Consider the following 230,686-nt stretch of genomic DNA (forward strand, 5'->3'; position numbering starts at 1 on the left):
GTACAGCTTCCACTCGAACCCCGGCCCGCCCTGCTCCGGCCCGCGCGCGCCGAAGTGCGCCACCTGCGCCGCTATCTCCGCGTCCGCCGTGTCCTCGTCGAGGTCCGACCACAGCACCCCGCTCCAGCCGGGGACGCTGGCGCGCACGACCCGGCCCACCCGCTCCACGCCCGGGTCCTGCGCGCCGCGCCGCACCTCGGCGTCGTACTGGTCGCGCACCTCGAGGAGTTCATCAAGATCCATCGTCATGCGGGCAGCTGATCAGCTGGTCCTCCGCCCCCGCAAGTGCAATAACCTCGCCTGGTGCACGACGACCACACCATCTACACCGGCAAGGCCACCCCCGACGCCGCCGCCGACCGGGGCTGGCTCCTGGGCCACTTCAAGGCGCCGGGCGACCCCCGCCACAGCGAGGACGTCGAGATCAAATGGGGCGTCCACCCCAAGGGCGAGGCGCGCGAACGCTGGGTCACCGGCGAGCGGCGCACCGCCCTCCAGGTACTGATCAGCGGCCGCTTCCGGCTGGAGTTCCCCGGCCGCACCGTCGTCCTCGCCGAACAGGGCGACTACGTGGTCTGGGGCCGCGGCGTCGACCACTCCTGGTACGCGGAGGAGGACACCGTCGTCCTGACCGTCCGCTGGCCCTCCGTCCCGGGCTACCGGGCCGACGCGCCCACCGACGGCCAGGCCTGTGACGATGCACACGAAAACGGCCAACGATCACGAAACGCTGCGATCGTGTCGAACGAGGTGTAAACCCACACACCCTGGCCGCCCACGGCGGCCGCACCTTTCACAAGTTCACGACTCACCAGTCCACGACTTCACGAGTTCAAGCGTTCTTTGCGTCGGGCCGACTCCCGCTGAAGATCCGAACCACCAGGGAGCACGTCCGTTGGCAGCAATCGCACGGTGGTGCATGCGGCACCGGCTGGTCACCGTCCTGATCTGGCTGCTCGCCCTCGGCGGGACCGCCGCCGCGGCAACGGCCACCGGAACGGCGTTCTCCAACGACTACGAGGTCCCCGGCACGGAGTCGGACAAGGCCAACGCCCTCCTGCGCGACGGCTTCCACGGCCAGGGCGGCGACACCGACACCATCGTCTGGCGGACCCCGGACCACCAGACGGCACGGACCCCCGACGTCGAACGGCGGATGACCCGGGCCCTGGACACCATCGCCGCCCTCCCCGGCATCGGCTCCGTCACCAGCCCCTATGGAACGGGCCCCGCCGGCGCCGCCCAGATCAGCCCCGACGGCCGCACCGCCTACGCCGTGGTCACCTTCGACCAGCAGGCCGACTCCGTGCCCAAGGCCCAGGCCAGGGCCGTGGCCGACGCGGCGAAGAACCCCGCCACCGAGGCCGGCGGCCTCCAGGTCGAACTCGGCGGCCGCGCCATCGGCCTGACCGAAGCCCCCAGCCCCCACCTCGCCGAGGTCGTCGGCGTGGCCATCGCCGCCCTCGTCCTCTTCCTCGCCTTCGGCTCCCTCGCCGCCAGCCTGCTGCCCATCGCCACCGCCCTGGTCAGCGTCGGCAGCGCCTATTTCGGCATCACCCTCCTCGGGCACGCCATGGCCGTCGCCGACTTCGCCCCGATGCTCGGCACCCTCGTCGGCCTCGGGGTCGGCATCGACTACGCCCTCTTCATCGTCACCCGGCACCGCAAGGGCCTGGCCCGCGGCCTCGACGTCGGCGAAGCCGCCGAGAACGCCGTCGCCACCACCGGCCGGGCCGTCGTCTTCGCCGGAGCCACCGTCTGCATCGCCCTGCTCGGCATGCTGGTGCTGCGCCTGGGCTTCCTCAACGGCGTCGCGATCGCCGCCTGCCTCACGGTGGTCCTCACCGTGGCGGCCTCCGTCACCCTGCTCCCCGCCCTCCTGTCGTACATCGGCATGCGGGCCCTGTCCCGCCGCGAACGCCGCAGGCTCGCCGCCGAAGGCCCCCGGCCCGAGGCCCCCACCGGCTTCGCGGCCCGCTGGTCGGCCTTCGTCGAACGCCACCCCAAACTCCTCGGCCTGGTCGCCGCCCTCGTCATGGCGGTCCTCGCCCTGCCCACCCTCTCCCTCCACCTGGGCACCTCCGACCAGGGCAACAACCCGGCCTCCTCCACCACCCGCAAGGCCTACGACCTGCTGGCCGAAGGCTTCGGCCCCGGCGTGAACGGCCCGCTCGCGGTCGTCGCCCGGCTCGACGGCGCCGGCGACCGCGTCGCCGTCCAGCGGCTCGCCGACGCCCTGCGCACCACCCACGGCGTGGCCTCCACGGGCCCGGCCGTCTTCAACCGCAGCGGGGACACCGCCGTCCTGACCGTCGTCCCCGACTCCGCCCCGCAGTCCCGGGCCACGAGCACACTGGTCGACCGGCTCCGCGAGGAGGTCATCCCGCGCGCCGCACACGGCAGCTCCATGAAGGCCCACGTCGGCGGGGTCACCGCCGGCTACGACGACTTCGCCGAAGTGATCGTCGGCAAGCTGCCGCTCTTCGTCGGCGTGGTCATCGCCCTCGGCTGCCTGCTCCTGCTGCTGGCCTTCCGCTCCCTCGGCATCCCGCTCAAGGCGGCCGCCATGAACGTCGCCGCCGTGGCCTCCTCCTTCGGCGTCGTCGTCGTGGTCTTCCAGTGGGGCTGGGGGAGCGAGCTGCTGGGCCTGGGGAGCGCCGGTCCCATCGAGCCCTTCCTGCCGGTGATCATGGTGTCGGTGCTCTTCGGGCTCTCCATGGACTACCAGGTCTTCCTCGTCAGCCGGATGTACGAGGAGTGGCTGGAGACCGGCGACAACCGCAGGGCCGTCCGCGTGGGCCTCGCCGAGACCAGCCGCGTGATCAACTCGGCGGCCGTCATCATGATCTCCGTGTTCCTGGCCTTCGTGCTCAGCGGGGACCGGATCATCGCCATGTTCGGCATCGCGCTCGCCGCCGCCGTCGCCCTCGACGCCTTCGTCCTGCGCACCCTGCTCGTCCCCGCGCTCATGCACATGCTCGGCGGGGCGAACTGGTGGCTCCCCGCCTGGCTGGAGCGCCGGCTGCCCAGGATCAGCATCGAACCCCCGGAGTGCGGCCCCCGTGCGACACTTCCGGCGCAGCGGCCGGACGCGGACCACGCGACCACGGCCGGACTCACCCGCTGACCCCTCACGACCCACAAGGAAGCACGCATGTTCGCCATAGACCTGGCCGACGACGCCCAGCTCTTCCCGCTGGAGGTCTGGCACGCGGAGGAATTCCTCGCGCACATCGACCGCGGCCGGGAGTTCATCGGCCAGTTCATCGGCTTCCCCGACCGCGCCACCGACCTGGAGTCGGCCCGGCAGCTGCTGCGCACCAACGCCGAGAAGTCCGCCGCCGACGGCGCCCGCCTCTACGGCATCCGCGTCGCCGGCACCCTCGTCGGCGGGGTCCTCTTCCCCCACTTCGACGCCGCGGCCGGCAACTGCGAGGTCGGCTGCTGGATGGAGCCCGCCGGCACCGGCCGGGGCCTGGTCACCCTGGCCTGCCGGGTGCTCGTCGACTGGGCCTTCGACGTGCGCGGCATGCACCGCATCGAATGGCACGTGGCCAGCGGCAACGAGAAGAGCATCGCCGTCGCCGAGCGCCTGGGCTTCACCCGCGAAGGCGTCCTGCGGCAGAGCTACCTGCACCGGGGTGTCCGCCAGGACACCGAGATCTGGTCGCTCCTCGCCCCCGAACGGGCCGCCGCCCGCACCGCGTAGCCGCCACGGCCGCAGGCCCCGCCCGGGCCCTGCGGCCCACTCGGCCCGCCGGGCGGCGAGCGCTCTCAGGAGCCTCTCAGAAACTCCGCCTACGGTGCGCGCCATGGACACCACCAAGACCGCCTCCCCGACCGCTCCCGAGGCGGACGCCGCCGAGGACCAGCCGGCCGCCGGCACCCCGGCCGAGGCCGAGGACACCGCGGCCCCCACCACCGCCCCGGCCGCCGGGACCGACGCCCCCGCCCCGGCAGACGCCCCCGCCGACGCCCATGCCGACGAGGAGCCCGGCGACGACCTGGACGACGACGAGGCGGACGCCTTCCCCGAGCGGCCCACCGGCGTCGGCTCCGCCGCCTCCGCCATCACCGCCGCCGGCCTCGGGCTCATCGCCCTCAGCGGCAGCTGGGTCGCCCGCGTGATCGGCGAACGCCAGACCCTCATCGGCCAGATCGAGTCGGCCAACGCCACCACCGCCAAGGAGAAGATCGCCGCCCTGTACGGCGACGCCTGGCACATGACGGCCCTCGTCAACGGCCTCCTCTCCGCCCTGGCCCTGCTGCTCGCCGCCGTCGTCCTCGCGGCCCCCGCCTTCGGCGCCCCCGGCCGGGTCCACCCCGCCTGGGTCCGCTCCGTGTCCTGGGCCGCCGTGGCCCTGGGCGTCCTCGGTGTCCTGCTCTTCGGACTCATGTACTTCGACCTCCTCGTACCCCTCCCGACGGCCGCCGAGTAGGCACCGCCTTACCCCTGCCTTAGGCCGCCCCCGCACGGCTCGAGCCCTTCTCAGGACCCCGGGGGCCCGGCCTAAGGACCCCGGGCCCGCACAGATGCGGCATGAGCCCCATGTGCCGGACCCCTCTGGGACGCGAATCTTGGATCACACCGAACGAGGTGCCCGAGAGAAGCAACCAGGGAGAACGAGATGTTCGAGTCCGAGATCGCCACCGCCCACCGCGCCGACCTCCTCCGCCAGGCCGACGAGTACCGGATCGCCCGCGAGGCCAAGAAGGCCTCCCGCACCTCGCGCGGCCAGGAACGCGAGAGGTCGGTGAGTCGCCACCGGAGCCTCTTCACCCGCGCCGCGTAACCCGCGCCACGCACCCCGTGGAATGACGCGAGATGACGAGCGCACCGACAACGACTGCCGCACGACCGGAACCGTGTGCGATGCTCAGCGGCGTGGAAACCAGATCTGTCAGCCCGGTGTTCGTCGGCCGAGCCGACGAACTGGCCGTACTCGTCGACGCCCTGGGCCGCGCGGCGGACCAGGAGCCCCAGGCCTTCCTGATCGGGGGCGAGGCCGGAGTCGGCAAGACCCGGCTGACCGAGGAGTTCCTCGGCGAGGCCACCCGCCGCGGAGCCGTGGTGGCCGTCGGAGGCTGTGTGGAGATCGGGGCGGAGGGCCTTCCCTTCGCCCCTTTCTCGACGGCCCTGCGCACCCTGCTCCGCCTGCTCCCCGGTGAACTCGCCGCCGCGGCCGCCGGCCAGGAGGACGAACTCGCCCGCATCCTCCCCGAACTCGGCGAGACCCCCCGCGGCCCCCACGACGAGGAGAGCACCGCCCGCCTCTTCGAACTGACGGCCAGGATGCTGGAACGCCTCGCCGCCGACCGCACCGTCGTCCTCGTCCTGGAGGACCTGCACTGGGCGGACACCTCCACCCGGCACCTGCTGGCCTACCTCTTCCGTACCCTCGGCCGGGGCCGGCTCGTCCTCGTCGCCACCTACCGGGCCGACGACATCCACCGCCGCCACCCGCTGCGCCCCCTGCTCGCCGAACTCGACCGGTTCCGCACCGTCCAGCGCATCGAACTGGCCCGCTTCAACCGGGGCGAGGTGCGCCGCCAGCTCGCCGGGATCCTCGCCTCCCGGCCCGACGAGGCCTTCGTCGCCTCCGTCTTCGACCGCTCCGACGGCAACGCCTTCTTCGTCGAGGAACTCGTCGCCTGCCACGAGAGCGGCTGCCGCACCGGGCTCACCGAATCCCTGCGCGATCTGCTCCTCGTCCGCGTCGAGGTCCTCCCGGACGCCGCGCAGCGCGTGGTCCGCATCGTCGCCGAAGGCGGCTCCACCATCGAATACCCGCTGCTGCGCGCCGTCGCCGGGCTCGGCGAGGACGAGCTGATCGAGGCCCTGCGCGCCGCCGTCGGCGCCAACATCCTCCTCGCCACCTCCGACGGCGACGGGTACCGCTTCCGCCACTCCCTGGTCCGCGAGGCCGTCAGCGACGACCTGCTGCCCGGCGAACGCGCCCGCGTCAACCGCCGCTACGCCGAGGCCCTGGAGGACGACGACACGCTGATCCGCGCCGACGAGCGGACGATCCGGCTGGCCAACTACTGGTACGCCGCCAACGACCCCGCCAAGGCCCTGCCCGCCGTCCTCGCCGCCTCCATCACCGCCCGGCGCCGGCACGCCTACTCCGAGCAGCTCAGCCTCCTCGAACGGGCCATGGAACTCTGGGAGAGCGCCCCCGCGGAGGTACGGGACGCACTGCGCCCCGTCGACTACACCGAGGTGTACCCGCCCTGCGGAAGCGACCCGGCCGGCACCCCGGTCTACCGCGTCGACCTGCTGGCCGAAGCCACCGTCGCCGCCCGCTACGGCGGCGAACGCGAACGGGCCCTGAAACTCACCAAACTGGCCCTGCGCATCCTCGACGAGGACGGCGGCGACCCGCTGCGCGCCGCCTGGTTCTGGACCGAGCGCTCCCGCCTCATCGCCAGCCTCGGCCGCGGCGACGGCTGGCACGAGATCGCCACCGCCCAGGAACTGGTCAAGGGCCTGCCCCCGTCCCAGGTGCACGCCGACGTCCTCGTCCGGGCCGCGGGCTGGGGCATGCTCCACAACCCGGGCCCCGGAAACCTCGCCGCCGCCGAACGGGCCGTGGAGTACGCCCGCATGGTCGGCGCCGAGGAGACCGAGCTCAACGCCCGGATCACCCGCGGCTACCTCCTGATGGAATCCGGGGACACCGCCACCGGCCTCGCCGAACTCCACGAGGTCAAGGACCGCGCCGCCGAACGCGGATTCACCGTCGTAGCGGGCCGTGCCCATATCAACATCACCTCCCAACTCGAATCACTGGGCCGGTCCCGCGAAGCCGTGGAACTGGCCGAACAAGGGGTCGAACTCGTCAGCAGGGCCCGGCTCCTGGACACCGAGGCCTGGGTCCGCGGGAACATGGCGGAGAGCCTGTACAGCCTCGGCCGCTGGGACGAGGCCGCCGAAGCGGCCCGGCGCACCCTGCACGCGGGCCACGGGGCCGCCCCCCGGGGCTCCGCCTCCGCACGCCTGGCCTACCTGGCCCTGGGCCGCGGCGAACTCAGCGAAGCCGCCGCCCAGCTCGCTGCCGCCCACGCCCACTTCGGCACCCACGACAGCCAGCCCCAGCACCGGATCCCGCTCTTCCGGCTGGCCATCGGCGTCGCCGCGGGCGAAGGCCGCATCGCCGACGTCCGCGCCGAGACGGCACAGGCCATCGCCTACGGCTTCCCGTCCGGCCAGCACCGCTACGCCTGGCCCCTCCTCCTGGCGTCCGCCACCGCCGAAGCGGACGCAAGAGGCCTGCCCGGCACCGAGGAGGGCCGGCCCGCCGCCTTGGAAGCCGTGCGCACCGCAGCCCGCACCCTGGCCACCCCGGTACCCCTGTGGACCGCCCACGCCGAGTACCTCAGGGCCGAGCTGCTGCGCGCCGAGGGCCGCGACAGCGTCGCCGACTGGACGGCCGTCGAGGCGGCCGTCAGCTCCCTGGAGCGCCCCTACCTCCTGGCCCGCGCCCGCCACCGGCTCGCCGAGGCCCTGCTGGGCTCGGGCGGGGACCGGGAGACGGCCGCCGGCCTGCTCCGCGACGCTCACGCCACCGCCGACCGGCTCGGCTCCCGACGGCTCCGCGAGGACCTGGCCCTGCTGGCCCAGCGCGCCAGGCTCCCGCTGACCCCCGACGAGGCCCGCCCGGCCGCACCGGCCCCGGACACCGACCCGGTCGAGGCCCTGGGACTCACCAGCCGCGAACGGGACGTCCTGCGCCTCGTCGCGACGGGCAGCACCAACCGTCAGATAGCGGAGGAGCTGTTCATCTCCCCGAAGACGGCCAGCGTGCACGTCTCGAACATCCTGGCCAAGCTCGGCGTCGCGAGCCGGGGAGAGGCCGCGGCCCTCGCCCACCGGCTGCGCCTGTTCACCCCCCTGGCACCGCAGCCCTAAGGAGCGTCGCCCCCGTCCGGGGCGGCCACCTCCCCGGCGTCCGGGGCGCCGCCGCCACCGGCCTGCGCGTCCGCCTCGCCGTCCGCGTCCGGCGGGCGGCTCGCGGCCGGGCGTATGAGCACCGTGCCGGAGTCCAGGTCTATCGGGCCCCGTCCCGGATCGCCGTCACCGACGTCGGTCCGGGACAGCTCCAGCCGCTTCTTCTCCTCGTCCGTGTGCCGGCGCCCTGGGTTGAACAGCTCCTCGATCATGTTGAACACCACGCCCACCATGCCTTCCGCCCCCCACCGGGGCTCCGTCGGTCACCGCACCGTCAGACTCAGGATCCTGTCGTCGCCCGCCTGCGGCGATCCGCGCCCGTCCGTCTCGCTCGTGACCAGCAGCAGTCTGTCGCCGCCGAGTGCCACCACCGTCCGCAGCCGCCCGTACTTCCCCGTCAGGAAGGCCTCCGGCTCCGCCTCCGGCACGGCCCCCTTCAGCGGGATCCGCCACAGCCGCTCGCCCTTGAGCGAGGCCATCCAGATCGAGCCCTCCGCCCAGGCGATCCCGCTCGGCGAGGCCTCGTCCGTCTTCCAGACGGCCACCGGATCCCGGAAGCCCGCCTTGCCGCCCTTCCCTTCCACCTCGGGCCAGCCGTAGTTGCCGCCCGGCTCGATGAGGTTCAGCTCGTCCCACCTGTGCTGCCCGAACTCGGACGCCCACAGCCGCTTGGCCCCGTCCCAGGCGAGGCCCTGCACATTGCGGTGCCCCCAGGAATAGACGACCGAGTCCGGCTCGGGATTCCCGTGCACCGGTTTTCCGTCGGGGGTCATCCGCAGGATCTTCCCGCCCAGCGACTTCCTGTCCTGCGCCAGCGCCGTGTTCCCCGTCTCGCCCGTCCCGGCGTAGAGCATCCCGTCCGGGCCGAAGGCGATCCGCCCGCCGTTGTGGAAGACCCCCTTGGGGATGCCCCTCAGCACGGTGTCCGGCGCGCCCAGCTGCTGCCCGGGCGGTCTCTGCTCGTCGTAGCGCATCCGGGCGATGCGGTTGTCGGACTCCGTCGTGAAGTACGCGTACACCAGCCGGTCCGAGGCGAAGTGCGGGGACAGCGCGAGCCCCAGCAGCCCGCCCTCCCCGCCGGGCGCCACCCCGGGCACCTTCCCGATCTGCGTCACCTCCCCCGAGCCCGCCCGGACCCTGCTGATCGTGCCCTTGTCCCGGGAGGCCACCAGCAGGTCCCCGCCGGGCAACGGGGCCACGCCCCAAGGGGAGTCCAGCCCCTTCGCCACCTCGCCCGTGACCTGCACGGACCCCCTGGCGGGCGGCGGCGACGCCCCCGGCGGGGCCCCCGCGGAGGCCGCCACCGACGACACCGGCGGCGAACCCCCCACCCCGGGCGGCGCCCCGCCCGACGCGGAACAGCCCGACGCCAGCAGCGCCCCGCACCCCGCCAGCGCGAGCCCGGCCGCCACCCCCCGGCGCCGCCCGCCCCCGGCTCCGTACCGCCCCGTACCGAAACGCCCGTCCCGCACTCCGTACCGCACCGTCCCGCTCCCCTCCGGTCGCCCCTCCAGCCCTGCCCTTCACAAGACCCAACAGATCCGGCGGGTGCCCAAGTTCCACCACTCGTACACTCGATCGAGTGGTTGTCGCCGCGGTCCCCGGAGGCTCAGTCCCAGGCCCCCACCGCCGCCGGCAGCGCCGCGAACCCCGCCAGCTCCCCGGCCGTCAGCCGCACCTGCGCCGCCCGCGCGTTCTCCGCCGCCCAGCGCGCCCGCCCCGCCCCCGGCACCGGCACCACGTGCGGACCCTGCGCCAGCACCCATGCCAACGCCACCTGCGCCGCGGTGACCTCCGGCCCGTGCCGCCGGGCCACCCGCCGCAGCTCCGCCACCAGCACCTGGTTCGACGCCATGGCATGCGCCGTGAACCGCGGGTGCCGGGCCCGCACGTCCGCCTCCTCGAACCCCTGCCCCGGCGTCAGCGTCCCGGTCAGGAACCCGCTGCCCAGCGGCATCGCCGCCAGCACCCCCACCCCCCGCGCCGCACACCACGGCAGCAGCTGCCACGCCGCCTCCGGCGACCACACCGACAGCTCCGCCTGCACCGCCGTCACCGGGAACACCTGCTGCACCCGCTCCAGGTGCCGCAGCGTCGAGCGGTACCCCCGGTCCCCCCGCCGCCCCGCACCCGGCCCGGCCCCCGCGCCCAGCGCGCAGAACCCCAGCGCCCGCACCTTCCCCGCCTGCACCAGCTCCGCCATGGCCCCCCAGGTCTCCTCCACCGGGACCTCCGGGTCCACCCGGTGCAGCTGGTACAGGTCGATGACGTCCGTCCTCAGCCGCCGCAGCGAGGCGTCGCACGCCCGCCGCACGTACTCCGGCCGCCCGTCGGCCACCACGTGCCCCTCGCCGGCCCGCAGCCCCACCTTGGCCGACACGAAGGCCTCGGCCCGCCGTTCCCGCAGCACCCGCCCCACCGCCAGCTCGTTGGTGAACGGCCCGTACAGGTCGGCCGTGTCCAGCAGGTTCGCCCCCAGGTCCAGCGCCGTGTGCAGGGTCCGCAGCGACTCCTCGCCCCGGCGGCGCGACGGCGCGTAGGCCCAGCTCATCGGCATGCAGCCGAGCCCGATGGCCCCCACCGTCAGCGGCCCCGACCCGATCGACCTGCGCTCCACCCCTGCCTCCCCCCTCCCGGCCCTGTCCCGGTCCGGCCCTCAAACTAACGGCTTGATCACGTTCCCTTCGCATAGCCTCGGGATCATGACTGCAACGACCGCCGAGGTCTGGCTCCCGTTCCCGCCCGGGGAGATCGACGGCCTCCCCGACTCCTTCCGCTACCGGCAGTGGGACGGTGAGGAGGAGTTCCCGGCCGACCCGGCCGCCTGCGTCTTCTACGTCACCCCGTACATGAAGTCCCAGGCCGTCACCCTGCGGCCGCTCCCGGCCATGCCCGCCCTGCGCGTCGTGCAGACCCTCACCGCCGGCATCGACCACGTCCTGCCCGGCCTCGGCCACCTGCGCCCCGGCGTCCGGCTGTGCAACGCGCGCGGCGTCCACGAGGCCAGCACCGCCGAACTCGCCCTGACCCTCACCCTCGCCTCCCTGCGCGGCATCCCCGGCATGGTGCGCGGCCAGGACCGCGAGGAGTGGCGCGGCGGCTTCTACGAGGCCCTGGCCGACAAGTCCGTCCTGATCGTCGGCTACGGCGCGATCGGCGCGGCCATCGAGGACCGGCTCCTGCCCTTCGAGTGCGGGCGGATCACCCGCGTCGCCCGTTCCGCCCGCACCGCCCCGCACGGGCCGGTGCACGCCCTCGGCGACCTCCCGGGCCTCCTCCCGGACGCGGACGTGGTCATCCTCTCCACCCCGCTGACCGAGGACACCCGGGGCCTGGCGGGAGCCGCCTTCCTCGGCCGGATGAAGGACGGAGCCCTGCTGGTGAACGTCTCGCGCGGGCCCGTCGCCGACACCAAGGCCCTGCTGGCCGAACTGGAGTCCGGCCGGCTGCGCGCCGCCCTCGACGTCACCGACCCGGAACCGCTGCCCCCGGGCCACCCGCTGTGGCACGCCCCGAACGTCCTGATCACGCCTCACGTGGGCGGCAGCAGCTCGGCGTTCGAGCCCCGGGCGAAGCGGCTGGTGGCCCGCCAGCTCACCCGGTTCGCCGCCGGGGAGCCGGTCGAGAACACCGTTCTGATCACCGGCTGAACCAGAGCGCACACTCTCCGCGTCCATACGTATGCGAGCAGTTGCCGCACGGCTCCCGGTGGTAACGGAGAGTAGAGAAGCTATGTCGCTGAGTGACGAAAGTGGTGTATCGTCCGGAAGAAGGGGCTGCGCCACGTACGTCTGGCGCTGGGGAGTGATCGGACACTTTGGGGGGCGACGGGCGATGCACGGCCAATGGACGAAGGATCCGATGCGGCAGAGCCGCCGGAGGCGACGGTGCCGAGACTGGACTGCGCCGGAAGCAGCCGGCGAGGGGGACCGGTGAGCGCCCCGGGGGCGGCGCTCCTGACCCGGCCGCCGGTCACCGGCGGCGGAGGCAGGGGTCCGGGGGGCCAACTGCTCCTCGCGCTGGTCAGCGGCGGCTACGCCGTCGGGGCCGCCCTCGGCTGGGGCTCGGAAGAACTCGCCAAGGTCATGGGCGACTTCGGGCTCAGTACCGCCGGTCTGCTGGCCGCCGTCTCCTGCTTCCACTACGCCCGCGCGATCGACCGGCGCGAACGCCCCGCCTGGCTGATGTTCGCGTTCTCCTCGCTCATGGGGGCCCTGGGCAACGGCGTCTGGGGCTGGTACGAGGTGGTCCTCGACCAGAAGGTGCCCGAGCCCTCGCTCGCGGACTTCGCCTTCCTCTGCTTCGCCCCGCCCGCCATCGTGGGCCTGCTCGTCCTCGCCAAACGCCCGGTCACCCGCGCCGGATGGGTCTGCCTCGCGCTCGACTCCTGGCTCATCGGCGGCTCGCTGCTGACCCTCTCCTGGAGCCTGGCCCTCGCCAACGCCGCCCGCACCGCCCAGTCCGGGGCCCCAGGCAGCGTCCCGCGCGCCGCGCTCTCCCTCGCCTACCCGCTCCTCGACATCGCGCTCGTCTCGATGGTGCTGGTCCTGCACTTCCGGCGCTCGGCCAACAACCGCTCCGCGATCAACACGGCCATCGCGGCCCTCGCGCTGACCGTCCTGAGCGACGCCCTGTTCACCTCGCCGCTGCTCAACACTACCTACCGCTCGGGGGAAATCCTCGACGCCGGCTGGTTCGCGGGCTCCCTCCTGCTGGCCTACGCCCCCTGGGCCGCGGGCCGCCGCCCGGAACCGCTCCCGCGCCCCGTCCCCCCGCGCCCCGTCCCCCCGCGCGCCGACCGGCCGCACAGCCGCCCCATCACCGGCTCCCTCCCGGCCCTCACCCCGTACCTCGCGGCCGCGGTGTGCACCCTGGGCATCCTCTACAACGTGGTGGACGGACGGAAGGTCGACCGGGTGGTGGTCTTCACCGGTTGCACGGTCGTCCTGGCCCTCGTCGTCCGGCAGGGCATCATGCTCCTCGACAACATCGCCCTGACCCAGGAACTGGCCCAGAAGGAGAACCACTTCCGCTCCCTGGTCCAGGGCTCCAGCGACGTCATCATGATCGCCGCGCCCACCGGGACCCTGCGCTACGTCAGCCCCGCCGCCGCCGGGGTCTACGGCCGCGAGGCGGAGGAGCTGGTCGGCACCGAACTGGCCGCCCTGATCCACCCCGACGACCTCGGCCGCGTGGTCCACGAGGTGCGCCGTTTCCTGGCCGCCCCGCCCGCCGAGGAGCCCACCACCCGCATCGAATGCCGGTTCAAATCCGGCGGCGGGGAATGGCTCAACGTGGAGTCCACCGTCAACCGGCACCAGGGCGGACTCATCCTCAACAGCCGGGACGTCACCGAGCGGGTCCGCCTCCAGGCGCAGCTCCAGCACAGCGCCGAGCACGACCCGCTCACCGACCTGCCCAACCGGGCGCTGTTCACCCGCCGCGTCCGCCAGGCGCTGACCGGCCGCCGCGCGGGCGACCACAGCACCGCCGTGCTCTTCATCGACCTCGACGGCTTCAAGGCCGTCAACGACACCATCGGCCACCAGGCGGGCGACGAACTGCTCGTCGAGGCCGCCCGCCGCCTCCAGGACGCCGTCCGGGCCGGGGACACCGCCGCCCGGCTCGGCGGGGACGAGTTCGCCGCCCTCATCCTCGGCGACGGCAGCCGCGACCGCAGCGCCCGCGAGCACCAGGTCCACGAGATCGCCGACCGGCTGCGCGCCACCCTCTCCCAGCCCTACCGCATCGCCGGCAGTGAGGTCCGGGTCGCCGCCAGCATCGGCGTGGCCTTCGCCGACCCCGGCATCACCCCTTCGGACCTGATGCGCAACGCCGACCTCGCGATGTACCGGGCCAAGGCCGGCGGCAAGGACCGCGTCGAGCTGTACGTGCCGCAGATGCAGGCCGAGGTCGTCCGCAAGGCGGAGCTGGCCGGAAAGCTCCGCACCGCGCTGCACGAGGGCGAGTTCGCCCTGCTGCACCAGCCCGTGGTCTGCCTGGCCGGCGGCGAGGTCTCCGCGGTGGCCGCGCAGGCCCGCTGGCGCTCCGCCCAGGGGATCCTCTTCACCCCGTCCGAGTTCCTCCGCGTGGCCGAACACAGCGAGGGCGGGCCGGCTGGCGGGGCCGACCCCTCCCGCGCCGCCGAGCTGAGCCGATGGCTCCTCGAGGAGGCGGTGGCCGAGGCCGCCGAGCGCCATCTCGCGGGACACGACGTGCCAGTGGTCGTACGGATGACCGCGCAGCGGCTCCTCGACCGCTCGGTGCCCGGCGGCTCCGTGGAGGCCCTGCTCGGCCGGCACGGGCTGCCCTCCGGGGGCCTCGTACTCGAACTGGCCGCCTCCGACCCCAGAGTCCCCTTCGACGAGCTGGAACGCCGCCTGACGGCCCTGCACCGGCTGGGCGTACGGATCGCCCTCGACGGCTTCGGCAGCGGCTACGCGGCCATCAGCGCCCTCCGCAGGCTCCCGGTGGACCTGCTCAAGCTGGACCGGGGCCTCGTCGAGGGCGTCGTCGAGTCCGCCCGCCTGCACAAGATCACCGCAGGATTGTTGCGTATCGCAAACGATCTGGGCATGCAGTCCGTGGCCGACGGGGTGGACCTCCCCGAGCAGGTGGCGGCCCTGCGCGCCATGGGCTGCACCCACGGACAGGGAATGGCGTTTTCCGGCCCCCTCGACGAATACAGGCTGCGCCGCGCGCTCGTGAGAGGTACGTTCCCAGTACCGGGCGGTACGGCCCAGCCCGCCTTGGCCGGAGGGTCGTCCGGTGGCTCGATGGTCATCCGTAGAGGCTCAAATAATGAGACGCCCGTCCCACCCGCTTGACATCGACCTCCCGCCGGAGGGAGGGTCAATGCCATGCGCACCCGAATTCTCGTACTTGGAAAGCGCGTCGGCTGAAGCCGGGACCTGCATGTCCCCGCTCCACACCGCCGACGCGCTCCCCTCGCTTGCCACCTGGCACGAGGGGTTTTTTGTTGCACTGGCACACGCACCCGGACGAGAACCGGGGCACCCCCGCTCCTCGTAAAACCCTCAGCTTCGAGAAGAGAATGCCGATGACCGAGCAGGCCTCCGGGGCCCACCATCCGCAGCCGCGGCCCCGTACGGGTGGGCACCAGCCCACCGCAGTTGAGCACGTCACGGGCGCGCAGTCCCTCATCCGCTCTCTCGAAGAGGTGGGGTGCGACACCGTCTTCGGCATCCCGGGCGGCTGCATCCTCCCGGCCTACGACCCGATGATGGACAGCAAGAAGGTCCGTCACATCCTGGTCCGCCACGAGCAGGGGGCCGGCCACGCCGCCACCGGCTACGCGCAGGCCACCGGCAAGGTCGGCGTCTGCATGGCCACCTCCGGCCCGGGCGCCACCAACCTGGTCACTCCGATCGCGGACGCCCACATGGACTCCGTCCCGCTCGTCGCGATCACCGGCCAGGTCTCCTCCAAGGCGATCGGCACCGACGCCTTCCAGGAGGCGGACATCGTCGGCATCACGATGCCGATCACCAAGCACAACTTCCTGGTCACCAAGGCCGAGGACATCGCCAAGACCATCGCCGAGGCCTTCCACATCGCCTCCACCGGCCGCCCCGGCCCGGTCCTGGTCGACATCGCCAAGGACGCCCTCCAGGCCAAGACCACCTTCTCCTGGCCGCCGGCCCTGGACCTGCCCGGCTACCGGCCGGTCACCAAGCCGCACGCCAAGCAGATCCGTGAGGCCGCCAAGCTCATCGTCCAGGCCAAGCGCCCGGTCCTGTACGTCGGCGGCGGCGTCATGAAGTCCGGTGCCACGGCGGAGCTGAAGGTCCTCGCCGAGCTGACCGGCGTCCCGGTCTGCACCACCCTGATGGCCCTGGGCTCCTTCCCCGACAGCCACCCGCTGCACGTGGGCATGCCGGGCATGCACGGCTCCGTCACGGGCGTCACCGCGCTCCAGAAGTCGGACCTGCTGATCGCCCTCGGCACCCGCTTCGACGACCGCGTCACCGGCAAGCTGGACAGCTTCGCCCCCTTCGCCAAGGTCATCCACGCGGACATCGACCCGGCCGAGATCGGCAAGAACCGCGAGGTCGACGTCCCGATCGTGGGCGACGCCCGCGAGGTCATCGCCGACCTCATCCAGGCGGTCCAGGCCGAGCACAACGACGGCCACACCGGCGACTACACCGCCTGGTGGAAGGACCTCAACCGCTGGCGCGAGACCTACCCCCTGGGCTACGACCTGCCCGAGGACGGCTCGCTCTCCCCGCAGCAGGTCATCGAGCGCATCGGCGAGCTCGCCCCGCAGGGCACGATCTTCACGGCCGGCGTCGGCCAGCACCAGATGTGGGCCTCCCACTTCGTGAAGTACGAGGAGCCCCGCACCTGGCTGAACTCCGGCGGCGCCGGAACCATGGGCTACGCGGTCCCCGCCGCGATGGGCGCCAAGGTCGGCATGCCGGACCGCACGGTCTGGGCGATCGACGGCGACGGCTGCTTCCAGATGACCAATCAGGAACTGGCCACCTGCGCGCTGAACAACATCCCGATCAAGGTCGCCATCATCAACAACGGCGCCCTCGGCATGGTGCGCCAGTGGCAGACGCTCTTCTACAACCAGCGCTACTCCAACACCGTCCTGCACGGTGACGAGACCGGCCACGACACGGTGGGCTCCCAGCTCGGCGAGTCCGTCGCCCCCCGCCAGGGCACCCGCGTCCCGGACTTCGTCAAGCTGTCCGAAGCCATGGGCTGCGTCGCGCTGCGCTGCGAGGACCCGGCCGACCTGGACAAGGTCATCGCCGAGGCGAACGCGATCAACGACCGCACGGTCGTGGTCGACTTCATCGTCCACGAGGACGCCATGGTCTGGCCGATGGTCGCCGCCGGCACCTCCAACGACGAGGTCATGGCAGCCCGGGGCGTCCGCCCCGACTTCGGCGACAACGAAGACGACTGAGCCGAGAGAGCCTGAGAGAGAGAACGACTCACATGTCCAAGCACACGCTCTCGGTCCTGGTCGAGAACACCCCCGGCATCCTCGCCCGGATCGCCGCGCTGTTCTCCCGCCGCGGGTTCAACATCGACTCGCTCGCGGTCGGTGTCACCGAGCACCCCGACATCTCCCGCATCACCATCGTCGTGAACGTGGAGGACCTCCCGCTGGAGCAGGTGACCAAGCAGCTCAACAAGCTGGTCAACGTGCTCAAGATCGTCGAGCTGGAGCCGTCGAACGCCATCGAACGCGAACTCGTTCTGGTGAAGGTCCGCGCCGACAACGAGACGCGCTCGCAGATCGTCGAGATCGTCCAGCTGTTCCGCGCCAAGACCGTGGACGTCTCCCCGGAGGCCGTCACCATCGAGGCCACCGGCGGCAGCGACAAGCTCAGCGCCATGCTCAAGATGCTGGAGCCCTTCGGCATCAAGGAACTGGTGCAGTCCGGCACCATCGCCATAGGGCGCGGCGGCCGGTCCATCACGGACCGCAGCCTGCGCTCCCTCGAGCGCAGCGCCTGACGGGCGCGGCACGCGCCTGACGCCACGCCTGGACCGGGCGGGACACGCCCGGTTCGCATGGCGAGACCGACAAACTCTTATTCCGTTCCCCGCCGTACGGTGGGTGCAACATCAGCGCACCAAGGAGATATCCCAGTGGCCGAGCTGTTCTACGAGAACGACGCCGACCTGTCCATCATCCAGGGCCGCAAGGTCGCGGTCATCGGTTACGGCAGCCAGGGCCACGCCCACGCGCTGTCGCTCCGTGACTCCGGCGTCGACGTCGTCGTCGGCCTCAAGGAAGGCTCGAAGTCCAAGGCCAAGGCCGAGGAGCAGGGCCTGAAGGTCCTCCCCGTGGCCGAGGCCGCCGAGTGGGCGAACGTCATCATGATCCTGACCCCGGACCCGCTCCAGGCCGAGATCTACGAGGAGTCCATCAAGCAGCACCTGCAGGAGGGCGACGCGCTCTTCTTCGGTCACGGCTTCAACGTCCGCTACGGCTTCATCAAGCCCCCGGCCAACGTGGACGTCGCCCTGGTCGCCCCGAAGGGCCCGGGCCACCTGGTCCGCCGCCAGTACGAGGAGGGCCGCGGCGTTCCGTGCATCGCCGCCGTCGAGCAGGACTTCTCGGGCAACGCCTTCGCCCTGGCCCTGTCGTACGCGGCCGGCATCGGCGGCACCCGCGCCGGCGTCATCAAGACCACCTTCACCGAGGAGACCGAGACCGACCTGTTCGGTGAGCAGGCCGTCCTCTGCGGTGGCGCCTCCGCCCTGGTCAAGGCCGGTTTCGAGACCCTGACCGAGGCCGGTTACCAGCCGGAGATCGCGTACTTCGAGTGCCTGCACGAGCTGAAGCTCATCGTGGACCTCATGTACGAGGGCGGCCTGGAGAAGATGCGCTGGTCGGTCTCCGAGACCGCCGAGTGGGGCGACTACATCACCGGCCCCCGCGTCATCACCGAGGCCACCAAGGCCGAGATGAAGAAGGTCCTCGCCGAGATCCAGAGCGGCAAGTTCGCCGAGGAGTGGATGGCGGAGTACAAGGCCGGCCTGCCGAAGTACAACGAGTACAAGAAGGCGGACTCCGAGCACCTGCTCGAGACCACCGGCAAGAAGCTGCGCAAGCTGATGAGCTGGGTCGACAGCGACGAGAGCTGATCTCGCGCACGGCGGGGCCGGGACACTTCAGTCCCGGCCCCGCCGCGCTTCCGCCCCGGACGGCCCCTCCGTCGTGGCCCGGCCGGAAAAATCGACGGAATGGAGACCTCGGACCGTGCAGCTTGTCCACCTCGGCCAATCACGGACGGGTGATCCTTCCGTACAGGCGGAGTTCCGCGCCGGAACCGCCACTACACTGCTCAACACAACGCGTCAGGCCCACAGTGTCGTGCGTCTTCCACGCGGCTACCCCCTCCACCGCATGCGGCCGTCGGGACGGCCGTCCGCACTGGACTTGTGAGGACCCACGTGAGCTCGAAACCTGTCGTACTCATCGCCGAAGAGCTGTCGCCCGCCACGGTGGACGCGCTCGGTCCGGACTTCGAGATCCGGCACGTCAACGGCGCCGACCGCGCTGAGCTGCTGCCCGCGATCGTCGACGTCGACGCCATTCTGGTCCGCTCCGCCACCAAGGTGGACGCCGAGGCCATCGCCGCCGCCAAGAAGCTGAAGGTCGTCGCCCGCGCCGGTGTGGGCCTCGACAACGTGGACGTCTCCGCCGCCACCAAGGCCGGCGTGATGGTCGTGAACGCCCCGACCTCCAACATCGTCACCGCCGCCGAGCTCGCCTGCGGCCTGCTCGTCGCCACCGCCCGCAACATCGCGCAGGCCAACACCGCGCTGAAGAACGGCGAGTGGAAGCGCAACAAGTACACGGGCGTCGAGCTCAGCGAGAAGACCCTCGGCGTCGTCGGCCTCGGCCGCATCGGCGTCCTGGTGGCCCAGCGCATGTCGGCGTTCGGCATGAAGGTCGTCGCGTACGACCCCTACGTGCAGCCCGCCCGCGCCGCCCAGATGGGCGTCAAGATGCTGACGCTGGACGAGCTCCTCGAGGTCGCCGACTTCATCACCGTGCACCTGCCCAAGACCCCCGAGACCATCGGTCTCATCGGGGACGAGGCCCTGCACAAGGTCAAGCCGTCCGTCCGCATCGTCAACGCCGCCCGCGGCGGGATCGTGGACGAGGCCGCGCTGTACTCGGCCCTCAAGGAGGGCCGCGTCGCCGGCGCCGGCCTCGACGTGTACGCGAAGGAGCCCTGCACGGACTCCCCGCTCTTCGAGCTCGACCAGGTCGTCTGCACCCCGCACCTCGGCGCGTCCACGGACGAGGCCCAGGAGAAGGCCGGCATCTCGGTCGCCAAGTCGGTGCGCCTGGCCCTCGCCGGCGAGCTCGTACCGGACGCCGTCAACGTCCAGGGCGGTGTCATCGCCGAGGACGTGCGCCCCGGTCTGCCGCTCGCCGAGAAGCTCGGCCGCATCTTCACCGCCCTCGCGGGCGAGGTCGCGGTCCGCCTCGACGTCGAGGTCTGCGGCGAGATCACCCAGCACGACGTCAAGGTGCTCGAACTCTCCGCCCTCAAGGGTGTGTTCGAGGACGTGGTCGACGAGACGGTCTCCTACGTCAACGCCCCGCTGTTCGCGCAGGAGCGCGGTGTCGAGGTGCGCCTGACCACCAGCTCGGAGTCCCCGGACCACCGCAACGTGGTGACCGTCCGCGGCACGCTGGCGGACGGCCAGGAGGTGTCGGTCTCCGGCACGCTCGCGGGCCCGAAGCACCTCCAGAAGATCGTGGGCGTGGGCGAGTACGACGTGGACCTGGCCCTGGCCGACCACATGATCGTGCTCCGCTACACCGACCGCCCGGGCGTGGTCGGCAAGGTCGGCCTGCTGCTCGGCGAGGCCGGGCTGAACATCGCGGGCATGCAGGTGGCCCGTGCGGAGGAGGGCGGCGAGGCGCTGGTCGTCCTCACCGTCGACGCGGAGGTCCCGGTGGACGTCCTCGCGGCCATCTCCGCGGAGATCGGCGCCGCGTCGGCCCGTACGGTCAACCTCGGCTGACGGCCGGACGCTTGGTGCGGGAAGGGCCCGGAGTGCACACCCGGGCCCTTTTTCGCGCGCACTTTCTGTAGACGCTTGTATTAAACGGATGTCTTGATACCGTGACGGCATGGGACACCGTGAAGATCTGCTCGAGGGCGCCAAGAAGTGCCTCGCCGAGAAGGGGTTCGTGCGGACCACCGCGCGGGACATCGTCAGCGCCTCCGGGACCAACCTGGCGTCCATCGGCTACCACTACGGCTCCAAGGACGCCCTGCTCACCAAGGCGTTCATCGCCCTGATCGAAGAGTGGGGCGAGGGCCGGCAGGCCGGGCTCGAAGGGGCGGAGGGCTCCCTGGAGCGGCTGCGCGCCCTGTGGGACGGGGTCGTCGCCGAACACGGCGCGGCCGGGCCGGTCTGGGCGGCCAGCCTGGAGGTCGCGCTGAGCCGGGACCAGAAGCCGGAGCTCAAGTCCATGCTGGCCGCCTCGCAGCTGCAGGGGCGCCGGGGCCTGGTGTCGATGATGACCGGGGTCCCCGAGGAGCGGCTCACCGATCGCGACGAGCGCACCCTCGGGGCGGTCTACCAGGCCCTGCTCAACGGCCTGATGATCCAGTGGCTGTTCGACCCGGCCAGCGCCCCGTCGGGCGAGGAGTTCACGGAGGGGCTGCGCAGGCTCGGCGAGGGGATCGCGGACGCGCAGCGGGCGGCGGGCTAGCCGTTCGCCCGCCCGCCCGCCCAGTGGCCCCTCTGTCCGTTCAGCCGTTCACCCGTTCAGCCGGGCGGTCTTGAGGGCCATGTGGAGCAGCAGCCGGTCCTCGCCGGCGTCCAGGTCGAGCCCGGTCAGCTGCTCCACCCGGCCCAGCCGGTAGTACAGGGTCTGGCGGTGGACGCCCAGCGCCGCCGCCGCCCGGCCGGCCTGTCCGGCGCAGTCGAGGAACACCTCGGCGGTGCGGGCCAGTTCCCGGTGGGCCGGGCTCAGCAGGGCCCGTGTCGCCGGGTCGTCCACGGGTCCGGCGGCCAGTGCGCCCAGCATCCGGTACGGCCCGATCCCCGCCCACTGGGCCACCGGCCCCAGCCGTGGCTCGGCGGCGGCCGCCCGTGCGGCGGCGACGGCCTGCCCCCAGGCCGCGGGCAGCTCCCCGAGCCCCTGCACGGGCTCGGACACCCCCGCGCTCACCCCGTCCACCCGCCCGGCCCCACCCGCCCCGGCGGGCTCCGCGGCCGCGGCCCTCGCGCCGGCCGCGGCGGTCCGTGCGGTCCCCGCCGCCCCGGCCTGCACCGCCGCCGCCCGCGGCAGGAGGCGGCCCAGGGCCGTCAGGGCCGGGCCCATGGCGTCCGGGGAGCGCAGCCGCAGGAGCACCGCCAGCCGGTCCCGGCCCGCCGGCCCGGCCGCCCCCGCCGCCTCGGCCGGTACGACGCACACCGCCGCCGCCCCCGGGACCGACGAGGGCGCCTCCCCGGACCACGGGGCCGCGCACACCGCCGCGTGCAGTCCCTCGGCCCCCGCACCCAGGGCCAGCCGCAGCGAGGCCACGGCCATGTCCTGCTGCCAGCCCCGCCCGGCGGTCAGCACCGCGAGGAACTCCCGGGAGAGGTCGGCGCCCGCCTTGGCCTCCTCGGCGAGCAGCACCCCGATCCGCTGGGCCACCTCCATGGCCGCCTCCAGGGCCTCCGGTGAGGGGCCCGGATCCCGGTCGAGCAGCCACACGTAGCCCTGGACGATGCCCCGGTACCGCACGGGCAGGCAGATCCGCCCCCGGAAGACCCCCGCGTCCGGCGCCGCCGGGATCCGGACGGGGCCGGTGGCGCGGGCGATGCCGAAGCCCTCGAACCAGGACCGCACCGCCGCCGTGGACTGCCGGGTCAGGATCGAACGGGTGCGCACGGGGTCCATCGCGAGGTCGTCCTCGCTGTCGTGGGCACCGAAGGCGATCAGACGGAAGTCCCGGTTCTCCAGCGTCGCCGGGGCGCCGAGCAGCGCCGAGATCTCGTCCACCAGGTCCTGGTAATCGCCCTTCACGGGCACATTCTCCCACCCCCGCGCCGCCCCTTCAGACAGATGTATGAGATCGGGGACACGGATGCGTGACAGCTGTCGATGGCCGAGGATCGGGGAGATCCATAAATTTCACGGTGGTTTTACTTGCGTATTCCCTACGGCCGCAGCACACCCCCGCGGCGCCCGTATGACCGCTTCTGCCACCCGTTGGAGGTGCCCCGTGCTGGGTCCCGCGATCCTCGCCGCTTCGCGCAGCGACAAGATGCGCCGAATCGTCTCTGCTGCCCCGGTGACCAAGCCGGTGGTCAACCGGTTCATCCCCGGTGAGACGGTCGACCAGGTCATCCCGATCGTCGAGGAGCTCACCCGCAAGGGCCTCGAGGTGACCCTCGACGTGGTCGGCGAGGACATCACCGCCGTGGAGCAGTCGTACGCCGCCCGGGACGCCTACCTGGAACTCATCGAGCGCCTCAAGGAGCTGGGGCTGGGCGAGGCCGTCGAGATGTCGGTCAAGCTGTCGATGTTCGGCCAGGCGCTGGAGGGCGGCCACGAGCTCGCCCTGGCCAACGTCCGCCCGGTCGTCGAGGCCGCCGCCGCCATCGGCACCACCGTGACCCTGGACGCCGAGGACCACACCACCCTCGACTCGATGTTCGCCATCCACGAGGAGCTGCGCCGGGACTTCCCGCAGACCGGCTGCGTCATCCAGGCCTACCTCTTCCGCACCGAGGCCGACGCCCGCCGCCTGGCCGCCGCCGGCAGCCGCGTCCGCATCGTGAAGGGCGCGTACAAGGAGCCCGCCGAGGTCGCGTACCAGGACAAGGCCGAGATCGACAAGGCGTACGTCCGGATCATGCGGATCCTCATGGAGGGCGAGGGCTACCCCATGATCGGGTCCCACGACCCGCGCCTGATCTCCATCGCGCAGGAGCTCGCCCGGCAGGCAGGGCGCAAACTGGACGAATACGAGTTCCAGATGCTCTACGGCATCCGCAGCGAGGAGCACCTCCGGCTCGCCTCCGAGGGTCATCGAATGCGGGTCTACACGGCCTATGGCACGGACTGGTACGGCTACTTCATGCGCCGCCTCGCGGAGAAGCCGGCCAACCTGCTGTTCTTCCTCCGCTCGATGATCACCAAGAACTAGCCAAGAACCAGGTCAAGGAGTTATCGCCCCATGGATGCTGTGACCCAGGTCCCCGCGCCGGTCAACGAGCCGGTCCACTCGTACGCCCCGGGCAGCCCGGAGCGTGCGCGCCTCGAGATCCAGCTCAAGCAGCTGTCCGAGAACCCGATCGACCTTCCGATGACGATCAACGGCGTCAAGCGGATGGGTGGCGGCGAGCGCTTCGACGTCGTCCAGCCGCACGACCACAAGTCGGTCATCGGTACCTACGCCAACGCCACCGAGGCCGACGCCCAGGAGGCCGTCGACGCCGCCCTGGCCGCCGCCCCGGCCTGGCGCGCGATGTCCTTCGACGACCGCGCCGCGATCATCCTGCGCGCCGCCGAGCTGCTGGCCGGCCCCTGGCGCGAGAAGCTGGCCGCCTCCACCATGCTGGGCCAGTCGAAGACCGTGCAGCAGGCCGAGATCGACACCCCGTGCGAGCTCGTCGACTTCTGGCGCTTCAACGTCCACTTCGCCCGCCAGATCCTGGCCGAGCAGCCGACCGCGAACTCCGCCGGCGTGTGGAACCGCAGCGACCACCGTCCGCTCGAGGGCTTCGTCTACGCGATCACCCCGTTCAACTTCACGGCCATCGCCGGCAACCTGCCGACCGCCCCGGCCCTGATGGGCAACGTGGTCGTGTGGAAGCCGTCCCCCACGCAGACCCACTCCGCGGTCCTCCTCATGGAGCTCCTGGAGGCGGCCGGCCTGCCCAAGGGCGTCATCAACCTGGTGACCGGTGACGGCATCGCCGTCTCCGAGGTGGCCCTGAACCACCCCGAGCTGGCCGGCATCCACTTCACCGGCTCGACCAAGACCTTCCAGTACCTGTGGAAGACGGTCGGCAACAACATCGAGAAGTACCGCTCGTACCCGCGCCTGGTCGGCGAGACGGGCGGCAAGGACTTCGTCGTCGCGCACCCGTCCGCGGACCGCGCGATCCTGAAGACCGCCCTGACCCGCGGCTCCTTCGAGTTCCAGGGCCAGAAGTGCTCGGCCTCCTCGCGCGCCTACGTCCCGGCCTCGATCTGGAACGACGGCTTCAAGGAGCAGTTCGCGGCCGAGGTCGACGGCATCACCATGGGTGACGTCCGCGACCTGTCGAACTTCATCGGCGCGGTCATCGACGAGCGTTCCTTCGCCAAGAACAAGGCCGCGATCGACCGCGCGAAGGCCGACCCGACCTGCACGATCGTCGCGGGCGGCACGTACGACGACTCGGAGGGCTACTTCGTCCGCCCGACCGTCATCGAGTGCACCGACCCGGAGAACGAGGTCTTCACGACCGAGTACTTCGGCCCGATCCTCGCCGTGCACGTCTACGACGACGCCGACTACGACGCGATGCTGGCCCAGATGGAGAACGTCTCGGCGTACGCCCTGACCGGCTCCGTCATCGCCCAGGACCGCTACGCGGCGGCCGACACGATGGAGAAGCTCCGCTTCGCGGCGGGCAACTTCTACATCAACGACAAGTCGACCGGCGCCGTCGTCGGCCAGCAGCCCTTCGGCGGCGGCCGCGCCTCGGGTACCAACGACAAGGCGGGCGCGGCGTCCAACCTGCTCCGCTGGACCTCGACCCGCTCCATCAAGGAGACCCTGGTCCCGCCGACCGAGTACGGCTACCCCCACATGGGCTGACCCAGGCCCCCCGCTGAACCCCGCCCCCGCTCCGGTACCCCCAAGCCCGGAGCGGGGGCGGTCCCAGTTGCGGGGGCGCGGCATGGTGACGGCGGCGTGTGTGACTAGACCTCGAAGAGGACCTGGTCCAGGGACTTGCGGATCAGGTCCGGGACCTCGCAGTCGTCCGCGGGGTAGCCGACGGGGATCACCGCGAAGGCCTTCTCGTTCTCCGGGCGGCCCAGGACGTGGCTCAGGAAGCGCATCGGGCTCGGGGTGTGGATCAGGGCGGACAGGCCGGAGAGGTGGAGGGCCGTCAGGAGCATGCCGACCGCGATGCCGACCGACTCGTCCACGTAGTAGTGCTTGCGCTTGTCCCCGTCCGGGCCGAGCCAGTAGCGCTGCTGGAAGACCACGATCAGGGCCGGGGCGTCCGTCAGGTGGGTCTTCACGGCGTCGGTGCCGATGGGGCGCAGGGCCGCCAGCCATTCGTCGCCGAGGCGGCCGTCGTAGGAGATCTGCTCCTCCTGTTCGGCGGCGGCCCGGATCTGCCGGCGGATCGCGGGGTCCTTGACCAGGACGAAGGTCCACGGCTGCTGGTGGGCACCCGACGGGGCGGTGGCGGCGCAGGCGATGGCGTCGCGGACGGCCTGCTCGGGGACGGGGTCGGGGGAGAAGTGGCGCACGGTGCGCCGTTCGTCCATCCGGGCCCGCAGCTCCGCCGCGCGCGCCAGGGATTCCTGGCTCGGCATGCGCGCCGGACGGTAGGCGACGGGCCGGTAGGGCAGGCCATGGGTGGGGGTCCACTGGTGGGTCTCAGGCGACATGGGCAGATCTTCCAGCGGGGGCACTCCAGAGACCAGTGCGACGCCATGAGCCAACGCCCGTTGTGTGGCGACAGGGGGGTTATGAGTGTGGCGAACGTCGGTCGATTCATGTCCGGGAAGGCCGCTTCCACGGCCGGGCCCCGCACGGCCCGGGAGCGCTGAGGGCCGGGGGTGCCCGTCCGGGGGATCGGCTCGGCAGGCCCGCGGACGGCGGCTGGACCACCCGGCCGGCCCGGGGGTGTGGACCGCCGCCGACCTGGGCAGCGGTGTCCGGTCCGAGGTGGACCACGTACCGCGCCCGGCGGGCCCACGGCGCTGTGGGCGCCGGCCGAGGGCCGTGGGCACGGGGCTTCCGAGCCGGGTGGCGGGGTACCCCGCGCCGCGGCGCTCCCGCGTGTTTCCGGCCTTTCCCGGAGCGCTTGCCGACCCGGTGGCCGGGGGCGGCCCGGTACGGACCGCCACGGCCGTGTGCCGGGCACACCGCGGGTCGGCCGGATGCGCCCGCCGGGCCGGCCCGCCTCCGGGCGGGGTCAGCTGCCCGTGATGCTCGCCGCGCCCGTCTCGATGTGGCCGGTGTAGCGGCGGGACCAGGTGCCGTCGGAGTCGGCCAGGATCGTGAAGTCGTACCAGCCCTTGTTGTAGGCCACGGCGTTGAAGTAGTCCTCGCGCGAGGAGTTCGCCGGGACCGTGTACGTCCAGGGGCCGTCGGAGCGGTAGGCGTTCGAGCGGACCGTGAAGGTGACCGGGGAGCCGGAGGCGTTGGTCATCTTGAACCAGATCGCCACCTTGCCGGTGCCCGACTCCACGGCGTAGCGGGCGGCGACCTCCAGGTCCTTGCCGGGCCTCGTGGCGTCGCCGATGAAGCGGCGCAGGAAGCGGTTCGGGCCGTACATCGAGATGTCGTACTTGCCCGAGCCGGCGCCCAGGCCGATGGAGAAGTAGTCGGTCGCGGTGGCGCCTGGGTCGACCGTGTACTGCCAGGCGGCCGTGTCCCGGTACTGGTGCGGGTGGATCGAGAAGTGCGCCGCCTGCCGGGCCTGCGGGCCCTGGTTGGTCATCGAGAACCAGGCCAGGATCTTGCCCATCGGCCCGAACTCGAAGCGGTCCAGGTTGCCGTTGACCTGGTACGGGAGGGCACGGGCCGGGCGCGTTCCGGCTTCCTGGACCGGCAGGGCGTTGTCCTGGGGGACCGGGTTGGGGAGGGGGCCGCAGGTGGACTGGCCTATGACCTTCGCCGTCGGGGGGAGGCCGGCGGGGACCCCGTACACCGGGTGCGCGAAGTCGAAGACGCCCGTCAGGTCGCCGGTCACCTTGCGGCGCCAGACGCTGATGTTGGGGCAGAGGGCGGGCGTGCCCAGGGCCGTGGTCCACGTCTCCATGAAGCGGAGCACCGAGGTGTGGTCGAAGACCTCCGAGCTGACCCAGCCGCCCCGGGTCCACGGGGACATCACCAGCATCGGGACCCGGAAGCCCAGGCCGATCGGGACGCCGTCGATGTACTCGTCCGGGGTGCCCGGCGGGGCGACCGGCGGGGCGACGTGGTCGAAGAAGCCGTCGTTCTCGTCGTAGTTGAGGAAGAGGACCGTGGAGTCGAAGACCTCGGGGTTGGCGGCGAGCGCCCGGTAGACCAGGTCCACGAAGTGCGCGCCGTCGCCGGGCGGGGCGTACGGGTGCTCCGAGAAGGCCTCGCCGGCCACCACCCAGGACACCTGGGGCAGGGTCCCGGCGACCACGTCCGCGCGGATCGCGGCGGCGATGTCGTCGGGGGTGGAGCCGGTGACCCTGGGGACGGAGGCCATGCCCCGGTCCCACAGGGGGTCGCCGGGCTTGGCGTCGGTGAACTTCTTGAAGTAGGCCAGGCCGTTGTCCCCGTAGTTGTCCTGGGCGTTCTGGTAGACCTTCCAGCTCATCCCGGCCCGCTGGAGGGCTTCCGCGTAGGTCTCCCAGGTCAGTCCGGACTCCTCGCCGCCGTCCTTGCTGCCCGCGTCCACCTTGCCGCTCCACAGGAAGGTGCGGTTCGGGCCGGTGGCGCTGAGGGTGGAGCAGAAGTAGGCGTCGCAGACGGTGTAGTTGTCGGCGAGCCCGTAGTGGAAGGGGATGTCCGCCCGTTCGAGGTGGCCGAGGGTGTGGGTCTTGCCGACGCCGAGGACCCAGTTGTCCATCCGGCCGCCGTTCCAGGCGGCGTGCTGCGAGGTCCAGCTGTGCGGGAGGTCGCCGGTGCACTGGGCGAGGGTCTCGCTGTCGGCGCCGCCCGCCGACGGGGTGGCGGAGAGCTTCCACGGGTACTGGCGGCCGCCCCAGTTCGGCTGGTTGAACGTGCCCCAGCCGCCGGGGATGTTGCCGCAGGCGCGGTCGCCGAAGCCCCGGACGCCCTTGAGCGTGCCGAAGTAGTGGTCGAAGCTGCGGTTCTCCTGCATCAGGATCACCACGTGCTTCACATCGGTGATGGTGCCCGTCGCGGCGGCCGCGGCCGCCGTCGTGGGCAGGGCGGCGGGCAGGGCCGCCCCCGCCACGAGCCCGGCGCCGATCCCCACGAAACCCCTGCGGCTGATGGGTGTCACTGGCTGCTCGCCTCCAACTCGGGTGCCCCGCTGGCACATCGTCGGCAAGCGTGGCGGCGGCCGCCGCAAAGGTCTACAGCCGTGCGGTAAGAAAACGGTGAACATCCGGGTGGCCGGAATCAACCGGCCGTGCGCACCAGCATCTTGCCCAGGTTCTCCCCGCGCAGCATGCCCAGGAACGCCTCCACCGTGTGGTCGAAGCCCTGGACAACGGTGGTGTCGGTGCCGATCCGGCCGCTGCGCAGGTGCGGGACCAGGAAGTCCTCCAGCTCATCCTGCAGATTGGTGTGGTTTCGAACCAATACGCCTTCCAGGCGCAGGGACTTGTGCACCACCTCGAAGAGGTTGCGGGGCGCTGCCGGCGAGCGGTCGCCGTTGTACATCGAGATCGCGCCGACCCAGGCGATCCGCCCGTACTCGCGCAGCGAGTCGATCGCGCCCTCCAGGTGCTCCCCGCCCACGTTGTCCACGTAGACGTCGATCCCGTCCGGGGCGGCCTGTGTCAGCTGCTCGCCGACCGGGCCGTCGTGGTAGTCGAAGGCGGCGTCGAAGCCGAGGGCCCCGGTGAGGTGGGCGACCTTCGCCGCCGAGCCCGCGCTGCCGATGATCCGGCGGGCGCCGAGCAGCCGGGCGATGTGCCCGGTGGCGGTGCCGACGCCGCCGGCCGCGGCGGAGACGAAGAGGTCCTCGCCCTCCCGCAGGGCCGCCGTCCGGGTGAGGGCGGCGTAGGCGGTCAGGCCGGTGCCGCCCAGGATCGACAGGTAGGCCTCCAGCGGGACGCCCTCGTGGCCGCGGAGTTTGCGGGTGCCGTCCGCGCCCAGGGTGACCAGGGAGTGGGTGCGCCAGCCGGCGCGGTGGAAGACCAGGTCGCCCTCCTCCAGGCCCGGGTCGCGGGAGGCGAGCACCCGCCCCACCGACCGGCCCTCCAGCGGGGCGTTCAGCTCGAAGCCGCCCTCGCCCCCGTCCATCAGCCCCCGGTGGTACGGGTCCACCGACAGCAGCAGGTTCTCCACCAGCGCGGTGCCGGGGGCGGGTTGGGGGACGGGGGAGGACACGTAGGCGAAGTCGGAGGCGACCGGGAAACCGGTCGGGCGGGCGATCTGGTGCACGGCGTAAGCGGTGTCGGCGTTCATGACGACGACGGTAGGAAGGAATCCCCGGGCCGGGCAGGGGGTTGCCCTCATGGAAGCCGCACACCCATGAACGCGGCTCATACACCGAGGTGGGAACCCCGTGACCGAGCTCGCCCCGCAGGAACTCCGGGTGCTGGTCGCCGTCGCCGAGACGGGCGGTTTCTCCGCCGCGGCCGGCCGGCTCGGCATCAGCCAGTCGGCCGTCTCGCATTCGGTGCGCGGCAGCGAGGGCAAGGTCGGGGCGGTGCTCTTCGAGCGCGGGCGCGCCGGCGCCCGCCCCACCCCCGCGGGGGAGCGGGCCGTGGCCCTGGGCCGGCGCATCCTTCGGCTGTACGAGGTGCTGGGCGCGGAGGCCCGCGCCGCCGGGCGGGCCGCCTCCGGCGGGGGCGCGGCGGACGGGGCCCTGGAGGGGGCCCTGCGCATCGCGGCCTTCCGCAGCGCGGCCCTGCACCTGCTGCCGCCCGCGCTGGAGCGCCTTGCCGCCCTGCACCCGGGGATCCGGCCCGAGGTGCGGGTGGTGCGCGAGCTCGGCGCCGGGACGGCCGGCGAGGTGGCCGCCGGCCGGGCGGACCTCGGCATCGCCACGCTGGGTGCGCCCGGCGACGTACCGCCCGGGCTGCTGACCGGGGTGCTCACCCGGGAGGCGTACGCGCTGGTGCACCCCGCCGGGCATCCGGACCCGAAGGCACTGCCGCTGCTGGACTGGGACGAGAACTGCGGCTCCTACACCCGGCGGTGGTGGGCGGCGCAGGACTGGATCCCGGCGGCCACGGTCAAGGCCGAGGACGACGCCATGGTGCTGACGATGGTCGGCCGGGGCCTGGGGATGGCGATCATGCCCGAGCTGTCGCTGCGGGAGGCCACGGACGCGGTCGACATCGCCCCCCTGGGGCCCCAGGGGCCGGTGAGGAAGGTGGGATACGTCACCACACCGGAATCGGCGTCCACCCTCGCCGTCAGAGCTCTGATCAGGGAACTCAGGGCTGAATCGGACTGAAAGCGGAGTGCTCTGAGGGGCCTTCCGAGGGGTTTCGCATCTCAGATACTAGGAAGTCCGAGTAATTGCGGAGACATACAGCCGCGACTGCCCTAGCTTTGTAGGAGCCGAACGCCTCGCATATCAGCGAATGGCGGTCGTGAGCGCGCGCCCCTGGCAGGCAACCCCTGCGGCGCACGGCTCCCCGCCTCTTCCGGCGCCTTGAAGGAACCCCTCATCCGTGGCCCCGCCACGCCGTGATCTCAAGGAGTCGATCACCATGACCCCCAGCACCGCCGCCTCCCGCCGCGTCCGCCACTCCTCCCCGGCCGACGACGAGCGCAAGAACGCCGCGGCCGCCCTGCAGCGTGCCCTCGACCGCCGTGACAACGGCGGCTCCACCGGCCACTGACCGGCGCCTCCCTGACCCAGCCCCCCGGCACCTCCCGGCCGGGCGACGACGACATGTCGCGTTCTGATTGGTCCACATGATGGACGCGATATGTCTGAGGGCTGGGACACGGAGTACGGTTCCGACATGTCGACCAGCATCAATCTCGCAGTGATCCCCGGTGATGGCATCGGCCAGGAAGTCGTGGCTCAGGGCCTCAAGGTCCTTACCGCGGTCCTGCCCCAGGATGTGAAGCTGGAGACCAAGGAATACGACCTCGGCGCGCAGCGGTGGCACCGCACCGGTGAGACCCTCCCGGACGCCGAGCTCGAAGCGCTCAAGCACCACGACGCGATCCTCCTGGGTGCCATCGGCGACCCGTCGGTCCCCTCCGGCGTCCTGGAGCGCGGTCTGCTGCTGAAGCTCCGCTTCGCCTTCGACCACTTCATCAACCTGCGCCCCTCGAAGCTCTTCCCGAACACGGCCACCCCGCTGGCCGGCCGCCCGGACATCGACTTCGTCGTCGTCCGCGAGGGCACCGAGGGCCCGTACACCGGCAACGGCGGCAGCCTGCGCACCGGCACCCCGGCCGAGGTCGCCACCGAGGTCAGCGTCAACACCGCGTACGGCGTGGAGCGCGTGGTCCGGGACGCGTACGAGCGGGCCAACTCCCGTCCGCGCAAGAAGCTGACGCTGGTGCACAAGAACAACGTCCTCGTGTACGCGGGCCACATGTGGAAGAACATCTTCGACAAGGTCGGCCAGGAGTACCCCGAGGTCACCACCGACTACCTGCACGTCGACGCCGCGACGATCTTCTTCGTCACCCAGCCCGAGCGCTTCGACGTCATCGTCACGGACAACCTCTTCGGTGACATCCTCACCGACCTGGCCGCCGCCGTCACCGGCGGGATCGGCCTGGCCGCCTCCGGGAACATCAACCCGACCGGTGCCTTCCCGTCGATGTTCGAGCCCGTCCACGGCTCGGCCCCGGACATCGCGGGCACCGGCAAGGCCGACCCGACGGCGACGATCCTGTCCGTCGCCCTCCTGCTGCGCCACCTCGGCTACGAGGAGCAGGCCGTGCGCATCGAGGAGGCCGTCTCGGCCGACCTCGCCGAGCGTGACGGGACCTTCCGCTCCACCGACGCGATCGGCGACGCCCTCGCCGCGCGAGTAGCCGGCTGACCCGGCAGCTCCACCCAGGAAGCCGCCGGGTACGCACCATCACCCGGCGGCTTCTCCTGCACGGCCCCGGGTGCCACCATCTCCCGTGGGCCGCATCACCCCGTTTCACCGAAGACCCCGCGCGCGCGATAATCGAACGCGAGGCCGCGGTAAACGGGGAAGCTCGGACGTCCTGGTACGCATGAGCGCGGTCCGCCATACACAACGGTGAAGGACAAGCACTCATGACGACGCCCACGATCGAGCTCAAGCCCTCCTCCAACCCGCTGTCCGACGCGGAGCGAGAGGCGATCCTGGCCAGCCCCGGCTTCGGCCGCCACTTCACCGATCACATGGTGACGATCAAGTGGACCGAGGGTCGTGGCTGGCACGACGCCGAGCTGGTTCCGTACGCGCCGCTGTCGATCGACCCGGCCAACATGACGCTGCACTACGCGCAGACGATCTTCGAGGGGCTCAAGGCCTACCGTCAGCCCGACGGCACCGTCGCCACCTTCCGCCCCCAGGCCAACGCCGAGCGCTTCCAGGCCTCCGCCCGCCGCATGGCCATGCCGGAGCTGCCGACCGAGCTGTTCATCGAGGCCTGCGACGCGCTGATCAAGCAGGACAGCGCCTGGGTGCCGAACTCCGGCGAGGCCTCCCTGTACCTGCGGCCCTTCATGTTCGCGTCCGAGGTCGGCCTGGGTGTCCGCCCGGCCAACGAGTTCCTGTTCATGGTCATCGCCTCGCCCGCCGGCGCCTACTTCCCCGGTGGCGTCAAGCCCGTCTCCGTCTGGCTGTCCGAGGAGTACGTCCGCGCCGTCAAGGGCGGCACCGGCGCCGCCAAGACCGGCGGCAACTACGCGGCCTCCCTCGTCGCCCAGGCCCAGGCCGCCTCGCACGGCTGCGACCAGGTCGTCTGGCTGGACGCCGTCGAGCACCGCTGGATCGAGGAGATGGGCGGCATGAACCTGTACTTCGTGTACGGCGACCGCATCGTCACCCCGGAGCTGACCGGCTCGCTCCTCCCCGGCATCACCCGCGACTCGCTCCTCACCATCGCCCGCGACCTCGGCTACACCGCCGAGGAGGGCCGCATCTCCACCGAGGACTGGAAGCGCGACAACGAGAACGGCACCCTCACCGAGGTGTTCGCCTGCGGTACGGCGGCCGTCATCACCCCGGTCGGCTCCGTCAAGTCCGAGCGCGCCAACTGGACCCAGGGCGACGGCGAGCCCGGCGAGGTCACCATGAAGCTCCGCAAGGCGCTGCTCGACCTCCAGACCGGCCACCGCGCCGACACCCACGGCTGGATGCACCCGCTCGGCTAGGGCGCACCCCCCGAACGGCCGAAGGCCCCCGCGCATCGAGCGCGGGGGCCTTCGGCCGTTACGGGCGGGAGGGGGGAGGAGCGGGTCAGTGCTCCTGCTCCTGCTCGCCGTCCTTCTTCTTCGTGCGGCCCTGGACCGGTCCGTCCGGTCCGGTCATCGCCAGCAGGCCGTCGCCGACCATGTAGGCCAGGCCCGCGATCCCCCTGACGATCTTCGCCGCCACATACGCGACCTCTTCCACGACGCCTCCCCGTGCCATTCGTCGTGGCGGTCCCTCTATGCTTCGACCGCCACCGCTGCCTTCTCCGCCGGCTCGGCGGCCGCGGCCTCCTGCGGCCGGACGGTCAGCGCGACGTAGACCGCGCCGCCGACCAGCCCCGACAGGATGAAACTACAGTCCACCCCGCCGGTGAGGGCCAGCAGCGGGCCCTCGTACACCGGGGTCGACACGGCGGCCAGTCCCACCACCGCGCCGGCCGCCCAGGCGGCGGTGGCGCGGAGGTTCCAGCCCCCGCTGTACCAGTAGACGCCGCCACGGGCCCGACGGTTGAACACCTGGAGCGCGTCGGCGTCGTACTCCCCGCGGCAGCGCACGTAACCGATCAGGGTGATCACGGCCCACGGGGTGCCGATCGCGGTCAGCAGCAGGACGAAAGAGGTCATCGCCGACTGGACGTTCCACTCGAAGGAGCCGAAGAAGACGAAGGCGGTCGCGACGGCCGCGGCGATCACGGTGGCCTTGGTACGGGTGGCCTTGGGCACGATGGCGTCCAGGTCGAGGCCCATCGAGTAGAGCATCAGCCCGGCGTTGCCCACCGAACCCGCCGCGGCGGCGAACAGCAGCGGCACCAGGTACCAGAAGGGCGCGGCGGCCACGAGCGGTCCCGCGTAGTCGGCACCGGCCCGGGCGGCCAGCGCGGTGTAGGTGCCGAAGAGCTGCGGGACCAGCAGGCCCAAGAACAGACCCGTACAGGTGGCCCAGTAGACCTTCCGGGAGCTGTGCCGGCGGGGCGAGACGTAGCGCGTGTAGTCGCCGAGCAGGGTGATGAAGGCGACGGGGCCGCTGAGCCCGGCGGCGACCACGGCGAGGATCCAGGTGGGCCAGAACGAGCCCAGCAGGTAGGAGGTGTCCGGCGGGGCCGCGGTCGTGAAGCCGGGGGCGTAGGCGTATATGCCGACCGCCAGCAGGAGCACCATGACGATCGAGAGCGCCTTGCTCATGCGCAGCAGCAGCCGGTAGCCGAAGACGGCCCCGACCACGGTGAACGCCGCGAGCACCCCGTACATCAGGGAGTGGGTGAGGCCGCTGTCCGGCAGGCCGGTGAGCCGGGCCAGGGTGCCGACCATCACGTCACCGCCGATCCACAGGGTCAGCGCCGTGTAGCCGAGCGCCAGCAGCAGGCCCACGATCGAGCCCACGAGCCGCCCCCGTACGCCGAACTGCGCCCCGCTGGAGGTGGACAGGTTCGTCGCGGTGCGCAGGGAGACCAGCGCGAGCGGCGCGGTGAAGGCGATGCCGGCCAGGGTCCCGGTCACGATGGCGGTGACCGACGGGACCAGGCCCAGTCCGAAGGACGGGGGCAGCCAGCCGAAGACGATCACACCGAGGCAGAGGTTGGAGCCGAGCAGGATCGACATCAGGTCACGGGGACCGCTCGTCCGCTCCTCTTCCGGGATGGTGTCGACTCCGCGCTGTTCGATGGGCATGGGGGGACTCCCTTGGCACGGCGGGGGGTGGGGGGCCTAGTTGTTTGAGCGACACTCAATGTGACCCAAGCCCTGCTCCCAGGTCAATGATTCCCAGCGAGGAAATGAAGAGTTAGAGTGATGCTCTAACCCATCGACTCAAAAGGTGGTGGATCGGCGTGCGGCTGACCCCTACGGAGCGCGACCGGCTGCTGCTGCGCAGCGCCGCGGAACTGGCCAGGGCCCGTCGGGCCCGGGGCCTGCGGCTCAACGTCCCCGAGGCCACGGCGCTGATCGCCGACACGGTCTGCGAGGCGGCGCGCGACGGCAAGCGCCTGGCCGAGGCCATCGAGGAGGCCCGGAGCGTCCTCGGCCCCGGCGACGTGCTGCCCGGCGTGGCCGACGTGGTCACCGAGGTGCACGTGGAGGCCGTCTTCGACGACGGGTCCCGCCTCGCGGTGGTCTCGTCCCCGATCCAGGGCGCGGCCTCGCTCGGCGACGACGCCCCGGGCGCGGTCGTACCGGGCCCCGGCGCCCCCCAGCCGGAGCCGGTCGTGCGCCTGCGGGTGCGCAACACCGCCTCCGTGCCGGTGAGCGTCACCTCCCACTTCCACTTCTTCGAGGCGAACCCCCGCCTCGACTTCGACCGCGCCGCGGCCTACGGCATGCGGCTGTGCGTCCCCGCCGGCTCCTCCGTGCGCTTCGACCCGCACGGCGAGGGCGAGGTGGGCCTGGTCCCGATCGGCGGGGACCGGATCGCCATCGGTTTCGCCGGACTGGTCGACGGTCCGCTCGACGCCCCCGGCGCCAAGGCCGAGGCCCTGGCCCGGGCCGTGGCCTGCGGCTACCTGGGCGCGGCCGCCCCCACCGCAGACGCCCCGGAAGGAGACCAGGCGTGAGCCGCCAGACCCCCCACACCGATCACAGCGCGCACTGCGCCCCCGGCAGCCGGCACATCGACCCGCACGAGTACGCCTCCGTCTTCGGCCCCCGCGCCGGGGACCGGGTCCGGCTCGGCGACTCCGGGCTGACCGTCCGGGTGGAGTACGACGCGCAGAAGCCGGGGGACGAGTTCCTGGCGGGGTTCGGGAAGACGGCCCGTGACGGCCTGCACCTCAAGGGCGCGGCCGTACGTGAGACCTGTGACGTGGTGATCAGCAATGTCCTGGTCATCGATGCCGTCCTCGGCATCAAGAAGGTTTCCATCGGTATCCGTGAGGGCCGCATCCACGCGATCGGGCGGGCGGGCAACCCGGACACTCTCGACGGGGTGGACGTGGTGGTCGGCACCGGCACCAGCATCGTCTCCGGCGAGGGCCTGATCGCCACCGCCGGGGCCGTGGACACCCATGTCCACCTGCTCTCCCCGCGGATCATGGAGGCCTCGCTCGCCGCGGGCGTCACCACCGTCATCGGCCAGGAGTTCGGGCCCGTCTGGGGCGTCGGGGTGAACTCGCCGTGGGCGCTGAGGCACGCCTTCAACGCCTTCGACGCCTGGCCGGTGAACATCGGTTTCCTGGCCCGGGGCTCCTCCTCGGACGCGGCGCCCCTGGTGGAGGCCCTGGCCGAGGGCGGCGCGAGCGGGTTCAAGGTCCATGAGGACATGGGCGCCCACACCCGGGCCCTGGACACCGCGCTGCGTGTGGCGGAGGAACACGACGTGCAGGTGGCCCTGCACAGTGACGGCCTCAACGAGTGCCTGTCGGTCGAGGACACCCTGCGTGTCCTGGAGGGCCGCACCATCCACGCGTTCCACATCGAGGGCTGCGGCGGCGGGCACGTCCCCAACGTGCTGAAGATGGCGGGCGTGCCGAACGTGATCGGCTCCTCCACCAATCCCACCCTGCCCTTCGGCCGGGACGCGGTCGCCGAGCACTACGGCATGATCGTCTCCGTCCACGACCTCAAGCCGGACCTCCCGGGCGACGCGGCCATGGCCCGTGACCGCATCCGCGCCGGGACGATGGGTGCCGAGGACGTCCTGCACGACCTGGGCGCCATCGGCATCACCTCCTCCGACGCGCAGGGCATGGGCCGTGCCGGCGAGACCATCCGCCGCACCTTCGCGATGGCCGCCAAGATGAAGGGCGAGCTCGGCCCGCTGGAGGGCGACGGCGAGGGCGACGACAACGCGCGCGTGCTGCGCTACATGGCCAAGCTGACGATCAACCCGGCCATCGCGCACGGCCTGGCCCACGAGATCGGTTCCATCGAGACCGGCAAGCTCGCCGACATCGTGCTGTGGCGTCCGCAGTTCTTCGGTGCCAAGCCCCAGCTCGTCCTGAAGTCCGGCTTCCCGGCCTACGGCGTCACCGGCGACCCCAACGCCGCCACCGACACCTGCGAACCCCTCGTCCTCGGCCCGCAGTTCGGCTCCTACGGGGCCACCGCCGCGGACATCTCCGTGGCCTTCGTCTCGGCGGCCGCCGCCGCCCTCGGCTCCGACGAGATGCCGACCCGCCGCCGCCGCGTCGCCGTCCGCGGCACCCGCGGCATCGGCCCCAAGGACATGCTCCTCAACTCCCGGGTGGGCGCGGTCGACGTGGACGCGCGCAGCGGACTCGTCTCCCTCGACGGAGAACCGCTGCGCTCCGAAGCGGCCGAATCGGTCTCTCTCAACCGCCTGTACTTCCTGTAAAGCTGCTCGTTAGGACCCCCGCCATGACTGCACAGCCCGCGAACTCCGCGAGCCCCGCCAAGCCCGCCGCCAACGGTTTCCGGATGCCCGCCGAGTGGACCCCCCACGAGCGCACCTGGATGGCCTGGCCCAGCCCCAACCCCACCTTCACCAACGAGCAGGAGCTCGCCGAGGCCCGCCAGGCCTGGGGCGCCGTCGCCCGCGCCGTCCGCACCTACGAGCCGGTGACCCTCGTCGTCTCCCCGGGCGACGCCGACAGCGCCCGCGCCATCGTCGGCGAGGACGTCGAGCTGGTCGAGCGCGACCTCGACGACGCCTGGATGCGCGACATCGGCCCGACCTTCGTCACCAACGACGCCGGCGAGCTGGCCGCCGTCGACTGGACCTTCAACGGCTGGGGCGCCCAGGAATGGGCCCGCTGGGACCACGACTCCAAGATCGCCCGGCACATCTCCGACATCGTCGGCACCCGCACCTTCAGCACCCCGCTGGTCAACGAGGGCGGCGCCATCCACGTCGACGGCGAGGGCACCGTGCTCCTCACCGACACCGTGCAGCTGGGCAAGGGCCGCAACCCCGACTGGACCCGCGAGGAGGTCGAGCGCGAGATCCACGCCCACCTCGGCACCACCAAGGCCATCTGGCTGCCCTACGGCCTGGCCGGCGACTACGGCACCTACGGCACCCAGGGCCACGTCGACATCGTCGCCGCCTTCGCCCGCCCCGGCGTGGTCATGGTCCACACCCAGCCCGACCCGGCCCACCCGGACCACGAACGCTGCAAGACCATCGCCGCCATCCTGCGCGCCGCCACCGACGCCCGGGGCCGCCGGCTGGAGGTCGTCGAGATCCCGGCGCCGACCGTGCTGGAGGAGGACGGCGAGTGGGTGGACTACTCGTACATCAACCACTACCTCTGCAACGGCGGCGTGGTGCTGTGCGCCTTCGACGACCCGCGCGACGAGGAGGCGGCCGAGATCTTCCGCGGACTGTTCCCCGAGCGGACCGTGACCCTCGTTGACGCACGTACGATTTTCGCCGGGGGTGGCGGCATCCACTGCATCACCCAGCAGCAGCCGAAGGTCTGACACCCGAGGCGGACCGATGAAGGAGTGACCCATGGTGGCGGGCGGAGTACCGGTACGGGCGGCGCGCAAGAACGCGCCCCCGCGCGAGGACGTACTCGTCGCCGCCATGGCCACGATCGCCGAGCGCGGGCTCGACGGGCTGACCATGGCCGGCCTCGGCCGGCAGGTCGGCATGAGCAGCGGTCACCTCCTCTACTACTTCCGCAGCAAGGACGAGCTCCTGCTGCAGACCCTGGAGTGGAGCGAGGCGGAACTCGGCGCCCGGCGCCGGTCCCTGCTCTCGCGGCGCGAGCCGGCGGGCGAGCGGCTGCGCGCGTACGTGGACCTCTACGTACCCGACGGCGCCCGGGACCCGCACTGGACCCTGTGGCTGGAGGTCTGGAACCGCTCCCAGAACGCGGGCCCGGCCGAACGCGACCGGCAGGCCGCCATCGAGGGCGCCTGGCACCGCGACCTGGTCGCCCTGCTCGCCGAGGGCATCTCGCGCGGGGAGTTCCGCTCGGTGGACCCCGACCGTTTCGCGGCCCGGCTGCGGGCGCTGCTCGACGGGTTCAGCATCCAGGTGGCCGTCGGCCTGCCCGGCATAGGGCGCGAGGACATCCTGGAACACGTACGCGAGTTCCTTGCCGAGGCCCTCTCCAGCTAGGGGTCGCGGGGGTGCGCGCCGTCTGCCGGACGGCGGCTGCCCGCATGCTGAGACCGGCGTCCAGGGACGCCGGCGCGTGTGTCACACTGCGAGCGTGTCTGCTCAGCTCATGATTATGGACAGCAGCGCGCCGGTCCTCTGTGACCGCTGAACCGTGGAAAACCTCCGCGGCAGCGGCCACCGTGCCCCAGACCCGCGCGCAGACCTCTCGCACCCGCGAGGGGTCTTTTCGTTTACCGGCCCAAATCATGCCGGAAACGGGCGGCGCGCGATGATGGGGGCAGTGGATCCCCGGTCTCCGGAACCACTCATCCGACAGGAGTCAGATCAGCATGACGACGACAGAGGCGACTGCGCCGGCAGCGGCACTCGACGACGCCTTCCACGTCTTCGACACCACCCTGCGCGACGGTGCCCAGCGTGAGGGCATCAACCTCACGGTCGCGGACAAGCTGGCCATCGCCCGGCACCTGGACGAGTTCGGAGTCGGCTTCATCGAAGGCGGCTGGCCCGGAGCCAACCCCCGCGACACCGAGTTCTTCGCCCGGGCGCGGGCCGAGATCGACTTCAAGAACGCCCAGCTCGTCGCCTTCGGCGCCACCCGTCGCGCCGGCGGCTCCGCCGCCGAGGACCCGCAGGTCCGCGCCCTCCTGGAGTCCGGGGCCCCGGTGATCACGCTGGTCGCCAAGTCCCACGACCGGCACGTCGAGCTCGCCCTGCGCACCACCTTGGACGAGAACCTGGAGATGGTCCGCGACACCGTCTCCCACCTGGTCTCCCAGGGCCGCCGCGTCTTCGTCGACTGCGAGCACTTCTTCGACGGCTACCGCGCGAACGCCGAGTACGCCAAGGCCGTCGTGCGCACCGCGCACGAGGCCGGCGCCGACGTGGTCGTCCTCTGCGACACCAACGGCGGCATGCTGCCCGCGCAGATCACCGCGGTCGTCGCCACGGTCCTCGCCGACACCGGCGCCCGCCTCGGCATCCACGCCCAGGACGACACCGGCTGCGCCGTCGCCAACACCCTCGCCGCCGTCGACGCGGGCGCCACGCACGTCCAGTGCACCGCGAACGGCTACGGCGAGCGCGTCGGCAACGCCAACCTCTTCCCCGTCGTCGCCGCCCTGGAGATCAAGTACGGCCGCAAGGTCCTCCCCGAGGGCGCGCTCGCCGAGATGACCCGCATCTCCCACGCCATCGCCGAGGTCGTCAACCTCACCCCCTCCACCCACCAGCCCTACGTCGGCGTCTCCGCCTTCGCGCACAAGGCGGGCCTGCACGCCTCGGCGATCAAGGTCGACCCGGACCTGTACCAGCACATCGACCCCGAGCGCGTCGGCAACACGATGCGCATGCTGGTCTCCGACATGGCCGGCCGCGCCTCCATCGAGCTCAAGGGCAAGGAGCTCGGCGTCGACCTCGGCGGAGACCGGGCGCTGATCTCCCGCGTGGTCGAGCGCGTCAAGGAGCGGGAGCTCGCGGGCTACACGTACGAGGCCGCCGACGCCTCCTTCGAGCTGCTGCTGCGCGCCGAGGCCGAGGGCCGGGCCCGCAAGTACTTCCGCGTGGAGTCCTGGCGCGCGATCGTCGAGGACCGCCCGGACGGCACCCACGCCAACGAGGCCACGGTCAAGCTGTGGGCCAAGGGCGAGCGCATCGTGGCCACGGCCGAGGGCAACGGCCCGGTCAACGCCCTGGACCGCGCCCTGCGCGTCGCCCTGGAGCGGTTCTACCCCCAGCTGGCCAAGTTCGAGCTGATCGACTACAAGGTCCGCATCCTGGAGGGCAAGCACGGCACGGAGTCCACGACCCGGGTCCTGATCTCCACCACGGACGGCACCCGCGAGTGGAACACGGTGGGCGTCGCCCCGAACGTCATCGCGGCCTCCTGGCAGGCCCTGGAGGACGCCTACACCTACGGCCTCCTCCACGCGGGCGTCGAACCTGCGGAGTAGTTCCGGGAGCCGGATGCTTATGTCCGGCTCACACGGGAAAGGGGCGGTTCGGGTAGCGTCGTCGGTATGAGGACCAGGCTGATATCCGTACGTGTGGGATCGGTGCTGTCCGGTCTGCTGCTGGCCCTGTCCGTCGGCGCGCTCGGCGGCGCCGCGCAGGCCGTCGCCGCCGACGGCGGGACCGCCGCCGTGGCGGAAGGGCTCAAGAAGGGGCCGGTGTACGTCGACCCCGGGGCCTCCGCACAGCTGTCGCAGGCGCAGGCGGACGCCCTGGCCGCGAAGATCAAGGCGGCCGGGAAGCCGCTGTTCGTCGCCGTGCTGCCCGCCACCTCCGCCTTCCCCGCCGACAGCGTGCTGCGCACGGTCCGCACCGAGACGGGCGTCACCGGCCTGTACGCCGTCCGGCTCGGCGACGGCTTCAACGCCGGGGCCGACCGGGCCGTGATGCCGGGCAACGCCGTCCGCAACCTCACCGACGCGGTGAAGGCGGGCGGACCGGTGGACGCCGCGACCGAGCTGAACGCCTTCGTCGACCAGGCCCTCCCGCAGATGAAGGGCCACGCCCCGGCCTCCTGGGGTGGGGCCGCCGGCGGGAGCGGATCCTCCGCCGGGACCCTGATCGCCCTCGGCGCGGTGGCCGTGCTCGGCGGCGGGGGCGGATACCTGCTGGTCAAGCGGAACCGCAAGAGGAAGGAAGCGGCCCGGCGGGAGGCCGTCGAACGGCTGGGCGTGGTCGTGGACGAGGACATCACCGCCTTCGGCGAGGAACTCGAACGGCTCGACTTCCACCCCGGTGAGCCCGGCGCCGACGACGCCATGCGCAAGGACTACGAGCGCGGGCTCGACTCCTACGAGCGGGCCAAGCAGATCATGGCCTCGGTACAGCGGCCCGAAGAGGTCCAGGGGGTGACCCAGGCCCTGGAGGACGGCCGGTACGCCCTCGCGTGCCTCGACGCGCGACGGCGGGGCGAGCCCGTGCCCGAGCGGCGGGCGCCCTGCTTCTTCGACCCGCGCCACGGGCCCAGCACCGAGGACGCGCAGTGGGCCCCGCCCGGCGGGGCGGCGCGTACGGTGCCGGTCTGCGCGGCAGACGCCGTCCGGCTGAGGGACGGCCTGGACCCGGCGGTGCGCACCGTGGCCACCGAGTACGGCCCGCGCCCCTACTACGACGCCGGCCCGGCGTACGGGCCCTGGGCGGGCGGCTACTTCGGCGGCGGCATGCTGCCCGGCCTGCTGGTGGGCACGCTGCTCGGGTCGATGATGTCCACTCCGGCCTACGCCTCCGACTTCGGCGGGATGGACGGGGGAGGCTTCGAGGGCGGAGACGTCTCCGGGGCCGACTTCAACCCGTCCGACTTCGGCGGCGGGGACTTCGGCGGCGGTGGCGGCTTCGACGGGGGCGGCGGCTTCGACGGCGGGGGCGGCTGGTAGCCGCCCCCGGGGGCGCCGGTCAGGCCTGCTTGATCGCCGAGATGTCGAAGGTCAGCTTCACCTTGTCGCTGACCATCACACCGCCGGCCTCCAGCGCGGCGTTCCAGGTCAGACCCCAGTCGGAGCGCAGGATCTCCGCCGAGCCCTCGAAGCCGACGCGCTCGTTGCCGTACACGTCGGTCGCGGAGCCGGCGAACTCCAGGTCGATGGAGAGCGGACGCGTGACGTCCTTGATGGTCAGGTCGCCGCTGATGCGGTAGGTGTCACCGCCGACGTGGGCCGCCGAGGTGGAGCGGAAGGTCATCAGCGGGAAGGCCTCGGCGTCGAAGAAGTCGCCGCTGCGCAGGTGGGCGTCGCGGTCGGCGATGCCGGTGCTCACCGAGGCGATCTTGACGTCGATCGAGGCCGTGGAGCGCGAGGGGTCGCGGCCGTCGAGGTGCAGCGCGCCCTCGTGCTCGGCGAAGCTGCCGCGGACGTTGGTCACCATCGCGTGGCGCACGGTGAAGCCGATGCTGCTGTGGCCGGCGTCGATGACGTAGTCACCGGTGAGCGCGGCGAGCGCGGGGTCGGCGTCGAGCGTGGCGACGGCGCTCTGGGCGGCGGGGGCGGCGGTGCGGTTGCGGCGGGAGAAGAGAGCCATGACGTCCTCCTGGGAAGTGGTGCAGTTTGGTTCAAGGTTCAACAAGAGCCACGCTAGAGCCATTCCGTTAAAATTTCAACTACATCCCCCGCTCGGGTGTGGATTTATGGAACCTCCACAAAGGGCGACGGTCCCGGCTGGGGGAGTCCATGCATGCATCGGCGGTTCTGTCCGGCCCGCACAGCCGGAAGGGCCCGAGACTGTGCGGAACCAACGGAGGGTTTTACGGGCCCGGCTTCGTAAGGTCAGTACATGACCGTTGTGGACCAGACCCCGAGCGAGCCGACGGACGCCCGCGGGCGCGTGGCCGAGCTGCACTCCCTCCGCGAGGAGGCCCGGCGCGGCCCCAGCGACCGCGCGACCGAGGCGCAGCACGCCAAGGGCAAGCTGACCGCCCGCGAGCGCATCGCGCTCCTGCTCGACGAAGGTTCCTTCCGGGAGGTCGAGCAGCTCCGCCGGCACCGGGCGACCGGTTTCGGGCTGGAGGCGAAGAAGCCCTACACCGACGGCGTCATCACCGGCTGGGGCACGGTCGAGGGCCGCACGGTCTTCGTCTACGCGCACGACTTCCGCATCTTCGGCGGCGCCCTGGGCGAGGCCCACGCCACGAAGATCCACAAGATCATGGACATGGCCATCGCGGCCGGTGCCCCGCTGGTCTCCCTCAACGACGGCGCCGGCGCCCGTATCCAGGAGGGCGTCTCCGCCCTCGCCGGCTACGGCGGCATCTTCCAGCGCAACACCAAGGCCTCGGGCGTCATCCCGCAGATCTCGGTCATGCTCGGCCCCTGCGCCGGCGGCGCGGCCTACTCCCCGGCCCTCACCGACTTCGTGTTCATGGTCCGGGACACCTCGCAGATGTTCATCACCGGCCCCGACGTCGTCCGCGCCGTCACCGGTGAGGAGATCAGCCAGAACGGCCTCGGCGGCGCCGACGTGCACGCCGAGACCTCGGGCGTCGCGCACTTCGCGTACGACGACGAGGAGACCTGCATCGCCGAGGTCCGCTACCTCATCACGATGCTCCCCTCGAACAACCGCGAGAACCCGCCGGTCCACGAGAACACCGACCCGGTCGACCGGCGCTCGGAGGTCCTGCTGGACCTGGTCCCCGCCGACGGCAACCGCCCGTACGACATGCTCAAGGTCATCGAGGAGCTCGTCGACGACGGCGACGTCCTGGAGATCCACGAGCGCTGGGCCCGCAACATCATCTGCGCCCTGGCCCGCCTCGACGGCCAGGTCGTCGGCATCATCGCCAACCAGCCCGGCCACCTCGCCGGCGTCCTGGACATCCACGCCTCCGAGAAGGCCGCGCGCTTCGTCCAGATGTGCGACGCCTTCAACATCCCGATCGTCACCCTGCTGGACGTCCCCGGCTTCCTGCCGGGCGTCGACCAGGAGCACGGCGGCATCATCCGCCACGGCGCCAAGCTGCTGTACGCGTACTGCAACGCCACCGTCCCGCGGATCTCCCTGATCCTGCGCAAGGCCTACGGCGGCGCGTACATCGTCATGGACTCCCAGTCCATCGGCGCCGACCTCACCTACGCCTGGCCCACCAACGAGATCGCCGTCATGGGCGCGGAGGGCGCGGCCAACGTGATCTTCCGCAAGCAGATCGCGGACGCCGAGGACCCCGAGGCCATGCGGGCCCGGATGGTCAAGGAGTACAAGGCCGAGCTGATGCACCCGTACTACGCGGCCGAGCGCGGCCTCGTGGACGACGTCATCGACCCCGCCGAGACCCGCGGGGTGCTCGTCAGCGCCCTGGCGATGCTCCGCACCAAGCACGCCGATCTGCCGTCTCGCAAGCACGGCAACCCGCCGCAGTAAACGAGCTGAGGAGAACTGCCGACGATGAGCATCGCCACCGACACCCTGCTGAAGGTCGAGAAGGGCAACGCCGCGCCCGAGGAGCTGGCCGCGATCACCGCGATCCTGCTCGCCCGTGCCGCCGCCACCCCCGAAGAGGCCGCCACCACCCGCCGTTCCACCGCCGGCTGGCGCCGGCTGGAGCGCAGCCGGGGCTTCCAGGCCCCGCACAGCTGGCGGGGCTAGTACCCCCTCGCGCCCTTCGCACGACGGCCGCCCGCCGCCCTCGCTTCCGAGGTGCGGCGGGCGGCCGTCCGTCGTTTCCCGCGGACTCAGCGCCCGTTGGGGGAGTAGCCGTACGACAGGTCGCCGTGGAAGACGCTCCGGCAGCGCCGCAGGGCGGGGCCGGGGGACTGCAGCACCAGCCCGTCATGAGGTCCCCGGCCGGCCCGTGCCTTCCTGAGCAGGCGACGGGGGCACAACGACGACGCCGGGAGTCCGTGCGGACTCCCGGCGTTACCGGTGCGGCGGGCGAGGTCTACCGAAGCCGTGCCATGAGGGCGTGTTCGACGAGGGTGATGAGTGCGCTCTTGGCGTCGGCGCGGTGGCGGGCGTCGGTGGTGATGATGGGGGCGTCGGGGCCGATCTGGAGGGCTTCGCGGACTTCTTCGGGGGTGTAGGGCTGGTGTCCGTCGAAGCCGTTGAGGGCGATGACGAAGGGCAGGCCGCTGTTTTCGAAGTAGTCGACGGCCGGGAAGCAGTCGGCGAGGCGTCGGGTGTCGACGAGGACGACGGCGCCGATGGCGCCGCGGACGAGGTCGTCCCACATGAACCAGAAGCGGTCCTGTCCGGGGGTACCGAAGAGGTACAGGATCAGGTCCTGGTCCAGGGTGATGCGGCCGAAGTCCATGGCGACCGTGGTGGTCGTCTTGTCACCGGTGTGGGTGAGGTCGTCGATGCCGGCCGAGGCGCTGGTCATGACGGCTTCGGTGCGCAGGGGGTTGATCTCGGAGACCGCGCCGACGAACGTGGTCTTGCCCACGCCGAAGCCGCCCGCCACCACGATCTTCGCGGAGGTGGTGGAGCGAGCCGCTCCGCCGTTAGAGCTTGCGAAGTCCACTGAGCACCCTTTCGAGCAGTGTCACATCTGGCTGGCCGCCGGCAGACTCGTCGCCGCCGGGCTGATGAATGGCGACAAGGCCCGCCTCCGCCAGGTCGGCGACGAGGATGCGGGCGACACCAAGAGGAATGGAGAGAAGTGCCGAGATCTCCGCGACGGATTTGATCTCCTGGCACAGGCGGCAGATGCGCTGGTGCTCGGGCAACTGCCCTTGCAGGCGCGCGGGATCCGCCGTGGTACTGACCAGCGCCTCGATGGCGAGCTGGTAGCGCGGCCGGGTCCGGCCGCCGGTCATCGCGTACGGACGCACCAGCGGGTTGTGCGCCTTGGGAGCCTGCGGCTGCGCGGCCCGAGGGGGCTGCTGGGGAAGCCGGTGGGGCGCCTGCGGCTGCTGGGGCTGGCCGTACGGCTGCTGCGCGTAGGGGTTCTGCTCCGGCATGGGCCGGCTGGGAGCGGAGGGGAAGTTGAAGCGGTTCTGGTCGTGCCCACCCTGCGGCTGCTGGCCGCCATAAGGATGTCCTCCGGGTGTTGTCACGTTTCCTCCTCCGACTCCAAGAACGCAGTACTCCCTGTGGAACCGCGCCACCGCACCCTACGGTGCGATGACGCGAAACGCACTGCCTGATTACTAGTTGAGAAGGCTTCCTTGCAGCTCCGCGCGCAGGTCCGGGGTGAGGACGTTGCCGGCGCGGTCCACGAGGAGGGCCATCTCGTAGCCGACGAGGCCGATGTCGCACTCGGGGTGCGCGAGCACCGCGAGCGAGGACCCGTCGGAGACCGACATGAGGAAGAGGAACCCACGGTCCATCTCCACCACGGTCTGGTTGACGGCGCCGCCCTCGAAGATGCGGGAGGCTCCGGCGGTCAGCGAGGTCAGACCGGAGGCCACGGCCGCCAGCTGATCGGCGCGGTCGCGCGGGAATCCGTCGGACATCGCCAGCAGCAGGCCGTCGGCGGAGACCACCACCGTGTGGGACACCCCGGGGGTGTTGTCCACGAAGTTGGTGATCAACCAGTTCAGGTTCTGCGCCGCCTGGCTCATCGCGCTCACACTAACGCTCCTGGTCATAGCTGTTACTTGACTGCTCGGAACCCGCGCTGCGTCCCTGCTGGACACCGCGGCGCAGGTTGCTCAACCTGCCGCGTACGTCCTCCGGGGCGCGGGAGACCTGGGGGCCGCCCTGCGGGGTCGTCTCCGCAGCGCCCTCGACCAGGTTGGCCTTGGGCACCCGCCGAGGGAGACCGGACGAGGTGACCCCGCCCGCCTTCGGCTCACGGAGCTTGCCCGCCTGCTGCCAGCGTTCGTCGTTCGCCGAACGCCAGCCCCCGCCGGCCGGCACGTCCTCCGGGGCCTCCTTCTGCGCAGCCGGCTGCTGCTGTCGCTGCGGCCGCTGCTCGAAGAGGGAACCGGTGGGCTCCGCTTCCTTCTGGCCCGAACCCCACTGCTGCTGGCTGCCACGTCGCGGCAGGCCCGCTCCGGTCATTGCGTGACCGGTGTCGGCAGCGGCGCCCGGACGGTCGAAGCCTACGCGGTCCACGGCCGGTTCGGGAGCGGCCGGGGGTTCCGATTCGGTCCCGTAGTCCTGCTGGTAGGACTCCGAGTAGGTGTTCTGCTCGGGCCATGCGGCCTGCGGTGACTGCTCAGCGTAACCGCCGTCGTACGCCTGCGCGGGCTGCTGGCCGTCCTGGTAGCCGACTTCCGGATAAGCGTAGCCCTGCTCCGGGAACGCCTCGTACGACTGCTGCTGGGCCTGCTCCTCGTACGGGGCCTCGTAGCCCTGCGCGGAGGGCTGCTCGTACTCCTGGTACGGCTGGTAAGCGTGCTCGGGCTGGGGTTCCGGATAACCCTCGGAGTACTGCTGCTGCTCCTGCTGGGGCTCCTGCTCCTGCCCGAAGTTGAGCTGCGCCTCCAGGGCGGCCCGGCGCTCCTCGCGGCCCAGGGACCGCACCACCGGGTCGACCGGCTTCTGCTCGCCGCCCTGGCCGTTCTGGGCCTCGTAGCGGGAGTCGTCGAAGCCGAGTTCGGCGGCCGTGCGCAGCGGGGCGGCCTGCTGGGCCTGCTGCTCGGGGATGATCGAGGAGACGGTGAAGTCGTCGTCCGGGATGCCCTCGCCACCGCCACCGTGGGTGATGGCGTCGGGGAGCATGACCAGCGAGGTGGTGCCGGCCTGCTCGCCCGAGGGGCGCAGCTGGACGCGGATGCTGTGGCGGTCCGCCAGCCGGCCGACCACGAACAGACCCATGCGCTGCGAGATCGCGGCGTCCACGGTCGGCGGGTTGGCCAGCTTGTGGTTGATGTCCGCGAAGTCCTCGGCGGTGAGACCGATGCCCTTGTCGTGGATCTCGATCATCACGCGGCCGTCGGGCAGACGCGTGGCGTTGACCCGGACCTTGGTCTGGGGGGAGGAGAACGTGGTGGCGTTCTCCAGCAGCTCGGCGAGCAGGTGCACGAGGTCGGTCACGGCCTGGCCGTGGATCTCGGCCTCGGAGACGCCCGACAGCTCGATGCGCTCGTACTGCTCCACCTCGGAGGAGGCGGCGCGCAGGACGTCGACGAGGGGTACCGGCTGGTCCCAGCGGCGGCCCGGGTTCTCACCCGCGAGGATGAGGAGGTTCTCGCCGTTGCGGCGCATACGAGTGGCCAGGTGGTCCAGGCGGAAGAGGTTCTCCAGCTGGTCCGGGTCGGCCTCGTTGTTCTCCAGGTCGGTGATGAGGGTCAGCTGGCCCTCGATCAGCGACTGGTTGCGCATGGAGAGGTTCGTGAAGATCGCGTTGACGTTGCCCCGCAGGAGGGCCTGCTCGGCGGCGAGCCGGACCGCTTCCCGGTGGACCTGGTCGAAGGCGCGGGCGACCTCGCCGATCTCGTCCTGGGAGTTGATCGGGATCGGCTCGACACGGGTGTCGACCTTGCCCGGGTCGGTGCGCGAGAGCTGGTCGACGAGCATCGGCAGGCGCTGCTCGGCGACGTCGAAGGCGGAGGTGCGCAGGCGCAGCATCGCGCGGCTCATCTGGCGGGCCATCAGCGCGGCCAGGATGAAGGCCGCGAGGAGGGCCACGACCACGATGGCGCCGGTCAGGATGGCGTCGCGCTGGGCCTTGTCGGAGACGGCGACGGTGTCCTTGACGGCCTTGTCGAGCAGCTCCTGCTCGACCTCGGCGTAGCCGTCGAACTTGGCGGTGGCGGCGGCCTGCCAGGCCTGCGGGGTCACGCCGATCAGGGCGAGCTTGGCGGGCTTGTCGCCGCCGGCTATCGCCTCGGTCATGCCGGTGAGGGCGGAGCCGTTGACCACGGGCGGGGCCTTGAAGGGCGTACCGGCCTGCTCGGCGGCCTGCTTGGCCTGGGCGAGCTTGGCGGCGCCCTCCTGGGACTTCTTGCCCATGACCTCCTGGAGCCGCTTGGTGTCCTCTTCGGTACCGGCGGCGACGTACTCGCCGGCCGCGATTTCCTCGAGGTAGGCGTAGGAGGAGAAGGCGACGAGCTGGGCCTTGCGGACGTTCTCGTCCTCGTTCGGGCGGACCAGCAGGTGCGTGCCGATGGAGCGCTGCAGCGAGTTGGCCGCCTTGGCCAGCTCGACCGCGTAGACCATGCGGCCGTAACTGGTGACGTTCCCGGTGCCCAGGCCCAGTTCGTTGGAGAACTGCATCAGGTAGTGCTGGACCAGCACGTAGCCCTCTTCGGTCGGCACGGGGCCGGCCGCGGAGGGGAGGTTCTTCTTGGTGGTCTCCGGGACGGCGTAGGCCGTCTTGCGGACCTGCTCCAGCTTCGGCTCCTCCCGGCGGAAGAGTTCGAGGCGGCGCTCCAGGCCCTGCTTCTTCGGCATGTCCTTGACGGCGGCGGCGAACTTGGCCTTGGCCGCGTCGGTGGCCGCGTAGGCCTTCGTCACGGCCTCGTTGCCGCGGTCGTTCTTGAGCAGCGGCTCGGCGCTGAGGTCACGCTCGTTGAGGAGGGCCTGGCCGTATTCGGCGGCCGCCTGGACGATGCGGACCGTCTTCTCCGCGTCCTTCGCCTCGTTCCAGGTGTCGATCGAGCCCTTCACCTGGAAGCCGCCCATGACCAGTCCGACGAGGACGGGCACGAGCAGGATGGCGTTCAGACGCGTCGGCACACGCCAGTTGCGGGGCGAGAGCTTGCTCGTGCTGCCGCCGCCCGCCGGTGGTTCCACGGGCACGTCGACGGGCGACATGGCCGCGCGCGGCGGCGGGGTGAAGTTGCCCCGAGCGGGTTCAACCGCGGGACTCGAGTTGCTTCGCCTCACTCGACCAACAACCTCTCGGCGGTGCTACTAGCTAGTTCGTTGAATTCCAGCACGATGAAGCGCAGTGTTCCAAACAGTTGGAATCGGCCATTCCACGAGCCTTACGTCCCACATAAACCGGACATAAAGAGCGAGCTGCGGCAAAAACGGGGCCAGTTGTGCGCACAGTGGCACCGGGCGAACGCACGCCGTGTCCGGCCGAGGGCAATTCTCTGTCGAAACGTTATGAACACCAGAGGCGGGCCGTGTTCTATGACACAGCCCGCCTCCGCGAATTCGCCTCGTAACGGCTGCTACTTGAGCCGTGCCATGAGGGCGTGTTCGACGAGGGTGATGAGGGCGCTCTTGGCGTCGCCGCGGTGGCGGGCGTCGGTGGTGATGATGGGGGCGTCGGGGCCGATCTGGAGGGCTTCGCGGACTTCTTCGGGGGTGTAGGGCTGGTGTCCGTCGAAGCCGTTGAGGGCGATGACGAAGGGCAGGCCGCTGTTTTCGAAGTAGTCGACGGCCGGGAAGCAGTCGGCGAGGCGTCGGGTGTCGACGAGGACGACGGCGCCGATGGCGCCGCGGACGAGGTCGTCCCACATGAACCAGAAGCGGTCCTGTCCGGGGGTACCGAAGAGGTACAGGATCAGGTCCTGGTCCAGGGTGATGCGGCCGAAGTCCATGGCGACCGTGGTGGTCGTCTTGTCACCGGTGTGGGTGAGGTCGTCGATGCCGGCCGAGGCGCTGGTCATGACGGCTTCGGTGCGCAGGGGGTTGATCTCGGAGACCGCGCCGACGAACGTGGTCTTGCCCACGCCGAAGCCGCCCGCCACCACGATCTTCGCGGAGGTGGTGGAGCGAGCGGCACCGCCGTTAGAGCTTGCGAAGTCCACTGAGCACCCTTTCGAGCAGCGTTACGTCCGGCGTTCCGCCGGCCTCTCCATTGCCCGGCTGGTGGATCGCCACCATGCCGGCCTCCGCCAGGTCGGCGACGAGGATGCGGGCCACACCGAGCGGCATCGACAGCAGCGCGGAGACCTCGGCGACCGACTTCACCTCGCGGCACAGGGTGCAGATGCGCTGGTGCTCCGGCAGCAGGCCGGACAGGTGCATCGGGTCGGCCGTCGTGCTGACCAGCGCCTCGATGGCGAGCTGGTAGCGGGGCCGGGTCCGGCCGCCGGTCATCGCGTACGGACGTACCAGCGGCTGGTCGCCTTCCGAGTACGAGTCTTCGTACGCATCGGGGTAGGCGGGGGGCGGGGTCATTGATCCTCCGGGCTGGACAGCAGTGGTCAGCGTGCCGTCTGACGGGGCGGCCGGTGGGGGGACGTGATGACGGCCTTCGGGGGTACTGGGGTTCCGGGATGGCGCTCCCGGTCCCCCCGGCCGGAAGTACCGTCCGGCCGGGAGGAGGGTGTCAGGTGAGCAGGCTTCCCTGGAGCTCCGCGCGCAGGTCCGGGGTGAGGACGTTGCCGGCGCGGTCCACGAGGAGGGCCATCTCGTAGCCGACGAGGCCGATGTCGCACTCGGGGTGCGCCAGGACGGCCAGCGAGGAACCGTCGGAGACGGACATGAGGAAGAGGAATCCCCGGTCCATCTCCACCACGGTCTGGTTGACGGCGCCGCCCTCGAAGATGCGGGAGGCTCCGGCGGTCAGCGAGGTCAGACCGGAGGCCACGGCCGCCAGCTGGTCGGCGCGGTCACGGGGGAAACCTTCGGACATCGCCAGAAGGAGTCCGTCGGCGGAGACCACCACGGTGTGGGACACCCCGGGGGTGTGGTCCACGAAGTTGGTGATCAACCAGTTCAGGTTCTGTGCCGCCTGGCTCATCGAGCTCAACTATCGCTCCTGCTGGTAGGTGGGGTCGATGTGGTAACTGCCGGTCGCGGGGCCGGAGCCGCCGGCCTGCCGTCCCTGCTGGATACCGCGTCGGAGGTTGGTGAGACGGCCGCGCACGTCGTCCGGGGCGCGCGACACCTGCGGCCCGGCCGGGGCCTCGGCCTGCTGCTGTGCGGTACCGGCGACGAGGTTGGCCCGCGGCACCCGACGGGGGAGCCCCGAAGTGGTGATCCCGCCGGCCGCGGGCTGGCGCACGCGTTCGGCCTGGCGCATCAGCTCGTCGTTGGGGGAGGTCCGCCAGCTGACCGTCGGCGTGCTGCCGGTGACCGCCGTGGCGGGCTCGGCCGCGAGCTCCTGTCCCCGCTGCGGCAGCGGCTGCTGCTGGGGCTGCTGCGGGACGGCCGGCGCCTGACCGGCGGACGGACCGCCGTTCTGGCCGGACCAGTTCGACTCCAGCGTATCGAAGATCGGACTGCGCAGGTCACCACCGGACTGGGCCGGGGCCGGGGGCAGCGCCTCCGGCTGGTACGCCTGCGGGAGCTGCGGGGCCTCGGGACGCGGCGCCGGCATCGGCGCGGGAGCGTAGCCGCCGGGCTGCCGGCCCTGGCCCTGCTGGTCCGCGTACCCGCCGACACCGGGGCCGCCCGGGCGGGCGAACTGGCCCGTGGAGGAGGGGTCGAGGGAGCCGCCCGGCTGCGGGCGCTCGAACTGCCCGGTGGCGGACGGGTCCTGGGGACCGCGCAGGCCGGGGCGCTCGAACTGGCCCGTCGTGGACGGGTCCTGGGGACGGCGTACGTCGGGGCGCTCGAACTGGCCGGTCGTGGAGTTGCCGGCCGGCGGGTACGGGGCGTTGCCCGGCATCTGGTCCAGGGCGGGGCGGGCGAACTCCGCCGTCGAACCGGGGCCCGACAGCTCGTCGTGGCCGCGCGGGGCCTCCTGCCCGGCCTGCCCGGCACCCCAGCTGGTGCCCTGGGGCATCCCGGCGGCCGGACCGCCCGGGCTCGGGAGCTCCGGCCGCCCCGCGGCGCCGCCCTGCGGCGGAAGCTGCGGACGCCGGCGCTTGACGGGGGCACCGGGGCCGCCCTGCTGCTGCGGGGCCTGCCCGGGCTGCGGGCCGGAGCCCGGACCGCCCTGGGGCGGCTGCGGACGCTCGAAGCCGCTGCCCTGGGGCGGGAAGACACCCGGGCCGGAGGCCTGGGGCACGCCCGCGGGACGGGCCTGCGGACCGCTGAAGAGGTTGTTGTCCCGGCCGGCCGGAGCACCGGCGGGGCCGCCCTGGCCGCGGCCGGGCTGCGGAGCACCACCGCCGAAGCCGCCCTGGCCCTGCCCCGTCGGAGCGGCGGGGCCGCCCTGCGGACGGGGACCCTGGCCCTGCGGCCGCTGCTGCGGAGCGCCGGCGGGGCCGCCCTGGCCGGGCAGCGCGGGACGCTGCCCGCCGCCGACCTGGCCGCGCTGCTGGCCCGCACCCACGGGGGGACGCGCACCGGTGCCGGGGACCTGACCCTGGGCGCCGGGGGCACCCTGGCCGCCCGGGGCACCGGCCTGGCCGCCCTGGCCCGCCGCCGGACCCGGCTTCTTGCCGCCCTGGGCGACGTCCACCGGGAGCATGACGAGCGCGGTCGTACCGCCCGAGTCGGACGGGCGCAGCTGGATGCGGATGCCGTGTCGCAGGGACAGGCGGCCGACCACGAACAGGCCCATGCGGCGGGAGACGGAGACGTCCACGGTCGGCGGCGACGCGAGCCGCTCGTTGATCGCGGCGAGGTCCTCGGGGGACAGGCCGATACCGGTGTCGTGGATCTCGACGAGCACGCGGCCGTCGGGCAGCGCGTGACCGGTGACCTTGACCTTGGTCTGCGGGGAGGAGAACGAGGTGGCGTTCTCCAGCAGCTCGGCGAGGAGGTGCACGAGGTCGTTGACGACGCGGCCGGCGACATCGGTGCCGGGCACCGCCGCCAGCTCGATGCGCTCGTACTGCTCCACCTCGGACGCGGCGGCGCGGAGCACGTCGACGAGCGGGACGGGGCGGGTCCACCGGCGGCCCGGCTCCTCACCCGCGAGGACGAGGAGGTTCTCACCGTTACGCCGCATTCGGGTGGCGAGGTGGTCGAGCTTGAAGAGCGAGGAGAGCTGGTCCGGGTCGGCCTCGCGCGACTCCAGTTCGGAGATGAGCGACAGCTGACGCTGGATGAGGCCCTGGGAGCGGCGCGAGAGGTTGGTGAACATCGCGTTGACGTTGCCCCGGAGGAGGGCCTGCTCGGCGGCGAGGCGGACGGCCTCGCGGTGCACGTCGTCGAAGGCCGCGGCCACCTGGCCGATCTCGTCGCGGGTGTGCAGGCCGACCGACTCCACGGAGGTGTCGACCTCCTGCGGGTCCGACTCCGAGAGCTGCTTGACGAGCTCGGGCAGACGGTCCTGGGCGACGCGCGTCGCGGTGTCCTGGAGGCGGCGCAGCGAGCGGATCATGGACCGGGCCATGACGAAGGCGCCGACGAGGGAGACACCGAGGACGAGGAGGATCAGGGCACCGTTGATGATGGCGTCCTGCTGCGACTCGTTCTTGAGCTCGCGGGCCTTCTGCTCCATGTCCTCGAGCAGGGTCAGCTCGATGACCTTCATGGCCTGGAGCTTGGTGTCGTCCGCGTCGTACCAGTCCATCCAGGACCGGTTCTTCTCCTTGAGGAACTGTCCCTGGGTGCTCAGTACGCGGCGGGCGTAGTGGTCGGCGCTGCCGATCTCGGTGTTGCCGTCGCCGAGCGCCGCGAGGAGTTCCTCGGGCTTGCCCTGGTAGACGAGTTCGAAGGTCTTCTTCGCCTGGCTCTCGCCGCGGAGCGCGGAGAGGCCGTAGAGGCGGTCGTTCTCGTCCAGCTTGCCGGGCTTGTCGCTGCTCTCCAGGAGGGAGGCGGCGATGACGGCGCGCTGGATGGAGGCGTACTCCTTGGCGGAGGAGAAGGCGGCCAGGGCGCGGGTGCGCTTGATCATCTCCGGGTTGGAGGTGGCCTGGGCCATGTCCTGCGACAGCGAGAGCAGCGAGACGATCAGCGCGTTGTACTCGGTGACCGTCTGCTGGGCGCCGTTCATGTACGCCTTTTTGCGGATGTCCTCGATGCCGGTGAGCTGGCGGCCGATCTGCAGGATGTTGTTGCGGATCGACTTGAGGGTCTCGTCCTTGTCCTCCGCGCTGTCGACCTTGTCGGTCGCGGCGGCGAAGGCCTTGGCGGCGGCGTCGGTCTGGTCGCGCACACCCTGGACGAGGCTGTTGGCCTTGCCGTCCTTGGTGATCGACATCGGACCGGCCGACTTGTCCCGCTCCTCCTGGAGCATGGCGGCCAGGTTGGTGGCCTGCCGGGTCATCGTCGTCAGCAGCTGCATGTGCTCCAGCTGGGCGATGTCGTTGAGCGAGTCGTTGATGCGGAAGCCACCGAGGGTGGTGGCCGCGACGACGGGCAGGGTCAGCAGCGACACCAGTCGCGTGCTGATGCGCCAGTTCTGCATCGCGAGGCGGGAGCCCGAGCTGGGGGCCTTGGGTATCGCCTCGTCCTGCTCGACGGTCTCGGCCTTGGCCTTGCCCTTGGAGCGCGCGGCCTTCGGGGCCTTGGGGGCCTTTCCGGACTTCCCGCGGCCCTTGGCCTTGCCCGAGGGGGAGGAGCCGGGCCCCGCCCCTTCGAGTGCCGGGCCGCGGCCCGGGGCGTGCTGGGGCGAGGCGCCACGGTCGGTCCCGCCGGGCGGTTCCTGCTCCGCCGCAGCTTCCCCTCGGCCCTGAAGGGCCTGGGGAGACCCCTTGCCATCCCTCTTGAATCGTCCCTGCACTAGCGTCGCAACCTCTGGACCAGGCGCCCCGCCGGATGAGCGGCGGAACGGTGTCGAGTCGTGGGGCACTGACGGCCCCATGGTGGTCGTCGGTGACCGGCGCGTCTCCCTGTCGATGCCACCGCGCTCGGCGCTCTCTTGCGCCACCTGCGCGCCGGCTGATACCCGCGGCGGTCTCGCGAATTCCAGCACAGTGGGGGATCTCCAACAAGGTGCGCGTGTCGCCCCGGCGAGCCGGTCACGGCTTGTGACAGCCGGGCTACGGGACGTGGAAGTCCAATGCGGATCAATCGGACTTACGCCAATCAAAGCTCGCGTCCGGCAAGGTGTCCCAGTCGAGATGATCAGGAGCGGAATGGCGCATTCAGTGGCGCAATGTCCGTTTCGTGAGCGTCGGTTGACTGTCAGTTATGTCCATATTGCCCGCTCGCTGGTGAGCAAACTCACACGGCTGTGGCTATTACCAACCGGTTCACTCGGGGATTCGGATGTTTAGCCTTGCCTGTTAAAGGGTTGGCGCCACATCCGGCGCAGCAGTCGACCCACACCCCACCAGCGAGCCGAGGGCCCGAAACTCCGATGAAGACGACGTCGATGATCCGCAACATAGCCAACCCCCGCCGCACCACCCTCGCGCACCTCAAGGACGCCGAGGACCTGCAGGCGGCCCCGGCCACCCCGGAGCACCGCGTCGAGCTGCCCGCCCAGACCGCGAACCCGCGCCGCACCGTCCTCATGGACGCCCCGGTCGCCGCCGCGCAGTAACAAAGGAGCGCGAAGCGCCGGCCCCCACCGCGTTAGCCTGGAGTCCGCAGACTCCAGCCAGCGGAAACACAAGAGGGGCAGACGCAGCAGGTGCGCATCGCCAGGTTCTCGATCGACGGCAACGTCGCGTTCGGCGCGGTCGAGGGCAGCACTGCCCCCGGCGCCGAAGGCGAGCTCGTCCTCGACATCATCAAGGGCATCCCGTTCGCGGACTTCGAGCTCTCCGGCACGAAGGTCCCGCTGAGCAAGGTCCGGCTGCTGCCGCCCGTGCTCCCGAACAAGGTCGTGGCCGTGGGCCGCAACTACGCGGAGCACGCGGCGGAGCTCGGCAACGAGCTCCCCGAGGCACCCATCACCTTCTTCAAGCCCTCCACCTCGGTGGTCGGCTCCGGCGACCCGATCGTCTACCCCTCCTTCTCCCAGGAGGTCCACCACGAGGCGGAGCTCGCCGTGGTCATCGGCCGCATGTGCCGGGAGGTCCCGAAGGAGCGCGTCAAGGACGTGATCCTCGGCTACACCTGCGCCAACGACGTCACCGCCCGCGACGTCCAGCAGCGCGAGAAGCAGTGGGCCCGCGCCAAGGGCTTCGACAGCGCCTGCCCCCTCGGCCCCTGGATCGAGACCGACCTGGACCCCTCCGACCTGGCGGTCCAGTGCACCGTCAACGGCGAACAGCGCCAGCTCGGCCGTACCAGCGACATGGTCCGCTCCGTCGAGGACCTGGTCGTGCACATCAGCGAGGCCATGACCCTGCTCCCGGGCGACGTCATCCTCACGGGGACCCCGGCCGGAGTCGGCCCCCTCAACGTCGGCGACGAGGTCGCCGTCACCATCGAAGGCATCGGCACTCTCACCAACAAGGTGATCAAGCGTGGCTAACGCGAACGTCCGCGTACGTTTCTGTCCCTCCCCGACCGGCAACCCCCACGTGGGCCTGGTCCGCACCGCCCTCTTCAACTGGGCGTTCGCCCGCCACCACGGCGGTACGTTCGTCTTCCGCATCGAGGACACGGACGCGGCCCGCGACTCCGAGGAGTCCTACGTCCAGCTGCTCGACTCCCTGCGCTGGCTCGGCTTCACCTGGGACGAGGGCCCCGAGGTCGGCGGCCCGCACGCCCCGTACCGGCAGTCCGAGCGCATGGACATCTACAAGGACGTCGCGCAGAAGCTCCAGGACGGCGGCTACGCCTACTCCTGCTACTGCACCACCGAGGAGCTCGACACCCGCCGCGACGCCGCCCGCGCCGCCGGCAGGCCCTCCGGCTACGACGGCCACTGCCGCGAGCTGACCGCCGAGCAGGTCGCCGCGTACGAGGCCGAGGGCCGCACCTCGATCGTCCGCTTCCGGATGCCCGACGAGACCATCACCTTCACGGACCTGGTCCGCGGCGAGCTCTCCTTCACCCCGGAGAACGTGCCGGACTTCGGCATCGTCCGCGCGAACGGCGCCCCGCTGTACACGCTGGTCAACCCGGTCGACGACGCGCTGATGGAGATCACGCACGTCCTGCGCGGCGAGGACCTGCTCTCCTCCACCCCCCGCCAGATCGCCCTCTACAAGGCGCTGATCGAGCTGGGCGTCGCCAAGGGCACCCCGCAGTTCGGCCACCTGCCGTACGTGATGGGCGAGGGCAACAAGAAGCTCTCCAAGCGCGACCCCGAGTCCTCGCTCAACCTCTACCGCGAGCGCGGCTTCCTCCCCGAGGGCCTGCTGAACTACCTCTCGCTCCTCGGCTGGTCCTTCTCCAAGGACCAGGACGTCTTCTCGATCGAGGAGATGGTGGCGAAGTTCGACATCGACGGCGTCAACGCCAACCCGGCCCGCTTCGACCTGAAGAAGGCCGAGGCGATCAACGCCGACCACATCCGCCGGCTGACCCCGAAGGCCTTCGCGGACGCCTGCGCCCCGTGGCTGGAGGCCCCGCACGCCAACTGGGCGCCCGAGGACTTCGACGCCGACGCCTGGGAGCGGATCGCCCCGCACGCCCAGACCCGTGTGACGGTCCTCTCGGACATCACCGCGAACGTGGACTTCCTCTTCCGCAAGGAGCCCGTCGAGGACCAGGCGTCCTGGGACAAGGCCATGAAGGGCGAGCCCGCGGCCCTGCTGACCACGGCCCGGGAGAACCTGCTCGCCGCCGACTGGTCGGACCCGGAGTCCCTCAAGCAGGCCGTCCTGACCGCCGGCGAGGCCCACGGCCTCAAGCTCGGCAAGGCCCAGGCGCCGGTCCGCGTGGCGGTCACCGGCCGCACCGTCGGCCTGCCGCTCTTCGAGTCCCTGGAGATCCTGGGCAAGGAGCGCTCGATCGCGCGCATCGACGCGGCCCTGGCGAAGCTCGCCGCCTGACCCGCGCCCTCCCGGAGGGGCGGCAGCCGATCCGGCTGCCGCCCCTCCGGCGTTCCCGGGCGGTGAGAGTGCTCACACCCCTCCGACGGCGGTGTGGCGCGGCCCACCGCCCGGCCGGGTTCCGCGTACCGCCCCCGCGCGCGCCCGCCCGGGCGTAGGCTCGCCGGTATGCCGATCCGCGCCGTGCTGTGGGACATAGACGACACGCTCTTCGACTACACGGGGGCCGATGCGGCCGGTCTGGCGCGGCACCTGCGCGACGAAGGGCTCGGCGAGCGCTACGGGACCCCGGCCGAGGCCCTGGCCCTGTGGCGGAAGGCCACCGAACTGCACTGGGCCCGCTTCGCCGCCGGCGAGGTCACCTTCCTCGGCCAGCGCCAGGAGCGGGTACGGGAGTTCCTGGAGGAGCCCGCCCTGACCGCCGACGAGGCCGACGCCTGGTTCGAGCGCTACCTCGGGCACTACCAAGCCGCCTGGGCCCTCTTCCCCGACGTCCTGCCCGCCCTGGACGCCCTCGCCGGGAGCTACCGGCACGGGGTGCTCTCCAACTCCTCCGAGGCCAACCAGGACCACAAGCTGCGCCACCTCGGTCTGCGCGAACGCTTCGAGGTGCTGGTGTGCGCCGCCGAGCTGGGGGTCAGCAAGCCCGACACCGCCGCCTTCCTCGCCGCCTGCGACGCCCTCGGGCTGCCCCCGGCCGAGGTGGCGTACGTGGGGGACCAGCCGGAGATCGACGCGCGGGGCGCGCGCGACGCGGGACTGACCGCCTTCTGGCTCGACCGGGACGGGGGCCGGGGGCCCGGCCCCGGCGGCGTACACCGGATCGAGGGGCTCGAACAGCTCCCCGGGCTGCTGGCCGGTGATACCCGTTTTGGAGCACGGTCAGGCATCCGGTAATGTTCTTTCTGCGCCGGGGAGACGGGCCGAGAGGCCGGGAACCGGAGGCGCTAACCAAACGAAAGGCCCCCAGGGTCTTGAAGTTCGGTGGGCTATAGTGTAATTGGCAACACGAGGGTTTCTGGTTCCCTTATTCTAGGTTCGAGTCCTGGTAGCCCAGCGCAGTGCAGCAGTAACGCAGTGCTTTGCCCCCGTTGTGTAGCGGCCTAGCACGCCGCCCTCTCAAGGCGGTAGCGCCGGTTCGAATCCGGTCGGGGGTACAGATCCTTCCCGCAGGATCTCCAGGGTCGCTCCCGGAGGTCTTGATGCAGGATCGCTAGGGCCCCCGTTGTGTAGCGGCCTAGCACGCCGCCCTCTCAAGGCGGTAGCGCCGGTTCGAATCCGGTCGGGGGTACCAAGGTCTGGCTGGTCTAGACCATTGGGCTATAGTGTAATTGGCAACACGAGGGTTTCTGGTTCCCTTATTCTAGGTTCGAGTCCTGGTAGCCCAGCGCAGTACCGCAGTAAAGCTAGCCCCCGTTGTGTAGCGGCCTAGCACGCCGCCCTCTCAAGGCGGTAGCGCCGGTTCGAATCCGGTCGGGGGTACATCAGGAAAGGCCCTCCGCGATCATCGCGGAGGGCCTTTTCGCTGTTTCCGGGCCCTGTCCGGCCGTGGACAAGTGCGGGCCCGGGGGCGCGAGTTCGGACGTGTGCGGCGTCGTACGCGCCCCCGGGCCCGGGGGTCGTGGTGGAAGAGGTCTGCGACCGGGGAGGTCAGCCGGAGCGGCGCAGGGCCTCCGTCAGGCGGGCGGCCGCGTCGATGACGGCCTGGGCGTGCATGCGCCCCGGGTGGCGGGTCAGGCGCTCGATCGGGCCGGAGACCGACACGGAGGCCACCACGCGGTTCGAGGGGCCGCGCACCGGCGCCGAGACGGACGCCACGCCGGGCTCCCGCTCGCCGATCGACTGCGCCCAGCCGCGGCGCCGTACGCCGGACAGGGCCGTCGCCGTGAAGCGCGCGCCCTGCAGGCCCCGGTGAAGCCGCTCGGGCTCCTCCCAGGCCATCAGGATCTGCGCCGCCGACCCCGCCTTCATCGGGAGCGTGGAGCCCACCGGGACCGTGTCCCGCAGGCCCGACAGCCGCTCGGCGGCCGCCACGCAGATGCGCATGTCGCCCTGACGCCGGTAGAGCTGCGCGCTCTCGCCCGTCACGTCACGGAGGTGCGTGAGCACCGGTCCCGCCGTGGCCAGCAGGCGGTCCTCGCCGGCCGCGGCGGCAAGCTCTGCCAGCCGCGGGCCGAGGATGAACCGGCCCTGCATGTCCCTCGCCACCATCCGGTGGTGTTCCAGTGCCACGGCAAGGCGGTGTGCCGTGGGTCGTGCGAGCCCTGTCGCCGCGACCAGCCCGGCGAGGGTGGCCGGACCGGACTCCAGTGCGCTCAATACCAGAGCTGCCTTGTCGAGAACGCCGACGCCGCTAGAGTTGTCCATGAAACGATATTCACGTCTCACACTGTGAAACGCAAGTTCAAATTTTCCAAGAACCAGCGAGTCTGTATGTACGGGTCCACGAACCACTGGGTCCGGGACGGTGAGCCGGAGGGAAAGAGCGATGGGTAGGACACTCGCGGAGAAGGTCTGGGACGACCATGTCGTCCGGCGCGCCGAGGGCGAGCCCGATCTCCTCTTCATTGATCTCCACCTGCTGCACGAGGTGACCAGCCCCCAGGCCTTCGAGGGGCTGCGCCAGGCCGGCCGCAAGGTCCGGCGCCTGGACCTCACCATCGCGACCGAGGACCACAACACCCCCACCCTCGACATCGACAAGCCGATCGCGGACCCGGTCTCCCGGGCCCAGCTGGAGACGCTGCGCAAGAACTGCGCCGAGTTCGGTGTGCGCCTGCACTCGCTGGGCGACGTCGAGCAGGGCGTCGTGCACGTCGTGGGGCCGCAGCTGGGCCTGACGCAGCCCGGTACCACCGTGGTCTGCGGCGACTCCCACACCTCCACGCACGGCGCCTTCGGCGCGCTGGCCTTCGGCATCGGCACCAGCCAGGTCGAGCACGTGCTGGCCACCCAGACGCTGCCGCTGGCCCGCCCGAAGACGATGGCCATCACCGTCACCGGCGAGCTGGCCGAGGGCGTCACCGCCAAGGACCTGATCCTGGCGATCATCGCCAAGATCGGCACCGGCGGCGGCCAGGGCTACATCCTGGAGTACCGCGGCGAGGCCGTCGAGAAGCTCTCGATGGAAGCCCGCATGACCATCTGCAACATGTCGATCGAGGCCGGCGCCCGCGCGGGCATGATCGCCCCCGACCAGACCACCTTCGACTACCTCCAGGGCCGCGACCACGCCCCGAAGGGCGAGGACTGGGACGCGGCGGTCGCCTACTGGAAGACCCTGCGCACCGACGAGGACGCCGTCTTCGACGCCGAGGTCGTCATCGACGGCTCCGCGCTCTCCCCGTTCGTCACCTGGGGCACCAACCCCGGCCAGGGCGCGCCGCTGTCCGCCAACGTCCCCGACCCGGCTTCGTACGAGGACGCTTCGGAGCGCCTGGCCGCCGAAAAGGCCCTGGAGTACATGGGGTTGACGGCCGGACAGCCGCTGCGCGACATCAAGGTCGACACCGTCTTCGTAGGTTCCTGCACCAACGGCCGCATCGAGGACCTGCGCGCCGTCGCCGACATCATCGGGGGCCGCAAAGTCGCCGACGGCGTACGGATGCTGGTCGTCCCGGGCTCGGTCCGGGTCGCCCTCCAGGCCGTCGAGGAGGGCCTGGACAAGGTCTTCAAGGACGCCGGCGCCGAATGGCGGCACGCGGGCTGCTCCATGTGCCTGGGCATGAACCCCGACCAACTGGCCCCGGGTGAGCGTTCCGCGTCCACCTCCAACCGCAACTTCGAGGGCCGGCAGGGCAAGGGCGGGCGCACCCACCTGGTCTCCCCGCAGGTGGCCGCCGCCACCGCCGTGCTGGGCCATCTGGCCTCGCCCGCCGACCTGTCCGACGCCAACGCCACCGCCGGAGTCTGAGCCATGGAAGCCTTCACCACCCACACCGGCCGCGCCGTCCCGCTGCGCCGCAGCAATGTCGACACCGACCAGATCATCCCGGCCCACTGGCTGAAGAAGATCACCCGTGACGGGTTCGAGGACGGGCTCTTCGAGGCCTGGCGCAAAGACCCGGAGTTCGTCACCAACCGGCCCGAGCGCGCCGGTGCGACGGTCCTGGTCGCCGGCCCCGACTTCGGCACCGGCTCCTCGCGCGAGCACGCCGTCTGGGCCCTGCAGAACTTCGGGTTCAAGGCGGTCATCTCCTCCCGCTTCGCCGACATCTTCCGCGGCAACTCGCTGAAGAACGGTCTGCTGACCGTCGTCCTGCCGCAGGAGACCGTCGACCGGCTGTGGGAGCTCACCGAGGCCGACCCGACCGCCGAGATCACCGTCGACCTGGTCGACCGCAAGGTCCGAGCCGAGGGCGTCGAGGCGGAGTTCGAACTCGACGACAACGCGCGCTGGCGGCTGCTGGAAGGACTGGACGACATCTCGCTCACCCTTCAGAACGAAGCCGACATCGCCGCGTACGAAAGCACCCGACCCGCCTTCAAGCCGCGCACGATTCGCGTCTGATTCCTGCCTGATCAGCGCTTATTCACCCTCGGGTGATCACATCGGCAACACTGTGCCCCCCGCCTTCCGGCGGGGGGCACAGCCGTATGTTGAGGCCCCGTGAGGCGACAACTCGCCCCAGATGGCACAATCTGTGCATGGAACGCGACAGTCAACTCGAGCTCTACGAACTCGTCGCGGACCGGTTGAAAGAAGCACACACAAGGGTGCGCGCACTGCAAGTCCCGGAGGGCGTAAGGATGGCGCTGTCCCGGAAGCTGTTGGTCGTCACTGCCGCGGCGAAGCACGATCTCGCCGACGCGGCAAGGCGCCTGGACAGGTTGATGAAGGACCTCGACGAGGGTCGATTCCCTGAAGGCGACTGATGCGAAGGAACTCCGTAACGGCTCACATCGTTGCGGCACTAGGGTGATTAGCCCGTTTCGTGTTTGATTTGCGGTATATATCCGCCTAACGTGCGAAATAAGCTTGAACACATTCGTTCTGGCGAGGTCTCCGAAGGGGAAGACGTGAACAAGGCGCAGCTCGTAGAAGCGATTGCCGACAAGCTGGGCGGCCGCCAGCAGGCCGCCGACGCGGTCGACGCGGTACTGGACGCGATGGTCCGCGCGGTCGTCGCGGGCGACCGGGTCTCGGTCACGGGCTTCGGCTCGTTCGAGAAGGTCGACCGCCCGGCCCGCTACGCCCGCAACCCGCAGACGGGTGAGCGCGTCCGGGTCAAGAAGACGTCCGTTCCCCGCTTCCGTGCGGGTCAGGGCTTCAAGGACCTGGTCAGCGGCACCAAGAAGCTCCCCAAGGGCGACGAGGTGGCCGTCAAGAAGGCCCCGAAGGGCAGCCTGACCGGCGGTGCCTCGGCCACGGTCAAGAAGGCCGCCGCCAAGAAGGCCACCACGGCCAAGAAGGCCGCCGCGAAGACCACGGCCACCAAGGCCGCCGCCAAGAAGACGACGGCGAAGAAGGCCGCCACGACCGTCAAGAAGACGGCCGCGAAGACCACGGTCGCGAAGAAGGCCACGGCCACGGCCAAGAAGGCGACCCCGGCGAAGAAGGCCACGGCGGCGGCGAAGAAGACCACCGCCACCGCGAAGAAGACCGCCCCGGCGGCCAAGAAGGCCACCGCGACGAAGGCGCCCGCCAAGAAGACGGCGACGCGCAAGGCCACCGCGAAGAAGACCACCGCCCGCAAGAAGTAGGGGCACGAGTCACACACGCCGGGCCGGCTTCCCCCCGGGGGAAGCCGGCCCGCGGTGCGTTCCTCCGCTGGTCACAGGGGTCGCGGACCCCCGCGGGCCTACAGGGGCTAGAACGTCTGCAGGGTGACCAGGGTGATCCGCAGGCCGGCGCCCTCGCCGTCCGTCTCGATGCGCACCCGCTGCCCGGGACGCAGCATCAGCAGGCCGCCGGCGTCGAAGGCCTCGGCCCCGAAGGGCACCGGGGTGCCGTCGTCCAGCAGCACGCTGCCGCTGCGGGTCTGGGAGTCGTACGTGTACGCGGTCGCCTGCATAAGCGCACTGTATCGGGCCGTGTGCCGGCCCACGCCGAGGGAGAGGGCCCTGCGCAGGTCCGGTCCCGTGTCCACGTCCCGGCGCACGCTCTCGACGTCGGCCAGGGATATTTCCACCGCCCCCGAAGCGGAATGCCGGGCCCGGGACGGGCCGCCGAACGCGGGTGCCAATTCCACGTCCGGGCCGGCGGAAAGGAGCGTCGTCCCGATTCCCGCCGCATCCGCCAGAAATGCCCGGGGAAATGCGGAGGCGATATCGAGCACACGTAGCAATTCCGGCGGGCGCAGCGCGGGCAGGTCCGCGTTCATCGCGGCCAGCCGCGCCCCCGGCCGCCCCGCGCGCACGGCCCGCGCTCCGTGGTCCAGCGCGGCGTTGAGCCCCGCGCCCGGAGCGTCCGGCAGGATCCGCGCCCCGAGCCGGGCCAGTTCCGCCCCGGCCACCGCGTCGTCCGTGACGACCACCACATCCGCGACCGAAGCACAGGCCAGCGCCCCCGCCACCGTGTCCTGCGCGAAGGCCAGGGCCAGCCCCGGACGGGAAGCCCCCACGGCGGCCGCCAGCCGGCTCTTGGCCAGCGCCAGGGGTTTCAGCGGGACCACCAGGCTCCAGACGGCGTTCGTGGCGGACTCCTTCGCTCCGGTGCGCGGCCGCACCCGTCCCGGCCAAGGACGGGTCACGGCCCGGTCATCAGTCGGCCCATTGTCGCCTCAGACCGGCAGCAGGGGGGCCCGCCGGTCCGGGCGGGGCGTACGGTGTTCTCGACAGAGACCGGACCCGGGGCGACACTTGTCCGGCCCACGAGGTGCCGAGCTCCCCCAGCCACCGCTGGGAGGTGCCCCACGCCCCGGTCCTAGAGGAAGGTGCTCCGAGTGTCCCGCCGCAGAATCGGCTTCTGGTACCGCCTGGCGGCGGTCATCGCAAAACCGCCGCTGGTAGTGCTCTTCAAGCGGGACTGGCGGGGAATGGAGCACATTCCGGCCGACGGCGGATTCATCACCGCCGTCAATCACAACTCGTATCTGGACCCGCTGTCCTACGCGCACTTCCAGTACAACACCGGCCGGGTGCCCCGGCTGCTCGCCAAGGCCGGGCTCTTCAAAGTGCCTTTCGTCGGCGCGATCCTCCGCGGATCGGGACAGATCCCCGTCTACCGCGAGACCACCAACGCCCTGGACGCGTTCCGGGCCGCCGTGGCCGCAGTCGAGCGCGGCGAATGCGTCGCGTTCTACCCCGAGGGCACCCTCACCCGCGACCCGGAGATGTGGCCGATGGCCGGCAAGAGCGGTGTCGCCCGCGTGGCGCTGATCACCCAGGCTCCCGTCATTCCGGTGGCCCAGTGGGGCGCCAACCTCGTGATGCCGCCGTACGCCAAGGAGAACAAGGTCCGCCTGTTCCCCCGCAAGACCCTCCAGGTCCTCGCGGGCCCGCCCGTGGACCTCTCGGCCTTCTACGGCAAGGAACCGACGCCGGAGGTCCTCAAGGGGGCCACCGAGGCGATCATGGCCGACATCACCCGGCTCCTGGAGGAGCTGCGCGGCGAGAAGGCCCCCGACCAGCCGTACGACCACCGCAAGGCCCGCGCGCAGCAGCGGCGCAAGGCCGCGGGGGAGGGTTCCAAGTGACGCGTCCCGTCAAGGCAGCCGTCTTCTCCGCGGGCTCCTGGGGTACCGCCTTCGGCATGGTGCTGGCCGACGCGGGCTGCGAGGTCACCCTGTGGGCCCGCCGCCCGGAGGTCGCCGACGCCATCAACACCGGCCGCACCAACCCGGACTACTTCCCCGGCGTGGAGCTCCCCGCGAACCTGCGGGCGACCACCGACCCGGCCGAGGCCGCCCGCGGCGCGGACTTCACGGTGCTGTCCGTGCCCTCCCAGACCCTGCGCGGCAACCTCGCCGCCTGGGCCCCCCTGCTGGAGCCCGACACCGTCCTCGTCTCCCTGATGAAGGGCATCGAACTCGGCACCGCCAAGCGGATGAGCGAGGTCATCGAGGAGGTGGCCAAGGTCCCCGCCGAGCGCGTCGCCGTGGTCACCGGCCCCAACCTGGCCCGCGAGATCGTCGCCCGCCAGCCCGCCGCCTCCGTCGTCGCCTGCGTGGACGAGGCCGTGGCCCAGCGGCTCCAGGCCGCCTGCCACACCCCGTACTTCCGGCCGTACACCAGCACCGACGTCATCGGCTGCGAGCTCGGCGGCGCCGTCAAGAACGTCATCGGCCTCGCCGTCGGCATCGCCGACGGCATGGGCCTGGGCGACAACACCAAGGGCTCGCTCATCACCCGGGGCCTGGCCGAAGCCACCCGTCTGGGCCTGGCGATGGGCGCCGACCCGCTCACCTTCTCCGGCCTCGCGGGCCTCGGCGACCTCGTCGCCACCTGCTCCTCGCCGCTCTCCCGCAACCACACGTTCGGCACGAACCTGGGCCGCGGGATGACCCTGGAGGAGACCATCGCGGTCACCAAGCAGACCGCCGAGGGGGTCAAGTCCTGCCAGTCCGTGGCGGATCTGGCCCGCCGCCACGGAGTGGACATGCCGATCACCGACACGGTCGTCGACATCGTCCACCACGGCAAGCCCACGCTGGTCGCGCTGAAGGAACTCATGGGCCGCAGCGCCAAACCGGAACGACACTGACACCTTTCCGGACGCTTGAGCGGGTACCCTCGTGGCGATATGAGCAGCGAGAACCTCCCCCAGACCCCTGAGCAGCAGGGCCGCAAGCCCCGCGTGGCCGTCGTCTTCGGCGGCCGCAGCTCGGAACACGCCATCTCGGTCGTCACCGCGGGCGCCGTGCTGCGCTCCATCGACCGCTCCAAGTACGAGGTGCTGCCCATCGGCATCACCACGGACGGCCGGTGGGCCCTGACCGCCGACGCACCCGAGCGCATGGCCATCGCCGACCGCCGGCTCCCCGACGTGGCGTCGCTGGCGGAGTCCCCGGACGGCACCGTCGTGCTGCCCGTGGACCCCGCCAGCCGCGAGGTCGTCTACACCGAGCCGGGATCCGTCCCCAAGGCACTGGGTGAGGTCGACGTCGTCTTCCCCGTGCTGCACGGCCCCTACGGCGAGGACGGCACCCTCCAGGGCCTCCTGGAGCTCTCCGGGATCCCGTACGTCGGCTGCGGCGTCCTCGCCTCGGCCGTCGGCCAGGACAAGGACTACATGAAGCGGGTGTTCACCTCCTTCGGGCTGAACGTCGGCCCGTACGTGACCATCCGCCCCCGTGAGTGGGAGGCCGACCAGGACGCCGCCAGGGCCAAGGTCCTGGACTTCGCCGCCGAGCACGGCTGGCCGCTGTTCGTGAAGCCCGCCCGCGCCGGCTCCTCCATCGGCATCACCAAGGTCGACGACGCCTCCGGGCTCGACGCCGCCATCCGCGAGGCCCGCCACCACGACCCCAAGGTTATCGTGGAGGCCCTGCTGCGCGGCCGCGAGATCGAGTGCGGCGTCCTGGAGTTCGAGGACGGGCCGCGCGCGAGCGTGCCCGCGGAGATCCCGCCGGTCTCCAGCCACGACTTCTACGACTTCGAGGCGAAGTACATCGACTCCGCCGCCGGCCTGGTGCCCGCCCCGCTCACCCCGGAGCAGACCGCCGAGGTGCAGCGGCTCGCGGTCGAGGCCTTCGAGGCCGCGTCCTGCGAGGGACTGGTCCGCGCCGACTTCTTCCTCACCGAGGACGGCACCTTCGTCATCAACGAGATCAACACCCTGCCCGGGTTCACGCCGATCTCGATGTACCCGCGCATGTGGCAGGAGTCGGGCATCGAGTACCCGGAGCTGGTGGACCGCCTGATCCAGGCCGCCCTGCGCCGCTCCACCGGCCTGCGCTAGACGCCTCCACCGGGCTTCCGTCCGGGGGAGCCCCGGGGTCCCGTACAGCCGACCGCCCGCCAGGAGGAACCCTGGCGGGCGGCGGTGTGCGCGGGTGGGGGCGGGTCAGTAGGAGGAGATCCCGGCCGGCACGGCCTTGGCCACCGCGGCGGACAGACCCACGAGCATGCCCGCGTCCGTGGCATGCTCCTTGTCGATCCAGACCTCCGTGTAGGCCAGGCGCGACCCGGTGGTGAACTTCAGACCGCCGTCGGCCGGCCGTTCCACCAGCCAGCCGACGCCGTTCACCTCCACTCCGTCCGCCTTCGGATCGGCCATCTTGGCGGGCTTGGGGATGCCGCACCGCAGTACGATCGCCGAACCGCCCCACGCGGCGGTCAGGTCCGACTCCGGTTCGGTGGCGGTCCGGTCCAGCCCGGACACCGTCGCCGGGAGGTCCTTGTGCAGCGCGGCACAGAGCCCCGCGACGTCGGCGGGCGGCGCGGGCGGCGGAGTCACCCGGGCCTCGGAGGTCCCGGGGGCACAGCCCGCCAGGGCCAGGCCCGCCGACAGGACGGGCAGGGCCAGTACACGCAGGGGCCGACGGTGCGAAGACATCACCGGCCAAGAGTAGACGGGGGCTACAGATGGACCACGGGGCAGGTCAGGGTGCGGGTGATCCCCTCCACCTGCTGCACCTTGGCGACCACCATGCGGCCGAGATCGTCGACGGTGTCGGCCTGGGCGCGCACGATGACGTCGTACGGCCCCGTCACGTCCTCGGCCTGGATCACCCCCGGGATGTTCCCGATGGACTCGGCGACGACCGACGCCTTGCCCACCTCGGTCTGGATGAGGATGTACGCCTGTACCACGGAACCTCCAGGGCGGCCACGAGGATCATTTCCCCTAACCTTCGGGTGGGCCCGACAGAATCGGAAGGGCCGGGGGAAGAAGGGACGCCACGGTACCGCGTCGCCGGGTGCCACGGGGAGACCCGCAGACCAGGCGCCACGCACAGCGGGGCGTACGCAGACCAGAAGTTGACGTATCTGTTGACGGTACCCAGAGCTGTGACGGCTCGCGACCGCAAGCGGACTTGCCAAGAAGGGGCACAGCGATGAAGGGCACTGTGGGCGAGCTGGGGGAATTCGGGCTCATCAGGGAGCTCACCTCACGGCTCACCACCACCCCGGCGGTCCGGCTCGGACCGGGCGACGACGCCGCGGTCGTGTCGGCCCCCGACCGGCGGGTCGTGGCCAGCACGGACATCCTGCTGGAGGGCAGGCACTTCCGGCGCGACTGGTCCACCGCCTACGACGTCGGCCGCAAGGCCGCCGCGCAGAACCTGGCCGACATCGCCGCCATGGGCGCCGTGCCGACCGCCCTCCTGCTCGGCCTGGTGGTCCCGGCGGAGCTGCCGGTCACCTGGCCCACCGAGCTCATGGACGGCATCCGCGACGAGTGCCAGGTCGCCGGCGCGGCCGTGGTCGGCGGCGACGTCGTCCGCGGGGACACCATCACCGTCTCCATCACCGCCCTCGGCGACCTGCGCAACCACGAGCCCGTGCTGCGCTCCGGCGCCCAGCCCGGCGACGTGGTGGCCGTCACGGGCTGGCTCGGCTGGTCCGCCGCCGGCTACGCGGTGCTCTCGCGCGGCTTCCGCTCCCCGCGGGCCTTCGTCGAGGCGCACCGGCGCCCCGAGCCGCCGTACCACGCGGGCCCGGCGGCCGCCGGACTCGGCGCCACCGCCATGACCGACGTCAGCGACGGCCTGATCGCCGACCTCGGGCACATCGCCGAGGCCAGCCACGTACGGATCGACCTGCGCTCGGGGGCCGTGGACATCCCGACCCAGATGCACGACATCGGCCAGGCCGTCGGCGTGGACCCGCTCCAGTGGGTGCTGACCGGGGGAGAGGACCACGCCATCGTGGCGACCTTCCCGCCCGACGTGAAGCTCCCGGCCCGCTGGAAGGTCATCGGGGAGGTCCAGCACCGCTCCGCGCTGCCCCAGGTGACCGTGGACGGCGCCCCCTGGACCAGCACCGGCGGCTGGGACCACTTCGGGGCCGACCCGGCCGAGGGCGAGACCCCGTGAGCCGGGCCGGCGGGGCCCCGCCGCTGTGCCTGACCGTCGCCGGATCCGACTCCGGCGGCGGTGCGGGCATCCAGGCCGACCTCAAGACGATGCTGGCGCTCGGGGTGCACGGCATGAGCGTGGTCACCGCCGTGACCGCCCAGAACTCCCTCGGGGTGCGGGGGGCCTGGGAGCTGCCCGCCGAGGCCGTCACGGCCCAGTACCGGGCCGTCGTGGACGACATCGGGGTCCAGGCGGTCAAGACCGGGATGCTCTCCTCCGCCGTCCTCGTGGAGACCGTCGCGGAACTGCTGGCCGGCACCAACGCCCCGGTGGTGGTGGATCCCGTGGGGGTCTCCAAGCACGGGGACCCGCTGCTCGCGGCCTCCGCGCTGGACGCCGTACGCGGGGAGCTGCTGCCCCGGGCCACGGTGGCGACGCCCAACCTCGACGAGGTGGCGCAGCTGACCGGTCTGGCCGTCGAGGACGAGGACGGCATGCGGCGGGCCGCCGCCGCGGTCCTCGGCTTCGGGCCCCGCTGGGCGCTGATCAAGGGCGGCCACCTCGCCGCCCACGGCGGGGAGGCCGTGGACCTGCTCACCGACGGCTCCGAGGAGCGGTGGCTGCGGGCGCCCCGCCACGACAACCGGCACACCCACGGCACCGGCTGCACCCTCGCCAGCGCCGTGGCGGCGGGCCTGGCCAAGGGGCTGTCCGTCCCGGAGGCCGTCACGGCGGCCAAGGAGTACGTCACCGGTGCCATCGCCGCGGGCTTCGCGCTCGGCGGCGGGATCGGCCCGGTGGACCACGCCTGGCAGTGGCGCTGAACCCGTCAGGAGCAGCCCTTGACCGTCGAGGGCTGCCCCTCCGGGGCCCCGGACAAGGCAAAAGGCCGGTCCACCAGAGGTGAACCGGCCTTCTTGGCAACCGGAAAGGGCTGCGCTACGACGACGGGAGGCGTCAGCGCGAGACCTTGCCGGCCTTGATGCACGAGGTGCAGGCGTTGAGGCGCTTCGGCGTCCCATTGACCACGGCACGGACGCGCTGGATGTTCGGGTTCCAGCGACGCGAGGTGCGGCGGTGCGAGTGGGAGATGTTGTTGCCGAAGCTCGGCCCCTTGGCGCAAACGTCGCAGTTGGCAGCCACAGGTCACTCCAAGACTTCAGATGCAATTACGGTGGAATCCGGCGCACCGGAATCAGAGATCTGAAGTGGCTTGCCGGACGAATGACCCGACTCTCGACGGGCAACCTGAGCAGCATACAACGACTGCTTGGGTCCGAGAAAACTACCATGACGGGGCCGGGCTCCGCCCCGGGGTCCCGGGCGGACGGCCGCCCTTCGTTACCCTGCGGTGAACCCTGGCCCGCACAAGGAGGAACGCCCGGTGGCGCACGAGCCCGAGCCGCAGCCCGCCGACGAGTTCGACGCCGAAGCGGTGCGCACCTGGAGCTCCCTGGCCCTGGCCGCACTGGGCCGGGCCCGCACGGACATCGACGCGATCAACGTCTACCCCGTCGCCGACGCCGACACCGGGACCAACCTCTACCTGACGGCCGAATCCGCCCACCGGGCCCTGACCGAGGCCTTCGCCCCCACCGCTCCCGGCGTGAGCGACGGCACAGCCCCGGCCACCGCGACGGCCTCCCTCCCGGAGGCCGTACGGGCTTACGCGCACGGCGCGCTCATAGGCGCCCGCGGCAACTCCGGGACGATCCTCGCCCAGCTCCTGCGCGGCATCGCCGACGTCCTCGGCGCCGCCCCCGCGGGCCACGCCCCCGGCCCGCTGCTGGCCCAGGCCCTCACCCGGGCCGCCGAGGAGGCCTACCAGGCCGTCGCCCACCCCGTCGAGGGGACGATGCTCACCGTCGCCGGAGCCGCCGCCCGTGCCGCGCAGGCCGCCCCGGGAACCGCCGCCGACGTGGCCCGCGCCGCCTACGACGGGGCCCGCGCGGCCCTTGCCGAGACCCCCGGGCAGCTGGCCGCCCTCGGCAAGGCCGGGGTGGTCGACGCGGGGGGCTGCGGGCTGGTCGCCGTACTCGGGGCGCTGTGGCAGGCGCTGTCCGGCCGGGAGCCCGAGCCCGAGCCGGTCCAGGGGCCGGCCGAGCCCGTGGAGCGCGTCCCGGAGCCCTGCGCCCAGGAGGAGGGCGGGCCCGGCTACGAGGTGGTCTACCTGCTGGAGGCCGCCGAGGAGGCCGTCGACCGGCTGCGCACCGCCCTCGACGGGCTCGGCGACTCCCTCGTGGTGGTCGGCGGCGACGGGCTGTGGAACGTCCACGTGCACGTCGACGACCCCGGCGCGGCCGTCGAGGCCGGAGTGGAAGCCGGCCGGCCGTACCGGATCCGCATCACCCACTTCGGTGACGAACGCCGCCGCGCGAGCGCCCCGCGCGCCCAGCGGGCCGTCGTGGCCGTGGTCCACGGCGAGGGGCTGGCCGCACTGTGCGGGGAGGCCGGCGCGACCACCGTCCCGGCCAGGGCGGGCGAGCCCCCGGCCGTCGCCGACCTGCTCGACGCGATCCGCCGGGCCCACGCCCGCGAGGTGGTCCTGCTGCCCGGCGGCGCCGAAATCCGCGCGGCCGCCGGCGCCGCCGCGGAGCAGGCCCGCGCCGACGGCGTGCGCGTCGCGGTGATCCCGACCCGCTCCGCCGTCCAGGCCCTGGCCGCCCTCGCCGTGCACGACCCGGAGGCCGGCTTCGACGAGGACGTCGTCGCCATGACCGCCGCCGCCGGAGCCACCCGGTACGGGGAACTGGCCGTCGCCGAGCGGCAGTCCTTCACCTCCGCCGGCATCTGCCAGGCCGGCGACGTCCTCGGGCTCATCGACGGCGACGTCGCCGTCATCGGCGCGGGCCTGCCCGAGACGGCCGAGGCGGTCCTGGAGCGGATGCTCGGCTCCGGCGGCGAACTGGTCACCCTCGTCCTGGGCCCCGAGGCCCCCGACACCCTCGCCGCGCGCCTGGAGGCGTACGTCCAGCAGCGGCACCTCGCCGTGGACACCGTCACCTACAGCGGCGGCAGGCACTCCGCGCCCCTGCTCATCGGAGTCGAATAGCGGCCCTGTCACAGGCATGGTGTGCAATGGAACACGTGCCCGCGCTCGACGAAGACCTCAAGAAGACCCTCGGCCCCGCCACCGCCAAGGTGCTCGCCGAGCAGCTCGGCCTGCACACGGCCCTGGACCTGCTCCACCACTACCCCCGGCGGTACGCCGAGCGCGGCGAGCTGACCTCGCTCGCGGACCTCGCCGACCAGCTCGACGAGCACGTCACGGTCGTCGCCCAGGTCGCCGACGCCCGGATCCTGACCTTCAACGGGGGCCGCGGCAAGCGGCTGGAGGTCACCATCACCGACGGCAGCGGCCGCCTCCAGCTGGTCTTCTTCGGCGCGGGCGTCCACAAACCGCACAAGGAACTGCTGCCCGGCAGCCGCGCGATGTTCGCGGGCAAGGTCTCCCGGTTCAACCACAAGCTCCAGCTCGCGCACCCGGCGTACGAACCCCTCGGCGCCGATGCCTCCGACCGGGACGCCGCCACCGCCTTCGCCAACCAGCTGATCCCGATCTACCCGGCCTGCGCCAAGCTGGAGTCCTGGAAGATCGCCAAGTGCGTGGACGCCGTCCTGCCCCGGGCGCAGGAGGCCCTGGACCCGCTCCCGCCCGCCCTGCGCGACGGCCGCGGACTGGTCCCGCTCACCGACGCCCTCCTCAAGATCCACCGCCCGGCCACCAAGGCCGACATCGAGGACGCCCGCCGCCGCCTGAAGTGGGACGAGGCCTTCGTCCTCCAGGTCGCCCTCGCCCGCCGCAGGCACGCCGACTCCCAGCTCCCGGCCGTCGCCCGCCGCCCGGCCCCCGGCGGCCTCCTCGACGCCTTCGACGCGAAGCTCCCCTTCACCCTCACCGAAGGCCAGCAGAAGGTCTCGGGGGAGATCTTCGACGACCTGGCCACCAGCCACCCCATGCACCGCCTCCTCCAGGGCGAGGTCGGCTCGGGCAAGACGATGGTGGCGCTGCGGGCCATGCTCGCCGTCGTCGACTCCGGGGGACAGGCCGCGATGCTCGCCCCCACCGAGGTCCTCGCCCAGCAGCACCACCGTTCCGTCACCGAGATGATGGGCGAGCTCGCCGAGGGCGGCATGCTCGGGGGGGCCGACCTGGGCACCAAGGTGGTCCTGCTCACCGGCTCCATGGGGACCGCCGCCCGCCGCCAGGCCCTGCTCGACCTGGTCACCGGCGAGGCCGGGATCGTCATCGGCACCCACGCCCTGATCGAGGACAAGGTCCAGTTCCACGACCTCGGCCTGGTCGTCGTCGACGAACAGCACCGCTTCGGCGTCGAGCAGCGCGACGCCCTGCGCTCGAAGGGCAAGCAGCCGCCGCACCTGCTGGTCATGACCGCCACCCCCATCCCGCGCACCGTCGCCATGACCGTCTTCGGCGACCTGGAGACCTCCGTCCTCGACCAGCTGCCCGCCGGCCGCTCCCCGATCGCCACCCACGTGGTGCCCGCCAAGGACAAGCCGCACTTCCTCGCCCGCGCCTGGGAACGGGTCCGCGAGGAGGTCGAGAACGGCCACCAGGCGTACGTCGTCTGCCCGCGCATCGGCGATGGCGAGGACGACCCGAAGGGCAAGAAGAAGGCCTCCGCCGAGGACGAGGCCGAAAAGCGCCCGCCGCTGGCCGTCCTGGAGATCGCCGAGCAGCTCGTCCGCGGCCCCCTCGCCGGGCTCTCCGTCGAAGTGCTGCACGGGCGGATGGACCCCGCCGACAAGGACGACGTGATGCGCCGCTTCGCCGCCGGCGAGGTCAAGGTGCTCGTCGCCACCACCGTCATCGAGGTCGGTGTGAACGTCCCCAACTCCACCGTCATGGTGATCATGGACGCCGACCGCTTCGGCGTCTCCCAGCTCCACCAGCTCCGCGGCCGCGTCGGCCGCGGCTCCGCCCCCGGCCTGTGCCTGCTGGTCAGCGAGATGCACGAGGCCAGTCCCGCCCGCGCCCGGCTCGCAGCCGTCGCCGCCACCCTCGACGGCTTCGAGCTCTCCCGCATCGACCTGGAACAGCGCCGCGAGGGCGACGTCCTCGGCCAGGCCCAGTCCGGCGTCCGCTCCTCGCTGCGCATGCTCGCCGTCATCGAGGACGAGGAGGTCATCGCCGAGGCCCGGGAGGAGGCCGCCCGCGTCGTGGCCGCCGACCCCGAACTGGAGCACCTGCCCGGACTGCGCACCGCCCTCGACGCCCTGCTGGACGCCGAGCGCGAGCAGTACCTGGAGAAGGGCTGAGCGGCACGACCTATCGTGGGAGGCCAGAACGGAGGCCCCGGCCTCCCCCGACCGCCGCAGACAAGGACCCCAGATGACCCGCGTGATCGCCGGCACCGCCGGCGGGCGGCGGCTGGCCGTGCCGCCCGGCACCGGCACCCGCCCGACCTCCGACCGGATGCGCGAAGGGCTCTTCTCCACCTGGGAGTCACTGCACGGCGTCGCGGACTCCCGGGTCCTCGACCTCTACGGCGGCTCCGGCGCCGTGGGCCTGGAAGCCCTCTCCCGGGGCGCCGCCCACACCCTCCTGGTCGAGGCCGACGCCAAGGCCGCCAAGGCCATCCGGGACAACATCAAGGCGCTGGGCCTGCCCGGCGCCGAGTTCCGGGCCGGCAAGGCCGAGCAGATCGTCGCGGGCGCCGCGCCGGGGGACCCGTACGACATCGTCTTCCTGGACCCGCCGTACGCCGTCGAGCACGGCGAACTCGGCGAGATCCTCCTCACACTCCGCGCCAACGGCTGGCTCACCGGCGAAGCCCTCGTCACCGTGGAGCGCAGCACCAGGAGCGGACCGTTCCCGTGGCCCGAGGGGTTCGAGCCGCTGCGCTCGCGCAAATACGGCGAAGGCACCCTTTGGTACGGTCGCGCCGCCTCCACCAGCGAAGACTCATGAACGAGGGAGCTCAGTTGCGCCGCGCGGTCTGTCCGGGATCCTTCGACCCCATTCACAACGGGCACCTCGACGTCATCGGACGCGCCTCGAGGCTGTACGACGTCGTGCACGTCGCCGTGATGATCAACCGGTCGAAGCAGGGCCTGTTCACCGTCGAGGAACGGATCGAGATGATCCGCGAGGCGACCGCCGACTACGGCAACGTCGAGGTCGAGTCCTTCCACGGGCTGCTCGTCGACTTCTGCAAGGAGCGGGACATCCCGGCCATCGTCAAGGGCCTGCGCGCGGTCAGCGACTTCGACTACGAGCTCCAGATGGCCCAGATGAACATGGGCCTGTCGGGCGTCGAGACGCTGTTCGTCCCGACCATCCCGACGTACAGCTTCCTTTCCTCCTCGCTGGTCAAGGAGGTCGCGGCCTGGGGCGGCGACGTCGCCCACCTGCTCCCCGAGCACGTCCACGCGGCGCTGATCGAACGGCTGCGCGCCAAGTGAGCAAGCAGCGGCCGGGCTGAGTTCCCAGGCCCGTCCCGCGCGTCCCCCCGGTGGCCCTACAGTCGTCCCGTCAGTCCGAGGCGAAGAGAGCGCGAGCCACCCATGGACGTACAGAAGAAGCTGGACGAGATCGTCGCGGCCGTCGGCGGCGCCCGGTCGATGCCCATGTCGGCCTCCTGCGTGGTCAACCGCGCGGAGCTGCTCGCACAGCTCGAAGAGGTACGCCAGGCCCTGCCCGGCTCGCTGGCACAGGCCCGGGAACTCATCGGCGGCCGGGACCAGATGGTCGAGGAGGCCCGCCGGGAGGCCGACCGGATCATCGCCTCCGCGCACGCCCAGCGCGGCTCCCTGATCTCGGACACCGAGATCGCGCGCCGCTCGCAGGACGAGGCGGACCGGATCCTGGCCGACGCCCGCCGGGAGGCCGCCGAGATCCGGGCCGAGGCCGACGACTACGTGGACAGCAAGCTCGCCAACTTCGAGGTGGTCCTCAGCAAGACCATCGGCGCCGTGGACCGCGGCCGCGAGAAGCTGCTGGGCCGCGGACCCGGCCTGGACGAACGGGGCCACGACGACAGCGGCGCCCCCGAGCCCAGCCCCGACCCGCAGGCCCGGCGGGAGCAGGCGGACGCGTACGTGGACACCAAGCTGGCCACCGTCGAGGCGGTGCTCGCCAAGACCCTGGAGGCCGTCGGCCGGGGCCGCCAGAAGCTGCTGGGCCGGGTGCCCACCGACGACCTCGGCGCGCACATGGCCGCCCAGGACGCGGCCGGGGACCAGCAGGTCCGCCCGTCGAGCGACGCGGAGTTCCTGGCCGGGCTGGCCGAGCCCGAGCCGCCGGCGCTCCCCGCCCAGGCGGCGCCGGTCTACGAGGACTACGCCGCGGCGGCCTACGCGCCCTACGCGGCGCAGCCGCCGCAGCAGATCCAGCCGCCCCAGCAGGACGCCTACGCGTACCAGGACCCGTACGCGGGCTACCAGCAGCAACCGGACCCCTACGGCGGCTACCAGCAGCCCGACCCCTACGCCGCCTACCAGCAGCCCCAGCAGCCCCACCACCCGCAGCAGCCCGCGCTCGACGAGACCAGCTTCTTCGACACGAGCATGATCAACCTGGATCAGCTGCGCCAGTACGAACAGGGTCGCTAGGCCGGATTGGGCTCAGAGCGAAGCGCCGGGTATCCTGGCTGTTCGGTCGCGCCTATGCGCCGCGATCCATGCTGCCCTAGAGCGGCGAAATTTTCGATCTTCAGCGATCTGTGAAAGCAGGAACGGCCCTGAACACCCGCCTCGACCACCGCAACCCCCTCGTGTTCGACACGCACGAGCTGGGCCGGCGTCCTGGTGCCATGCAGCGGCTGTCCCGTGAGATCGAGGCGCCGGCGGACTTCGGTCTCGTCGACGTCATCGGGGTACCGGAAGGCGCCCCTGTGAAGATCGACCTCCGCCTGGAGTCGGTCATGGAAGGGGTGCTTGTCACAGGCACCGTCCGTGCAAAGGCCGTGGGGGAGTGCGTAAGGTGTCTGGAGACCGTCGAGCGCGAGCTCAAGGCGGACTTCCAGGAGATGTTCTCGTACCCTGACGCCGACGACCGGAGCCGCTCCAAGGCGGAGCCGGCCGACGACGCCGAGGACGACGAGGACATGCTCTTCCTCGAGGACGGCTTGTTCGACCTCGAACCCGTGCTGCGGGACACGGTGGTGCTCGCACTGCCCATGCAGCCGGTGTGCCGGGAGGACTGTCTCGGACTGTGCCCCGATTGCGGGGTCAGCCTGAACGACGACCCGGAGCACCACCACGACGCCGTCGACATCCGTTGGGCGGCATTGCAGGAACTCGTCGTGACCGATCAGGACGGCGAGAAGGACAACATGAGCGGCACTGCATCTGACGGAGTTCAGAGCGCCGCCGAGAAGCAGGAGAAGTAGCCGTGGCTGTTCCGAAGCGGAAGATGTCGCGCAGCAACACGCGCCACCGCCGGTCGCAGTGGAAGGCTGCGGTCCCCACCCTGGTTTCGTGCGAGCGTTGCCAGGAGCCGAAGCTCCAGCACATCGCGTGCCCGAGCTGCGGCACCTACAACAAGCGCCAGGTCCTCGAGGTCTGAGCGGCTGGTGAGAGGCGCAATGTCTGAGCTGTCCAACGCTGAGAAGCAGGCAGACAGTAACAACGCGGCCTCGTCCCACACGCTTCTGGAAGGGCGGCTCGGGTACCAACTCGAGTCCGCCCTTCTGGTGCGTGCGCTGACCCACCGTTCGTACGCGTACGAGAACGGCGGTCTGCCCACCAACGAGAGGCTGGAGTTCCTCGGGGACTCCGTCCTGGGCCTGGTGGTCACCGACACGCTGTACACCACCCACCCCGACCTGCCGGAAGGCCAGCTGGCCAAACTGCGGGCCGCGGTGGTCAACTCGCGTGCACTGGCGGAGGTCGGCCGCGGCCTCGACCTGGGCTCCTTCATCCGGCTCGGCCGGGGCGAAGAAGGCACGGGCGGCCGGGACAAGGCCTCCATCCTCGCCGACACCCTCGAAGCGGTGATCGGCGCGGTCTACCTCGACAAGGGCCTCGACGCGGCCTCCGAGCTGGTCCACCGGCTCTTCGACCCGCTCATCGAGAAGTCCTCGAACCTCGGCGCCGGCCTGGACTGGAAGACCAGCCTCCAGGAGCTCACGGCGGCCGAAGGCCTCGGCGTTCCCGAGTACCTGGTCACCGAGACCGGTCCGGACCACGAGAAGACCTTCACCGCTGCCGCCCGCGTCGGTGGTGTCTCGTACGGCACCGGCACCGGCCGCAGCAAGAAGGAAGCGGAACAGCAGGCGGCGGAGTCCGCGTGGCGCGGGATCCGTGCCGCCGCGGACGAGCGGAAGGCCGCCGAAGCGGCGTCCGCCGCGGCCGAGGGGGCGCAGGCCCCCGCCGACCCGGCGGCCAAGGCCTGACCGGAACTTCCTTCGGGCACCTCCCGCCCGCTCCTGCCACCGGCAGGGGCGGGCGGTCCCGTTTCCGGGCGGGGCCCCTGCCGCCCCGGGCCGCCCGGTAGGCTCGCGGCAGAGCCGGACGCCCGCGCCCCCGTGCCCCCGCGTCCCGCGAAGCCCGCTTTCCCCTCCGGAGGATCACCGTGCCCGAGCTGCCCGAAGTCGAAGTGGTGCGGCGCGGCCTGGAACGCTGGGTGGCCGGGCGGACCGTCTCCGCCGTGGAGGTGCTCCACCCCAGGGCCGTGCGCCGCCACCCGGCGGGCGGGGCCGACTTCGCGGCGCGCCTGGCCGGCGGGACCATCGGGGTGGCGCGCCGGCGCGGGAAGTACCTGTGGCTGCCGCTGGAGGGCCGGGACCTGTCCGTCCTCGGCCACCTCGGGATGAGCGGGCAGCTGCTGGTGCAGCCGGCCGGCGCCCCCGACGAGAAGCACCTGCGCATCCGGATCCGCTTCGCCGACGACGCCGGGACCGAGCTGCGCTTCGTCGACCAGCGGACCTTCGGCGGGCTCTCCTTGCACGAGGTCGCCCCCGGCAGCGAGGAGGGGCTGCCCGACGTCATCGCGCACATTGCCCGCGATCCCCTGGATCCCCTGTTCGACGAGGGCGCCTACCACCTGGCGCTGCGCGCAAGGCGGACCACCCTCAAGCGGGCCCTCCTGGACCAGTCGCTCATCAGCGGGGTGGGCAACATCTACGCCGACGAGGCCCTGTGGCGCGCGAAGCTGCACTACGAGCGCCCCACCGCCACCCTCACCCGCCCCCGGAGCGCGGAACTCCTCACCCACGTGCGGGAGGTCATGAACGCCGCGCTCGCGGTCGGCGGGACCAGCTTCGACAGCCTGTACGTCAACGTGAACGGCGAGTCGGGCTACTTCGACCGGTCCCTGGACGCCTACGGGCGCGAGGGCGAGCCCTGCCGCCGCTGCGGTACGCCGATGCGGCGCAGGGCCTGGATGAACCGGTCCAGCTACTTCTGCCCCCGCTGTCAGAGGCCGCCGCGCGCGGCGTCGTAGGACTGCCGCGAGCCGAGGACCTCGTCCATGCTGCCCTCCACGAAGTGGATCAGGGCGAGCAGCCGGTCGGCGATCTCCCGCCCGAGCGGGGTCAGCTCGTAGTCCACCCGGGGAGGGTTGGTCGGCTGGGCCTCGCGCGTGACGATGCCGTCGCGCTCCAGCGCGTGCAGGGTCTGGGAGAGCATCTTCTCGCTCACCCCGTCGACCCGGCGGCGCAGCTCGTTGAAGCGGCGGGGGCCGTCGCGCAGGGCGCCCACGGTGAGGCTGCCCCAGCGGCCGGTGACGTGCTCCAGGGTCTCCCGGGAGGGGCAGGCGCGCGCGAAGACGTCGAACGGCAGGTCGGCCGCGACGCTCTCGGTGCAGACGTCGGTACGGGCAGGGGTCTCCATGCACCCAGCGTACCCCCGGGTAGCGCTAACCGTCTGCTTGCGCTTTCCAAAAGTTAGTGCTTCTCTGTTCCTGTCGCACCGCGGCGTACCGCGGCGCACTGGAACCGCCCTCTAGGAGTAGAGCCATGTCTGCCACCATCCCCGCCCCCGTCGTCTCGATCGCCTACCACTCGGGTTACGGCCACACCGCCGTCGTCGCCGAGGCCGTGCGGGCCGGCGCCGCCGCGGCCGGGGCGACCGTGCACGTCGTCAAGGTCGACGAGATCACCGACGCCGAGTGGGAACTCCTCGACGCCTCCGACGCGATCGTCTTCGGCTCCCCGACCTACATGGGCACCGCGTCCGGCGCCTTCCACGTCTTCGCCGAGGCCACCTCGAAGCGCTGGTTCGGCGACGCCTGGCAGGACAAGGTGGCGGCGGGCTTCACCAACTCCGCCTCCAAGTCCGGCGACAAGCTCAACACCCTGCAGTACTTCCAGATGCTGGCCTCGCAGCACGGCATGAGCTGGGTGAACCTCGGCCTGAAGCCGGGCTGGAACTCCTCCACCGGCAGCGAGTACGACCTCAACCGCCTCGGCTTCTCCTCCGGCGCCGCCGCCCAGACCAACGCCGACGAGGGCCCGGAGGCCGTGCACAAGGCCGACATCGCGACCGCCGAGCACCTCGGCCGCCGGGTCGCCGAGCACACCCGTGTGGTCATCGCGGGCCGTGCGGCGCTGGCGGCGGCCGCGGCCTGACCCCGCTGCGGGGCCGGCGGCCGGTTCTAGAAGCCGAAGTCCTGGGTCCACCAGGGGCCGCCGGCGCCGAAGTAGACGCCCACGCCGAGGGTGCGGAATTCGCAGTTGAGGATGTTCGCGCGGTGGCCCGGGCTGTTCATCCAGGACTCCATCACGGTCTTCGCGTCACCCTGGCCGCGCGCGATGTTCTCGCCGCCCATTCCGGTGATCCCGGCGTTCTGCGCCCGCTGCCAGGGGGTGTTGCCGTCGGGGTCCGTGTGGTCGAAGAAGCCCCGTACGGCCATGTCCTTGCTGAAGGCGGCGGCCAGCGCGGCCAGCGGCGGGTTCGCCCGCACCGGGACGCAGCCCGCCTGGGCGCGCTCCTGGTTGACCAGGGCGAGGACCTCCGCCTCCGCGGACGGGTTCGCGACCCCGGCGGCCGGCGGCTTGGGCGCCGCGGGCTTGGGGGCGGCCGCCTTCGGGGGCTGCGGGGCGGTGGTCCTCTCCGGCTCCTTGGCGGAGGCCGACGGGGTGGGCGTCGGCGTCGGTGTCGGTGTCGGCGAGGCCGAGGGGGACGGCGAGGCCGAAGGGCTCGGGGAGGCCGGGGCGGACGCCGACGGGGTGCCCGCGCCGGGGCCGTCGGAGGCGCGGCCGGACAGGTTGGCGAGGCCGCCCTGCTCCAGCCCGCGCTCCGGGCTCGGGGTGGGCTTCGCCCGGGCCTCGGTCCGGTCGGCGGAGCCCGTGCCGACGTACGGGAAGGAGCCGCCCACCGGTACGAAGCCGGTCGTGACGGCCGCCGTGCCGAGGGCCACGGCCACGGAGACGCCGAGCAGCCCGTTGCGCACGGCGGCGCGCCTGACACCGCGGCGCGGCGCGGCGTGGAGTCGGTGGCGTCCCATCGGTCGCGGCCCCTCTTTGCAGGATCAACGTTTGCTCACCCGAACGGGTGAGTCATTGGTGGGGGACTGTAGCCCATGCCGCAAGGGGGGCGAGGGGATCAAGAGGCCTTTGCCCGGTTAGCGTTCTTGCATGAATGAAGATGTCCGCATGACCGCGTGGGTGCGCGGCCGTGTACAGGGAGTGGGCTTCCGCTGGTTCACCAGGGCCAATGCCCTGGAGATCGGCGGCCTGTCCGGCTTCGCGCTCAACCTCGACGACGGCCGGGTGCAGGTGGTGGCCGAAGGTCAACGTGAGAATTGCCACCGGCTGCTCGACTGGCTCCGCGACGGCGACACGCCCGGGCGGGTGGACGGGGTGACGGAGATATGGGGCACTCCGCGCGGCGGCTACGACGGCTTCGAGATCCGGTGAGCTATCGACTGATCATGAACTGATCAGATCCCCGGAGCGTCCGCACCTGGTCGGAACTGCGCATTCGCCGTCGACCCGTTGCCGTCGGCGGCGAACCGTGGAAGGCTCGGAGATGAGGATGATCTCCACGCCCCCCGCGGGGGCCGGGATGCCCGCCGATACGGGGCGTGATCGTGTTGACCGTCAAACTTTTTGGTGAGACGCTGGAAGCCCCGCGCACCTGAGCTGTTTGGCAGTGCTGGCAGTAGGCGGCGTCAGCGAGTGCAGTGACTGACAGTCGCTGCCGGACATCCGCGGGTGCGATTCCCTCACGACCCACACCGCTTCGGTCGGTCACTCAGTGTGGAGGACCATCCATCATGGCAAAGGCGCTTCTCGGTTACGTCGGCGGTTCAGACCCGCGGCTCCTCGCCGAGATGCGACGGCTTCAGCAGCGCGTCCAGGACCTCGAGTCCGAGCTCGGACGGATCCAGTCCGAGAACGACGCCCTGACCGCGGCCGCCGCTCAGCACGGGGACTCGCTGCTCGGCAGCATGGACCTCGACGTATCCCAGGCGGAGCCTGCGCTCACCTGATCCGCGACTCACCCGTCGTACGACTACAGCCCGGCACGATCTGCAAGGGCCCCGCACGATCTGCAAGGGACGCTCCGGCGTCCCTTCTTTCTTGCGGCTCTCTTCCTCGTGGGACCTTCCCCTGTGGCGGTCCGACCACCGGCCCGGTGCGCCTGAGGCGCATTGGGCCAGGTGGGGGGGCTGATTCCTTTAACGTCTGATCTGCCCTGCACCTTCATGGGTGAAACCGAACGTGAAAGGTAGAGTCCGGCGGCGTGCACCTCAAGTCCCTGACCCTGCGCGGCTTCAAATCCTTCGCCTCCGCCACCACCCTCCGCTTCGAGCCGGGCATCACCTGTGTCGTGGGCCCCAACGGTTCGGGCAAGTCCAACGTGGTGGACGCGCTGTCCTGGGTCATGGGGGAGCAGGGGGCCAAGTCCCTGCGCGGCGGCAAGATGGAAGACGTCATCTTCGCCGGCACCACGGGCCGGCCGCCCCTCGGCCGCGCCGAGGTCTCCCTCACCATCGACAACTCCGACGGCGCCCTGCCGATCGAGTACGCCGAGGTCACCATCACGCGGATCATGTTCCGCGGCGGCAGCAGCGAGTACCAGATCAACGGGGACACCTGCCGGCTCCTCGACATCCAGGAACTCCTCTCCGACTCCGGCATCGGCCGCGAGATGCACGTCATCGTCGGCCAGGGCCAGCTCGACTCCGTCCTGCACGCGGACCCGATGGGCCGCCGCGCCTTCATCGAGGAGGCCGCCGGCGTACTGAAGCACCGCAAGCGCAAGGAGAAGGCGCTGCGCAAGCTCGACGCGATGCAGGCCAACCTCGCGCGGGTGCAGGACCTCGCCGACGAGCTGCGCCGGCAGCTCAAGCCCCTGGGACGGCAGGCGGCGGTGGCCCGGCGGGCCGCCGTCATCCAGGCGGACCTGCGCGACGCCCGGCTGCGGCTGCTCGCCGACGACCTGGTCGCGCTGCGGGCCGCGCTGGACGCCGAGATCGCCGACGAGGCGGCCCTGAAGGAACGCAAGGAATCGGCCGAACGGGACCTCGCGGAGGCGCTGCGCCGTGAGGCCGCGCTGGAGGAATCGGTACGGCGCCTCGCGCCCCGGCTCCAGCGGGCCCAGCAGACCTGGCACGAGCTCGCGCAGCTGGCCGAGCGGGTGCGCGGCACCGAGTCCCTGGCCCTGGCACGGGTCAAGAGCGCGTCGGCGCCGGTGGAAGAGGAGCGGCGCGGCCGTGACCCGGAGGACATGGAGCGGGAGGCCGCGCGGATCCGGGAGCAGGAGGCGGAGCTGACCGCCGCGCTCGAAGCCTCCGAACGGGCGCTGGAGGACACCGCCGCGCACCGGGCCGAGCTGGAGCGGGCCCTCGCGCAGGAGGAGCGGCGGCTGCGGGACGCCGCGCGGGCCGTCGCCGACCGGCGCGAGGAACTGGCCCGGCTGACCGGGCGCCTGGGCGCGGCCCGCTCCCGGGCGGGGGCGGCGCAGTCGGAGATCGACCGGCTCGTGGCGGCCCGGGACGGGGCACGGGTGCGGGCCGAGGAGGCCCGGGAGGAGTACGAGGCACTGGCCGAGGAGGTCGGCGGGCTGGAGGAGACCTCCTCGGACGAGGGGGAGTACGAGGCCGCGCGGGCCGGGCTGGAGGAGGCGGAGGCCGCCCTGGCGGCGGCCCGGGAGGCCCGGACCTCGGCCGAACGGTCCCACGCGGCGGTCTCGGCACGGCGGGACGCGCTCGCACTGGGGCTACGGCGCAAGGACGGCACCGGGGCGCTGCTCGCGGTGCGGGAGCGGCTGGAGGGGGTGCTGGGGCCGGCGGCGGAGCGGGTGTCGGTCGAGGCGGGGTACGAGGTGGCGGTGGCCGCGGCCCTCGGCTCCGCCGCGGATGCGGTGGCCGTGGCCTCGGCGGGGGCGGCGGCCGGGGCCATCCGGCACCTGCGGGAAGCCGACGCGGGCCGGGCCACGTTCCTGATCGCCCCGGCCCCGGCCCCGGGCTCCACCCCGGCCCCGGGTTCCGGCCCGGCCCCGGTCCCGGGCTCCACCCCGGCCCCGGCCTCGGGTTCCGGCCCGGTCCCGGCCGTGGTGCCGGAGCAGGTTCCGGGTTCGGGTTCCGGTCCGGCCCCGGTCGTGGTTCCAGGGCAGGCGCCGGGACCGGACGGCGTTGCCACGGACGGTGCCGGCCTGCCCGGGCAGGCCCAGGGGCCGGAGGACTTCCCCCACCCCGCCCCTTCCCGAAACTGGGGCTCCGCCCCAGACCCCGCGCCTCAAACGCCGGCGGGGCTGGAAGTGCGGGGCTCCGCCCCAGACCCCGCGCCTCAAACGCCGGCGGGGCTGGATGTGCGGGGCTCTGCCCCGGGCCCGGCGCCTCAGATGCCGGCGGGGCTGGATGTGCGGGGCTCTGCCCCGGGTCCGGCTCAAACGCCGGCGGGGCCGGATGTGCCGGGCTTGGTGGCTGGTGCCGGGTCTCGCGGGGCCTCCGGGGTTGTCGAGGTGGCGTACCGCGAGGCCGCCGGGCTGGTGCGCGGGGATGCCGAGGTCGTGCGGGCCGTCGCGTGGGTGCTGCGGGGGTATGTGGTCGTCGGGACCTTGGCGGAGGCTGAGGGTGTCGTCGCCGAGCGGCCCGAGCTGGTCGCCGTGACCGCCGAGGGGGACGTGCTCGGGGCGCACCTCGCGCACGGGGGGTCCGCCGGGGTGCCCAGTCTCATCGAGGTGCAGGCCGCCGTGGACGAGGCCGGCGCGGAGCTGGAGCGGCTGGAGCTGGAGTGCCGGGAGTCGGCCGCGCGGGAGGAGGCCGCCCGGGTGCGGCGGGCCGGCGCCGCGGCCCGCGTCGAGGAGCTGGCCGAGCTGCGCCGGGCCGGGGAGCAGGCCCGGGCCGGGGCGGCGCAGCAGCTCGGGCGGCTCGCCGGGCAGGCGAAGGCGGCCCTGGGCGAGGCCGAGCGCGGCGCCCTGGCCGTGGCCACCGCCGAGGAGGCCCTGGAGCGCGCACGGGTCGACGTAGAGGAGTGCGCGGAGCGGCTCGCGGCCGTGGAGGAGATGCCGGTCGCGGAGGAACCCGACACCTCCGCCCGGGACCGGCTCGCCGCCGACGGGGCCAACGCACGGCAGACCGAGATGGAAGCCCGGCTCCAGCTGCGTACCCACGAGGAGCGGGTCAAGGGCCTCGCGGGCAGGGCGGACGCCCTCGACCGGGGGGCCCGCGCCGAACGGGAGGCGCGGGCGCGAGCCGAGCGGCGCCGCCGGCGGATGCGGCACGAGGCCGAGGTCGCCCGGGCCGTCGCCGACGGGGCCCGGCAGCTGCTGGCGCACCTGGAGGTGTCCGTCGCCCGGGCGGAGCGGGAGCGTACGGCCGCCGACGAGGCCAAGGCGGTGCGTGAGCGGGAGCTCGGGGAGGCCCGTGGCCTGGGCCGCGACCTCAAGGGCGAGCTCGACAAGCTGACCGACTCCGTGCACCGGGGCGAAGTGCTCGGCGCCGAGAAGCGGCTGCGCATCGAGCAGCTGGAGACCCGCGCCCTGGAGGAGCTGGGCGTGGAGCCGGCCGCGCTGGTGGCGGAGTACGGGCCCGACCAGCCGGTCCCCCCGTCCCCGCCCGCCGAGGGCGAGGAGCTTCCGGAGGACCCCGACCACCCCCGCAACCGCCCCGGCCCCTTCGACCGGGCCCGGCAGGAGAAGCGGCTCAAGGCGGCCGAGCGCGCCTACCAGCAGCTCGGCAAGGTCAACCCGCTCGCGCTGGAGGAGTTCGCCGCCCTGGAGGAGCGCCACCGGTTCCTCAGTGAGCAGCTGGAGGACCTGAGGAAGACGCGCGCCGACCTCCTTCAAGTGGTGAAGGAAGTAGACCAGCGGGTCGAGCAGGTCTTCACCGAGGCCTACCGGGACACCGCCCGTGAGTTCGAGGGGGTGTTCTCGCGGCTGTTCCCCGGCGGCGAGGGGCGCCTGGTGCTCACCGACCCGGAGAACATGCTGGCCACCGGCGTGGACGTCGAGGCCCGGCCGCCCGGCAAGAAGGTCAAGCGGCTGTCCCTGCTCTCCGGCGGCGAGCGGTCCCTGACGGCCGTGGCGCTGCTGGTCTCCATCTTCAAGGCGCGCCCCAGCCCGTTCTACGTGATGGACGAGGTCGAGGCCGCGCTGGACGACACCAACTTGCAGCGGCTGATCCGGATCATGGAGGAGCTCCAGGAGAGCTCCCAGCTGATCGTCATCACCCACCAGAAGCGGACCATGGAGGTCGCGGACGCCCTCTACGGCGTGTCGATGCAGGGCGACGGGGTGTCGAAGGTGATCAGCCAGCGTCTCCGCTGAAGGTGATCATTTAAGAAATGAAGTCAATATCCGCGGCTTGAACCTCATGTGACCTTCACATCGACTATTGACTTCAGGAAATGAACACATAGGCTCTGGGCTGTCTCCCGGCTCCGGGTGGTGCCCGATCTTGACCTGTGCGCCACTAGGAGAACGGACAGAACCCCCCCACGGAGCACACCTTGACCAGCAGTACAGCGCAGTCAGCGGCGTCGGGCGGCGGCGGAAACGCGTCCCAGCCCGAGCACCTCGGCCACGTCATCTTCATCACCGCGGCCGCCGCGATGGGCGGCTTCCTCTTCGGATACGACAGCTCCGTGATCAACGGTGCCGTCGTCGCCATCCGCGACCGATTCGACATCGGCTCCGGCGCCCTCGCCCAGGTGATCGCCGCCGCGCTGATCGGCTGTGCCATCGGCGCCGCCACCGCCGGCCGGATCGCCGACCGGATCGGCCGTATCCGCTGCATGCAGATCGCGGCTGTCCTGTTCACCGCGAGCGCCATCGGCTCGGCACTGCCCTTCGCCCTCTGGGACCTCGCGGTCTGGCGCGTGATCGGCGGCTTCGGCATCGGCATGGCCTCCGTCATCGGCCCCGCCTACATCGCCGAGGTCTCCCCGCCCGCCTACCGCGGCCGGCTCGCCTCCTTCCAGCAGGCCGCGATCGTCATCGGCATCGCCATCTCGCAGCTGGTCAACTGGGGCATCCTGAACCTCGCCGACGGCGACCAGCGCGGCAAGCTCGGCGGCCTGGAAGCCTGGCAGTGGATGCTCGGCGTGATGGTCGTCCCCGCCGTGCTCTACGGGCTGATGTCCTTCGTCATCCCGGAGTCCCCGCGCTTCCTGATCTCCGTCGGCCGTACGGACGAGGCCCGCAAGGTGCTCGCCGAGGTCGAGGGCGCGCGCACGAACCTCGACGTGCGCGTCGCCGAGATCGAGACCGCCATGCGCTCCGAGCACAAGTCCACCTTCAAGGACCTGCTCGGCGGCCGCTTCGGCCTGCTGCCCATCGTCTGGGTCGGCATCGGCCTCTCGGTCTTCCAGCAGCTCGTCGGCATCAACGTGATCTTCTACTACAGCTCCTCGCTGTGGCAGTCGGTCGGCATCGACCCGAGCAGCTCGTTCCTCTACTCCTTCACCACGTCGATCATCAACATCATCGGCACGGTGATCGCGATGATCTTCGTCGACCGCATCGGCCGCAAGCCCCTCGCGCTGATCGGCTCGGCCGGCATGGCGGTCTCGCTGGGCCTGTGCGCCTGGGCGTTCTCCTACAAGAGCGATGTCGCCGGCGAGATCTCCATCCCCTCGGCCCAGGGCACCGTCGCGCTGATCGCCGCGCACGCCTTCGTCCTCTTCTTCGCCCTCTCGTGGGGCGTGGTGGTCTGGGTGCTGCTCGGCGAGATGTTCCCCAACCGCATCCGCGCCGCCGCGCTCGGTGTGGCCGCGGCCGCCCAGTGGGTCGCCAACTGGCTGATCACCGTCACGTTCCCGACGCTCTCGGACTGGAACCTGTCGGGCGCCTACGTCATCTACACGGTCTTCGCCGTGCTCTCGATCCCCTTCATCCTCAAGTGGGTGCCGGAGACCAAGGGCAAGGCGTTGGAGGAGATGGGGTAACCCCACCCCGCCACCACCCCTCCCCTCCGCGGTGCTGCCCCGGCTCAGTCCCTGAGCCGGGGCAGCACCCGTTCGCACAGCAGCCGCAGGCTGCGCCACCCCTCCTCGGGCGGCATGCCGCCGCACAGCGGGTGCAGTACCAGGTTCCCCGCCCCGCCCGCCTCCCGGCCGAAGGCCACCGCCTCCTCGGGGGAGAGGATCCGGTAGACCCCCTCCGCCCGCAGCTCCTCCACCGTGCGGGCGCCGGAGCGCACCGCCGAGCGGATGTCCTTGGACTGCCAGGAGGCGTACATGCCCGCCTCGTGCAGGAAGTGCTGCCCGTACTGCACCCAGGCCCGGTCCGGGTCCTCCGCGACGTGCAGCAGCGGCGTCCGCTCCGCCGGCATCATGCAGAAGCCCTCGGTGCCGTACTCGGCGAGCCGCTCCCCGTAGTACGCCTCCAGCTCCGGCAGGTGCGCGCTCGGGAAGAACGGCAGCCCCAGCCGCGCCGCCCGCCGCGCCGCCGCCTTCGAGCTCCCGCCCACCAGCAGCATCGGGTGCGGCTGCGTGAAGGGCACCGGGGTGACCTTCACCGTGCGGCCCCGGAACTCGAAGGGCTCGCCCGTCCACGCCTTGAGCAGCGTCTCCAGGAGCTCGTCCTGGAGCCGGCCGCGCCGCCCCCACTCCACCCCGTGCTGCTCGTACTCCTCGGGCCGGTAGCCGATCCCCGCGACCGTCACCAGCCGGCCGCCGCCGATCAGGTCCAGCACGGCGATGTCCTCGGCCACCCTCAGCGGGTCGTGCAGCGGGCCGATGATCGCCGAGACGGTGACCGCGATCCGGCGGGTGGCGCCGAGCACCGCGCCCGCGAACGCGAAGGGGGAGGGCAGCCAGTGGTTGTCCGTGCCGTGGTGCTCCTCCGTCTGGATCGTGTCGATCCCGTGCTCGTCGGCGTAACGGGCCATCTCCACCGCCGCCTGGTAGCGGGCGGCGAGGCTCGCGGGGGTGCCGTTCGGGTCGACGAGGTTGAAGCGGGCCACGGTGATGGGCATGGAGGGGTTCCCCTTCGCCGGATGCGGGGTCGGTCGGGCGAAGGGGGAGGCTAGCTGACGGAGCGTCAGTTGGACAGGGCCCCGGCGGGCTCGCGCCCGGGCTCCACGGCCGTCTCTCCCGCCGCCGGGGCGGGGGAGGCCGTGCCGGGCAGTACGGCGTACAGCCCGCCGGAGGTGAGGATGCCGGCCACCCAGCCCAGGCCGTTCTCGCCGATCCAGGTCGTCGCGAGCGGCCCGGTGAACCAGTCCACTTTGGTGAACAGCGTGCCCACCACCAGCGCCGTGCCCCAGGCCGTCATCGCCTGCCAGGCGAAGCCGCCCCGGTACCAGTAGGCGCTGGTGCGCGTGGTGTCCAGCAGTGCCGCGCCGTCGTAGGAGGTGCGGCGCAGCATGTCCACGCCGAAGACCCCGATCCAGGCGGAGAAGGCCACGGCCAGCAGGGTCAGGAAGGAGATGAACGAGCCGAAGAAGCCGGTCGCCACCACCATCAGCAGGAAGCCGAAGACCAGGCTGATGACGGCGTTGACGCTGACCGCCCAGGCGCGCGGCACCTTGATGCCGAGCGTCTGCGCGGTGAAGCCGGCGGAGTACATCGACATCGAGTTGATCAGCAGCATGCCGAGGAGGGCGATCAGCAGGTAGGGGACCGCGATCCAGGTCGGCAGCAGCTCACCGATGAAGGAGACCGGGTCCTGGGCGCCGGCCAGGTCCGGGGTCCCGACGGCCATCACCGCACCCATCAGCACCATCGGCAGCACCACCACGCCCGCGCCGCCGATCGTCGCGCCGACCACGCCCTTGGCGGAGGCGGTCCGGGGCAGGTAGCGGGTGAAGTCCGGGCCGGAGGGCACCCAGCTGATGCCGCCCGCCGCGATGGTGCCGATGCCCGCGATCATCATCGCCGTGGAACCGGCCGGCTTGCCGAGGACGGCGGACCAGTCGGTGGTGAAGAGCAGATAGCCGAGCACCAGCACGCTGAAGGCGCCGAAGAGGTACGTCGACCAGGTCGAGCAGACCCGCAGCGCCTTGATCCCGAGCCCGGAGACCACGAAGGTGCAGCCCACGAAGAACAGCAGGGTGACCACGATCAGGGCGGTGTTGCTCTTGACGCCGAAGAGCAGGTCGAGCACGGTCAGGACGGCGTAGGCGCCGCTGACCGCGTTGATCGTCTCCCAGCCCCAGCGGGCCACCCAGATCAGCGCCCCGGGGAAGAGGTTCCCGCGCTGGCCGAAGACGGCCCGCGAGAGCGCCATGCCGGGGGCGCCGCCGCGCTTGCCCGCGAGCGAGATCAGCCCGACGAGCCCGTACGAGACCACCGGCGCGGCGACCGCGACGACCAGCACCTGCCAGATGTTGAGCTCGTTGAAGATCACCAGGCCCGCGCCCATGGTGAGCAGCAGCACGCTGATGTTCGCGGCCACCCAGGTGGGTATGAGCTCGCGGACCCGACCGCCGCGCTCGCCGTCCGGGACGGGCTCCAGGCCCCGGCTCTCGACTGCGCCGTCGGCGGCCTTCTCTTCAGCAGGCATGGGTACTCCGTGGAAGCGGGTGGGGACAATCCGCCCATCATCGTAGAAGTGGCGTTAAGACCACAAATGGCGGACCGGCACCTGGTGGGAACGTCCAAGGTCCGGGGGTGGGGGTGGCCCGTGGCAGATACTGGGGTGGTTATGGAAATCCTGATCCTTGCTGTAGTCATCGCCCTGGTCGCGGTCGGCGCGATCAGCGGGCTCGTGGTCAGCAGCCGCAAGAAGAAGCAGCTGCCCCCCACGGCACCGTCGAGCACGCCGACCATCACTGCCCCGCCTGCCGAACCGCAGGTGGGGGAGGACGCCGTAGAGACGGCGGAAGAACCGCGCCGCACCATCGAGGAGGTCGGGCTCCCGGAGGCGGAGGCCGAGGCTGCTCCGGTGGAGGCGCCGGCCGCGGAGCCCGAGGCCCCGGCCGCCCCCGAGATCGAGGTGCCCGAGCCCACGGCCGGCCGCCTGGTCCGGCTGCGCGCGCGGCTCGCCCGTTCGCAGAACTCCCTCGGCAAGGGCCTGCTCACGCTGCTCTCGCGCGAGCACCTCGACGAGGACACCTGGGAGGAGATCGAGGAGACCCTCCTCATCGCCGACGTCGGTGTCACCCCCACCCAGGAGCTGGTGGAGCGGCTGCGCGAGCGGGTCAAGGTGCTCGGCACCCGCACCCCCGCCGAACTGCGCGGCCTGCTGAAGGAGGAGCTGGTCGCCCTCGTCGGCACCGACTTCGACCGCGCCGTGAAGACCGAGAGCGGTACCGACACCCCGGCCGTCGTGATGGTCGTCGGCGTCAACGGCACCGGCAAGACCACCACCACCGGCAAGCTCGCCCGCGTGCTCGTCGCCGACGGCCGCAGCGTGGTCCTCGGCGCCGCCGACACCTTCCGCGCCGCCGCCGCCGACCAGCTCCAGACCTGGGGCGAGCGCGTCGGGGCCCGTACCGTGCGCGGTCCCGAGGGCGGCGACCCCGCTTCGATCGCCTACGACGCGGTCAAGGAGGGCATCGCCGAGGGCGCCGACGTCGTGCTCATCGACACCGCCGGCCGGCTGCACACCAAGACCGGCCTCATGGACGAGCTCGGCAAGGTCAAGCGCGTCGTGGAGAAGCACGGCCCGCTGGACGAGGTCCTGCTGGTCCTCGACGCCACCACCGGCCAGAACGGCCTGACCCAGGCGCGCGTGTTCGCCGAGGTCGTGGACATCACCGGCATCGTGCTCACCAAGCTCGACGGCACCGCCAAGGGCGGCATCGTCGTCGCCGTCCAGCGCGCGCTGGGCGTCCCGGTCAAGCTGATCGGCCTCGGCGAGGGCGCCGACGACCTGGCCCCCTTCGAGCCGGAGGCGTTCGTGGACGCCCTGATCGGCGACTGAGCGGCCGCACCCGCCCCGCAGACGAGTGCCCCCGCGTCCGGAACTCCGGTACGCGGGGGCACTGCCGTGTGCCGGGGGAGGCCGTCAGCGCCGGAAGCGGTGACAGGTGTAGGCGAGGGTGCCCAGCAGGAGCCGGGCCTGCGGGGGCCCGCCCGCACAGTCCAGTGCGGGCCCGCGCAGCCAGACCGCCGGGCCGAGGCCCGCGTGGTCGCAGGGCGGGGCCGTCAGGAAGGAGCCGTGGCCGAGGGCGCGCAGGTCCAGGTCCGCGTCGTCCCAGCCCATCCGGTACAGCAGCTCGGGCAGTTCGGCCGCGGCGCCGGGGGCCACGAAGAACTGGGCCCGGCCGTCCGGGGTCGCGGTCACCGGACCGAGCGGCAGCCCCATCCGCTCCATGCGGACCAGGGCGCGCCGGCCGGCCTCGGCGGAGACCTCGATGACGTCGAAGGTGCGGCCGACGGGGAGCAGGATCGCCGCGCCCGGGTACTCGCCCCAGATCTCGGTGACCTCGTCCAGGGTGGCGCCGCCCGGCACGGTGGGAGCGAAGTCCAGCGGATGCGCCCCCGGCATGAGGCAGTTCGCATGACCGCAGGAGCAGTCGCGGGCCGGAGCCGCGGCGCGGGCGCCGGGGACCGCGTCCCAGCCCCAGAGGCCGGTGTACTCCGCCACCGTCGTGCACTCCGAGGTGCGGCCGCGGCGCCGGACGCCGGAACGGAATTCCTTGGTGCTGCGGCTGCCGCCGATCGTGAAGCCCATGCCCATGCCCCCTCCAACGGGTCGGACGCGCCGGTGGTTACGACGTCGGCGAGACCTCTCGGGAGCCGGGTGAAGCACGCCTTCCACCCGGGGCCGCCCGGCGCACTCCTCGCCGCGCGCGCCCCGGCCGCGCTCCCGTCCAACCGTTCCGTTTCGCCTTCCTGTCAAGTGAATCGCGCCCGGCCGGTGGCGAGTTCATTCGAAGGGGTGGCGAATGGTGGCGTTTCTCGAAGCGATGTCGCCGACGGGGTGATCGTAGGATTACTTTCGGTGCACGAAACCCGGAGGCAGGCCCATTCGTGGGTATGCCGGAGGCAATGTGTGGAGGACCTGTGAAGGTCCCAGGCGGCAGGGGTCGCCCCGGCCAGGGTTTCGTGTGAAGAGGCGATGCGGATGGGGGCGTTCCAGTGAGCGGCAGCGGCGCAAGCGGAACGAGCGGGGAATCGGCCGCCCGCAACGAACAGCTGACCTCGTGGTTCGTCCGCAGCGGCTGGTCCAAGGGCGAGCTCGCCCGCCAGGTCAACCGCCGGGCCCGGCAGATGGGCGCCCACCACATCAGCACCGACACCTCCCGCGTCCGCCGCTGGCTCGACGGCGAACAGCCCCGCGAACCCGTGCCGCGCATCCTCTCGGAGCTCTTCTCCGAACGCTTCGGCGCCGTCGTCGCCATCGAACAGCTCGGCCTGCGCAGCGCCCACCAGACCCCCTCCGTCTCCGGCGTCGACCTGCCCTGGGCGGGCCCGCAGACCGTGGAACTGCTCAGCGAGTTCTCCCGCAGCGACCTCATGCTGGCCCGCCGCGGCTTCCTCGGCACCTCCCTCGCCCTCTCCGCCGGCCCCGCCCTCATCGAGCCCATGCAGCGCTGGCTCGTCCCGGCCCCGGCCGCCGACCCCGGGCCGCGCGAACCGGACCCCTCCGGCTACCGGCCGCCCCGGCTCTCCGACCCGGAACTCGACCTCCTCGAAGCCACCACCGTGATGTTCCGCCAGTGGGACGCCCAGTGCGGCGGCGGACTGCGCCGCAAGGCCGTCGTCGGACAGCTCCACGAGGTCACCGATCTGCTCCAGGAGAACCACCCGGCCCCCGTCATGAAGCGGCTCTTCAAGGTGGCCGCCGAACTCGCCGAGCTCGCCGGCTGGATGAGCTACGACGTCGGCCTGCACCCCACCGCCCAGAAGTACTTCGTCCTCGCGCTGCACGCCGCGAAGGAGGCCGGGGACAAGCCGCTGGGCTCGTACATCCTCTCCGGCATGAGCCGCCAGATGATCCACCTCGGCCGCCCCGAGGACGCCCTGAAACTCATCCACCTCGCCCAGTACGGCAGCCGCGACTGCGCCGGACCCCGCACCCAGGCCATGCTCTACGCCATGGAGGCCCGCGCCTACGCCAACATGGGCCAGCCCAGCCGCTGCAAGCGGGCCGTGCGCATGGCCGAGGACACCTTCGGCGACGTCGGCTTCGACGGCGAACCGGAACCGGACTGGATCCGCTTCTTCTCCGAGGCCGAACTCAACGGCGAGAACTCCCACTCCTACCGGGACCTGGCCTACGTCGCCGGGCGCAGCCCCACCTACGCCTCCCTCGCCGAACCCGTCATGGAACGGGCCGTCGAGCTCTTCGCCAAGGACGGGGAGCACCAGCGCTCCTACGCCCTCAACCTCATCGGCATGGCCACCGTCCACCTGCTCCAGCGCGAACCCGAGCAGGCGGCCGTCCTCGTCGACCAGGCCCTCGACGTGGCGCGAAAAGTGCGCTCCGAACGGGTGAACACCCGGCTCCGCAAGACCGTCGACACCGCCGCCCGTGAATACGGCGACGTCGCCGAGGTGGTCCGGCTGACCGACCTCCTCGCCTCCCGCCTCCCCGAGGCCGCCGAGGCCGTCTGAGCCGCCCCGCGCCCCCGGCGCCCCGCCTGACGGGCACCCGAGACCCGCCTGACCCTCACCTGACACGGACCGGACCCGGACCTCACCGGTTCATTCAGGCGTAACACGCACGACCTCTTCGTCATCGGAGCGAAACACCGAGCGGCGCCGCCGGAAACCGGCCTGCGCGAACCTCAGGGCCAATAACCGGCCAGACCTTACCGCCGCCGCTCAGGTACCCCACGATCGCCCGCACGCGAACGTACCGACGACGAGGAGACGCCGATGGCATCAGCCATCACGACCCTCGCTGCAGACACCCCGACCCTGTCTGCCGCGAACACCGGGTTCATGCTCATCTGCTCCGCCCTGGTCATGCTGATGACCCCGGGACTCGCCTTCTTCTACGGAGGCATGGTCCGTGTCAAGAGCAGCCTCAACATGCTGATGATGAGCTTCGTCAGCCTGGGGATCGTGACGATCCTGTGGGTGCTCTACGGCTTCAGCCTCGCCTTCGGCACCGACGCCGGCTCGGTCATCGGCTGGAACTCCGACTACGTCGGCCTCAGCGGCATCGGCCTCACCGAGCTGTGGGACGGCTACACCATCCCCGTCTACGTCTTCGCCGTCTTCCAGCTGATGTTCGCGGTCATCACCCCCGCCCTGATCAGCGGCGCCCTCGCCGACCGCGTCAAGTTCAGCGCCTGGGTGCTCTTCACCGCCCTGTGGGTCACCGTCGTCTACTTCCCCGTCGCCCACTGGGTCTGGGGCGCCGGCGGCTGGCTGTTCAAGCTCGGCGTCATCGACTTCGCCGGCGGCACCGCCGTCCACATCAACGCCGGCGCCGCAGCCCTGGGCGTCATCCTCGTCATCGGCAAGCGCGTCGGCTTCAAGAAGGACCCGATGCGCCCCCACAGCCTCCCCCTCGTGATGCTCGGCGCCGGCCTGCTCTGGTTCGGCTGGTTCGGCTTCAACGCCGGATCCTGGCTCGGCAACGACGACGGCGTCGGCGCCGTGATGTTCGTCAACACCCAGGTCGCCACCGCCGCCGCCATGCTCGCCTGGCTCGCCTACGAGAAGCTGCGCCACGGCTCCTTCACCACCCTCGGCGCCGCCTCCGGCGCGGTCGCCGGTCTCGTCGCCATCACCCCCGCCGGCGGCTCCGTCAGCCCGCTCGGCGCGATCGCCGTCGGCGCCATCGCCGGCGTGCTCTGCGCCATGGCCGTCGGCCTCAAGTACAGGTTCGGCTACGACGACTCCCTCGACGTGGTCGGCGTCCACCTCGTCGGCGGCGTCGCGGGCTCCCTCCTCGTCGGCCTCTTCGCCACCGGCGGCGTCCAGTCCGACGCCAAGGGCCTGTTCTACGGCGGCGGCTTCGAACAGCTCGGCAAGCAGGCGATCGGAGTCTTCTCCGTTCTCGCCTACTCCCTCGTCGTATCGGCGATCATGGCCTTCCTCATCGACAGGACCATCGGGATGCGGGTCGCCGAGGACGTCGAGGTCTCCGGCATCGACCAGGCCGAGCACGCCGAGACCGCCTACGACTTCAGCGGCGCCGGTGGCGGGATCTCCGCCCGCCCCGCCGCCTCCCACGCCCCGGTGGCCGCCGCCAACAAGAAGGTCGACGCATGAAGCTGATCACCGCGATCGTCAAGCCCTACAAGCTCGACGACATCAAGGAAGCCCTCCAGGCCTTCGGGGTCCAGGGCCTGACCGTCTCCGAGGCCAGCGGGTACGGCCGCCAGCGCGGCCACACCGAGGTCTACCGCGGCGCCGAGTACACCGTGGACCTCGTACCCAAGATCCGCATCGAGGTCCTCGCCGACGACGACGAGGCCGAGGAGCTCGTCAACGTCATCGTCAGCGCCGCCCGCACCGAGAAGATCGGCGACGGCAAGGTGTGGAGCGTCCCCGTGGACTCGGTCGTCCGGGTCCGCACCGGCGAGCGCGGCGCCGACGCCCTCTAGCGGACCACGGGAGCCACCGGTGACGAGCGTCGAAGAGACCACGGAAGACCCCACCGGCCCCGGACCCGGCGGATACGCCGCGGCCCGGCTGCGACTCCTGCAGGAGGAGTCGCGGTCCGGGCCGTCCCGGCGTTCCGGCCTGTCCGCCCTGACCGACCGGTGGCTGAACGAGCTGTTCGCGACCGCCGCGCAGGAGACCGGGGTACGCGGCGCGGCCCTCGTCGCCGTCGGCGGCTACGGACGCGGCGAACTCTCCCCGCGCAGCGACCTCGACCTGCTGCTGCTCCACGACGGCAAGGCCCGCCCCCAGGCGCTGGGAGCCCTCGCCGACCGCCTCTGGTACCCCGTCTGGGACACCGGGGTCGCCCTCGACCACTCCGTACGGACCCCCGGCGAGGCCCGCAAGGTCGCCGCCGAGGACCTCAAGGCCCACCTCGGGCTGCTCGACGCCCGGCTCGTCGCCGGCGACGCCGGCCTGCTCGCCGGACTGCGCACCTCCGTGCTCGCCGACTGGCGCAACCAGGCCCCCAAGCGGCTGCCGCAGCTGCACGCCCTGTGCCGGGAGCGGGCCGACCGGGCCGGGGAGCTGCGCTTCCTGCTGGAGCCCGACCTCAAGGAGGCGCGCGGCGGCATCCGCGACGCCACCGCCCTGCGGGCCGTCGCCGCCTCCTGGCTGGCCGACGCCCCCCGCGAGGGGCTCGACGGGGCCCGGCGCCGGCTGATGGACGCGCGGGACGCCCTGCACCTGGTCACCGGCCGGGCCACCGACCGGCTCTCCCTCCAGGAACAGCCCCAGGTCGCCGCCCGGCTGGGGCTGCTCGACGCGGACGCGCTGCTGCGCGAGGTGTACGAGGCCGCCCGGGTGGTCGCCTACGCGGGCGACGTCACCTGGCGGGAGGTCGGACGGGTGCTGCGGGCCCGGGCCGCCCGGCCGAGGCTGCGGGGGCTGCTGGGCACCCGGGGCGCGGCGGCCGCCGCCGAGCGGGCGCCGCTGGCCGAGGGGGTCGTGGAGGCCGAGGGGGAGGCCGTGCTGGCGCTGGCCGCCCGGCCGGAACGGGACCCCGTGCTGCCCCTGCGGCTGGGTGCGGCCGCCGCACAGGCCGGGCTGCCCGTCTCGCTGCACGCCGTACGCCGGATCGCGGCCCAGGCCCGGCCGCTGCCCGTGCCCTGGCCGGCCGAGGCGCGGGAACAGCTGCTGACCCTGCTCGGCGCGGGGGAGCCGATGGTGGCCGTGTGGGAGGCGCTGGAGGCCGAGGGGCTGATCAGCCGGCTGCTGCCCGACTGGGAGCGCGTGCGCTGCCGCCCCCAGCACAACCCCGTGCACACCTGGACCGTGGACCGGCACCTGATCGAGACGGCCGTACGGGCCTCCGCGCTGACCCGCCGGGTCGGCCGGCCCGACCTGCTGCTGATGGCGGCCCTGCTGCACGACATCGGCAAGGGCTGGCCCGGAGACCACTCCGTCGTCGGCGAGACCATCGCCCGCGACATGGCCGCGCGGGTGGGCTTCGACGCCGCGGACACCGCGGTGCTGGGCACCCTCGTACGCCACCACCTGCTGCTCGTGGACACCGCGACCCGTCGTGACCTCGACGACCCGGCGACCGTCACCGCGGTGGCCCGGGCCGTCGGCTCCACTGGCACCCTGGAGATCCTGCACGCCCTGACCGAGGCCGACGCCCTCGCCACCGGGCCGGCGGCCTGGAGCACCTGGCGGGGTTCCCTGGTGGCCGACCTGGTGCGGCGCGTCGCCGCCGTGCTGAGCGGGGCCCCGCCCGCCGACCCCGAGCCCGACCTCCCCACCGCCGAGCAGGAGCGCCTGGCACTGGAGGCCCTGCGCACCGGGGAACCCGTGCTCACCCTGCACGCCCGGCAGGAGGAGGAGGACGACGCCGTCGGGGTCGAGCTGGTCGTGGCCGTCCCGGACCAGCCCGGCGTGCTCCCGGCGGTGTCCGGGGTGCTGGCGCTGCACCGGCTGACCGTACGGGCGGCGGACCTGCGGTTCCTGGAACTGCCGGACCACCTGGGGGAGGTGCTGGTGCTGCGGTGGCGGGTGGCGGCGGAGTACGGGGCGCTGCCGCAGGCGGCCCGGCTGCGGACGGACCTGGTACGGGCGCTGGACGGCTCCCTCGACGTCCCGGCGAAGCTGGCCGCCCGCGAGGCGGCGTACCCGCGCCGGCGGGGGGTCGTCCCCCCGCCGCCCCGCGTCACGGTGGTCCCCGAGGTCTCCCCGCTGGCCACGGTCCTGGAGGTCCGCGCCCCCGACGCGGTGGGGCTCCTCCACCGGATCGGCCGGGCCCTGGAGTCGTCCGGGGTCCGGGTGCGCAGCGCGCACGTCTCCACCCTGGGGGCGAACGCGGTGGACACCGTCTACGTGGTCGACCCGGACGGCAAACCCCTGCCGCCGCCGGCGGCGTCCGCCGTCGCCACGTTGATCGAGGCCGCCCTGACGTAGACCGCTGCGCGGCTGGAATTGCCGCGCAGCGGTAGCCGGGGGAGCGTGAGGCGCGGGTCTGGGGCGGAGCCCCGGGAAACGGTGAAAGGGCGGCTGGAGGACCGCTCCGCGCAGCGGCCCTGTGACCCCGCCCCCGGGGAGCGGCGGGGGCGGATACCCTGGGGGGCGACCATCACGCCCCCGACCCGAGGAATCGCGACCACCGTGTTCGATACGCTTTCCGACCGCCTCAGCGCGACCTTCAAGTCCCTCCGGGGCAAAGGCCGCCTCTCCGAGCAGGACATCGACGCTGCGGCGCGGGAAATCCGTATCGCCCTCCTCGAGGCCGACGTCGCGCTCCCCGTCGTCCGCTCCTTCATCGCGAACGTCAAGGAAAGGGCCCGCGGCGAGGAGGTCAGCAAGGCGCTGAACCCCGGCCAGCAGGTCCTGAAGATCGTCAACGACGAGCTGGTCTCGATCCTCGGCGGCGAGACCCGCCGCCTGCGCTTCGCCAAGACCGCGCCGACCGTCATCATGCTGGCCGGTCTCCAGGGTGCCGGTAAGACCACCCTCGCCGGAAAGCTCGGCCTCTGGCTCAAGGGGCAGGGCCACTCCCCGCTCCTCGTCGCCTGCGACCTCCAGCGCCCCAACGCCGTCAACCAGCTCAGCGTCGTCGCCGAGCGGGCCGGTGTGGCCGTCTACGCGCCCGCGCCCGGCAACGGCGTCGGCGACCCGGTCCAGGTGGCCAAGGACTCGATCGAGTACGCGCGCACCAAGCAGTACGACATCGTCATCGTCGACACCGCCGGCCGCCTCGGCATCGACGCCGAGCTGATGCAGCAGGCCGCGGACATCCGCGACGCCGTCAGCCCCGACGAGATCCTCTTCGTCGTCGACGCCATGATCGGCCAGGACGCGGTCAACACCGCCGAGGCCTTCCGTGACGGCGTCGGCTTCGACGGCGTGGTGCTCTCCAAGCTCGACGGCGACGCCCGCGGTGGTGCCGCGCTCTCCATCGCGCACGTCACCGGCAAGCAGATCATGTTCGCCTCGAACGGCGAGAAGCTCGACGACTTCGACGCCTTCCACCCGGACCGCATGGCGGGCCGGATCCTCGACATGGGTGACATGCTCACCCTCATCGAGCAGGCCGAGAAGACCTTCTCGCAGGCCGAGGCCGAGAAGATGGCGGCCAAGCTCGCCAAGGGCCCCAAGGAGTTCACGCTCGACGACTTCCTGGCCCAGATGGAGCAGGTCCGCAAGATGGGCTCCATCTCCAAGCTCCTCGGCATGCTGCCGGGCATGGGCCAGATCAAGGACCAGATCAACAACATCGACGAGCGCGACGTGGACCGCACCGCCGCGATCATCAAGTCGATGACCCCGGCCGAGCGCCAGGACCCGACGATCATCAACGGCTCGCGCCGCGCCCGTATCGCCAAGGGTTCCGGCGTCGAGGTCAGCGCCGTCAAGAACCTCGTCGAGCGGTTCTTCGACGCCCGCAAGATGATGTCCCGCATGGCCCAGGGCGGCGGCATGCCGGGCATGCCCGGCATCCCCGGGATGGGCGGCGGCCCCGGCCGGCAGAAGAAGCAGGTCAAGCAGGCCAAGGGCAAGCGCAAGAGCGGCAACCCGATGAAGCGCAAGGAAGAGGAGGCCGCGGCAGCGGCCCGGCGCGAGCAGGGCGCCCAGCCCGCGCTCCCCGCCGCCGGCGGCAACCCGTTCGGCCTCCCGGCGGGCGGCGGCCAGCCCGGCCAGGACTTCGACCTGCCGGACGAGTTCAAGAAGTTCATGAAGTAGCGGTCGTACCGCGAAGGCCCCGCCGTGCACGCACGGCGGGGCCTTCGCGCTGCGCGGGCAAGGGTGCGGTTTGTCCCTTATGGTCGGCCGGGAGGACGGCATAAGGAGGCGCCCCCGTGCCCAGCCCCACCCCCGTACCGCCACGCGACCGGGCCGACACCCCCTGGCGCTCCGAGGGCGCCCCGCCCAGCCCACCGCCCCGCAAGAAGATGCCCGGCGGCTGGCGCGGGCTGATCCTCGCCGCCCTGATCGTCTACCTGATCACCAACGTCGTGCTGGGCTTCTTCAACGAGGGCGACGGGCCGACGATCTCGTACACCGAGTTCAGCAAGCAGGTCACCGACGGCAACGTCCAGAAGATCTACTCCAAGGGCGACGCCATCCAGGGCGAGCTCAAGACCAAGCAGCCCGCCCCCGGCGGCCACGGCGACTACCGCAAGTTCGTCACCCAGCGCCCCGCCTTCGCCGACGACCAGCTGTGGACCGGCCTGACCTCCAAGGGCGTCACCGTCACCGCCTCCCCGGTCGTCGAACAGCGCAGCTTCCTCGCCAACCTGCTGATCTCCCTCGCCCCCATGCTGCTGATCGTGGCCCTGTGGCTGCTCATCGCCCGCCGGATGGGCTCCGCCCTGGGCGGGGCCGGCGGGTTCGGCCGCAAGGCGCCGCCCAAACCCGTCGAGCTGGAAGGCGCCAAACGCACCACCTTCGAGGACGTGGCCGGGATCGACGAGGTCGAGGGCGAGCTCAGCGAGGTCGTGGACTTCCTCAAGAACCCCCACCAGTACCACCGGCTCGGCGCCCGCATGCCCGGCGGCGTGCTGCTCGCCGGCCCGCCCGGCACCGGCAAGACCCTCCTCGCCCGCGCCGTCGCGGGCGAGGCCGGGGTGCCCTTCTTCTCGGCCTCCGCCTCCGAGTTCATCGAGATGATCGTCGGCGTCGGCGCCTCCCGGGTGCGCGAGCTGTTCGCCGAGGCCCGCAAGGTCGCCCCGGCGATCATCTTCATCGACGAGATCGACACCATCGGGCGGGCCCGGGCCGGCTCCGCCGGCATGGGCGGCCACGACGAGCGCGAGCAGACCCTCAACCAGATCCTCACCGAGATGGACGGCTTCTCCGGCTCGGAGGGCGTGGTCGTCCTGGCCGCCACCAACCGCGCCGACGTCCTCGACCCCGCCCTGACGCGCCCCGGCCGCTTCGACCGCACCGTCGCCGTCTCCCCGCCCGACCGGGCGGGCCGCGAGGCCATCCTGCGCATCCACACCCGCGACATCCCCCTGGGCCCGGACGTGGACCTGGCCCAGGTGGCCCGCACCACCCCCGGGATGACCGGCGCCGAGCTGGCCAACCTCGCCAACGAGGCCGCCCTGCTGGCGGTCAAGCGCCGCCAGGACGCGGTCACCCAGGCCGACCTCTCCGACGCTCTGGAGAAGGTCCAGCTGGGCGCCGAGCGCCCGCTCGTGATGCCCCAGGAGGAACGCCGCCGCACCGCCTACCACGAGAGCGGCCACGCCCTGCTGGGCATGCTCCAGCCGGGCGCCGACCCCGTCCGCAAGATCACCATCGTGCCGCGCGGCCGCGCGCTGGGCGTCACCCTCTCCACCCCCGACGCCGACCGCTACGCGTACACCGAGCCCTACCTGCGCGGCCGCATCATCGGGGCGCTCGGCGGCATGGCCGCCGAGCACGTGGTCTACAACGTGATCACCACGGGCGCCGAGAGCGACCTCGAACAGGTCACCAACATCGTCCGCGGCATGGTCGGCCGCTGGGGCATGAGCGAGCGCGTCGGCCGCCTCACCGCGATCCCGTCCGACGGCCAGGGCCCCTACGGCCTGACCGCCGCCCCCGCCACCCTGGACGCCGTGGACCACGAGATGCGCCGGATCGTGGACGAGTGCTACGAGGAGGCCTGCCGCCTGCTGGCCGAGAACCGCCCGAAGCTCGACGCCCTGGCGGAGGCCCTGCTGGCCGCCGAGACCCTGGACGAGCGCGCGGCGTACGAGGCGGCCGGCATCCCCCGCCTCGCCAAGGACCACGGCACGGCCTGAGGGCTACGCCACCCGGGCGATGACGTAGCGCAGGATGTTCGGCAGCCAGACGGCGCCGTCGGCCCGCTCGTACGGGTGAAGCGCCTCCGCCAGCTCCTTCTCCGCCAGCGCCGGGTCCGCCGCCGCGCAGGGCCCGGCCCCGGTCCCCGCGACGGGGTACAGCCCGGTCGACAGCAGCCCGCGCACGGCGCTGTCCGCGTCGGCGTACCCGAACGGGCAGAACACCCGCCCCGACCCGTCCGGCACCAGCCCGGCCCCCTCGGCCACCGCGTCCAGGTCCCGGGCCACCGGGCCGCCGCCGAGCACCGCCGGCACCGTGCACCGCTCGGCCGGACCCCAGCCCGCCAGCACCACCGCGCCGCCCCGCCGCACCGAGGGCAGGGCCGCCGCCAGGGCGCCCGCGCCGGGCTCGAAGGCCAGCAGCACGTCGTAGGGGCGCGCCGCGGGCACCGGGGGAGCGGCCACCACCTCCAGCAGCCGCTCCCGGGCCAGCGCCCGCAGGGCCGGGTCGGCCTCCACGCCCGTGGCGGCGGCGCCCCGTCCGGCGGCCAGCAGCAGGGGCAGCCCGGCCCCGCAGCCCAGGCCCAGCAGCCGGGTGCCCGGCCCGACCTCCAGCCGGTCGTAGACCGCCTCGTACAGCGGTACCAGCATCCGTTCCTGGATCTCCGCCCAGTCCCGGGCGACGAGCGTCGCCGTCGGCGTCGGTGTCATCGAAAGAGCGCTCCTGATTCCGTCTCGCCCCCTTGCCCCCGTTGCCAGAGAACTCCCCATCGGCCCCCGCGTCCAGAGGAGTGCGCCACCCGATTCACGCATCCGGGGCCCGGCGCCGTACCATTCGCGCCATGGCAAAGGCACCCGTTCTCACCCCGCAGGCGGAGGATTTCCCCCGCTGGTACCAGGATCTGATCAACAAGGCCGAGCTGGCCGACAACGGTCCGGTCCGCGGCACCATGGTCATCCGGCCGTACGGCTACGGCCTGTGGGAGCGGATGCAGCAGGAGATGGACGCCCGGATCAAGGAAGCCGGTGCCCAGAACGCCTACTTCCCGCTGTTCATCCCGCAGTCGTACCTGACCAGGGAGGCGGAGCACGTCGAGGGCTTCGCCCCCGAGCTCGCGGTCGTCACCCACGGCGGAGGCAAGGAGCTCGAGGAGCCGGTCGTCGTCCGGCCCACCTCCGAGACGATCATCAACGACTACTTCTCCAAGTGGGTCCAGAGCTACCGCGACCTGCCCCTGCTGATCAACCAGTGGGCCAACGTCGTCCGCTGGGAGATGCGCCCCCGCGTCTTCCTCCGTACGAGCGAGTTCCTCTGGCAGGAGGGCCACACCGCCCACGCCACGTACGAGGACGCCCGCGACTACGCCGCGCACATCCACCGGAACGTGTACGGCGACTTCATGACCAACGTGCTCGGCATCGACGTCGTGCTCGGCCGCAAGACCCCCAAGGAGCGCTTCGCCGGCGCCATCAACACCCTCACCCTCGAGGGCATGATGGGCGACGGCAAGGCCCTGCAGATGGGCACGAGCCACGAGCTCGGCACCAACTTCGCCAAGGCCTTCAACACCTCCTACCTCTCCAAGGAGGGGCAGCAGGAGCTGGTCTGGCAGACCTCGTGGGGCGTCTCCACCCGCATGGTCGGCGGCCTGATCATGTCCCACGGCGACGACAACGGCCTGCGCGTCCCGCCGCGCCTGGCGCACGTCCAGGTCGTCGTCATGGCGATCAAGGGCGACGAGGCCGTGGCCAAGGTCCGCGAGCTCGGCGCCCAGCTGAAGGCCTCGGGCCTGCGCGTGCACGTGGACGACCGCGTCGACACCCCCTTCGGCCGCCGCGCCGTGGACTGGGAGCTCAAGGGCGTACCGGTCCGCATCGAGATCGGCCCCCGCGACCTGGAGAACGGCACCGCGATGCTGGCCCGCCGGATCCCCGGCGGGAAGGAGCCGGTGCAGATCGAGGCGCTGGCCGACCTGCTGCCCAAGGTCCTCGACGAGGACCAGGCCCAGCTGCTGCGCGAGTCCCGCGAGCGCCGGATCTCCCGGACGAGCGACGTGGCCACCATCGAGGAGGCCGCCGAGGCCGCCCTCGCCGGCGGCTGGGCGCGGATCCCGTGGAGCGTCCTGGGCCCGGAGGGCGAGGCCAAGCTCGGCGAGCAGGCCGTGACCGTCCGCTGCCTGGTGGCCGAGGACGGGTCGGTTCCGGAGGCCGACGACGCTCCCGGTACCCTCGCGATCGTCGCGCGCTCGTACTGAGTTCCAGCTCCAGCCCCCGGCGCGCGGCTCCGCCCGCGCGCCGGGGGCTGGTTCTTTTGGCCGGCGTTACGTACCGACTCCTCCTGGGATCGGCGCACCCGTCCTCGTCAGGACGCATGAGACTGAACTGACTGGTACGTGCAAAAAATTTGGAATGGCCCGGAATCGGAACACCGGGGCACCCCGGCTCGTTGTCACGACGTGAGCACGACACCACCTGTTCTCGCCGCAGAGCTGGCGCAGGCGTGGGCCGACATTCAGCGGTACCACCCCGAGCTGCCTGACCTTGCCGCGCCCGAGTCCCTGATCGGAGAGTCCTCGTCCGCCTGCGGCGCCGAGCTCTCCTTCGAGCGACTGCTGCACGAGGCAGTCCACGGCATCGCGGCCGCCCGCGGAGTGCGTGACACCTCGCGAGCGGGCCGCTACCACAACCGCAGATTCCTCGCGATCGCCGAGGAGATGGGGCTGGACCACTCCGAGGAGCCGCACGCCAGCAGCGGGTTCTCCCTGGTCTTCCTCAATGCCGAGGCCAAGAAGCGCTACCGCCCCACGATCGAGCGGCTCCAGCGCGCCCTCAAGGCGCACACCGCCGCGACGGCCGCCGACACCAAGCGCAGCTTCCGCGGTCCGGCCGCCCGGCACGGCTCCTCGGGCGGCGGCGTACGCGTCAAGGCCGTCTGCGACTGCGGGCGCAACGTCCGGGTCGTGCCCTCCGTGCTGGCGCAGGCCCCGATCGTGTGCGGCGGCTGCATGAAGCCGTTCCGCATCCCCGAGGTCGCCACCGCGGCGGCGTCCTGACGCGGCGCCCCCGGCGGGCGGTGGTGGTGATCCTCCCCGCTCGGAGGCGTCGCGGGCATGTGGCACAATGGGCAGCTGTACTCGACAGTCGCACAGGACCCCTCTCTCCTCCGGCTGACGCGTCCATCGGGCACCCGAGTACCGCAACCCCACGTGGCATCTCAAGTGCCCAACCACGTCAAGTTCAGGAGACACCACTCCAGTGGCAGTCAAGATCAAGCTCAAGCGCCTCGGTAAGATCCGCTCCCCTCACTACCGCATCGTCGTCGCCGACGCCCGCACCCGCCGGGACGGCCGCGCGATCGAGGAGATCGGCATCTACCAGCCGACGTACAACCCCTCGCGCATCGAGGTCAACGCCGAGCGCGCGCAGTACTGGCTCTCCGTGGGCGCCCAGCCCACCGACGCCGTTCTCGCCATCCTGAAGCTCACCGGTGACTGGCAGGCGCACAAGGGCCTCCCGGCCCCCGCGCCGCTGCTGCAGCCGGCGACGAAGGAAGACAAGCGTCGCTCCTTCGACGAGTTCGCCAAGGCCCTCGAGGGCATCGGCGAGGCCAAGGGCGAGGCCATCACCCAGAAGAAGAAGGCCGACAAGAAGGCGGACGAGGCTGACGCCGCCGCCGAGTCGACCGAGGCCTGAGCATGCTCGAGGAGGCTCTTGAGCACCTCGTAAAGGGCATTGTGGACAACCCCGACGACGTGCAGGTCGCCTCGCGCAACCTGCGCCGCGGGCAGGTGCTCGAGGTCCGGGTGCACCCCGAAGACCTCGGGAAGGTGATCGGCCGCAACGGCCGCACCGCGCGTGCACTGCGTACCGTCGTGGGCGCCATCGGCGGGCGGGGGATCCGCGTCGACCTCGTCGACGTGGACCAGGTCCGCTGAGCAGTTGAATCACCGGCACGGGCCGGGGAGGGCATACGTGCCCGCCCCGGCCCGTCGTCGTCTGGACACGAGAGGCACAAACACAGTGGAGCTGGTAGTCGCGCGGATCGGCCGCGCCCACGGCATCAAGGGTGAGGTCACCGTCGAGGTGCGCACGGACGAGCCCGAGCTGCGGCTCAGCCCCGGCGCCGTGCTCCGCACCGACCCGGCGTCGGTGGGTCCCCTGACCATCGAGACGGGCCGGGTGCACAGCGGCCGCCTCATGCTGCGGTTCGCGGGCGTCAAGGACCGCACCGCGGCCGAGGCGCTGCGCAACACCCTCCTCATCGCGGACGTGGACCCCACGGAGCTGCCGGAGGAGGAGGACGAGTACTACGACCACCAGCTGATGGACCTGGACGTCGTGCTGGAGGACGGCACCGAGATCGGCCGGATCACCGAGATCTCCCACCTGCCCTCGCAGGACCTCTTCATCGTCGAGCGCCCGGACGGCTCCGAGGTGATGATCCCCTTCGTCGAGGAGATCGTCGCGGAGATCGACCTGGAGGAGCAGCGCTGCGTCATCACCCCGCCGCCGGGGCTGATCGACGACCGCGCCGAGGTCGCCTCCGCGCGTGACGCCGAGGCCGAGGCCGAGGCCGCCGGCTCGGAGGCCGCGCGCACCGGGGACGACGCCTGATGCGGCTCGACGTCGTCACGATCTTCCCCGAGTACCTGGAGCCCCTGAACGTCTCCCTCGTCGGCAAGGCGCGGGCCCGCGGGCAGCTCGACGTCCACGTGCACGACCTGCGGGACTGGACGTACGACCGGCACAACACGGTCGACGACACCCCGTACGGCGGCGGCCCGGGCATGGTCATGAAGACCGAGCCGTGGGGCGAGGCCCTGGACGCGGCGCTGGCCGCCGGCTACGAGTCCGGCGCGCACGGCCCCGTCATGGTCGTCCCCACCCCCAGCGGCCGGCCGTTCACCCAGGAACTGGCCGTCGAGCTCTCCGAGCGCCCGTGGCTCATCTTCACCCCCGCCCGGTACGAGGGCATCGACCGCCGCGTCATCGACGAGTACGCCACGCGCATGCCCGTCTACGAGGTCTCCATCGGCGACTACGTGCTGGCGGGCGGAGAGGCGGCCGTCCTGGTCGTCACCGAGGCCGTGGCCCGGCTGCTGCCCGGGGTCCTCGGCAACGCCGAATCGCACCGCGACGACTCCTTCGCCCCCGGCGAGATGGCCAACCTGCTGGAAGGCCCCGTCTACACCAAGCCCCCGCGGTGGCGCGGGCGGGAGATCCCCGAGGTGCTGCTGAGCGGCCACCACGGGAAGATCGCCCGCTGGCGCCGGGACGAGGCCTTCCGGCGGACCGCGCAGAACCGGCCCGATCTGATCGAGCGCTGCGAGGCCTCCGGCTTCGACAAGAAGGACCGCGAGATCCTGAGCATCCTCGGCTGGAAACCGTCCGGAGACGGCCGATTTTGGCGCAGGCCGGAGGTCGTGGAAGAATAGGCGGCTGCTGTGTGCTCGCGGACGCCCCTGCCACAGGGGGATCGTCGTCCGCCGGGTGACACGGCTCTCGAATTCTCTACGGAAACCCGCACCGGCGACCTGTGGCGTCGTGCGAAGAAAGCAGACGAACTCATGTCTCACCTGCTCGATGGCGTCAACTCCGCCTCCCTGCGTACGGACGTCCCGGCCTTCCGCCCGGGTGACACGATCAACGTGCACGTCCGCGTGATCGAGGGCAACCGCTCCCGTATCCAGCAGTTCAAGGGTGTTGTCATCCGCCGCCAGGGCTCCGGCGTCTCGGAGACCTTCACGGTCCGCAAGGTCTCCTTCAGCGTCGGCGTGGAGCGTACCTTCCCGGTCCACTCCCCGATCTTCGAGAAGATCGAGCTCGTCACCCGCGGTGACGTGCGTCGCGCCAAGCTGTACTTCCTCCGTGAGCTCCGCGGCAAGGCCGCGAAGATCAAGGAGAAGCGCGACCGCTGATCTCCTCTCCGGGTCCACGGGAAGGCCGGATAGGCTCCACCCCGATGGACACCGAAGCAGAGCTCACACAGCGCGGCCACTCCTCTCCCGAACAGGGGGAGGGGCGGTCGCGCTCTGCTGTTTCCAGGTCCTGGCGGCGGGCCGGGGTGCTCGGCGTGGTCTGCACGGTCTTCCTGCTGCTGGTCGCCAACCTCGTGGTCCAGCCCTTCCTGATCCCGAGCCGTTCCATGGAGCCGACCCTGGAGGTCGGCGACCGGATCCTGGTGAACAAGCTGGCGTACCGTTTCGGCGCGACGCCGCAGCGCGGGGACGTGGTGGTCTTCGACGGCACCGGGTCCTTCGTACGGGAACCCGCCCGCGGCAACCCGGTCGGCGACGCCCTGCACGGGGCCGCCTCGGCGCTGGGGCTGGCCGATCCCTCCGACACCGACTTCGTGAAGCGGGTCGTGGGAGTCGGCGGGGACGACGTGGTGTGCTGCGACGCGGGCGGCCGGATCCAGGTCAACGGGGTGCCCGTGGCGGAGCCGTACCTGTACCCCGGGGACACCCCCTCGGAGGTGCCCTTCCGGATCGTCGTCCCGCTGGGGACCCTGTGGGTGATGGGCGACCACCGTTCCCAGTCCCGGGACTCGCGGGACCACCTCGGCGAGCCGGGCGGGGGGATGGTGCCGGTGGAGAAGGTGATCGGGCGGGCCGACTGGATCGGCTGGCCGGCGTCCCGCTGGGGCTCCCTGCCGCCGGCGCCCGCCACCGGGGGCCCGCATGGGTAGCCGGGGGCGCCCGCCGGTGCCTGCCGAGGGCGGGGGGCGGGCCCAGCGGCGCCGGATGGCGCGCAAGCTGCGCCGGCGCCGGCGCACCCGGCGGGTCGGCGAGCTGCCGCTGCTGGTGGCGGTGGCCCTGTGCATAGCCCTTCTCCTCAAGACCTTCCTGGTCCAGGCGTTCTTCATCCCGTCCGGCTCGATGGAGCAGACGATCCGGATCGGCGACCGGGTGCTGGTGGACAAGCTGACCCCGTGGTTCGGCTCCAAGGTCGAGCGGGGGGACGTCGTCGTCTTCAAGGACCCCGGAGGATGGCTCAAGGGCGAGGCGGCGCGGCCGGCCCCGGACCCGGCCGGCGTGAAGCAGATCAAGCAGACCCTGACCTTCATCGGCCTGCTGCCCTCCGCCGACGAGCAGGACCTGATCAAGCGCGTCATCGGCATCGGCGGCGACACCGTGGCCTGCTGTGACAACCGGGGGCGGGTGACCGTCAACGGCCGTCCGCTCGATGAGCCTTACGTGTCACCCGGGAACTCGCCCTCCGACATCCCCTTCGAGGTGCACGTCCCCGCCGGGCGGCTCTTCGTGATGGGCGACCACCGGGCCAACTCGGCCGACTCCCGCTACCACCTCGACGAGGCGTTCGACGGCACCATCGACGAGAAGGGCGTGGTGGGACAGGCCGTGGTGATCGCCTGGCCGTTCGGGCACTGGCGCCGGCTGGAGCAGCCCGCGACCTTCCTCGACGTTCCGGACCCGGTCCGCACCGGGCGGCGGCAGCGGCCCGGCCGTCGCCGCCGGGGCACCGCGTTCGCATAGTGTGTTCCCGGTCTCCCGCGCCTTAGGGAACTCCCGCTCGTTAAGGGAGGGGAGGGCCCGCTCCCGATCCGGCGCGGGCGGTCGTTTCCGAGTGAGGAGTGGATGTGGGGGATGTGGCGGTAGGCGCTCGATCCGGACGCGACGAGGGCGAGGAGCGGCCGGACGATGCCGTCACGCACGACACCGACGAGGCGGCTGCGGAGGAGAGGCAGCACCGTTCCTTCTGGAAGGAGCTCCCGCTCCTCATCGGCATCGCCCTGGTGCTGGCCCTGCTGATCAAGACCTTCCTGGTCCAGGCGTTCTCGATCCCGTCCGACTCGATGCAGAACACCCTGCAGCGCGGTGACCGGGTGCTGGTGGACAAGCTGACCCCCTGGTTCGGCTCGGAGCCCGAGCGCGGCGAGGTCGTCGTCTTCCACGACCCCGCGCACTGGCTGGAGGGGGAGCCCACCCCGGAGCCCAATGTCGTGCAGAAGGTCCTCAGCTGGATCGGCCTGATGCCGTCCGCCGAGGAGAAGGACCTGATCAAGCGGACCATCGCCATCGGCGGGGACACCGTGGAGTGCAAGCGGGGCGGCCCGGTCGTGGTCAACGGCAAGCCGCTGGACGAGCCCTACATCTTCCCCGGCAACACCCCCTGCGACGACGCGCCGTTCGGGCCGGTCACCGTGCCCAAGGGCAAGATCTGGGTGATGGGCGACCACCGTCAGAACTCCCAGGACTCCCGCTACCACATGCAGGACTCCACCCAGGGCTTCGTACCCGTCAAGGACGTCGTCGGGCGGGCCGTCGTCGTCGCCTGGCCGGTCACCCGCTGGGCCACCCTGCCGGTCCCGGACACCTTCGACCAGAAGGGCATCGACAAGCAGCTCCCGGCGCCCCTGCACTCGCCGCAGGCCTCCGGCCCCGGCGTGGCCGACGTCAACTCGGCGGCCCTGGGGCTCGTGGGCGCCGTGCCCCTCATCCTGTGGCGCCGCAGGAGGCTGACCCAGGGCTCTACCGCCCGGTAGGGTGCCGCCCAGGCCGGCCATCGCCGGGTGGTGGCCATCTCCGGGTATGGGGGCGCACCAATGGGCGGAACACAGGCAATACGCGCGAGCGGCAGAGACGGCCGCGGCGGCCTCGGCAACACGTTGTCGGGCATCGCCGTGGCCATCGGTTTCGCGCTCTTCCTCGGCGGCTTCGTCTGGGGGGCGCTGGTGTACCAGCCCTATACGGTGCCGACGAACTCCATGGTCCCCACCGTGCAGCCCGGTGACCGGGTGCTGGCGCAGCGGATCGGCGGCGCCGAGGTGCACCGCGGGGACGTGGTCGTCTTCAAGGACGCCCAGTGGAGCGACTCGCCCATGGTCAAGCGGGTCGTGGCCGTCGGCGGCGACACCGTCGGCTGCTGCGGGCAGGGCGGCAGGCTGACCGTGAACGGAAAGCCGCTGGAGGAGCCCTACGTGGACCGGGCCGGGCACGACGCGCTGGCCGCGGGGACGACGAACTTCGAGGTCAGGGTGCCCGAGGGCAACCTCTTCCTGATGGGCGACCGGCGCTCGGGCTCCCTGGACTCGCGGGCCCACCTCCAGGACGCCGGCCAGGGGACCGTGCCCCGGTCGGCCGTCGAGGCCCGGGTCGACGCGCTGGCGTGGCCGAACCCGGGGATGCTGGACCGGCCGCAGGCGTTCGCCGCCCTGCCCGGCGGGACCTCGCAGCCCGGGCCGCTGCGGCTCCAGGTGGCCGCGGTGGTGGCCGGTGCCGCCCTCGTCGTCCTGGGCGCCGCCTACGGGCCGGTCGCCCGGGTGCTGGGGCGGGGACGGTCGCGGGGGCGCTCCGGTGGACGCTGAGCGGGGCGAGCGCCCGCCGCGGAAGGTGTCCCGGGTGATCCTGCTGGACCCCGAGGACCGGATCCTGCTGCTGCACGGCTTCGAGCCGGACGACCCCCGCGAGACGTGGTGGTTCACCCCGGGCGGCGGGCTGGAGGGCGACGAGACCCGCGAGCAGGCCGCGCTGCGCGAACTCGCGGAGGAGACCGGGATCACCGAGGTGGAGCTGGGGCCCGTGCTGTGGCACCGCTACTGCTCCTTCCCCTTCGACGGCAGGCGCTGGGAGCAGGACGAGTGGTACTTCCTGGCCCGGACCGCCCAGACCGGGACCGCCCCGGCCGGGCTCACCGAGCTGGAGCGGCGCAGCGTCACCGGGGCGAGGTGGTGGACCTCCGAGGAACTTCTCGCGGCCCGTGAGACGGTGTACCCGACCAAGCTCGCCGGGCTGCTGAGGACGCTGCTCGACGACGGTCCCCCGGATGCTCCGGTGGTCCTGCCCCCGGAAATCGTTTAGGGGCGCACGGCGCTGGCGCACAATAGGGGGACGCACGGCTGAAGGGGAACATGCCATGAGCGCCGAGGACCTCGAGAAGTACGAGACCGAGATGGAGCTGAAGCTCTATCGGGAGTACCGCGACGTCGTCGGGCTGTTCAAGTACGTGATCGAGACGGAACGCCGTTTCTACCTCACCAACGACTACGAGATGCAGGTGCACTCGGTCCAGGGGGAGGTGTTCTTCGAGGTCACGATGGCCGACGCCTGGGTCTGGGACATGTACCGGCCCGCCCGCTTCGTCAAGCAGGTGAGGGTGCTGACCTTCAAGGACGTGAACATCGAGGAGCTCAACAAGAGCGACCTCGAACTGCCGGGCGGCTGAGCCGGCCGAGGGGCCCTTCACGGCCCTCCTCTCACCCGTGAGGGTGAGCGCTCCCTCCACAACGCCCGGGTTGTCCACCAAGATCCACTCGGTGGGCCGGGACGCGCGATCGTCGGTGCCGGAGGTGGTGCCGGATGAACGCGAAGGGCGTGGCACGACAGGCATTGGGGCGCTACGGCGAGGAGCTCGCCGTACGGCGGCTCACCGAGTCGGGAATGACGGTGATCGCCCGGAACTGGCGGTGCCGGGGCGGGGAGATCGACATCGTCGCGCGGGACGGGGACGCCCTCGTCGTGTGCGAGGTCAAGACCCGCCGCGCGGGGGACTTCGAGCACCCCATGGCCGCCGTCCGGGCCGGCAAGGCCGAGCGGCTGCGCCGGCTCGCCGGGCGCTGGCTCGCCGACCACGGGGGGCCGCCGCCGGGCGGCGTGCGGATCGACCTGGTCGGGGTCCTGCTGCCCCGGCGCGGCGCGCCCGTGGTGGAGCATGTCAGGGGGGCCGCCTGATGGGGTTCGCGCGGACGTGCTCGGTGGCCCTGGTGGGCGTCGAGGGCGTCGTGGTGGAGGTCCAGGCCGACCTCGAACCGGGCGTGGCGGCCTTCACCCTGGTGGGGCTGCCCGACAAGACCCTGGTCGAGAGCCGGGACCGGGTACGGGCCGCGGTGGTGAACTCCGGCGCGCCCTGGCCGCAGAAGAAGCTCACGGTCGGACTCAGCCCGGCCTCCGTCCCGAAGTCCGGGGCCCATTTCGACCTGGCCGTCGCGGCGGCCGTCCTGGGCGCCGCCGAGGTGCTCGACCCCGGGGCGATCGCCGACCTCGTGCTGATCGGGGAGCTGGGCCTGGACGGCCGGGTCCGCCCGGTGCGGGGGATCCTGCCGGCCGTGGTCGCCGCCGCCGAGGCGGGGTACCGGCAGGTGGTGGTGCCGCAGCAGTGCGCCGCCGAGGCCACCCTGGTCCCGGAGGTGTCGGTGCTGGGCGTGCGCAGCCTGCGGCAGCTGATCGCCGTGCTGACCGACGCACCGGTCCCCGAGGAGGACCCGCCGGAGGGGGAGGGGCGCCCCGACCCGATGCTCGCCGGCCTGGTCCTGCCCGGCGCCGGACTGGGGGCGGGCCTGGCCCGGAGCGGGCAGGAGGGCCCGGACTTCCCCGACCTCGCCGACGTGGCCGGCCAGCACAGCGCCCGCCGGGCCCTGGAGGTGGCCGCCTCCGGGGGCCACCACCTCTTCCTCAGCGGGCCGCCGGGCGCCGGCAAGACGATGCTCGCCGAGCGGCTGCCCTGGATCCTGCCGCCGCTCACCCGACAGGACTCCCTGGAGGTGACGGCCGTCCACTCGGTCGCGGGAATCCTGCCGCCCGGCGAACCGCTCGTCTCCCGGCCCCCGTACTGCGCCCCCCACCACTCGGCGACCATGCAGTCCCTGGTCGGCGGCGGCGCCGGGATTCCCAGGCCCGGGGCGGTCTCCCTGGCCCACAAGGGGGTGCTCTTCCTGGACGAGGCGGCCGAGTTCAGCGGCAAGGTGCTGGACGCCCTGCGCCAGCCCCTCGAAGCCGGGCACGTGGTCATCGCCCGGGCCGCCGGGGTGGTAAGGCTGCCCGCCCGCTTCCTGATGGTCCTCGCGGCCAACCCCTGCCCCTGCGGCCGGCACACCCTGAACGGGGCCGGCTGCGAATGCCCCTCCTCCGTGATCAGGCGCTACCAGGCCCGGCTGTCGGGCCCGCTGCTCGACCGGGTGGACCTGAGGGTCGAGGTGGAGCCGGTCACCCGCTCCGACCTGCTGGGCCGGGGCGGCCGGGGCGAGGCCACGCGGGTCGTCGCCGACCGGGTCCGGGAGGCCCGCGAGCGGGCCGCCGCCCGGTACGGGGGCACCCCCTGGCGGCTCAACGCCGAGGTGCCCGGACACGAGCTGCGCACCCGCTGGCCGGCCGGTCCCGGTGCCCTGGCACAGGCCGAGCGGGAGATGGAGCGCGGGCTGCTGACCGCCCGGGGGCTGGACCGGGTGCTCCGGGTCGCCTGGACCGTGGCCGACCTGCGCGGCCGCGACCGCCCGGAGGCGCTGGACGCGGCCGTGGCGCTGGAGCTGCGCACCGGGATCGCCCGCGGGGCGGCGCTGGCCCTGGGGAGTGGGCCGTGACCGCCGCCGGGCCGCCGGACCCCGTCCTCCTGGCCCGCGCCGCGCTCACGAGGGTGCTGGAGCCGGGCGACAAACACGGCGGGCGCTGGCTGCGGGAGCTCGGCCCCGTCGCCCTGATACACCACCTGACACGGACCGGGGACGGCGGGGAGGCCGGCCCGCTGACCGGGGCGGGCCCCGAGCGGCTCGCCGGGTACCGCAGGCGGGCGGTGCTCGCGGAGCCCGCCCGGGATCTGGAACGGGCCGCCGCCGAGGGCGTCCGGTTCGTCTGCCCGGGCTCGGCGGAGTGGCCGACCCAGCTGGACGACCTCGGCGACGCCCGGCCCGTCGGACTCTGGCTGAGGGGCCGGCCGAACCTGCGGACCTGGGCCCTGCGCTCCGTCGCCGTGGTCGGGGCCCGCGCCTGCACCCCGTACGGGGCCCACATGGCGCAGACCCTGGCCGCCGGGCTCGCCGAGCGGGGCTGGGTGGTGGTCTCCGGCGCCGCGTACGGGATCGACGGCGCCGCCCACCGCGGGGCCCTCGCCTCCGGCGGAGCCACGGCCGCGGTGCTGGCCTGCGGCGTGGACACCGTCTACCCGCGCGGACACGCCGGGCTGCTCGGCCGGATCACCCGCCAGGGGCTGGTCCTGGGCGAGCTGCCGCCCGGCAGCCATCCCACGCCCAGCCGGTTCGTCCTGCGCAACCGCGTCATCGCCGCCCTCACCCGGGGGACCGTGGTCGTGGAGGCCGCCCGGCGCAGCGGCTCCCTCGTCACCGCCCGCCGCGCCCAGGCACTGGGCCGCCTCACCATGGGCGTCCCCGGCCCCGCCACCAGCGGCCTCTCCGCCGGGGTGCACGAGCTGCTGCGGGGCGAGGCGGTCCTGGTCACCGACGCCGCCGAGGTGATCGAACTGGTCGGCGCCATGGGCGAACTGGCCCCCGTCCCGCGCGGGCCCGTCCTCGCCCGCGACCTGCTCGACCCCGCGGCCGCGCGGGTGCTCGAAGCGCTCCCCGCCGGCCGCCCCGCCGACGTGGACGAGATCTCCCTCGCCGCGGGCACCGGCACCGATGAAGTCATCGGCAGACTGTACGAACTTCACTCTCTGGGGTTCGTCGAACGGCAGGGCGACGCCTGGCGGTTGGCCCGCCCCGGACCAAAGGGGGAGGCGTAATCCGTGGCCGCACGGCGAGGCGGTCGTTGACCTGGGGCGTTCCGGTGAAAGAGTGAAGGCGATGAGAGACGCGGTCTTCCCCGAGGCGGCCGCCCGGGCCGTGCGCGAGGCGCCGGACCCGGGCCGCCCGCCCGGGTCCGGGCGCTCCTGCGGCCCTGCGCCATCCCGTACTCTTCGCGCACCGCGACTCTTCCGTCACGCTACGCTCCCAAGGAATCCCGCTCCGGCAAAGGCGAAGCATGCCCCAGCACACCTCAGGGTCCGACCGCGCTTCGGTGCCACCCGCTGCCCGTGGCGGCGTGCGGTCCACCGAGCCCTCGTCCCTGGAGCTGCTCTGGCGCTCATACAAGGACTCGGGTGACGAGCGGCTGCGGGAGCAGCTGATCCTGCACTACTCGCCGCTGGTCAAATACGTGGCGGGCCGGGTCAGCGTCGGTCTCCCGCCCAACGTGGAACAGGCCGACTTCGTCTCCTCCGGGGTCTTCGGACTGATCGACGCGATCGAGAAGTTCGACATCGAGCGGTCCATCAAGTTCGAGACGTACGCGATCACCCGCATCCGCGGCGCGATGATCGACGAGCTGAGGGCGCTGGACTGGATCCCGCGCTCGGTCCGCCAGAAGGCCCGCGCCGTGGAACGCGCCTACGCCACGCTGGAGGCCCAGCTGCGGCGCACCCCCACGGAGGGCGAGGTCGCGGGGGAGATGGGCATCGGGGTCGAGGAACTCCACACCGTCTTCAGCCAGTTGTCCCTCGCCAACGTGGTCGCCCTGGAGGAACTGCTGCACGTCGGCGGGGAGGGCGGCGACCGCCTCTCCCTGATGGACACCCTGGAGGACACCGCCGCCGACGACCCGGTGGAGGTGGCCGAGGACCGGGAGCTGCGCCGGCTGCTCGCCCGGGCCATCAACACCCTCCCCGAGCGGGAGAAGACCGTCGTGACCCTCTACTACTACGAGGGCCTGACCCTCGCCGAGATCGGCAACGTCCTGGGCGTCACCGAGAGCCGGGTCAGCCAGATCCACACCAAATCCGTGCTCCAGCTGCGCGCCAAACTCGCGGACGTCGGCCGCTGAGCCGCCCCCGGACGCGGCGGCCCGCGCAGCGGCCGGGCGGAGCCGCCGGGGAGCTTGCGCACCTCCGTACAGTGGTGACGTGCCCAGGATTCGAGCGGCCTCCGTGGCCGAGCACCGGTCGATGCAGCGCGGCGCCCTGTTGGACGCGGCGCGTTCCCTGCTGTCGGAAGGCGGGACCGACGCCCTGACCTTCCCCGCCCTCGCGGAGCGCACCGGTCTCGCCCGGTCCTCCGTGTACGAGTACTTCAAGTCGCGCGCGGCCGTGGTCGAGGAGCTGTGCGCCGTGGACTTCCCCGTCTGGGCCGCCGAGATCGAGGCGGCCATGGAGGCCGCGCCCACGCCCGAGGGGAAGATCGAGGCGTACGTGCGCAGCCAGCTGGAGCTGGTGGGCGACCGCCGGCACCGGGCGGTGGTGGCCATCTCCGCCGGGGAGCTGGACGCGGGCGCGCGGGAGAAGATCCGCGCCGCGCACGGCGGCCTCGTCGCCATGATCGGCGAGGCGCTGGAGGCCCTCGGGCAGCCGGAACCGCGGCTGGCCGCCCTGCTGCTCCAGGGGGTCGTGGACGCCGCGGCCCGCCGGATCGAGCTCGGCGCCGCCGAGGAGCCCGCCGTGATCACGTCCACCGCGGTGGCCATGGCCCTCCGCGGTATCAGCGGCTAGCGGGGCGGGGGCTGCGGGCCGGGTGCGGACGGCAGCAGGCGGGGCGTGGCCCCGGGGAGCAGGGCCAGCGGGTTGCGGTAGGAGTCCTCGCCCGCCAGGAGGCCCCAGTGCAGACAGGGCCCCGGGCAGTGGGAGCCCTCCGTGAGCACCGCCACCACCTGGCCCGCCGTGACCGCCTCCCCCTCCGCCACCAGCGGCCGCACCGGCTCGAAGGTGGTCCGCAGCCCGCCCGGGAGGGTCAGGGACAGCACGCCCCGCCCCGCGACCTGCCCCGCGTAGTGGACCCGCCCCGGCCCCACGGCCCGGACCTCCGCTCCCGCCGGGGCCGACAGGTCCACCCCGCGGTGCCCCGCCGCGTACGGGGTCGGGGGCGGGTCCCACCACCGGGCGACGGACAGCGGCGCCGGCAGTGGCCGGACCGCCCGGAAGGCCCCCTCGGCGGGGACGCCGGCGGGAGCCGGGACCAGCGCCCCGGACAGGGCGAACAGCAGGGTGAGCAGCAGCGTCGTCGTCATGCGCCCAGGGTCCCGCGCGGGACCCGCGGCCCGCCCGTTCCTGTGGACGGGCGAAAGGGTGTGGACAAGGGCGTCACCCGGCATACCGCCGGGTCCCGTACACTTCTTGTGGCGATCCGGGTCACCGGGTCGACTTCGCACGCCCCAGCGCCGACCGGTTCCGGTCGGGTGGCAGCGCCTCTCGGTCCCTTCATGGGGCAGGGCGCGGCGGGGCGTCAGGAACCAAAACCGAGAAACCAAGGAGATGGCCATGGCCGTCGTAACGATGCGGGAGCTGCTGGAGAGCGGCGTCCACTTCGGTCACCAGACCCGTCGCTGGAACCCGAAGATGAAGCGCTTCATCTTCACCGAGCGCAACGGCATCTACATCATCGACCTGCTCCAGTCGCTGTCGTACATCGACCGCGCCTACGAGTTCGTGAAGGAGACCGTCGCGCACGGCGGTTCCATCATGTTCGTCGGTACGAAGAAGCAGGCGCAGGAGGCCATCGCCGAGCAGGCGACCCGCGTCGGCATGCCGTACGTCAACCAGCGCTGGCTGGGTGGCATGCTCACCAACTTCTCGACCGTCTACAAGCGCCTTCAGCGTCTGAAGGAGCTCGAGGCGATCGACTTCGAGGACGTCGCGGCCTCGGGTCTCACCAAGAAGGAGCTCCTGGTCCTCTCCCGCGAGAAGGCCAAGCTGGAGAAGACCCTCGGTGGTATCCGCGAGATGTCGAAGGTTCCCAGCGCCGTCTGGATCGTCGACACCAAGAAGGAGCACATCGCCGTCGGTGAGGCGCGCAAGCTGCACATCCCGGTCGTCGCGATCCTCGACACCAACTGCGACCCCGACGAGGTCGACTACAAGATCCCGGGCAACGACGACGCCATCCGCTCCGTCACCCTGCTCACCCGCGTGATCGCCGACGCCGTCGCCGAGGGCCTCATCGCCCGTTCCGGCGCTGCGACCGGTGACTCGAAGCCGGGCGAGAAGGCCGCCGCCGAGCCGCTCGCCGAGTGGGAGCGCGACCTGCTCGAGGGCGAGAAGAAGGCTGACGCCGAGGCCCCCGTGGCCGAGGCCCCGGCTGCCGAGGCCCCCGCGGCCGAGGCTCCCGCTGCCGAGGCTCCGGCCGCCGAGCAGGCCTGACCCACTGAGAGCGCCCGGCGTTCATCCGCCGGGCACTCGCAGCACGGACGATGACGGCGGGGGAGCCGCGCCACGAGCGCGCTCCTCCGCCGTTCACCCGTAGATCTACGACTTCGAGAGAGAATCACAGACTCATGGCGAACTACACCGCCGCTGACGTCAAGAAGCTCCGCGAGCTCACCGGCGCCGGCATGCTGGACTGCAAGAACGCGCTCGTCGAGGCCGACGGCGACGTCACCAAGGCCAACGAGATCCTGCGCGTCAAGGGCCTGAAGGGTGTCGCCAAGCGCGAGGGCCGTTCCGCCGAGAACGGTGCCGTCACCTCCCTGATCTCCGAGGACGCCACCTCCGGCGTGCTCGTCGAGCTCAAGTGCGAGACCGACTTCGTGGCCAAGAGCCCGAAGTTCCTGGCCGTCGCCGACCAGCTCGCCGCCCACGTGGCCGCCACCAAGCCCGCCGACATCGAGGCGCTGCTGGCGTCCGAGATCGAGCCCGGCAAGACCGTCCAGGCGTTCGTGGACGAGGCCAACGCCAACCTCGGCGAGAAGATCGTCCTGGACCGCTTCGCGGCGTACGAGGGTGCCTTCGTGGCCTCCTACATGCACCGCACCATGCCCGACCTGCCGCCGCAGATCGGTGTCCTGGTCGAGCTGGACAAGGCCGACGCCGACCTGGCCAAGGGCATCGCCCAGCACATCGCCGCCTTCGCGCCGAAGTACCTCACCGCCGAGGACGTCCCGGCCGAGATCGTCGAGTCCGAGCGCCGCGTCGCCGAGGAGACCACCCGCGCCGAGGGCAAGCCCGAGGCCGCGATCGCCAAGATCGTCGAGGGTCGCGTCAACGGCTTCTTCAAGGACGCCACGCTGCTCGGCCAGCCGTACGCGCTGGACAACAAGAAGTCCGTCCAGAAGGTTCTGGACGAGGCCGGTGTCACCCTGAAGCGCTTCGCCCGCATCAAGGTCGGCATCTGAGTCCGTCCGTACGCGACGGACACCGGACCCCGATAGGGTCTGAGGCAGTCGTCCACGCTTGCGCCGGACGACCGCAGATCTGACGAGGAGGCCATTGCCGCAGAGGGAACCGCGAGGACCCACCGGCAATGGCCTTCTTCGTATGTGCACGAGGAGATCTCCATGAATCAGGGCGTGGACCCCCACACCGCATCCCACGACAAGAGCGACCACGACAAGAAGGGTCGCCGCTTCATGCTGAAGCTGTCCGGCGAAGCCTTCTCCGGCGGCGGCGGGCTGGGTGTCGACCCTGACGTCGTGCACGCCATCGCCCGCGAGATCGCGGCCGTGGTCCGAGACGGCGCCGAGATCGCGGTCGTCATCGGCGGCGGCAACTTCTTCCGCGGCGCCGAGCTGCAGCAGCGCGGCATGGACCGGGCGCGGTCCGACTACATGGGCATGCTCGGCACCGTCATGAACTGCCTCGCCCTCCAGGACTTCCTGGAGAAGGAGGGCATCGACAGCCGCGTCCAGACCGCCATCACCATGGGCCAGGTCGCGGAGCCGTACATCCCGCTGCGCGCCGTCCGCCACCTGGAGAAGGGCCGCGTCGTCATCTTCGGCGCCGGTATGGGCATGCCGTACTTCTCCACCGACACCACGGCCGCCCAGCGTGCCCTGGAGATCGACGCCGAGGCCCTGCTCATGGGCAAGAACGGCGTCGACGGGGTCTACGACTCCGACCCGAAGACCAACCCGGACGCGGTGAAGTTCGACGCGCTGGGGTACAACGAGGTGCTGTCCCGGGACCTCAAGGTCGCCGACGCCACGGCCATCACGCTGTGCCGCGACAACCTGCTGCCGATCCTGGTCTTCGAACTGCTCGCCGAGGGCAATATCGCCCGCGCCGTCAAGGGTGAGAAGATCGGCACGCTCGTGAGCGACCAGGGCACCCGGGCCTGAGCCCGTCGCACCGGGCCCCCCGGGGCCCGGTCCGGGCGGCCCGCGCACCGCCCCGCCCGCCTGAACCATCCATATCTGACATGCAGGAGCACGTGGTGATCGAAGAAATCCTCCTCGAGGCCGAGGAGAAGATGGAGAAGGCCGTCGTCGTCGCCAAGGAAGACTTCGCCGCGATTCGCACGGGCCGTGCGCACCCGGCGATGTTCAACAAGATCGTGGCGGACTACTACGGTGCCATCACGCCCATCAACCAGCTCGCCTCCTTCTCGGTGCCCGAGCCGCGCATGGCCGTCGTGACCCCGTTCGACAAGAGCGCCCTGCGCAACATCGAGCAGGCCATCCGCGACTCCGACCTGGGCGTCAACCCCAGCAACGACGGCAATATCATCCGGGTGACCTTCCCCGAGCTGACGCAGGACCGCCGCAAGGAGTACATCAAGGTCGCCAAGAACAAGGCCGAGGACTCCCGCGTCTCCATCCGCTCCGTGCGCCGCAAGGCCAAGGACGCCCTCGACAAGCTGGTCAAGGACAAGGAGGCCGGCGAGGACGAGGTGCGCCGCGCCGAGAAGGAGCTCGACGACACCACCGCGAAGTACGTCGCGCAGGTGGACGAGCTGCTCAAGCACAAGGAAGCCGAGCTCCTCGAGGTCTGATGAACGACTCTCCCTGGGCCGCTGAGCCGGTACCGGCGGGTCCCGCATACGATGCGCTGGTGGGCCCGCAGACTGCGCCCATGCCCATCGTGCCCGATGCCGCCGGCCGTGCGTTCGACGACCGGGAAGCACGCGATCGGGGGGCCGCCTTCGCCGGCGGCCCCCCGCTCCGTACCGAGATGCCGTTGCAGGAGCCCATGCCCAGCCCCCCGCCCCCGCCTTCGCAGGCACCGCAGGACGCCTCGCCCCCGCCGCAGAAGAAGCGCGCGGGGCGGGATCTGCGGGCCGCCATAGGGGTCGGCGTCGGCCTCGGCGCGGTGATCTTCGCTTCGCTGTTCATCGTCAAGGCCGTCTTCGTCGGCGTGATCGTCGTCGCCGTCGTCGTCGGTCTGTGGGAGCTCACCTCCCGGCTCCAGGAGAAGAAGGGCATCAAGGCCCCGCTGGTCCCGCTCGCGGTCGGCGGCGCGGCGATGGTCATCGCCGGCTTCGTCCGGGGGGCCGAGGGCGCCTGGGTCGCCATGGCCCTGACCGCGCTGGCGGTGCTCGTCTGGCGGATGACGGAACCGCCCGAGGACTACCTCAAGGACGTCACCGCGGGCGTCTTCGCGGCGTTCTACGTGCCCTTCCTGGCCACGTTCGTCGCGATGCTGCTCACGGCCGAGGACGGCCCGCAGCGGGTGGTGACCTTCCTCCTGCTGACCGTCGTCAGCGACACCGGGGCGTACGCCGTCGGCTGGCGCTTCGGCAAGACCAAGCTGGCACCCCGCATCAGCCCCGGGAAGACCCGCGAGGGACTCCTCGGCGCCGTGGCCTTCGCCATGGGGGCCGGTGCGCTGTGCATGGAGTTCCTGATCGACGGGGGCTCCTGGTGGCAGGGCCTGCTGCTGGGCCTGGCCGTCGCCGTCAGCGCCACCCTGGGCGACCTGGGCGAGTCGATGATCAAGCGCGACCTCGGCATCAAGGACATGGGGACGCTGCTCCCGGGCCACGGCGGCATCATGGACCGCCTCGACTCGCTGCTCCCGACGGCCCCGGTCGTCTGGCTGCTGCTGGCGGCCTTCGTCGGCACCGGCTGACGGGTCCGGGCCGGGTTATCCTGGAGGGCGCGCCGCCTTCACGCGGCGCGCCCTTTCCGTCCGGCGGCCGAGAGCCGCAGCGGACCGGCCCTGCACGCGCGGGGTGACCCCCACCCCGTCGTACCGAGGAGTACCGCATGGCCCCCCGTCCCGCTCCGGGTGAGCTCACCTTCGTCGCTCCGCGAGGGGCCAAGAAGCCGCCCCGGCACCTGGCCGACCTCACCCCGGCCGAGCGCCGCGAGGCGGTCGCCGCGATCGGCGAGAAGCCGTTCCGGGCCAAGCAGCTCTCCCAGCACTACTTCGCCCGCTACGCCCACGACCCGGCGGAGTGGACCGACATCCCGGCGGCCTCGCGCGAGAAGCTCCAGCAGGAGCTGCTCCCCGAGCTGATGAACGTCATCCGGCACATCAGCTGCGACGACGACACGACCCGCAAGACCCTGTGGAAGCTGCACGACGGCACCCTCGTGGAGTCCGTCCTGATGCGCTACCCGGACCGGGTCACCATGTGCATCTCCTCGCAGGCCGGCTGCGGTATGAACTGCCCGTTCTGCGCCACCGGCCAGGCCGGCCTCGACCGCAACCTCTCCACCGCCGAGATCGTGCACCAGATCGTCGACGGCATGCGCGCCCTGCGTGACGGCGAGGTCCCCGGCGGCCCGGCCCGCCTGTCCAACATCGTCTTCATGGGCATGGGCGAGCCGCTCGCGAACTACAACCGCGTCGTCGGCGCCATCCGCCGGCTCACCGACCCCGAGCCCGACGGGCTGGGCCTGTCGCAGCGCGGCATCACGGTCTCCACCGTCGGCCTGGTTCCGGCCATGCTGCGGTTCGCCGACGAGGGCTTCAAGTGCCGCCTCGCCGTCTCCCTGCACGCCCCGGACGACGAGCTGCGCGACACCCTCGTCCCCGTGAACACCCGCTGGAAGGTCCGTGAGGTCCTCGACGCGGCCTGGGAGTACGCGGAGAAGTCCGGCCGCCGGATCTCCATCGAGTACGCCCTGATCCGCGACATCAACGACCAGGCCTGGCGCGGCGACCTCCTCGGCCGCCTGCTCAAGGGCAAGCGGGTGCACGTCAACCTGATCCCGCTGAACCCGACGCCCGGCTCGAAGTGGACCGCCTCGCGCCCCGAGGACGAGAAGGCCTTCGTCGAGGCCATCGCCCGGCACGGCGTGCCCGTGACCGTCCGGGACACCCGCGGCCAGGAGATCGACGGAGCGTGCGGACAGCTCGCGGCGAGCGAGCGGTAGTCTGGCCCGCGTACATCTGCATATTCCGACAGGGGAGCGCCACAGCGCTGAGAGTGCGGCAACACGTTTTTGGATCGAGCACCGTGGCCGCAGACCCTCTGAACCTCGCCCAGGTCATTCTGGGTAGGAAGTTCGGTCACCACCTCAAGCTGTTGCGCCCTGCCCGGGCGCCGCGCTCCACCAGAGCGCCCGGGCGGGGCCGCGTCTTCTCCTGGTCATACCCAGGAGGAATCAACCGTGAGCACCACCAAGAAGATCGCGGGTGCGGCGCTGGCCGCCGCCCTCGGCGTCGGCACGCTGACCGCGTGCGGCGGCGGCAGCAAGGACGAGGGCGGGGCCGCCGCGAGCGGATCGCCGAAGTCCAAGACCGTCACCCTCGTCTCGCACGACTCCTTCAACGTCAGCGAGCCGGTCCTCAAGGAGTTCGAGCAGCAGAGCGGCTACACCGTCAAGGTGCTGAAGTCCGGGGACGCCGGCGCCGCCCTCAACCAGGAGATCCTCACCAAGGGCTCCCCGCGCGGCGACGTCTTCTTCGGCGTCGACAACACGCTCCTCTCGCGCGCCCTCGACAACGGGATCTTCACCCCGTACGAGGCCAAGGGCCTGGCGGAGGTCAAGCCCGAGTTCGTCCTCGACCGGCAGCACCGCGTCACCCCGGTCGACTCCGGCGACATCTGCGTCAACTACGACAAGGCCTACTTCGCCGACAAGAAGATCGCCCCGCCGCAGACCCTGGACGACCTGGTCAAGCCCGAGTACAAGAACCTGCTGGTCACCGAGAACGCCGCGACCTCCTCGCCCGGCCTCGGCTTCCTCCTCGCCTCCGTCGGCAAGTACGGCGATGGGGGCACCTCCCAGGGCGAAGCCTCTGGGGGAGGCTGGAAGGAGTACTGGAGCAAGCTCAAGGCCAACGGCGTCGAGGTCGTCGACGGCTGGGAGCAGGCCTACAACGAGCGCTTCTCCGGCTCCGCGGGCGGCAAGAAGGCCAAGGGCGACCGCCCGCTGGTCGTCTCCTACGCCTCCAGCCCGCCGGTCGAGGTCCTCTACGGCGAGCCCCAGCCGGCCGAGGCCCCCACGGGCGTGGCCACCGGAACCTGCTTCCGCCAGGTCGAGTTCGCGGGCCTGCTGAAGGGCGCGAAGAACGAGGAGGGCGGCAAGGCCCTCATCGACTTCCTGATCGGCAAGAAGTTCCAGGAGGACATGCCGCTCCAGATGTTCGTGAACCCGGTGGTCAAGGACGCGAAGCTGCCGGAGGTGTTCACCAAGCACGGCGTGGTCGTCGAGAAGCCGGAGAACGTGGCCCCCGAGGCCATCGCCAAGAACCGTGACCAGTGGGTCAAGGCATGGTCCTCGATCGTCGTGAAGTAGTACGCGACGGCGCCCCGGCGGAGGGCGGGCGGGCCACCGCCGTCAGGATGGCCCTGATGGCCGTGCCGCTCGCCTTCTTCGGGCTGTTCTTCGCCTACCCCGTGGCCGCCATCGTCGGCCGCGGGCTCAAGACCGGGGAGGGCTGGCAGTTCGGCCGGATCGGCGAGGTGCTCGCCCAGCCGGACATCGCCGACGTGCTCTGGTTCACCACCTGGCAGGCGCTCGCCTCGACCGCGCTCACCCTGATCGTCGCGCTGCCCGGCGCCTACGTGTTCGCGCGCTTCTCCTTCCCCGGCAAGCAGCTGCTGCGGGCCCTGGTCACCGTCCCGTTCGTGCTGCCGACCGTGGTCGTCGGCACCGCCTTCCTGGCCCTGGTCGGGCGCGGGGGGCTGCTGGACGAGGTGTGGGGCGTGCGGCTGGACACCACCGTCTGGGCGATCCTGCTCGCCCACGTGTTCTTCAACTACGCCGTCGTCGTCCGCACGGTCGGCGGGCTCTGGGCGCAGCTGGACCCGCGCCAGGAGGAGGCCGCCCGGGTGCTGGGCGCCGGGCGGTTCGCGGCCTGGCGGCGGGTGACCCTGCCGGCGCTGGCCCCGGCGGTGGCCGCCGCCGCGCTGATGGTGTTCCTGTTCACCTTCAGCTCCTTCGGCGTCGTGCAGATCCTCGGCGGGCCCTCGTACGCCACGCTGGAGGTCGAGGTCTACCGGCAGACGGCGCAGCTGCTCGACCTGCCGACGGCCGCGGTGCTGACGCTGGTCCAGTTCGCCGCCGTCGGGGTGATCCTCGGGGTGCACGCCTGGACCGTGCGGCGCAGGGAGACCGCGCTGCGGCTGGTCGACCCCGCGCGCACCGCGCACCCGCCGCGCGGCTGGGCGCAGCGCGGGCTGCTGGGCGGGGTGCTGCTGACGGTGGCGCTGCTGATCGTGGCCCCGCTCGCGGTGCTGGTGGAGCGGTCCCTCGATGCCCCCGGCGGGTACGGGTTCGGGTTCTACCGGGCGCTCCAGGAGGCCGGTGCCGGGGGCGGAACGTTTCTGGTGCCGCCGCTGGAGGCCATCTGGAACTCCCTCCAGTACGCGCTCGCCGCCACCGGGATCGCCCTGGCCGTCGGCGGCCTCGCGGCCGCGGCGCTGGCCCGGCGGGCGGGCCGCTTCGTCCGGGGCTTCGACGCGCTGCTGATGCTGCCCCTCGGGGTGTCCGCCGTGACGGTGGGCTTCGGGTTCCTGATCACCCTGGACCGGCCGCCGCTGGACCTGCGGACCTCCTGGATCCTGGTGCCGCTGGCCCAGGCGCTGGTCGGGGTGCCGTTCGTGGTGCGGACCATGCTGCCGGTGCTGCGGGCCGTCGACGGGCGGCTGAGGGAGGCCGCGGCCGTGCTGGGGGCCTCGCCGCTGCGGGTGTGGCGGGAGGTGGACCTGCCGCTGGTGCGCCGGGCGGTGCTGATCGCGGCGGGCTTCGCCTTCGCGGTCTCGCTGGGCGAGTTCGGCGCGACGGTGTTCATCGCCCGGCCGGACCACCCGACGCTGCCGGTGGCCGTGGCCCGACTGCTGGGCCGGGCCGGTGAGATGAACTACGGGCAGGCCATGGCCCTGAGCACGATTCTGATGCTGGTGTGCGCGGTGTCCCTGCTGGTACTGGAGCGACTGCGACCCGACAAGACCTCGGGAGAGTTCTGATGACCCTGCTCCGGCTCGAAGGGGTGACGGTCCGCTTCGGCGACCGGGCGGTCCTGGACGCGGTGGACCTGGAGGTCGCCGAACACGAGACCGTCTGCGTGCTGGGACCGAGCGGCAGCGGCAAGTCCACCCTGCTGCGGGTGGTGGCCGGGCTCCAGCGGCCCTCGGCCGGACGGGTCCTGCTGGGCGGCGCCGACCAGGCCGGGGTGCCGGTGCACCGGCGGGGGGTGGGTCTGATGTTCCAGGACCACCAGCTGTTCCCGCACCGGGACGTCGGCGGGAACGTCGCCTTCGGCCTGCGCGTACGGCGCTCCGCGAAGCCGGAGTACGAGGAGCGGGTCGCCCGTCTGCTGGACCTCGTGGGGTTGCCCGGGGCCCAGCGCCGGGCCGTGGCCTCGCTGTCGGGCGGCGAACAGCAGCGGGTCGCTCTGGCCCGGGCGCTGGCCCCCTCGCCCCGGCTGCTGATGCTGGACGAGCCGCTGGGCCAGCTGGACCGGGGGCTGCGCGAGCGGCTGGTGGTCGAGCTCCAGGGACTGTTCTCCAGGCTGGGCACCACCGTGCTGGCCGTCACCCACGACCAGGGCGAGGCCTTCGCGCTCGCCGACCGGGTGGTGGTGATGCGGGACGGGCGGATCGCGCAGGCGGGGACCCCGCTGGAGGTGTGGCAGCGGCCGGCGTCGGAGTTCGTGGCGCGGTTCCTCGGCTTCGAGAACGTGGTCCCGGCCACCGTCACCGGCGGTGCGGCCGCCACCCCGTGGGGGAAGGTCCCGGTGCCGGAGGGCTCCCCCGAGGGGGAGCAGCGGCTGCTGGTGCGGCCGGCCGGGGTGGTGCCCGCCGCGGCCGGGCTGGACTGCGTGGTGGAATCCCGTACCTTCCGCGGGACGCACGTGGCCCTGCTGCTGCGGCCCGAGGAGGGACCCGTACTGGAGGCGGAGTGCGCTCTGGCCGCCGCGCCGGCCGTGGGGGACCGGATCGCGGTGGCCTTCACGCCCTCCGAGGTGGTCGTCCTTCCGGTGGCCTGAGCCGCCGCCCGCGGATCAGGCCGCCCGGATGCCGTCGACGGCGACGGGCAGGTGGCGCGGGCCGCGCAGGACCGCGTTCTGCCGGTAGGGCGGCGGGTCCTCCAGCAGCCGCGGGTTCTCCAGCCTGCGGGCCAGTTCGCTCAGGGCCAGCGCAGCCTCCAGCCGGGCCAGCGGCGCCCCGAAGCAGCTGTGGATGCCGCTGCCCAGGCCCAGGTGCTGGACGTCCGGGCGGTCGGGGTCGAAGCGGTCGGGGTCCTCGAACCGCTTCGGGTCGCGGTTTCCGGAGGCCAGGATGAGCCACAGCGAGGAGCCCTTGGGGATGGTCACCCCTGCGACCTCGATGTCGGTCAGGGTGCTGCGCTGCGGCAGCAGCTGCACCGGGGGCTCGAAGCGCAGCAGCTCCTCCACCATCGGCACCGCCACGTCCGGGTCGGAGCGCAGCCGGTCCAGGTGCTCCGGGTTGCGCAGGAGGGTGAGCATGCCGTTCGTGATCAGGTTGACGGTGGTCTCGTGGCCGGCGATCAGCAGCAGCGCCGCCGTGCTGAGCACCTCCATGGTGCTCATCGTGCCGTCCGGGCCCTGCCCGGTCGCCAGCTCCGAGAGCATGTCCCCGGTCGGGTTCTTGCGCCGCTCCTCGATCAGCCCGGCCAGGTACATGCCGAGCTCCATGCGGGCGCCCTCCGTCTTCTTGGCCCGCTCCGCGGGATCGGCGTCCGGATCGGGGTCCAGGCTCGCGGCCAGGGTGTCGGCCCAGACGTGGAAGCGGGCCTCGTCCTCGGGCGGCACGCCCAGCAGCCGGCAGATGACGGTCACCGGGAAGGGGTAGGAGAACTCCTCCACCAGGTCGATCCGGTTCGGGTCGCCCTTCGCGGCGATGGTGTCGATCAGCCCCGTGACGATGCCGCCGAGCTCGCCGCGCATCTGCTCGACCCGGCGCGGGGAGTGCGGAGGCCCGAAGGGCCGGTTGGTCATCCGCCGCAGCCGGTCGTGGTCGGGCGGGTCGAGCTTCAGGAAGGAGGGGGGCAGGACCTCGCTCCCGCCCTCGTCGGCCTGGCTCAGCGGGTCGCCGGCCGTCGGGGTCAGGTTGCGGGCGTCGGAGCTGATGCGCGGGTCGTGCAGCAGGCCCTTGATCTCGTGGTAGGTGCTGACGACGTACGGGCCGTCCCCGTCGTGGAACACCGGGGTCTTGCGGAGCTCCTCGTACAGCGGGTACGGGTTGGCGCGGCTGGAGTAGTCGAGGATCTGCCGCAGGATGCCTTGGGTCATGAGGGGTCCTCGTGCTCAGTTGTGCGCCGGGGTGAAGGTCATCCGCCGGTCGGCCGGCGAGTAGCCGCTCAGGGTGATCGTCGGTCCGTGCGTGGGCACCGAAGGGTCGGGGAAGTCCGCGTCCAGCGGCCGCTCCCCCTCGGGCCTGCGGTCCACCGTCGGGTACGGCGGCGGGAACGGCGCGGTCCGCTCGATCTGCTGCTCGTAGAAGTCCAGCCAGCGGCACTGGTCGAAGGTGACGGCCCCGATCACGCGGCCCTGGTACCCGTACACGCCGACGAAACGGCGCTCGGCGCGCGAGCCCTGGGTGATCACGATCTCGGTGCCCATCGAGGGGACCCCGACCGACTTGATGTTGACGCCGAACTGGGAGGACCAGAACGCCGGGACCCACAGGTGCGGGCGGCGGTCGGCGCTCCGGCTGAGCATGTTGTGCGCGGCCGTCTCGGCCTGGGCCACGGCGTTGCCCCAGTGCTCCAGCGACAGGAACTGGTAGCCGAACAGGGCGTGCGGGGAGCGGGCCACGTCGCCGGCCACGTAGATGTCGTCGGTGACGATGCCCCAGATGTCGAAGGCCCGGCAGCCCGCGTCGCAGGCGATGCCGCGCGGACCCGCGCCGAGTCCGGACCCGGTGAGCCATTCGGTGTTGCGCTGGGCGCCGAGCGAGACGACGACCACCTCCGCCTCCAGTGTGGTGCCGTCGGAGAGGTGCGCGGCGCGGACCCGGCCGGAGGAGTCGCCCTCCAGGCTCGTCACCATGATCCCGGTGCGCAGGTCGACCCCGTTCTCGCGGTGCATCTCGGCCGCGACCGCTCCGATCACCCCGCCGAGCGCTCCGACCAGCGGCGCGTCGGCGCGTTCGGCCACGGTGACGGCCAGCCCGCGCTCCCGGCACGCGGAGGCGATCTCGGAGCCAGTGAACCCCGCCCCGATCACCAGCACCCGGCCGGGGCCGGCCGCGAGGGCGCGTTCCAGGGCCGCCGCGTCGCCGCGCGTGCGCAGGACGAAGACCCCGTCGAGGGCGGCCTCGTCCGGGTTGGGCCATGCCCGGGCGCGCACCCCGGTGGCGATCAGCAGGCGGTCGTACTCCACCTCGTCCCCGTCGGCCATCCGGACCCGTCGGGCCGCCATGTCCAGGCCGGAGGCCGGCACCCCGAGGCGCCACTTCGCGTCGATGTCCCGGCGCCGGGGCAGGGCCGTCCCGTCGGCGGTGGCCATGCCCAGCAGGACCTGCTTGGACAGGGGAGGGCGGTCGTACGGCTCGTAGGGCTCGTCGCCGATCATCGTCAGCTCGCCGGCGAAGCCCTTCTCGCGCAGGGTCTCGGCGGCCCGCAGGCCTGCCAGGGAGGCGCCCACGACGACGATGCGGCCCTCGCGCTTGAGCTGCTCCAGCGCTCCGTCACCGTTCACCGCTCGCCTCCGGAGGCTGGAGGGATCCGTTCACCGCGTCCAGCAGGATGGCCCGGACCGGGCAGGCGTGGGCGGCGCGCACGACGTTGTCGTGCTGGTCGTCGGGGGCCTGCGGGTTGTAGAGCAGCGACTCCTCGCCGTGCATGGTGAAGACGTCGGGTGCGAGGAACGCGCACTGCGCGTACCCCTGACAGCGGTTCAGGTCGACGACAAGCCTCATGAGGCATCAGCCTTTCCGTGCCCGATGACCCCCCACAGCCCCCGAGGCCCCTCCCTCCACCCTTCCAGCATGCGCGCGGGAGCCACCCGCCGCCTGCCGGGCGCAACGGCCGGCGAAGGCGCAGGTCAGGGGGTGCGACGCAGGCCGGCCCGGAGGATGTGGAGGCTGACGACGAGGACCCAGAACGGGAAGACCATCTCGACCCAGGGCACCCCCGACGCGAGCACCAGCAGGGCCAGGCCGGTCGCGAAGCCCAGCAGCGCCACGGGACGGGGGAAGGCGCCGAGGCGGCGGCCGATGGCCGAGGTCGAGAAGGCGAACACGGCCGCCACGCGCATCGCGTACGAGGTCAGGACGGTGTAGGCGAAGGGCCGGCCGAAGCCGGAGGGCGGGACGGCCTCGTCGAGCACGGAGCCCGCCGCCGCGGCGGCCACGAACAGGGTGGCGACGAAGATGAAGCCGCTGCCCAGGAACACCGTGGCGAAGAAACGGTCCTCCACCTCGCCCGAGTGCTCCCGCAGGGCCCCCATGAACCACAGGAAGAAGATCCCGGCGAACGGGACGATCTCCAGAGCCAGCCGCACGGCCCAGCGCTTGTCGGCGTCCACGGCGGCCTCGGCCGGGCTCCCGGAGGGGATGGCGGTCCGCATGAGCACGATCGCGGCCGCGAGCAGCACGGCGAAGACGACACCGGCCATGCCCGCGGCGCGGGGGGTGCGCAGCCGTGTGCTGGTGGGGGAGTCCATGCCCCCAGCAGGCCCCGGCCGCCGGGGCGGCGCCACCCCGGGGACCCGTCGGGGTGAACCCCCCGGCCCGGGACCGGCCGGGTCAGCCCACCGGCTCGGGGACCGGCTCCTCCGCCGGGGCCGCGGCCGCGTCGTGGTTGCCGTACCAGGCCACCGCGACGGCTCCGGCCACCGCCAGCACGAAGCCGGCGACCGCCAGCCAGGCCAGCCCCGGCCGGGAGGCGTCGCCCAGCCACAGCACGCCGATCGCACCCGGGAGGACCGTCTCCCCGACCACCAGGGCGGCCGTGGCCCCGTTCACCGAGCCGATCTGCAGGGCGACGGTGTGCAGGTACATGCCGCCGACGCCGGCGAGCAGGATCGCGTACAGCGCGGGATCGGCGAGCAGCGTGCCCAGGTCGAAGGGGTCGATCCCGTCCAGGACGCGCACGCCCACGCCCAGCGCGCCGAAGGCCAGCCCCGACAGCAGGCCCGCCAGGATCGCGGCCCGGGCGCCGAGGAACCGTACGGCCACCGTGCCGCCGACGATGATCAGCAGGGTCACCGCCAGCAGCCACCAGTGGGTGGCCATCGGGGCGTGGTGGTCGCCCTCGTGACCGGCGGCGGTCGCGAGCAGCACCAGCGCCGCGCAGACCACCCCGATGGAGGTCCACTCCTTGCGGGTCAGGCGGATGCCCAGCATCTTCACGCTCAGCACGGCGGTGATCACCAGATTGGCGCTGATCACGGTCTGGGAGAGGAACAGGGGCAGCAGCCGGGCCGCCAGTGCGCCCAGCCCGAAGCCGACGAAGTCCAGGACGGTGCCGACGATGAACTCCCAGGTCATCGCGGCCTTGGCGGTGGACGTCAGGTTGGGTCCGCCGTGGGCGGTCACCCCGGCGGCGGCCGGTGACGTCCGCGCGGCGCGGCGCGATCCGACGGCTTGCAGGACGGATCCCGTCCCGTAGCAGATGGACGCCGCGACAGCGGTCAGCAGGCCTATGAGCACAGAGGGCTCCGTTCAACGTCTGGCAGGTAAGGCGGTACCTCTGCCAGACGCCGGAACGGGCCGCGAAGTTGCCTCCGCAAGGGAGTTCGTTGACCTCTTCTTTGCCCGGCCGCGGCCCCGCCGCCCTTCGTGGGGGGCGGCCGTGCCTCAGGCCAGGGAGGCCAGGGCGTCCGGGACCTCGTCCACCGAGTCCACCAGCGCGATCCGCGACTCCATGGCGCGGCCCCGGGCCAGGGCCCGCAGCAGCGGCCAGGCGGGCAGCTCCTCGGTCCAGTGGCGCCGGTCGACGAGGACCATCGGGGTGGGGCCGGCGGCGGACGCGTAGTAGTTCGGCGTCGCGTTGTCGAAGACCTCCTGCACCGTCCCGGCCGCGCCCGGCAGGAACACCACGCCCGCCGTGCAGCGGGCGAGCAGCCCGTCCTCGCGGGTGGCGTTGGCGAAGTACTTGGCGATCTGCCCGGCGAAGGCGTTCGGCGGCTCGTGCCCGTAGAACCAGGTCGGGATGCCCACCGAGTCGCCGCCCGAGGGCCAGCGCTCCCGGACGGCGAAGGCCGCGCGGGCCCAGTCGGAGACCGACGGGGTGAAGGAGGGCGCCTTCGCCAGCACCTCCAGCGCCTCCCCGAGCGCCCCGTCGGGGGCCGGGGCCAGGTAGGCGCCGAGGTTGGCGGCCTCCATCGCGCCCGGGCCGCCGCCCGTGGCCACCGTCAGCCCGCGGCGGGCCAGGGCCCGGCCGAGTTCGGCCGCGCCGCGGTAGGCGTCGGTGCCCCGGGCCATGGCGTGGCCGCCCATCACGCCGACCACGCGGGCGCCCGCCAGGGCCTCGTCGAGGGCGTCGGAGATCGCGTCGTCGTGGAGGGAGCGCAGCATCGAGGAGAAGACGTCGCCGTCGGCCTTCGTCTCCTGGAACCAGGCGTACGCCTGGGCGTCCGGGGTGGACTCGTAGCCCTCCGAGAGCCCGGCGAAGAGTTCCTCCGCCGTGTAGAGCAGCCCGCGGTACGGGTTGAACGGCAGGTCAGGCACGGGCGGGAAGACCAGCGCACCGTCCGCGCGGACCTTCACCGCGGCGTCGGGCTCCATGGCGCAGCCCAGGAACACGGCGGCCGAGGTGTCCGCCGACAGCAGGGCGAAGGTCCGCTCCAGCAGGTTGACCGACTGGATGCGGTAGCCGCTCAGGGAACCCCGGGCGACCACCCGGTCGAACTCGGCGAGCGTCTCGATCTCGATGTCTGCGTTGACCATTCGGCCCACCCTAAGGGCTGCCCCGCTCAGCGGGTCAGGGCCAGCGACGTCAGCTGCGCCACACCCCACACGAGCGGTACGCAGCCGACGAACAGCGCGGCGGCCCGCACGCCCGCGGCCGACCGCAGCACCGTGCCCGGGGTGCCCAGGTCGACCAGCGCCGCCCGCTCGGCGCCGCGGGCCTGCCGGGATTCGACCGCGGCGGTGAGCAGCGAGGCGACCGCGCACAGCGCCACCAGCGTGGCGGCCGGTCCGGTCAGCGGTCCCAGCGGGGCCGGCGCCGCCCCGGCGGGGCCGGCGGGAGCCAGGGCGACCGCGAGGGCGGCCGCCCCGACGGCGCACAGCACCCCGAGGGGCCGGCCCAGCCGGGAGGCCTCCTCCTGCAGGGTCCGCCCGGCCAGCAGCCGCAGTGCTCCCGGGCGGACGGCCTGCACCAGGGTGCCGCAGGCGTAGGCCAGGCCGGGGCCCGCCAGGGCGAGACCGACCGCGATCAGGGCGCCGGCCGCCGGCACCGCCGGGCCGTCGGGGCGGGCGTACGCCAGGAGGCCGAGCCCGCACGCGGTGAGCGCCACCCCCCAGGGCACGCCCGTCTGGGGGGCCGGCCCGGAGTGCGGGGGCCGGGGGCGCAGGGCGAGGGCCGTCGCGGCGGAGGCCGTCAGGGGGAGCAGGGCCAGCAGGGTGAGGGCGGCGGCCACCGGCAGGGGCCGGCCGGCGTGGAGCAGCCGGGCCCCGGCCCCGTCGAAGGGCAGGCCGGCCAGTTCGCCCCTCAGGTGGAGGAAGGCGGCGAGGGCGAGGGCGCTGCCCAGGCCGCAGGCGACGGCGGTGGAGACCGCCGCGGCCAGGGCGAGGCGTACGGGTCCCAGCCCGACGGCGTCGAGCCCCTCTCGGGGCCGGGTCGCCGGGTCGGTACGGGCCACGGCGACGGCGAACTGGACGGTGGCGGCGAGCGGGACCAGCGCCCACAGCAGCCGGGGGAACGATCCGGCGGGCCGGGCCTGGGCGTCCGCGAGGACGTACAGCAGCAGGAGGCCGCTGCCGGCGCAGGCCGCGGCGACCAGCAGTCTGCGCAGCTGGACCAGGAGCCGGGAGCCGCGGACTAGGCGGAGAGGGAGCACGCGGCCTGGTCCTCCGTGGTCCCGGGGTCGGCGAGGGCCGCGGCGTCGGCTGGGCGGCCGTCGATCAGGGCCAGGGCCCGGTCGGCGGCGGCCGCGGTCTCCTCGTCGTGGGTGGCGAGGACCACCGTGATCGCGTGCGAGCGGGCGGCCGTGGTGAGCGTACGGAGCAGCTGCGCGCGCTCGGCGCGGTGCAGCGGGGCCGTGGGCTCGTCGGCGAAGAGCACGGCGGGCCCGGCGCTCAGGGCGCGGGCGAGCGCGACCCGCTGGGACTCGGCCCGGTTCAGGGCGCCGGGGCGCTTGCGGGCGAAGCCGCCGATGTCCAGGCGCTCCAGCCATTCGTGGGCGGCGGCCTTGGCGGCGCGGTGCGGTGCGCCGGTGAGCAGCAGCGGCAGGGCCGCGTTCTCCCACACCTTGAGCTCGGGCAGCAGTTGCGGCTCGGGTCCGATCCAGGCGAACCGGGCACGGAACAGCCGCTCGCGGGCCACGGCGGCGAGGGTGTGGACGGCGATCCCGTCGAACCGGACCTCGCCCTGGTCGGGTACCAGCCGTCCGGCCAGGCAGCGCAGCAGGGTGGTCTTTCCGCTGCCGCGCGGGCCGGTCACGGCGAGGATCTCGCCCTGCCGCACCCCGGCGCCGACCCCGATCAGACCGGGGGAACCCATGTGGGAGTAGTGAAGGGACCGCGCCCAGAGGACGTCGTCGTCTGGCGGGGCACTGTCCGGTGGAGCCACCATGGCGTACACCTCCGTCCGGGGGAACGAAGCGGAGCCGCTTCGGTCACTGGCCCGCACAGAGATGTAAAGAGATGAACCGCCCGGACGGTGACAGCACACGGCCCGGACCGCCGTGTTCTCACTCGAACAGGGGATCCGGGCCGTGTGGTTCGGACTATTTTCTGTTGTTTACAGCTTGGTCCAGGCCTCGGTGAGCACGTTGCGCAGGATGCCCTCGATCTCGTCGAAGGTGCCCTGGTCCGCGATCAGCGGCGGGGCCAGCTGGATGACCGGGTCGCCGCGGTCGTCGGCCCGGCAGTACAGGCCGTTGTCGAAGAGCGCCTTGGAGAGGAAGCCGTAGAGCACGCGCTCGGTCTCCTCATCCGTGAAGGACTCCTTGGTGACCTTGTCCTTGACGAGCTCGATGCCGTAGAAGAAGCCGTTGCCCCGCACGTCGCCGACGATCGGGAGGTCGTGCAGCTTCTGCAGGGTGCTGAAGAAGTTGCCCTCCTGGTCCAGCACGTGCTGGTTCAGGCCTTCCTTGTCGAAGATGTCGAGGTTGGCCAGCGCCACCGCGGAGGACACCGGGTGTCCGCCGAAGGTGTAGCCGTGCAGGAAGGTGTTGTCGCCCTTGTAGAACGGCTCCGCGATCCGGTCGGAGACGATGCAGGCGCCGATCGGGGAGTAGCCCGAGGTCATGCCCTTGGCGCAGGTGATCATGTCCGGCACGTAGCCGAACTTGTCGCACGCGAACATCGTGCCGAGGCGGCCGAAGGCGCAGATCGTCTCGTCGGAGACGAGCAGCACGTCGTAGGTGTCGCAGATCTCGCGCACCCGCTGGAAGTACCCGGGCGGGGGCGGGAAGCAGCCGCCGGCGTTCTGGACGGGCTCGAGGAAGACGGCCGCGACGGTGTCGGGGCCCTCGAAGAGGATCTGCTGCTCGATCTGGTCGGCGGCCCAGCGGCCGAAGGCCTCGGGGTCGTCGCCGTGGATCGGGGCGCGGTAGATGTTGGTGTTCGGCACCTTGTGCGCGCCGGGGACCAGCGGCTCGAAGGGGGCCTTCAGGGCCGGCAGGCCGGTGATGGACAGGGCGCCCTGCGGGGTGCCGTGGTAGGCGACCGCACGCGAGATGACCTTGTACTTGGTGTGCTTGCCCTGCAGCTTGAAGTACTGCTTGGCGAGCTTCCAGGCGGTCTCGACGGCCTCGCCGCCACCGGTGGTGAAGAAGACCTTGTTCAGGTCGCCGGGGGCGTAGCCGGCGAGGCGCTCGGCGAGCTCGACGGCCTTGGGGTGCGCGTACGACCACACGGGGAAGAACGCGAGCTCCTGGGCCTGCTTGTAGGCGACCTCGGCCAGTTCCTTGCGGCCGTGACCGGCGTTGACCACGAACAGTCCGGCGAGACCGTCCAGGTAGCGCTTGCCCTTGTCGTCGAAGATGTAGGTGCCCTCACCCCGCACGATGGTGGGGACGGGCGCGTTCTCGTACGACGACATGCGCGTGAAGTGCATCCACAGGTGGTCGTACGCGGTTTTGGAGAGGTCCTGGCTCACGGGCTATCGAGTTCCCCACATGTAGGTCTGCTTCTTGAGCTTCAGGTAAACGAAGCTCTCGGTTGATCGCACGCCGGGGAGCGTGCGGATCTTCTTGTTGATCGTTTCGAGCAGGTGGTCGTCGTCCTCGCAGACGATCTCCACCATCAGGTCGAACGACCCGGCGGTCATCACGACGTATTCGCACTCGGCCATGGCGGTCAGGGCGTCGGCCACCGGGTCGAGGTCGCCCTCGACGTTGATGCCGACCATGGCCTGGCGCCGCAGACCCACGGTGAGCGGGTCCGTGACGGCGACGATCTGCATGACGCCCTGGTCGAGCAGCTTCTGTACGCGCTGGCGCACGGCCGCTTCGGAAAGGCCCACGGCCTTGCCGATCGACGCGTAGGGGCGCCGGCCGTCCTCCTGCAGTTGCTCGATGATCGCCAGGGACACAGCATCGACCGAAGGGGACGGTTGTCTGTTCCTGGAATCTGCGCTTCGACTGACCACGACGCCACTGTGCACGAGGAGTCGTCGGTTCCGCAACCCGTAACCGATGAAATCCGTTGCGGATGGTCTCTTAATGCACGGATTTCGTAGTTGGCCGGGTCTGGCTCTGTCGAAAGCGTCGCCCGAGGGGCTACCCTTGGGACTCGTCTCAATCGTTGGACATGTGATCAGGAGAGTGGCTGTAGTGACCACCGAACTGCGTCGTCTGCGCAACTACATCGGCGGGGAGTTCAAGGACGCCGCCGACGGGCGGACCACCGAGGTGGTCAACCCGGCCACCGGCGAGGTGTACGCGACCGCCCCGCTGTCGGGGCAGGCCGATGTGGACGCCGCCATGGCCGCCGCCGCTGCCGCCTTCCCGGCCTGGCGCGACACCACCCCCTCCGAGCGGCAGAAGGCCCTCCTGAAGATCGCGGACGCCTTCGAGGCGCGTGCGGAGGAGCTGGTCGCCGCCGAGTCGGAGAACACCGGCAAGCCGCTGGGCCTGACGGCCAGCGAGGAGCTGCCGCCGATGGTGGACCAGATCCGCTTCTTCGCGGGCGCCGCGCGCCTGCTGGAGGGCCGCTCGGCCGGCGAGTACATGGAGGGGATGACCTCGATCATCCGCCGTGAGCCGGTCGGCGTCTGCGCCCAGGTCGCGCCGTGGAACTACCCGATGATGATGGCCGTGTGGAAGTTCGCCCCGGCGATCGCCGCGGGCAACACCGTCGTCCTCAAGCCCTCCGACACCACCCCGGCCTCCACGGTGCTGATGGCGGAGATCATCGACTCGATCCTGCCCAAGGGCGTCTTCAACGTCGTCTGCGGCGACCGCGAGACCGGCAAGGCCATGGTCGAGCACTCCACCCCGGCGATGGCCTCCATCACCGGCTCGGTGCGCGCCGGCATGCAGGTCGCCGAGAGCGCCTCCAAGGACGTCAAGCGCGTCCACCTGGAGCTCGGCGGCAAGGCCCCGGTCGTGGTCTTCGAGGACGCCGACCTGGCCAAGGCCGTCGAGGACATCGCCGTCGCCGGCTACTTCAACGCCGGCCAGGACTGCACCGCCGCCACCCGCGTGCTCGTGCACGAGTCGATCCACGACGAGTTCGTCGCCGCGCTCGCCAAGGCCGCCGCGGAGACCAGGACCGGTCAGCCGGACGACGAGGACGTGCTCTACGGCCCGCTGAACAACCCCAACCAGCTGAAGCAGGTCGCGGGCTTCATCGAGCGCCTGCCCGCCCACGCCAAGGTCGAGGCGGGCGGCCACCAGGTCGGCGAGAAGGGCTTCTTCTACGCCCCGACCGTGGTCTCGGGCCTGAAGCAGGACGACGAGATCATCCAGAACGAGGTCTTCGGCCCCGTCATCACCGTCCAGTCCTTCTCGGACGAGGCCCAGGCGCTGGAGTACGCGAACGGCGTCGAGTTCGCCCTCGCCTCCTCCGTCTGGACCAAGGACCACGGCCGCGCGATGCGCATGTCCAAGAACCTCGACTTCGGCTGCGTGTGGATCAACACCCACATCCCGCTCGTCGCCGAGATGCCCCACGGCGGCTTCAAGAAGTCCGGCTACGGCAAGGACCTCTCCGCCTACGGCTTCGAGGACTACACCCGCATCAAGCACGTGATGACCTCGCTCGACGGCTGAACCGGCCCGGCGGCAGGTGACCGGCGCGCACGGACGTACCGCGCACTGATCACCGCAGGCCACTGAAGGGGCGGGTGGTAGACAAGTTGTCTATTGCCCGCCCCTTCGCGTTGACCGAGGCTGAGCCCATGCCTGAACTCCCCTTCTCCCGCCGCGCGGCGCTGCGCGGCCTCGGTGCCGCGGGCCTGCTGGCCGCCCTCACCGGCTGTGGTGTCCCCGCCGCCTACGTCCCGGAGGACCGCAGGCAGGGCCAGGACCTCTCGGAACAGGAGCGGAGCCTGGCCTTCTCCAACTGGCCGCTGTACATAGACACCGACGACGAGGACGAGGAGAAGCGCCCGACCCTGGACGCCTTCACCGAGAAGACCGGCATCGCGGTCCGGTACACCGAGGAGATCAACGACAACGACGAGTTCTTCGGCAAGGTCAGCCCGGCCCTGATGAACCACCAGGCGACCGGCCACGACCTGGTGGTGGTCAGCGACTGGATGGCCGCCCGCTTCGTCCACCTGGGCTGGGCCCAGAAGATGGACCGCTCGGCGCAGGCCAACGTGGCGAAGAACCTGGACCCGCAGCTACGTTCCCCCGCCTTCGACCAGGGCCGGCTGCACACCGTCCCCTGGCAGTCCGGGATCACCGGCATCGCCTACAACCGCAAGGCGCTGGGCCGGGAGATCAAGTCCGTCCAGGACCTGTGGCACCCGGACCTGGCGGGCAAGGTGACCCTCTTCTCCGGTCTCGACGAGTCCTTCGCCCTGCTGATGCAGGGCAACGGCACCGACACCACCCGCTGGACCGAAGCCGACTTCCACCGGATGTGCGACCAGGTCGAGAGCATGGTGAAGAAGAAGCACATCCGCCGCTTCACCGGCAACGACTACACCTCCGATCTCGGCAAGGGCGACGTCCTGGCCTGCCAGGCCTACTCCGGTGACGCCATCCAGCTGAAGGCCGACAACCCCGACATCGAGTTCGTGGTCCCCGAGGAGGGGGCCGAGCTGTGGGCGGAGAGCCTGCTCATCCCCAACCTCGCCCGCCACAAGACCAACGCGGAGGCGCTGGTCGACTACTACTACGACCCGGCGGTGGCGGCGGAGCTGGCGGCGGCGGTCAACTACGTCTGCCCGGTCCCCGCCGCCCGCGAGGTCCTGGCCGCCTCCCCGGACAAGAAGACCGCCGAACTGGCCCAGAACCCGCTGATCTTCCCGGACGACGACATGCGCAAGCGCCTGGTCGTGGCCCGGGACATCTCCTCGGCCGAACGCCGCACCTTCGCCCCGCGCTGGAACGCCATCGTCGGACTGTGAGCACGACCGCCCGACAGGATTGAACATGTTCAGGAGTTTTGCTGAACGTGTTCAGTTCTGCGTGTAGGCTCCCTGTCATGAGCGAGAGAAGCGCCCTCCAGCGGCGGATCCGTGCCTGGCTTGTGCTGTTCCTGGTCTGCCTGGTCCTCAGCGGGCTCACCGCCTTCCCCCTGGTCACCGAGCTCCACTGGGCCAACGGACTGGTCTCCAGCCAGTGGCTGCGCAGAGTGGGGGACGGACTGGACCGGGCCGACTCCGATTACCCCTTCCTCCTCTACGGAACCGACTGGCTCGCCTTCGCCCACCTGGTGATCGCGGTGTTCTTCTACGGGGTCCACCGCGACCCGGTCCGCAACATCTGGATCGTCGAAGCCGGCATGGTCGCCTGCGCCGGCATCATCCCCCTCGCCCTGATCTGCGGGCAGGTCCGCGGCATCCCCTTCGGATGGACCCTGATCGACATGTCCTTCGGAGTCTTCGGGATCCTGCCCCTGCTGGTCCTGCGCCGCCTGATCAAGCGGCTGGAGGGCCTGCAGGAGGCGGAGGGCCGCGGCTACTTGGCGAAGGCCGCGCCGATGATGCCGTAGGCCACCGCGTTCATGTCCCGGCCCTTGGCGTCGGTGGAGTTCACCGAGTAGACCAGGGTGCGCGACAGGTCGCGGGTGCCGCCGATGACCGTGCTGTAGCCGTAGCGGGAGCCCGTCTTGCCGTAGAGCTTCGTGCCGCCCGGAAGGGTGAACTCCTTCAGGCCGGCCGTCTGCACCGCGTGCTCGCCGGTCTTGCTCTCGGCGTCCGGCACATCGGGGACGGTGAACATCTCCTCCAGCTGCGCCCTGGGCACCACCCGGCCGCCGAACAGCGCCGTCGTGAACCGCTCCAGGTCCGTCGTCGTCGATATCAGGTCCCCCGCCGCCCAGTTGGACGAGGAGTTCCAGTCCGACACGTCGACCAGCGAACGGCTGCCGTCGGCCTGCCGCACCGCCTGGTAGCCGTGGTTGTACGGGCCCGGTATGCGGTTCTGGGTACGGGACGGGAACGAGGTGTGGTGCAGGCCCAGCGGCTTGATGATCCGGTCCCCGACGGCCTTCTCGTACGTCGTGCCCGTCAGCTTCTCGATCAGCACGCCCAGCACCGTGTAGTGGATGTTGCTGTACCGCTGCTTCTTCCCGGGCCTGAACTCCGGCCCCTTGGCCACCGCGTTGGCGATGAGCGCGTGCGGGTCGACCAGGTCGAAGCGGTGGGCGTACTCGTCCTCGAAGGCGTCTCCGGGGCCGTCGGCGGACTGCAGCCCGCTCGTGTAGTCCAGCAGCTGCCGCACCTTCACCGGCTCGAAGCCGGGCAGCAGCCCCGGCAGGTAGTCCTGCACCGGCCGGTCCAGGTCCACCCTGCCCTCGGCGGCCAGCTGGAGCACCACCGCCGCCGTGAAGGTCTTGGTCACCGACCCGGCCCGGAAGCGGGCGTCCTCCACCGCCGCGCGCCCGCTGCGGACGTCCGCCACGCCGGCGCTGCCGCGCCAGCTGCCGCTGGTACCGCTCACCCGGACCAGTGCGGCCGTGGCGTCCTTGTTCTGCGGCCCGACCCCCTCGATCGCCTTCCGCAGCGCCGCCGCGTCCGGCGGGGCGGAGAAGACCGGGGACGGGACCGACGCGGACGCCGACGCCGGTACCGGAGCCGGCGCCGGAGCGGCCTGGGCGGCGGCCACCGGTCCGGCGGCGATGCCCAGGACCAGAGCGGTGGCGACGAGCGTGCGCGTACGTGTCTTCATGACGGTTCCCCCTGTGTGCGAGCCGGGCGGCCCGCTGCCCCCCGATGACCTCAATGCTCCAGGTCACAGGGGTATTTGCGGATCACCATCAGGAGTGGTCTTCAGCGGTACGACAACTCACCGGCGCGGGGGAGACGCTCCGCCGCCACTCACTCCCCAGAGGGAGATACCCGAGAGGGACCCGCCGAGCCCGCCGCGATCAGCCCCGTCTCGTAGGCGCAGATCACCGCCTGGATCCGGTCCCGCAGACCCAGCTTCGCCAGCACGTTCCCCACGTGCGACTTCACCGTGTGCTCGCTCACCACCAGCGCCGCCGCGATCTCCGCGTTCGACAGCCCCCGCCCCAGGTGCAGCAGCGTCTCCCGCTCGCGGGCCGTCAGCACCTCCAGCCGCTGCGCCGCCTGGGCGGGCAGGGCCGGGGGCCGGGCCGTCGCCGCCGTGTACTCCTCGATCAGCCGCCGCGCCACCGACGGCGCCAGCAGCGACTCGCCCGCCGCCACCACCCGCACCGCGTGCACCAGGTCGTCCCGCCGCACGTCCTTCAGCAGGAACCCGCTCGCCCCCGCGTGCAGCGCCTCGTAGACGTACTCGTCCGAGTCGAAGGTCGTCAGCATCACCGTCCGGCACGCGCCCCGCGCCGAGATCGCCCGGCAGGCCTCGATCCCGTCCAGCACCGGCATCCGGACGTCCAGCAGCGCCACATCGGGGGAGAGCCGCTCCACCGCGTCCACGGCCGCCGCCCCGTCCCCGACCTCCGCCACGACCTCGATGTCCTCCTGGACGTCCAGGATCATCGCGAAGCCGCTGCGCACCAGCTCCTGGTCGTCGGCCACCACCACACGGATCGTCACGTCCCCACCTCCAGCGGCGAGGTTACAAGCACCGTGAAACCGCGCCCGTCGGCTCCCGGGCCGGTCCACGCCGTCCCGCCGTGCGCCGCCGCCCGCTCGCGGATCCCGATCAGCCCGTGCCCGCCCGCAGCGCCCTCGCCCGGCCCCCGGCCGTCGTCCACGACCCGGACCGCCAGCTCCCGCGGCCCGTACTCCAGACGCACGTCCACCGCCGAGGCCCCCGCGTGCTTCACCACGTTGGTCAGCGCCTCCTGCACCACCCGGTGCACCGTCGCCTCCAGCGCCGCCGGCAGCTCGCGCACCTCGCCCGTCCGCTCGTACGACACCGCCAGCCCGCTCGCCCGCACCCGGTCCACCAGCGCCCCGAGCTCACCGATCCCCGGCTGCGGAGCGCGCGGAGCCGCCTCCTGCGTCCGCAGCACGCCCAGCATCGTCCGCAGCTGCGCCATCGCGTCCCGCCCCGTCCCCGCGATCGCCTCGAACGCAGCCTCCGCCCGCTCCGGGGCCCGGCGGACCGCCACCGGCCCGGCCTCCGCCTGCACCACCATGATGCTGACGGCGTGCGAGAGGATGTCGTGCATCTCCCGCGCGATGCGCGCCCGTTCACGCGCCGCCGCCTGCTCCGCCTCGATCCGGTTCGCCCGCTCCAGCTGCGCCGCCCGGTCCTCCACCGCCGCCGTGTACGCCAGGCGCGTGGCCTGGAGCCGGCCGAGCGCGAACGCCGCCGCGAACACGAACAGCGAGAACAGCAGCTCCCTGGCCGTACCGGTGTTGAGCCCGACGGACACCGCGATCACCACGACCAGGGCCGCCGCGGCCGCCAGCCGCTCCCGCGCCGGCCGCAGCAGCGCGAGCGAATAGACGCAGACCAGCCCGGCGTACGGCAGCGGCTGCCCGGGACCGTCCAGCGCCAGCCGGTAGACCGAACCGGCCGCGATCACCCCCAGCAGCGCCGCCACGGGAGCCCGGCGCCGCCACAGCAGCGGCACGTTCCCCGCCGTCGTCAGCAGGTACGCCGTCCAGGTCGCCGGGGAGTCCGCCGGGTCGCGGGGCACCACGAACGGGATGGTCGCCGCCACCTGCACCAGCAGCGTCAGCCCCGCGTCCCGCCAGCGCGGATCCGCCCGCAGGACCCGCTCGCGCAGCCGCTCGCCGAGCCCGTGCCTCACCGCCCGAGCTCGGCCCGTACGGCGGCCAGCGCGTCCAGCCTGTTCGTGGTGACGGAGTCCACCCCGGCCCGCAGGAGGGCGCGCATCGACCGCTTGGTGTCCGGGGTCCACGCCGACACCAGCAGCCCGTCCCGGTGCAGGGCGTCCGTGAGCTCCCGGGTGACCAGCCCGAAGCGGTAGTTGAGCCAGCGCGGGGACACCGCGTCGATCAGCACCCGGCGCGGCGGGGACAGCGTCGTCCAGGTCAGTGCGATCTCCGCGCCCGGGTCGGCGGCGCGCACCGCCAGCATGGTGTCCGGCCCCGCGCAGTAGTACGTACGGTCACGGGCGCCGCACTCGCGCACCAGGTCGACGACGGTCCGCACCGCCTCGAACGTGGCCCCGGGCAGGTCGATCATCAGCCGGCCGGCCCCGGCCGCCATCAGCGCCTCGCGCAGGGTGGGGACCGCGCCCCCGGCGAGCTCCTTCAGCTGCGGGGCCGTCACGGCGTCGAGCCGCACGTCGTGGCCCCACAGCCGCTCCAGCGTCTCGTCGTGCAGCAGGACCGGCACGCCGTCGCGGGTCAGCCGCACGTCCACCTCCACCGCGTCGGCCCCGCGCGCGAACGCGGAGCCGATGGAGGCGAGGGTGTTCTCACGGACTCGGTAGGGATCGCCGCGGTGGCCGACGGCAGTCAGGGTGCTCATGACCCCCATTCTCGGGGGCCGGAGCGATCAAGGGGAGTCAGCGGGCCAGCCATTCGGCGGTGTACGCGTCGATTTCCGCGGTCAGCCGCGCCTTGCCGGCCGGATCCAGGAAGGAGGCCTCGACGGCGTTCTTCGCGAGCTGCGCGAGGCCGCGCTCGTCGAGGCCGAGGAGGCGGGCGGCGACCGCGTACTCGTTGTTGAGGTCGGTGCCGAACATCGGCGGGTCGTCGCTGTTGATGGTGACGAGCACCCCGGCCTCCACCATCTGCTTGACCGGGTGCCGGTCGAGGTCGGTCACGGCGCGGGTGGCGATGTTGGAGGTCGGGCAGACCTCCAGGGCGATGCGGTGCTCGGCGAGGTAGGCCAGCAGCTCCGGGTCCTGCGCGGCGCTGGTGCCGTGGCCGATGCGCTCGGCGCCCAGTTCGCGGATGGCGTCCCACACGGTCTCCGGGCCCGTGGTCTCGCCGGCGTGCGGCACGCTGTGCAGGCCGGCCGCCCGGGCCCGGTCGAAGTACGGCTTGAACTGCGGGCGCGGCACGCCGATCTCCGGGCCGCCCAGGCCGAAGGAGACCAGGCCCTCGGGGCGCAGGTCGACGGCGAGGCGGGCGGTTTCCTCGGCGGCCTCCAGGCCGGCCTCGCCGGGGATGTCGAAGCACCAGCGCAGGATGACCCCGAGCTCGGACTCGGCGGCCTTGCGCGCGTCCTCGATGGCCTCCATGAAGGCGCGCTCGTCGATGCCGCGGCGGGTGGAGGAGTAGGGGGTGATGGTCAGTTCGGCGTAGCGGATGTTCTGCCGGGCCATGTCGCGGGCGACTTCGAAGGTCAGCGTGCGCACGTCGTCGGGGGTGCGGACCAGGTCGACGACCGACAGGTAGACCTCGATGAAGTGCGCGAAGTCGGTGAAGGTGAAGTAGTCGGCCAGGGCCTCGGGGTCGGTGGGGACCTTGGAGTCGGGGTGGCGGGAGGCGAGTTCGGCCACGATGCGGGGGGACGCAGAGCCGACGTGGTGGACGTGGAGTTCGGCCTTGGGCAGCCCCGCGATGAAGGGGTGCAGGTCGGACATGGGGGCCTCCGGTGGGACGCTGGTGCGGGCAGGTCTGCCTCATCGTAGGCAGGCCCGGCGGTGTCGGCGGCAGCGCTTAGCATGGCTGTACGAGAGGGGGGCGCCGTATGACCGACCAGAGCCCTGAGCCGAGGGACCCGTGGGCGCCGCCCGAAGGGGGTGCGGCCGCGCCGGGCGGGAGCCCGCAGCAGACCCCGGGGACCCCGGGCGCGCCGTCCGTGCACGACCGGCAGACGGTCGCGGGCATGCCCGGAGCCCACTGGCCCCCGCCGCCGCAGGCGTCCGGACCGGCCTCCGCGCCGGGCCCGGGCCCCGCGCCCGCGGCGCCGCCGATACCTGGCGCCGGGTACGCGTACCCGGCCCAGAGCGGCTACGGGCAGCCCGGCCCGGCCGCGGCCCAGCCGCCCGGGTACGGCTACCCCGGCTACCCGCCCCCCGCGGGCTACCCGGGCACGCCCGGCTACCCGCCCGCGGCCAGCTATCCCGGCTATCCCGGCTACCCCGGCCCCACCGGGTACCACGCGTACGGCCCGGGCCCCAGCAACGGGTTCGGCGTCGCCGCGCTCGTCCTCGGCATCCTCTCCGTCGTCGGCTGCGTCACCAGCTTCCTCGCCGTCGCGCTGGGCATAGCCGCGGTGGTCTTCGGCGTGCTCGGGCGGGGCAAGGCGAACCGGGGCGAGGCCACCAACGGCGGCGTCGCCCTGGCCGGCACCATCCTGGGCGCGATCGGCATCGTGCTCGGTGCCGTGATCCTGGTCATCGCGTTCACCGGGATCGTGTCGGACACCTTCGAGGAGACCCCGGACGGCGGCTCGCACTCGAACACCCAGGTGCGCGAACGGGTCTGAGCCCCGGCAGCGCGCGAGCGCGGACGCGGCGCAGGGCCGGCCCCGGGCAGCGGTTGCCCGGGGCCGGCCCTGCGCTGTTGCCGCGGCCCGCCTACGCCGCCCACGGCCAGTCGGCGTCCTGGCCGCCCTCGATCAGGGAGACCATCCGGAACGCGGCGTCCGTGAGCCCGCCGAAGGTGTGCCGGTTCGCCGCCCCGGAGGGCGCGTGGCCCACCTGGTACCCGGCCAGGTTCCAGGTGTAGACGGGGACCTCCCGGGGGACCTGGGCCGTCGGGTCACCCCCGTACGCGTACGTGGCCTGCTCGTCGGTGACGATCAGGACCCGGTCGTGGTCCCGGTAGTGCCGGCGCACGGCCTCCGCCGTGTTGGTACCGCCGAGGCTCTTGAACCGCTGGAGCACCTTGAGCACCGACTCGCCCCGCCGGTACGCGACCTCCTTGCTGCCGGTGCCGAACTGGACCAGGTCCGCCCGCTCCGCCCGCAGGGCCAGCGCCGCGCCGAACACGGCCGCCGCGTCCGCCCGGTTGAGCTGCGAGCGGGCCGACAGCGGCGACCACATGGAACCGGAGCGGTCGACCAGGATCAGCGTCCGCCCGGACAGCTGCGGCACGTTGGCCAGCGAGAGCCGCAGCGCCTTCTCCAGCGGGTACGACCAGCGCAGCGAGGGCGCGTGCTGGTAGGCGGCCAGGTAGCGGAAGGGGAACTGCCTCGACCGGGCGACCGACTCGGGATCGCTGATCTTCGCGGCGACCTCCTGCGCCACCGCGTCCGAGACCCCGGCCCGGTCGAAGTTGCGCAGGTTGCGCAGGAGCGCCATCGACCCCATGGACGGGATGACCGCCTCCCAGGCGGCCGCGTCCATCGGCCCCTGGAGCCAGCCGGCCAGCGCCTCCCAGGTCATGCCCGCCTCCGCGAGCCGGTCCGCCCCGCCCTTCCCCGTGACCACGTCCCGGCGCCGCTCGACGGGGACGTCCATCAGCTCCTGGTGGGCGGCCAGGGCGCGGTCGCCCGCCGGCGCCTCGGCGGTCTCCGGGTGGTGGCGGCGGTCGAGGGCGTACCGGAACAGCTCGCCCTGCCCGGGCTTGGCCGGGTCGGGGGAGGCGTGGACCAGGTTCAGGACGTCGCCGAAGCGGAAGCCCTTGGACGCGGTGTCGTACTTCAGCAGCGAGGCACCGGAGTAGAGCCGGCGCACGGCGTCGGCGACGCCGCGCTTGACGGGCTTGGGCACGTTGCGCCCGTGGGCGGCCGTCCAGTAGGCCAGCAGCTCGCCGGGCTCGTCGGCGCGCAGCAGTACGGAGTCCACCACCCCCCGGTTGGAGGGCCCGTCCGTCGCGCCCGCGTCGAGGCGTGCCTTGACGTACTCGGCGGCGCCGACGAGGGAGGCCGTGCGCATGCTGCCGTCGCGGCGCAGCCAGTGCAGCAGGCCGGCGGTCCACTCCGGGTCCTTGACGGCGAGCTTGCGCACCAGCGCGCGGAAGCGGTCGTCGCGGGCCTCGCCGGACTCGTAGGCGCTGTCCTGCGTGACGAAATTGGCCACGGCCAGCAGGAACAGCTCGGAGCGGGCGTCGCGCGCGAAGCCGGGGCTGCCGTGGTGGTTGGCGGCGCGGCGGCCGGTGGAGCGCACGGGAGAGGCGGGTGCGGTCGCGGCCTTGGACGCGCGCTGGTTGAAGCGGGCCATGTGAATCCCCCCGAATTCAAAGGAAGAGCGGGGAGGCGCGCCGTGCGGGGGATGCCCGAGATCGGAGTCGGTGACGGTACATATGCCCGGCGAGCTTCCAAGCTGCTCCACCGGCCCTCACCCTCGCGGGTGTCGGGCCGGGTGGGATTCGAACCCACGGCCTCCGGGTCCCGGAAGTAACCGTCGCCTGCGCACCGGGCATCCCCCACGCGGGCCTCCCGAGATCAGATGGGGCGGCGGCGTGATTTCTGCGAGAAGTAGCCGCCGCCGGGCGCACCGGGAGGTGCGTGACGAGTAGGTGTCCAGAGATCGAGACCGGCGAAACACAAGGTGCTCTGCCAACTGAGCTACACCGGCACGAGTACCGGTGGCGGGACTCGAACCCGCGACCGCCCGATGATGAGTCGAAGGAGGTCTCGCCTTCGCACCTGGACGACGTTCACGTTAGGGCCCGCCCCGCACGCGCCGCCACGCATTTACGGAGCCCTCAGGACGCGTCCTCACGCAGCCGGGTACGGGCCTCCATCAGCGCGAAACCCAGCAGGTTCAGGCCACGCCAGCGGGCCGGGTCCAGGGCCCGGTCGTCGTCGGGAGCCAGGCCCACGCCCCAGACGCGGTCCACCGGGCTCGCCTCCACCAGCACCCGCGACCCCGTCCCCAGCAGGTACGCCCGCAGCGCCGGATCCGAGCCGAACTTGTGCACGCTGCCCTCCACGACCAGCGCGAACCGCTCCCGCTCCCACACCGCGTCGTCGAACCCGCGCACCAGCCGCCCGGCCTTCTTCGCCCCGGCCGGAGTACGCGCCTCCAGCGCGGCCCGCTCGGCCTGCGGATCCCCGAAGAGGCGGGCCTTCCCGGCCATCATCCAGTGCTCGGCCGTGGCGTACCGGACGTCACCCACAGTGAAGGGGGAGGGCCACCACTGGCTCAGGCAGCTCGGCCCCAGGCTGCCGTCCGGCCGCGGCCGGTGGCCCCAGAAGGGCAGGAACTTCACCCGCTCACCTCGGCTGACCTGCCCGATCAAAGCGTCGATCTTGTCCATGCACGCGAGTCTGCCAGCCACCACGGACACTTCGTACGGGATTTGCGGCGCGCCTCGACACATGGTCGACCGATCCCGTCGCGTAATCAAAAGGCAACAACGGAATCACTTGGCGGAGGAGGAGGCCTCTGCCAGGATCGGCACTCAATTCGAGCTGTAGCTACGGAGAGCGTGAGAGCGTGATGGGTAACCGCTTCCAGGTCAAGGACCGCTTCGCAGACGGCGCGCAGTACATCGACGGACGGCTCCGCGCCGGTACCTCTGGACGGTCGCACACCGTGGTCGACCCCGCCACCGGGCAGGACGTGCTCACCTACGAGCTGGCCGGCCCGGCCGACGTGGACGAGGCCGTCGCCGCCGCCAAGCGGGCCTTCCCGGCCTGGTCGGCCGCCACCCCCGGCGAGCGCTCGGACGCCCTGCACCGGCTGGCCGCCGTCCTCGCGGAGCAGGCGGAGGACTTCGCGTACGCCGAGTCGCTGCAGTGCGGCAAGCCGCTCAAGCTGACCACCGAGTTCGACGTCCCCGGGACCATCGACAACACGGCCTTCTTCGCGGGCGCCGCCCGCCACCTCCAGGGCCAGGCGGCGGGCGAGTACTCCGGCGACCACACCTCGTACGTACGCCGCGAGGCCATCGGGGTCGTCGGCTCCATCGCCCCCTGGAACTACCCCCTCCAGATGGCCGCCTGGAAGATCCTCCCGGCCGTCGCCGCGGGCAACACCATCGTCCTCAAGCCCGCCGAGCTCACCCCGCTGACCTCCCTGATGTTCGCCCAGGCGGCCAAGGAGGCGGGGATCCCCGACGGGGTGATCAACATCGTCACCGGCGCCGGCCGCGACGCGGGCGAGCACCTGGTGGGCCACCCCGACGTGGTGATGACCTCCTTCACCGGCTCCACCGCCGTCGGCAAGCGGGTGGCCGAGATCGCCACCGCCACCGTCAAGCGGCTCCACCTCGAGCTCGGCGGCAAGGCCCCGTTCGTGGTCTTCGACGACGCCGACGTGGAGGCCGCCGCCCACGGCGCCGTCGCCGCCTCCCTCATCAACACCGGCCAGGACTGCACCGCCGCCACCCGCGCCTACGTCCAGCGCCCCCTGTTCGAGGCCTTCACCGCCCGCGTCGCCGAGCTGATGGAGAGCGTCCGCCTCGGCGACCCCTTCGCGCCCACCACCGACCTCGGCCCGCTGGTCTCGCACGCCCAGCGCGACCGGGTCGCCGCCTTCGTCGAGGGCGCCCGCGCGTACGCCACCGTCGTCACCGGCGGCGAGATCCCCGGCGGGGACCTGGCCGAGGGCGCCTACTACCGGCCCACCCTGATCACCGGTGCCGCCCAGGACAGCGAGGTCGTCCAGTCCGAGATCTTCGGCCCCGTCCTCGTCGCCCTGCCCTTCGACACCGACGACGAGGGCCTGGCCCTGGCCAACGACACCCCGTACGGCCTCGCCGCCTCCGCCTGGACCCGGGACCTCTACCGGGCCGGCCGGGCCACCCGCGAACTCAAGGCCGGCTGCGTCTGGGTCAACGACCACATCCCGATCATCAGCGAGATGCCGCACGGGGGCTACAAGGCCAGTGGCTTCGGAAAGGACATGAGCTCTTACTCTTTCGAGGAATACACGCAGGTCAAGCATGTGATGTACGACAACACCGCGGTGGCCGCCAAGGACTGGCACCGCACGATCTTCGGGGACCGATAAGCAACGACATGCGGCTACCGCCGCGTGGCCGCGCCGCCTGACCAGCGGCCCACCCTCCGAAAGGGCAACGCGCATGGAGCAGTTCGAGCCCGACCGCCTCTCGGCGGCGCAACTCGCCGCGATGCGGCGCAGTCTCACCAGTGGCCGCGGCGCCCTCACCCGCCGCTCGCTGCTGCGCGCCTCCGGAGCCGGGGCGCTCACCCTGGGCGGTCTCGCCGCCCTCACCGCCTGCGGCATCCCGCCCGCCAAGCGCGAGGGCGGCCAGGCGGCGCCGTCCGACGACCACTCGGAGCAGGAGAAGGAGATCAACTTCTCCAACTGGACCGAGTACATGGACACCAGCGACGACGAGAAGTCCCGCCCGACGCTGGAGGCGTTCACCAAGCGCACCGGCATCGAGGTCAAGTACACCGAGGACATCAACGACAACGTCGAGTTCTTCGGCAAGATCCGCCCGCAGCTCGCGGCCGGCCAGGACACCGGCCGCGACCTGATCGTCGTCACCGACTGGCTCGCCGCCCGCATCATCCGCCTCGGCTGGGCGCAGAAGCTCGACCCCTCGCACCTCCCGAACGCCTACGCCAACCTGATCCCGCAGTTCCGCAACCCCGACTGGGACCCGGGCCGCGCCCACAGCTACCCCTGGACCGGCATCGACACCGTCATCGCCTACAACGTCAAGGCCACCGGCGGCAACAAGGTCGACTCCGTCACCCAGCTGCTCGACGACCCCACCCTCAAGGGCCGCGTCGGCTTCCTCACCGAGATGCGCGACACCGTCGGCATGACCCTCCTCGACCAGGGCAAGGACCCGGCGAAGTTCACCACCGCGGACTACGACGCCGCCCTCGGCCGCCTCCAGAAGGGCGTCGACAGCAAGCAGATCCGGCGCTTCACCGGCAACGACTACACCGCCGACCTCGACAAGGGCGACCTCGCGGCCTGCCTCGCCTGGGCGGGCGACGTCATCCAGCTCCAGGCCGGCAACCCCGACATCAAGTACGCGATCCCGGCCGCCGGCTACATCACCTCCAGCGACAACCTGCTGGTCCCCGCCAAGGCCCGCCACAAGGCCAACGCCGAGAAGCTCATCGACTACTACTACGAGCCCGCCGTGGCCGCCCAGCTGGCCGCCTTCATCAGCTACGTCTGCCCGGTCGACGGCGTCAAGGACGAGCTGGCCAAGATCAAGCCGGAGCTCGCGGACAACCCCCTGATCGTCCCGGACAAGGAGATGGCCGCCAAGGCCCACGCCTTCCGCTCCCTCAGCAGCGAGGAAGAGACGGCGTACGAGGAGAAGTTCGCCAAGCTCATCGGCGCCTGACCGGCCCCCTCGCCGGCCCTGCGCGCGCCCCCGACCCCCTCCCACGACACACCACCGAAGGCCCAGGCCCATGACCGACACCACCGCGAGCGGCGACGTCCGCCTCGCCGGGATCAGCAAGCACTACGGCTCCTTCACCGCCGTGCACCCGCTGGACCTCACCATCCCCCAGGGCTCCTTCTTCGCCCTGCTCGGCGCCTCGGGCTGCGGGAAGACCACCACCCTGCGCATGATCGCCGGTCTGGAGGAGCCCTCCACCGGCACCATCAGCCTCGGCGAGCGCGAGGTCACCCACCTGCCGCCCTACAAGCGCCCGGTGAACACCGTCTTCCAGAGCTACGCGCTGTTCCCGCACATGGACATCTTCGAGAACATCGCCTTCGGCCTGCGCCGCCGCGGCATCAAGTCGGTCAAGAAGCAGGTCGACGACATGATCGACCTCGTCCAGCTCGGCGAGCACGCCCGCAAGAAGCCCCACCAGCTCTCCGGCGGCCAGCAGCAGCGCGTGGCGGTCGCCCGCGCCCTGATCAACCACCCGCAGGTCCTCCTCCTCGACGAGCCGCTCGGCGCCCTCGACCTCAAGCTGCGCCGCCAGATGCAGCTGGAGCTCAAGCGGATCCAGACCGAGGTCGGCATCACCTTCGTGCACGTCACCCACGACCAGGAGGAGGCCATGACCATGGCCGACACGGTCGCGGTGATGAACGGCGGCCGCGTCGAGCAGCTGGGCGCCCCCGCCGAGCTCTACGAGAACCCGCGCACCACCTTCGTCGCGAACTTCCTCGGCACCTCCAACCTGATCGAGGCCTCCGTGGAGTCCGCCGGCTCCGACGTCATCGTCTCGGCCTCCGGCGCCACGCTCCGGCTGCCGGCCGCCCGATGTTCGACCACGCCCCGTACCGGCGGAAAGCTGCTGGTCGGTGTGCGTCCCGAGAAGATCTCCCTGGTCCCCGCCGAGGACGCGCACACCATCGCCGCCGGCCGCAACACGATCGCCGGGAAGATAGCCGATTCCTCCTTCATCGGCGTCTCCACCCAGTACGTCATCGACAGCCCGGTCTGCGCCGAGCTGGAGGTCTACGTCCAGAACATCGAGCGCGACGCCCGCCTGGTCCCCGGCGCCGAGGTCGTCCTGCACTGGAACCCCGAGCACACGTTCGGGCTTGATGCGGCTCAGGACATCGAGGCCGGTATCGAGACGGTCGAGGAGAGCGCGTGACCGCCACCGCCGCGCCGCCGCAGACCGCCGCCCCGGCCGAGCCCCCGGTCCACCGGGCCTCGCTGCGCAAGCGCCTGATCCCGTACTGGCTGCTGCTCCCCGGCATCGTCTGGCTGCTCGTCTTCTTCGTGCTGCCGATGGTCTACCAGGCCTCCACCTCGGTGCAGACCGGCTCCCTCGAAGAGGGCTTCAAGGTCACCTGGCACTTCCAGACCTACTGGGACGCCTTCACCGAGTACCTACCGCAGTTCCTGCGCTCCCTGGCCTACGCCGGCACCGCGACCGTGCTGTGCCTGCTGCTGGGCTACCCGCTGGCCTACCTGATCGCCTTCAAGGCGGGCCGCTGGCGCAACCTCCTGCTGGTCCTCGTCATCGCCCCGTTCTTCACGAGCTTCCTGATCCGCACCCTGGCCTGGAAGACGATCCTGGCCGACGGCAGCCCGGTCGTCGGAGTCCTCGACAAGATCGGCTTCCTGGACGTCACCAGCTGGCTCGGCATCACCGAGGGCAGCCGGGTACTGGCCACGCCGCTCGCGGTGGTCTGCGGTCTGACGTACAACTTCCTCCCCTTCATGATCCTGCCGCTCTACACCTCGCTGGAGCGCATCGACACCCGCCTCCACGAGGCCGCCGGCGACCTGTACGCGACCCCGGCCACGGTGTTCCGCAAGGTGACCTTCCCGCTCTCGATGCCGGGCGTGGTCTCCGGGACCCTGCTGACCTTCATCCCCGCGAGCGGCGACTACGTCAACGCCGAGCTCCTCGGCTCGACGGACACCCGGATGATCGGCAACGTCATCCAGTCGCAGTACCTGCGGATCCTCGACTACCCGACGGCGGCCGCGCTGTCCTTCATCCTCATGGCCATCGTGCTGATCATGGTCACCGTCTACATCCGCCGAGCGGGAACGGAGGACCTGGTCTGATGCGTTGGCTCCGCCGCAATCTCGTCGTCATCGCCGGCCTCGGCACGCTCGCGTACCTGATCCTGCCGAACGTCGTCGTGACGGTCTTCTCCTTCAACAACCCCACCGGGCGCTTCAACTACGCCTGGCAGGAGTTCTCCCTCGACGCGTGGAAGGACCCGTGCGGGGTCGCCGACCTGTGCGGCTCCCTCTCGCTCTCCCTCCAGATCGCCCTGTGGGCCACCATCGGCGCCACCGTCCTCGGCACCGCCATAGCCTTCGCGCTGGTGCGCTACCGGTTCCGGGCGCGCGGGGCGGTCAACTCGCTGATCTTCCTGCCGATGGCCATGCCCGAGATCGTGATGGCCGCCTCGCTGCTCGCCCTGTTCCTCAACATGGGCATCCAGCTGGGCTTCTGGACCATCCTGATCGCCCACGTGATGTTCTGCCTCAGCTTCGTCGTCGCCGCCGTCAAGGCGCGCGTGCTGTCGATGGACCCGAGGCTGGAGGAAGCCGCCCGCGACCTCTACGCCGGGCCCGTGCAGACCTTCCTGCGCGTCACCCTGCCGATCGCGGCACCCGGTATCGCGGCGGGAGCGCTGCTGTCATTCGCGCTCTCGTTCGACGACTTCATCATCACCAACTTCAACTCGGGCAACACCGTCACCTTCCCCATGTTCGTGTGGGGATCGGCCCAGCGCGGTACGCCCGTCCAGATCAACGTCATCGGCACGGCGATGTTCGTCATCGCGGTGCTGGTGGTCCTCGCCGGCCAGTGGGCCGGCAACCGCCGCAAGAAGGCACAACCGAAGTAGACCCCCGTAGGGAGTTGGAAGCCATGGCCCCAGTCGCCATGCGTAGTGTTGCGAAATCCCTTTCCGAAGCGAAGCCGGTCTCGTACTGGCTGGACGACCCCGGCCGCCCCGACCCGCAGCCGGCCCTCACCTCCGACGAGCGCTGCGACCTGCTGGTCGTGGGAGGCGGCTACAGCGGGCTGTGGACCGCGCTGCTCGCCAAGGAGCGCGACCCCGGCCGGGACGTCGTACTGATCGAGAGCAAGGAGGCGGGCTGGGCCGCCTCCGGCCGCAACGGCGGATTCTGCGCGGCCTCCCTCACCCACGGCTTCGCCAACGGGCTGGCCCGCTGGCCCGGTGAGCTGGCCAAGCTGGAGGAGCTCGGCGCCCGCAACCTCGACGCCATCGAGGAGGCGGTCGCCCGCTACGGCATCGACTGCGACTTCGAGCGCACCGGCGAGATCGACGTGGCCACCGAGCCGCACCAGGTCGAGGAGCTGCGCGAACTGCACGAGGAGGCCCGCCGGCTCGGCCTCGCCGACGGCTCCGAATGGCTGGAGGGCGAGGCCCTGCGCGCGGAGGTCAACTCCCCGACCTTCCTCGCGGGCCTGTGGGACCGCGAGGGCGTCGCCATGCTCAACCCCGCCAAGCTGGCCTGGGGCCTGAAGCGGGCCTGCCTGGAGCAGGGCGTGCGGATCTACGAGAACACCCGCGGCCTGAAGATGGCCCGGGCGGGCGCCGCGATGACCGTGGAGACCCCGTACGGGACGATCCTGGCCCGCCGGGTCGCCCTGGGCACCAACATCTTCCCGTCGCTGGTCAAGCGCATCCGCCCGTTCACCGTCCCGGTGTACGACTACGCGCTGATGACCGAGCCGCTGACGGAGGAGCAGCTGGCCTCCGTCGGCTGGAAGAACCGTCCCGGCCTGGGCGACAGCGCCAACCAGTTCCACTACTTCCGCATCACCCGGGACAACCGCATCCTGTGGGGCGGCTACGACGCGATCTACCCCTACCGGGGCAAGCTCGACTCGGAGTACGACCACCGCCCCGAGACCTACCTCAAGCTGGCGGAGCACTTCTTCACCGCCTTCCCGCAGCTGGAGGGGCTGCGCTTCAGCCACGCCTGGGGCGGGGCCATCGACACCTGCTCCCGCTTCTCGGCGTTCTTCGGCACCGCGCACGCGGGCCGCGTCGCCTACGCCGCCGGCTACACCGGGCTCGGGGTGGGCGCCACCCGCTTCGGCGCCGACGTGATGCTGGACCTGCTGGACGGGCTGTCCACCGAGCGCACCCGGCTGGAGATGGTGAAGTCCAAGCCGATGCCCTTCCCGCCGGAGCCCCTGGCCTGGACCGGGATCGCCCTCACCAAGTGGTCCCTGGCCCGCGCCGACGCCCGGGGCGGCCACCGCAACCTGTGGCTGAAGACCCTGGACCGCTTCGGCCTCGGCTTCGACAGCTGAGGACGCGATCGGGCGCCGTCGGACGCGCCCCGGCGCCTGCCCGCGCCGGGGCCGGCGACCGGGATCACCTCCATGGAGTAACGCGACCCGCGTCATAGCCCCGCCCGGCCCCGCTCTCTCCCGGTGAGACACCCTCACACCGCGAGACGAACGGAGGCCGGGCGATGGCGTTCCCGGAGACCAGGACGGCAGTGGAGTGGCTGGCGGCGGCCGCGCCGGATCCGGAAGCCTGCCGGTGGGACTGGGAGCGCAGCCCGCTCGGGGTCGCCCTCCTGCCCGCCGGGCGGCACTGGGACCTGCTGATCACCCCCGGCGGGCTGGGCGGGGCCGCCCTCGGAGTGCTGCGCCGGCTGCCCGCCCCGCCCGGACCCGTGCTCGCCGGAGGCCGCACCGACCGCCTGGGCTTCTTCGTCCCGCCGGGCACCGCCGCCCACTGGACCGGCACGGGCGTACGGGGCGCGGGGCGCGGGAGCTGGATCGCGGTCCCCTACCCGGGCCGGGCGACGGGCGGTCCGCGCTGGCTGCAACTCCCGGACGGCCGGGGCACCCTGACGGACCCGGCACTGTTGGAGCTGGCCCTGCACGAGGCGGCGGGGCGGGCCCTGGAGGGCGAGCGGGGAGGCGGCCGTGCGTGAAGCCTTGACAAGGGGATTGGTCTGGACCACGTCGGCCCGGATCCTCCATCCCCCCACGATCCGGAGGCACTTGTGCGCAGACCCCTGCCCCTCCTGGCCGCCGCCGCCCTCCGCGCCACCCCGGCCGGCCAGGACAACGCCCGCTGCGCCCAGGCCGTCACCGTCGCACCGGACTCCGCGTACACCCTCAGCGCGTGGGTGCAGGGCGCCTACGTCTGCCTCGGCGCGAGGACTACAACTCCGGCCCGGTCATGGGCCTGGACGGCCAGTACCACTCCATGGGCGGAGCCGACTTCCACACGGCGATGACGGACATGCTGCTCACCGGCTTCCCGGTCGCGGGGAACGCCTCCCGCGTCTTCCCGCCCCTGCGCCCGGACCAGGTCGCCATCGGCCTCCCGGCCACCCCGAACGCGGGCAACGGCCAGACCCCGCCGACGGAGGTGACCAAGACCCTGGACTGCCTGACCAGGCACACGGACTGCGGCACCTACCAGCCCCACGGCACCTGGCCCGTCCTGCGCGGGCTGATGACCTGGTCCGTCAACTGGGACCGCTTCGGCGGCTGGGAGTTCAGCCGGAACTTCGACGCGTACTTCGGCTGACCGCCCACCGCACGCCCAGCAGCAGGGGGGCGCACATCAGGAGGCTGGCCAGGACGTCCAGCGGCCAGTGGAAGCCCCGCACCACCAGGCCCGCCGCGGTCAGGGCCGTCAGGGCCGCCGCGGCGGGCAGGGGCCAGCGGCGGCGGGTGTGCGGGGTGAGGAGGAAGGCCGCGGCCGTGTAGGCCGTCAGGGCCGTGGCCGTGTGGCCGGAGGGGTAGTAGCCGGCGGCCCAGGGCTCCAGCGGGCCCGGGCGGGCGGTCCACTCCTTGAGGGGCACGATCAGCGCCGGCACCACGGCCATCGCCAGACCGGCCGCGAGGGCGGCGAGGCGGTGGCCGCGCCGGACGGCGTACGCCATGGCCAGGACGAGGACGGGAACGGCGACCTCGACGTTCCCGAGGTCCGCGAGGCGCTCGGTGGCGGCGTCGGGGACGGTGCGCACCAGGGCGTGGCTCAGCTCCTGATCCGGCGTCAGCAGTGGGCCCCCGTCGAGGACCTGCCAGGTGATCAGGGCGAAGAGGGCGGCGCAGACGGCCGCCAGGAGGAGGGGGAGGAAGGGGAGGGAAGAGGCCGGCCGTCCCGGAACGGGGGGGATGGTTCCGGGACGGCCGCCCGGATCGGGTTGCCGTGCGCCCCGGGGGGTTTGGGGCGGACGGCCGTCCGATCGGAGAGGAGTGTGCGCGAACGCATGCCCAGTACGGCGCTGGGGAAGCCCTGTACCGGTTTCGCCCCCGGTTGCCCGGGAGCGGTCTGTCTCACTCATCTGCAGAAACCGTACGGCAGCCGAAGGGGGACCGACAGCAGGAACGGCCTCTTGCCATCGGCCCCCCACACCTTCTTCACAGCGCCCGACCGTTACCGGCGGTACCGGCGGGCTCCTGTGTTCGGCGGTTCGCTCAGACGTCCGTGCCGATGGCCGCGAACGCCGCCTCGATGAGGTCCAGGCCCTCGTTCAGCAGCTCGTCGCTGATGACCAGCGGCGGCAGGAAGCGCAGCACGTTGCCGTAGGTGCCGCAGGTGAGGACGAGCAGGCCCTCGGCGTGGCAGGCCTTGGCGAGCGCGCCGGCCGCCTCCGGGAACGGGGTCTTGGACGCGGGGTCCTTGACGAGCTCGATCGCGATCATGGCGCCGCGGCCGCGGATGTCGCCGATGATGTCGTACTTCTCCTGCATCGCGGACAGGCGCGACTTCATGATGGACTCGATGTTCTTCGCCTTGGCGTTGAGGTCGAGCTCCTTCATGGTCTCGATGGAGCCCAGCGCGCCGGCGCAGGCCACCGGGTTGCCGCCGTAGGTGCCGCCCAGGCCGCCCGCGTGCGCGGCGTCCATGATCTCGGCGCGGCCCGTCACGGCGGCGAGCGGGAGACCGCCCGCGATGCCCTTGGCGGTGGTCATCAGGTCCGGGACGATGCCCTCGTCCTCGCACGCGAACCACTGGCCGGTGCGGCAGAAGCCGGACTGGATCTCGTCGGCGACGAAGACGATGCCGTTCTCGTTGGCGAACTTCACGATCGCCGGGAGGAAGCCCTTGGCCGGCTCGATGAAGCCGCCCTCGCCGAGGACCGGCTCGATGATGATCGCGGCGACGTTCTCGGCGCCGATCTGCTTGGTGATCTGGTCGATCGCCTGGGCGGCGGCCTCGGGGCCGCAGTTCTCGGCACCGGTGGGCCAGCGGTAGCCGTAGGCGACCGGGACGCGGTAGACCTCGGGGGCGAACGGGCCGAAGCCCTGCTTGTACGGCATGTTCTTCGCCGTCAGCGCCATCGTGAGGTTGGTACGGCCGTGGTAGCCGTGGTCGAAGACGACGACGGCCTGGCGCTTGGTGTACGCACGGGCGATCTTGACGGCGTTCTCGACGGCCTCGGCGCCCGAGTTGAACAGGGCCGACTTCTTGGCGTGGGTGCCCGGGGTCAGCTCGGCGAGGGCCTCGCAGACCTCGACGTAACCCTCGTAGGGGGTGACCATGAAGCAGGTGTGGGTGAAGTCGGCGAGCTGCGCGGAGGCGCGGCGCACGACGGCCTCGGCGGAGGCGCCGACGGAGGTCACGGCGATGCCGGAGCCGAAGTCGATCAGGCGGTTGCCGTCGACGTCCTCGATGATGCCGCCGCCCGCGCGCGCCGTGAAGACGGGGAGCACGGAGCCCACGCCGCCGGCCACCGTCGAAAGGCGGCGGGCCTGAAGCTCCTGCGACTTGGGGCCGGGGATCGCGGTGACGATGCGGCGCTCCTGCGGGACAGCGGTCATAGAGGGCTCCCTGGGGGGTGGTTTCGGACGCACTTGTGTCTTTGTCCGCAGGCTAGGCCCGGGGGAGGGGGTAGGGCATGCTCCGTTAGGGAGTGGTGTCCGCGTGTCCTTGTCCGTGGCGGCCATAGAAGGGCGCGGCGCGTGGGCCGTGGATCCCGCCGGGGTGCGGGCCCAAGTGGCGGGCCGGGCACTAGATTGAGCGCCGCGGCGTTACAGGGAACGGCAGGGCAGGGGGCAGGGGTTCATGGACAGCGAGGGCACCTACGACGGACGGGCGACCCGCGCGGGGCACGTCCCCCGCCCGGCCGCACCCGCCCAGGCCCCGCCCAAGCCACGGCACGCGCCGACGGCAGCCCCCGGCTCTGGGTACGGCGCGGGCCAGGGCTTCGCCGACTGGCTGCGGACCCCGCGCAGCCAGGCCGGTCCCGGGATCTGGGCCTTCGGCTACGTGCCGCGCGCCGAGAAGGAGCCCGAGGCGGGTTCGGACCGTTCCCTGATCAGCGGCTTTGTCATCTCGGCCCTGGCCTGCGTGCTCGTCTGGTCGCTGATGCGCAACAGCTACCTCCCGTACTGGACCGTGCCGCTCAAGCTGTTCACGCCGGACGATTGGTGGGCCCCCTTCACGGGTGCCCCCGTCAAGGGGACGGGGGGCGAGGTGGCCGAACCGGTCTACCAGCTCCTCTTCGACACCGCCCTGCTCTACGGGTTCGGCCGCTTGGGGGCCTGGCCCACGGTCTGGCGGCGCCTGGTCGTCGCGCGGGGCCGCCTGGTGCAGGCGGGAGCCACTGCGGTCCTCTGCCTGATCACCCTCTGGCTGGTGGCCCAGCTGGCGCTGCCGGTACGGCTCGCCGTCTACCCGTTCCTGCCCCTCGCCGCGGGGGACCCGACCGGCAACACCGCCACCATGGCCCGGGCGGACACCGTCGTCACCGTGATGATCGTGCTGGCCTTCCTCTGGCCCGCGCTGCGCAGGCCCGCCGACAAGATCGCTGCGGCCGCCCTCGGCGGCCCACCCGCCGGATCACGCCCGGTCGAGCCCGGCTCGCCCGCCGACCCCGCCGAATGGCCCGAGCTGCGGGACGCCGGGCTCGGGGACGTGGCCCGGCGGCTCGGGGGGGAGGTGCTCGGGGGGCGGATGAACGACGTGGACTACGCGCGGATCCGGCGGGCCTGGGAGTCCGTGCGGGCCGACCCCGCCCGGCTGCCCGCCTTCGCCGACGCCGTCCGCGACCAGGGCGCCGCCGCCTGCGTCCACCCCTCCGGCGACCGCGACCTGCCCGTGCGGGCCGCCCGGCACGACCTCCTCGCCCGCCAGGTGCTCCTCGGCACCGTCGAGGACGGCGAGCGCAACCCCTACGCCCGCCGCGGCACCGGCCTCGCCCTCGGCCCCGACGTGCTCGGGACCTCCCTGCTGGCCGTCGGCCCTTCCGGCAGCGGCAAGACCGCCCGCCTGGTGCGGCCCGTCGTGGAGTCTCTGGCGCTCCAGGCGCTGGCCGGCCAGGCCGCCGTCGTCGCCGTCGGCGCGGCCGGCTCCCGGCTCGGCCCCGACGAGGCCTACGACATCGTGGTCCGCGTCGGCGACCCCGAATCCGTCCACGACCTCGACCTCTACGGCGGCACCGGCGACTGCGACGAGGCCGCCGCCCTCCTCGCCGAGGCCCTCGTCGCCGACGTCCCCGGCGCCGACGTGCGCCGCGCCGCCACCGCCCTCGCCCAGCTGCTCGGCCCGTTCCGCGCCGCGCACGGCCGCTTCCCCGCCGTGCCCGAGCTGCGCGAGCTGCTCGACGGGGTGCCCGGCGCCGTCACCTCCCTGCGCCAGGCCCTGGAGGGCGCCGGGCAGCAGGCGATGCTCCGCGAGCTCGACGCGCGCGAGCGCCAGTACGGGGCCCACGGCGACCCCGGCCCGGCCCTCGCCGACCGGATCGCCCTGCTCGACCGGCCCGCCTTCGCCGGGTTCTTCGACACCACCGGCCGCGCCCGGCCCTTCTCGCTGCGCACCCTCGAACACCCCGTCCGGGTCCGCGTGGACCTGCCCGAACGCGGGCACGCCGAAGCCTCCCGGATGCTGGCCCGGCTGCTGCTCGCGCAGTTCAACGCCTCCGTCGCCGCCCGCGCCGACCGCTCCCTGTTCGCCTTCCTCGCCCTCGACGACGCCTCCCACACCCTGACCCCGGAGACCGTCCGCGGACTCCAGCGGCTGCGCTCGGTGAACGCCGGGGTCCTGCTCGCGCTGCGCTCGCTGGACGACGTACCGGAGGCCCTGCGCACCCCGCTGCTGGGGGCGGTCGGCTGCCGGATGGCGTTCTCCGGGGTGACCACCTGGGACGGGCAGCGCTTCGCCGACGCCTGGGGCACCGAGTGGGTCGAGACCCGCGACGTCACCCACCGGACCGTCTTCGCCGACCAGCCGCTGACCCGGGCCATCCACGCCTTCCGCAAGATGGTCACCGGAAAAGCGGTGACCACCGACGCGGTCACCGTCCGCCAGGTGGAGCGCGAGCGCTGGTCCGCCTCCGAGCTGGCACACGCCGTACCGCCCGGCTGCGCGGTGCTGTCCCTCACCTCCGTCCGGGGGGAACGTGCAGCTCCGCTTCTGCTCCGGCTGGCCGGAACGGGCTGAGAGAACCCGTACGGGGTGGCAGAATCGAGAGGGGCCGTTCATACGACTTGGAGAAATCCCCGGACCGGGGGAGCCCAGGATCGAGGACGCTCCTTCCCCCGCTCCCCGCCCTCCCCCCGAAGGCCCCTGGTACCCGATGCCGCTCACCCTCGCCTCGCTCGTCCAGCACTCGGCGCTCAAGCTCAGCGTCCGGGCGGGGGAGAGCCGCCTCGACACCCCCGTGCGCTGGGCCCACGTCAGCGAGCTCGCCGACCCCGTCCCCTATATGGAGGGCGGCGAGCTGCTGCTGGTCACCGCCATGAAGCTGGACGCCGAGGACCCCGAGGAGATGCGGCGCTACGTACGGCGCCTCGCCGCCGCCGGGGTCGTCGGCATCGGCTTCGCCGTCGGCGTCAACTACGAGGCCGTCCCCGAGGCGCTGGTCCAGGCCGCCCGGGAGGAGGACCTGCCGCTGCTGGAGGTGCCCCGGCGCACCCCGTTCCTCGCCATCAGCAAGGCCGTCTCGGCGGCCCTCGCGGCCGACCAGTACCGGGCCGTGACCGCCGGGTTCGAGGCGCAGCGGGAGCTGACCCGGGCCGCGCTGTCCTCCGACGGCCCGGCCGACCTGCTGGCGAAGCTGGCGGCCCACGTGCACGGCTGGGCCGCGCTCTACGACACCTCCGGCGCCGTCGTCGCGGCCGCCCCCGACTGGGCGGCGCGGCGGGCCGCCCGGCTCACCCCCGACGTGGAGCGGCTGCGGGAGCGGCCCGCGCCCGCGAGCGCGGTGGTGGGCGGGGCCGAGGACCGGGTCGAGCTCCAGTCGCTGGGCACCGGACGGCGGGCCCGCGGCGCGCTCGCCGTGGGCACGGCGGCACCGCTGGGCACCGCCGAGCGGTACGCCGTGCACTCCGCCGTCGCCCTGCTGACCCTGACCACGGAGCGCTCGCGCTCCCTGCACGACGCCGAGTCCCGGCTGGGCGCGGCGGTGCTGCGGATGCTGCTGGAGGGGGAGGCCGGGCACGCCCGGGCGGTGGCCGGGGACCTGTACGGGGCCCTGCTGGAGGCGCCGTTCCGGATCGTCGTCGCCGAGCCGGCCCTGCCGGGGACGGCCCAGCCGGAGGGGCTGGCGCTGCTCGCCGACGCCGTGGAGTCGGCGGCCTCGCGGACCGGGGAGGCCCTGCTGGTGGTGCCCGAGCCGGGACGGCTGGTGGTGCTCGCCGCCGACGGGGGAGCGGCCGTGCAGGCCTGCGCGGACCACGCCGAGGCGCTGGAGTCCCGGCGCGGGCGCGAGACGGCCGGGCCGGAGCCGGACGAGCTCGTCGTCGGCCTGTCGGCCCCGGCCGGGCCGGACGGTGTGGCGGCCGCCTTCAAGCAGGCCGACCAGGCGCTGGCCGTGGCCCGGCGCCGGGGGCGGCCGCTGGTCGAGCACGAGGACCTGGCGGCGGGCTCCGTGCTGCCGCTGCTCGCCGACGACGCGGTACGCGCCTTCGCGGAGGGCACCCTGAGGGCCCTGCGCGAGCACGACGCCACCGGGCGCGGGGACCTCGTCGCCTCCCTCCAGGCCTGGCTCTCCCGGCACGGGCAGTGGGACGCCGCCGCCGCGGACCTCGGGGTCCACCGGCACACCCTGCGCTACCGGATGAAGCGCGTCGAGGAGATCCTCGGCCGCTCCCTGGACGACCCGGACGTCCGGATGGAGCTGTGGCTCGCCCTCAAGGCCAGCCCGGCCCAGCGCTGACCCTCCGGGGTGGTCCGGGGCCGCGGCGTCCGCAGCCCCTCGAAGGCGGCGGAGCCGCTCGGCACCCGGGCGACACTGACAAAGCGGAGCAGCCCCGCCGGGAGGTTCTCCAACGCGGATAAACAGGGAATCGGCCGCGGAGACCTACCGTGGTGGGGACAAGGACCGCCCCCAGCTACCGCTGGGAGGTGCCCCCAGAACACACCACCGAAGGGCCGGGATTCGCATGACTTCCACCCACGCCTTCTGGCTCGCCGGCCGCCAGGCCACCGGCGAGGACAGCTTCGACGTCCACAATCCGTGGGACGGCCGGCTCGTCGGCACCGTCAGCGTGCCCACCGACGCCCAGGTGGAAGAGGCCGTGGCCGCGGCGTACGCCGTGACGGCGGAGTTCTCCGCGACCCCCGCCCACGTACGGGCCGCCGCCCTGGACCACGTGTCCAAGCGGCTCGTCGAGCGCACCGAGGAGATCGCCCAGCTGATCTCCGCCGAGAACGGCAAGCCGATCAAGTGGGCGCGCGGTGAGGTCGGCCGTGCGGTGTCCGTCTTCCGTTTCGCCGCCGAAGAGGCCCGCCGCTTCAACGGCGGAGATGCCCAGCGCCTGGACACCGACGCCGGTGGCGTCGGCCGCCTGGCCCTGACCCGCCGCTTCGTCAAGGGCCCGGTCCTCGGCATCGCGCCGTTCAACTTCCCGCTGAACCTGTGCGCCCACAAGGTGGCCCCCGCCATCGCCGTCGGCGCGCCGATCATCCTGAAGCCGGCCCCGGCGACCCCGCTCTCCGGCCTGATCCTGGGCGAGCTGCTCGCCGAGACCGACCTCCCGGCCGGTTCCTGGTCGGTCCTGCCGGTCGCCAACGACAAGATGCCGGCCCTGGTCAAGGACGACCGCCTCCCGGTCATCTCCTTCACCGGCTCCGACACCGTCGGCTACGCCATCCAGCAGTCGGTGCCCCACAAGCACTGCACCCTGGAGCTCGGCGGCAACGCCGCGGCCGTGGTCCTCGCCGACTGGTCCTCGGACGCCGACCTCGACTGGGCCGCGACCCGTATCGCGACCTTCTCGAACTACCAGGCCGGCCAGTCCTGCATCTCCGTGCAGCGTGTGATCGCCGACGCCTCCGTCTACGACCGCCTCGTCGAGAAGGTCGTCGCCAAGGTCCAGGCGCAGGTCACCGGCGACCCCGCGGACGACGCCACCGACGTCGGCCCGCTGGTCTCCGAGGACGCCGCCAAGCGCGTCGAGTCCTGGGTGGACGAGGCCGTCTCCGCCGGCGCCAAGCTGCTCACCGGCGGCAAGCGCGACGGCGCCACGGTCGAGCCGACCGTCCTCGCCGAGGTCCCGGCCGGCGTGAAGCTGGCCACCGAGGAGGTCTTCGGCCCGGTCCTGACCATCACCCGCGTCGAGAACACCGACGAGGCCTTCGCCGCCGTCAACGACTCGAAGTTCGGCCTGCAGACGGGCGTCTTCACCCGCGACGTCCAGGTCGCCTTCCGCGCCCACCGCGAGCTCGAGGTCGGCGGCGTGATCATCGGCGACGCCCCCTCCTACCGCGCCGACCAGATGCCGTACGGCGGCGTCAAGCAGTCCGGCGTGGGCCGCGAGGGCGTCCGCTACGCGATGGACGACTACACCTACGAGCGCGTCCTGGTCCTCACGGGCCTCGACATCTGACCCACTCGTACGGTCCCAGACCGACGGCCGGGCCTACTGTGCGGGGGCCCGGCCGTCCCCCTTTACCCCGTTCTCACCTGTGAGAACGGGGTATCGGTTTTTTCTCCACGGCAACCGGGCCTGGCGCTGACCAGCCTGATGGCTGCCGTGGACCCGGGGGGCGAGACGTCCCCGCCCCCGGAGGTCAAGCGGCGAGCACTCCTCCGAAGACGGGAAGATTGCGCAGCACCGTCCACAGGACGACCACGATGAGCGCAAGGCGCGGCCCCCACCACCGGGGGATGCCCCTGCGGCCACTCCGGCTGGTGACGGCACGCAGCCACACGACAGCGGCGCACGGCAAGAACGCGACCAGCAGCAGGTTGTAGTCGGCCGCGGCTGCCACATGGGCGTGAACGAGCTCGTGGAGCGCGCGCAGGCTGCCGCAGCCCGGACAGTCGAGGCCTGTGAGGGATCGGAACGGACAGCTCGGGAACCGTCCCGGTCGAGTGGGATCCACGAGCCCCACGATGACGGCGACCGCTGCGAAGACCGCCGCGCCCAGCCAGGCATCACGGACGGTCTTCGGTGTCGAAGCCCGCGGAGCCGGCCTGGAGGCCCGGAGGCGTGGGGAGGTCACGGCGTCGGCGCTGTGGGTGTGCTCGGGGTACTGGCGAAGCCGATGGCAATAAGGATCACCCACGCCAGGCAGCCGGCCAGGACACTCACGACGACGTAGAGCCTCGCCTTCCGGGACGCTTCCGCGGCTCCCGCGAAGTCACCCACGGTCCATTTGCTTTGGACCTGTGAGGCGAAGACGATGGCGGCGATCCCCGTCGGCAGGAAGCAGAAGAGCGTGACGAGGATGGCAGGGGTCAAGTAGGAGGCCGGCGCTCCTACGCGGCCTTCGTACACTCCCGTTCTCCACTGCTGCGGGCGGCCTTCCGCCGCCTCAGGGGGAAGTGACGAAGGAGGCGATGGCTGAGACGGCGGGGAGTGTGGGGGCGGGGGCTGCTGCGGTGCGATGAACGGCTCCTGCCAAGGGGTCTCCGGACCCCAGTTGTCGTCGGGTGACGGAGGTTGGTGTTGGTCTGCCATGGCTGCGCACCTCTCTGGGTCCGGACCCCTCAGGCAGGAGTCCACATCGAGCGTCGGGAGTCCCAGATCCACCTGTCGCCGTAGGCGTCCAGATGGACCGCCTGCTCGTAGGCCCGTTCCGGCAGACCGGCGCTGAAGGTGACCCGGCCGCCGGTCGCCGACTCGAACACGACGCCCTCGGGCGCGTGTTCTCCCTCCGAGTGGCCTCCCAGCAGTCGGTCCACGAAGGTCTTCAACCCCGTGTGGGCCTCTTTGGCGAGGAGCTGGAACAGAGTGCTGAGGAACGGCTGCATGACAGCGGTCGTTACCAGGACTGTAACGACTTCGCCCGCCCCCCTCCGGGTGGGCCGCAGCATGCAGGTCGTGGGAACACCGGCCTCGCGCAGCGCATCCTGTCCCTCCAGGGCCGGGTCGGCGGGGAGCGACGAGGGCCAGAAGATCTCGACCTCGGGACGTGCCATGACTTTCTCCCTCTATCCCCGATGAGGTAGCGTCCAGCGCTCGACGGCACCCGCCCCGGTGCCCGTCACCAGGCCTCTTCCACCGTCGAGGAAGGCCAGCCCCGCGAGCCGGTGCGGCAGCTGCGCCGCGACGGTCAACTCCCCCGTCTTCAGGTCCCACAAGGTAACCATTCCCTCGTCGTCGGAGATGGCGAGCGCCGAGGAGCCGGGGGAGAAGGCCAGATGGGAGGGTTGGCGCCCGTACTCCGTGCGCCGCAGGAGACGGCCGTCCCAGGACCAGAGGCGTACCCGGCCGTCCGTGCAGCCGGTGGCGAGGAGGTGTTCGGTGAGCGCGAGGCAGAGTATGGGGTGGGGTTGCGGCCAGGTCATCACCGGCTGCCCGGCCACGTCCAACTGGCGTACCACGCCGTCGCCGGTTGCCACGACCACGTGCCGGTCACCCGGTGCGAAACGAAGGGCGCCTAGCCGGCCGCGGCCGCCCCTGCGCTGCCAGCCTTTGGGCTCCTTCCCCGGCCAGGCTGCCAGATCCCGCACGCGGGCACCCCACGAGTTGTAGATGTAGATGTGGTCCCGGACGGTGGCGGCGAGCCAGTGGCCGTTCGCGCTGAACGCCAGGGCGGAGCCCGCTCCTCCCACGTTCATCACGCGCACCGGTTTTGCGGTCTGGAGGTCCCACACGACCACGGTTCCGTCGTTGTGCCGACTGGCCACATGCCGTCGCCAAGGGCCCCAGGCCACACGGATCGGGTTCTCGCGCTGCACGGGCGTGCACTGCGCTACGAGGCCGCCGTGGACCCCGTCCACGATGCGTACCACGCCGTCACCGCAAGCGGCGGCCAGGAGGTCGGACGGCCCGAGCGCCAGGTCGCTGCACGGACCGATCTCCGCGAGCAGAGCGCGGTGGGAGAGGCGCGGTGCTCGCGTGGGGGCCGCCGGCGCGGCCGGGGGCGGCGGCACGTTCACCGTAGTCCGCAACGGTGGCCCTTGTGAGTTCGGCGGTGGGTGGGGCAGTGAGAAGATCCGGGTTTCGTCGGATGCGAGGAACAGCACGGGAGTGGCCCACTCAAGGCTGTCCAAGTCCATCTTCACGTCTTCACGCGCGAGGGTCACCGCCCGGTCGACCGGAAGTCCTGCTGCGATCCGCTCGTAGAACGAGGAGGCGAAGACGAGGGCGGCCCTGTCGGTGATCTCGTACTGCATGGCGACCACGGCCGGTACGCCGGCACGGACGAGATTGGCGGCGGTACCCGCGAAGACGTCCTCGGACCCGCTGACCGCGGATTCACAGGAGTTAAGCACGATGAGACGTAGGTTCGGGCTGTCGGTGATCAGCCTCTCAAAATCACTGGCATATATTTTTTTGGCAGTCCCATCGGCACCGGACAGCTGAATGTATCCGGCATTCCTTTCCTCATCGAATCCGCCGTGGCTGACGCAGTGCAGAACGTGCCAGGAGCCAAACCGCAGCTCTCTCGCCAGATCCTGCCATTGGTCACCGGGCAGCCAGTGGACGTCCACGTTCTCGGAGCTGTACCGTGCGAGCGCCTGTGATATCTGCCCCTCCTCCCGTTTTCCATCCAGCAGGGGAAGGTCGCGGGGATTCGCCGTAATTCCCAGTACGCGCAATGGCAGGGTAAGGGGCAGTGGTGGTGCCGGGTTCATCAGCCGCAGGTACCGGACGATGGGGACACGCAGCGCGAGGTAGTCATCGCGAGACGGATCGACGAGGTATTCCCACGGAATGGACGCGACATGCGGGCCGTTCGTCCGCAGCAGGATCCGCACCGGTGCGCCCTGCCTGCGCGCCTCGCGGCGACACAGGTCGAACTGGGTGGAAATGTCATTCTGGAAGACGGTCTGCGTGAGGCGTTCCCCGAATTCCCGGACCGGTCTTTCGGTGGCGGGGGCACCGCGAACGGGCAGGGAACTGTACGATTTTGCCAGCGAAAGCTCTACCCGGGAAAGGGCGGATTGGAGTTCGGTCTCGGAATATGGCGCCGCCACGCGTATCAGCGCCTCACCGCACTCGGAAGCGCAGGACACGATCCAGTTGGTGTCGGCTTCAATGATTTCGAGCTGGAACGGTAGACCTTTCATTCAATCCACCTCCGCCCCTGGATATATTTCACACCCGATATTTCACGGCGTCTACCCGGAGCACGGGCCCAACGCATTGCCGAGGGTTGGGGATACGGGGCCAGGTAGGCGGCGTGTTTCGCCGCGGGGCCTGCCGCCGTGTCGGGCCTCCGCAGCCTTCCCGACAGTGGTCACGCGTTCCGGGCCGCGGTCCCACGCGGACGCAGACGGCTGGCCGGCCGGAAGGTGCGGGCGAGCGGAGGATCCGGCCAGGTGCGCGGATCATCCGTGCAGGGCCAGAGCTACGCCACCGGTCGGAAGCGGTGCGAAGAACGCAGGCCCGGGGGCTCCGGCCGTCAGCCGTTCGCCCGTCCGTTCCCCCACCCTGCCCGCCCCGCTTTTCCGGGGGCCCCGGAGGGGGTACGACTGACAGGTAGCAACGACCGGTATCCCGGAAAGTCATCCGACTTGGCGGCGAGGTGAGTCCCCGCATGTCCGCAACACAGCCCGTACAGCCCAAGGTGACCGAGCGCGAGGCACGGCAGGTCGCGGAAGCGGCCCGGGAGCAGGACTGGCGCAAACCCAGCTTCGCCAAGGAGCTCTTCCTCGGCCGCTTCCGGCTCGACCTGATCCACCCCCATCCGCTCCCCGCCGACGAGGACGTCCGCCGCGGCGAGGCCTTCCTGGCCCGGCTGCGGGAGTTCTGCGAGAACGAGATCGACGGGCAGCGCATCGAGCGCGAGGCCCGGATCCCCGACGAGACCGTGCGCGGGCTCAAGGAGCTCGGCGCCCTCGGCATGAAGATCAGCCCCGAGTACGGGGGCCTGGGCCTCACCCAGGTGTACTACAACAAGGCGCTCGCCCTCGTCGGCTCCGTCAGCCCGGCCATCGGCGCCCTGCTCTCCGCCCACCAGTCCATCGGCGTCCCCCAGCCGCTGAAGATGTTCGGCACCAAGGAGCAGAAGGACGCCTACCTGCCGCGCTGCGCCACCACCGCGATCAGCGCGTTCCTCCTCACCGAGCCCGACGTCGGCTCCGACCCGGCGCGCCTGGCCACCACGGCCGTCCCGGTCACGGAGGACGGCGAGGAGGCGTACGTCCTCGACGGGGTGAAGCTCTGGACCACCAACGGGGTCGTCGCCGACCTGCTCGTCGTCATGGCCCGGGTCCCCAAGAGCGAGAACCATCGCGGCGGGATCACCGCCTTCGTCGTCGAGGCCGACTCCCCCGGCATCACCGTCGAGCACCGCAACGCCTTCATGGGCCTGCGCGGCCTGGAGAACGGCGTCACCCGCTTCCACCGAGTCCGCGTCCCCGCCTCCCAGCGGATCGGCCCCGAGGGCGCCGGCCTCAAGATCGCGCTGACCACCCTCAACACCGGACGGCTGTCCCTGCCCGCCATGTGCGTCGGTGCCGGCAAGTGGTGCCTGAAGATCGCGCGCGAATGGTCGGGGGTCCGCGAGCAGTGGGGCCGGCCCGTCGCACGGCACGAGGCGGTGGGGGCGAAGATCTCCTTCATCGCCGCGACCACCTTCGCCCTGGAGGCCGTGGTGGACCTCGCCTCGCAGATGGCCGACGAGGACCGCAACGACATCCGCATCGAGGCCGCCCTCGCCAAGCTCTACGGCTCCGAGATGGCCTGCCTGATGGCCGACGAGCTGGTCCAGATCCGCGGCGGACGCGGCTTCGAGACCGCCGACTCCCTCGCCGCGCGCGGCGAACGGGCCGTCCCCGCCGAACAGCTGCTGCGCGACCTGCGCATCAACCGGATCTTCGAGGGATCCACCGAGATCATGCACCTGCTGATCGCCCGCGAGGCCGTCGACGCCCACCTCTCCGTCGCCGGCGACCTCATCGACCCCGACAAGGACCTCGGCGACAAGGCCAGGGCCGGCGCCCGCGCGGCCGGCTTCTACGCCCGCTGGCTGCCCAAGCTCGCCGCCGGACCCGGCCAGGTCCCCGGCACCTACCGCGAGTTCCACCCCGCGGGCCACCCCGACCTCGCCACCCACCTGCGCTACGTCGAGCGCGGCGCCCGCAAACTCGCCCGCTCGACCTTCTACGCCATGTCGCGCTGGCAGGGCCGCATGGAGACAAAGCAGGGCTTCCTCGGACGGATCGTCGACATCGGCGCCGAGCTCTTCGCGATGAGCGCGGCCTGCGTCCGCGCCGAGCACCTGCGCGCCACCGGGGACCACGGCCGCGAGGCCTACCAGCTCGCCGACGCCTTCTGCCGCCAGTCCCGGCTGCGCGTCGAGGAGCTCTTCGGCCGCCTGTGGGCCAACACCGACGACCTCGACCGCAAGGTCGTCCAGGGCGTCCTCTCCGGCACCTACACCTGGCTGGAGGAAGGCGTCCTCGACCCCTCGGGCGACGGCCCCTGGATCGCCGACGCCGCCCCCGGCCCCTCCACGAGGAAAAACGTTCACCGTCCCCTGCGCTGACCTGCCATCATCGGCAGTGTCCGGACGGATGTGCGAGGACGGGTACGAGCGCGAGGCGGGCGAGGACGATGCCGACGGCCGAGGAGGACCGGGCCAGCAGACGGCTGGCCCGGTGCGTGGCGCACCTGCTGCGCCACGCACCGCACCAGGTCGTCGCCGCCCTCCTCGACCGGCTCGACGAGCCCGTCCGCAAGTACCTGTGCCGCGACGAGTGGCTGCCCGCCGCCGCCGTCACCCTGCTGCTGCGCCACGGCACCGACGCCGACCGGCACTACATCACCCGCAACCCGCACGTGGTGGGCCGCCCCCTGCCCGGCCTGCCCGGCCCCGCGCGGTACGCCGCCCGGCCCGGGCCCGGCCCGGAACTGCTCGCCGAGGTGGGCCCCGGCCCCTTCACCACCGACCAGCTGACCGCCCTGCTGCGCCGCCACGGCCGCCGCCCCCGGATCCCGCTCACCCTGCTGCGCATGCCGCACGACCTCGACCCCGGACGGCTGCTGCGCGCCCACGCCCGCACCCCGCTGCCGGCCGGCGCCGTCGAAGCCCTGCTCCTCGCGGGCGGCCTCACCCGCGCGGAGTGCCTCGCCCTGCTCGACGCGCGCGCCGGACAGCCCTACGGGCGCCACTGGTACCGGCCCGCCGTCCGCGCCGTCCGCATGGGCCTGCTGACCTGCGACGAGCTCGTCGCCCACACCGCCCCGGCCGCCCGCACCCTGCTGCTCGGCCACCTCCCCGTCACCTCCGGCCTGCGCTGGAGCCTGCCCGAGCAGGCCGAGATGCAGTCGGCCGTCCACCGCGCCCTGCGCCCCCTGCTCGGCGAGGACCCCCGGCTGTGGGCCGAGCTGCCCCGCCGCGCCGCCGCCTTCCCCGGCACCCTGCCCGAGCTGGCCGCCGCGCTCGCCGCCGGCAGCCCGGCCGCGCCCGGTGCCGTACGGCACGACCCGGCCCTGGCCCGCGCCGTACGCCACCTCGCGCCCGAGACGGCCCCCGCCGAGCCGTCCGGGGCCTGGGAGCGCGAGCTGGCCCTGGTCAGCCTCGCCGTGCCGATGGACACCGCCGCCGAGGACGTCCGCTGGGTGCGTGACTGCCTCGACCGCTCCCTGCTCACCGGCGCCGACGTCATCCGGCACAAGGTCCCCGCCTGCTGGGCGCTGGACGAGGACCAGTGGCTCGGCGACATCGGCCACCCCGACCGCCACGACCGGCCCGCCGCCGTCCTCGCCGCCCGTGCCGAGGCCGACCGGCTCTTCGACGCGGCCCTCGGCGACGACCCGCAGGCCTGGTGGCGCGCCGCCCGCGCCCTGCCCGACTTCGCCGGCACCCTCCCCGAACTCCTCGCCCGGGTCACGGACGGGGACTCCGTGTCCAAACGCCCCTGAGGAGCGGCAACAATGGGGGGCATGAGCGACAGTCCAGCCCCCCTCGCCGACCCGCACCTCCTCTTCGACGCCGCGGCCGGCCGCCGGGACATCGTCATCCTCGGGTCGACCGGGTCCATCGGCACCCAGGCCATCGACCTCGCCCTGCGCAACCCGGACCGCTTCCGGGTCACCGCGCTCTCCGCCGCGGGCGGCCGCACCGCCCTCCTGGCGGAGCAGGCCCGGACCCTGCGGGTGCAGACCGTGGCCGTCGCCCGGGAGGACGCCGTGCCGGCCCTGAAGGAGGCGCTGAGCGCCGCGTACGGGCCCTCCGAGCCGCTGCCCGAGATCCTCGCCGGACCCGACGCGGCGACCGAACTCGCCGCCTCCCCCTGCCACACCGTCCTCAACGGCATCACCGGCTCCATCGGCCTCGCGTCCACCCTCGCCGCGCTCCGCGCGGGCCGGACCCTCGCGCTGGCCAACAAGGAGTCGCTGATCGTCGGCGGCCCGCTGGTCAAGGCGCTCGCCGCACCGGGGCAGATCATCCCCGTGGACTCCGAGCACGCGGCGCTCTTCCAGGCCCTCGCCGCCGGCACCCGCGCCGACGTGCGCAAGCTGGTCGTCACCGCCTCGGGCGGCCCCTTCCGCGGCCGCACCCGGGCGGAGCTGGCCTCCGTCACCGTCCAGGACGCCCTCGCACACCCCACCTGGGCCATGGGCCCGGTGATCACGGTCAACTCGGCCACCCTGGTCAACAAGGGGCTGGAGGTCATCGAGGCGCACCTGCTCTACGACATCCCCTTCGACCGCATCGAGGTCGTGGTCCACCCCCAGTCGTACGTGCACTCCATGGTCGAGTTCTCGGACGGCTCCACCCTCGCCCAGGCCACCCCGCCCGACATGCGCGGCCCCATCGCGATCGGCCTCGGCTGGCCCCAGCGCGTGCCCGACGCGGCCCCCGCCTTCGACTGGACCAAGGCATCCACCTGGGAGTTCTTCCCCCTGGACACCGAGGCCTTCCCCTCCGTGGGCCTCGCCCGGCACGTCGGCACCCTGGGCGGTACCGCCCCCGCCGTGTTCAACGCCGCGAACGAGGAATGCGTCGAGGCCTTCCTCGGAGGCCGGCTGCCGTTCACAGCAATCATGGATACGGTCTCCGCAGTGGTCGATGAGCACGGGACGCCGCGGACGGGAACTTCCCTCACCGTCCAGGACGTCCTCGAAGCGGAGACCTGGGCCAGGGCCCGGGCACGGGAGATGGCGGCGCGGGCCGCCGTGGAGGCGGGCGCATGACGGCTTTGATGACGGTACTCGGGGTCGTGCTCTTCGCGTTCGGCCTGCTGGTCTCCATCGCCTGGCACGAGCTCGGCCACCTCTCCACGGCCAAGCTGTTCGGCATCCGGGTGCCGCAGTACATGGTCGGCTTCGGGCCGACCATCTGGTCGCGCAGGAAGGGCGAGACCGAGTACGGCATCAAGGCCATCCCGATGGGCGGCTACATCCGCATGATCGGGATGTTCCCGCCCGGCGACGACGGCCGGGTCACCGCCCGCTCGACCTCGCCGTTCCGGTCGATGATCGAGGACGCCCGGTCGGCCGCGTACGAGGAGCTCCAGCCCGGCGACGAGAGCCGGCTCTTCTACACGCGCCGGCCCTGGAAGCGCGTCATCGTGATGTTCGCCGGCCCGTTCATGAACCTGGTCCTGGCCGTGGCGATCTTCCTCACCACGCTGATGACCTTCGGGCTGAACACCCAGACCACCGTCGTCAGCTCGGTCTCCGACTGCGTCATCCAGCAGAGCGAGAAGCGCGACAAGTGCGCCGCGGGCGACCCGGCCGCCCCGGCCAAGGCCGCCGGACTCCAGGCACAGGACAAGATCGTCGCCTTCAACGGCCGCCCGGTGAGCGACTGGTCCGTCCTCCAGAAGGACATCCGCGCCACCGTCGGCCCCGCCGTGATCACCGTCGAGCGGGCCGGCAAGCGCCTCGACCTGCACGCCAACCTGATCGAGAACAAGGTCGCCAAGACCGACGCCGCCGGCCGCTACGTCAAGGACCAGTACGTCACCGCAGGCTTCCTCGGCTTCGCCCCCGCCGTCGGCTACGTCCCGCAGACCTTCGGCCAGTCCGTCAGCCGCATGGGCGAGATGATGGAGGCCGGAGTCCAGTCCCTCGTCGACCTCCCCGGCAAGGTCCCGGACCTGTGGAACGCCGCCTTCAACGGCGCCGAGCGCAAGCAGGACAGCCCCATGGGCGTCGTCGGCGCGGCCCGCGTGAGCAGCCAGATCTTCAACCTCGACATCCCCGCCCAGTACCAGCTGGTGTTCTTCCTCAACCTGCTGGCCGGGTTCAACCTGTCGCTGTTCCTGTTCAACATGCTCCCGCTGCTCCCGCTCGACGGCGGCCACATCGCCGGCGCCCTGTGGGAGTCCGTCCGCCGCACCGTGGCGAAGGTCTTCCGGCGCGCCGACCCCGGCCCCTTCGACGTGGCGAAGCTGATGCCCGCCGCGTACGTGGTCGCGGGCGTCTTCGTCTGCTTCACGCTGCTGGTGCTCGTCGCGGACGTGGTCAACCCGATCAAGATCAACTAGCGCGGGCGGCCGGCGCGGCCGGCACGCCGCCGTGACACCGGAGCCGGGCACGCACCGTGCCCGGCTCCCTACGTTCGGGTGGCGCCGCACCCTCGGATGCGTGGGGCACGCGCGCATTGGCGTAACCTCAAAGGCCGGAGCCCGCCGATCTCGGGACCTCGATCCACACCTTGGGGTTGCACAGCAGATGACTGCCATCTCTCTCGGAATGCCGTCCGTGCCGACGAAGCTTGCCGACCGCCGGGTCAGCCGCAAGATCCAGGTCGGCTCCGTGGCCGTCGGAGGCGACGCACCCGTCTCGGTGCAGTCGATGACCACCACCCGGACGTCCGACATCGGCGCGACGCTCCAGCAGATCGCCGAGCTGACCGCCTCCGGCTGCCAGATCGTCCGCGTCGCCTGCCCCACGCAGGACGACGCCGACGCGCTCGCCGTGATCGCCAAGAAGTCGCAGATCCCGGTCATCGCCGACATCCACTTCCAGCCCAAGTACGTGTTCGCCGCGATCGACGCCGGCTGTGCCGCCGTCCGCGTCAACCCGGGCAACATCAAGCAGTTCGACGACAAGGTCAAGGAGATCGCGAAGGCCGCCGGCGACGCGGGCACCCCGATCCGCATCGGCGTCAACGCCGGCTCCCTCGACGCCCGGCTGCTCAAGAAGTACGGCAAGGCCACCCCCGAGGCGCTGGTCGAGTCCGCGCTGTGGGAGGCCTCCCTCTTCGAGGAGCACGACTTCCGCGACATCAAGATCTCGGTCAAGCACAACGACCCGGTCGTCATGGTCGAGGCCTACCGCCAGCTCGCCGCCCAGTGCGACTACCCGCTGCACCTCGGCGTCACCGAGGCCGGCCCCGCCTTCCAGGGCACCATCAAGTCCGCCGTCGCCTTCGGCGCCCTGCTCTCCCAGGGCATCGGCGACACCATCCGGGTCTCGCTCTCCGCGCCCCCGGCCGAGGAGATCAAGGTCGGCATCCAGATCCTGGAGTCGCTCAACCTCCGCCAGCGCCGCCTGGAGATCGTCTCCTGCCCGTCCTGCGGCCGCGCCCAGGTCGACGTCTACAAGCTGGCCGAGGAGGTCACGGCGGGCCTGGACGGCATGACCGTGCCGCTGCGCGTCGCCGTCATGGGCTGCGTCGTCAACGGCCCCGGCGAGGCCCGCGAGGCCGACCTCGGCGTCGCCTCCGGCAACGGCAAGGGCCAGATCTTCGTCAAGGGCGAGGTCATCAAGACCGTCCCCGAGTCCAAGATCGTGGAGACCCTCATCGAGGAGGCCCTGAAGATCGCCGAGCAGATGGAGAAGGACGGGATCGCCTCCGGCGAGCCCAGCGTCGCCATCGGCGTCTGAGTTCTCCAGGCGCCTTCGGGCCCCGGCCCCGCACCCCGCCCAGGGGCCGGGGCCGGGGCCCTTTTCGTGACCTGGGGGACGCGGCATCCCCGCGCCCCGGCGGGTACAGTGCGGAGATCAGCAGACTTGCACCGTGAGGCCCCCGTGTTGACTCAGACAACCACCCGGGTCCTTGAGCCCAGTGATCTGGACGCCGCGCTCGCCATCCTCCGACGCGAGCCGGTCGAGAACGCCTTCGTCACCTCCCGGGTCCAGGTAGCCGGACTCGACCCCTGGCGCCTGGGCGGCGAGATGTGGGGCTGGTACTCCGGCGGCGAACTGCGCTCCCTGTGCTACGCGGGCGCCAACCTCGTCCCCGTCTGCGCCGGCCCCGAAGCGGTCCGCGCCTTCGCCGACCGGGCCCGCCGCACCGGCCGCCGCTGTTCCTCCATCGTCGGCCCCGCCGAGGCCACCCGGCTGCTGTGGCAGCTCCTGGAGCCCAGCTGGGGCCCCGCCCGCGACGTCCGCGCCCACCAGCCGCTCATGGCCACCGAGCAGCCGTCCGCGGAGGTCGCGCCCGACCCGCTCGTCCGCCGGATCCGCAAGGACGAGATGGACATGATCATGCCCGCCTGCGTGGCCATGTTCACCGAGGAGGTCGGCATCTCGCCCCTGGCCGGGGACGGCGGCCTGCTCTACCAGGCACGGGTCGCCGAGCTGGTCGGCAGCGGCCGCTCCTTCGCCCGCGTCGAGAACGGCAAGGTCGTCTTCAAGGCCGAGATCGGCGCCGCCACCGCCCAGGCCTGCCAGATCCAGGGCGTCTGGGTGGCCCCCGAGTTCCGCGGCCGGGGGCACTCCGAGAGCGGCATGGCAGCCGTCGTGGAGTTCGCGCTGCGGGACGTCGCGCCCGTGGTCAGCCTGTACGTCAACGACTTCAACACCGCCGCGCGGGCCGCCTACCGGCGGGTGGGGTTCCGTGAGGTGGGGGCGTTCATGAGCGTGCTGTTCTGAGCGGGTGAGCACTCCGTTCGCGCGGCCCGGGCCGCCCGGGCGTGCGGGCGCGGATCCGGTGCGGGGGCGGCTGTGGCAACGCACCGCCGGGTGCGGCCGGTTTCGTCCGGGAAGCCGTACCGCAGCGGCCGTACCCCGCAGTATGGTCGGCCGCATGCTGCCTACCCACGGGGGCGACGACCCCGCACGGCCCGCCGGACTGCGCATCGGGCACCTCGACCTCGCCGGCCGCGTGGACGAGGCCCTGCGCGTGCAGGCCGTGGCCTTCGGGCTCAGCGAGGAGGAGGTCGGCATCCGGCGCTACATCGTCCAGCGCCACATGACCTGCCGCGGCGCCCGCGCGCTCGGCGCCTTCACCGACGACGGAGCCCTCGCCGGTTTCGTCTACGGGATGCCCAACGACCGTGCCCACTGGTGGTCCACGATCGTCGAGCCCTACCTGAGGGCCACCGGCACCGAGGACTGGCTCGACGGCTCCTTCGTGATCACCGAGCTGCACGTCCACCCCGGCTTCCAGGGCTGCGGAGTCGGCCGCGCGCTGATCACCCGGATCACCGACGGCGCCGAGGAGCCCCGCTCGATCCTCTCCGCCATCGACACCGACAGCCCGGCCCGCAGGCTCTACGGCACCCTCGGCTATCAGGACCTGGCCCGCAAGGTCCACTTCCCGAGCGCGAGCCTGCCGTACGCGGTCATGGGCGCGCCGCTGCCGCTGCGCCGGGGCTGAATTCGGTACCCGGGCACGGCAGGCCCGGATAGCCTCGCCGCATGTCAACGCAACACGTGCAGCGCATGTCCCGTCTGATGGCCAAGACCCTCCGGGAGGACCCGGCCGACGCCGAGACCCTCAGCCACCGCCTCCTCGTCCGCGCCGGCTACGTCCGGCGCAGCTCCGCGGGGGTGTGGACCTGGCTGCCGCTCGGCAAGAAGGTCCTCGACAGCGTCTCGCGCATCGTCCGCGAGGAGATGGACGCGATCGGGGCCCAGGAGGTGCTGCTGCCGGCGTTGCTGCCCAAGGAGCCGTACGAGGTCAGCGGCCGCTGGTCGGAGTACGGGGACCTGCTGTTCCGCCTCAAGGACCGCAAGGGCGCCGACTACCTGCTCGGACCCACCCACGAGGAGATCTTCACCCTCGTGGTGAAGGACCAGTGCACGTCCTACAAGGACCTGCCCGTGATGCTGTACCAGATCCAGACCAAGTACCGCGACGAGGCCCGGCCCCGGTCCGGGGTGCTGCGCGGGCGCGAGTTCCAGATGAAGGACTCGTACTCCTTCGACGTGACGGAGGAAGGACTGGCGGAGTCCTACCGGCTCCACCGCGAGGCGTACGTACGGATCTTCGAGCGGCTCGGGCTCGACCACCGGATCGTGTCGGCCGTGTCGGGTGCGATGGGCGGCTCGGCGTCGGAGGAGTTCCTGGCGCCGGCCGCGGCGGGCGAGGACACGTTCGTGGACTGCCCGGAGTGTGACTACGCGGCGAACACGGAGGCGGTGACCTTCGTGGCGGAGCCGGTCGCCGATGCCGGGGCCGGGTTCGGGCCGATGGAGGAGATCGCGACCCCGGACACGCCCACGATCGAGACCCTGGCCGCGCATCTGGGGGTTCCCGCTTCCGCCACGCTGAAGAACCTCCTGGTGAAGGTCGACGGGGAGATCACCGCAGTCGGCGTGCCCGGGGACCGGGAGGTGGACCTGGGCAAGCTCGGGGAGCACCTGGCCCCGGCGGTGGTGGAGCTGGTGACGGCCGAGGACTTCGCGGGGCGGCCCGATCTGGTACGCGGCTACGTGGGCCCGCAGGGCCTGGAGAAGGTGACCTATCTGGCCGACCCCCGGGTGGCACCGGGGACCGCCTGGGTGACCGGCGCCAACAAGGCCGACACGCACGCGCGGAACGTGGTCTGCGGGCGCGACTTCGAGGTGGACCGGTACCTGGACGTGGTCGTGGTGGAGCCGGGCGACCCCTGCCCGAAGTGCGGCGCGGGGCTGCGGCTGGACCGGGCGATCGAGATCGGGCACATCTTCCAGCTGGGCCGGAAGTACGCGGACGCCTTCGGGCTGGACGTGCTCGGCCCGCAGGGCAAGCCGGTGCGGGTCACCATGGGCTCGTACGGCATCGGTGTGTCCCGGGCGGTGGCCGCGCTGGCCGAGCAGACGGCCGACGCACGCGGGCTGTGCTGGCCGGCCGAGGTGGCCCCGGCGGACGTGCACGTGGTGGCGGCGGGCAAGGCCGTCCCGCTGGCGCTGGCCGAGCGGGCGGCGGAGGCCCTGGCGGCCGCGGGGAAGCGGGTCCTGCTGGACGACCGGGCCGGGATCTCGCCGGGGGTGAAGCTCACGGACGCGGAGCTCATCGGCGTGCCCTGGATCCTGGTGGCGGGCCGCCGGTCGGCGGACGGGGTGGTCGAGCTCCAGGACCGGCGGACGGGGGAGCGGGTGGAACTGGCGCTGGAGGAGGCCCTGGGGCGGGTGGTGTAGGGAGCACCCCTGGCCCGCGCGAGTTGCCCCGGGGTTCCCCCGTCGGTCTCGTCGTCCTCACGCCGTCGGGGGGTCCTGGGCCGGGTCCGGGGCCGTGGGGTCTTCCAGCGATGGGAGGGCGTCCCGGGGCGGAACGGCCAGGTCCAGCGGCGGCGGGGCGGCGTCCGGGGCGGGGGTGTCGGCCGGGGTCCGGGCCGCCGGGGCCGGGGTCGGGAGGGATTGCGGTGGGGCGGCGGGGGCCGCGGGGGGCGGGGCCGCGCGTTCCAGGAAGCGCAGGAGTTCCACCGGGAAGGGGAGGACGAGGGTGGAGTTCTTCTCCGCCGCGACCGCGATCACCGTCTGGAGGAGGCGCAGCTGGAGGGCGGCCGGCTGGTCCGACATCACCGCGGCCGCCTCGGCCAGCTTGTGCGAGGCCTGGAGCTCCGCGTCCGCGTTGATCACGCGGGCGCGGCGTTCGCGGTCCGCCTCCGCCTGGCGGGCCATCGAGCGCTTCATGGTCTCCGGGAGGGAGACGTCCTTGATCTCCACCCGGTCGATCTGGACGCCCCAGCCCATCGCCGGGCTGTCGATCATGAGCTCCAGGCCCTGGTTCAGCTTCTCGCGGTTCGACAGGAGGTCGTCGAGGTCGCTCTTGCCGATGATCGAGCGCAACGAGGTCTGCGCCATCTGGGAGACGGCGAAACGGTAGTCCTCCACCGCGATGATCGCGCTCGCCGGGTCGACCACCTTGAAGTAGACGACCGCGTCCACGCGGACCGTGACGTTGTCCCGGGTGATGCCCTCCTGGGCCGGGATCGGGAGGGTGACGATCTGGAGGTTCACCTTGTGCAGGCGGTCCGCCACCGGAAGGATCATCGTGAAGCCGGGCGGCCGGACCCCCTCGCGGAGCCGCCCGAAGCGCAGGACGACGCCCCGCTCGTACTGCTTCACCACCCGTGCGGCAGCGCCCAGGTACACCGCTACGCCCGCGGCGGCGGCGATCCCCGCTGTCAGCAGTTGCTCGACCATGACGGCCCCCTGCCGGACATACACCTTTTACTAAGGTATGCCCTACAGCCAGGCCGCGAACTCCAGCAGGAGCTCCGCGTCCCGCCGCCGGCCGGCGGCCAGGGCGCGCACCCCGGACTCCACCGCCCGGAACACCGTCCAGCCCCGCAGCCGCTCCCGGTCCACCTCCAGGGAGTCGGCGAGCTTGTTCACCCGCCGGCGCGCCCCGGAAGCTCCCGTCGACGAGGCCACCTGGTCCTCCAGCCGGTCCCGCACCAGCCGGGCCAGGTCGTAGGCCCGCTCGCCGACCACCGGGTCCGGGCCCACCGTCAGCCAGGGCGCCCGTTCGCCCGCCAGCACCTTGCCCTGCCGGAAGTTCCCGTGCAGGAGGAGTTCCTCGGGCGGCTGCGCGGTCAGCTCCGTGCGCAGGGCCAGGGCGGTGTCGACGAGGGCCCGGGCCTCCGGGGGTGCCGAGCGCAGGGCCTCGGACTGCGCGGCCGTGCGTGCGGCCACCGTCTCGAAGGGGTGGCCGGCCGGCGGGCGCACCCAGAGGCGACGCAGCGTGCCGCAGGCCTCCAGCAGGGCCTTGGCCTCCGGGAGCGAACGCAGGGAGACGTCCGCGTGCAGCCGCTCCAGCAGGAGGGCGCCGTCGTCCTCGTGGTGGCGCGAGTCCAGCACCCGGACCGCACCGAAGCCGCCCCAGTGGGCCAGGGCGGCCAGTTCCCGGTCCGGCCGGGCGGCCGGCGGCGCCAGCTTCAGGGCCGCCGGGGTGCCGTCGGCGTAGCGGACCAGGATCACCAGGCTGCTGCGGCCGCCCGGGGCCAGGGCCCGCTGGGCCTCCACGTCCCGCCGCTCCAGCGCCTCCTTGGCGAGCTCGGGCAGCCGCTCCAGCCACTGCGTGTCCTGCGCTGTCCGCGGCAGCTCGCCGAGCGCCCGTACGAGCCGCTGCGGCGGTTCGAAAGCCATGCGTGCGTGATCCCTTTCAGCTGGTACGGGCCCCCTCCGAGCGTTCGGTGAGCCCAGGGAAGGCTACGCCGACACCGCGCCAGCGCGCCGCGCGCACGGCCGCGGCGCTCAGTGCGTCAGCCGCGTCACGGCGCAACTGGCCGTCCGCCGCCCGGACGAGGTCCGAGTAGGCGCCCGCCACCCGGTCCTCGATGTCGGCGGCCAGCCGCTCGGCGTCGTCCGGGGAGCGCACCTCGAACGGCAGGGCGTACGCGGGCTCGGACGGCCGGGGCGCGCCGCCCAGCTCCCGCACCGTCCGGGTGAGCCGGTCGCGGCGGGAGACGTGGTGGCCGTAGGCCTCGCGGGCCTCGGTGGCCCGGGCGGGCGCGATCCGGGCGCCGATGACCCCGTACCCGTAGGTCGCCGCGTGCTCGGCGGCCAGCGCCGCCTGGGCGGCCTGCAGGGCGCGGCCGCCGGGGGCGGGGGAGGGCTTCACGGCGGGGTTCACGAGGCGGCTCCCGGGTTCGAGGTCAGCAGGTAGGCGTGGACGGCCCCGCAGGCCGCCACCGAGGCCAGCATCCGGGCCAGCTCCCCGGGGGCGCCGGCCAGGGCGATGGTGCGGGCCTCCGACAGGCTGCGCTCGGCGTCCGCGAGCGCGCTCAGCGCCTCGGCCGGCTTCGCCGGGACCTCCGCCCGCCCGGCCGCCGGCACGCTCGGGGTGGGGGAGGCGGACGGGGAGGGGGACGCCGGCCGGGAGGGGGCCGGGCCGGCCTTCGGGGTGGTGAGGGCGAGGGCCTTGGCGTGCGCGGCGACGGCCGCCCGCAGCGGTGTCAGCCGTTCGGCCAGATCGGGGTGGACGGCCGCGGTGGCGTCGTAACGTTCCAGCAGCCGCTCGCTGTCACGGACGGCACCCTCCCGCATCCGCCGTTCGAGTGAAACCGTCTGGTCCGCGCCGGCCGGGTGTCCCCCGCCGGAACACCCGGTGACCAGCGCGGACCCGGCCGCTGCGACGGCGGCTCCGGCGAGCACGCTCCTGCGTGAGGGCGAGGGCCTCGAAGGCAAGGTCCAGGGCACGGTGACGTCCTCGGGGTGATGACGGGACAAGGTGTGATCACGGTACCCGGGGGTCCGCCCGGCGGCGCGGACGGCAACACCCTCCGCGACCGGATACCCTTTGACCTGACACGCGACGGAAAACCACAACAGCACACGCGGCCGAGGAGTCACCCGGATGAGCACCACCCAGAGCGACAGGCTGCGCGGACTGCTGGAGCCGCTCGTCGCCGCCAAGGGCCTGGACCTCGAGGAGATCGAGCTTTCCAAGGCGGGCAGGCGCCGGATGCTGAGGATCGTCGTGGATTCCGACGAAGGCGTGGAGCTGGACGCCTGCGCCGAGCTGAGCCGTGAGGTCTCCGACGCGCTCGACGCCTCCGACGTGATGGGCGAGGACGAGTACGTCCTCGAAGTCAGCTCCCCGGGCGCGGACCGCCCCCTCAGCGAGCACCGCCACTACCTGCGGGCCACCGGCCGTCTCGTGAAGTTCCAGCTGACCGCCGAAGGCGGGGGCGGGGAACTGGTCGCCCGCATCCTCGGCGTCGACGACGAGGGCATGGACCTCGAAGTCCCGGGCGTGAAGGGCCGCAAGGCGACCGCCCGCCGCATCGCGTTCACCGACATCGCCAAGGCGCGTGTCGAGATCGAGTTCAACCGCAAGGACAAGAAGGAAGAGGAGGCGTAGCCGTGGACATCGACATGAGTGCCCTGCGGGGTCTGGTCCGGGAGAAGGAGATCTCCTTCGACCTGCTCGTCGAGGCGATCGAGTCGGCCCTCCTCATCGCGTACCACCGCACCGAGGGCAGCTTCCGCCGCGCCCGGGTGGTGCTGGACCGTACCAACGGCCACGTGGTCGTCTGGGCGACGGAGGACCCGCGCGATCTCGAGGAGGGGCAGGAGCCCAAGGAGTTCGACGACACCCCGTCGGACTTCGGCCGGATCGCCGCGACGACCGCCAAGCAGGTGATCCTCCAGCGTCTGCGCGACGCCGAGGACGACCTGACCTTCGGCGAGTTCGCCGGCCGTGAGGGCGACGTCATCACCGGCGTCGTGCAGCAGGGCAAGGACCCCAAGAACGTCCTGGTCGACATCGGCAAGCTGGAGGCCATCCTGCCGGTGCAGGAGCAGGTCCCCGGCGAGGAGTACCCGCACGGGCTCCGCCTGAAGGCGTACGTCGTGCGCGTGGCGAAGGGTGTCCGCGGCCCGTCCGTGACCCTGTCGCGCACCCACCCGAACCTGGTGAAGAAGCTCTTCGCCCTGGAGGTCCCGGAGATCGCCGACGGCAGCGTCGAGATCTCCGCGATCGCCCGCGAGGCCGGACACCGCACCAAGATCGCGGTCCGGTCCACCCGTTCGGGCCTGAACCCGAAGGGCGCCTGCATCGGCCCGATGGGCAGCCGCGTGCGCAACGTGATGGCCGAACTGCACGGCGAGAAGATCGACATCGTCGACTGGTCGGACGACCCGGCGGAGATGGTCGCGAACGCCCTGTCACCCGCTCGGGTGAGCAAGGTCGAGGTCGTCGACTGGGACTCGCGCTCCGCGCGGGTGACCGTCCCCGACTACCAGCTGTCGCTGGCCATCGGCAAGGAGGGCCAGAACGCCCGCCTCGCCGCGCGGCTCACCGGCTGGCGCATCGACATCCGGCCGGACACCGAGCCGGCGTCCGACGCGGACGCCGACCGGGACTGACCGGAAACGGCGCCCCCGGCGGGAATAAATGACTACCGGCCGACCGTTTCTGGCCGGTAGACAGGGGGGTCCTCGTTGTCCGAGGACCCTCGTGGATCACAACGACATCCGTTCGATTTTTCGCCTGAAGGGGTGAGGTCGGTACGGGGAGGTAGACTTAGGCGTGTCTGGCCGGACGCAAGCCCGCGCATGCCCCGAACGCACCTGTGTCGGGTGCCGGGAGCGAGCGGCCAAGAACGATCTGCTGCGCATCGTGGCGATCGGGGACGAATGCGTCCCCGATCCTCGCGGTACGCTGCCCGGCCGGGGTGCGTACGTGCACCCTGCCGTGGTCTGCCTCGACCAGGCGGTCCGCCGCCGGGCGTTCCCCCGGGCCCTGCGGTCCGCCGGACCGCTCGACACGGAGGGTCTGCGCACGGTCCTGGCAGACCGGGCCGTGGCGACACCGTAAGAAAGAAGTACGGCACGGATACCCCGTGCGGTCAGGTACCTCGCGAGTTGGAAGTAGGTCGAGATTGCGATGAGCACTCGATGAGTACGCGATGAGTACGCCCATGAAGTAGCGACGGTCCGGCGTAACCCGGACCTAAAAGGAGCGAAGTGGCTAAGGTCCGGGTATACGAACTCGCCAAGGAGTTCGGGGTTGAGAGCAAGGTCGTCATGGCCAAGCTCCAAGAACTCGGTGAATTCGTCCGTTCGGCGTCCTCGACGATCGAGGCGCCGGTTGTACGCAAGTTGACTGACGCACTGCAGGGGCCCGGCGGCAACGCCGGCAAGTCCGCTGCGAAGCCCGGCGCGCCCCGCAAGGCCGCGCCCGCCAAGCCCGCGGCGCCCTCCCCGGCGACCGCGGCACGTCCTGCCCCGAAGCCCGGCGCACCGGCCCCCAAGCCGGCCGCTGCCGAGGCCCCGGCGGCTCCCGCCCCGGTGACTCCGGCCGCTCCCGGCCCGCGTCCCGGCCCCAAGGCTCCGGCCGCCCCGAAGCCCGCTCCGGCGGCTCCCGTGGCGACCGAGTTCTCCGCGCCCCCGGCCGCCCCCGCGCGTCCGGCCGCGTCCCCCGGCCCCCGTCCGGCGCAGCAGCGTCCGGCCGGCCCGGGTCAGGGCGGCGCGCGTCCCGGCGCCCCGCGTCCGGCCGGCGCCACCCCCGGTGCCCAGGCCCCGCGTCCGGGTGCTCCGGCTCCGCGTCCGCAGGGCGCCCGTCCGGCCGGTCCCCGTCCGGGCAACAACCCGTTCACGTCCGGCGGCTCCACCGGTATGGCGCGCCCGCAGGCGCCCCGTCCGGCCGGCGCCCCGCGTCCCGGTGCCCCCGGCGCCGGCGGCCAGGGTGCCCCGCGTCCGCAGGGCGGCCCCGGCGGCGCCCCGCGCCCGCAGGGTCCCGGCGGCGCCCGTCCGACCCCGGGCGGCATGCCCCGTCCGCAGGGCGGCGCTCCGCGTCCGGCCCCGGGCGGCAACCGTCCGAACCCCGGCATGATGCCGCAGCGTCCCGCTGCCGGCGGTCCCGGTCCCCGTCCCGGCGGCGGTCCCCGCCCCGGTCCGGGCGGCGCAGGCCGTCCCGGCGGTCCGGGTCGTCCCGGCGGCGGCTTCGCCGGCCGTCCGGCCGGTCCGGGCTCGCGTCCGGCCGGTGGCGGCTTCGGCGGCCCGCGTCCGGGTGGCGGCGGCTTCGGCGGCGGCCCGGCCGGCGCCGGTGGCGGCGGTCGTCCCGGCTTCGGCGGTCGTCCCGGCGGCCCGGGTGCCCGTGGTGGCACGCAGGGTGCCTTCGGCCGTCCCGGCGGGCCCGCCCGTCGCGGTCGCAAGTCGAAGCGTCAGAGGCGCCAGGAGTACGAGGCCATGCAGGCCCCGTCCGTGGGCGGCGTGATGCTGCCCCGCGGCAACGGCGAGACCGTTCGCCTGTCGCGCGGTGCGTCCCTCACCGACTTCGCGGAGAAGATCAACGCCAACCCGGCGTCGCTGGTCGCGGTCATGATGAACCTCGGCGAGATGGTCACTGCCACGCAGTCCGTCTCCGACGAGACCCTCCAGCTCCTCGCCGACGAGATGAACTACACCGTTCAGATCGTCAGCCCGGAGGAGGAGGACCGCGAGCTGCTCGAGGGCTTCGACATCGAGTTCGGCGAGGACGAGGGCGGCGAGGAATTCCTCATGCCGCGTCCGCCGGTCGTGACCGTCATGGGTCACGTCGACCACGGTAAGACCCGCCTGCTCGACGCCATCCGCAAGACGAACGTCGTCGCGGGCGAGGCCGGTGGCATCACCCAGCACATCGGTGCCTACCAGGTCTCCACCCAGGTCAACGACGAAGACCGTCGCATCACCTTCATCGACACCCCGGGTCACGAGGCGTTCACCGCCATGCGTGCCCGTGGTGCCAAGTCGACCGACATCGCGATCCTCGTGGTCGCGGCCAACGACGGCGTCATGCCGCAGACGATCGAGGCGCTCAACCACGCCAAGGCCGCCGGCGTCCCGATCGTCGTCGCGGTCAACAAGATCGACGTCGAGGGTGCCGACCCGGTCAAGGTGCGCGGTCAGCTCACCGAGTTCGGTCTGGTCGCCGAGGAGTACGGCGGCGACACGATGTTCGTCGACATCTCCGCCAAGCAGGGTCTGCACATCGACTCCCTGCTGGAGGCCGTCGTCCTCACCGCCGACGCCTCCCTCGACCTGCGCGCCAACCCCGAGCAGGACGCTCAGGGTATTGCGATCGAGTCCCACCTCGACCGTGGCCGCGGTGCCGTCGCCACCGTCCTCGTCCAGCGCGGTACCCTCCGCGTCGGCGACACGATGGTCGTGGGCGACGCCTACGGCCGCGTGCGCGCCATGCTCGACGACAAGGGCAACAACGTCGAGGAAGCGGGTCCGTCGACCCCCGTCCTGGTCCTGGGTCTCACCAACGTCCCCGGCGCCGGCGACAACTTCCTCGTCGTCGACGAGGACCGCACCGCCCGTCAGATCGCCGAGAAGCGTGCTGCGCGTGAGCGCAACGCCAACTTCGCCAAGCGCGTCCGCCGGGTGTCCCTGGAAGACCTCGACTCGGTCCTCAAGGCCGGTCTGGTCCAGGAACTCAACCTCATCATCAAGGGCGACGCGTCCGGTGCGGTCGAGGCCCTCGAGTCCTCGCTGCTCCAGCTCGACGTCGGTGAAGAGGTCGACATCCGCGTCCTGCACCGCGGTGTGGGTGCGGTCACCGAGTCGGACATCTCGCTGGCGATGGGCTCCGACGCCATCGTCATCGGTTACAACGTCCGCGCGGCCGGCCGTGCCGCGCAGATGGCGGACCGCGAGGGCGTCGACGTCCGGTACTACTCGGTGATCTACCAGGCCATCGAGGAGATCGAGGCGGCCCTGAAGGGTCTGCTCAAGCCGGAGTACGAAGAGGTCGAGCTCGGCACGGCGGAGATCCGCGAGATCTTCCGCTCGTCCAAGCTGGGCAACATCGCCGGTGTCCTGGTCCGCTCGGGCGAGGTCAAGCGCAACACCAAGGCGCGGCTCCTGCGCGATGGCAAGGTCATCGCCGAGAACCTCACCATCTCGGGTCTGCGCCGCTTCAAGGACGACGTCACCGAGATCCGCGAAGGCTTCGAGGGCGGTATCAACCTCGGCTCCTTCAACGACATCAAGATCGACGACGTCATCGCGACGTACGAGATGCGCGAGAAGCCCCGCGCGTAAGCGCGAGGCGGTTCGCACCGTGTCGTAGGCAGCTGTAACACCGGGGCCGGTCGGCGGAATATCCGTCGATCGGCCCCGGCCGTTGCGTGTACGGTTCTGGTGACCCTGCCGAGCGACGGCCGGCAGGCCACCGAACCCGCACCGGCGGGATATCCGGAACTGCATGTACGTGGGGACTCTGTCCTTCGATCTGCTCCTCGGCGACGTCCATTCGCTGAAGGAGAAACGCTCCGTCGTCCGGCCCATCGTCGCCGAGCTCCAGCGCAAGTTCGCCGTGAGCGCGGCCGAGGTGGGCGACCAGGACCTGCACCGCAGGGCCCGCATAGGGGTCGCCCTGGTGAGCGGGGACGCGGGGTTCGTATCGGACGTACTGGACCGCTGCGAGCGGCTGGTCGCGGCGCGTCCGGAAGTGGAGCTGCTGTCCGTCAGGCGGCGGTTCCACGGTGATGAAGACTGATTGCTTGTCTGCAAGGAAGAAGGAGACGGACCAGTGGCCGACAATGCGCGGGCGAAGAAGCTGGCGGACCTCATCCGGGAGGTGGTGGCGCAGAAGCTGCAGCGTGGAGTCAAGGACCCCCGCCTCGGCACGCACGTGACCATCACCGACACCCGGGTCACCGGCGACCTGCGGGAGGCCACGGTCTTCTACACGGTCTACGGCGACGACGAGGACCGGGCCAGCGCGGCAGCGGGCCTGGAGAGCGCCAAGGGCGTACTGCGTTCCGCGGTCGGCCGGGCGGCGGGGACCAAGTTCACGCCCACCCTGACCTTCGTCGCGGACGCCCTCCCGGAGAACGCCAAGACCATCGAGGACCTCCTCGACAAGGCGCGCGCCTCCGACGCCCAGGTGCGCGAGGTCTCCTCCGGCGCCCAGTACGCCGGTGAGGCCGACCCGTACAAGAAGCCCGATGAGGACTCCGACGACTCCGAGGACACAGCCGCGGAATGAGCACCAACGCAGGGAAGACTCCGGACGGCCTTGTCATCGTCGACAAGCCGTCCGGCTTCACTTCGCACGACGTGGTCGCCAAGATGCGCGGGATCGCCAAGACCCGCCGCGTCGGCCACGCCGGCACCCTCGACCCCATGGCGACGGGCGTGCTCGTCCTCGGCGTCGAGAAGGCCACCAAGCTCCTCGGCCACCTCGCGCTGACCGAGAAGGAATACCTCGGGACGATCCGCCTCGGGCAGTACACCCTCACGGACGACGCCGAGGGCGAGATCACCCGGTCCGCCGACGCCTCCGGGGTCACCCGGGAGGCCGTCGACGCGGGCATCGCCAAGCTGACCGGCGACATCATGCAGGTCCCGTCCAAGGTCAGCGCCATCAAGATCAAGGGCGTGCGTTCCTACAAGCGCGCCCGCGACGGCGAGGACTTCGAGATCCCGGCCCGCCCGGTGACCATCTCGTCGTTCCAGGTGTACGACATGCGGGAGGCGGAGGCCGAGGACGGCACCAAGGTCGTCGACCTGGTCGTCTCCGTCGTCTGCTCCAGCGGCACCTACATCCGGGCCCTCGCCCGCGACCTGGGCGCCGACCTGGGCGTCGGCGGCCACCTCACGGCGCTGCGGCGCACCCGGGTGGGCCCGTACAAGCTCGACAAGGCGCGCACGCTGGACCAGCTCCAGGAGGAGCTGACCGTCATGCCGATCGGCGAGGCGGCCGCGGCCGCGTTCGCGCGCTGGGACCTGGACGCCCGGCGGGCCTCGCTGCTCGCCAACGGCGTGCGGATCGAGATGCCCGACGAGTACCAGGACGGCCGCACCGTGGCCGTCTACGGGCCCCAGGGCCAGCTGCTCGGGCTCGTGGAGAGCAAGGGCGGCAAGGCGAAGTCCCTGGCGGTCTTCGTCTGAGCAGCCGCCGTCCGGGAGGCTCCTCGTCCGACGTGGAGCGGTGAGCGCACACGGAGCGCCGCTCACCGCTCCACGACCCCCCTCGGGTAGGTCTCTATCCACCCGGAGCCGATTGTTCACTCGACCGAGCAGGCGCTCGGAGTGAACGGAGGGAGCGTAAGGGGGCGCTTTCGGCCCGCGCGCTTTTCGTCCCGATCTTCACTTGCCTACCGTCATGACCACGGGTCCCGTGGCGGGGGAGTGGTGCGGCGTTGTCGGACGAGGTCACAGGTGGTGCGGGGAGCGCCGGGGCGGCCCCCTGGGGAGCCGCGGGGTACGCGGGAGGCGAGGAGCGCGCGGAGTACCCGGGAGGCGTGGAGCACCCCGGGGGCCTGGAGCACCCCGCGCCCGCGGAGCCGGTGGAACTCGTCACGATCCGGGACCCGGCCGGACGGACCCGCGGCAGTGGCTTCGTCGCCGACGACCGCGGGACGGTGCTGACCGCCCACGAGGCCGTCGAGGGTCTGGAACGGGTCGTGCTGCACGCGCCCGGCGAGCGGACCTGGCGGACCGACGCCGCGGAAGTGACCCTCCTGCCCGAGCTCGGGCTGGCGCTGGTCCCGAGCGACGGACTCGGGGCGCGGCCGGTGCCGGTGGCCGTGCGCGGGACCATCCCCTCCGGAACGTACGTACGCGTCCCCGCGCGGGGCTGGCGCCAGGCCCGGGTGCTCGGGGCGGGCGCGGACGTCGGCCACACCGCGGGCGGGCGCCGGATGGTGCTGCCCGCCACCGTGGAGCTGGCGATCGGCACGGACGGCCGGGACGCACTCCTGCTGGGTGGCGAGGCCTGCGGGGGGCCGGTCCTCGACGCGGAGACCGGAGCGGTGCTCGCGGTACTGGGCACCGCTCTCACCGCGGAGCGGCGCTCCGGCAACTTCGCCGTCCCCCTGCGCGCGGCCGCCGCCATCACCCCCGGAGGCCCCCTCGCGGCCCTGCTGGAGCGCAACGGCGCCACCGTCCCCGGGTACGGGGCCGAGCTCAACCTGGCGGGGGCGCTGGAGCTGACCGCGACCACCGTCGGCTCGGCGTTCCCCCCGGCGGCCCGCACCGGGCCGGAACCCGTGGCACGGCCCGCCATCGCCGCCGGGCTGGCCGCCTTCACCGCCGGGCAGGACCTCGTCCTCGGGCTCGTCGGCGACCCCGGCACCGGCCGCACCACCGCCCTCGCCGCCCTGGCCGCCGACCGGGCCCGCGGCCCCCGCCCCGCCCCCACCCTCTGGCTGCGCGGCGCCGACCTACGGGCCGACGACACCTCCCTGGCCGACGCCGTGACCCGGGCGCTCGCTGAGGCCGTCCGCATCGTCACCGCGGGCGGCGCCCCGGCAGCGGCGGCGCGGGAGCCGGCCGCCGAGGGGACGGCGGAGCGCGTGGCCCGGCTGGCGGGGGCGGCCGGGCGGGCGCTGCTGGTCGTGCTGGACGCCCCCGAGGAGATGCCGCCCGCCCTGGCCCACCGGCTCGCGCCGTGGACGGTGTCCACCGCCGCCTGGCTGTGCGGCACCGGCGCCCGGCTGGTGGTCGCCGCCCGGCCCGAGCACTGGGAGCGGGCCGGCGCCCTCTACCCGCCGGAGCTGCTGCACACCCCGCAACGCTCCGCCCCGCGGCTGCCGCCCGCGCTGCCCGTCGGGGACTTCACCCCGGCGGAGGCGGACGCGGCCCGGGCCCGCCTGGGCGTCCCGGCCGGCGCGGTACGGGAGGCGGACGCCCGCCACCCCCTGACCCTCGGCCTGCTCGCGGGAATCCGCGCCGCCGGGGTCACGGAGGGCCGCCCGACCCGTGACGAGGTCTTCGCCGCCCACCTGGACCTCCTGTGCCTGCGGGTGGCCCTGCGCATCACGACCGCCGCGCGCTCCAGCGACACCCGCCCGCCGGGCCCCGGCCCGGACGGCGGCGGCGCCGGCCTGGCCGGGCAGGCGGCGTCGGGGGCGTGGGCGGAGGCCCCCGGACCGGACGGGGACCGGCCCACGGGCTCGTGGTCCGCAGCGGACTGGTCCGCGGGCTCGTGGTCCGGAGCGGACTGGTCCGCGGGCTCGTGGCCGGGCGGGGACCGGTCCGCGGGCTCGTCCTCGGGGACGGACGGCTCTTCGCCCACGTGGCCGGGCGGACACCCCTCCGCACCCTCCCGCCCCGGCGCCGGCCGGCCCACCGGCCCCCGCCCCGGTGCGGACCCGTCCGGCGGCCCGGGGACCGCCGGGGGCGGGCAGCCGCCCGGCGGGGTGTACGGCCCCGGGGTGCGGCGGCTCGCCGCGCGCGTGGCCGGGCGGGTGCACGAGGCCGCGCGGCGGTGTCTGGGGCCCGGGCAGGGACAGCTCGACCGGGCCGCCTTCGAGGAACTGTTCCCCTGGCGCACCGGCTGGGCCTCAGCCGTCCTCACCGAGGGCCTCCTCGTCCCCGCCGGCCCCGGCTACCGCTTCGCCCACGAGGAGCTCTCCGACTGGCTCCAGGCCTGCCACCTCGACGTCCCCGGCGCCCTCGACTCCCTCGTCCACTCCGGCCCCGCCGTACCCGGCCCGCCCGTGCCCCGGCACCGGATCGGGCCCGTCCTCGAAGCCCTCCGCCGGCTTCCCGGCGCCGGGAAGGCCGAGGAGCAGGCCCGGCTGGTCGACGCCCTGAACGCCTTCGCCGAGGCCCCGCCGGGGGAGGTGCACCCCGACCGCGTCTGGTGGGCCGCCCGGCTCCTGCGCGGGGCCCTGCTCAGCGCCCCTGACGCCACCGCCCACCTGCCCGTCCTGCACGCCCTCGCCGAGCACGTGACCCGGACCGGCGCGCAGGACTTCGGCGGCTGGTTCTGGAACCGGCTCCGGCTGCCCGAGTCCGACCGGCTCGACCTCCTGCGCCGCCTGCTGCCCTCCGACCACCGCTACCTCGAGGCCGCCGGACGCCGCCTCGCCCGCGCCCCGCAACTCGTCCTGTCCCTCCTCTGCGCCTGGTTCACCGACGAACGCCGACTGCGCGGCCGCCCCGGAGCCACCGTGGCCACCGCCGCCCAGGCGCTCCTGCACACCCACCGCGGCCTCGCCCTCGACGACCTCACCGAAGCCCTCGTCGACGCCGCCCACCCCCGCGCCGACGAACTCCTCGCCGTCCTCGCCGAGGACGAACCCTCCGCCCTGTCCCGCGCCGTCGACCGCTGGGCCCACGACGAGCGCCCCGGCCGGCGGGTGGCCGCCGCCGCGTACGGGCTGGCCACCGCCCCGCACGTCCGCACCCCCGCCGACCGGGAGCTGCTGCGCTACGCCGCCGAGGCGCTCCTCGGTCGCCCCGGCGACCTCCCCCTGCACGGCAGCGCCCTCGGGATGCTGCTGCGCGACCCGCAGGCCCGCGCCCGCCACCTCACCGACGCCCTCGACTGCTTCCGCGACCCCGGCCGCGGCTCCCGGCTGCCCGCCTCCGCCCTGGTCGCGGCCCTGCCCGTACTGCCCGACCCGGACGCGGTGTTCGACGCCCTGCGGGCCCGCGCCGACGGGGAGGTACTGCGCGCCCTGGCCGCGCTGACCACCCCCCTGCTGGCCCGCCGCGCCGGTGACCTCGTACGGGAGCACCTCGCGCGGCACCCCGAGGACGCCCCGCACGCCGCCGCCTTCGTCGACCGGCGCCTGGAGCAGGGCCCGGCCGCCGCACCCGTGCTGCGCCCGCTGGTCCTGGGCCTGCTGCGGACCGCCCCGCCGCCCGTACGGGCCGCGCTGGCCGGCGTACTCGCCCCGCCCGGCGGGGAGCCCGGCTCCGCGCTGCGGGCCGAGCTGGCCGAGACCCTGCTGCGCGAGGAGCCCGATCCGCAGGTGCTCGGCGCCTTCCTGACGGCCCTCGCCGCCGCGACCAGCGCCCGGCCCGAGGAGCGGACCCGCGAACTGCTCCGCCGCACCGGCCGGCAGCTGCTGCGGACCCCGGGCGGACCCGAGGTGTTCGAGCAGCGCATCGTGGAGCTGGTCCGGGCCGACCCGGTCTTCGGGGCGCTGGTGGCCCGCTGGCTCGCCGAGTCCGGGGCGGAGGCCGCGGCACTGCTCGGGCCGGGCGCCCGCCGTACCGTGGAGACCCTCAGCCGGTCCGCGCCGGACGTCACCTGAGCCGGCCCGGGCGGCGGCGCTCCCGGACTCCGATGCGGGGACCCGGCCACCGGCATGGCAGTCTTAGACCTGCAATCGGCAATCCGGTACAGGGACTACAAGGATTCGGGCGAGGAGCGGTCACAGTGCAGCGCTGGCGTGGCTTGGAGGACATCCCCCAGGACTGGGGACGCAGCGTCGTCACCATCGGCTCCTACGACGGTGTGCACCGCGGACACCAGCTGATCATCGGACGGGCCGTGGCGAAGGCCCGCGCCCTGGGCGTGCCCTCGGTCGTCGTGACCTTCAGCCCGCACCCGAGCGAGGTGGTCCGCCCCGGCAGCCACCCGCCGATCCTGGCCCCGTACGACCGCCGCGCCGAACTGATGGCCGGCCTCGGCGTCGACGCGCTGCTGATCCTGCCCTTCACGGCGGAGTTCTCCCAGCTGTCCCCGGCCGACTTCATCGTCAAGGTCCTGGTCGACAAGCTGCACGCGCGCGCCGTCATCGAGGGCCCGAACTTCCGCTTCGGCCACCGGGCCGCCGGGAACGTCGACTTCCTGCGCGAGCTGGGCTCCACCTACGACTACGAGGTCGAGGTCGTGGACCTGGTCGAACGCGGCGAGGCGGGCGGCGGTGTGCCGTTCTCCTCCACCCTGGCCCGCCGGCTCGTCGCCGAGGGGGACATGGAGGGCGCCGCCGAGATCCTGGGCCGCCCCCACCGGGTCGAGGGCGTCGTGGTGCGCGGTGCGCAGCGCGGGCGCGAACTCGGCTACCCCACGGCCAACGTGGAGACGGCGCCGCACACCGCGATCCCGGCCGACGGGGTCTACGCGGGGTGGCTGACGGCGGACGGCGAGCGGATGCCGGCGGCGATCTCGGTCGGCACGAACGTGCAGTTCGACGCGACCGAGCGGACCGTGGAGGCGTACGCGATCGACCGCGTCGGGCTCGACCTGTACGGCAAGCAGGTGTCGGTGGACTTCCTCGCGTACGTGCGCGGGATGGCGAAGTTCGAGTCGCTCGACGGGCTGCTGGAGGCCATCGCGGACGACGTGAAGCGGGCGCGCGCCCTGACGGACGCCTTCGACACGGCACGCCGCTAGCCCGTCAGCCCCTGTCATACCGGAGGGCCCCTACCGTCCCGGGACGGTAGGGGCCCTCCGGCGTTCGCTCAGCCGAGCCGCGGATCGCGCGGGGGCTGCCCGGGCTGCTGCGGGGCCGGGGCCTGCGGCCAGGGCTGGCCGGCCTGCGGGTAGGGCTGCTGCCCGTACGGCTGCTGGTACGGCCCCTGGGGCTGCTGGGGCTGCTGGGGCGGCTGCGCATGAGGCTGCGGCTGCTGGGCCGGGGCGTACTGCTGGGGCTGCTGCGGGGCGCCCCACTGCGCCTGCGCGTTCTGCTGCTGGGCCCGCACGAAGTCCTCCGCGACCAGGGCGGAGAGGTTGAAGTACGCCTCCCGGGTCTTGGGCCGCATCAGATCGAGGTCCACCTCGGCGCCGGCCGCCAGGTGCTCGTCGAAGGGCACCACGACGACACCCCGGCAGCGGGTCTCGAAGTGCTGCACGATGTCCTCGACCTTGATCATCTTGGCGGTCTCGCGGACCCCGGAGATGACGGTGATCGAGCGCGAGACGAGATCCGCGTAACCGTGGGCGGAGAGCCAGTCGAGCGTGGTGCTCGCACTGCTCGCGCCGTCCACGGACGGCGTGGAGATGATGATCAGCTGATCGGCCAGGTCCAGGACCCCCCGCATGGCGGAGTAGAGGAGCCCGGTGCCCGAGTCGGTGAGGATGATCGGGTACTGGCGGCCGAGCGTCTCTATGACGCGGCGGTAGTCCTCGTCGTTGAAGGTCGTCGAGACCGCCGGGTCCACGTCGTTGGCGATGATCTCCAGCCCGGAGGGCGCCTGCGAGGTGAACCGCCGGATGTCCATGTACGAGTGCAGGTACGGGATCGCCTGCACCAGGTCCCGGATCGTCGCACCGGTCTCGCGGCGGACGCGGCGGCCGAGGGTGCCGGCGTCGGGGTTCGCGTCGATGGCCAGGATCTTGTCCTGCCGCTCGGTGGCCAGCGTGGCGCCGAGGGCGGTGGTCGTCGTGGTCTTGCCGACACCGCCCTTGAGGCTGATCACGGCGATCCGGTAGCAGGACATCACCGGCGTCCGGATCAGCTCCAGCTTGCGCTGGCGGTCGGCCTCGGCGGCCTTGCCGCCGAACCGGAACCCGGAGCGGGCCGGCCGGGGCTTCTGCTTGGCACGGATCAGCCGGTCGGAGGACAGCTCGACGGCAGCGGTGTACCCCAGCGGCGCACCGGGCCCCTGACCATGCGGCTGCTGCTGGTACGGCCCCTGCGGAGGCTGCGCCTGCTGCGGCGGCACCCCGTACGGCTGCGGCTGCGGCGGCTGCTGCGCGGCGGGCGGCGGGAACCCGTACCCCTGCGGCGCCTGAGCCCCCTGCGGCTGCTGCGGGAACCCGTACCCCTGGGGCGCGGCGTCCTGAGGGGCGGCATCCTGCGGCACCCCGTACGGCTGCTGCGCGGCGGGCGGCGGGAACCCGTACCCCTGCGGCGCGGCACCCTGCGGCGCGGCGTCCTGCGGCGCCCCGTACGGCTGCGGCGGCTGCTGCGCAGCGGGCGGCGGGAACCCGTACCCCTGGGGCGCACCGGAGGCGAAGGCGGGCGGCAGCGGCGGCAGCGCCGCGCCTCCCGGAACGGCCACCCCGTCCGCCGGAGTGGCAGTCCGCCCCCCGTCCACACCCCCCTGACCGGGCAGCCCACCACCCGGAACGGCATCGCCGGCCGGCTCCCCGCCGGAACCGCCGAACGCCCCCGGCGCACCCCCCGCCACGGCCGGGGCCGCAGCGTCGGCGGGCACGGCCGGAGGGAACCCCGGGACGGCATCCACGGGTCCGGACTGCTGCACAGCATCGACGGGCTCCGCCGCACCCCTCGGGTCACCCGGGATCCCCGGCGCATCGGCGGCCGGTGCCGGTACGACAGGAGCCGCAGGCGGCTGCCCACCCGAGACCACAGCGTGCGCATCTGCGCCCGGAGCCACCGGCACCGCGTCCGCGGGCGGCGCTACCGCCACCGGAGCCGCAGGCGGCCGGGCACCCGGGAAGGCCGGGACCGAATCCGCCGCCCCGGCCGGGAGGCCAGGGGCGCTCTCGCCGAGGGCAGCCTGCCCGGCCGCAGGCTCCTGCCCACCCGGGAAGGCCGGGGCGGGAGCCACGGGCAACCCGGGAGCGGCGTCGGCCGGGGCGGCCGCGCCAGCCTCCTGAGCGGCCGAGAACGGTCCGCCAGCCGCAGCCGCATCGGCGGCAGCCGGGAACACGGGATCGGCCGACACGGACAGCGGCGGCACAGTCGGCACGGCGAACGGCGCAGCAGCCTCAGGCTGAGCATCCCCGCCCGCACCACCGGCACCCGCCGGGATCGCACCCGACGCCGCACCAGCCGACCCGGCACCGCCGGGGGACGCACCCGGCGCCGCGTCAACCGCACCGGCACGGGCACCGGCCGGGATCGCACCCGACCCCGTACCAGCCACCTCGGCACCCCCGGGGAACGCACCCGGTGCCGCGTCCACCGCCCCGGCACCGGCACCGGCCGGGATCGCACCCGACGCCGCACCAGCCACCCCGGCACCGGCACCGGCCGGGATCGCACCCGGCGCCGCGCCAGCCGCCCCGGCACCCGCACCCGCCGGGATCGCACCCGGCGCCGCGTCAACCGACCCGGCGCCAGCACCCCCAGGGAACGCCGCCGCAGAGGAGGCAACGGACCCGGCACCAGGAGGCCTCGGCAACGCACCGGACGCCGCGGCGCCGGCCGCGTCACCTGCACCCCCAGGGAAGGCCGCCGAAGGCGCGGCCGCGCCCGGCTCGGCCCCCGGCAACGGCGCGCCCGGCGAACCGGCGTCGCCGCGCGGCCCCGGCGGAGCGATCCGCATCGTCGGAGGCGAGACCACGTCCGCCGGCCGGTGGGGCTCGAAGCCGCTGCCCTCGGGCAGCCCCGGCACCCCCGCAGCGGGCGCGGGCGGCGGGCTCTGCGTGTACCAGGCCGGCGGGGTGTAGTCGATGGTGAACTCGCCCGTCACATCGGGCTCCGCGTCGGACTGATCGTCCGTCGGGACATCCCACGTCCCGCCGCGCCTCTCGTTCCGATCGCCGCTCACTGATCCTCCTGGTCTGTTGAACACCGGTCAGGCGCCCACATAAGACGCCGCGCCCGCACTCAGCCTAATCGCGCTCCGTGCTCGAAAGCCCCGGAGGTCGCGCCCCCACACCACCTGCCTACAGGCCCCCCGGGCCCTGGGCAACCGTCACCGCCCGCCGGGCGGCCACCCTCCCGCCGACGTGATGCGACAGCATCCACACCACCCCCACACATCCGGCAGCCGGGCATCACATCCCCGCCCTTCCCCAGACGACCACTCCCGGCAGTTGGTTGCCGGGGCGCACGGGGCCGCCACCCAGGACGGCCGGCGGACGCCGAACGAGAGAAGCGCGTAGCGATCCGATGCGGAGGGCGGCCCCGCAAAGGACTGACGTCGGCCCGGACGCCCGGTCTGTCGGCCCCCGACCACCCCGCCTGCTCGCTGAGGGAGCCGGATGGTCAAGGTAGGACCGTGCCGTCCTTTTGGGGGTTTCCCGGCAGTCTTCGGCTTTTCGCGGCGGGCTGCCCTGTCAAGGGTCGCCGCAGGCGATCGCGAAGCGACGCGACCGAAGGGAGCGCCCTTGACGGGGCGGCCCGCCGCGGAAGGACGATGAGACGGACGGGAAACCCCCAACCCCTCCCTGAGACCGCCCCGCTGGCGAACCGTCCGCCCAGTCCACGCCCCCCGCCTCAGTCGATCCGCCGCGCCGCCCCCAACAGCCCCGTCTCCGTTTCCGTCGCCTGCGTCATGACGAACTTCCGGTCCCGGGGCGTGCACCACAGCGTCACCCCGTCCCCCAGCGTCGGCAGCGAGTCCACCGCCGCCCTCGGCAGCCGCATCAGCGCGCCCACCTGCTCCGCCTCGTCCGGGGACACCCGCTGGACCCCGACCAGCGCGGAGTTCCGCAGCAGCCGGGGCGCCGTCGGGCTCAGGTACGGCAGCAGGGTCAGCACCGACTGCCACGGCCCCGCCACCACCCGCCCCCGCGGCGGCCGCATCCCGCAGTCCCGGACCACCAGCACCGGACTGCCCGCAGACGCACCCTGCGGCGGTACGCGGCCAACCTCGTGCAGGGTCACGCACTGCTGGCCGCCACCGGCCGCCCGGGCCAGCTCGTTCCACACCTGCGCGCGCCCCGTTTCCACCGCGACCCGGGCCCCGGTGGCGGCGGTGCGCAACGCCAGCACCTGGGCCGTCCACAGGCCGCCGATCAGCGTGACTTCGTACGGGGTGGGCCGGTTCACGCCCAGCACCGCCGACCGCCCCTCGGCGTCCACGCCGATGACGACCCCGTCGTCCCCGACGGGCACCGCCAGCACATCCAGATCCGCCGCGGGCACCACGTGCCGCTCCCGCCGCGGCCCCACCAGCCCGAACCCGCCCCTCACTGCACCCCACCCCAAACCACACCGTCTACACCCGCACGAGCACCCGAACCCGACCCCACACCCGAACCCGACCCCACACCCGAACCCGAACCCACAACCACCCCCACAACCACACCCACAACCACCCCCACCCCCCTCACCGAGCCCCACCCAACGGCAGCGAAGCCAGCAGCCCAGGTACCTGCTCCCGGTCCAGCCGGACCAGACCGGTCCGCACCCCCCGGGCCGTCCGCTCGAGCTCCCGCCGGGCCGCGACGAGTTCCTCGTCGCTGCGCCCCGTCACCCGTACGTGTCCCGTCAGCGCCACGCCCTGCCGCCCGGCCGGGGCCATCGTCAGGCTGAAGTTCGTCGCCAGCGCGGGCAGCGACGTCAGCAGCGCCGCCAGTTGCGGCAGCGCCGCCCCGGCACCGCCCCCCAGCTGCGGCCAGCGGGCTATCCAGTAGGTGGTGTGCCGCCGGTCGTCGCAGCGCCAGGTGCGCGGGGTCTCCTCCGTACGCCGGCCGGTGCTCGCCGACCGCCCCGCCTGGGTGATCGCCATCGGGTTCGCGCACGACGAGGTCGCCAGGGCGCCCGTCAGCTCCTGCTCCGTCAGCACCGTGGCCCGGAACCCCGCCCCGGTCAGCCGGCTCACCAGCTGGTCCGCCGCCCGCACCACACACCGCTGCGCCCCCACGAGCCCTCCGCCGCGGGCGGCCACCGCCTCGGGGCACAGCTCCGGGTCGAGCTTGAGGGCGATCCACGTCAGACGCACCGCCGGGGTCCCCGTCCGCGCCTGGAGCGGGGCGTAGTTGCGCGCGGCCATCGACTGCGCCGGCAGGTGCGGGGCGGGCGCCGGCTGGGTGTGCTGCACCAGCTGCGCCGACTCCAGCCGGATCCCGTCGACCTCCAGGACGTCCCGCACCGCGGACAGCGGCAGCGGACGCGCCGTGCGCTCAGGCCGCAGCGCGGTGGCGTCCATGTCGACCTGCACCACCGCCGTCAGGAACGTCCCGTCGCCGACCAGCCCGACCGGCCGCCGGTCCCGGCCGCCGAACGCCGACGTCCGCAGCGCCGGATCGGCCTCGACCAGCGGTGCCAGCCCCGGCTCCGTGCCCGCGGGCACGGTGGCGGCCGCGGCCCTGCGCCGCCGGGCCCGCAGCGCGAGCACGCCGCCGATCCACTCCGGCAGGGAGCGCTGGTGGCGCCGTACGAGGGCGAGCAGCACCAGGGCCAGCGCGACCGCTCCGGCGGGCACCAGCAGCAGCGGCTCCACCACCCAGGCCACGAGCAGCGCGGCGGCGGCGAGCTGCAGGAGCACGAGCTGTTGCAGTCGGAACGGCCCGAACCGGCCGGGGCTCGGCCTCGGATGCGGTGTGACCCCGCCGCGCCCGGTCGTCGCGGCCTCGGCCGCCTGTGGCACCGTCGCGGTGGCCCCCACTGGCGCACCTCCCCAACTCATGGGCAGAACAAAGAACTCCGGTCACCGTACGGCCTCGGCCGCGCGACGGCGGAACCTCCCGTCCGCCTCCACCCCAACACCAGCCGATCCTCCGTCAAGAGGCATAGTAGGTCCCCGGTCCGACAACCAGGGGCCCGGGAGCGGCCCCACCGACCGGGCCGTGCGGGGAGGAACAGGCGGTCATGGCGTCACGGCGCGACGAGCTCAACGCGTACACCTTTGCGAAGCGGCGCACGGTGGCCGCCTTCCTCCAGCCCTCCGCCACCGGAACCGAGGAGGGCGCGCCCCGGCCGCTGCGCACCGTCCTGCCCGGCGTGGTCGTCGGCGCCCTCCTGGTCGCCGGCTTCGGCGCCTGGGGCATGTTCAAACCCCAGGCGCCCAAGGGCTGGGACGAGCCCGGAGCCATGGTCATCGTCGGCAAGCAGTCGACGACCCGGTACGTGGTCCTCACCACCAAGATCAACGGCAAGGACCAGACCCGGCTCCACCCCGTCCTGAACCTGGCCTCGGCGCGGCTCCTCCTCGACCCGCAGAAGTCCAAGGTCGTCCAGGTCGACGACAAGCTGCTGGACGCCGGCAAGCCCCCGCGCGGCCCCATCATCGGCATCCCCTACGCCCCCGACCGGCTCCCCGCGAAGGCGGACGCGGCGAAGGCCAAGCGCTGGGCCGTCTGCCAGCAGCCCGGCGGCAACAACCGCGGCGTGCAGACGGCCGCCTTCGTCCTCGCCGACCGTGAGGCGGGCCTGCTGGACGACGCGCACCGCACCACCGACACCCAGGTGCTGTACGTGCAGAGCACCGGCGGCGCCAAGGAGCGCTACCTGGTCGACTCGGCGGGCACGAAGTACAAGTTCCCCGAGGGCCGGCCCGACTCCGCCACCCTGACCACGGCGCTCGTCGGCACCGGAGCGACCCCCCAGCCGGTCACCGAGGAGTGGCTGGCCACCCTCAACTCCGGTGACGAGCTGGGCTTCCCCCAGCTGCCCGGCACCGCCGGCGCCCCCGCCTCCGTCCAGGGGCTGGGCAGCGCCGACAACCGGGTCGGGATGGTGCTGACCGCCCAGACCGGCTCCGGGACCCAGCACTACGTCGTGCTGCCCGACCGGGTCGCCCCGGTCTCGGAGTTCGTCGCCTGGCTGCTGATCTCCGCACCCGCGACCGACGGCCTCGACATGCACGGCAAGGCCCACGAGGTCGACCTCCAGGCCCTGAACCCCGACGCCGGCGCCTTCAAGGACGAGGTCCGCTGGCCCCGCAAGCGCGCCGCCCAGGTCAACCGGGTCGCGGCCGCGCCCGGCTCCGCCCCGGCCGGCGAACAGCGCGACACCGTCTGCAACGTCCTGCGCTCCGTCGACTCCCAGGGCAACCAGACGCTGAGCACCTGGGCCGGTACCGGCTTCCCCGTCGACATCACCGCCAGCGGCACCAGCTCGTACGTCACCCCCGGCACCGGCCTCCTCTACACCCAGGTCCAGGGCCGCCAGGCCAACGCGGGCGGCGCCCTGTTCCTGGTCACCGACACCGGCCTGCGCTACGCCGTACAGGCCAACGGCGACAGTGACGCCGAGCAGTCGAAGATCGGCGCCCCCGACCCGCAGGCCCCGGGCGCGGCCGGTGACGGCCGGCCCGAACCCAGCCAGGCGCAGGTCCGGCTCGGCTACGGCGGCGTCGTCCCCGCGCTGGTGCCCATCGCCTGGTCGGAGTTCCTCTCCAAGGGCCCCCGCCTGGACACCAACTCCGCCCGCCAGCCCCAGGGTTCCTGAGTGAGGACACCGGCCGTGCCCCAGCCCTCCCGCGCCGCCGCCCTGCCCCTGGCCGCGCTCACCCTCGCCCTCGTATCGGCGCCCCCCGCCGCATACGCCCTGGGCCCCGCCGGCGCAGGCGAGTGCACCTTCCCCATGAAGAAGCAGATCGCCGACCGCCCCTGGGCCCTCCAGCGCCTCACCTTCGACGCCCTGTGGGCGCAGACCAGGGGCAAGGGCGTCCGCGTCGCGGTCATCGACACCGGCGTCGACCGCGCCAACCCCCAGCTGGCCGGCGCCCTCGACACCAGCGCGGGCCGCGATTTCCTCGACCCCAAGGGCGGTGACGGCACCAACGACACCGTCGGCCACGGCACCAAGGTCGCCGGACTGATCGCGGCCCGCCCCCAGCAGGGCACCGGCTTCGTCGGCCTGGCCCCCGAGGCCACCGTCATCCCCATCCGGCAGAACGACGGCCAGGGCAACGGCAACGCGGCCACCCTCGCCCAGGCCATCGACCACGCCGTCGCCAAGGGCGCCCAGGTGATCAACATCTCCCAGGACACCGACGCCCCCCTGACCGCCGACTCCGACCTCGCCAAGGCGGTCCAGCGGGCCCTGGACGCCAAGGCCGTGGTCATCGCCTCCGCCGGCAACGACGGGCTGAGCGGCGAGAAGCGCAGGACCTACCCGGCCGCCTTCCCAGGAGTCCTCGCGGTCGCCTCCTCCGACCGCAACAACGAGCGCGCGGCGTTCTCCCAGCCCGGCGACTTCATCGGCATCGCCGCCCCCGGCGTCGACATGGTCTCCACCGTCCCCGGCTTCGGGCAGTGCATCGACAACGGCACCAGCTTCTCCGCCCCCTACGTCGCCGGCGTCGCCGCCCTCCTGCTCGCCAAGCACCCGGACTGGACCGCGCAGCAGGTGGTCTGGCAGATCCAGAACACCGCCGAGCGGTCCGTCAAGGGCCGCGACGACTACGTGGGCTGGGGCGTCGTGGACCCCGTCCGCGCGCTCACCCAGGACCGCGAGGCCCCCCGGGCCCCGGTCCCGGACCCGGGCCCGCCCCCGGCGGCGGCCCCGCAGGCGGTGCCCCTGCCGCTCACCGAGACCGCGCAGGAGCGCGACGAACGGATCGGCACGTACGCCCTCGGCGTCACCGGGCTGCTCATCGCGGTCATCGCCGTGACCGCCGCCGTCGTGCGCGAGGCCCGCCGCAGTGTTGGGCGTGCCGGTCGAACTGGCTAGAGTGGCCGCAGGCTTCACGACTGTGATCGGGGGAGGGGCGTGAGGCGGAGGGGGAACTCCGGTGCGCGCGGCTCGAATCCGCGCCCGGACGGGCCGCTCCGTCCCGTGATCCCCCGGTTCATGCGGGGAATTGAGAAGTGAGGAGCTTCGGATGACTGACAATTTCGGACTTGCCGACGATCCGGTCGTCAAGGCGGCCAACAAGATCTCCGAGACGGCCGACGCCGTGTCCAGCCAGTCGCGCGAGCTGGCCGACATCCTGGCCACCGCCGCGGCGGGGTGGACGGGTGTCGGTGCCGACGGGTTCACCACGGCCCAGTCGCAGCTGAACGAGGACCACGACGCGATCCGCCGCCTGCTGGGCGTGCTGCACAACGCCGTCTCGCAGACCAAGAACCTCACCAACGCCCAGGACGAGGAAGTGCGCGCGGAATTCGCCAAGCTCGGGAAGTCGGGCCTCGACGACCTCTGAGCCGGCTCCCCGACGGGATCCGCGCAGCCCCCGCACGCCAGCCGAAGGAGAAGAGCATGTCCGGCAACAACGACGGCCACACCCGGGTACGGTACGAAAGCGTCCAGCAGATGGCGGACCGCATCCGCGTCGTCTCCCGGAACATCATCAAGGACCTGGAGGAGATGGAGGCGGCCGTGAAGGTCGTCACCGACACCTGGGACGGTGAGGCGCACCGCGAGTACGTGGCCCTGCAGAAGAAGTACCACGCCCGCGCCGACCACATGCAGAAGAAGCTCGAGGAAGCGGCCCGGCTCATCGAGCACGGCAAGGGCGCCTACCGCGCGACCGACGTGAAGGCCTCCCGCCTGTTCACCGAGGCCTTCTGAGCGCCTGAGCGCCTGAGCGCCTGAGCGCCCGAGCTCCGTACACATGACGTACGAAGAGGGGGCGCGCCCGCACCGGGCGCGCCCCCTCTTCGTACGGCTCCCACACCCCTCAGGTGAGGTCGAACTCCCCGTCCCGGGCCCCGAGCACGAACGCCTCCCACTCGGCCGCCGTGTAGCGCAGCACCGTCTCACGGTCCAGGGACGACCGCATCGCCACCGCGCCCTCGGGCAGCTTGGCGATCTCCACCCGCTCCTCGTCCGGGCTGGTCCCGGGCGGCCCCTGCCACTCGACGTCACTGATGTCGAGCGCGTACAGCTCGTCCTTCTCCTGCTGGGTGCCCATGATGCGGCCCTTCCCGTCGGTCGTGCGGTGCTGCTCGGTCTTCGCAGCCGATTATCGGTGAGGGCCCGCCCTCCGGGGCCGTTTCCGCCGGAAAACGAAACCCCGGCCGCCACCCCCGCACCGCCCGGCCCACGCCCCCACAGCCCTGGCCCCCCGGCCCACCGCCCCTACAGCCCCGGCATCCGCCCCAGCTGCACCAGCGAGGTGCCCCGCCGGCGCGAGACGTAGTAGCCACGCCCCGGAGGCATCGGGCGCGGGCGGACCGGGCCGAGCAGGTCGCCCTCGGACGGATCGCCCGACAGCACCACGCCCTGCGCCCCCAGCTCCTTGATCCGCTGCATGAACGGCTCGTACATGGCCCGCGAGGCCCCCGCCGAGCTCCGCGCGATGATGAACCGGACCCCGGTGTCCCGGGCGAAGGGCAGGAACTCCACCAGCGGTGCCAGCGGATTGCCCTGGCTCGTGGCGACCAGGTCGTAGTCGTCGATCACGATGAACACGTTCGGGCCGGTCCACCAGCTGCGGTCCCGCAGCTGCTGCGGGGTGACGTCGGCCGGCGGCTGGCGGCGCGAGAACACCCCGGCCAGCGCCTGCATGTGCGTCTGCAGGGAATTCGCCATCGGGGCGTACTCCAGCAGGTGCTCCTCCGGCAGCGCCCCCAGCAGCCCGCGCCGGTAGTCGCCGACCACCAGCTTCGCCTGCTCCGGCGGGTACCGTTCGGCGATCTGCCGGGCGATCAGCCGCAGCAGGTTCGTCTTGCCGGACTCGCTCTCGCCGAACACCAGGAAGAAGGGGTCCGACTCGAAGTCGACGAACACGGGCTCCAGCGCCGTCTCGTCGATGCCGATCGCGATGCCGCGCTCGGGGAACTCCCCGCCCTTGGGCAGCTGGTCGGCGTGCAGCAGCCGCGGCAGCAGCCGCACTCCCGGTGCCGACGGACCCGGCCAGCCCGCCCGCACCGCCGCCACGAACTCCGCCGTGCCCTCCGAGAGGCTCTCCGCCTCGGGCGAGCCGTCGATGCGCGGCAGTGCGCCCAGGAAGTGCAGCTTCTCCGGCACCTGTCCGCGCCCCGGCATCCCCGTCGGCACGTTCGCCGCCACCCTGCGGTCGAACTCGGAGTCCATGACGTCACCCAGCCGCAGTTCGAGGCGCCCCAGCATCTGGTCCTTCAGCGCGGCCCGCACCTCCATGTACCGGGCCGCCGTCACCACCACGTGGACCCCGTAGCCCAGACCCCGCGAGGCGATGTCGGTGACCACCTGCTCCAGGCCCTCGTACTCGCCGCGGAACCCGCCCCAGCCGTCGACGATCAGGAACACGTCGCCCCAGGCCTCGCCCGGCAGCTCGCCCGCCGCCCGCTTGCGCCGGTAGGTGGCCATGGAGTCGATCCCGTTCGCCCGGAAGAACTCCTCCCGCCGGTTCAGGATCCCCGCCACCTCCGCGACCGTGCGCCGCACCCGCTCCGGATCCAGCCGCGAGGCGATCCCGCCCACGTGCGGCAGCTCCGCCACCGCCGACATGCCGCCACCGCCGAAGTCCAGCCCGTAGAACTGCACCTCGCGCGGGGTGTGCGTGAGCGCGAACGCCGAGATCAGCGTCCGCATCAGCGTCGACTTGCCCGACTGCGGGCCGCCGACCACCAGCATGTGGCCCGCCGCCCCCGAGAAGTCCCGGTAGAGCACCTCGCGCCGCTGCTCGAAGGGCTTGTCGATCAGCCCGAGCGGCACCACCAGCCCGCCCGGCCGCGTATAGCCCTCCGCGTGCAGCCCGCGCTCCGCCGACGGCACCAGCGCCGGCAGCAGCTGGTCCAGCGAGGGCGCCCGGTCCAGCGGCGGCAGCCACACCTGGTGCGCCGGCACCCCCTGTCCCTCCAGCCGGGCCACGATCACGTCGAGGACCGTGTCCGCGAGCGCGTCGTCCTCCCGCTCCGGCCGCGCCGCCAGGTGCGCCGGGTCCGGGGCCGCGTACACCACCGGCACCGGAGCCGCCGTGAACAGCACCGGCCGCCGCTCCACCGGGAACGGCCCCACCGACAGCTCCCGCCCGCCCGAACGGTAGACGCCCGACACGTACGCCGCCTTGAATCGCGTCATCTCGTCCGTGCCGAACTTCAGATAGCCCGAACCGGGCACCGACGGCAGGTGGTACGCGTCCGGGACGCCGATGGCCGTCCGAGACTCCGCCGCCGAGAAGGTCCGCAGCCCGATCCGGTACGACAGGTACGTGTCCAGGCCGCGCAGCTTGCCCTCCTCCAGCCGCTGCGAGGCCAGCAGCAGGTGCACGCCCAGCGAACGGCCGATCCGGCCGATCTGGATGAACATGTCGATGAAGTCGGGCTTCGCCGTCAGCAGCTCGCTGAACTCGTCGATCACCAGCACCAGCGAGGCCAGCGGCTCCAGCGCGGCACCCGCCGCACGCGCCTTCTCGTAGTCGTGGATGTTCGCGTAGTTGCCCGCCGCGCGCAGCAGCTCCTGCCGCCGCTGGAGCTCGCCGCGGATCGAGTCGCCCATCCGGTCGACCAGCGTCAGGTCGTCCGCCAGGTTGGTGATCACCGCCGCGACGTGCGGCATCTGCCCCATGCCGGTGAAGGTGGCACCGCCCTTGAAGTCCGCGAGGACGAAGTTCAGCGTCTCCGAGGTGTGGGTCACCGCCAGCCCCAGCACCAGCGTGCGCAGCAGCTCCGACTTGCCCGAACCCGTCGCGCCCACGCACAGCCCGTGCGGGCCCATGCCCTCCTGCGCGGCCTCCTTCAGGTCCAGCATCACCGGCGCGCCGTCCTCGCCCACCCCGATCGGCACCCGCAGCCGCTCGCCGGCCGACCGAGGCCGCCAGGTCCGGGACACGTCCACCGAGGCCGCGTCGCCCAGGTTCAGCAGATCGGTGAAGTCCAGGTTCGCCAGCAACGGCTCGTCGTCGTCCCCGCCGCCCGTGCGCAACGGCGCCAGCTGCCGGGCCAGGGCCTCGGCCGCCGGCAGCGACAGGGTGTCCGGCACCCCCTCGTACGCGACCCCCGCGCCCGACTCCAGCCGCAGCCGGCCCGGCCGCACCACGACCGACAGCCCGCCGCGCGGCTCGTCGAGCTCGCCCGCCACCACCTCGACGACGGTCACGCCCTGCAGCCCCTCGGCCGCCGCGAACACCGAATCCGGCGGCACCATCCCGCCGTCGAGGACCACCACCAGGTGCGGCTGGTCCAGCACCGGCGACACGTCCCGGCTGAACCGCGGCCGCCCCTCCAGCCGGGACCCCAGCAGCCCCTCCAGTTCCCCCAGGTCATCGCTGAACAGCCGCTTCGTGCCGGCCCCGTCCACCTGCCCGGGCACCTGCGTGTGCGGCAGCCACTTCACCCAGTCCCACTCCGCCACCGCCACCGGCGCGGCCACCACGCCGACCACCAGGTCCTCGGGGGAGTGCAGCGTCGCCAGCTGCGCCACCATCGCCCGCGCGGCCCCGCGCGCCGACTCCGCCTCCCCGGACACCGTCACGTGGTAGAACGCCCGCATCGACACCGCCACCGGCAGCCCGTCCAGCGAGGAGTGCACCTTCAGGAAGCGCTGCATCGCCCCCGCCGTCAGCGGCTCCAGCTCGTCCACCGGCGCCGTGTCCGGAGCCACCAGCGGCGTCGCCAGCCCCTGCGCGCCCAGCCCCAGCCGGGCCTGCCCGAAGTCCGCGTCACCGACCCGCCGCTCCCACAGCCGCGACCCCTCGGCGACCACCGACCACAACTGCTCGGGTGCCGGGTGCAGGTACAGCTGCGCGTCACGCTGCGCCCGCGCCGTCCGGCGCACCTGACGGCGCGTCTGCGCCAGGTACTTGAGGTAGTCCCGCCGCACGTCGGCCATTTGCCCCTGCGTACCGCGCCGGTGGCGCACCAGCTGGGCTATGACCATGCCCACCGTGGACACCAGCATCAGCACGCCCATGACCCGCATGAACGGCGCCGCACCCGGCATGAAGAAGAACACGACCGAGGAACCCATGCCCAGCATCGGCAGGAACTGCATCAGCAGACCCTCCTGCTGCCCCCGCGGAAGCTCCGGCGGGGACTCCAGCCGCAGCTCCTCCGAAGGGACTTCGGGTGGCAGCGACCGGGGCGGGCGCTTGACGACGATCTGGCTCACCGGAGCATCAATCCCTCGAAAGCGGACGGGGCACCGTGACCGCCGCCCCAACTCCCGGGGCCCGTAAGGGGACTACCGCACCCCGCGCCCCGGCGCGAACCGTGATCCTACTTGCCGGAGGCCGCACGCCCTCCGGGTAGGGTGGCGCGCGCACCACGCGCATCCACCCATGCGCATCCGCGAATCGGCCGCTCCGTGGCGGCAACCAGGGGGGTCACACAGGTGAGTACGGCCGAGGCCACCGGATTCTGCAGGGTCACCGTCGTGGCCCCGGACAGCCGTATCGACGTCGCCCTCCCCGAGGACATCGCCGTCGCCGACGTCTACCCGGAACTGCTGCGGCTCACCGGCCAGACCCAGCCCGTCGGCGCCCCCACCGGCTTCCACCTCGTACGCCGCTCCGGCGTCGTCCTCGACGGGACCCGCACCCTCGCCGCCCAGCAGGTCCTCGACGGCGAGGTGCTCAGCCTGCGCCCCTTCGCCGAGTCCCTCCCGCCCGCCGTGTTCGACGACGTCTCCGACGCCGTCGCCTCCGCCGTCGTCCGCGACCGGCACCGCTGGAGCGACGACATGCTCCGCGGGGCGGGCCTGGCCGGCGCCGCCGTGCTGCTCGTCCTCCTCGGCTTCGTCCTCTGGTACGCCGACCCCCTGCGCCACGACATGCACGGCCTGCCCGGGATCATCGCCGGCTCCGCCGGCGCCCTGCTCACCGCCGCCGCCGCGGTGCGCGCCCGCGTCTACCGCGACCGCGGCTCCGCCGTCGCCCTCGGCCTCGGTGCGCTGCCACACCTGCTGATCGCCGGCTCCGGCATCGTCGCCGCCGGCCCCGGCCAGGGACCCGGCCGCCTGCAGTTCCTGCTCGGCTGCGGCTGCGTCCTCGTCGCCTCCGTCGCCCTGACCGCGCTCACCCCGCACGGCGACGCCCCCTTCGTCGCGGCCACCTTCCTCGCCGCCACCGGCACCCTCGCCACCTTCGCGGCCATCGCCACCGGCGCCTCCGCGACCGCCACCGCCGCGGTCTGCGCCCCGGTCGCCATCGGCCTCGTCGCCTTCCTGCCCGGCCTCTCCGCCCGCTTCGCCCGCCTGCCCATCGGCTACGCCGCCCCGCAGAGCGCCGCCCCCGGCTACGGGACCGCGGACCGCCACGACACCGACCCGTACGGTGACCAGCCCGGCGACGGCCGCGGCGACCAGGGCGAACCGATCGACGCCGACGCCGTGGCCGCCCAGGCCCGCCGCGGTCACGAGATGCTCCTCGGCCTGGTCGCGGGGTGCGCCGCCGTCACCGTCGGCGCCGCCGCCGTCCTCGGCTTCTCCGACAACACCTGGGGCCGCCTCCTGGCCCTGGCCTCCGGGCTGGCCGTGCTGCTGCGCGCCCGCCTCTTCCGCTACACCTCCCAGGTGGTCTGCGCCCTGGTCGCCGGCCTCGCGGCCACGGGCCTGCTCGTCCTGGGCCTGGCCCTGCACCCGCCGGGCAACCTCATGGAGGAGTTCACCCGCTACCACGACCGCGGCGGCCTGGACCTCCGTACGATCTGGCTCTCCGCCGCCGTCGCCGCCGGCGCGGCCCTCCTCGCCGGAATTGCGCTTGTCATCCCCCGCAAGGGCCTGTCACCCTTCTGGGGAAGGCTGCTCGACCTCACCGAGGCCGCGGTCCTGCTCAGCCTGGTCCCGCTGGCCCTGGCCGTACTCGACGTGTACGGCCGTGCCCGCTCCCTCACCAGCTGAGACGTCCACCATCCGGCAGCCTGGTACGCTGTGTGACGGCCGTTTGTGTACGCGCCCCCGGAATCCTCTGGAGGCTGCGCTCAGCGAGCCCCGCCTCCCGAGTCACGGAAGCTCCCCAGAGAATTCGACCTGGGGCACTCGGTGGCCACGAAGACCTAAACGAGGAGTAAGCGTGCCGCTCGACGCCGCTACGAAGAAGCAGATCATCGCCGAATTCGGTGCCAAGGAGGGCGACACCGGCTCTCCCGAGGTCCAGGTCGCGATGCTCTCCCGCCGCATCTCGGACCTGACCGAGCACCTCAAGACCCACAAGCACGACCACCACTCCCGTCGTGGTCTGCTGATCCTGGTCGGCCAGCGCCGCCGTCTGCTGCAGTACCTGGCCAAGAAGGACATCCAGCGCTTCCGTACGCTGGTCGAGCGCCTCGGCATCCGCCGCGGTGCGGCCGGCGCCAAGTAAGCACACCGTGAAGGGAGCGGTTCCCACACCGATGGGGCCGCTCCCTTTGCCGTACGTGCGCGACCTACCCGACGCTTTGTAGGCTGGGAGACAGCGCACAACTGAAGAGGAGGAGCGCCCTCCCTACGCCGCCGGTCCTCGGTAGTGGCATCCGGAAAGCCCCCACGGCGGGGCAGGGAACCGGGTGCTTCGATCGAAGACCGGCCCGCACGCCAGGAGCGCTTCTCCGCAACCGTCCCCCACCACACGGGTGGCCGGGACGGACGTCCTCCACCACACGGGTGGCGGACGGAAGACGACGAAAATGGAGAAAACGCTAGTGGAGAACGAGACCCACTACGCCGAGGCCGTCATCGACAACGGTTCCTTCGGCACCCGCACCATCCGCTTCGAGACGGGCCGCCTCGCCCGCCAGGCCGCCGGCTCCGCCGTCGCCTACCTGGACGACGACACGATGGTGCTCTCCGCGACCACCGCGTCGAAGAAGCCCAAGGACCAGCTCGACTTCTTCCCCCTCACGGTGGACGTCGAGGAGCGGCAGTACGCCGCCGGCAAGATCCCCGGCTCCTTCTTCCGCCGCGAGGGCCGCCCCTCCGAGGACGCGATCCTCACCTGCCGCCTGATCGACCGCCCGCTGCGCCCCTCCTTCAAGAAGGGCCTGCGCAACGAGATCCAGGTCGTCGCCACCGTCATGGCGCTCAACCCCGACCACCTGTACGACGTCATCGCGATCAACGCCGCGTCCGCGTCCACGCAGCTGGCCGGCCTGCCCTTCTCCGGCCCGATCGGCGGCGTCCGCGTCGCGCTGATCAAGGGCCAGTGGGTGGCCTTCCCGACGCACACCGAGCTCGAGGACGCCGTCTTCGACATGGTCGTCGCGGGCCGCGTCCTGGAGGACGGCGACGTCGCGATCATGATGGTCGAGGCCGAGGCCACCGAGCGGACCATCGCCCTGGTCAAGGGCGGCGCCGAGGCGCCGACCGAGGAGATCGTGGCCGCCGGCCTCGAGGCCTCGAAGCCCTTCATCAAGGTCCTGTGCAAGGCCCAGGCCGACCTGGCCGCCAAGGCCGCCAAGCCCGAGGGCGAGTTCCCGGTCTTCCTCGACTACGAGCAGGACGTCTACGCCGCCCTGGAGCAGGCCGTCCGCGGCGAGCTGGCCCAGGCGCTCACCATCGCGGGCAAGCAGGACCGCGAGGCCGAGCTGGACCGCGTCAAGGACATCGCCGCCGAGAAGCTCCTCCCGGCCTTCGAGGGCCGCGAGAAGGAGATCTCCGCCGCCTACCGCAGCCTGACCAAGGCCCTGGTGCGCGAGCGCGTCATCAAGGACAAGGTCCGCATCGACGGCCGTGGCCTGACCGACATCCGCACCCTGGCCGCCGAGGTCGAGGCCATCCCGCGCGTGCACGGCTCGGCGCTGTTCGAGCGTGGCGAGACCCAGATCCTGGGCGTCACCACCCTCAACATGCTCCGCATGGAGCAGCAGCTGGACACCCTCTCCCCGGTGACCCGCAAGCGCTACATGCACAACTACAACTTCCCGCCGTACTCCGTCGGCGAGACCGGCCGCGTCGGCTCCCCGAAGCGCCGCGAGATCGGCCACGGCGCGCTCGCCGAGCGCGCGATCGTGCCGGTCCTGCCGACCCGCGAGGAGTTCCCCTACGCGATCCGCCAGGTGTCCGAGGCCCTCGGCTCCAACGGTTCGACGTCCATGGGCTCGGTCTGCGCCTCCACCATGTCGCTGCTGAACGCCGGTGTGCCGCTCAAGGCCCCCGTCGCCGGTATCGCCATGGGCCTGATCTCCCAGGAGATCGACGGCAAGACCCACTACGTCGCCCTCACCGACATCCTCGGTGCGGAGGACGCCTTCGGCGACATGGACTTCAAGGTCGCCGGCACCAAGGAGTTCGTCACCGCCCTCCAGCTGGACACCAAGCTGGACGGCATCCCGGCCTCCGTCCTGGCCGCGGCCCTCACCCAGGCCCGCGACGCCCGCCTCCACATCCTCGACGTGATGATGGAAGCGATCGACACCCCGGACGAGATGTCCCCGAACGCCCCGCGGATCATCACCGTCAAGATCCCGGTGGACAAGATCGGTGAGGTCATCGGCCCCAAGGGCAAGATGATCAACCAGATCCAGGAGGACACCGGCGCCGAGATCACGATCGAGGACGACGGCACCATCTACATCGGTGCCGCCGACGGCCCGGCCGCCGAGGCCGCCCGCTCCACGATCAACGCGATCGCCAACCCGACCATGCCGGAGGTCGGCGAGCGGTACCTGGGTACGGTCGTCAAGACCACCACCTTCGGTGCCTTCGTCTCCCTCATGCCCGGCAAGGACGGCCTGCTGCACATCTCGCAGATCCGCAAGCTCGCCGGTGGCAAGCGCGTGGAGAACGTCGAGGACGTGCTCGCGGTCGGTACCAAGGTGCAGGTCGAGATCGCCGAGATCGACCAGCGCGGCAAGCTCTCCCTGGTCCCCGTGATCGAGGGCGAGGACGCTGCCGAGTCTGACAAGGACGACTCCGACAAGTGACGTCGCGTAGTTCCCGTGTGACGGCCCGCCCCTCTTCGGAGGGGCGGGCCGTCGCCCGTACCCAAACCCTCCTCAAGGGCGAGAACGGCATCGGCACCGTCCGCCGCACCGTCCTCCCCGGCGGACTGCGCGTCGTCACCGAGACGCTGCCGTCCGTGCGCTCCGCCACCTTCGGCATCTGGGCCAACGTCGGCTCCCGCGACGAGACGCCCTCCCTCAACGGCGCCACCCACTACCTGGAGCACCTCCTCTTCAAGGGCACCGCCCAGCGCACCGCCCTCGACATCTCCTCCGCGATCGACGCGGTCGGCGGCGAGATGAACGCTTTCACGGCGAAGGAGTACACCTGCTACTACGCCCGGGTGCTCGACACCGACCTGCCGCTGGCCATCGACGTGGTCTGCGACATGCTCACCGGCTCGCTGATCCGCGAGGAGGACGTCGACGCCGAGCGCGGGGTCATCCTCGAAGAGATCGCGATGACCGAGGACGACCCGGGCGACATGGTCCACGACCTCTTCGCCCAGACCATGTACGGGGACTCGCCCCTGGGCCGCCCCGTCCTCGGCACCGTCGACACCATCAACGCCCTCGGCGCCGACCGGATCCGCCGCTTCTGGAAGAAGCACTACGATCCCACCCGCCTGGTCGTCGCCGCCGCCGGCAACGTCGACCACGCCAAGGTCGTCCGCCAGGTCCGCGCCGCCTTCGAGAAGGCCTGCGCCCTGGGCCACACCGACGCGAGCCCCGTCGGCCCGCGCACCGGCACCAAGCGCATCCGCACCGCCGGCCGCGTCGACCTGGTGGGCCGCAAGACCGAGCAGGCCCACGTGGTCCTCGGCATGCCCGGCCTGGCCCGCACCGACGACCGCCGCTGGGCCCTCGGCGTGCTGAACACCGCCCTCGGCGGAGGCATGTCCTCCAGGCTCTTCCAGGAAGTCCGCGAGAAGCGCGGCCTGGCCTACAGCGTGTACTCGTACACCTCCGCCTTCGCCGACACGGGCCTCTTCGGGGTCTACGCCGGCTGCCGGCCCAGCCAGGTCCACGACGTCCTGCGGATCTGCCGCGACGAGCTCGACAAGGTCGCCTCCGAGGGACTCACCGACGAGGAGATCCGGCGCGCCGTCGGCCAGCTCTCCGGCTCCACCGTCCTCGGCCTGGAGGACACCGGCGCGATCATGAACCGCATCGGCAAGAGCGAGCTGTGCTGGGGCGACCAGATGTCGGTCGACGAGATGCTGGCCCACATCTCCGAGGTGACCCCGGACGACGTCCGGGAAGTCGCCCGGGATGTACTGGCACAGCGGCCCTCGCTCGCGGTGGTCGGCCCGCTCAAGGAGAAGCAGGCGGCCCGCCTGGACGAAGCGGTCGCCTAGCCCGTACGAGTGAAGGAAACAAGCATGAGCAAGCTGCGCGTGGCAGTCCTCGGCGCCAAGGGCCGCATCGGCTCCGAGGCCGTCAGGGCCGTCGAGGCCGCCGGGGACATGGAGCTGGTGGCGGCTCTCGGCCGGGGCGACAAGCTGGAGGCCCTGGCCGACGCCGGGGCACAGGTCGCCGTCGAGCTGACCACCCCCGACTCGGTGATGGACAACCTCGACTTCCTCGTCGGCCACGGCATCCACGCCGTGGTCGGCACCACCGGCTGGAACGAGGACCGCCTCGGCCGGCTGAACACCTGGCTGGCCGGCTCCCCGGAGACCGGGGTGCTCATCGCCCCGAACTTCTCCATCGGCGCCGTCCTCACCATGAAGTTCGCCGCCCAGGCCGCCCGCTACTTCGAGTCCGTCGAGGTCGTCGAGCTCCACCACCCCAACAAGGTCGACGCCCCCTCCGGCACGGCGACCCGCACCGCGCAGCTCATCGCGGCCGCCCGCGCCGAGGCCGGCCTCGGCGCGCAGCCCGACGCGACCGCCACCGCCCTCGACGGCGCCCGCGGCGCGGACGTCGACGGCGTCCCGGTGCACGCCATCCGCCTGCGCGGCCTCCTGGCCCACCAGGAGGTGCTCCTCGGCGGCGAGGGCGAGACCCTGACCATCCGTCACGACTCCCTGCACCACAGCAGCTTCATGCCGGGCATCCTGCTCGGCGTGCGCCGCGTGACGCAGACCCCGGGCCTCACCTTCGGCCTGGAAAACTTCCTCGACCTCGGCTGATGAGGCAGTAGCACCATGCGCGCGAAGATCACCTACTTCATCACGGCCGCCGTCCTGGTCGTCTACTTCGTCCTGGTCGGCAGCCGCGGGCTGATGCTGATCCAGCAGGGCACCTGGCTCACCGTCACCTTCGGTGCGGCCGTGCTGATCCTGCCGGTCATCGGCATCTGGTTCCTCTGGATGAACACCCGGTTCGTCACCCGCGCCAACCAGCTCGCCGCCGAACTGGAGGCCGAGGGCGGCCTGCCCGTCGACGAACTGGAGCGGGACCAGTACGGCCGGATCCTGCGGGACTCCGCCGACGAGGTCTTCGCGCGCCGCAAGGCCGAGACCGAGGACGCGCCGGGGGACTGGCGCACCTGGTTCCGCCTCGCCGTCGCCTACCACGACGCCCGCGACACCCCGCGGGCCCGCAAGGCCATGCAACGGGCCATCGCCCTGCACCAGGCGGCGCACGCCGGCGCGTAACCGCCGCAGGGCACCCGGCACGAACGAAGGGCCCGTACGGGACGATCCCCGTACGGGCCCTCGTTGCACGCTCCGGACCGTCAGGCGGGCACGGCCCGGTACTCCTCGGCCCACGCCTCCACCAGGACGGCCGCCCGGTCGAAGGCCTCACCGCGCGACAGGAAATCGGCGTTGTGGTCGGTCAGCAGCACCGGAAGCTCCGCGCCGCCACGCCCCGCCACCGTCAGCGCCTGCCCCTGCACGGTCCTCGGCAACCCCAGCCAGCGCACCGGCTGCTGGACCTTCCTGACCCCCTCGACCTCGCTCCACGGGATCGAACGGGTCGTGAAGAACCCCACGTGGCGCAGCCCACCGGGACTCACCCAGACGCCCGCGCGCAGGATCCGCAGCGCCGACCCGATCACGGCCAGCGAAGCGGCCCCGGCGATGGCGGCGCCGCCCCAGGTGCCCGCGAAGGCGATGATCACGGTGGCCAGCAGCATGAAGGCCGAGAGCAGCAGGAGCAGCGCCGCTCCGGCCACCCGCCAGGGGCCGGGCCGGTAAGGCCGGCGCCAGCGCTCGGGATCCACATGCGGGAGGGCTTCGTCCTCGTGAGCGTCGAAGACGCCGTCGGCCGTCAGGAAGGGCAGGGGCACGGCTGGACCTCACTCACATGCACGTTCGTTGATCTGTGCCCGTGAGGCTACCGCCCCTCGGAGGCCTGCGACTGCTGCGCCTTGCCGGTGGCCTTGTAGGGCTGCAGGGCGGGCATGCCGAAGAGCAGGGACCCGACGAGCCCCGCCACCACGGTCAGTCCGACCAGACTACGGGCGGTGATCTGGGTCATGCTCAGACTCTCGCGCGGCGGCGGAGTGACATTGCTTCGGAAACGGTCGGCCTCGGCGACGAAGGCGAACGGGACGGGTTCGCGCCGGCGGCGAAACATGGGGCAACACTCCTCTGGGTCGGGGGCTGGTGCGTCTGCCCGGTAGGACGAACGAACGCGCCGATCGGTGCCGCATTCCGGGACATCCGCCGAAAATCCGTGGCGGCCCGTCAGCTGTCCGGGTGAGCCCACCGCCCCCGTCGCCTGTCGGGCGGGTGCCGCAGACCGCCGTAGAGTGGGCGCGCCCCTCGAAAGACCCGTTCGGAAGGACCCCGTGTGAGCGAGACCGTCGCCCCCGACCTGAAACCCAGCTTCCGCAGTGATGTGACGGTGGAGCTGGTCAAGCACTCCGCCGCCGACAGCGACGTGCTGTGGGCCGCCCGTGTCTCGACGGCCGGCGAGCAGTCCCTCGACGAGCTCCAGAAGGACCCGGAGCGCTCCAAGGGCCTCATCAACTACCTGATGCGCGACCGCCACGGCAGCCCCTTCGAGCACAACTCGATGACCTTCTTCATCAGCGCCCCGATCTTCGTGTTCCGCGAGTTCATGCGCCACCGCGTGGGCTGGTCCTACAACGAGGAGTCCGGCCGCTACAGGGAGCTCCAGCCGGTCTTCTACGTCCCCGACGCCGAGCGCAAGCTCGTCCAGGAGGGCCGTCCGGGCAAGTACGTCTTCGTCGAGGGCACCGAGGCGCAGCAGGAGCTGACGGGCCGGGTCATGGAGGACAGCTACCGCCAGGCCTACGAGGCGTACCAGGAGATGCTCGCGGCGGGCGTGGCGCGCGAGGTGGCCCGGGCGGTCCTGCCGGTCGGCCTGTTCTCGTCGATGTACGCCACCTGCAACGCGCGCTCACTCATGCACTTCCTCGGCCTGCGCACCCAGCACGAGCTGGCGAAGGTGCCGTCCTTCCCGCAGCGGGAGATCGAGATGGTCGGCGAGAAGATGGAGCAGCACTGGGCGAAGCTCATGCCGCTGACCTACGCGGCCTTCAACGGCAACGGTCGCGTTGCCCCGTAAGGACCGATGCACGCACGGCGTACGGATGTGCCAGGAGAAGTGCCAAGTGTCCGTATTGCGGCGTTTCGTAAAGTTCATCTAGGCTGATCAAACGGACCCGGCACTGCTTGAACCCCCGAGCAGGCAGTGCCGGGATCCAACAACCCGCCCCGGTCACCACCGGGGACCACCACGACGGATCCCCGGTTGACGTCCCCCGAGGGGACACTGCGAGCATGGCAGCGAGTAGCGTGTTACCCATGGCTCCGATCTCGACTCCGCAGACCCCCTTCGGGCGGGTCCTCACCGCCATGATCACGCCGTTCACGGCGGATGGCGCACTTGACCTCGACGGCGCGCAGCGTCTCGCCACCCACCTGGTGGACGCAGGCAACGACGGTCTGATCATCAACGGCACCACCGGTGAGTCGCCCACGACCACCGACGCGGAGAAAAACGACCTCGTACGAGCCGTACTCGAAGCGGTCGGCGACCGCGCCCACGTCGTGGCCGGAATCGGGACCAACGACACCCGCCACACCCTCGAGCTGGCCCGCCAGGCCGAGCGCACCGGCGCCCACGGCCTCCTCGCGGTGACGCCCTACTACAGCAAGCCGCCGCAGGAAGGCCTCTTCCAGCACTTCACGGCCATCGCGGACGCCACCGAGCTGCCGGTCATGCTCTACGACATCCCCGGCCGCAGCGGCGTCCCGATCAACACCGAGACCCTGGTCCGGCTCGCCGAGCACCCCCGCATCGTCGCGAACAAGGACGCCAAGGGCGACCTCGGCCGCGCCAGCTGGGCCATCGCGCAGAGCGGCCTCGCCTGGTACTCCGGCGACGACATGCTGAACCTGCCGCTCCTGTCCGTCGGCGCCGTCGGCTTCGTCTCCGTCGTCGCCCACGTGGTCGCCCCCGACCTGCGCGAGATGCTCGAAGCGCACCTCGGCGGCGACGTCCAGAAGGCCACCGAGATCCACCAGAAGCTGCTCCCCGTCTTCACGGGGATGTTCCGCACCCAGGGCGTGATGACCACCAAGGCCGCCCTGAACCTCCAGGGGCTCCCCGCGGGCCCGCTGCGCCTCCCGCTGATCGGCCTGACCGACGAAGAGACGGCCCAGCTCAAGCTCGATCTCGCCGCCGGCGGGGTACAGCTCTGACAACGGACTTCACAACTGAACAAGCAGGACCGAAACAGACAAGAGCAAGTGCACGAATGACATGCGCGCCACGTGCCGGAGGGGTACGTGGCGCGTGTGGTGAAGGAGAACCTTTTGAGCCATCCGCACCCTGAACTGGGCCCGCCGCCGAAGCTCCCCAAGGGCGGCCTGCGGGTCACCCCGCTGGGCGGTCTCGGTGAGATCGGCCGCAACATGACCGTCTTCGAGTTCGACGGCCGTCTTCTGATCGTCGACTGCGGCGTCCTCTTCCCCGAGGAGGAGCAGCCCGGCATCGACCTGATCCTTCCGGACTTCTCGTCCATCCGGGACAGGCTCGACGACGTCGAGGGCATCGTCCTCACCCACGGCCACGAAGACCACATCGGCGCGGTCCCGTACCTCCTCCGGGAGAAGCCGGACATCCCGCTGATCGGTTCCAAGCTGACGCTGGCCCTCATCGAGGCCAAGCTCCAGGAGCACCGCATCCGCCCCTACACCCTCGAGGTGAAGGAGGGCGAGCGCGAGAACCTCGGGCCCTTCGACTGCGAGTTCATCGCGGTCAACCACTCCATCCCGGACGCCCTGGCCGTCGCCATCCGCACGGACGCGGGTCTCGTCGTCGCCACCGGCGACTTCAAGATGGACCAGCTCCCGATGGACAACCGCCTCACCGACCTGCACGCCTTCGCGCGCCTGAGCGAGGAGGGCATCGACCTCCTCCTCTCGGACTCGACGAACGCCGAGGTCCCGGGCTTCGTCCCGCCGGAGCGCGACATCTCCAACGTCATCCGCGGTGTCTTCGCGGGTGCCCAGAAGCGGATCATCGTGGCGTCCTTCGCCAGCCACGTGCACCGCATCCAGCAGATCCTGGACGCCGCCCACGAGTACGGCCGCCGGGTCGCCTTCGTCGGCCGCTCCATGGTCCGCAACATGGGCATCGCCCGTGACCTGGGCTACCTCCGGGTCCCGGCCGGCCTCGTCGTCGACGTCAAGACCCTCGACGACCTGCCGGACGACGAGGTCGTGCTGGTCTGCACGGGCTCCCAGGGCGAGCCGATGGCGGCCCTGTCCCGCATGGCCAACCGCGACCACCAGATCCGGATCGTCCCCGGCGACACCGTGATCCTGGCGTCGTCCCTGATCCCGGGCAACGAGAACGCGGTCTACCGCGTGATCAACGGCCTCACCCGCTGGGGCGCGAACGTCGTCCACAAGGGCAACGCCAAGGTCCACGTCTCGGGCCACGCCTCGGCCGGCGAGCTGCTGTACTTCTACAACATCTGCAAGCCGAAGAACCTGATGCCGGTCCACGGCGAGTGGCGCCACCTGCGCGCCAACGCCGAGCTCGGGGCCATGACGGGCGTCCCGAAGGACCGCATCGTCATCGCCGAGGACGGCGTGGTCGTCGACCTGATCGACGGCAAGGCCCGCATCTCCGGCAAGGTCCAGGCCGGCTACGTGTACGTGGACGGCCTCTCGGTCGGCGACGTCACCGAGGCCTCCCTGAAGGACCGCCGCATCCTGGGCGACGAGGGCATCGTCTCGGTCTTCGTCGTGGTGGACAGCACCACCGGCAAGGTCGTCAGCGGCCCGACCATCCAGGCCCGCGGCTCCGGCATCGAGGACTCCGCCTTCCTGGCGATCGCCCCGAAGATCGAGGAGGCCATCGGCCGCGCCGCGGCCGACGGCGTGGCCGAGCCGCACCAGATCCAGCAGCTCATCCGCCGGACGGTGGGCAAGTGGGTCTCCGACGGCTACCGCCGCCGCCCGATGATCCTCCCGGTCGTCGTCGAGGTCTGATCCCGGCCCGAGAGGCAGCGACTCACCGGAGCGGGGCTCCCGGATTTGCATCCGGGGGCCCCGCTCCAGTACGTTGACGTCTCCACCCCGCAAGGAACGGCGCACACACGTGTGCCCGGACCCGTCTGCCGGGGAGGGTGGGAATCCAGACCGGGGAAACCTGATAAAGTCTGTCCCGCCCGAAAGGGAAAAGGCCCCCCGAAGGCCATCGGAATTTGAATCCACACCGGAGACGGTACGGAAAAGAATCTGATAGAGTCGGAACCGCCGGAAAGGGAAAGCGCGAAAGCGCAGAACCTGGAAAGCACCGAGGAAGTCGGGCCGAAAGAGTCTGATAGAGTCGGAAACGAAGAAAGAACGAAAGCCCGGAGGAAAGCCCGCGAGGGTGAGTACGAAGGAAGCGTCCGTTCCTTGAGAACTCAACAGCGTGCCAAAAATCAACGCCAGAAGTTGATACCCCGTCCACTTCGGTGGATGAGGTTCCTTTGAAAAAGACCTGTCGGGCCTTCGGGCGCTGGCAGGCGACAAACACAGCGAGGACGTTGTGGTCAGTCGGTCTTATTCCGACCGTGACTGGCCCGCTCTTTCGTGCGTGTGCACCGGATTACCGGTAAACATTCATGGAGAGTTTGATCCTGGCTCAGGACGAACGCTGGCGGCGTGCTTAACACATGCAAGTCGAACGATGAACCTCCTTCGGGAGGGGATTAGTGGCGAACGGGTGAGTAACACGTGGGCAATCTGCCCTTCACTCTGGGACAAGCCCTGGAAACGGGGTCTAATACCGGATACGACTGCGGGAGGCATCTCCTGCGGTGGAAAGCTCCGGCGGTGAAGGATGAGCCCGCGGCCTATCAGCTTGTTGGTGGGGTAACGGCCCACCAAGGCGACGACGGGTAGCCGGCCTGAGAGGGCGACCGGCCACACTGGGACTGAGACACGGCCCAGACTCCTACGGGAGGCAGCAGTGGGGAATATTGCACAATGGGCGAAAGCCTGATGCAGCGACGCCGCGTGAGGGATGACGGCCTTCGGGTTGTAAACCTCTTTCAGCAGGGAAGAAGCGAAAGTGACGGTACCTGCAGAAGAAGCGCCGGCTAACTACGTGCCAGCAGCCGCGGTAATACGTAGGGCGCAAGCGTTGTCCGGAATTATTGGGCGTAAAGAGCTCGTAGGCGGCTTGTCACGTCGGATGTGAAAGCCCGAGGCTTAACCTCGGGTCTGCATTCGATACGGGCTAGCTAGAGTGTGGTAGGGGAGATCGGAATTCCTGGTGTAGCGGTGAAATGCGCAGATATCAGGAGGAACACCGGTGGCGAAGGCGGATCTCTGGGCCATTACTGACGCTGAGGAGCGAAAGCGTGGGGAGCGAACAGGATTAGATACCCTGGTAGTCCACGCCGTAAACGTTGGGAACTAGGTGTTGGCGACATTCCACGTCGTCGGTGCCGCAGCTAACGCATTAAGTTCCCCGCCTGGGGAGTACGGCCGCAAGGCTAAAACTCAAAGGAATTGACGGGGGCCCGCACAAGCGGCGGAGCATGTGGCTTAATTCGACGCAACGCGAAGAACCTTACCAAGGCTTGACATATACCGGAAAGCATTAGAGATAGTGCCCCCCTTGTGGTCGGTATACAGGTGGTGCATGGCTGTCGTCAGCTCGTGTCGTGAGATGTTGGGTTAAGTCCCGCAACGAGCGCAACCCTTGTCCTGTGTTGCCAGCATGCCCTTCGGGGTGATGGGGACTCACAGGAGACCGCCGGGGTCAACTCGGAGGAAGGTGGGGACGACGTCAAGTCATCATGCCCCTTATGTCTTGGGCTGCACACGTGCTACAATGGCCGGTACAATGAGCTGCGATACCGTGAGGTGGAGCGAATCTCAAAAAGCCGGTCTCAGTTCGGATTGGGGTCTGCAACTCGACCCCATGAAGTCGGAGTCGCTAGTAATCGCAGATCAGCATTGCTGCGGTGAATACGTTCCCGGGCCTTGTACACACCGCCCGTCACGTCACGAAAGTCGGTAACACCCGAAGCCGGTGGCCCAACCCTTGTGGAGGGAGCTGTCGAAGGTGGGACTGGCGATTGGGACGAAGTCGTAACAAGGTAGCCGTACCGGAAGGTGCGGCTGGATCACCTCCTTTCTAAGGAGCACAGTACCGATTGCAGGCAAATGTTCTGCACGGTCAGCTCATGGGTGGAACGTTGATTAGTTGGCACGGTCTTCTGGATGGATCACGAGTACTGCTTCGGCGTGGAAAGTGAGTCACTGAAAGAGATCGTGCTTGGCACGTTGTTGGGTCCTGAAGGCACGGCCGTCTGGTCAGTCTTCAGTGCCGGCCCCGGTAAAGCTCTGTTTCGGCAGGGTGTGACGGGTGGCTGGTCGTTATTTGAGAACTACACAGTGGACGCGAGCATCTGTGGCCAAGTTTTTAAGGGCGCACGGTGGATGCCTTGGCACCAGGAACCGATGAAGGACGTGAGAGGCCGCGATAGGCCCCGGGGAGCTGCCAACTGAGCTTTGATCCGGGGGTGTCCGAATGGGGAAACCCGGCAGTCGTCATGGGCTGTCACCCATGCCTGAACACATAGGGCATGTGGAGGGAACGAGGGGAAGTGAAACATCTCAGTACCCTCAGGAAGAGAAAACAACCGTGATTCCGGGAGTAGTGGCGAGCGAAACCGGATGAGGCCAAACCGTATGCGTGTGATACCCGGCAGGGGTTGCGCATGCGGGGTTGTGGGAATGAGCTTTCACAGTCTGCCGGCTGTGAGGCGAGTCAGAAACCGTATGGATAGGCGAAGGACATGCGAAAGGTCCGGCGTAGAGGGTAAGACCCCCGTAGCTGAAATCTGTACGGCTTGCTTGCTCATCTCCCAAGTAGCACGGGGCCCGAGAAATCCCGTGTGAATCTGGCGGGACCACCCGCTAAGCCTAAATATTCCCTGGTGACCGATAGCGGATAGTACCGTGAGGGAATGGTGAAAAGTACCGCGGGAGCGGAGTGAAATAGTACCTGAAACCGTGTGCCTACAAGCCGTGGGAGCGTCGGACGTACTTGTACGTCTCGTGACTGCGTGCCTTTTGAAGAATGAGCCTGCGAGTTAGCGGTGTGTAGCGAGGTTAACCCGTGTGGGGAAGCCGTAGCGAAAGCGAGTCCGAATAGGGCGATTGAGTTGCACGCTCTAGACCCGAAGCGGAGTGATCTAGCCATGGGCAGGTTGAAGCGGAGGTAAGACTTCGTGGAGGACCGAACCCACCAGGGTTGAAAACCTGGGGGATGACCTGTGGTTAGGGGTGAAAGGCCAATCAAACTCCGTGATAGCTGGTTCTCCCCGAAATGCATTTAGGTGCAGCGTCGTGTGTTTCTTGCCGGAGGTAGAGCACTGGATAGGCGATGGGCCCTACCGGGTTACTGACCTTAGCCAAACTCCGAATGCCGGTAAGTGAGAGCACGGCAGTGAGACTGTGGGGGATAAGCTCCATGGTCGAGAGGGAAACAGCCCAGAGCATCGACTAAGGCCCCTAAGCGTACGCTAAGTGGGAAAGGATGTGGAGTCGCAGAGACAACCAGGAGGTTGGCTTAGAAGCAGCCACCCTTGAAAGAGTGCGTAATAGCTCACTGGTCAAGTGATTCCGCGCCGACAATGTAGCGGGGCTCAAGCGTACCGCCGAAGTCGTGTCATTGCAGCAATAGGGCCAACGCCTGCTGTGATGGGTAGGGGAGCGTCGTGTGCCGGGTGAAGCAGCAGCGGAAGCTAGTTGTGGACGGTTCACGAGTGAGAATGCAGGCATGAGTAGCGATACACACGTGAGAAACGTGTGCGCCGATTGACTAAGGGTTCCTGGGTCAAGCTGATCTGCCCAGGGTAAGTCGGGACCTAAGGCGAGGCCGACAGGCGTAGTCGATGGACAACCGGTTGATATTCCGGTACCCGCTTTGAAACGCCCAATATCGAATCCTCTGATGCTAAGGCCGTGAAGCCGTTCCGGACCCTTCGGGGAAAGGAAAGTGGTGGA

196 protein-coding genes, 5 tRNA genes, 2 rRNA genes, 2 pseudogenes and 1 riboswitch (2 of these 206 running past the window's edge) are annotated in these 230,686 nt (G+C 72.0%); of the genes and pseudogenes, 140 read left to right on the forward strand and 65 right to left on the reverse strand.

Going from position 1 to position 230,686, the window contains the following annotated elements; genetic code table 11:
- On the reverse strand, window positions 1-243 hold the beginning of the coding sequence (locus BX286_RS25795) for a GNAT family N-acetyltransferase (protein WP_121017731.1). It extends 543 nt beyond the left edge of the window; the window shows 243 of its 786 coding nt (coding positions 1-243); the start codon lies at window positions 241-243; its stop codon lies beyond the left edge, outside the window.
- Between the two features lie 60 nt (window positions 244-303).
- On the opposite strand from BX286_RS25795, the gene BX286_RS25800 reads away from it, so the two are divergent.
- The 6 genes from BX286_RS25800 to BX286_RS25820 all read left to right on the forward strand — a co-directional run bounded on the left by BX286_RS25800 (window position 304) and on the right by BX286_RS25820 (window position 7,912).
- A complete protein-coding gene (locus BX286_RS25800; RefSeq protein ID WP_261993513.1) occupies window positions 304-756 on the forward strand; it encodes a signal peptidase I in 453 nt (150 codons plus the stop codon).
- A 139-nt stretch (window positions 757-895) separates the two neighbouring features.
- Complete coding sequence (locus BX286_RS25805; RefSeq protein WP_100862821.1) at window positions 896-3,127, forward strand: MMPL family transporter; 2,232 nt, start codon at window positions 896-898, stop codon at window positions 3,125-3,127.
- Between the two features lie 27 nt (window positions 3,128-3,154).
- Window positions 3,155-3,709, forward strand: coding sequence for a GNAT family N-acetyltransferase (locus BX286_RS25810; protein ID WP_079429913.1), 555 nt, complete (start codon window positions 3,155-3,157; stop codon window positions 3,707-3,709).
- A 103-nt stretch (window positions 3,710-3,812) separates the two neighbouring features.
- Complete coding sequence (locus BX286_RS25815) at window positions 3,813-4,439, forward strand: hypothetical protein (protein ID WP_121016430.1); 627 nt, start codon at window positions 3,813-3,815, stop codon at window positions 4,437-4,439.
- A 189-nt stretch (window positions 4,440-4,628) separates the two neighbouring features.
- Complete coding sequence (locus BX286_RS36730; protein ID WP_159036723.1) at window positions 4,629-4,793, forward strand: hypothetical protein; 165 nt, start codon at window positions 4,629-4,631, stop codon at window positions 4,791-4,793.
- Between the two features lie 80 nt (window positions 4,794-4,873).
- Window positions 4,874-7,912: a helix-turn-helix transcriptional regulator gene (locus BX286_RS25820; RefSeq protein WP_079429915.1), complete on the forward strand. Its 3,039-nt coding sequence runs from the start codon at window positions 4,874-4,876 to the stop codon at window positions 7,910-7,912.
- On the opposite strand, the gene BX286_RS25825 is transcribed toward BX286_RS25820, so the two are convergent.
- From BX286_RS25825 to BX286_RS25835, 3 genes are all read right to left on the reverse strand, one after another.
- Window positions 7,909-8,184, reverse strand: a complete 276-nt coding sequence (locus BX286_RS25825; RefSeq protein WP_079429916.1) for a DUF6191 domain-containing protein — start codon at window positions 8,182-8,184, stop codon at window positions 7,909-7,911. The two genes, BX286_RS25820 and BX286_RS25825, sit on opposite strands and share 4 nt — an antisense overlap.
- A 30-nt stretch (window positions 8,185-8,214) precedes the next feature.
- A complete protein-coding gene (locus BX286_RS25830) occupies window positions 8,215-9,363 on the reverse strand; it encodes a sorbosone dehydrogenase family protein (RefSeq protein ID WP_121016432.1) in 1,149 nt (382 codons plus the stop codon).
- Between the two features lie 197 nt (window positions 9,364-9,560).
- A complete protein-coding gene (locus BX286_RS25835) occupies window positions 9,561-10,568 on the reverse strand; it encodes an aldo/keto reductase (RefSeq protein WP_079429918.1) in 1,008 nt (335 codons plus the stop codon).
- A gap of 85 nt (window positions 10,569-10,653) precedes the next feature.
- Between BX286_RS25835 and BX286_RS25840 the strand changes: the two genes are divergently transcribed.
- From BX286_RS25840 to BX286_RS25870, 7 genes are all read left to right on the forward strand, one after another.
- A complete protein-coding gene (locus BX286_RS25840) occupies window positions 10,654-11,601 on the forward strand; it encodes a 2-hydroxyacid dehydrogenase (RefSeq protein WP_079429919.1) in 948 nt (315 codons plus the stop codon).
- 282 nt (window positions 11,602-11,883) lie between these two features.
- Entirely contained in the window at window positions 11,884-14,778 is a 2,895-nt protein-coding gene (locus BX286_RS25845; protein ID WP_261993514.1) for a bifunctional diguanylate cyclase/phosphodiesterase, read from the forward strand.
- A 227-nt stretch (window positions 14,779-15,005) separates the two neighbouring features.
- Window positions 15,006-16,892, forward strand: coding sequence for an acetolactate synthase large subunit (locus BX286_RS25850; RefSeq protein WP_079429920.1), 1,887 nt, complete (start codon window positions 15,006-15,008; stop codon window positions 16,890-16,892).
- A gap of 32 nt (window positions 16,893-16,924) precedes the next feature.
- Window positions 16,925-17,449 (forward strand): acetolactate synthase small subunit, encoded by a 525-nt coding sequence (ilvN, locus tag BX286_RS25855; protein ID WP_042816067.1) that lies wholly within the window; start codon window positions 16,925-16,927, stop codon window positions 17,447-17,449.
- Between the two features lie 135 nt (window positions 17,450-17,584).
- Window positions 17,585-18,586 carry a ketol-acid reductoisomerase gene (gene ilvC / locus BX286_RS25860; protein WP_079429921.1) on the forward strand — a complete coding sequence of 334 codons (1,002 nt, stop codon included), beginning with the start codon at window positions 17,585-17,587 and terminating at the stop codon, window positions 18,584-18,586.
- A gap of 309 nt (window positions 18,587-18,895) precedes the next feature.
- Window positions 18,896-20,485, forward strand: coding sequence for a phosphoglycerate dehydrogenase (gene serA, locus BX286_RS25865; RefSeq protein ID WP_100862816.1), 1,590 nt, complete (start codon window positions 18,896-18,898; stop codon window positions 20,483-20,485).
- A gap of 109 nt (window positions 20,486-20,594) precedes the next feature.
- On the forward strand, window positions 20,595-21,182 hold the full coding sequence (locus BX286_RS25870) for a TetR/AcrR family transcriptional regulator (protein ID WP_121016435.1): 588 nt from the start codon (window positions 20,595-20,597) through the stop codon (window positions 21,180-21,182).
- A 48-nt stretch (window positions 21,183-21,230) separates the two neighbouring features.
- Here the strand turns inward: BX286_RS25870 and BX286_RS25875 are convergent, their stop codons facing one another.
- Window positions 21,231-22,487, reverse strand: coding sequence for a CdaR family transcriptional regulator (locus BX286_RS25875; RefSeq protein ID WP_100862814.1), 1,257 nt, complete (start codon window positions 22,485-22,487; stop codon window positions 21,231-21,233).
- Between the two features lie 199 nt (window positions 22,488-22,686).
- Between BX286_RS25875 and BX286_RS25880 the strand changes: the two genes are divergently transcribed.
- Both BX286_RS25880 and pruA read left to right on the forward strand, forming a co-directional pair.
- Window positions 22,687-23,613: a proline dehydrogenase family protein gene (locus BX286_RS25880; protein ID WP_042813727.1), complete on the forward strand. Its 927-nt coding sequence runs from the start codon at window positions 22,687-22,689 to the stop codon at window positions 23,611-23,613.
- A gap of 30 nt (window positions 23,614-23,643) precedes the next feature.
- Window positions 23,644-25,275: an L-glutamate gamma-semialdehyde dehydrogenase gene (gene pruA / locus BX286_RS25885; protein WP_079429925.1), complete on the forward strand. Its 1,632-nt coding sequence runs from the start codon at window positions 23,644-23,646 to the stop codon at window positions 25,273-25,275.
- A 104-nt stretch (window positions 25,276-25,379) separates the two neighbouring features.
- On the opposite strand, the gene BX286_RS25890 is transcribed toward pruA, so the two are convergent.
- From BX286_RS25890 to BX286_RS25900, 3 genes are all read right to left on the reverse strand, one after another.
- The gene (locus BX286_RS25890; RefSeq protein WP_079429926.1) at window positions 25,380-26,081 is read right to left on the reverse strand and encodes a nitroreductase family protein; all 702 of its coding nucleotides are present in this window, start codon (window positions 26,079-26,081) and stop codon (window positions 25,380-25,382) included.
- Between the two features lie 530 nt (window positions 26,082-26,611).
- Complete coding sequence (locus BX286_RS25895; RefSeq protein WP_079429927.1) at window positions 26,612-28,642, reverse strand: phosphocholine-specific phospholipase C; 2,031 nt, start codon at window positions 28,640-28,642, stop codon at window positions 26,612-26,614.
- Window positions 28,643-28,761: 119 nt separating this feature from the next.
- Complete coding sequence (locus BX286_RS25900) at window positions 28,762-29,775, reverse strand: NADP-dependent oxidoreductase (RefSeq protein WP_121016437.1); 1,014 nt, start codon at window positions 29,773-29,775, stop codon at window positions 28,762-28,764.
- Between the two features lie 100 nt (window positions 29,776-29,875).
- Here BX286_RS25900 and BX286_RS25905 point away from each other — a divergent pair, with 100 nt between their 5' ends.
- The 4 genes from BX286_RS25905 (at window position 29,876) to BX286_RS25915 (ending at window position 33,640) form a co-directional block, all read left to right on the forward strand.
- A complete protein-coding gene (locus BX286_RS25905; protein ID WP_079429929.1) occupies window positions 29,876-30,772 on the forward strand; it encodes a LysR family transcriptional regulator in 897 nt (298 codons plus the stop codon).
- Between the two features lie 259 nt (window positions 30,773-31,031).
- Complete coding sequence (locus BX286_RS37545; protein ID WP_257790365.1) at window positions 31,032-31,163, forward strand: hypothetical protein; 132 nt, start codon at window positions 31,032-31,034, stop codon at window positions 31,161-31,163.
- Between the two features lie 126 nt (window positions 31,164-31,289).
- Complete coding sequence (locus tag BX286_RS25910) at window positions 31,290-32,330, forward strand: 3-isopropylmalate dehydrogenase (RefSeq protein ID WP_079431969.1); 1,041 nt, start codon at window positions 31,290-31,292, stop codon at window positions 32,328-32,330.
- 224 nt (window positions 32,331-32,554) lie between these two features.
- A complete protein-coding gene (locus BX286_RS25915; protein WP_079429930.1) occupies window positions 32,555-33,640 on the forward strand; it encodes a branched-chain amino acid aminotransferase in 1,086 nt (361 codons plus the stop codon).
- An 85-nt stretch (window positions 33,641-33,725) separates the two neighbouring features.
- Here BX286_RS25915 and BX286_RS36735 read toward each other — a convergent pair whose 3' ends face one another.
- Together BX286_RS36735 and BX286_RS25920 are read right to left on the reverse strand one after the other, a co-directional pair.
- Window positions 33,726-33,881 carry a hypothetical protein gene (locus tag BX286_RS36735; RefSeq protein WP_159036722.1) on the reverse strand — a complete coding sequence of 52 codons (156 nt, stop codon included), beginning with the start codon at window positions 33,879-33,881 and terminating at the stop codon, window positions 33,726-33,728.
- Between the two features lie 35 nt (window positions 33,882-33,916).
- A complete protein-coding gene (locus BX286_RS25920) occupies window positions 33,917-35,347 on the reverse strand; it encodes a cytosine permease (protein WP_121016439.1) in 1,431 nt (476 codons plus the stop codon).
- Window positions 35,348-35,505: 158 nt separating this feature from the next.
- Here BX286_RS25920 and ureA point away from each other — a divergent pair, with 158 nt between their 5' ends.
- The 6 genes from ureA (at window position 35,506) to BX286_RS25950 (ending at window position 43,084) form a co-directional block, all read left to right on the forward strand.
- Complete coding sequence (gene ureA, locus BX286_RS25925; RefSeq protein WP_079429932.1) at window positions 35,506-36,225, forward strand: urease subunit gamma; 720 nt, start codon at window positions 35,506-35,508, stop codon at window positions 36,223-36,225.
- Window positions 36,222-37,964, forward strand: coding sequence for an urease subunit alpha (locus BX286_RS25930; RefSeq protein WP_398898806.1), 1,743 nt, complete (start codon window positions 36,222-36,224; stop codon window positions 37,962-37,964). The genes ureA and BX286_RS25930 overlap by 4 nt, the downstream gene beginning before the upstream one ends.
- A 23-nt stretch (window positions 37,965-37,987) precedes the next feature.
- A complete protein-coding gene (locus tag BX286_RS25935; RefSeq protein WP_079429933.1) occupies window positions 37,988-39,052 on the forward strand; it encodes an agmatine/peptidylarginine deiminase in 1,065 nt (354 codons plus the stop codon).
- A 31-nt stretch (window positions 39,053-39,083) separates the two neighbouring features.
- A complete protein-coding gene (locus BX286_RS25940) occupies window positions 39,084-39,698 on the forward strand; it encodes a TetR/AcrR family transcriptional regulator (protein ID WP_121016441.1) in 615 nt (204 codons plus the stop codon).
- A 332-nt stretch (window positions 39,699-40,030) separates the two neighbouring features.
- On the forward strand, window positions 40,031-41,653 hold the full coding sequence (cimA, locus tag BX286_RS25945; protein ID WP_100862808.1) for a citramalate synthase: 1,623 nt from the start codon (window positions 40,031-40,033) through the stop codon (window positions 41,651-41,653).
- A 66-nt stretch (window positions 41,654-41,719) separates the two neighbouring features.
- Complete coding sequence (locus BX286_RS25950) at window positions 41,720-43,084, forward strand: hypothetical protein (RefSeq protein ID WP_079429936.1); 1,365 nt, start codon at window positions 41,720-41,722, stop codon at window positions 43,082-43,084.
- 19 nt (window positions 43,085-43,103) lie between these two features.
- On the opposite strand, the gene BX286_RS25955 is transcribed toward BX286_RS25950, so the two are convergent.
- Window positions 43,104-43,724, reverse strand: a complete 621-nt coding sequence (locus BX286_RS25955; protein WP_079429937.1) for a YceI family protein — start codon at window positions 43,722-43,724, stop codon at window positions 43,104-43,106.
- 252 nt (window positions 43,725-43,976) lie between these two features.
- Here BX286_RS25955 and BX286_RS25960 point away from each other — a divergent pair, with 252 nt between their 5' ends.
- A complete protein-coding gene (locus BX286_RS25960) occupies window positions 43,977-45,560 on the forward strand; it encodes an acyl-CoA carboxylase subunit beta (RefSeq protein ID WP_079429938.1) in 1,584 nt (527 codons plus the stop codon).
- Window positions 45,561-45,584: 24 nt separating this feature from the next.
- Window positions 45,585-45,785 (forward strand): acyl-CoA carboxylase subunit epsilon, encoded by a 201-nt coding sequence (locus BX286_RS25965; RefSeq protein WP_079429939.1) that lies wholly within the window; start codon window positions 45,585-45,587, stop codon window positions 45,783-45,785.
- Between the two features lie 292 nt (window positions 45,786-46,077).
- On the opposite strand, the gene BX286_RS25970 is transcribed toward BX286_RS25965, so the two are convergent.
- From BX286_RS25970 to BX286_RS26005, 8 genes are all read right to left on the reverse strand, one after another.
- Window positions 46,078-46,659, reverse strand: a complete 582-nt coding sequence (locus BX286_RS25970; protein WP_037792108.1) for an ATP/GTP-binding protein — start codon at window positions 46,657-46,659, stop codon at window positions 46,078-46,080.
- A complete protein-coding gene (locus BX286_RS25975; protein ID WP_100862805.1) occupies window positions 46,640-47,194 on the reverse strand; it encodes a DUF742 domain-containing protein in 555 nt (184 codons plus the stop codon). Before BX286_RS25975 ends, BX286_RS25970 begins: the two co-directional genes overlap by 20 nt.
- Window positions 47,195-47,287: 93 nt before the next feature.
- A complete protein-coding gene (locus BX286_RS25980; RefSeq protein WP_079431971.1) occupies window positions 47,288-47,701 on the reverse strand; it encodes a roadblock/LC7 domain-containing protein in 414 nt (137 codons plus the stop codon).
- Window positions 47,702-47,711: 10 nt separating this feature from the next.
- A complete protein-coding gene (locus tag BX286_RS25985) occupies window positions 47,712-50,915 on the reverse strand; it encodes a nitrate- and nitrite sensing domain-containing protein (RefSeq protein ID WP_187344191.1) in 3,204 nt (1,067 codons plus the stop codon).
- A gap of 293 nt (window positions 50,916-51,208) precedes the next feature.
- Complete coding sequence (locus tag BX286_RS25990) at window positions 51,209-51,790, reverse strand: ATP/GTP-binding protein (RefSeq protein WP_079429943.1); 582 nt, start codon at window positions 51,788-51,790, stop codon at window positions 51,209-51,211.
- Window positions 51,771-52,163, reverse strand: coding sequence for a DUF742 domain-containing protein (locus BX286_RS25995; RefSeq protein ID WP_045952696.1), 393 nt, complete (start codon window positions 52,161-52,163; stop codon window positions 51,771-51,773). Before BX286_RS25995 ends, BX286_RS25990 begins: the two co-directional genes overlap by 20 nt.
- Window positions 52,164-52,314: 151 nt before the next feature.
- Window positions 52,315-52,728: a roadblock/LC7 domain-containing protein gene (locus tag BX286_RS26000; RefSeq protein ID WP_311736922.1), complete on the reverse strand. Its 414-nt coding sequence runs from the start codon at window positions 52,726-52,728 to the stop codon at window positions 52,315-52,317.
- A 9-nt stretch (window positions 52,729-52,737) separates the two neighbouring features.
- Entirely contained in the window at window positions 52,738-56,547 is a 3,810-nt protein-coding gene (locus BX286_RS26005; RefSeq protein ID WP_237293125.1) for a nitrate- and nitrite sensing domain-containing protein, read from the reverse strand.
- A 579-nt stretch (window positions 56,548-57,126) separates the two neighbouring features.
- Between BX286_RS26005 and BX286_RS26010 the strand changes: the two genes are divergently transcribed.
- The 9 genes from BX286_RS26010 to BX286_RS26050 all read left to right on the forward strand — a co-directional run bounded on the left by BX286_RS26010 (window position 57,127) and on the right by BX286_RS26050 (window position 61,141).
- Window positions 57,127-57,312 (forward strand): hypothetical protein, encoded by a 186-nt coding sequence (locus BX286_RS26010; protein WP_079429946.1) that lies wholly within the window; start codon window positions 57,127-57,129, stop codon window positions 57,310-57,312.
- A 90-nt stretch (window positions 57,313-57,402) separates the two neighbouring features.
- Window positions 57,403-58,191 (forward strand): fumarylacetoacetate hydrolase family protein, encoded by a 789-nt coding sequence (locus BX286_RS26015; protein ID WP_079429947.1) that lies wholly within the window; start codon window positions 57,403-57,405, stop codon window positions 58,189-58,191.
- Window positions 58,184-59,659 (forward strand): glutamate--tRNA ligase, encoded by a 1,476-nt coding sequence (gene gltX, locus BX286_RS26020; protein WP_079429948.1) that lies wholly within the window; start codon window positions 58,184-58,186, stop codon window positions 59,657-59,659. The genes BX286_RS26015 and gltX overlap by 8 nt, the downstream gene beginning before the upstream one ends.
- Before the next feature lie 168 nt (window positions 59,660-59,827).
- Window positions 59,828-60,556 carry an HAD family hydrolase gene (locus BX286_RS26025; RefSeq protein ID WP_079429949.1) on the forward strand — a complete coding sequence of 243 codons (729 nt, stop codon included), beginning with the start codon at window positions 59,828-59,830 and terminating at the stop codon, window positions 60,554-60,556.
- Window positions 60,557-60,644: 88 nt separating this feature from the next.
- Window positions 60,645-60,716: transfer RNA gene (locus tag BX286_RS26030), tRNA-Gln, on the forward strand.
- A gap of 27 nt (window positions 60,717-60,743) precedes the next feature.
- Window positions 60,744-60,816 (forward strand) — tRNA-Glu (locus BX286_RS26035).
- Between the two features lie 61 nt (window positions 60,817-60,877).
- Window positions 60,878-60,953, forward strand: a tRNA-Glu gene (locus BX286_RS26040).
- A gap of 22 nt (window positions 60,954-60,975) precedes the next feature.
- Window positions 60,976-61,047, forward strand: a tRNA-Gln gene (locus tag BX286_RS26045).
- Window positions 61,048-61,068: 21 nt separating this feature from the next.
- Window positions 61,069-61,141: transfer RNA gene (locus BX286_RS26050), tRNA-Glu, on the forward strand.
- 168 nt (window positions 61,142-61,309) lie between these two features.
- Here the strand turns inward: BX286_RS26050 and ndgR are convergent.
- Window positions 61,310-62,026 carry an IclR family transcriptional regulator NdgR gene (gene ndgR, locus BX286_RS26055; RefSeq protein ID WP_007266782.1) on the reverse strand — a complete coding sequence of 239 codons (717 nt, stop codon included), beginning with the start codon at window positions 62,024-62,026 and terminating at the stop codon, window positions 61,310-61,312.
- A 121-nt stretch (window positions 62,027-62,147) separates the two neighbouring features.
- Between ndgR and leuC the strand changes: the two genes are divergently transcribed.
- The 4 genes from leuC (at window position 62,148) to BX286_RS26075 (ending at window position 65,362) form a co-directional block, all read left to right on the forward strand.
- A complete protein-coding gene (gene leuC / locus BX286_RS26060) occupies window positions 62,148-63,572 on the forward strand; it encodes a 3-isopropylmalate dehydratase large subunit (RefSeq protein ID WP_121016444.1) in 1,425 nt (474 codons plus the stop codon).
- Window positions 63,573-63,575: 3 nt separating this feature from the next.
- On the forward strand, window positions 63,576-64,169 hold the full coding sequence (gene leuD / locus BX286_RS26065) for a 3-isopropylmalate dehydratase small subunit (RefSeq protein ID WP_100862801.1): 594 nt from the start codon (window positions 63,576-63,578) through the stop codon (window positions 64,167-64,169).
- A 137-nt stretch (window positions 64,170-64,306) separates the two neighbouring features.
- On the forward strand, window positions 64,307-64,534 hold the full coding sequence (locus BX286_RS26070; RefSeq protein WP_079429951.1) for a hypothetical protein: 228 nt from the start codon (window positions 64,307-64,309) through the stop codon (window positions 64,532-64,534).
- Between the two features lie 144 nt (window positions 64,535-64,678).
- On the forward strand, window positions 64,679-65,362 hold the full coding sequence (locus BX286_RS26075) for an HU family DNA-binding protein (protein ID WP_079429952.1): 684 nt from the start codon (window positions 64,679-64,681) through the stop codon (window positions 65,360-65,362).
- A gap of 314 nt (window positions 65,363-65,676) precedes the next feature.
- Here the strand turns inward: BX286_RS26075 and cofC are convergent.
- Window positions 65,677-66,327: pseudogene (gene cofC / locus BX286_RS26080) on the reverse strand (2-phospho-L-lactate guanylyltransferase); the annotation flags it as partial.
- Window positions 66,328-66,543: 216 nt separating this feature from the next.
- Between cofC and BX286_RS26085 the strand changes: the two are divergent.
- The 3 genes from BX286_RS26085 to BX286_RS26095 are packed head-to-tail and all read left to right on the forward strand — an operon-like array spanning window position 66,544 to window position 69,500.
- Window positions 66,544-67,296, forward strand: a complete 753-nt coding sequence (locus tag BX286_RS26085; protein ID WP_079429954.1) for a 1-acyl-sn-glycerol-3-phosphate acyltransferase — start codon at window positions 66,544-66,546, stop codon at window positions 67,294-67,296.
- Window positions 67,293-68,303 carry an NAD(P)H-dependent glycerol-3-phosphate dehydrogenase gene (locus tag BX286_RS26090; protein ID WP_079429955.1) on the forward strand — a complete coding sequence of 337 codons (1,011 nt, stop codon included), beginning with the start codon at window positions 67,293-67,295 and terminating at the stop codon, window positions 68,301-68,303. Before BX286_RS26085 ends, BX286_RS26090 begins: the two co-directional genes overlap by 4 nt.
- A 39-nt stretch (window positions 68,304-68,342) precedes the next feature.
- Window positions 68,343-69,500 carry a D-alanine--D-alanine ligase family protein gene (locus BX286_RS26095; RefSeq protein WP_079429956.1) on the forward strand — a complete coding sequence of 386 codons (1,158 nt, stop codon included), beginning with the start codon at window positions 68,343-68,345 and terminating at the stop codon, window positions 69,498-69,500.
- A 105-nt stretch (window positions 69,501-69,605) separates the two neighbouring features.
- On the opposite strand, the gene BX286_RS26100 is transcribed toward BX286_RS26095, so the two are convergent.
- Both BX286_RS26100 and BX286_RS26105 read right to left on the reverse strand, forming a co-directional pair.
- Window positions 69,606-70,097 (reverse strand): DUF3515 domain-containing protein, encoded by a 492-nt coding sequence (locus BX286_RS26100; protein ID WP_079429957.1) that lies wholly within the window; start codon window positions 70,095-70,097, stop codon window positions 69,606-69,608.
- Between the two features lie 23 nt (window positions 70,098-70,120).
- The gene (locus BX286_RS26105) at window positions 70,121-70,354 is read right to left on the reverse strand and encodes an Lrp/AsnC family transcriptional regulator (protein ID WP_079429958.1); all 234 of its coding nucleotides are present in this window, start codon (window positions 70,352-70,354) and stop codon (window positions 70,121-70,123) included.
- A gap of 245 nt (window positions 70,355-70,599) precedes the next feature.
- Here BX286_RS26105 and BX286_RS26110 point away from each other — a divergent pair, with 245 nt between their 5' ends.
- Both BX286_RS26110 and thiD read left to right on the forward strand, forming a co-directional pair.
- On the forward strand, window positions 70,600-71,580 hold the full coding sequence (locus tag BX286_RS26110; RefSeq protein WP_121016446.1) for a thiamine-phosphate kinase: 981 nt from the start codon (window positions 70,600-70,602) through the stop codon (window positions 71,578-71,580).
- Window positions 71,577-72,386 carry a bifunctional hydroxymethylpyrimidine kinase/phosphomethylpyrimidine kinase gene (gene thiD / locus BX286_RS26115; protein WP_121016448.1) on the forward strand — a complete coding sequence of 270 codons (810 nt, stop codon included), beginning with the start codon at window positions 71,577-71,579 and terminating at the stop codon, window positions 72,384-72,386. Before BX286_RS26110 ends, thiD begins: the two co-directional genes overlap by 4 nt.
- Window positions 72,387-72,519: 133 nt before the next feature.
- Here the strand turns inward: thiD and rpmB are convergent, their stop codons facing one another.
- The gene (gene rpmB, locus BX286_RS26120) at window positions 72,520-72,705 is read right to left on the reverse strand and encodes a 50S ribosomal protein L28 (protein WP_007266795.1); all 186 of its coding nucleotides are present in this window, start codon (window positions 72,703-72,705) and stop codon (window positions 72,520-72,522) included.
- A 241-nt stretch (window positions 72,706-72,946) separates the two neighbouring features.
- Between rpmB and BX286_RS26125 the strand changes: the two genes are divergently transcribed.
- From BX286_RS26125 to mutM, 9 genes are all read left to right on the forward strand, one after another.
- Window positions 72,947-74,614 (forward strand): DAK2 domain-containing protein, encoded by a 1,668-nt coding sequence (locus BX286_RS26125; RefSeq protein ID WP_100862797.1) that lies wholly within the window; start codon window positions 72,947-72,949, stop codon window positions 74,612-74,614.
- Window positions 74,615-74,640: 26 nt separating this feature from the next.
- On the forward strand, window positions 74,641-76,842 hold the full coding sequence (gene recG, locus BX286_RS26130) for an ATP-dependent DNA helicase RecG (protein WP_079429962.1): 2,202 nt from the start codon (window positions 74,641-74,643) through the stop codon (window positions 76,840-76,842).
- A gap of 73 nt (window positions 76,843-76,915) precedes the next feature.
- A complete protein-coding gene (gene rsmD, locus BX286_RS26135) occupies window positions 76,916-77,494 on the forward strand; it encodes a 16S rRNA (guanine(966)-N(2))-methyltransferase RsmD (protein ID WP_079429963.1) in 579 nt (192 codons plus the stop codon).
- A gap of 14 nt (window positions 77,495-77,508) precedes the next feature.
- Complete coding sequence (coaD, locus tag BX286_RS26140) at window positions 77,509-77,988, forward strand: pantetheine-phosphate adenylyltransferase (RefSeq protein WP_045945919.1); 480 nt, start codon at window positions 77,509-77,511, stop codon at window positions 77,986-77,988.
- 102 nt (window positions 77,989-78,090) lie between these two features.
- Window positions 78,091-79,137, forward strand: a complete 1,047-nt coding sequence (locus BX286_RS26145) for a DivIVA domain-containing protein (protein WP_079429965.1) — start codon at window positions 78,091-78,093, stop codon at window positions 79,135-79,137.
- 128 nt (window positions 79,138-79,265) lie between these two features.
- Window positions 79,266-79,916 carry a DUF177 domain-containing protein gene (locus BX286_RS26150; protein WP_261993647.1) on the forward strand — a complete coding sequence of 217 codons (651 nt, stop codon included), beginning with the start codon at window positions 79,266-79,268 and terminating at the stop codon, window positions 79,914-79,916.
- A gap of 2 nt (window positions 79,917-79,918) precedes the next feature.
- The gene (gene rpmF / locus BX286_RS26155; RefSeq protein WP_003965982.1) at window positions 79,919-80,092 is read left to right on the forward strand and encodes a 50S ribosomal protein L32; all 174 of its coding nucleotides are present in this window, start codon (window positions 79,919-79,921) and stop codon (window positions 80,090-80,092) included.
- A 19-nt stretch (window positions 80,093-80,111) separates the two neighbouring features.
- The gene (gene rnc / locus BX286_RS26160; RefSeq protein ID WP_079429967.1) at window positions 80,112-80,921 is read left to right on the forward strand and encodes a ribonuclease III; all 810 of its coding nucleotides are present in this window, start codon (window positions 80,112-80,114) and stop codon (window positions 80,919-80,921) included.
- A 179-nt stretch (window positions 80,922-81,100) separates the two neighbouring features.
- Window positions 81,101-81,970 (forward strand): bifunctional DNA-formamidopyrimidine glycosylase/DNA-(apurinic or apyrimidinic site) lyase, encoded by an 870-nt coding sequence (mutM, locus tag BX286_RS26165; protein WP_079429968.1) that lies wholly within the window; start codon window positions 81,101-81,103, stop codon window positions 81,968-81,970.
- On the opposite strand, the gene BX286_RS26170 is transcribed toward mutM, so the two are convergent.
- Window positions 81,943-82,359, reverse strand: a complete 417-nt coding sequence (locus tag BX286_RS26170; protein WP_079429969.1) for a helix-turn-helix domain-containing protein — start codon at window positions 82,357-82,359, stop codon at window positions 81,943-81,945. The genes mutM and BX286_RS26170 overlap by 28 nt on opposite strands.
- A gap of 125 nt (window positions 82,360-82,484) precedes the next feature.
- Between BX286_RS26170 and BX286_RS26175 the strand changes: the two genes are divergently transcribed.
- Complete coding sequence (locus BX286_RS26175; RefSeq protein WP_079429970.1) at window positions 82,485-83,096, forward strand: flavodoxin family protein; 612 nt, start codon at window positions 82,485-82,487, stop codon at window positions 83,094-83,096.
- A 26-nt stretch (window positions 83,097-83,122) separates the two neighbouring features.
- On the opposite strand, the gene BX286_RS26180 is transcribed toward BX286_RS26175, so the two are convergent.
- Window positions 83,123-83,974, reverse strand: coding sequence for a CAP domain-containing protein (locus BX286_RS26180; protein ID WP_079429971.1), 852 nt, complete (start codon window positions 83,972-83,974; stop codon window positions 83,123-83,125).
- Window positions 83,975-84,104: 130 nt separating this feature from the next.
- On the opposite strand from BX286_RS26180, the gene BX286_RS26185 reads away from it, so the two are divergent.
- The 4 genes from BX286_RS26185 (at window position 84,105) to BX286_RS26200 (ending at window position 90,863) form a co-directional block, all read left to right on the forward strand.
- Window positions 84,105-84,386, forward strand: coding sequence for an acylphosphatase (locus BX286_RS26185; RefSeq protein WP_079429972.1), 282 nt, complete (start codon window positions 84,105-84,107; stop codon window positions 84,384-84,386).
- A gap of 359 nt (window positions 84,387-84,745) precedes the next feature.
- Entirely contained in the window at window positions 84,746-84,961 is a 216-nt protein-coding gene (locus BX286_RS26190) for a hypothetical protein (RefSeq protein WP_042810367.1), read from the forward strand.
- Between the two features lie 254 nt (window positions 84,962-85,215).
- Entirely contained in the window at window positions 85,216-89,244 is a 4,029-nt protein-coding gene (locus tag BX286_RS26195) for an AAA family ATPase (protein ID WP_121016450.1), read from the forward strand.
- Between the two features lie 182 nt (window positions 89,245-89,426).
- The gene (locus BX286_RS26200) at window positions 89,427-90,863 is read left to right on the forward strand and encodes a sugar porter family MFS transporter (RefSeq protein ID WP_079429974.1); all 1,437 of its coding nucleotides are present in this window, start codon (window positions 89,427-89,429) and stop codon (window positions 90,861-90,863) included.
- A 44-nt stretch (window positions 90,864-90,907) separates the two neighbouring features.
- Here the strand turns inward: BX286_RS26200 and BX286_RS26205 are convergent, their stop codons facing one another.
- Together BX286_RS26205 and BX286_RS26210 are read right to left on the reverse strand one after the other, a co-directional pair.
- A complete protein-coding gene (locus BX286_RS26205; RefSeq protein WP_079429975.1) occupies window positions 90,908-91,894 on the reverse strand; it encodes an LLM class flavin-dependent oxidoreductase in 987 nt (328 codons plus the stop codon).
- Between the two features lie 65 nt (window positions 91,895-91,959).
- Entirely contained in the window at window positions 91,960-93,423 is a 1,464-nt protein-coding gene (locus tag BX286_RS26210; RefSeq protein ID WP_079429976.1) for a cytosine permease, read from the reverse strand.
- Between the two features lie 141 nt (window positions 93,424-93,564).
- Here BX286_RS26210 and ftsY point away from each other — a divergent pair, with 141 nt between their 5' ends.
- Window positions 93,565-94,785 (forward strand): signal recognition particle-docking protein FtsY, encoded by a 1,221-nt coding sequence (gene ftsY, locus BX286_RS26215; RefSeq protein ID WP_079429977.1) that lies wholly within the window; start codon window positions 93,565-93,567, stop codon window positions 94,783-94,785.
- An 84-nt stretch (window positions 94,786-94,869) separates the two neighbouring features.
- On the opposite strand, the gene BX286_RS26220 is transcribed toward ftsY, so the two are convergent.
- The gene (locus BX286_RS26220) at window positions 94,870-95,538 is read right to left on the reverse strand and encodes a bifunctional DNA primase/polymerase (RefSeq protein WP_079431972.1); all 669 of its coding nucleotides are present in this window, start codon (window positions 95,536-95,538) and stop codon (window positions 94,870-94,872) included.
- 407 nt (window positions 95,539-95,945) lie between these two features.
- Here BX286_RS26220 and BX286_RS26225 point away from each other — a divergent pair, with 407 nt between their 5' ends.
- The 6 genes from BX286_RS26225 to ftsH all read left to right on the forward strand — a co-directional run bounded on the left by BX286_RS26225 (window position 95,946) and on the right by ftsH (window position 105,652).
- Entirely contained in the window at window positions 95,946-97,424 is a 1,479-nt protein-coding gene (locus BX286_RS26225) for a hypothetical protein (protein WP_121016452.1), read from the forward strand.
- A 264-nt stretch (window positions 97,425-97,688) separates the two neighbouring features.
- On the forward strand, window positions 97,689-99,035 hold the full coding sequence (locus tag BX286_RS26230; RefSeq protein ID WP_079429979.1) for an ammonium transporter: 1,347 nt from the start codon (window positions 97,689-97,691) through the stop codon (window positions 99,033-99,035).
- Window positions 99,032-99,370, forward strand: a complete 339-nt coding sequence (locus BX286_RS26235; RefSeq protein WP_079429980.1) for a P-II family nitrogen regulator — start codon at window positions 99,032-99,034, stop codon at window positions 99,368-99,370. Before BX286_RS26230 ends, BX286_RS26235 begins: the two co-directional genes overlap by 4 nt.
- 19 nt (window positions 99,371-99,389) lie before the next feature.
- On the forward strand, window positions 99,390-101,825 hold the full coding sequence (locus BX286_RS26240; protein WP_079429981.1) for a [protein-PII] uridylyltransferase: 2,436 nt from the start codon (window positions 99,390-99,392) through the stop codon (window positions 101,823-101,825).
- Between the two features lie 204 nt (window positions 101,826-102,029).
- A complete protein-coding gene (ffh, locus tag BX286_RS26245; RefSeq protein ID WP_079429982.1) occupies window positions 102,030-103,604 on the forward strand; it encodes a signal recognition particle protein in 1,575 nt (524 codons plus the stop codon).
- Window positions 103,605-103,720: 116 nt separating this feature from the next.
- Entirely contained in the window at window positions 103,721-105,652 is a 1,932-nt protein-coding gene (gene ftsH / locus BX286_RS26250) for an ATP-dependent zinc metalloprotease FtsH (RefSeq protein ID WP_100862790.1), read from the forward strand.
- A gap of 3 nt (window positions 105,653-105,655) precedes the next feature.
- Here ftsH and BX286_RS26255 read toward each other — a convergent pair whose 3' ends face one another.
- Complete coding sequence (locus BX286_RS26255) at window positions 105,656-106,363, reverse strand: methyltransferase type 11 (RefSeq protein WP_079429984.1); 708 nt, start codon at window positions 106,361-106,363, stop codon at window positions 105,656-105,658.
- 131 nt (window positions 106,364-106,494) lie between these two features.
- On the opposite strand from BX286_RS26255, the gene proS reads away from it, so the two are divergent.
- The 18 genes from proS to BX286_RS26345 all read left to right on the forward strand — a co-directional run bounded on the left by proS (window position 106,495) and on the right by BX286_RS26345 (window position 120,859).
- The gene (gene proS / locus BX286_RS26260; protein ID WP_079429985.1) at window positions 106,495-107,907 is read left to right on the forward strand and encodes a proline--tRNA ligase; all 1,413 of its coding nucleotides are present in this window, start codon (window positions 106,495-106,497) and stop codon (window positions 107,905-107,907) included.
- Between the two features lie 201 nt (window positions 107,908-108,108).
- Entirely contained in the window at window positions 108,109-108,705 is a 597-nt protein-coding gene (locus BX286_RS26265) for a hypothetical protein (protein WP_079429986.1), read from the forward strand.
- A gap of 202 nt (window positions 108,706-108,907) precedes the next feature.
- Window positions 108,908-109,345 (forward strand): 30S ribosomal protein S16, encoded by a 438-nt coding sequence (gene rpsP, locus BX286_RS26270; RefSeq protein ID WP_042810018.1) that lies wholly within the window; start codon window positions 108,908-108,910, stop codon window positions 109,343-109,345.
- Between the two features lie 2 nt (window positions 109,346-109,347).
- Window positions 109,348-109,587 (forward strand): RNA-binding protein, encoded by a 240-nt coding sequence (locus BX286_RS26275; RefSeq protein WP_042810017.1) that lies wholly within the window; start codon window positions 109,348-109,350, stop codon window positions 109,585-109,587.
- 85 nt (window positions 109,588-109,672) lie between these two features.
- Window positions 109,673-110,266, forward strand: a complete 594-nt coding sequence (gene rimM / locus BX286_RS26280) for a ribosome maturation factor RimM (RefSeq protein WP_079429987.1) — start codon at window positions 109,673-109,675, stop codon at window positions 110,264-110,266.
- Window positions 110,266-111,087, forward strand: coding sequence for a tRNA (guanosine(37)-N1)-methyltransferase TrmD (gene trmD / locus BX286_RS26285; RefSeq protein WP_079429988.1), 822 nt, complete (start codon window positions 110,266-110,268; stop codon window positions 111,085-111,087). Before rimM ends, trmD begins: the two co-directional genes overlap by 1 nt.
- 132 nt (window positions 111,088-111,219) lie before the next feature.
- On the forward strand, window positions 111,220-111,570 hold the full coding sequence (gene rplS, locus BX286_RS26290) for a 50S ribosomal protein L19 (RefSeq protein ID WP_079429989.1): 351 nt from the start codon (window positions 111,220-111,222) through the stop codon (window positions 111,568-111,570).
- A gap of 44 nt (window positions 111,571-111,614) precedes the next feature.
- Window positions 111,615-112,340 (forward strand): signal peptidase I, encoded by a 726-nt coding sequence (gene lepB / locus BX286_RS26295; RefSeq protein ID WP_079429990.1) that lies wholly within the window; start codon window positions 111,615-111,617, stop codon window positions 112,338-112,340.
- Between the two features lie 55 nt (window positions 112,341-112,395).
- Window positions 112,396-113,148 (forward strand): signal peptidase I, encoded by a 753-nt coding sequence (lepB, locus tag BX286_RS26300; RefSeq protein WP_398898807.1) that lies wholly within the window; start codon window positions 112,396-112,398, stop codon window positions 113,146-113,148.
- A gap of 113 nt (window positions 113,149-113,261) precedes the next feature.
- Window positions 113,262-114,158 carry a signal peptidase I gene (lepB, locus tag BX286_RS26305; RefSeq protein ID WP_121016458.1) on the forward strand — a complete coding sequence of 299 codons (897 nt, stop codon included), beginning with the start codon at window positions 113,262-113,264 and terminating at the stop codon, window positions 114,156-114,158.
- A 60-nt stretch (window positions 114,159-114,218) separates the two neighbouring features.
- Entirely contained in the window at window positions 114,219-114,980 is a 762-nt protein-coding gene (lepB, locus tag BX286_RS26310) for a signal peptidase I (protein ID WP_079429993.1), read from the forward strand.
- Window positions 114,970-115,473, forward strand: coding sequence for an NUDIX hydrolase (locus tag BX286_RS26315; protein ID WP_121016460.1), 504 nt, complete (start codon window positions 114,970-114,972; stop codon window positions 115,471-115,473). Before lepB (BX286_RS26310) ends, BX286_RS26315 begins: the two co-directional genes overlap by 11 nt.
- A gap of 55 nt (window positions 115,474-115,528) precedes the next feature.
- Window positions 115,529-115,837 carry a DUF2469 domain-containing protein gene (locus BX286_RS26320; RefSeq protein ID WP_014675276.1) on the forward strand — a complete coding sequence of 103 codons (309 nt, stop codon included), beginning with the start codon at window positions 115,529-115,531 and terminating at the stop codon, window positions 115,835-115,837.
- A gap of 134 nt (window positions 115,838-115,971) precedes the next feature.
- Window positions 115,972-116,343, forward strand: coding sequence for a YraN family protein (locus BX286_RS26325; RefSeq protein ID WP_079429995.1), 372 nt, complete (start codon window positions 115,972-115,974; stop codon window positions 116,341-116,343).
- Window positions 116,343-117,968 (forward strand): YifB family Mg chelatase-like AAA ATPase, encoded by a 1,626-nt coding sequence (locus BX286_RS26330; protein WP_121016461.1) that lies wholly within the window; start codon window positions 116,343-116,345, stop codon window positions 117,966-117,968. Before BX286_RS26325 ends, BX286_RS26330 begins: the two co-directional genes overlap by 1 nt.
- Entirely contained in the window at window positions 117,965-119,122 is a 1,158-nt protein-coding gene (gene dprA, locus BX286_RS26335) for a DNA-processing protein DprA (RefSeq protein WP_121016462.1), read from the forward strand. The genes BX286_RS26330 and dprA overlap by 4 nt, the downstream gene beginning before the upstream one ends.
- 239 nt (window positions 119,123-119,361) lie before the next feature.
- Window positions 119,362-120,198, forward strand: coding sequence for an RNA polymerase sigma factor WhiG (gene whiG, locus BX286_RS26340; protein WP_079429998.1), 837 nt, complete (start codon window positions 119,362-119,364; stop codon window positions 120,196-120,198).
- A gap of 103 nt (window positions 120,199-120,301) precedes the next feature.
- Window positions 120,302-120,859 carry a TetR/AcrR family transcriptional regulator gene (locus BX286_RS26345; RefSeq protein ID WP_100862785.1) on the forward strand — a complete coding sequence of 186 codons (558 nt, stop codon included), beginning with the start codon at window positions 120,302-120,304 and terminating at the stop codon, window positions 120,857-120,859.
- On the opposite strand, the gene BX286_RS26350 is transcribed toward BX286_RS26345, so the two are convergent.
- Complete coding sequence (locus BX286_RS26350; RefSeq protein ID WP_187344192.1) at window positions 120,856-121,374, reverse strand: M23 family metallopeptidase; 519 nt, start codon at window positions 121,372-121,374, stop codon at window positions 120,856-120,858. The two genes, BX286_RS26345 and BX286_RS26350, sit on opposite strands and share 4 nt — an antisense overlap.
- Window positions 121,375-121,624: 250 nt before the next feature.
- On the opposite strand from BX286_RS26350, the gene rpsB reads away from it, so the two are divergent.
- The 9 genes from rpsB to BX286_RS26395 all read left to right on the forward strand — a co-directional run bounded on the left by rpsB (window position 121,625) and on the right by BX286_RS26395 (window position 131,461).
- The gene (gene rpsB / locus BX286_RS26355) at window positions 121,625-122,503 is read left to right on the forward strand and encodes a 30S ribosomal protein S2 (protein WP_079430001.1); all 879 of its coding nucleotides are present in this window, start codon (window positions 121,625-121,627) and stop codon (window positions 122,501-122,503) included.
- A gap of 134 nt (window positions 122,504-122,637) precedes the next feature.
- Window positions 122,638-123,474 carry a translation elongation factor Ts gene (tsf, locus tag BX286_RS26360; protein WP_079430002.1) on the forward strand — a complete coding sequence of 279 codons (837 nt, stop codon included), beginning with the start codon at window positions 122,638-122,640 and terminating at the stop codon, window positions 123,472-123,474.
- A 162-nt stretch (window positions 123,475-123,636) separates the two neighbouring features.
- Window positions 123,637-124,416, forward strand: coding sequence for a UMP kinase (gene pyrH / locus BX286_RS26365; RefSeq protein ID WP_079431973.1), 780 nt, complete (start codon window positions 123,637-123,639; stop codon window positions 124,414-124,416).
- 95 nt (window positions 124,417-124,511) lie between these two features.
- Window positions 124,512-125,069, forward strand: a complete 558-nt coding sequence (gene frr / locus BX286_RS26370) for a ribosome recycling factor (RefSeq protein WP_079431974.1) — start codon at window positions 124,512-124,514, stop codon at window positions 125,067-125,069.
- Window positions 125,069-126,145 carry a phosphatidate cytidylyltransferase gene (locus tag BX286_RS26375; RefSeq protein WP_079430003.1) on the forward strand — a complete coding sequence of 359 codons (1,077 nt, stop codon included), beginning with the start codon at window positions 125,069-125,071 and terminating at the stop codon, window positions 126,143-126,145. The genes frr and BX286_RS26375 overlap by 1 nt, the downstream gene beginning before the upstream one ends.
- Before the next feature lie 137 nt (window positions 126,146-126,282).
- On the forward strand, window positions 126,283-127,398 hold the full coding sequence (gene rlmN / locus BX286_RS26380; protein WP_079430004.1) for a 23S rRNA (adenine(2503)-C(2))-methyltransferase RlmN: 1,116 nt from the start codon (window positions 126,283-126,285) through the stop codon (window positions 127,396-127,398).
- 20 nt (window positions 127,399-127,418) lie between these two features.
- Window positions 127,419-127,546, forward strand: a riboswitch (TPP riboswitch).
- An 89-nt stretch (window positions 127,547-127,635) separates the two neighbouring features.
- Entirely contained in the window at window positions 127,636-128,766 is a 1,131-nt protein-coding gene (locus BX286_RS26385; protein WP_079430005.1) for a thiamine ABC transporter substrate binding subunit, read from the forward strand.
- Between the two features lie 56 nt (window positions 128,767-128,822).
- The gene (locus tag BX286_RS26390; protein WP_121016464.1) at window positions 128,823-130,439 is read left to right on the forward strand and encodes an iron ABC transporter permease; all 1,617 of its coding nucleotides are present in this window, start codon (window positions 128,823-128,825) and stop codon (window positions 130,437-130,439) included.
- Window positions 130,439-131,461 (forward strand): ABC transporter ATP-binding protein, encoded by a 1,023-nt coding sequence (locus BX286_RS26395; RefSeq protein WP_187344193.1) that lies wholly within the window; start codon window positions 130,439-130,441, stop codon window positions 131,459-131,461. The genes BX286_RS26390 and BX286_RS26395 overlap by 1 nt, the downstream gene beginning before the upstream one ends.
- Window positions 131,462-131,476: 15 nt before the next feature.
- On the opposite strand, the gene BX286_RS26400 is transcribed toward BX286_RS26395, so the two are convergent.
- The 10 genes from BX286_RS26400 to BX286_RS26445 all read right to left on the reverse strand — a co-directional run bounded on the left by BX286_RS26400 (window position 131,477) and on the right by BX286_RS26445 (window position 141,216).
- Window positions 131,477-132,727, reverse strand: coding sequence for a cytochrome P450 (locus BX286_RS26400; RefSeq protein ID WP_079430007.1), 1,251 nt, complete (start codon window positions 132,725-132,727; stop codon window positions 131,477-131,479).
- A gap of 15 nt (window positions 132,728-132,742) precedes the next feature.
- A complete protein-coding gene (locus BX286_RS26405; protein WP_079430008.1) occupies window positions 132,743-134,137 on the reverse strand; it encodes an NAD(P)/FAD-dependent oxidoreductase in 1,395 nt (464 codons plus the stop codon).
- Complete coding sequence (locus BX286_RS26410) at window positions 134,127-134,357, reverse strand: ferredoxin (protein WP_079430009.1); 231 nt, start codon at window positions 134,355-134,357, stop codon at window positions 134,127-134,129. The genes BX286_RS26405 and BX286_RS26410 overlap by 11 nt, the downstream gene beginning before the upstream one ends.
- A 125-nt stretch (window positions 134,358-134,482) precedes the next feature.
- Complete coding sequence (locus BX286_RS26415) at window positions 134,483-135,103, reverse strand: hypothetical protein (RefSeq protein ID WP_079430010.1); 621 nt, start codon at window positions 135,101-135,103, stop codon at window positions 134,483-134,485.
- A gap of 82 nt (window positions 135,104-135,185) precedes the next feature.
- Window positions 135,186-136,091 carry a hypothetical protein gene (locus BX286_RS26420; RefSeq protein ID WP_079430011.1) on the reverse strand — a complete coding sequence of 302 codons (906 nt, stop codon included), beginning with the start codon at window positions 136,089-136,091 and terminating at the stop codon, window positions 135,186-135,188.
- 147 nt (window positions 136,092-136,238) lie between these two features.
- Entirely contained in the window at window positions 136,239-137,330 is a 1,092-nt protein-coding gene (locus tag BX286_RS26425) for an LOG family protein (protein ID WP_121016465.1), read from the reverse strand.
- Between the two features lie 26 nt (window positions 137,331-137,356).
- Window positions 137,357-138,445 (reverse strand): hypothetical protein, encoded by a 1,089-nt coding sequence (locus tag BX286_RS26430; RefSeq protein WP_121016466.1) that lies wholly within the window; start codon window positions 138,443-138,445, stop codon window positions 137,357-137,359.
- Entirely contained in the window at window positions 138,427-139,188 is a 762-nt protein-coding gene (locus BX286_RS26435; protein ID WP_121016467.1) for an ABC transporter ATP-binding protein, read from the reverse strand. The genes BX286_RS26430 and BX286_RS26435 overlap by 19 nt, the downstream gene beginning before the upstream one ends.
- A gap of 159 nt (window positions 139,189-139,347) precedes the next feature.
- The gene (locus tag BX286_RS26440) at window positions 139,348-140,709 is read right to left on the reverse strand and encodes an aspartate aminotransferase family protein (protein WP_079430015.1); all 1,362 of its coding nucleotides are present in this window, start codon (window positions 140,707-140,709) and stop codon (window positions 139,348-139,350) included.
- A 3-nt stretch (window positions 140,710-140,712) separates the two neighbouring features.
- A complete protein-coding gene (locus BX286_RS26445; protein WP_042814156.1) occupies window positions 140,713-141,216 on the reverse strand; it encodes an Lrp/AsnC family transcriptional regulator in 504 nt (167 codons plus the stop codon).
- 169 nt (window positions 141,217-141,385) lie between these two features.
- Between BX286_RS26445 and BX286_RS26450 the strand changes: the two genes are divergently transcribed.
- The 3 genes from BX286_RS26450 to BX286_RS26460 all read left to right on the forward strand — a co-directional run bounded on the left by BX286_RS26450 (window position 141,386) and on the right by BX286_RS26460 (window position 144,719).
- The gene (locus BX286_RS26450) at window positions 141,386-142,825 is read left to right on the forward strand and encodes a gamma-aminobutyraldehyde dehydrogenase (protein WP_121016468.1); all 1,440 of its coding nucleotides are present in this window, start codon (window positions 141,386-141,388) and stop codon (window positions 142,823-142,825) included.
- A 128-nt stretch (window positions 142,826-142,953) separates the two neighbouring features.
- Window positions 142,954-144,132, forward strand: coding sequence for a spermidine/putrescine ABC transporter substrate-binding protein (locus tag BX286_RS26455; protein ID WP_100862780.1), 1,179 nt, complete (start codon window positions 142,954-142,956; stop codon window positions 144,130-144,132).
- A gap of 77 nt (window positions 144,133-144,209) precedes the next feature.
- Window positions 144,210-144,719 carry a hypothetical protein gene (locus BX286_RS26460; protein ID WP_100862779.1) on the forward strand — a complete coding sequence of 170 codons (510 nt, stop codon included), beginning with the start codon at window positions 144,210-144,212 and terminating at the stop codon, window positions 144,717-144,719.
- Here BX286_RS26460 and BX286_RS26465 read toward each other — a convergent pair.
- From BX286_RS26465 to BX286_RS26485, 5 genes are all read right to left on the reverse strand, one after another.
- Window positions 144,686-145,897, reverse strand: coding sequence for a serine hydrolase (locus tag BX286_RS26465; protein ID WP_121016469.1), 1,212 nt, complete (start codon window positions 145,895-145,897; stop codon window positions 144,686-144,688). The genes BX286_RS26460 and BX286_RS26465 overlap by 34 nt on opposite strands.
- A gap of 149 nt (window positions 145,898-146,046) precedes the next feature.
- Window positions 146,047-146,748 carry a response regulator transcription factor gene (locus tag BX286_RS26470; RefSeq protein WP_079430020.1) on the reverse strand — a complete coding sequence of 234 codons (702 nt, stop codon included), beginning with the start codon at window positions 146,746-146,748 and terminating at the stop codon, window positions 146,047-146,049.
- Entirely contained in the window at window positions 146,745-147,917 is a 1,173-nt protein-coding gene (locus tag BX286_RS26475; protein ID WP_079430021.1) for a sensor histidine kinase, read from the reverse strand. Before BX286_RS26475 ends, BX286_RS26470 begins: the two co-directional genes overlap by 4 nt.
- Window positions 147,914-148,612: a glycerophosphodiester phosphodiesterase gene (locus tag BX286_RS26480; protein WP_079430022.1), complete on the reverse strand. Its 699-nt coding sequence runs from the start codon at window positions 148,610-148,612 to the stop codon at window positions 147,914-147,916. The genes BX286_RS26475 and BX286_RS26480 overlap by 4 nt, the downstream gene beginning before the upstream one ends.
- Before the next feature lie 28 nt (window positions 148,613-148,640).
- Complete coding sequence (locus tag BX286_RS26485) at window positions 148,641-149,666, reverse strand: adenosine deaminase (RefSeq protein WP_079430023.1); 1,026 nt, start codon at window positions 149,664-149,666, stop codon at window positions 148,641-148,643.
- A gap of 107 nt (window positions 149,667-149,773) precedes the next feature.
- Between BX286_RS26485 and BX286_RS26490 the strand changes: the two genes are divergently transcribed.
- Window positions 149,774-150,514 carry a DUF4190 domain-containing protein gene (locus BX286_RS26490; RefSeq protein ID WP_123995269.1) on the forward strand — a complete coding sequence of 247 codons (741 nt, stop codon included), beginning with the start codon at window positions 149,774-149,776 and terminating at the stop codon, window positions 150,512-150,514.
- A gap of 91 nt (window positions 150,515-150,605) precedes the next feature.
- Here the strand turns inward: BX286_RS26490 and BX286_RS26495 are convergent, their stop codons facing one another.
- Both BX286_RS26495 and BX286_RS26500 read right to left on the reverse strand, forming a co-directional pair.
- Window positions 150,606-152,192 carry a TROVE domain-containing protein gene (locus BX286_RS26495; RefSeq protein ID WP_121016471.1) on the reverse strand — a complete coding sequence of 529 codons (1,587 nt, stop codon included), beginning with the start codon at window positions 152,190-152,192 and terminating at the stop codon, window positions 150,606-150,608.
- 487 nt (window positions 152,193-152,679) lie between these two features.
- The gene (locus BX286_RS26500; protein WP_187344194.1) at window positions 152,680-153,234 is read right to left on the reverse strand and encodes an NADAR family protein; all 555 of its coding nucleotides are present in this window, start codon (window positions 153,232-153,234) and stop codon (window positions 152,680-152,682) included.
- A 182-nt stretch (window positions 153,235-153,416) separates the two neighbouring features.
- Here BX286_RS26500 and BX286_RS26505 point away from each other — a divergent pair, with 182 nt between their 5' ends.
- The 8 genes and pseudogenes from BX286_RS26505 to BX286_RS26540 form a co-directional block, all read left to right on the forward strand.
- Window positions 153,417-154,931 carry a gamma-aminobutyraldehyde dehydrogenase gene (locus tag BX286_RS26505; protein WP_121016475.1) on the forward strand — a complete coding sequence of 505 codons (1,515 nt, stop codon included), beginning with the start codon at window positions 153,417-153,419 and terminating at the stop codon, window positions 154,929-154,931.
- 73 nt (window positions 154,932-155,004) lie between these two features.
- Window positions 155,005-156,255, forward strand: coding sequence for a PotD/PotF family extracellular solute-binding protein (locus tag BX286_RS26510; protein WP_121016477.1), 1,251 nt, complete (start codon window positions 155,005-155,007; stop codon window positions 156,253-156,255).
- Between the two features lie 70 nt (window positions 156,256-156,325).
- Window positions 156,326-157,474, forward strand: a complete 1,149-nt coding sequence (locus tag BX286_RS26515) for an ABC transporter ATP-binding protein (RefSeq protein WP_100862770.1) — start codon at window positions 156,326-156,328, stop codon at window positions 157,472-157,474.
- Window positions 157,471-158,400, forward strand: coding sequence for an ABC transporter permease (locus BX286_RS26520; protein ID WP_079430029.1), 930 nt, complete (start codon window positions 157,471-157,473; stop codon window positions 158,398-158,400). Before BX286_RS26515 ends, BX286_RS26520 begins: the two co-directional genes overlap by 4 nt.
- Complete coding sequence (locus BX286_RS26525; protein ID WP_079430030.1) at window positions 158,400-159,194, forward strand: ABC transporter permease; 795 nt, start codon at window positions 158,400-158,402, stop codon at window positions 159,192-159,194. Before BX286_RS26520 ends, BX286_RS26525 begins: the two co-directional genes overlap by 1 nt.
- A 23-nt stretch (window positions 159,195-159,217) precedes the next feature.
- Window positions 159,218-160,636 carry an FAD-binding oxidoreductase gene (locus BX286_RS26530; RefSeq protein ID WP_121016479.1) on the forward strand — a complete coding sequence of 473 codons (1,419 nt, stop codon included), beginning with the start codon at window positions 159,218-159,220 and terminating at the stop codon, window positions 160,634-160,636.
- A gap of 164 nt (window positions 160,637-160,800) precedes the next feature.
- The gene (locus tag BX286_RS37550) at window positions 160,801-161,271 is read left to right on the forward strand and encodes a hypothetical protein (protein WP_079430032.1); all 471 of its coding nucleotides are present in this window, start codon (window positions 160,801-160,803) and stop codon (window positions 161,269-161,271) included.
- Window positions 161,272-161,495: 224 nt separating this feature from the next.
- A pseudogene (locus tag BX286_RS26540) lies at window positions 161,496-161,876 on the forward strand (chitinase); the annotation flags it as partial.
- On the opposite strand, the gene BX286_RS37905 reads toward BX286_RS26540, so the two are convergent.
- Window positions 161,845-162,318: a phosphatase PAP2 family protein gene (locus BX286_RS37905; protein ID WP_315974768.1), complete on the reverse strand. Its 474-nt coding sequence runs from the start codon at window positions 162,316-162,318 to the stop codon at window positions 161,845-161,847. The pseudogene BX286_RS26540 and the gene BX286_RS37905 overlap by 32 nt on opposite strands.
- 454 nt (window positions 162,319-162,772) lie before the next feature.
- Window positions 162,773-164,119, reverse strand: a complete 1,347-nt coding sequence (gene gabT, locus BX286_RS26550; RefSeq protein WP_079430034.1) for a 4-aminobutyrate--2-oxoglutarate transaminase — start codon at window positions 164,117-164,119, stop codon at window positions 162,773-162,775.
- A gap of 244 nt (window positions 164,120-164,363) precedes the next feature.
- Here gabT and BX286_RS26555 point away from each other — a divergent pair, with 244 nt between their 5' ends.
- The 3 genes from BX286_RS26555 (at window position 164,364) to BX286_RS26565 (ending at window position 170,128) form a co-directional block, all read left to right on the forward strand.
- The gene (locus BX286_RS26555; RefSeq protein ID WP_121016481.1) at window positions 164,364-166,739 is read left to right on the forward strand and encodes an ATP/GTP-binding protein; all 2,376 of its coding nucleotides are present in this window, start codon (window positions 164,364-164,366) and stop codon (window positions 166,737-166,739) included.
- Window positions 166,740-166,875: 136 nt separating this feature from the next.
- Window positions 166,876-168,456 (forward strand): PucR family transcriptional regulator, encoded by a 1,581-nt coding sequence (locus tag BX286_RS26560; RefSeq protein ID WP_121016483.1) that lies wholly within the window; start codon window positions 166,876-166,878, stop codon window positions 168,454-168,456.
- A 226-nt stretch (window positions 168,457-168,682) separates the two neighbouring features.
- On the forward strand, window positions 168,683-170,128 hold the full coding sequence (locus BX286_RS26565) for an aldehyde dehydrogenase family protein (protein ID WP_100862765.1): 1,446 nt from the start codon (window positions 168,683-168,685) through the stop codon (window positions 170,126-170,128).
- 184 nt (window positions 170,129-170,312) lie between these two features.
- Here BX286_RS26565 and BX286_RS38070 read toward each other — a convergent pair whose 3' ends face one another.
- From BX286_RS38070 to BX286_RS26585, 4 genes are all read right to left on the reverse strand, one after another.
- A complete protein-coding gene (locus BX286_RS38070; protein ID WP_398898808.1) occupies window positions 170,313-170,810 on the reverse strand; it encodes a DUF2752 domain-containing protein in 498 nt (165 codons plus the stop codon).
- Window positions 170,744-170,986 (reverse strand): CD225/dispanin family protein, encoded by a 243-nt coding sequence (locus BX286_RS36740; protein ID WP_159036719.1) that lies wholly within the window; start codon window positions 170,984-170,986, stop codon window positions 170,744-170,746. Before BX286_RS36740 ends, BX286_RS38070 begins: the two co-directional genes overlap by 67 nt.
- 248 nt (window positions 170,987-171,234) lie before the next feature.
- Window positions 171,235-171,666 (reverse strand): hypothetical protein, encoded by a 432-nt coding sequence (locus BX286_RS26580; RefSeq protein WP_079430039.1) that lies wholly within the window; start codon window positions 171,664-171,666, stop codon window positions 171,235-171,237.
- Window positions 171,667-171,678: 12 nt separating this feature from the next.
- Window positions 171,679-173,763, reverse strand: a complete 2,085-nt coding sequence (locus BX286_RS26585; protein WP_079430040.1) for a CHAT domain-containing protein — start codon at window positions 173,761-173,763, stop codon at window positions 171,679-171,681.
- Window positions 173,764-174,233: 470 nt separating this feature from the next.
- Here BX286_RS26585 and BX286_RS26590 point away from each other — a divergent pair, with 470 nt between their 5' ends.
- The 8 genes from BX286_RS26590 (at window position 174,234) to BX286_RS26625 (ending at window position 184,945) form a co-directional block, all read left to right on the forward strand.
- A complete protein-coding gene (locus BX286_RS26590; protein WP_079430041.1) occupies window positions 174,234-176,186 on the forward strand; it encodes an acyl-CoA dehydrogenase family protein in 1,953 nt (650 codons plus the stop codon).
- Window positions 176,187-176,254: 68 nt separating this feature from the next.
- Complete coding sequence (locus BX286_RS26595) at window positions 176,255-177,565, forward strand: hypothetical protein (protein WP_100862762.1); 1,311 nt, start codon at window positions 176,255-176,257, stop codon at window positions 177,563-177,565.
- A 12-nt stretch (window positions 177,566-177,577) separates the two neighbouring features.
- Window positions 177,578-178,840 (forward strand): 1-deoxy-D-xylulose-5-phosphate reductoisomerase, encoded by a 1,263-nt coding sequence (dxr, locus tag BX286_RS26600; protein ID WP_187344195.1) that lies wholly within the window; start codon window positions 177,578-177,580, stop codon window positions 178,838-178,840.
- Window positions 178,837-180,138 (forward strand): RIP metalloprotease, encoded by a 1,302-nt coding sequence (locus BX286_RS26605; RefSeq protein WP_079430043.1) that lies wholly within the window; start codon window positions 178,837-178,839, stop codon window positions 180,136-180,138. The genes dxr and BX286_RS26605 overlap by 4 nt, the downstream gene beginning before the upstream one ends.
- A gap of 187 nt (window positions 180,139-180,325) precedes the next feature.
- On the forward strand, window positions 180,326-181,483 hold the full coding sequence (gene ispG, locus BX286_RS26610; protein WP_079430044.1) for a flavodoxin-dependent (E)-4-hydroxy-3-methylbut-2-enyl-diphosphate synthase: 1,158 nt from the start codon (window positions 180,326-180,328) through the stop codon (window positions 181,481-181,483).
- Window positions 181,484-181,627: 144 nt separating this feature from the next.
- Window positions 181,628-182,473, forward strand: coding sequence for a GNAT family N-acetyltransferase (locus BX286_RS26615; RefSeq protein ID WP_185117168.1), 846 nt, complete (start codon window positions 181,628-181,630; stop codon window positions 182,471-182,473).
- Window positions 182,474-182,627: 154 nt separating this feature from the next.
- Window positions 182,628-183,200, forward strand: a complete 573-nt coding sequence (locus BX286_RS26620; RefSeq protein ID WP_121017734.1) for a GNAT family N-acetyltransferase — start codon at window positions 182,628-182,630, stop codon at window positions 183,198-183,200.
- Window positions 183,201-183,241: 41 nt separating this feature from the next.
- Complete coding sequence (locus BX286_RS26625; protein WP_100862761.1) at window positions 183,242-184,945, forward strand: proline--tRNA ligase; 1,704 nt, start codon at window positions 183,242-183,244, stop codon at window positions 184,943-184,945.
- 57 nt (window positions 184,946-185,002) lie between these two features.
- Here the strand turns inward: BX286_RS26625 and BX286_RS26630 are convergent, their stop codons facing one another.
- From BX286_RS26630 to BX286_RS26645, 4 genes are read right to left on the reverse strand one after another with little or no spacing between them, the layout of a single operon-like run.
- Window positions 185,003-185,953 carry a slipin family protein gene (locus tag BX286_RS26630; RefSeq protein WP_261993515.1) on the reverse strand — a complete coding sequence of 317 codons (951 nt, stop codon included), beginning with the start codon at window positions 185,951-185,953 and terminating at the stop codon, window positions 185,003-185,005.
- A gap of 42 nt (window positions 185,954-185,995) precedes the next feature.
- On the reverse strand, window positions 185,996-186,898 hold the full coding sequence (locus BX286_RS26635) for an aminoglycoside phosphotransferase family protein (protein WP_079430047.1): 903 nt from the start codon (window positions 186,896-186,898) through the stop codon (window positions 185,996-185,998).
- Window positions 186,899-186,914: 16 nt separating this feature from the next.
- Window positions 186,915-187,385, reverse strand: a complete 471-nt coding sequence (locus BX286_RS26640; protein WP_167747607.1) for a ferritin-like domain-containing protein — start codon at window positions 187,383-187,385, stop codon at window positions 186,915-186,917.
- Window positions 187,382-187,906 (reverse strand): hypothetical protein, encoded by a 525-nt coding sequence (locus tag BX286_RS26645; protein WP_261993516.1) that lies wholly within the window; start codon window positions 187,904-187,906, stop codon window positions 187,382-187,384. The genes BX286_RS26640 and BX286_RS26645 overlap by 4 nt, the downstream gene beginning before the upstream one ends.
- Window positions 187,907-188,108: 202 nt before the next feature.
- On the opposite strand from BX286_RS26645, the gene rimP reads away from it, so the two are divergent.
- From rimP to BX286_RS26690, 9 genes are all read left to right on the forward strand, one after another.
- Complete coding sequence (rimP, locus tag BX286_RS26650) at window positions 188,109-188,615, forward strand: ribosome maturation factor RimP (RefSeq protein WP_079430050.1); 507 nt, start codon at window positions 188,109-188,111, stop codon at window positions 188,613-188,615.
- A gap of 2 nt (window positions 188,616-188,617) precedes the next feature.
- On the forward strand, window positions 188,618-189,622 hold the full coding sequence (gene nusA, locus BX286_RS26655) for a transcription termination factor NusA (protein WP_079430051.1): 1,005 nt from the start codon (window positions 188,618-188,620) through the stop codon (window positions 189,620-189,622).
- Between the two features lie 163 nt (window positions 189,623-189,785).
- Window positions 189,786-190,073, forward strand: a complete 288-nt coding sequence (locus tag BX286_RS26660) for a YlxR family protein (RefSeq protein WP_079430052.1) — start codon at window positions 189,786-189,788, stop codon at window positions 190,071-190,073.
- A gap of 149 nt (window positions 190,074-190,222) precedes the next feature.
- Window positions 190,223-193,288 (forward strand): translation initiation factor IF-2, encoded by a 3,066-nt coding sequence (gene infB, locus BX286_RS26665; RefSeq protein WP_079430053.1) that lies wholly within the window; start codon window positions 190,223-190,225, stop codon window positions 193,286-193,288.
- A 163-nt stretch (window positions 193,289-193,451) separates the two neighbouring features.
- Window positions 193,452-193,745 carry a DUF503 domain-containing protein gene (locus BX286_RS26670; RefSeq protein WP_079430054.1) on the forward strand — a complete coding sequence of 98 codons (294 nt, stop codon included), beginning with the start codon at window positions 193,452-193,454 and terminating at the stop codon, window positions 193,743-193,745.
- Between the two features lie 33 nt (window positions 193,746-193,778).
- Window positions 193,779-194,237 carry a 30S ribosome-binding factor RbfA gene (rbfA, locus tag BX286_RS26675; RefSeq protein WP_079430055.1) on the forward strand — a complete coding sequence of 153 codons (459 nt, stop codon included), beginning with the start codon at window positions 193,779-193,781 and terminating at the stop codon, window positions 194,235-194,237.
- Window positions 194,234-195,142 (forward strand): tRNA pseudouridine(55) synthase TruB, encoded by a 909-nt coding sequence (gene truB, locus BX286_RS26680; RefSeq protein ID WP_079430056.1) that lies wholly within the window; start codon window positions 194,234-194,236, stop codon window positions 195,140-195,142. Before rbfA ends, truB begins: the two co-directional genes overlap by 4 nt.
- A 353-nt stretch (window positions 195,143-195,495) precedes the next feature.
- A complete protein-coding gene (locus BX286_RS36745; protein WP_187344196.1) occupies window positions 195,496-199,242 on the forward strand; it encodes a serine protease in 3,747 nt (1,248 codons plus the stop codon).
- Between the two features lie 125 nt (window positions 199,243-199,367).
- Window positions 199,368-200,327, forward strand: a complete 960-nt coding sequence (locus tag BX286_RS26690) for a bifunctional riboflavin kinase/FAD synthetase (RefSeq protein ID WP_079430057.1) — start codon at window positions 199,368-199,370, stop codon at window positions 200,325-200,327.
- Between the two features lie 68 nt (window positions 200,328-200,395).
- On the opposite strand, the gene BX286_RS38075 is transcribed toward BX286_RS26690, so the two are convergent.
- The 3 genes from BX286_RS38075 to eccE form a co-directional block, all read right to left on the reverse strand.
- A complete protein-coding gene (locus BX286_RS38075) occupies window positions 200,396-203,395 on the reverse strand; it encodes an SCO5717 family growth-regulating ATPase (protein WP_398898809.1) in 3,000 nt (999 codons plus the stop codon).
- Window positions 203,396-204,066: 671 nt separating this feature from the next.
- Window positions 204,067-204,765 carry a hypothetical protein gene (locus BX286_RS26705; RefSeq protein WP_107438317.1) on the reverse strand — a complete coding sequence of 233 codons (699 nt, stop codon included), beginning with the start codon at window positions 204,763-204,765 and terminating at the stop codon, window positions 204,067-204,069.
- 136 nt (window positions 204,766-204,901) lie between these two features.
- A complete protein-coding gene (gene eccE / locus BX286_RS26710) occupies window positions 204,902-206,203 on the reverse strand; it encodes a type VII secretion protein EccE (RefSeq protein WP_398898810.1) in 1,302 nt (433 codons plus the stop codon).
- Between the two features lie 182 nt (window positions 206,204-206,385).
- Between eccE and eccB the strand changes: the two genes are divergently transcribed.
- From eccB to BX286_RS26730, 4 genes are all read left to right on the forward strand, one after another.
- Window positions 206,386-207,966, forward strand: coding sequence for a type VII secretion protein EccB (gene eccB, locus BX286_RS26715; protein ID WP_121016487.1), 1,581 nt, complete (start codon window positions 206,386-206,388; stop codon window positions 207,964-207,966).
- Window positions 207,967-207,981: 15 nt separating this feature from the next.
- Window positions 207,982-209,193, forward strand: coding sequence for a type VII secretion-associated serine protease mycosin (mycP, locus tag BX286_RS26720; RefSeq protein ID WP_079430061.1), 1,212 nt, complete (start codon window positions 207,982-207,984; stop codon window positions 209,191-209,193).
- A 151-nt stretch (window positions 209,194-209,344) separates the two neighbouring features.
- Window positions 209,345-209,665 (forward strand): WXG100 family type VII secretion target, encoded by a 321-nt coding sequence (locus tag BX286_RS26725; protein WP_079430062.1) that lies wholly within the window; start codon window positions 209,345-209,347, stop codon window positions 209,663-209,665.
- A 56-nt stretch (window positions 209,666-209,721) separates the two neighbouring features.
- On the forward strand, window positions 209,722-210,033 hold the full coding sequence (locus BX286_RS26730) for a WXG100 family type VII secretion target (protein ID WP_079430063.1): 312 nt from the start codon (window positions 209,722-209,724) through the stop codon (window positions 210,031-210,033).
- A 109-nt stretch (window positions 210,034-210,142) separates the two neighbouring features.
- Here BX286_RS26730 and BX286_RS26735 read toward each other — a convergent pair whose 3' ends face one another.
- Complete coding sequence (locus BX286_RS26735) at window positions 210,143-210,376, reverse strand: DUF397 domain-containing protein (protein ID WP_079430064.1); 234 nt, start codon at window positions 210,374-210,376, stop codon at window positions 210,143-210,145.
- A gap of 167 nt (window positions 210,377-210,543) precedes the next feature.
- Window positions 210,544-214,497, reverse strand: a complete 3,954-nt coding sequence (gene eccCa, locus BX286_RS26740; RefSeq protein WP_121016489.1) for a type VII secretion protein EccCa — start codon at window positions 214,495-214,497, stop codon at window positions 210,544-210,546.
- Between the two features lie 222 nt (window positions 214,498-214,719).
- On the opposite strand from eccCa, the gene eccD reads away from it, so the two are divergent.
- The 6 genes from eccD (at window position 214,720) to BX286_RS26770 (ending at window position 221,845) form a co-directional block, all read left to right on the forward strand.
- On the forward strand, window positions 214,720-216,225 hold the full coding sequence (gene eccD, locus BX286_RS26745; RefSeq protein ID WP_121016491.1) for a type VII secretion integral membrane protein EccD: 1,506 nt from the start codon (window positions 214,720-214,722) through the stop codon (window positions 216,223-216,225).
- Between the two features lie 172 nt (window positions 216,226-216,397).
- Window positions 216,398-216,685 carry a 30S ribosomal protein S15 gene (rpsO, locus tag BX286_RS26750; RefSeq protein ID WP_007266917.1) on the forward strand — a complete coding sequence of 96 codons (288 nt, stop codon included), beginning with the start codon at window positions 216,398-216,400 and terminating at the stop codon, window positions 216,683-216,685.
- Between the two features lie 319 nt (window positions 216,686-217,004).
- Window positions 217,005-219,224, forward strand: a complete 2,220-nt coding sequence (locus BX286_RS26755; protein ID WP_079430067.1) for a polyribonucleotide nucleotidyltransferase — start codon at window positions 217,005-217,007, stop codon at window positions 219,222-219,224.
- Window positions 219,221-220,600 (forward strand): pitrilysin family protein, encoded by a 1,380-nt coding sequence (locus tag BX286_RS26760; protein WP_121016493.1) that lies wholly within the window; start codon window positions 219,221-219,223, stop codon window positions 220,598-220,600. Before BX286_RS26755 ends, BX286_RS26760 begins: the two co-directional genes overlap by 4 nt.
- Window positions 220,601-220,624: 24 nt before the next feature.
- Entirely contained in the window at window positions 220,625-221,377 is a 753-nt protein-coding gene (dapB, locus tag BX286_RS26765) for a 4-hydroxy-tetrahydrodipicolinate reductase (RefSeq protein WP_079430069.1), read from the forward strand.
- A 15-nt stretch (window positions 221,378-221,392) separates the two neighbouring features.
- The gene (locus BX286_RS26770) at window positions 221,393-221,845 is read left to right on the forward strand and encodes a hypothetical protein (protein ID WP_079430070.1); all 453 of its coding nucleotides are present in this window, start codon (window positions 221,393-221,395) and stop codon (window positions 221,843-221,845) included.
- Window positions 221,846-221,925: 80 nt separating this feature from the next.
- Here the strand turns inward: BX286_RS26770 and BX286_RS26775 are convergent, their stop codons facing one another.
- Entirely contained in the window at window positions 221,926-222,480 is a 555-nt protein-coding gene (locus BX286_RS26775; RefSeq protein ID WP_079430071.1) for a PH domain-containing protein, read from the reverse strand.
- 47 nt (window positions 222,481-222,527) lie between these two features.
- Window positions 222,528-222,770 carry a hypothetical protein gene (locus BX286_RS26780; protein WP_079430072.1) on the reverse strand — a complete coding sequence of 81 codons (243 nt, stop codon included), beginning with the start codon at window positions 222,768-222,770 and terminating at the stop codon, window positions 222,528-222,530.
- 216 nt (window positions 222,771-222,986) lie between these two features.
- On the opposite strand from BX286_RS26780, the gene thyX reads away from it, so the two are divergent.
- The 5 genes from thyX to BX286_RS26810 form a co-directional block, all read left to right on the forward strand.
- Entirely contained in the window at window positions 222,987-223,727 is a 741-nt protein-coding gene (thyX, locus tag BX286_RS26785; protein ID WP_045946033.1) for an FAD-dependent thymidylate synthase, read from the forward strand.
- Window positions 223,728-223,966: 239 nt separating this feature from the next.
- The gene (dapA, locus tag BX286_RS26790) at window positions 223,967-224,866 is read left to right on the forward strand and encodes a 4-hydroxy-tetrahydrodipicolinate synthase (protein ID WP_100862750.1); all 900 of its coding nucleotides are present in this window, start codon (window positions 223,967-223,969) and stop codon (window positions 224,864-224,866) included.
- Window positions 224,867-224,980: 114 nt separating this feature from the next.
- Entirely contained in the window at window positions 224,981-226,666 is a 1,686-nt protein-coding gene (locus BX286_RS26795) for a ribonuclease J (RefSeq protein ID WP_079430074.1), read from the forward strand.
- Window positions 226,667-227,283: 617 nt separating this feature from the next.
- Window positions 227,284-228,809: ribosomal RNA gene (locus BX286_RS26805) — 16S ribosomal RNA — on the forward strand.
- A 278-nt stretch (window positions 228,810-229,087) separates the two neighbouring features.
- Window positions 229,088-230,686, forward strand: a 23S ribosomal RNA gene (locus BX286_RS26810); it runs 1,519 nt beyond the window's last position.
- The 16S and 23S rRNA genes sit together here, the layout of an rRNA operon.

Source organism: Streptomyces sp. 3211.6 (genome assembly GCF_003634815.1).
Taxonomy (GTDB): Bacteria; Actinomycetota; Actinomycetes; order Streptomycetales; family Streptomycetaceae; genus Streptomyces; species Streptomyces katrae_A.

Bases quoted from the DNA above. Each gene is read 5' to 3' on its own strand.
- BX286_RS25810 (WP_079429913.1), top strand. From the start codon at position 3,155: ATGTTCGCCATAGACCTGGCCGACGACGCCCAGCTCTTCCCGCTGGAG.
- BX286_RS25815 (WP_121016430.1), top strand. From the start codon at position 3,813: ATGGACACCACCAAGACCGCCTCCCCGACCGCTCCCGAGGCGGACGCC.
- BX286_RS36730 (WP_159036723.1), top strand. From the start codon at position 4,629: ATGTTCGAGTCCGAGATCGCCACCGCCCACCGCGCCGACCTCCTCCGC.
- BX286_RS25820 (WP_079429915.1), top strand. From the start codon at position 4,874: ATGCTCAGCGGCGTGGAAACCAGATCTGTCAGCCCGGTGTTCGTCGGC.
- BX286_RS25825 (WP_079429916.1), bottom strand. From the start codon at position 8,184: ATGGTGGGCGTGGTGTTCAACATGATCGAGGAGCTGTTCAACCCAGGG.
- BX286_RS25840 (WP_079429919.1), top strand. From the start codon at position 10,654: ATGACTGCAACGACCGCCGAGGTCTGGCTCCCGTTCCCGCCCGGGGAG.
- BX286_RS25850 (WP_079429920.1), top strand. From the start codon at position 15,006: ATGCCGATGACCGAGCAGGCCTCCGGGGCCCACCATCCGCAGCCGCGG.
- ilvN (WP_042816067.1), top strand. From the start codon at position 16,925: ATGTCCAAGCACACGCTCTCGGTCCTGGTCGAGAACACCCCCGGCATC.
- BX286_RS25870 (WP_121016435.1), top strand. From the start codon at position 20,595: ATGGGACACCGTGAAGATCTGCTCGAGGGCGCCAAGAAGTGCCTCGCC.
- pruA (WP_079429925.1), top strand. From the start codon at position 23,644: ATGGATGCTGTGACCCAGGTCCCCGCGCCGGTCAACGAGCCGGTCCAC.
- BX286_RS25890 (WP_079429926.1), bottom strand. From the start codon at position 26,081: ATGTCGCCTGAGACCCACCAGTGGACCCCCACCCATGGCCTGCCCTAC.
- BX286_RS25900 (WP_121016437.1), bottom strand. From the start codon at position 29,775: ATGAACGCCGACACCGCTTACGCCGTGCACCAGATCGCCCGCCCGACC.
- BX286_RS37545 (WP_257790365.1), top strand. From the start codon at position 31,032: ATGACCCCCAGCACCGCCGCCTCCCGCCGCGTCCGCCACTCCTCCCCG.
- BX286_RS25910 (WP_079431969.1), top strand. From the start codon at position 31,290: ATGTCGACCAGCATCAATCTCGCAGTGATCCCCGGTGATGGCATCGGC.
- BX286_RS25915 (WP_079429930.1), top strand. From the start codon at position 32,555: ATGACGACGCCCACGATCGAGCTCAAGCCCTCCTCCAACCCGCTGTCC.
- BX286_RS25920 (WP_121016439.1), bottom strand. From the start codon at position 35,347: ATGCCCATCGAACAGCGCGGAGTCGACACCATCCCGGAAGAGGAGCGG.
- BX286_RS25935 (WP_079429933.1), top strand. From the start codon at position 37,988: ATGACTGCACAGCCCGCGAACTCCGCGAGCCCCGCCAAGCCCGCCGCC.
- BX286_RS25940 (WP_121016441.1), top strand. From the start codon at position 39,084: ATGGTGGCGGGCGGAGTACCGGTACGGGCGGCGCGCAAGAACGCGCCC.
- cimA (WP_100862808.1), top strand. From the start codon at position 40,031: ATGACGACGACAGAGGCGACTGCGCCGGCAGCGGCACTCGACGACGCC.
- BX286_RS25950 (WP_079429936.1), top strand. From the start codon at position 41,720: ATGAGGACCAGGCTGATATCCGTACGTGTGGGATCGGTGCTGTCCGGT.
- BX286_RS25955 (WP_079429937.1), bottom strand. From the start codon at position 43,724: ATGGCTCTCTTCTCCCGCCGCAACCGCACCGCCGCCCCCGCCGCCCAG.
- BX286_RS25960 (WP_079429938.1), top strand. From the start codon at position 43,977: ATGACCGTTGTGGACCAGACCCCGAGCGAGCCGACGGACGCCCGCGGG.
- BX286_RS25965 (WP_079429939.1), top strand. From the start codon at position 45,585: ATGAGCATCGCCACCGACACCCTGCTGAAGGTCGAGAAGGGCAACGCC.
- BX286_RS25980 (WP_079431971.1), bottom strand. From the start codon at position 47,701: ATGAGCCAGGCGGCGCAGAACCTGAACTGGTTGATCACCAACTTCGTG.
- BX286_RS25995 (WP_045952696.1), bottom strand. From the start codon at position 52,163: ATGACCCCGCCCCCCGCCTACCCCGATGCGTACGAAGACTCGTACTCG.
- BX286_RS26000 (WP_311736922.1), bottom strand. From the start codon at position 52,728: ATGAGCCAGGCGGCACAGAACCTGAACTGGTTGATCACCAACTTCGTG.
- BX286_RS26010 (WP_079429946.1), top strand. From the start codon at position 57,127: ATGAAGACGACGTCGATGATCCGCAACATAGCCAACCCCCGCCGCACC.
- BX286_RS26025 (WP_079429949.1), top strand. From the start codon at position 59,828: ATGCCGATCCGCGCCGTGCTGTGGGACATAGACGACACGCTCTTCGAC.
- ndgR (WP_007266782.1), bottom strand. From the start codon at position 62,026: ATGGACAACTCTAGCGGCGTCGGCGTTCTCGACAAGGCAGCTCTGGTA.
- leuC (WP_121016444.1), top strand. From the start codon at position 62,148: ATGGGTAGGACACTCGCGGAGAAGGTCTGGGACGACCATGTCGTCCGG.
- leuD (WP_100862801.1), top strand. From the start codon at position 63,576: ATGGAAGCCTTCACCACCCACACCGGCCGCGCCGTCCCGCTGCGCCGC.
- BX286_RS26070 (WP_079429951.1), top strand. From the start codon at position 64,307: ATGGAACGCGACAGTCAACTCGAGCTCTACGAACTCGTCGCGGACCGG.
- BX286_RS26095 (WP_079429956.1), top strand. From the start codon at position 68,343: ATGAGCAGCGAGAACCTCCCCCAGACCCCTGAGCAGCAGGGCCGCAAG.
- BX286_RS26100 (WP_079429957.1), bottom strand. From the start codon at position 70,097: ATGTCTTCGCACCGTCGGCCCCTGCGTGTACTGGCCCTGCCCGTCCTG.
- BX286_RS26110 (WP_121016446.1), top strand. From the start codon at position 70,600: ATGAAGGGCACTGTGGGCGAGCTGGGGGAATTCGGGCTCATCAGGGAG.
- recG (WP_079429962.1), top strand. From the start codon at position 74,641: ATGGAACACGTGCCCGCGCTCGACGAAGACCTCAAGAAGACCCTCGGC.
- rsmD (WP_079429963.1), top strand. From the start codon at position 76,916: ATGACCCGCGTGATCGCCGGCACCGCCGGCGGGCGGCGGCTGGCCGTG.
- BX286_RS26145 (WP_079429965.1), top strand. From the start codon at position 78,091: ATGGACGTACAGAAGAAGCTGGACGAGATCGTCGCGGCCGTCGGCGGC.
- rnc (WP_079429967.1), top strand. From the start codon at position 80,112: ATGTCTGAGCTGTCCAACGCTGAGAAGCAGGCAGACAGTAACAACGCG.
- BX286_RS26170 (WP_079429969.1), bottom strand. From the start codon at position 82,359: ATGGAGACCCCTGCCCGTACCGACGTCTGCACCGAGAGCGTCGCGGCC.
- BX286_RS26175 (WP_079429970.1), top strand. From the start codon at position 82,485: ATGTCTGCCACCATCCCCGCCCCCGTCGTCTCGATCGCCTACCACTCG.
- BX286_RS26180 (WP_079429971.1), bottom strand. From the start codon at position 83,974: ATGGGACGCCACCGACTCCACGCCGCGCCGCGCCGCGGTGTCAGGCGC.
- BX286_RS26185 (WP_079429972.1), top strand. From the start codon at position 84,105: ATGAATGAAGATGTCCGCATGACCGCGTGGGTGCGCGGCCGTGTACAG.
- BX286_RS26190 (WP_042810367.1), top strand. From the start codon at position 84,746: ATGGCAAAGGCGCTTCTCGGTTACGTCGGCGGTTCAGACCCGCGGCTC.
- BX286_RS26205 (WP_079429975.1), bottom strand. From the start codon at position 91,894: ATGCCCATCACCGTGGCCCGCTTCAACCTCGTCGACCCGAACGGCACC.
- BX286_RS26210 (WP_079429976.1), bottom strand. From the start codon at position 93,423: ATGCCTGCTGAAGAGAAGGCCGCCGACGGCGCAGTCGAGAGCCGGGGC.
- ftsY (WP_079429977.1), top strand. From the start codon at position 93,565: ATGGAAATCCTGATCCTTGCTGTAGTCATCGCCCTGGTCGCGGTCGGC.
- BX286_RS26220 (WP_079431972.1), bottom strand. From the start codon at position 95,538: ATGGGCTTCACGATCGGCGGCAGCCGCAGCACCAAGGAATTCCGTTCC.
- BX286_RS26230 (WP_079429979.1), top strand. From the start codon at position 97,689: ATGGCATCAGCCATCACGACCCTCGCTGCAGACACCCCGACCCTGTCT.
- BX286_RS26235 (WP_079429980.1), top strand. From the start codon at position 99,032: ATGAAGCTGATCACCGCGATCGTCAAGCCCTACAAGCTCGACGACATC.
- BX286_RS26255 (WP_079429984.1), bottom strand. From the start codon at position 106,363: ATGACACCGACGCCGACGGCGACGCTCGTCGCCCGGGACTGGGCGGAG.
- proS (WP_079429985.1), top strand. From the start codon at position 106,495: ATGGCAAAGGCACCCGTTCTCACCCCGCAGGCGGAGGATTTCCCCCGC.
- BX286_RS26275 (WP_042810017.1), top strand. From the start codon at position 109,348: ATGCTCGAGGAGGCTCTTGAGCACCTCGTAAAGGGCATTGTGGACAAC.
- trmD (WP_079429988.1), top strand. From the start codon at position 110,266: ATGCGGCTCGACGTCGTCACGATCTTCCCCGAGTACCTGGAGCCCCTG.
- rplS (WP_079429989.1), top strand. From the start codon at position 111,220: ATGTCTCACCTGCTCGATGGCGTCAACTCCGCCTCCCTGCGTACGGAC.
- lepB (WP_079429990.1), top strand. From the start codon at position 111,615: ATGGACACCGAAGCAGAGCTCACACAGCGCGGCCACTCCTCTCCCGAA.
- lepB (WP_398898807.1), top strand. From the start codon at position 112,396: ATGGCGCGCAAGCTGCGCCGGCGCCGGCGCACCCGGCGGGTCGGCGAG.
- lepB (WP_079429993.1), top strand. From the start codon at position 114,219: ATGGGCGGAACACAGGCAATACGCGCGAGCGGCAGAGACGGCCGCGGC.
- BX286_RS26320 (WP_014675276.1), top strand. From the start codon at position 115,529: ATGAGCGCCGAGGACCTCGAGAAGTACGAGACCGAGATGGAGCTGAAG.
- BX286_RS26325 (WP_079429995.1), top strand. From the start codon at position 115,972: ATGAACGCGAAGGGCGTGGCACGACAGGCATTGGGGCGCTACGGCGAG.
- BX286_RS26330 (WP_121016461.1), top strand. From the start codon at position 116,343: ATGGGGTTCGCGCGGACGTGCTCGGTGGCCCTGGTGGGCGTCGAGGGC.
- whiG (WP_079429998.1), top strand. From the start codon at position 119,362: ATGCCCCAGCACACCTCAGGGTCCGACCGCGCTTCGGTGCCACCCGCT.
- BX286_RS26350 (WP_187344192.1), bottom strand. From the start codon at position 121,374: ATGACGACGACGCTGCTGCTCACCCTGCTGTTCGCCCTGTCCGGGGCG.
- rpsB (WP_079430001.1), top strand. From the start codon at position 121,625: ATGGCCGTCGTAACGATGCGGGAGCTGCTGGAGAGCGGCGTCCACTTC.
- tsf (WP_079430002.1), top strand. From the start codon at position 122,638: ATGGCGAACTACACCGCCGCTGACGTCAAGAAGCTCCGCGAGCTCACC.
- pyrH (WP_079431973.1), top strand. From the start codon at position 123,637: ATGAATCAGGGCGTGGACCCCCACACCGCATCCCACGACAAGAGCGAC.
- BX286_RS26375 (WP_079430003.1), top strand. From the start codon at position 125,069: ATGAACGACTCTCCCTGGGCCGCTGAGCCGGTACCGGCGGGTCCCGCA.
- rlmN (WP_079430004.1), top strand. From the start codon at position 126,283: ATGGCCCCCCGTCCCGCTCCGGGTGAGCTCACCTTCGTCGCTCCGCGA.
- BX286_RS26390 (WP_121016464.1), top strand. From the start codon at position 128,823: ATGGCCGTGCCGCTCGCCTTCTTCGGGCTGTTCTTCGCCTACCCCGTG.
- BX286_RS26395 (WP_187344193.1), top strand. From the start codon at position 130,439: ATGACCCTGCTCCGGCTCGAAGGGGTGACGGTCCGCTTCGGCGACCGG.
- BX286_RS26400 (WP_079430007.1), bottom strand. From the start codon at position 132,727: ATGACCCAAGGCATCCTGCGGCAGATCCTCGACTACTCCAGCCGCGCC.
- BX286_RS26410 (WP_079430009.1), bottom strand. From the start codon at position 134,357: ATGAGGCTTGTCGTCGACCTGAACCGCTGTCAGGGGTACGCGCAGTGC.
- BX286_RS26415 (WP_079430010.1), bottom strand. From the start codon at position 135,103: ATGGACTCCCCCACCAGCACACGGCTGCGCACCCCCCGCGCCGCGGGC.
- BX286_RS26425 (WP_121016465.1), bottom strand. From the start codon at position 137,330: ATGGTCAACGCAGACATCGAGATCGAGACGCTCGCCGAGTTCGACCGG.
- BX286_RS26455 (WP_100862780.1), top strand. From the start codon at position 142,954: ATGCCTGAACTCCCCTTCTCCCGCCGCGCGGCGCTGCGCGGCCTCGGT.
- BX286_RS26460 (WP_100862779.1), top strand. From the start codon at position 144,210: ATGAGCGAGAGAAGCGCCCTCCAGCGGCGGATCCGTGCCTGGCTTGTG.
- BX286_RS26465 (WP_121016469.1), bottom strand. From the start codon at position 145,897: ATGAAGACACGTACGCGCACGCTCGTCGCCACCGCTCTGGTCCTGGGC.
- BX286_RS26480 (WP_079430022.1), bottom strand. From the start codon at position 148,612: ATGGGGGTCATGAGCACCCTGACTGCCGTCGGCCACCGCGGCGATCCC.
- BX286_RS26485 (WP_079430023.1), bottom strand. From the start codon at position 149,666: ATGTCCGACCTGCACCCCTTCATCGCGGGGCTGCCCAAGGCCGAACTC.
- BX286_RS26490 (WP_123995269.1), top strand. From the start codon at position 149,774: ATGACCGACCAGAGCCCTGAGCCGAGGGACCCGTGGGCGCCGCCCGAA.
- BX286_RS26495 (WP_121016471.1), bottom strand. From the start codon at position 152,192: ATGGCCCGCTTCAACCAGCGCGCGTCCAAGGCCGCGACCGCACCCGCC.
- BX286_RS26500 (WP_187344194.1), bottom strand. From the start codon at position 153,234: ATGGACAAGATCGACGCTTTGATCGGGCAGGTCAGCCGAGGTGAGCGG.
- BX286_RS26505 (WP_121016475.1), top strand. From the start codon at position 153,417: ATGGGTAACCGCTTCCAGGTCAAGGACCGCTTCGCAGACGGCGCGCAG.
- BX286_RS26510 (WP_121016477.1), top strand. From the start codon at position 155,005: ATGGAGCAGTTCGAGCCCGACCGCCTCTCGGCGGCGCAACTCGCCGCG.
- BX286_RS26515 (WP_100862770.1), top strand. From the start codon at position 156,326: ATGACCGACACCACCGCGAGCGGCGACGTCCGCCTCGCCGGGATCAGC.
- BX286_RS26525 (WP_079430030.1), top strand. From the start codon at position 158,400: ATGCGTTGGCTCCGCCGCAATCTCGTCGTCATCGCCGGCCTCGGCACG.
- BX286_RS26530 (WP_121016479.1), top strand. From the start codon at position 159,218: ATGGCCCCAGTCGCCATGCGTAGTGTTGCGAAATCCCTTTCCGAAGCG.
- BX286_RS37550 (WP_079430032.1), top strand. From the start codon at position 160,801: ATGGCGTTCCCGGAGACCAGGACGGCAGTGGAGTGGCTGGCGGCGGCC.
- gabT (WP_079430034.1), bottom strand. From the start codon at position 164,119: ATGACCGCTGTCCCGCAGGAGCGCCGCATCGTCACCGCGATCCCCGGC.
- BX286_RS26555 (WP_121016481.1), top strand. From the start codon at position 164,364: ATGGACAGCGAGGGCACCTACGACGGACGGGCGACCCGCGCGGGGCAC.
- BX286_RS26560 (WP_121016483.1), top strand. From the start codon at position 166,876: ATGCCGCTCACCCTCGCCTCGCTCGTCCAGCACTCGGCGCTCAAGCTC.
- BX286_RS26565 (WP_100862765.1), top strand. From the start codon at position 168,683: ATGACTTCCACCCACGCCTTCTGGCTCGCCGGCCGCCAGGCCACCGGC.
- BX286_RS26580 (WP_079430039.1), bottom strand. From the start codon at position 171,666: ATGGCACGTCCCGAGGTCGAGATCTTCTGGCCCTCGTCGCTCCCCGCC.
- BX286_RS26585 (WP_079430040.1), bottom strand. From the start codon at position 173,763: ATGAAAGGTCTACCGTTCCAGCTCGAAATCATTGAAGCCGACACCAAC.
- BX286_RS26590 (WP_079430041.1), top strand. From the start codon at position 174,234: ATGTCCGCAACACAGCCCGTACAGCCCAAGGTGACCGAGCGCGAGGCA.
- BX286_RS26595 (WP_100862762.1), top strand. From the start codon at position 176,255: ATGCCGACGGCCGAGGAGGACCGGGCCAGCAGACGGCTGGCCCGGTGC.
- dxr (WP_187344195.1), top strand. From the start codon at position 177,578: ATGGGGGGCATGAGCGACAGTCCAGCCCCCCTCGCCGACCCGCACCTC.
- BX286_RS26605 (WP_079430043.1), top strand. From the start codon at position 178,837: ATGACGGCTTTGATGACGGTACTCGGGGTCGTGCTCTTCGCGTTCGGC.
- ispG (WP_079430044.1), top strand. From the start codon at position 180,326: ATGACTGCCATCTCTCTCGGAATGCCGTCCGTGCCGACGAAGCTTGCC.
- BX286_RS26620 (WP_121017734.1), top strand. From the start codon at position 182,628: ATGCTGCCTACCCACGGGGGCGACGACCCCGCACGGCCCGCCGGACTG.
- BX286_RS26625 (WP_100862761.1), top strand. From the start codon at position 183,242: ATGTCAACGCAACACGTGCAGCGCATGTCCCGTCTGATGGCCAAGACC.
- BX286_RS26630 (WP_261993515.1), bottom strand. From the start codon at position 185,953: ATGGTCGAGCAACTGCTGACAGCGGGGATCGCCGCCGCCGCGGGCGTA.
- BX286_RS26635 (WP_079430047.1), bottom strand. From the start codon at position 186,898: ATGGCTTTCGAACCGCCGCAGCGGCTCGTACGGGCGCTCGGCGAGCTG.
- rimP (WP_079430050.1), top strand. From the start codon at position 188,109: ATGAGCACCACCCAGAGCGACAGGCTGCGCGGACTGCTGGAGCCGCTC.
- BX286_RS26670 (WP_079430054.1), top strand. From the start codon at position 193,452: ATGTACGTGGGGACTCTGTCCTTCGATCTGCTCCTCGGCGACGTCCAT.
- truB (WP_079430056.1), top strand. From the start codon at position 194,234: ATGAGCACCAACGCAGGGAAGACTCCGGACGGCCTTGTCATCGTCGAC.
- eccE (WP_398898810.1), bottom strand. From the start codon at position 206,203: ATGAGTTGGGGAGGTGCGCCAGTGGGGGCCACCGCGACGGTGCCACAG.
- eccB (WP_121016487.1), top strand. From the start codon at position 206,386: ATGGCGTCACGGCGCGACGAGCTCAACGCGTACACCTTTGCGAAGCGG.
- BX286_RS26725 (WP_079430062.1), top strand. From the start codon at position 209,345: ATGACTGACAATTTCGGACTTGCCGACGATCCGGTCGTCAAGGCGGCC.
- BX286_RS26730 (WP_079430063.1), top strand. From the start codon at position 209,722: ATGTCCGGCAACAACGACGGCCACACCCGGGTACGGTACGAAAGCGTC.
- BX286_RS26735 (WP_079430064.1), bottom strand. From the start codon at position 210,376: ATGGGCACCCAGCAGGAGAAGGACGAGCTGTACGCGCTCGACATCAGT.
- dapB (WP_079430069.1), top strand. From the start codon at position 220,625: ATGAGCAAGCTGCGCGTGGCAGTCCTCGGCGCCAAGGGCCGCATCGGC.
- BX286_RS26770 (WP_079430070.1), top strand. From the start codon at position 221,393: ATGCGCGCGAAGATCACCTACTTCATCACGGCCGCCGTCCTGGTCGTC.
- BX286_RS26780 (WP_079430072.1), bottom strand. From the start codon at position 222,770: ATGTTTCGCCGCCGGCGCGAACCCGTCCCGTTCGCCTTCGTCGCCGAG.
- dapA (WP_100862750.1), top strand. From the start codon at position 223,967: ATGGCTCCGATCTCGACTCCGCAGACCCCCTTCGGGCGGGTCCTCACC.